This window comes from Enhydrobacter sp. (genome assembly GCA_025808875.1).
In the GTDB taxonomy this organism is placed as follows: Bacteria; Pseudomonadota; Alphaproteobacteria; order Reyranellales; family Reyranellaceae; genus Reyranella.
This window is the reverse complement of record CP075528.1, coordinates 729765-954202: the sequence shown is the minus strand read 5'-3', so window position 1 is coordinate 954202 and position 224438 is coordinate 729765. Positions and strand designations below refer to the sequence as shown.

Below are 224438 nucleotides of genomic sequence, written 5' to 3'. Positions count from 1 at the left end.
TGCTCGCGGAGCGCCGCGTGGCGCATTCCAGGAAAGTGCGCGAAGCGCGAACCGGGGACTTCCTGCAGATGGCGGGGCTGGTGCTGGTGCGCCAGCGGCCTGGCACGGCCTCGGGCGTGGTCTTCGTCACCTTGGAGGACGAGTTCGGCATCGCCAATCTCGTGGTCTGGCCCAAGGTGTTCGAAGCGCATCGCCGCATTGTCATGGGATCGCGCCTGCTCGGCGTCGCCGGCAGGGTCCAGCGCGACCGGCAGAAGGACGGGACGGACGGCCTGGTGATCCACGTTGTGGCCGAACGGTTGTGGGACTGGTCGGCCGACCTCGATCGCATCGCCGATCTCGACGGCCGCTTCGAGCTTAGGACGGGCCGCGGCGACCAGGCGCGCTCCTCCACACCCGATCCGCACGACGGCGACGACACGCGGCTCGCCCACGAGAAGCCGGGCTACGACCGCAACCGGATCGCTCTGGATCGGCCGCAGATGCGCATCCATAGTCGCGACTTCCACTGAGGCGTTGCGCGTGAGGCCCTTTCTCGCTGTCCTGCTGCTGTTCGGCTTTCCCGCGTTTGCCCAGCCGCTCGACGATTGCTCGCGCTACACGCCGACCGTGCTCGATGACTGGATGCGCTCGGCCGACCAGCGTGTCGCCGCCTACGGCCACACCTGTCGGGCGATGAACGTCGACGCCCTTCTGACGCGACAGGTACGCGAGGGAATCATCGCCACCGATTCATCGCGCTGGATCGAAGCGTGTCGCGGTCAGTTGGCGACGATCGACGCCGCCGTGGCCGTCAACCGGCGCTGGGGCGGACCCGATTCGGCCCGCAATCTCGACCGCCTCAACCGTCTGTACCTCAAGTACCGCAGGTTCATCGCCAGCGCCGAACCGGGAGGCGGTTGATCCAGATCAAAGCCCCCACAGGGTCGGGGATTAAAGTCCCTCTTATTGGAGGGTCTTATGACGAACAGCGAATTCTACTATCTGGTTCTGGTACTTGGCGCCTTCGCCACCTTCGGCATCGCGCTGGCCACCGCCCGCCTCCAATACACGATCTGGGTCCGAAAACAGGTCCGGCAGCCCGCTCAGAGCGTCGCGTACACCGCGCCCTCGAAGGCGTCGAAACGCGAAATGGCCCTCGCTTCGTAGAATGGCAGAAGCTGCGTCGCCCACACGCCGGTCACCCTCCGGACGGGATCGATCCAGTAGTAGCTGTTGGCAAGGCCGCCCCAGGAAAGGCTTCCGGCCGACCGTCGGCCGGGAAATGCCGCAGGATTGATCATGAAGGACAGTCCCCATTTCATGCCGGCGACGAAGTTCAAGTCGGTGCTGAGGTGGGGGAGCTGGCTCCTGAGCAGCCGACAGGAGACCTCGCCCATCGCGTTCTTCGACATCAGCGCCACCGTCTCGGGCCTGAGCACGCCCTGCCCGCCGGCCAGGATCATGCGCGTGAACTTCAGATAGTCGCCGACGGTCGAATAGAGCCCGCCGCCGCCCATGTGGAATTCCGGATCCTGCGGCAGTTCGTGATCGACCGCGACCAGGCCGCCGTCGGCTGAGCGCGTGTGCATGCGCGCCTTGCGTGGTCGCTGTGCCGCGCCGATCTTGAAGCCGGTGTCGCTCATGCCGAGCGGGTCGAAGATGTTATCCTTGAGATAGCCGTCGAGCCTCTGCCCGCTTGCCGCCTCGACCATCTTGCCCGCCCAGTCGATGGAGATCCCGTACTCCCAGCGTTCGCCCGGATCGGCCAGCAATGGTGTGGTGAGGGCCGCGTTCTGGCACGAGCCGACGGCGGGAATACCCGTCGCCTGCCGGTACTCCATGATGTCGGCGTTCCAGGTGTCGTAGCCCAGGCCTGACGTGTGCGTCAGCAGATGACGGAGCGTGACAGGTCGCTTCGGCGGGCGCGTGATCGCGTTGCCCGATGCATCGAAGCCCGTCAGTACGCCCTTTCTGCCGAGCTCCGGCACGATCTCCGCCGCCGGCCCGTCGAGCGCGAGCTTGCCGCGCTCGACGAGCTGCATGGCCGCCGCGCCGGTGATCGCCTTGCTCATCGAGGCAATCCAGATGACGCTGTCGAACGCGAGCGATCCCGCCGCACCTTCGAAGACGATGCCCTTGTCGGTGGCCGCGGCAGCAGCGACGCCCGGCACGTCGCCCGCGGCGACGGCCTTCTCCAAAGTCTCGGCTATATCCATGCAGAGAGACTACAGGCGCGTCGCCTCTTCGATCAATTCCTGCGCGGCGATGTCCAGGAGTTCGTCCTCGGCCGTGCCGTCAAGCACCCGTTCCTTGCCGATCTCGAGCAGCACCGGCACGGCAAGCGGTGAAATACGATCGAGCCGGCGATAATCGATGCGCCCTCTGGCGCGGCGCAGCAGGTCGCCCAGGCGGCGGAGGTCGGCGAGTTGCCAGGCGGCGTCCTGGCGCGTGGCGCGCAGCAGGATGTGGTCGGGTTCGTGCTTGCGCAGCGCGTCGTAGATCAGGTCGGAGCTGAAGGTGACCTGGCGCCGCGACTTCTCCTCGCCGGGGAAGCGCCGCTCGATCAGGCCGGCGATCACCGCGACGTTGCGGAACGAGCGGCGCAGCATCGTCGATTCGTCCATCCACGCCTCAAGGTCGTCGCCCAGCATGTCCTCGTCGAAGAGCCGGTCGAGCTGCGCCTTGGTCGGTGGCCGGAGCCCCCAGATGCCGAGCACGTAGTCGGTGGCGACGAAGCCCAGCGGCTTCAATCCCAGGCGCTCCATGCGCCGGGTCAGCAGCATGCCGAGCGTCTGGTGCGCGTTCCTTCCCGCGAAGCAGTAGGCGACGACGAACTGCTTGGAGCCGCGCGGGAAGCCCTCGACCAGCAGGCGGTCGCTCTGCGGCAGGGTGGAGCGGAAGCGCTGGATGCGCAGCCATTCGCGTACCTCGTGCGGCAGCCCGGGATGGCGCGACGGGTCCTGCAGGATGCCGCGCACGCGGGCGGCCAGGAAGGTCGAGAGCGGCAGGCGCCCGCCGCCATAGGCCGGCACCTTGGGATCGCCGCCAGTCGCCAGCGCGCATTGCGCCACCAGTTCACGCACGCCATCGAAGCGCAGCAGCCGGCCGGCGAAGACGAAGGTGTCGCCCGGCACCAGGCCCTGGACGAAGGACTCCTCGACCTCGCCCAGGACAGGGCCGCGCTTCAGCTTCACCTTGATCAGGGGCAGCTCGACGATGGTGCCGACATTCAAGCGGAACTGCCGGGCGATTACGGGCGAGGCCAGCATCCAGCGTCCATCCGGCAGCTTCTTCAGCCGATGCCAACGGTCGTAGGCCGCAAGCGCATAGCCACCGGTCGCCACGAAGTCGAACGCATCGTCGAAATCCTCGCGCGGCAAGTCCCGATAGGGTTGCGCCCGCCGCACTTCCGCAAAGAGCGCCTCGCGATCGATGGGCTGGGCGCAAGCCGTTCCGACGATGTGTTGCGCCAGCACGTCGAGGCAGGGCGGGCGTGGCGGGTCGCCATCGAGCTCCCTCGCCTCGATCGCCTCCAGCGCGGCCAGCGACTCCAGCACCTCGAAGCGGTTAGCGGGCGCGATCATCGCCTTGCTGGGTTCCTCCAGCCGGTGGTTGGCTCGGCCGATCCGCTGCATCAGCCGGCTGACGCCCTTGGGGGCGCCCATCTGGATCACGAGGTCGACGTCGCCCCAGTCGATGCCGAGATCGAGCGAACTGGTCGCCACCACGGCGCGCAATCGACCGGCCGCCATCGCCGCCTCGACCTTGCGCCGTTGCTCGACCGCCAGCGAACCATGATGGAGGCCGATCGGCAGGTTCTCCTCGTTGATCCGCCACAGATGGTCGAAGACCAGCTCGGCCTGGGCGCGCGTGTTGACGAACACGATCGAAGTCTTGTGGTGGCGAATGATGTTGTAGACCTCGGGCACGGCGTGATGGCCCATGTGGCCGCCCCACGGCAGGCGCTCATGCGCGTCGACGAGGGTCACCTTGGGCGGCGCGCCGGGCTCGCCCTCGACGACCTCGACGGATTCGCCGTCGCGCAGCTGCAGATAGTCGGCGAGCGCCGGCGGATCGGCGACCGTGGCGGAAAGGCCGATGAAGCGCGCCGCCGGCGCCAACGCCGCGACACGCGCGAGGCAGAGCGCCAGGTGATGGCCGCGCTTGGACGTGGCGAAGGAATGCAGCTCGTCGACGATGACGCAGCGCACGCTGGCGAAGAACTGCGCCGCGTCCGGGTAGCTGAGCAGAAGTGCCAGCGACTCGGGCGTCGTCAGCAGAAGGTCAGGCGGCCGCTCGCGCTGGCGGAGTCGCCGGCTCTGCGGCGTGTCGCCGGTGCGGCTCTCGGCCCGGACCGGCAGATGCATCTCCGCGATGGGCGTCTCGAGGTTGCGCCGGATGTCGGTAGCCAGCGCCTTGAGTGGCGAGATGTAGAGCGTATGCAACTCGCCCTTGCCTTTGGCATGAGCGAGGTCCCTGCCGGCCTGGCGCCGCTCGGTGAGCTCGATCAGCGACGGCAGGAAGCCGGCCAGGGTCTTGCCACCGCCGGTCGGCGCGATCAGCAGCGCACTGCTGCCGGCTCTTGCCAGATCGACCAAGGCAAGCTGATGGCGGCGGGGCGTCCAGCCGCGACTTTCGAACCAGCGTGCAAACAGGTCGGGCAGCCCCATATCTGACAGGTAGGATGCCTCGCGCTCGATGACGACCGACACTGTCCTGAACCCCACTCCTGTGAATCCCAGGGCCTGGCTCTATCCCACGCCGCGCGGCCTCTATTGTGAGCCCGGCGACTTCTATGTCGACCCCGCCGTGGCGGTGAACCGGGCCGTGATTACGCACGGCCACGGCGACCATGCACGGCCGGGGCATCGCGCGGCGCTCGCCACGCCCGAGACGCTCGCCATCATGCGCGCGCGCTTCGAGGATATGCCCGATACGGCGCAACAGCCGCTGAAATATGGCGAGAGCGTGCGGATCGGCGAGGTCGACCTCAGCCTGATGCCGGCCGGCCATATCCTGGGCTCGGCGCAGGCGGTGCTGGACTATCGCGGCCAGCGCATCGTCGTCTCGGGCGACTTCAAGCGCCGGCCCGACGCCACCTGCCCGCCCTTCGAGCCGATCCCCTGCGACGTCTTCATCACCGAGGCGACCTTCGCGCTGCCGGTATTCCACCATCCGTCGGACGCCGGCGAGATCGGCAAGCTGCTGCGTTCGGTCACCACCTTTCCCGAGCGCACGCATCTGGTGGGCGTCTATTCGCTCGGCAAGTGCCAACGCGTCATCAAGCTCCTGCGCGCCGCCGGCTGGGACAAGCGATTGTGGCTGCATGGCAGCCTGATGCCGCTCTGCAAGCTCTACCAGGAGCACGGCGTCGATCTCGGTGACATCGCCCTCGTCTCGGACGCCATCCTCGAGACCTTCAAAGGCGCCATCGTGCTCTGCCCGCCCTCGGCCCTGGCCGACCGCTGGGCGCGACGCTTCGCCGATCCACTGCCGGCGGTCTGCTCGGGCTGGATGCGCGTGCGCGCCCGCGCCCGCCAGAGCGGCGCCGAGCTGCCGCTGGTGATCTCGGACCATGCCGACTGGCCCGAGCTCTGCCAGACCCTAAAAGATGTCGCTCCCGGCAAGGTCTGGGTGACGCATGGCCGCGAGGAGGCGCTGGTCCACATGGCGCGCTCGATCGGATTGGACGCCGAGGCGCTGCACCTCGCCGGCCGCGAGGAAGAAGGCGCCTGAACCGTGCAGGCCTTCGCCGAGTTGCTCGATTCGCTGTCCTATCAGCCAGCGCGCAACGCCAAGCTCAGGCTGATCGAGACCTATCTGCGCGAGGTGCCCGATCCTGACCGTGGCTGGGCGCTGGCGGCGATGACAGGTGGCCTGGATTTCCCGACGGCCAAGCCGGCGCTGCTGCGCGGCTTCGGCGAGGACAAGATCGGCGGCGAGCTGTTTCACTGGTCCTACGACTACGTCGGCGATCTCGCCGAGACATTGGCGCTGGTCTGGGAGAGCGATCCGAGTTCAGGGCCGCCACCCGCGTTGGGCGAGGTCGTCGAGACGCTGCAGCGCGCGACCAAATTGCAGACACCGGGCATCCTCAAGCGCTGGCTCGACTCGCTCGACGCGACGGGACGGTGGGCACTCCTGAAGCTGTTGACCGGGGCCCTGCGGGTCGGCGTCTCGGCGCGGCTGGCCAAGCAGGCCGTCGCCAACATCGGTGACAAGCCGGTGAACGAGGTCGAGGAGATCTGGCACGGCCTCACGCCGCCCTACCGGCCGCTGTTCGACTGGCTGCTGCACGAGGCGCCCAGGCCCAGCACCAACGCCGGTGGCGCCTTCCTGCCGCCGATGCTGGCCAACCCGATCGAGCGGCCTGAGCTCGATTCGCTCGACCCGGCGCACTTCCGTGCCGAGTGGAAATGGGACGGCATTCGCGTGCAGGTCGCCTCGTCGGACGGCATCAAGCGGCTCTACAGCCGCGCCGGCGAGGACGTGTCGGGCGCCTTCCCCGACATCATCGAGGCGATCGACTTCGAGGGCGTGTTCGACGGCGAGCTGCTGGTGCGGCGCGAGGAAGCCGTCGCGCCGTTCAACGACCTGCAGCAACGACTGAACCGCAAGGCCGTCACGCCCAGGATGCTGAAGGAGCATCCCGCCCACGTGCGCCTGTACGACGTGCTGTGGCTGGAGGGTCAGGACCTGCGCGCCCTGCCCTTCGACCAGCGCCGCACGCACCTCGAAGCCTGGATGGCGCTCAAGCCGCATCCGCGTTTCGACGTCTCGCCCCTGGTGCCCTTCGATACCTGGGAGAACCTTGCCAAGTTGCGTGAGGAGATGCGCGCCGACGGCATCGAAGGCGTGATGCTGAAGCGCGGCGACAGCCCCTATCTCGCCGGCCGGCCCAAGGGCCCGTGGTTCAAATGGAAACGCGACCCGCACCTCGTCGATTGCGTGCTGATGTACGCCCAGCGCGGCCACGGCAAGCGGAGCTCCTTCTACTCCGACTACACGTTCGGCTGCTGGCGCGAGGCAGCCGATGGCGGGCGCGAGCTGGCGCCGGTCGGCAAGGCCTATTTCGGCTTCACCGACGAGGAGCTGCGCTGGCTCGACAAGTGGGTGCGCGATCACACGACCAACCGCTTCGGCCCGGTCCGTGAGGTCGCACCCGATCTGGTGCTCGAGATCGCCTTCGACGGCATCGCCCGCTCGCCCCGGCACAAGTCCGGGTTGGCATTGCGTTTTCCGCGTATCCATCGCATCCGCAGGGACAAGCCGGCCGCCGAAGCCGATACGATCAACAATCTCCTGCGCCTCTTGCCGGAGAAGGCCCCCGACACCATTATCAGCGCGTCATGATCGATCCTTTTGGCCGGCATATCAGCTACTTGCGCGTCTCGGTGACGGACCGCTGCGACTTCCGCTGCGTCTATTGCATGGCCGAGGACATGACCTTCCTGCCCAAGGCTGAGGTGCTGTCGCTCGAGGAGCTGGAGCGGCTGTGCAGCGCCTTCGTCCGGCGCGGCGTCAAGAAGCTCCGCCTGACCGGCGGTGAGCCGCTGGTGCGCAAGAACGTGATGTCACTGTTCCGCGGCCTCGGTCGTCATTTGGAGACTGGCGCGCTCGAGGAATTGACCCTCACCACCAACGGCAGCCAGCTCGGCCGGTATGCCCGTGAACTGGCCGAGATCGGCGTGCGGCGGGTGAACGTCTCGCTCGACACGCTCGATAGGGCGAAGTTCCGTGAACTCACCCGCTGGGGCGACCTCGACCAGGTGATGCGCGGCCTCGACGCCGCACAACAGGCCGGGCTTAGGATCAAGATCAACGCAGTGGCGCTGCGCGGCGTCAACGACATGGAATTCAGCGAGCTGATCCGCTGGAGCCACGGCCGCGGCATGGATCTGGTGCTGATCGAAGTCATGCCGATGGGCGACATCGGCGGCGAGAACCGGCTCGAGCAATACCTGCCGCTGTCTCTGGCGCGCGCCGGTATAGCCCGTGAGTTCACTCTCACCGAAACCGACTATCGCACCGGTGGACCGGCACGCTACTTCACAGTCGAGGAAACGGGTGGACGGCTGGGCTTCATCACCCCGCTTACCCACAATTTCTGCGAGAGCTGCAACCGCGTGCGGTTGACCTGCACGGGAACGCTCTACATGTGCCTCGGCCAGGACGATGCCGCCGACCTGCGCGCGCCGCTGCGCGCCTCGACCAACGACGAACTGCTCGACAAGGCGATCACCGAGGCGATCGCCCGCAAGCCCAAGGGCCACGACTTCATCATCGACCGACGCCACAGCGGACCGGCCGTCGGCCGCCACATGAGCGTCACCGGCGGCTGAGACGTCGTCAGGGAGCCGGCGGCGAACTGGCGCTCTTCAGCTGGGCGCGCCGCACGGCCTCGCGGTGCGAAATGTACAAGGCGCTGGCGAAGATCACGGCGGCACCGACGAAGGTCCAGACATCGGGCTGCTGGAAGAACAGGAAGTAGCCCAGCAGCGTGTTCCACAGCAGCGACAGGAAGCCAATCGGCTGCAAAAGCGTGATGTCGGCGAGTTGGTAGCCGCGCTGCTGGCAAATGTGACCGAGCGTGCCGCACAGTCCCGCGGCCAGGAACCACAGCACATCCGTCCAGCTCGGTGTCTGCCAGAACCACAAGGCGATGGGCGCCGAGCAGACGATGACGACGATGGTCTGCCAGATCACGATGGTGTTGGCGGAGTCCGAACGGGCGAGGCCCTTGGCCATCAGGTTCGAGGCCGAGAAGAGTGGCGTGCTGAGCAGGATGCAGAGCGCGCCGAAGCCGATCTCGCCAAAGCCCGGGCGGATGATGATCATGGCGCCGGCGAACCCGACCATAACGGCGATCCAGCGCCTGAGACGCACATTCTCGCCGAGGAACAGCGCGGCACCGATGGTGACGAAGATCGGGCCGGTGAATCCCAATGCCGTGATGTCGGCCAGCGTGGTAAGCGGCAGGCCGATGAACCACAGCATCATGCCGCCGGTGTGGATGACGCCGCGCGCGACGTGCAGGCCGGGTCGGTTGGTGTGCAGCGAACGATGCAGGCCGAGCCGCAGCACGATCGGCAGCAGAAACAGCGCGCCGAACACGTAGCGGAGGAACGCCATGACATAGGGATTGAGATGCTGCGCCGGAATCAGCGTGAAGACGTTGAGCAGGGCGAACAGCACACCCGATATGGCGATCCACAGGATGCCGCGCAGATTGGGCGGCAGGGCCAGCCAGCGATCGACGAACGAGGGCACGGCCGGACTATGTCACAAGCCGTGCACCGCCGGACAGGCCCGGGGGCGCCTTCCGAACGCGGCGGTTCAGGCGTCGCCGACGCCGATGCCGTTGGGTTGGACGGAGGCCTCGAGCCGGCTGCCGCGCAGCTTGCCGACGCGCTCCACCAGTTCCTCGAGGTAGGAATCGTGGATGCCGAGTGCCCGGGCGTGCGCGGCGGTGTTGGCGAGGTAGTCACGACAGGCGCCGCGGCGGCCCTCGGCGAAGGCGATGTGATGCGCCGCCTTCTCAATCGGCAGGTCGCCGCAATACTGGCAGTGGGTGGTGTCGACCACAAAGCTGATGACCGTCACGGTCCGGCCGTCGCGCAGGGTCGCCGGCAGCCAGCGCGCCTGATAGACGCCCGACAGCATCTCGCGGTTCCATAGGATGGCGAGCTCGCTGCGTACCTGATGGGGCGCCAGGCGGTAGGCCACCCCCTCGCAGCTACCGCCCGATTCGAGCGCCAGCATCAGCCCCGGCAGATCGGGAGTCCCGCGACCAAGCGGCACCCAGAAGCAGAAGGAACGCCGCCATCCCTCGAGCCGGCAAGCCGATGCCTCGGCGAATTCGATCGCCGGATTCCACATCAGCGAGCCGTAGGCAAAAATCCAGGCCTCCTCGCCCGGCGCGTAGCGCGCGAGGGCCTGCTTCAGGCTCGCTTCGCGCTCCTCCTGCGTGAGGAAAAAGTCGTAGCCCGCCTTGCGCGCATCGGCGACGATCTGCTCGATCCGTTCGGCACTCAACTCTTCGCGCTTCAGCAAGGCACGTCTCCTAGGCGCCATAAACGATGGACATGGTCTCGGCGACGCAGGCCGGACGCTCCTGTCCCTCGATCTCGATAGTCACCTGATTGGTGAGACGCACGGCACCGCCTTCCATGGGGTCGGCGGCCAGGAGCTTGGCGCGGGCGCGAACCTTCGACCCGGCCGGCACCGGGCTGGTGAAACGGACCTTGTTGCAGCCGTAGTTGATGCCGCGCTTCACGTTGTTGATGTGCGAGATCTGGTGATTGAGCATCGGGATCAGCGACAACGTCAGGAAGCCGTGGGCGATCGTCTTGCCGCCGGGCATCTCCTTCCTGGCCCGCTCGACGTCGACATGGATCCATTGATGGTCGCCGGTCGCATCGGCAAAGCGATCAATACGGTCCTGCGAAACCTCGACCCAGTCGCTCACTCCGATCTCCTGTCCCACGAACTTGTGCATCTCGTTGGGATGGGCGAATTCCCTTTTTGCCATTTCCTATCCTCAAGAGGTTCATTTTTCCTTTAGACTGCAAGGATAGCAGAAAATCTCCCTATAAGGTCAAATTTCCACCAGCCCTGTCAGCATTTTACCCTCTCATCTTAATGCCAAGCCGCAGCACGGACCGCGTCATTCGGGTGCCATTTGTAGCCTTTCGGTCCCATTTGTATCGTCGCTCAGGGCAATGCGCCGCACGAGTTGCAAAAACGCACAGGAGGAAACCCGTCGATGGCATACGAAACCGTTCTCTACGAGGTCAGCGAGCGCATCTGCACGATCACGCTCAACCGCCCGGACAAGCTCAACGCCTGGACACGGCAGATGTATTTCGACCTCAAGGACGCCATGCACACCGCCGGCGCCGACCCGGAGGTGCGCGCCATCATCCTGACTGGAGCGGGACGAGGCTTCTGTGCTGGCGCCGACATGGGCGGCCTGCAGGCGATCCAGGCCGGCGGCGGTTCATCCGACCGCTCGACCAAGGCCCAGCCCGACCTGCCCGGCGGCAGTTCCCTGGCCGAGTTCCGCATGAACTACTCTTACTTCCCGGCCATACCGAAGTTCATCATCGCGGCCATCAACGGGCCGGCGGCCGGGCTGGGGTTCGTGATTCCGCTTTATGCCGACCTGCGCTTCGCTGCGGAATCGGCCGTCTTCACTACCGCCTTCGCCCAGCGCGGCCTGATCGCGGAGCACGGCGTGAGCTGGCTGCTGCCGCGTCTGGTCGGCTTGCCGACTGCCCTCGACCTTCTCTGCTCGGCCCGCAAGTTCCACGCGCCCGAGGCCCTGTCCCTTGGCCTCGTGAGCCGCGTCATCGCCGACGACAAGCTGATGGGCGAGACCCGCGCCTATGCTCGCCTACTGGCCGACACCGTATCTCCGCGCTCTGTGACGGTGATGAAGCGCCAGCTGTGGGAATCCAGCTTCCAGACGCTCGCCGAGGCCACCGTGCAGGCCAACCACGAGATGGAGCTGTCGTTCCAGACCGCCGACTTCAAGGAGGGAGTCGCCCACTTCCTCGAGAAGCGCGCGGCCCGGTTCACTGGACGCTGACGGGCGGGTCAGATTTTCTCGGTCTCGCCGGCCCGCGGCTGCCACGTCATCAGACGGCGCTCGACGACGCCGACGCCGTTGTCGAGCAGGAGCGCGAAACCGGTGAGCACGAGGATTCCCGCGAACACGGTGTTGATGTCGAACGTCCCCTCGGCCTGCAGGATCAGGTAGCCGACACCGCGCGAGGAGCCAAGGTATTCGCCGACCACGGCGCCGACGAAGGCGAGACCGACCGCGTTGTGCAGGCTGGCGAACACCCAGCTCATCGCCGACGGCAGGTAGATCGAGCGCAGAAGCTGGCGCCTGGACGCCCCCAACATGCGTGCATTGGCGATCAGGTTCGGGCTGACTTCGCGCACGCCTTGGTAGACGTTGAAGAAGACGACGAAAAACACCAGCGTGACGCCGAGCGCCACCTTCGACCAGATGCCGAGGCCGAACCACACAGCGAAGATCGGCGCAAGGACGACGCGCGGCATCGAATTGAAGCCCTTGATGTAGGGATCCATGATCGCCGACGCCATGGGCGACAGTGCCAGCCACAGTCCGACCAGCAATCCGAACACCGCGCCGATCACGAACCCCAGCGCCGTCTCCAGCAGGGTGTAGCCGAGGTGGCCATAGATCTCGCCGCTCACGAACCAGTCGACGATGATCCAGAACACCTTCTGCGGCTCGCCGAAGAAGAAGGCGGCGCGATTCGGTTGCTCGAAATAGAACGGCGGGATCAGGCCGGGCGCCGTCATCGCGTACCAGAACAGGATGAGCGCGGCGAGCACGCCGAGCTGGAGCGCGCGCAGCTTCATGTCAGGCCGCCTTCTGGCGCTGGTAGGCCTTCAGCACCTCTTCCTTCATCGCTCCCCAGATCTCACGATGCAGGGTGAGGAACGCCGGCGTCATGCGGATCTCCTGCACGTCGCGCGGCCTCGGCAAGTCGACCTTGAAATCGCCGATGGGACGGGTGGCCGGGCCGGCCGAGAGCACGACGACGCGATCGGAAAGCGCGATCGCCTCCTCGAGATCGTGGGTGATGAACAGGACCGACTTCCTGTCCTCCGCCCAGAGCGCCAGAAGTTCGTTCTCCATGAGCTGGCGCGTCTGCACGTCGAGCGCCGAGAAGGGCTCGTCCATCAGCAGGATGTCCGGGCTGAGGATCAGGGTCTGTGCCAGTGCGAGCCGCTTGCGCATGCCGCCGGACATCTGATGCGGATAGCGGTCGCCGAAGCCGCCCAGCCCGACCCGTTGCAGCCACGCCTCGCCCTGCCGCACCGCCTCGGCGTGCGGCACGCCGCGGAATTCGAGCCCGGCGACGACATTATCGATGCCGTTGCGCCACGGCATCAGCGCATCGGCCTGGAACATGTAGCCTGCGCGGCGGTTCACCCCCTCTGCCGAGACCAGCGGCTTGCCGAACACCGACACGCGCCCCTGGGAGGGTTCGAGCAGGCCGGCAGCCACGTTGAGCAGGGTGGACTTGCCGCAGCCGGTTGGTCCGACGACCGACACGAACTCGCCTTCCGCGACAGCAAGAGAGGCATTCGCGACGGCGGTATAGGCTTCGCCGCCGTCACGGGCGGCGAAGCGGCAGGTGATGTCCTCCAGCGCGAGCGCCGGTCCGCCAACACTCATCAGCTGCGCTTGCCGGCCCGTTGGGCGAGCTCGTTGGTCCAGGTGGCGGCGAGGTCGATCTTGGCCGCCGCGATCTTGGGATCGCCCTCGGCCAGGAATTTGAGGCAGTTCGCCGGCCCCTCGGCCGGCATCATGCCGTCGGGCGAGATGGTGTCGCGCACGTTGGCGAAGGCCTTCTCGTAGACCGACTTGTCGCCCAGCAGATAGGCCTCGGGAACGACGCTCGACACGTCCGACGGCGTGGCCGTCTGCAACCACTGGTCGGCACGCACGATTGCGGTCGCCAGCGCCTGGGCCGTGCCCGGGGTTTTCTTCAGGAGATCGGGCTGGCCATAGAGGCAGGCCGCTGGCATCGCGCCGCCGAACAGCTCCTGGTTGCCCTTCATAGTGCGCGTGTCGACCATGATCTTGATGAGCTTCTTCTCCTGCAGGATGGTGAGTGCGGGATCGGCCTGTGAGATGCCGTCGACCTCGCCCTTCTCGATGGCCGCCACGACCGACGCGCCGGCACCAACACCGATCGCCACGATGTCGGTCGGCTTGAGACCGCCCTTGGCCGCCCAGTTGTTGACCAGCATGTGGGTCTGCGAGCCCGGCGCCGTGACGCCGAACTTCAGGCCCTTGATGTCGGCCGGTCCCTTGACCCGGGTGGCGACGTCGTTGCGCAAACCGATGGCAAGCTGCATGCCGCGGCCGATCAGGGCGAAGCCGACGATCGCCTGGCCGCGCTGCTGCATGCGGATCGTGTGCTCGTAGGCGCCGGCCACCACGTCCGCGCTACCGCCCATGAGCGCCTGCAGCGACTTGGCGCCACCCTGGAAGTCGTTGATCTCGACGTCGAGGCCGGCTTCCTTGAAGAAGCCCTTCTTCTCGGCGATCGTCAGCGAGAGATAGTAGAGTGCCGACTTGCCGCCGACGGCGAGCACGACCTTGCTCTTCTCCGGCTTGCCCTGCGCGCGCGCCACGTAGGGGGCGGCAATCAGAGCCGGCGTCGCGGCCAGAATTGCCCGACGCCGCATCTGCAGCTTGTTCATCGCTTCCTCCGAAGGATTCGTTGGCGGCGGAGATTGCCGTAACGGCTGCCGCCGGGCAACCGCGGCTACTTGAACGAACGTTCCTTCCACCAGGGGAAATAGGAGGGCATGCCGTCGCTCACTTTCATGGGGAAGCGTGCCGGGCGCTTCTCCAGGAAGGCGACCACGCCCTCCTTCACGTCGGCAGACTTGCCGCGCGCGTAGATGCCCTTGGAATCGACCTTGTGCGCTTCCATGGGATGATCGGCGCCGAGCATCTTCCAGATCATCTGCCGGTTCAGTGCGACCGAAACGGGCGCCGTGTTGTCGGCGATCTCGCGGGCCAGCGTATAGGCCGCCGTCAGGAGTTCGTCGGGCTTGTGCACTGAGCGGACCAGCCGGCCCCGGAGCGCCTCCTCGGCAGGGAACACCCGGCCGGTCATCACCCATTCCAGAGCCTGCTGCGGCCCGACCAGGCGCGGCAGGAACCAGCTCGAGCAGGCCTCCATGACGATGGCGCGCCGCGTGAACACGAAGCCGTAGCGCGCCGCCTCCGAGGCCAGTCGCACGTCCATCGCAAGCTGCATGGTGACGCCGACGCCGACCGCCGGACCATTGCAGGCGGCGATCGTCGGCTTCAGGCAGTCGTAGAGCCGGAGCGTGAGCAGACCGCCGCCGTCGCGGTGGCCGTCGAGCTCGGGATCGACCGGCCCCCTGTTCTCGGCATTGAAGGTGTTGGCACCGCCCGACAAATCGGCGCCGGCGCAGAAGCCGCGGCCTGCGCCGGTGAAGACGATGGCCCGCACGTCGTCGTCGCGATCGGCGCGATCGAGCGCGTCGAGAAGCTCCGACAGCATCTTGCCGGTGAAGGCGTTCAGCTTGTCGGGGCGGTTGAGCGTGATGGTGAGGATGCCGTCCCGAATCTCGTACTTGATCTGCTCGTAGGTCACACGCTTCCCCCGCCCGCCGTCACGTCTGGTTGATGAGCACGACACCGCCCATGATGAGGACGATGCCGCCGATCTGCTTGATGCCGAACGGTTCGCCGAAAAGGAAGTGCCCGAGCACCGCGACGATCGCATAAGAGAGCGACACGCTGGGAAAGGCCACGGAAACCGGGATCTTCCGCAGCGCGACGATGTAGAGAAATGCCGCCGAGCCGTAGAGCGCGAGGCCGGCCAGGGTCGACGGCCGCATCACCTGCGAGACGAAATCAGGCGCATCGGCGCCCGCCTTCAGCAGCATCTGGCCGGCGATGCCCGCCAGTATGCCGATGCCGAGCGCCACATAGTAGATCGTCATCGTTCAGGCTCCGCATTATCGGGCAAGCGATAGGGCCGCCCGCCGGCCCGGGTGTCGGCCAACGGCCGCTCGACGTCGAGTCCGGCCGCACCGCGGCGATAGACCTCGCGCACCAAGTACTGCGGCTTACGGTTGACCGCGAGGAACATGCGGCCGAGATACTCGCCGATCAGCCCGACCACGATCAGTTGCACGCCGGCCAGCACCAGCACCGCCACCATCAACGACGCCCAGCCCTGCGGCGGCTTGTTGGAGGAGATCGCCTCGACGATGACGATGATCGCCGCCAGTGCCCCCAGCGCGCCGAACGCGATGCCGAACAGAGTGGCGAAGCGCAATGGGATCACCGAGAAGTTCAAGAACATCGACAGCCAGAGCCGGAACAGGCGGGCCAGCGTGTAGTTCGATCGCCCCTCGGCGCGCGGCAGATGCGCCACCTGCAGACGGCCGACATTCTGCGTCACCTGGAAGATCAGGCCGTCGACATAGGGGTAGGGCCCTTCGTAACTCGCGACAATGTGCTCGCGCACGAAAGCGGAGACGCAGCGGAAGCTCGAGAGATAGAGTCCCTTCGGCTTGTCGATCAGGTGATCGGCGCACCAGTTCGTGAAGCGGCTGCCGAGATTTCGCCAAGCCGCATGCTTCTTCTCGTCGTAGTAGGTGTAGACGACGTCGTAACCGCCGTCGCGCGCATACTCGAAAAGCCGCTTCACCTCATCCGGCGGATTCTGCAAGTCGTCGTCCATGCTGATCGTGTAGTTGCCGCGCGCGCGCGCAAGGCCCGCCATCACCGCGTTGTGCTCGCCGTAGTTCCGGCTGAGACTGAGAACGATCACGGGTGCGCCAGGCTCGGCGGCGAGTCGCTTGCAAACATCGAGGCTGTTGTCTGGGCTGCCGTCGACGACAAGCACGATCTCGAGACCACCCTCGAGCTCCAGTGCGCGCAAGGCGCCGACCAGTTCGCCGACCGTGGCGGCGCCGTTGTAGACGGGAACGACGATCGACAGGGCGGGAACGTCAGCCATTGCGCGCAGCCACCACGATCAACGATCCGCCGAAGGGCAGGGAGAGGCCGGCCAGGATGACCGTGCGCTCGATCGCGAGCGCAGTGGAGAACAGCGCATCGAGCCAGCGCGGAAAGTCGCGCACGTCGCTTTCGGCCTCGGGTCGCTCTGTCAAGCGGTGCAACACCATCAGGGGAAACAACAGCGTATTCCAGTAGCTCGTTCGACGAACGGTAAAGCCATGTTCGGCCAGAAGGCGACGGGCCTGTCGGCGGGTGAAGCGCCGGACATTGTGCACGCGCCGGTCATGGGCGGACAACAGCCAGCCATAGGCCGGCAAGTTCAGGAGTGCAATGCCGCCGGGCTTCAGGCAACGGTGCGCCTCGGCAAGTGCCTGCGCCGGTTCGACACCCCCATGACAGAGCACGTCGAGCGAAACATAGGCGTCCAGCGCCTGGTCGGCGAACGGCAGGCGCAGCACGGTGCCCGCCACCACCGGGCGGCCCGACTTGTCGGCCGCCATGCCGGCCGCGACCGGATCGTACTCAAGACCGATGGCGACACCGTCGGACGGCAGGGCACCGAGCCGGGCCAGCATGCCGCCGGTTCCGCAGCCGGCGTCGAGAACCGACGGTGCCGCCGGCGAGGGGTCCCGCGGGCTGCGCGCCAGCAATCCCGCGACGAGAGCGCGCAGGCCGCGATACCACCACATGCGATCCTCGACCGCATGCATGCGCTCATACTCCGCCCTCTCCACGCCGCCTGATCTCCCGTGATTGCCGAATTCCCCGGCACTTATGATATCTTCGCCACGCCTTGCCGACTACGTCCCGACCGCCTTCCATCTCGTCGCGCATCGAACGCCTCCTGCTGGTGCCGCTGTTCGCTTTGCCCGTGCTGTGGCTGACGGGCCATCTCTTCCCCCCCATCAATCACGACGTCGGCGCCATTCTCGACGTTTCCAGGCGCTGGGTGGAAGGCGACACGCTCTATGTGGACATCATCGACGAGAACCTACCCCTCACGTTCATCGTCCACACTCTGCCCATCTTCACCGCCAAGCTCCTGCCGGGCGGCGTGCCGTTCTGGTTCACGGCCTGGGTGATCGCGGGGATCGCCGCCTCGTTCATCGCCTGCCGGCATCTGGTGCGGCTCGTGCCGTCGGCCGATCATGCGCTAACCGAGGCCCTGTTGCCGCCGGTCCTGTTGTTCCTGTTCACCGTGCTGCCCAACGAGCATTTCGGCCAGCGCGAACACATCATGTTCGTCGCCTCGGCTCCCTACCTGCTGGCCTCGATGGCGCGCGCCGAAGGCGTGGCCATGACGCGGCTGGCAGGCGTGACGATCGGGCTAGTCGCCGGGATCGGGCTGGCGATGAAGCCGCACTTCCTCGCCATCCCGGCCGCCGTCGAGCTCTACCTGCTGACCCGCCGCGGCTGGCGCACGACCTTCACGGACCCCATCCCGTGGGCAATCGGCCTGGTGGCGCTCGCCCATCTCGTGGCGATGTACACGATCTTCTCCGATTTCGGCCTGTTCGTGATGCCACTCGCCGTCGAAGCCTACGCGCCGATCGGCGACGCAGGCTGGCGCGGCGTGCTGACCAGCAACGTCATGGCGCCGACGTTGATCGCGCTGGTGATCTTCGGCCTGTTCGCCGTCTTCCTGACCGGCACGCTCGCCGCCCGTGCGCTGGTCGCCTTCGGAATCGGCGCCGCCGGCGCGGCGATAACACAGGCCAAGGGCTGGCCGTATCACGTCCTGCCGGCGCTCTCCGTCGCGATCCTGCTCGCAGTGTTCACCATCTCACAGACCGTCGACCGGTACCTTCCGCTCAGCCGCAGTCTCCATCGCCTGCCGGTGACGGTGATCTCCGCCACCCTGATGGTGCTGCTCTATTTCCAGGCCGCCCTCTACACGCCACCTTTCTACAAGCAGCGTGAGTACGAGGATTCAACCGGCGGCATCCTGCGCCACATCATCGAGCACAACGCACCCAACCGGACGATCATGGCGCTGTCGCCCGGCATCTACCCGTTCTGGCCGATGATCAACTACGTAGATGGGCGCATGACCATGCGCTTCCTGACCATGTGGGTGCTGCAGGGTATCTACGCCGGCTGCGAAGAGTTCCCCGCGCTCTACAACGCGCCCGACACGATGTCAGACACAGAGAAGTTCGTGTTCGACGCGGTCTCCGAGGATTTCGCCCGCGGCCTGCCAGATCTGCTGCTGGTCGATCAGATCCCGGGAATGCCGCGTTGCCAGGGCCAGTTCTTCGACTATCTCGAATACTTCCAGCAGAACCCGACCTTCGCCGACGCCTTCGAGAACTATGAGCACCTGATGGACTACGACAGATACAAGATCTATCGGCGAAAGAAGAACTAGGGCCGGCGCCAGCCGCTCAGTGCACGGGCACGCGCCGCTTCCGGAATCTTGTCGACGTCGGGCACCTTGAAAACGCCCGTCGAGACCAGGACGATCTCGCCGCCGCACACGAGGTCGCAGCTGGCGAAGCAGAAGTTCAGCGTCCGGCGGGCGATGCGCGCGCTGCCTTCCAGCCATTGCCCGAGACGCGCGCCGCGTACGAATTCGGAGGCGAGCGAAACCGTCGGATGCGGCCACAGGATGCCGGTGGCATAGCCCGAGCCCGCGCCCATCACCATGTCGGCCACCGTCACCAACAGGCCACCGTGCGCCCAGCCCATGGGGTTGCCATGGCGCGGCTCCAGCGGCAGTCCGACGCGCAGCCGATCGCCCTCCGGCTTGCACCAGAGTGGCCCAATCAACCCGACGAAGTCGTCGCGCACGTCGAGCTGGCGGAACCCTTTGGGAATTGGCGACGACGTGGTCATGGGGGCAATCCATTCCTGGAGGCGGCGATAGCGGCGAGCGCGGCGCGCACCGCCGGATCGAACGGCGTGCTGCGATGTGTCTCCTCGTTGAGGGAGACCATGACGACCTTCTGCACCGCCGTGCAATGCCCCTCCGCGTCGAACAGGCCCTGGCCGATCACGACCTTGCGCTCATGCACCTCGACGAGCCGCGCGCAAGCGGTGGCGGTGCCGGGATGGAACATCTGGCGCTTGAAGTCGACCTCGATGCGCCCGATCACCAACCGGAAGCGCGGCAACCCGGAGCGGACGATCTGGCGCAGATAGGAGACGCGCGCGTTCTCCAGCAGCTCGATGAAGGCGCCGTTGTTGATGTGCCCGTTGGCATCGACGTCCGCGAAGCGCAGGCTTTCCGACGTACAAAAGCCGTAGATGCTGCGATTGGCGAGGTCCACTCAGCGCTCCACGAACTCGAGAGTGAGATGTGCCGCCTCGGATGGCGGCACCAGGATGCGGCCGGCGTCGGGGGTGAGGCACGCCACGCCGTTTCGCTTCAGCAGGGCCGCGCAGGCGGTGAGGTTGGCGACGCGCAGGCTGAGCAGCGCGGGATGGTCGCCGGCCCGAACCGGCGTCACGCCGGGATAGCGGACGAGATAGTCGCGGCGGGTCAGGTAGCGCACCGGCTGGGTACCTGTGTCGACCACGAGGCCATCGCCCTCTGACCTCGTCGAGCCCGAACCGAAATATTTCTCCAGCTCGGCCGACCACTTGGCCGGTTGTTCGGCGATCACGGTCACGCCGGCGATGCCGCGCGCGCCGTTCGGGTGCGCCGCCCATTCGGAGCGATAGACGAACCGCGGCGTCAGGTGTTCGCAGACGAAGAAGCCGACCACCGGCATGTTGTTCTTCGGAATGCGGACCGTGCGAAACTGCGCCCGCTCGATCCGGCCGTCGATCTCCACGGCGCGGTCGAAGAACAGGGGCGCATCGGGATCGAGGCCGGCCCGCCTGAACGCCTCGAAGGCCAGGTCGGCGCCGTCGGTCGCCAGCGCCACGTTGGCCAGTCCGCCGCCCTGCTTCAGCCATTCACGGCGCTCGGCGTTGAACGAGGTCGGTTCGACGATGCCGAGGATCTCGAAATAGTCGTTCCCGAAGATCATCAGGTGGTTGGCGGTGCCGAGCTTCCGGTGAAAGCCGCGCGGCTGGACCTGGAAGCCGAGCCGACGATAGGCCGCTTCCGCCGCGTCGATGCCATCGACCATGACGACGACGTGGTCGAGCCCCCTGACCGGCCGCGTCACGCCGGTCTCCGGCGAACCATGTTGATTCCCTTCGTCGTCATCACCGTCTCGCCGTTCTGGTTCGTGACGATCCAGCGTTCGTGGATCACGCCGAGATCCGGCTTGCTGCGCGAGGGTATCTTGTCGGCGCATTCGACCCAGCCGGTCAGCGTGTCGCCCGGCCGCACCGGCTTCAGCCAGCGCAGCTCGTCTAGTCCGGGCGAGCCCAGCGCCGTACGATGATCGACATAGTTGTCGACGAAGAGCCGCATCATCTTGGCGGCGATGTGCCAACCCGAGGCGATGATGCCGCCGAACATCGACCGCCCGGCCGCCTCGCGGTCGATATGGAATTCCTGCGGATCATATCGTCTGGCGAAGTCGACGATCTCCTGCTCGGTGAAGCCGGTCGATCCCAACGGGAATCTCTGACCGATCTCGTAATCTTCCCAGTAACGCGGCGTGTCCTTCATCGCGGCGCACCATGCTTTGGTGGCGCCGCCCTGACAAGACCGCTCCACCGGCGCTGGTGTCGCGCCGCCATGCGGCTACACTCCGCGTCATGTCACGCGACGAGAGACTGCGGGATCGTTCGATCTATCCGCATTGGTGCAGCGATACGGTGCGTTTCTCCGACCAGGACGCCGCGGGCCACATCAACAACGTGGCGCTCTGCGCCTACCTCGAGACAGCTCGCCTCACCTTCATCCGCGACTTGGGCATGATGACCCGGCGCGAGGATGGCGTGCGCGGCATCTCCGCCGGCATGAACGTCAGCTTCCTCGCCGAATCGCATTGGCCCGGCAAGGTCGAACTCGGCACCGGCGTGATGAAGATCGGGACCAGCTCGATCACCGTCGGATCGGCCGCCTTCAAGGACGAACTGTGCATCGTCGCGGCCGAGATGACGGTGGTGCGGCTCAAGGGCAAAGTGCCCCATCCGATCGACGACGAACTGCGGGCGGTGCTCGGCAACTATCGGCTGAAGGGATTCTAGCGTGGCGCGCCTCGTCCTCAGCGCGTCCACCAGGCGAGGACGGCTTTGATGCCGATGGCATCGGCATCGGACGCGATTCGTCCTTGAGTCCACGCAGTCCCCTCCAGTCCTCCGTGTCCACTCATCCACAGTGCGTGCCGGAGCGCGCCTCTGGCCCCCCGAACCGATTGATCCAAAAGGCGAATTCGCAATGGCACCGGTGACGATCACGTCCCCCGCCAAGTCGCTTGACCGCGCTGTGGACGTCCCTTAGTTTGCGTTCTGCGAATAAGTCGCACCTGCATAGAGAAAACACCGCCATTCACCATGTACGTCTGCATCTGCCGAGCCATTCGCGAGCGCGACATCGAGGCCGCCGTCCGGGCAGGCGCCCGCCGCCCGGTCGATGTTTTCCGCGCCTGCGGCCAGAGCGCGCAATGCGGCGGCTGCGCGAGTGAAATGCACCAGCACATCGAGCGCACGATCCGTTCGGAACGTTCGTCGGCCGCGAACCTCGCCGCCGCCGATTGAAGGATCAGTTCGGGTCCTTGCCGTCGCCGATCTGGGTCTGCAGGTAGTTCTGCAGCCCTAGCTTCTGGATCAGCGAGATCTCGGTCTCCAGGAAATCGATGTGCTCCTCGGCATCCTCGAGGATATCGACGACGATCTCGCGGCTGACGAAGTCCTTGGCCGATTCGCAGTGCGCCACAGCTGCGACCAGGGCCGTGCGCGCCGCATTCTCCAGCTTCAGATCGGCATTCAGGCACTCGGGCACGGTTTCGCCGACCGCGAGCTTGCCGAGATCCTGCAGGTTGGGCAGCCCGTCGAGCATGAGGATGCGCTGCATCAGCTTGTCGGCGTGCTTCATCTCGCCGATCGACTCCTCGTAGATCTTCCTGGCCAGCCGCTCGAAGCCCCAGTGCTTCATCATGCGCGCATGAAGGAAGTACTGGTTGATGGCGGTCAGTTCGTTCTTCAGCAGCTTGTTCAGCTCGGCGATGATCTGGGAGTTGCCTTTCACCTCGGGCCTCCTCGTGAGAGTTGCGATGCCAAACTATCCCTCTTCCCGCCGCGATTCTGCTGATAACAGCTCGCATTGGCGATTTTTCCGACAGCAACTCACACTTCGGCAACGCCTTCCCGTGGCGCGCGTTTCACTCCGGGTACGCAACGCGCAACCCGGAGTCGCGCCATGCCGCTGGACAGAGCAAAGCCGCCCTTCATCCTGCCTAAGCTCCCCTATGAAGAAGACGCCCTCGAACCGGTGATTTCGTCCAAGACCATCTCGCTCCACTACGGCAAGCACCATGCCGCCTACGTGACCAAGCTCAACGAGCTGGTCGAGGGCACGCCGTACGAGAGCATGGCCCTGGAAGACGTCGTGATCCGTGCCGCCAAGGATTTGAAGTCCAAGGCGATCTTCAACAACGCGGGCCAGACCTGGAACCACAATTTCTACTGGCTGAGCATGACAGCTGGCCGCGGAGAGCCGACCGGCAGCCTCAAGGACGCGCTCCAGGACGGCTTCGGCGGCGTCAGAGAATTCAAGGAAGCCTTCGCCAAGGCGGCTGTCGCGCAGTTCGGCAGCGGCTGGGCCTGGCTGGTCAGGGGCAAGAACGGCAAGCTCAAGATCACGACGACGTCGAACGCCGACACGCCGATCGCCCACGGCGAAACGCCGCTGCTCACCTGCGACGTCTGGGAGCATGCCTACTATCTCGACTACCAGAACCGGCGGCCCGACCACGTCGAGGCATGGCTCGACAAGCTCGCGAACTGGTCGTTCGCCGAACAGAACCTTTGACGGCAACCCGGACCGGAGGCCCCCGCCATGCTCGGCACCATCCTGCTGATCGTCCTCATCCTGATCCTGATCGGCGCCTTGCCGAGATGGCCCTACAGCAGCGGGTGGGGCTACTACCCGAGCGGCGGCGTCGGGCTGCTGCTGGTCATCCTGATCGTCCTGCTCCTGATGGGCCGGATATGACCGCTGATCGGCATCAGTAGCGGAAGGTCACGTTCACCGAGCCGAACATGGTGTAGCGATCCCTCTCGAAGAATTCCGGCGTGCGCAGCACCTGCGTGTAGGTGACGCGCACGCCGCGAAACAGGACGGCAAGACCGGCCTGGGCCTCGCCGACGAAGGGGCGACGGGAGACGCGCAGGCTGTTGCCGTCCGTGTTGCCGTCGAGAAAGATGTTGCGCGCGACGGCCTCGGCGCCCACGCCGACGAAGAAATACCAGCCGAAGCCGTCGCCGACGAAGCCTTCCGATCCGGGCAGTGCTGGGCGCGCGCGCGCCGGGCCGAAGTCGTTGCGCAGTTCCTTGCCGATGCGCAGCGTTCCGCCGGCGCTGGCATAGGTCGCGACGTTGCCGAGCGCGGCGCCGATGCGCGGGACGAAATCGTATTCGAGCCTGGGCAATTCAAGCAGTACGGCGCGGCCGGTCCGCCAGCGCCGCTCGAAAGTGAGCCCGATCGTCGGTTCGTTGTGAAGCTGGTTGGCCCAGCCGAAGCTGCGTTCGACGCCGATCAGGGCGTGGAAGTTGTTCTGCACGAACTCGCCACCGGCCGCCGGCCCGATGACGCCGAGATCGAGCTGGAGCGTGTCGAGCCGCACCGGCTCCTCCTCGCCACTCGCGTTGGTCCGCTTGTAGGTGTTCTGTAGCGCGATGCTGGCATAGAGCCAGGCCGCATAGGGCCGATCGTCGGTGATCGGATAGGACACGGTCGTATCCTCGGGCGTGTAGAGATTCTGCCCGAACGAGATGCCGATGCGCCGGGTCACCGACGTCACCGGATCCTCGCCGAAGAACGTCGGCACGGTAGTCAGGCGAACGATGCCCTCCGGCAGGTCGGTCAGCGGCGGCGAAAGCCAGCCGAAGCGCACACCGCTGGTATAATCGCGGTCGGATCGCCCGAAGCGATTGAAGACGTCGTTCTCGATCTGCAGGGTGAAGATATTGCGCAACTCGTCGGGAGCGGGCGCCGCATCGTAGGGAAGCTGCTGCGCCCTCGAGCCAACGCCGGCAATGGCCATGGCGGCGAGGGCCAGGGCAAGGGTTCTTGACACGCCGACGGACATTCGTCAGGCAACGCGCGGCGCCCGTGAAAGTTGCGGCCGCCGCCTCAACGCGCGTTCGAAGCCGCCTCGCGATTCCACAAGTCGCGGCGCCAATGGACCGCTATCAGCAGCGTGAAGACCAGGCCGGCCACGCTGTAGAGCGACGCCGTCGGCGCAAAGCCCCAGCCCTCGATCAGCGGCCCCGACAGCAGCAGGCCGAGCGGCAATCCGTAGACGGCGAGCATGCGCACGCCCATCACCCGGCCGCGCAGCGCCGGATCGGAACGGCGCAGTAGCAGCACGGCCATCGGCACCATGCAGAAACTCTGGACGAATCCCGTCACGAACAACACCACCGCGCCGGCGATCGGCGTGCTCATCCAGGCGAAGACGAGGTTGAGCGCGAACCAGATCAGGGCTGCCGCCAGCATGGTGCGGGCCGGGCGGACCCATGCGCCATGGGTCGACAGCGCGATCGACCCCAGAAGGGCGCCGCCGGCGAAGCTCGCGAGAAGCCAGCCGAGCCCGGTCTGTTCGAGACCGTAGATATCCCGTGCCACATGCGCCAGCATCGACCCGACCAGCGGATAGGCCGCGAGGTTCATCAGGAACGCCAGGAGCATCGCCGCCCGCAGCTCGGGCCGCGCCCAGATGTAGGCGAATCCTTCCCCAAGCGATGCCAGCGTCGACACGGCTGCGGGCTCGATCGCCGTCGTCCGCACGCGTCTGGTGCCGACGTTGAAGGTCAGCAACAGGCTCACCGCGTAGACGGCACTCACCGCCACATAGGCGATGCCCGACCCGAGCGTGGCCATCAGGGTGGCGCCGCTCAGCGCACCCACGACACGCGCCGAGTCCGCCGTGGTGCGCGACACACCCATCGCCCGCATCAGGAGATCGCCCGGCATGGTCTCGCCGACCAGCAGGTTGCGCAGCGTGATGTCGGAAGGGCGAACCAGCCCGACGATGGTTGCGAGCACGAAGATGACGGCCGGGCTTGCCGCATCGGCGAGAAAGAGCGTCATCAGCAGCAGAGCCGCCGCCAGGTAGACGCCGCGCATGAGGCAGAGCACGGCGCGGTTGCCGATGCGGTCGCCGGCCATGCCGAAGAAGGGCGAGATCAGCGTCCCGAGGAACTGCAGCGAGCCGAAGACCGCGAGCGCCAGCACCGATTCCGTCGATACTAGGACGAACCAGCCCAGGATGACGGCTTCCATCTCGAAGGCCCATGAGGCCAACAGGTCGGACGGCCACTGGTAGCGGAAGCTGCGGATGCCAAAAGGCGCCAGCGCCGGCAGGCGCACATCGAAAGCCACGTCTTGTTGGTTTCCTCTTTTGTCCGAAACTGGCCGATAAGGTGTTGTCGGACAACGAACTCTTCTTCATACCACCTTATACGGAACGGGCGGCCGATGCCTTGAACCATACATTTAGTGTGGGTTTGTGAATAGGCCGCGCGGAGCGCTTGCCTCGACAAGCGTCACAGAGCAGGGTGGGGAATGGGGAAAAACCGTCAAGTGACCGGCCCGCAGCGGGGCTGCACGCGGATTTGCCTACGAGTTTCAGTCCGCGAAGGGCGGTAACGTTGAACAGCCAGACGATCTTTCAGCTCGTGCTGATCAAGCCGACGCACTACGACGACGACGGCTATCCGATCACGTGGCTGCAGTCCCACATTCCGTCCAACACGCTCGCGGCGCTCTACGGCCTCGGCGAGGATTGCCGTCGCCGGCAGGCCCTCGGCCCGGACGTCGACATCGTCATCAAGCCGTTCGACGAGACCAATACGCGCGTGCGCGTCGACCGCATCGTCGCCGACGTCCGTCGCGCGGGCGGCAAGGCCCTGATCTGCCTGGTGGGCGTGCAGAGCAACCAGTTCCCGCGCGCCGTCGACCTGGCGCGCCAGTTCATCAAGGCCGGCCTGCCGGTGGCGATGGGCGGCTTCCACGCCGCCGGCTCGCTGTCGATGCTGCCGGGCACGCCGCCCGAGATCCAGGCAGCGATGGACATGGGCGTGTCGATCTTCGCCGGCGAGGCCGAGGAAGGCCGGCTCGACATCGTCATGCGCGATGCCTGGAATGGCACGCTGAAGCCGCTCTATCGCTACACCGACGACCTGCCCGGTCTCGAGGGCGCGCCGACGCCCACCCTTCCCCCCTCGGCGCTGGCGCGCAACGAAGGCCGCAAGTCGAGCTTCGACCTCGGCCGCGGCTGCCCGTTCCAGTGCTCGTTCTGCACCATCATCAACGTGCAAGGCCGCAAGAGCCGCTTCCGCACGCCCGACGATCTCGAGGCGATCGTGCGCGAGAACTACGGGCAGGGCATCACGTCGTTTTTCATCACCGACGACAACATGGCCCGCAACAAGCACTGGGAGGCCTTCTTCGACCGCCTGATCGAACTCAAGGAGAACGAGGGCATCGAGGTGTCGCTGATCATTCAGGTCGACACCCAATGCCATCGCATCCCGAACTTCATCGCCAAGGCGCGCTGGGCGGGCGTCTACCGCGTGTTCATCGGCCTGGAGAACATCAATCCGGACAATCTGCTGGCGGCCAAGAAGCGCCAGAACAAGATCACCGAATACCGTAAGATGCTGCAGGCTTGGCACAATTCGGGGGCCTCGACCTGGGCGGGCTACATCCTGGGCTTCCCGGGCGACACGCGCGAGTCGATCCTGCGCGACATGGAGATCATCAAGAAGGAGCTGCCGCTCGACATTCTCGAGCTCTTCATGCTGACGCCGCTGCCGGGCTCCGAAGACCATCAGAAGCTCTGGAAGCAGGGGGTGTGGATGGATCCCGACCTCAACAAGTACGACCTGCATCATCGAGTGGTCCATCACCCGCGGATGAGCGACGAGGAATACGACCAGACCTATCGCGACGCCTGGCGCACCTACTATACGCCCGAGCACATCGAGACTGTGGCGCGGCGCCACGGCGCCATCCCCGGCCGCAACCCGGCCGAGCCGGCGCACTTCATGACCATGTTCAAGATCATGTTCGAGGCCGAGGGCATCCATCCCCTGGAAGGCGGCGTCCTGCGCCTGAAGTTTCGGCGCGACCGCCGGTACGGCATGCCGATCGAACCGTGGGGCGTGTTCCATCTCAAGCTGGCGGCCGAGAGCTGGCGGAAGATCACGATCTACGCGCGGCTCGCCTGGCAGGGCTGGCGCATCGGCCGCAAGGTCAGGAACGATCCCCGGCGGCAGGAGTACACGGATCTCGCCCTGTCGCCGGTCGTCGAAGACGATCTCGACAAGCTCGCGCTGTTCGCAGAGACCGCGGGCGGCGGCGCGGCTGTCGACAAGAAGCGCGGCGAGGATGTCGCCCGCGCCCGCGTCGCAGCGGCGCAAAACCAGCGGCTCGCCGCCGCCGAGTAGCGTCCGCCCTTGGCTCTGCCGGACCTGTTGATCGGCGCCCTGCTCGTCTCCATGGGCGCGGCGATCGGCACGCCGGCGCGGTTCTTCGTTACTGGCGTCGTCTCCCGCCGCGTCGGCGAGACCTTCCCGTGGGGCACGCTGGTCGTGAACGTGACCGGCTGTGCCGCGATGGGCGTAGCCGCCGCCTTCGCCCATCGCCATGGCGTGTCCGACCATTCGCGCCTTTGGCTTCTCGGGGCGGTCGGCTTCCTCGGCAGCTACACCACGGTGTCGTCCTTCGCCTTACAGACGTTGGCGCTGGTGCGCGACGGCGAGCGCGGCGCGACCTTGCGCTACATCGCGGGCTCTTGCGTCCTCTGCCTCGCCGCTGTCGCCGGCGGCTTCGTGGCGGGGGGAGGCGTGCGATGATGTATGTCTCGGTCGCGCTCGGAGGCGTGCTGGGCAGCCTGTTGCGCTGGCTGATCGCCCTTGCCCTGCCGGCCGACGACGGATTGCCGTGGGGCACGCTTCTCGCCAACGCCACCGGCTGCCTCGTCATCGGCTTCTACAGCACCCTGACCGGTCCCGACGGGCGGCTGTTCGTCGGGCCGCGCGTGCGGCAGTTCGTGTTGACCGGCTTTTGCGGCGGCTACACGACCTTCTCTGCGTTCAGCCTGGAGATCTTCACGCTGTGGACGGCGGGCGACGCCGGACGCGCCCTGATCTATCTTGCGTCCTCGCTGGCAAGCTGGCTGGCCGCGGTGTGGCTGGGCGACCTGCTGGCGCAGCGCCTCAACTCACTCTAGGGAGCGCTTTTAAGATGAAGAGTCCTAAGCCGGCGCGTCGGCTCCGCGTCCTGATCAGCGAGGCGGCGCGCCACGACGGCGCGCCGCTCTACGAGGCGATCGTGCTCAAGGCGCGCGAGATGGGGCTGGCCGGTGCGACCGTGACACGGGCCGCTCTCGGCTACGGCCATTCGGGCCATCTGCGCACCTCCAAGATCCTGCGACTCTCCGACGATCTTCCGCTGATCGTGGAGATCATCGACACCGAGGAAAAGGTCGATGCCTTCCTGCCGGTACTCGACGGCATGATGGGAACCGGTCTGGTGACGTTGGAAGCGATCGAGGCGATGGTCTATCGCGACGCACCCGCTTCGTGACGGCGTCAGTGAACCGTCGGCGGCGGGCGGACCTCGTCCAGGCCGTCGGCCTCGGTCGCCGAGATGGTGGTGCGCACCATGGTCCGCTCCTGAGCATAGTCCCATGGCCGCCCGCGATGCAGCATGGCGCGGTTGTCCCACATCACCGCGTCACCCTGGCGCCATTGGTGGCTGTATACGAACTCGCGCCGCGTTGCCTCGTCGAGCAGCTGGGCAAGCAGCTGACGCGCATCGCGGTCGTCCATGCCGTCGATGGCGTAGGCGTGGCTCGCCACGTACAGCGCCCGCCGGTCGTTCGCCGGATTGCGCCAGTTGAGCCGCCAGCGCACCGGCGGCAGCGCCTTGCGCTCGATCTGGGTCGCGAGGTCGGGATGGATCTGGTCGCGGCTGTTGGCATAGGAGTGGGTCGCCACGGCGTCGCGCAGCCGCGTCTGCAGGTCCGACGGCAGGCGGTCCCACGCCAGCCGCGTCGAGGTGAACTCGGTCTCGCCGCCGCCGCCCGGCAGTACGCGCGCCGTCAGCACCGAAGCGAGCGCCGGCGTCTTCTTGAACGAAGAATCAGTGTGCCAGAGCGCATTGGCCTTGGCGACCAGGACCTGGCGATGGTCCGGCGGCACGATCCTGCCGTCCTGGAGGTTGGTCAGGCGGGAATAGAAGGTGTTCTGACCGAGCGAGGACACCTTGGTCAGTTCGAGCGGACCGAAGGCCCGCGAGTAGGCGACCTGGACGTCGTCGGCGATCTTCTGGTCGCGGAACACCAGGAGCGAGTGCTCCTCGAACGCCGCGCGCACGGCTTCGTAGGCCTGCGCATCGGTGGCGACGTCGATCAGGTCGATGCCCTTGACCTCGACGCCGAAGCCCGGTCCCAGCGGAACCAGTTCCATCGCGTTCCTCCTCGCGGCTGTTCCTGGTCGGGGATTTTATCGCAAGGGGCGCACGGGGGGCTATAGTGCGATTCCTGCATCCGACGCATCGCTGACCTTCCGATGGCTTCCCCCTCGTCCTCCGCTCCGTGCCTGGCCTTCGTGGCGGCCGCGACTCCGACCGCCCGCGCGGCCCGGGTCGCGCTGGAACGACGCTACGGCGCCGTCACGCCGGCCGAAGCCGACATCGTCATCGCGCTGGGCGGCGACGGCCTGATGCTGCACACGCTGCACCGGAACATGCGTCGCAAGACCCCGATCTACGGAATGAATCTCGGCACGGTGGGTTTCCTGCTCAACACCTACAAGCCGGTGGGCTTGCTGCGCCGCCTCAAGAAGGCACGCGAGGTGTCCCTGACGCCGCTGCTGATGCGGGCGGTCGACACGCGGGGGCGCGTGCACGAGGCGATGGCCATCAACGAGGTCTCCCTGCTGCGCTCGAGCCGCCAGACCGCGCGCATCGCCGTCGCCGTCGACGGTCGCATGCGCCTGCCGGACCTGCATTGCGACGGCGCCATGGTCGCCACGCCCGCCGGCTCGACGGCCTACAACCTTTCCGCCCACGGCCCCATCCTGCCGCTGGGCGCCGGCCTGCTGGCGCTGACTCCGATCAACGCCTTCCGGCCGCGGCGCTGGCGCGGGGCGCTGCTGCCGCACAGTTCGAAGGTCGAGTTCACCGTTCTCGACTCGCGCAAGCGTCCGGTGGCCGCCGCCGCCGACTTCGTCGAGATCGCCAACGTCGCCAGGGTCACGGTCACCGAGGCCGTCGGTCGTGAGCTCACCCTGCTGTTCGATCCCGAGCACGACCTCGAGGAGCGCATTTTGAAGGAGCAGTTCGCTCCTTGACGGCCAGGGACATCCCCTTCAAGCCCGAGCGCAAGCACTTCATCGGCCACGACGGCTACAGTCCGGTCGCCCTCGCGCTCGTCGTCGGCACTGTCGGCGGCTTCGTGTTCGACTGGCTGCGCATGCCGCTCGCCTGGATGCTGGGCGCCTGCCTGTTCTGCACCGTCGCCGCCTTCTCCGGGTTGCGCATCGGCATGCGGGTGCGGATGCGCCAGGGCATGATCATCGTCCTGGGCGTGTTGCTGGGCTCGGGCTTCACGCCCGACCTCGTCGAGCGGCTCGGCCAGTGGGCGGTCAGCCTCTGCGTGCTGGCGGCGATGACCGTGACGGGCGCCACGCTGTGCTATTTCTGGTTGCGGCGGTTCACCAACTGGAACAAGCCGACCTGCTACTTCGCCGCCATGCCGGGCGGGTTGAACGACATGACCATCCTGGGCGGTGCCATGGGCGGCGAGGAGCGCGCCATCGCGCTCGCCCATGCACTGCGCATCCTGACCGTCGTGCTGACCATCCCGATCTGGTACCGGCTGGTCAACGGCGCGCAGACCAGCGTTCTGTCGATGGTCCACGGCCCGACCGGCAACGACTGGAAGGACTATGCCGTCCTGATCGGCTGCGGAGCCGTGGGTGCCGCGCTGGGCCACCTGTTGCGCCTGCCCGCCGCATTCATGATGGGGCCGATGATCGTCAGCGCCATCGCCCACCTCGCCGGCCTCACCTCGTCCAAACCGCCGGGCGAACTGGTCGCCGCCGCCCAGGTCGTGGTCGGTGCCGCCGTCGGCTGCCGCTTCGTCGGAGCGGCGATCAACAGACTGCACCGCGAGATGGCGGCCTCCATCGGCGCCGCGCTGATCCTGATCGGCTGCGCCGTCGTCTTCGCCCAGGTCACGCGCGCGCTGACCGGCCTCGACCTCGACGCCACGGTACTTTCCTACGCTCCCGGCGGCTTCGCCGAGATGAGCCTGATCGGCCTCGCACTCGGCGTCGAGATCGCCATGGTGGCGACGCATCACCTGTCGCGGCTGTTCCTGATCCTGATGACCAGCCCCGTCGTCTTCCGCCTGTGGCGAAGCCGAGGCACGATCTAGCGCGGAGGGCGATCTACGCCCGCACGGTGATGCCGCCGTCGACCACCAGCAAGTGGCCGTTGACGTAGGCCGCCTCGTCCGAGGCGAGGAACAGCGCGGCATTCGCGGTGTCCCAGCCGGTGCCCATCCTGCCGGTCGGCGAGGCGCGGTTACGGATGGCGATCATCTTGTCGTAGGCCTGTTTGTGGTCCTTCTCGCCTTTGGCGTACTCCTCGGCGAGGAAGTCGATCATCGGCGTGTGCATCAGGCCGGGCAGGATGGCGTTGCAGCGGATGCCCTTGTCCGCGTACTCCGACGCGATCGCCATGGTGAGCGAGTTCACGGCGCCCTTGCTCGCGTTGTAGGCGACGTAGCTGATGCCCTTCGGCACCCGGATCGAGGCGATCGAGCTCACGTTCACGATCGCGCCCTTCTTCTGCTTCTCCATGACCGGCAGCACGTGCTTGGCGGTGAGGAAGAAGCTCGTGACGTTGACGTCGAACACACGGTGCCATTCCTCCTCGCTGAGCGCGACCGGCCCGCCGGTCGAGCCGATGCCGACGTTGTTGTCGAGGATGTCGACACGACCCCATTTGGCCAGGCAGGCATCGACCATCGCCTTGACCTGGGCATTGTTGGAGGCGTCGCACTCGTGACCCACGGCCTCGCCGCCGTCCTTGGCGATCAGGCCGACCGTCTCCTCGGCGGCCGCACGCTTGCGGTCGACGCAGAAAACCCGCGCACCCTCACGGGCGAACGTAACCGCGGTGCACTTGCCGTTGCCCCAGCCCGGCCCGCTCGAGCCCGCGCCGACGACGATCGCCACCCTATCCTTCAGCCTGCCGGCCATGAGTTCCGCTCCCTTGCCACCACTTCCGTGACCGCCGACAGTAGCATGGCGCGTTCGGGCAGGAGCCGATCATGAGAATTGCAGTCATCGGTGCGGGCAACGTCGGCAAGGCGCTGGCGGACCGCTTCGCCAAGGCCGGGGAGGAGGTCGTCTACGGCGTGCGCGATCCGGCGGCCGCCAAGCACGCGCCGCTGACACATCCGCGCCTGGGCGTGCGGGACGCGGCGGCCGGCGCCGATTGCGTGGTGCTCGCGACACCCTGGTCCGCCGCCGAAGGCGCCTGCAAGGCCATGGCGCCCCTGCACGGCAAGATCGTGATCGATTGCACCAATCCGCTCGCCATGGGACCGGCCGGGCTTGGACTTGCCGTTGGCCACACCATTTCTGGCGGCGAGCTGGTGGCCGGCTGGTGCGTTGGTGCCTCGGTGTTCAAGGCCTTCAACAGCGTCGGGTTCGAGGTGATGAAAGCGCCGGAGCTCTTGGAGCTCCGACCTGTCATGTTCGTCGCCGGCGACGACGAAGCGAGAAAACCGCAGGTACTGGCACTTGTCGGCGCGACCGGGTTCGAGGCCATCGATGCCGGCCCGCTGCGCAACGCCCGTCTGCTCGAGCCGCTGGCCATGCTGTGGATCGACCAGGCGATCATCCGGCGCCGCGGCCGCGACTTCGCCTTCGCGCTCGCCCGCCCCAAACGATAGACGGCCGGACTGCCACTCGTCGACCTGACTGCCCGCCGGCTCAGCGCGTGAACCAGACGCGTGGCCATAGGCAGGACAGCAGCAGCACTGCCAGCAAGCCGCCTCCCGCCACGATGAAGGCGACGCGGTAGCCCGCCATGAATCCGTCGGCGCCACCCATGGCATGCAAAGCCGTCAGGACCGATGCGCCGCTCACGACTCCCAGGGTGCGCGTCAGCAGGGCGAGACTGCCGGCGACGCCACGGTCGCGTTCCGCGAGATTGGCCATCACCAGGTCGGTATAGGCGACGTTGAGCAGGCCTTGGCCCACCCCTTCCAGCGCCAGCAGGACCGCCACCACGACGACCGGCGTGGCGCGGTCGGTGAAGGCGAGCGGCAGCAGCCCGATCCCGACCACGACGACACCGAGGAAGGCGGTGAGAGGACGTCCCAGTCGCGGCACCAGGCGGGCCGACAGCGGCGCTCCCGCCAGGCTGCCGACGAAGGCGAGGGCCAGGACCGAACCCGCGATCGCCGTCGACAGGCCGAGCTCGTTCACGAGGTAGTAGGGCGTGAGCAGCAGGATGGAAAAGCCCGCCAGGTTGGCGAGCACGTTGACGAGGTTGGGAATGGCGAAGCGCGCGTCGGCGAACAGGCCGGGTCGAATAATCGGTTCGGCGACCCGGCCCGCACGCGCGATATAGGCCCACAGCACGGCGAGTGCCGCCGCCAGCAGGGTGAGCGTCCATACGCCGTCGACCTCCTCGCGCTGCGAAAGCACCAGGGACAGCAGCAGCGCGCTCATGCAGCTCGCCAGAAGCACCGCTCCGGTCGCGTCGAAAGGCCGGGCGTCCGGCCGCGGCGAGGCCAGCAATCCCGAGAGCGCGAAAGTGAGGAGCGCGAGCGGCACGCGCACCCAGTAGACGGCCTGCCAGCCCCACAGCTCGACGAGAATGCCGCCGACAACGGGTCCGATGGCGGCGGCGAGCGACATCGCCATCGAGAAGCCGGCCAGAGCGCGCAGCCGTTGGTCGCCTGGATAGCACGAGGTCGCGAGCGCCGGCGCACAGGCCAGCGCCAGCGCCGTGCCGACGCCCTGCAAGGCGCGCGCCCACAGGAACAGCGGCCAGTCCGGCGCGAGCGCGCAGGCGGTGCAGCCCATCGCCGAGACGACGAGACCGATGCGGAAGATCCGGCGATGGCCGAACAGATCACCCAGCTTGCCGCACACCAGCATCAGCGAGCCGTAGACCAGCACGTAACAGATGACGAGCCACTGCACGTCGCCCAGCACCAGCCGGAAATGCGCCGTGATCGCCGGCAGCGCGACGTTGACGGCGATGTCGAGCGGGCCGAGCGAGGCGCCGAGGCCGACGACGGCGAGTCGAAGCACGCTCGGTGTCGTCCCGAGCGCGGCGAGGGACCTTTCCTGTGGCCTCAAAGGTCCCTCGGCATTCTGCCTCGGGATGACACCTCCTTCAGAGGTGCTTGCCGAGGAAGGCGAGCATGCGCTCCCACGCCGCGTTGGCCGACTTCACGTCGTAGGCCTCGCTGCGCTCGTTGGCAAAGGCATGGGCGGCGTCGTAGCGATGGACGTCGGGCTTGTTGCCGGCGGCGGTCATCGCCTTCTGGAGATCGTTGACGGCGGCCGGCGTGCACCAATCGTCCTTGTTGGCGAAATGGCCCTGGATCGGGATCCTGATCTTGGCGGGATCGGCGAGCTGCCCCGGCGGGATGCCGTAGAACGGCACACCGCAGGCGATGCCGGGCACGCGTGCCGCCGCCGCGAGCGTCAGCGCGCCGCCCATGCAGAATCCCATGACGCCGACTTTCGACCCCATTCCGGCCAGGTGCTTGACGGCACCGGCGATGTCCTGGTCCGATGCACCGACGAAATCGAGGCCGCTCATCATGTGGTTGGCCTCGTCCGGCTTCTGGGTGACGCGTCCCTTGTAGAGGTCGGGCGCGAGCGCGTTATAGCCGGCCCGCGCGAATCGGTCGGCAATACCGCAGATCTGGTCGTTGAGGCCCCACCACTCCTGGATGACGACGATGCCGGGCCTGCCCCTGCCGGCCTCGGCCAGATAGCCCTTGCAGCCCGAACCGTCCGGCCGCTTGAACTCCATCATGCTGCCCATTCGTTTCCTCCCAATGTACCTGTCGCGAACGTAGCCGATCCCACATTCCACGCAATCGTGCGATAGTACGCTTCGAAATCATGCCCCATCCATGGATCGCGCTCGCGGTCGCGTTGCTGGTGACCGCCTGCTCCGCGACCGGCCGGAATTTCGAACGTCCCTCCAGCGCGCAACTCGCGCTCGGCAAGACGACGGTCGCCGAGGCGATCTCCGCATTCGGAGAACCCGCCGCGCGACGGGTCGATGCGGGCAACACCGACATCGTCACCTACTTCGACGAGATCAAGCCACGGCCAGCCGCCCTAAGGCGCGCCGTGGTGCGCGGCGACATCGTCCATCTGCGCTACACTCACAGCTACGCCACAATGGCGCCGGCCGGTCGCGCCTCCGCCCGCTTCAGGCTGCTTGAGCTCGCCTTCTGGAACGACCGGCTGATCTACTACCTCTATTCCAGCAGCTTCGCGGAGGACGCGACCGACTTCGACGAGTCGCGAGTCCCGGCGCTGGTGCGCGGGCGCACCACGCGCACCGACGTCCTCAATCAACTCGGGCCGCCGGGCGGACAGGCCGTCTACCCCCACATCGCCCGCCACGGCGGCCGCCTCTACCTCTACCAGTACGCCATTGTCGAGCCGCAGTCCGGGCGGCTTGCCGTAAAGCACCTGCAGCTGCTGTTCAACGCCGCCGACCGCCTGGAAGAGGTTTACCTGGCGACCGAAAGGACGCCGGACGAGCCGAAGCGCTGATCGGTCAGAGTTTGCTGCGCAGTTCGGTCTTGAGGATCTTGCCGTAGTTGTTCTTGGGCAGGGCGTCGATGAATCTGTAGTCCTTGGGCCGCTTGAAGCGGGCGATGTTGTCGAGGCACAAGCGATCGAGCTCGGCCGGCGTGAGCTGCATCCCCGTGCGCGGCACGATGAACGCCACCACTTCCTCGCCCCATTCCGGATGTGGCCGGCCGACCACCGAGCATTCGGCCACGCCGGGATGCAGGTTCAGCACGTCCTCGACCTCGCGCGGGTAGATGTTCGAGCCGCCCGAGATGATCATGTCCTTGGAGCGGTCCTTCAGGGTGAGGAAGCCGTCCTCGTCGAAAGCGCCGACGTCGCCGGTCCACAGCCAGCCCTCGCGCAACGACTTGGCCGTGGCCTCGGGATTGTCCCAGTAGCCCGACATCACCGTGTCGCCCTTGACGATGATCTCGCCGACCTCTCCCGTGGGCACCGACCGGCCGGCCTCGTCGACCACCCGCACTTCGACGCAGGTGTCGGCCACCCCGGCCGAGGCGAGGCGCTGCTCCCAGCGCGGATGGTCGCGCATCGCGTGCATCTCGCGACTGAGATGGGTGATGGTCATGGGACTCTCGCCCTGGCCGTAGAGCTGGCAGAGCACGTTGCCCACCGTGTCGAGCGCGCGCTTGAGGTCACTGACGTACATCGGCGCGCCACCGTAACTGATCAGCCGCAACGCGCCCGGCGCAAGGTTGCCGACGCGCGGATGCTCGATCAACCGCTTCACCATCGTCGGCGCGAGGAAGATGCTGCAGTCGGGCCAGCGATTCATCAGATCGACGGTCTCCGGCACATCGTAGTGCCCGCTCTCGGGGAAGACCTGGACGGCGCCGCGCGCCAGAAGCGGGATGCTCCACAAACCCGAGCCGTGGCTGATCGGCGCGGCGTGCAGGATCGAGCCGCCGGGTTGCGGCCGGTCGACATCGGCATAGTAGTTGAGCGCCATCACCAGCAGGTTGCGATGGGTCAGCGTCGCGCCCTTCGGCTGGCCGGTCGTGCCCGATGTGTAGAACAGCCAGGCCGGATCGGTCGGTTCGGCTTCGGTCATCGGACTCGGGTCGCCCACCTCCATGAAGGTGTAGGGCCGCGTGGTGACGTCGACGATCTCCCTGAGGTTCGGCGCCTCCTTCGCCGCCTCGGCGATGGTGTCGGCGAGGTCGGGCGTGACGAAGCACAGCCGGGCTCCCGAGTTCCGGAGGATGAAGGCGAACTCCCTGGCGTGCAGCTTGGCGTTCATCGGCACGGCGCAAAGGCCGGCATGCCAGATGGCGTACATGACCTCGATCGATTCGACGCAGTTGGTCATGGCGAAGGCGACGCGCTCGCCGCGCGCGAGGCCGAAGCGCACGCGCAGATGCGTGCTCATCACCGACACCTTGCGCCACAGCTCGCGATAGGTGAGGCCAGGCGAGGAGCCGCGCGCCAGGGCAGCAAGGTCGCGGAACTCCTGCGACGATCCGAGCAGCAGATGGGCGATGTTCATGGCGGGGCGACTATTGCAGGCCAGCCGGCGGCCGCGCAATGTGCCGCCCATGCAGGAGTTCGATTTCGCCGTCGTCGGCGCCGGTATCGCCGGTGCTTCCGTCGCCTACCATCTCGCATCCAGGGCCCGGGTGATCATCCTCGAACGCGAGCATGTCGCGGCCTACCACACCACCGGCCGGTCGGCGGCCCTGCATTCGGAGACCTACGGCAGCACCGAGATTCGCGCCATCACCGTCGCCAGCGGCCGCTTCTATCGAGAACCTCCGCACGGTTTCACCGATCATCCGCTTCTGACCGCGCGCGGCGCGCTGATCGCCGGACGCGCCGAACAGGAACAGGCCGTGCGCCGGGCCGCGGCGGAGTACGCAACGCTGGTTCCGTCGGTGCGCTGGGTGGAGCCAGCGGAGGCGCTGCGCCTGCAGCCGCTGCTCCGGCCGGAAGCGGCCGGCGGCGGCGCCGTCCACGAGCTAGCCGAGGACATGGACGTCGCCGCCATCCACGCCGGTTTCCTGCGTGGCGCCCGCGCGGCTGGCGCAATGCTGCGTCTCGATGCCGAGGTCGTGGCGCTGGATCGCAAGGACGGCCGCTGGACGATCCACCTCGGCGACGGCGAGCAGCTCGCCGCGACCGCCGTCGTCAACGCATCGGGTGCCTGGGCCGACATCGTCGCCGAACTGGCCGGCGCGCGGCCGGTCGGGCTGGTACCCAAGCGCCGAACCGCCTTCACTTTCGACGCGCCATCCGGTCTCGACCTCGCCGCCCTGCCGATGGTGATCGACTTCGACGAGAGCTGGTACGTCAAGCCCGAGGTCGGGCAATTCCTCGGCTCGCCGGCGGACGAGACGCCGTCGGCGCCGTGCGACGCCCAGCCCGAGGAAATGGATGTCGCCATCGCGGTCGACCGCATCCAGACCGCGACCCGCCTCGAGATCCGGCGCATCAAGAACAAATGGGCGGGCCTGCGCAGCTTCGTGCCCGACAAGAACCTGGTGGTCGGATATGACACCGTGCCCGGATTCTTCTGGTTGGCGGGCCAGGGCGGCTACGGCATCCAGACCGCCGCGGCGGCGGGCCGGCTGGCCGCCGATCTCGCCCTCGGTGGATGCCTGCCCGCCGACATCGCCGGCCTGGGCGTTTCGGAGGCAACGCTTTCCCCGGCGCGCTTCACGACGCGGTGAACGCCAGGTCACGGGCTGTCGCCAAGCTCTGACTTCCCACCGGCGCCGCGTGGGGGCAGGATTGTCGGTCGGATTTGCGAGAGGAGCGGGAGATGAACAAGCGTACCCTGTTGGCCGCCTCGGCGGCGGCGCTGTTCGCTGTCGGTCAGGCGACCACGGCGGCGGCCGGACAGGGCGTGAAGTGCAACGGGGTCAACTCCTGCAAGGGGACCAGCGCCTGCAAGACCGCGACGTCGTCGTGCAAAGGCAAGAACTCCTGCAAGGGCCAGGGCTGGAGCACAGTCGCCAGCGCCGAGGAATGCACCGCCAAGGGCGGCAAGGTGAAGTGAGACATCCGCGCACCCCGGTTCGCTCGCGTTTCGATCAACTATGTTTGAGTGTGGGCGCTGATCGGTGATTGGCGCGTGAGCGTAGACCAAGGGCAGGGTCGACCTGCCGCAGCGACCGAGGAGCCGCTGCGACGATCGCAAACCAGGGAGCTGAAGCCATGAATAAGCGCACCATCATCGTCACCGCCGCCTCGATCTTCGCCGCCGGCGCCTTCGCCACCTCGGCCAGTGCCGCGGGCGTGAAATGCTCGGGCGTCAATGCCTGCAAGGGCCAGAGCGCCTGCAAGACCGCGTCGTCGGCCTGCAAGGGCCACAACGCCTGCAAGGGCAAGGGCTGGACCGAGGCGAAGGACGCCGGCGAGTGCACGGCCAAGGGCGGCAAGGTCATGTAGGACAAGCCGGCTCCATCCGGGCCGGCAAGCGTGCGGGCGTCGCCAGGGATCGGCGGCGCCCGTCGTCTTTCGGGAGTAGAATGACCGACGTGAGCGCCAACCCTGCCGATTTCGGGCTGGGCCTGAGGCCCGAGCACTACGAGGAGATAGCGGCCAATCCCGGCCGCGTGGGCTGGTTCGAGGCGCTGTCGGAGAACTACATGGTGGCCGGCGGCAGCCCGCTCCACTGGCTCGATCGCATCAGGCGCGACTATCCGATGGCGCTGCACGGTGTGTCGCTCAGCATCGGCTCAATCGATCCGCTCGACGGACGCTACCTCGACGAACTGGAACGGTTGATCGGCCGGGTCGAACCGCTGTGGGTTTCCGACCATCTCTGCTTCACCGGCCTCGGCGGCCTCAACATGCACGACCTGCTGCCGCTGCCCTACACGGAAGAGGCGTTGGCCCATGTCGCCGAGCGGGTGAAACGGGTGCAGGACCGGATCGGACGCCGCCTCGTTCTGGAGAACGTGTCGAGCTACGTCACCTATGCCGTCTCCCAGCTCAGCGAATGGGAGTTCCTGGCCGAACTCGCCCGCCGGGCCGACTGCGAGATACTGCTCGACATCAACAATATCTTCGTCAGCGCCTTCAACCACGGTTTCGACGCGCACGTCTTCCTGCGCGGCATCCCGCGCGAGCGCGTGCGCCAGTTCCACCTCGCCGGCCACACTCACAAGGGCACGCACATCATCGACACCCACGATCATCCGATCGTGGCCGACGTCTGGCAGCTCTACGAGGAGGCGGTGCGGCTGTTCCCCGGCGTACCGACCATGATCGAGCGCGACGCCGACATACCGCCCTATGCCGAGCTGCTCGCCGAACTCGACGTGGCGCGTCGCATCGCGGCCGATGTCGTGCGCGAGGCGGCGGCATGAGCGCGCTGCCCGGCCTGCAGGAAGCCTTCCGCGACTATCTCCTCGCCCGCGGCGAGAGCCTGGCCGCGTTGGCGCGTCCGCAGCATGGCTTGGCGGTCTACCGCGACGGCTATGCGCTCCGGCTGATCGAGGCCCTGACCACCGATTATCCCGGCCTGCTGGCGATGGCGGGGCCGGACGATTTCGACCATATGGCACGCGCCTACATCGCCGCCCGTCCGTCGCGCCATTTCTCGGTCCGCTGGTTCGGGCGCGGTCTCTCCGATTTTCTGGCGGGCACGGAGCCGTACAGCGGCTCGGCCGATGCCGTCGAGATGGCGCGCTTCGAATGGGCGCTGGGCGAGGCCTTCGACGCACCGGATGCGGTGCCTCTGACCGCGGACGAGGTGATGGCGCTGCCGCCGGAGGCCTGGGAGACGCTGTCCTTCACGCCGCTGCCCTCGCTGCGCCTGCTGGCCCTCGACTTCGAGGTGCCGCAGGCCTGGCAGCGCCGCGAGGAGGTCGAGCCGGGCAACCTCGAGGTGGCGGCCGCCGGATCGTCCGTCCGCTGGGCGATCTGGCGCCCCGAGCTGGTCTCCAATTTCCGCTCGCTCGAGCCGGACGAAGCGGCGATGCTCGACGCCATGATCGAGAACCGCCCCTTTCCCGACCTCTGCGAAGCCATCGTGCCGCTGGTCGGCGGGGCCGCCGCCCCCGCGCGGGCCGCGCGACTCTTACGAAGCTGGGTCGAAGGCGGCATGATCGCCGGCGTCAATCGCTAGTCGCTTCGCCCGCTTGATGGAATTGGTAGACATATCGGACTTAAAATCCGAAGGCCGCGAGGCCGTGCCGGTTCGAGTCCGGCAGCGGGCACCATTCTCCGGGAGGAAACAGGCATGAAGGATCTCGCCGGCCGCATCGCGGTCATCACCGGCGGCGGCACGGGCATGGGGCGCGAACTCGCCCGCCAGCTCGTGGCGGAGGGCTGCAGCATCGCGATTTGCGACGTTTCGGCGGCCAACATGGCCGAAACGAAGCGGCTCTGCGAAGTCGAAAAGCTGCCGCAGGGCCTGCGCATCACGACGCACGTCGCCGACGTCGCCGACGAGGCCGCGGTCGGGCGCTTCGCCGACGAGGTGGCGCGCCAGCACGAAACCGACAGGATCCATCTCCTGTTCAACAACGCCGGCATCGGTGGCGGCGGCAGCATGATCGTGCACAGCCGTGAGGAGTGGGAGCGTACCTTCAACGTCTGCTGGTTTGGCGTCTACCACTGCACGCGTGCCTTCCTGCCGATGCTGCTGAAGGCCGACCGCGGCCACATCGTCAACACCTCGAGTGTCAACGGCTTCTGGGCCTCGGTCGGACCGAGCGTGCCGCACACCGCCTATTCCGCCGCCAAGTTCGCGGTGAAGGGGTTCAGCGAGGCGCTGCAGACCGACCTGCGCATGAACGCGCCGCACGTGAAGTGCTCGGTGGTGATGCCGGGCCACATCGGCACGCACATCGTCTCCAACTCACGCAAGGTGCAGACCGGCAACCAGTCCGACGTGATGAACGCCAAGGAGATCGCCCAAATGCGCGCGCGGCTCGCCTCCATGGGGATCGACGTCGCCACGTTCTCCGACGCCGACGTGGCCAAGGTCGCCGAGGAGCGCGCGCGCAAATTCCTGGCCGAGGCGCCGACCAGCGCCGCCGAGGCGGCCACGATCATCCTCGACGGCGTCAAGGACGAGCGCTGGCGCATCCTGGTCGGCCATGACGCCGAGATCATCGACCGGCGCGTGCGCGAGGCGCCAGAACGGGCCTACGACATCGACTTCTTCCAGGCGTTCGCCAGGGAGGCCGGCTGGAAGGTCGGCAGCTGACGCAACCCGGCCGGGGCGTCCGCCGTTTCAACGGACGATGACCATCCGTCTCGCCTCGCGACGCCGCCTGCTGGCCGGCGCCGCCCTGCTCGCTCCCGCGGCGCCTACGCTCGCGCAGACGCCGCTGCCACCTCCGGCCGCCGAACGCGGTGTCGAGCGACCGCGGTCGCCGCCCGAGGCGCTGTCGCGCGACCATGCCGCGATCGGCCGCGTCCTGCTGATCTACGAGGCGGCGGTCCGTCGGGTCGGCAACGGCGAGGACATCGAGGCCCTGATCTTCACGCAGACCGGCGAGGTCATGCGCGAATTCGCCCACGGTCACGTCGAGGCGATCGAAGAGGAGTTGATCTTCCCCGCCTTCAGGAAGGGCGGACGCATGGTGGCGCTGGTCGAGGAACTGCAGGCCCAACACGGGATCGGTCGGCAGCTCACCGAACGCATCGCCTCGGCCGCCGAGCCGGCGCGCAACAGCGCGGCCGAGCGCACGGCCATGCTCGAGGCCATGAGGGCCTCGGTCACGCTTTATCGCCCGCACCTCGCGCGCAAGGACACCGACATCCTGCCGACCTTGCGCCACCTCGTGACGCCGAAGGAATACGACGAGATCGCCCGCACGATCGAGGCGCGCGAGACCGAGCGCTTCGGCAGCGAAGGCTTCGTCAAGGTCGTCAAGAAGATCGAGGCGATCGAGAAGAAGATCGGCATCCACGACCTCGGCCAGTTCCGGCCGAAGACCTGACGAAGGCCCGCCGAGGGGTCAGCCCCTGTAGTGGCATGCCACCCAGTGGCCGGGGCGCGATTCGCGCAGCTCGGGATCGCGCTTGGAGCAGTCGGGCTTGGCGATCGGGCAACGCGTGTGGAAGTGGCAGCCCGACGGCGGGTTGATCGGGTTGGGCACGTCGCCCTGCAGCATGATGCGCTTGCGCTTGATCGTCGGGTCGGGGATCGGCACGGCCGACAGCAGCGCCTCGGTGTAGGGATGCAGCGGCGTGTCGTAGAGCTCGCGCGACGGCGCGATCTCAACCACCCGGCCGAGATACATCACGGCCACGCGCGTGGAGATGTGCTCGACGACGCTGAGATCGTGGGCAATGAAGAGATAGGTCAGCCCGAACTTCTCCTGCAGATCTTCCAGCAGGTTGATGACCTGCGCCTGGATCGACACGTCGAGCGCCGAGACGGGCTCATCACACACCACCAGCTTGGGCTCGACGGCGAGTGCGCGGGCGATGCCGATGCGCTGGCGCTGGCCGCCGGAGAACTCGTGCGGAAAGCGCCGCATGTGGTCGGGCTGCAGGCCGACCGTCTCGAGGAGCTGGACGACGCGGTCCTCCATCGCCTGCCGCGACTTGGCGAGATTGTGGATCTGCAGCGCCTCGCCGATGATCGCGCCCACCGTCAGGCGCGGATTGAGCGAGGCGTAGGGGTCCTGGAAGATGATCTGCATGTCGCGCCGCAGGGCGCGCAGCGAATCACCGCTCATGCGCGTGACGTCGGCGCCCTGGAACCAGACCCCGCCCGAGGTCGGTTCGATCAGCCGCAGGATGCAGCGGCCCGTCGTCGACTTGCCGCAGCCCGATTCACCCACCAGGCCGAGCGTCTCGCCCTTGTCGATGTCGAAGCTCACGCCGTCGACGGCATGCACGCGGTCGACGACGCGCGAGAACACGCCGCCCTTCACCGCGAAATGCTTGCGCAGGTCCTTGACGGATAGCAGCGGTTGAGCGGTCACAGCACGCACCTCACGCGATGGCCGGGCGCGACCTCCTTGAGGGGCGGCATGGCCGTGACGCACTTATCCATGGCGAACTTGCAGCGGGCGGCGAAGCGGCAGCCCGTCGGCGGATTGAGCAGGCTGGGCACCGTGCCGGGGATCGCCTCGAGGCGCTGCTTCTGCTCGGCGGCGCGGTCGACGCGCGGAATCGAGCGGATCAGCCCCTGCGTGTAGGGATGGCGAGGATCGCCGAACAGCGCCTCGACCGGCGCCTCCTCGACGACGTTGCCGGCATACATGACGACGACGCGCTGGCAGGTCTCGGCGACTACGCCCATGGCGTGGGTGATCAGCATGATCGACATGCCGAGCCGCTGCTTCATCTCCTGCATCAGTTCCAGGATCTGCGCCTGGATGGTGACGTCGAGCGCCGTGGTCGGCTCGTCGGCGATCAGCAGCTTCGGTCGGCAGCTCAGCGCCATGGCGATCATGACGCGCTGGCGCATGCCGCCGGAGAACTGATGCGGGTAGTCGTGCACACGCTTCTGCGGGTTCGGGATGTGCACCAGCTTCAGCATGTCGACCGCGCCCTCGACCGCCTCGTTCTTGGTCATGTCCTGGTGCTGGCGCAGAACCTCGGCGATCTGGTAGCCGACCGTGTAGACCGGATTGAGCGAGGTCATCGGCTCCTGGAAGACGATGGCGATCTCGCTCGCCCGGATCTTGTCCATCTCGTCGGCGTCGAGTGGAATCAGGTCGCGGCCCTGCCACAGGATCTGGCCCGCCTCGAAGCGGCCAGGCGGCATGTCGATCAGCTTCAGCACCGAACGCGCCGTCACTGTCTTGCCGCAGCCCGATTCGCCCACCACGCCGACGGTCTCGCCGCGGTCGATGCGCAGGTCGACGCCATCGACGGCGCGGACCATGCCGTCGTCGGTCTTGAACCAGGTCTTCAGTCCGCGGATATCGAGAAGGGTCTCGGCCACTACGCTTTCCCTAAAGGACGCGGCGCGGATCGAGCGCGTCGCGCAGGCCGTCGCCGATGAAGTTGATGGTCAGCACGGCGAGGAAGATGGCGGCGCCGGGAAACAGCGCCCAGTGCGGGGCGATGTCCATGTAGTCCTTGGCGTCGCGCAGCACGCTGCCCCAAGTCGGGACGTCCGACGGGAAGCCGAGGCCGAGGAACGACAGCGTCGATTCGGCGATGATGGCCGCGGCGACGTCGATCGTGCCGGCCACGATCACCGGACCCATGGCGTTGGGCAGGATGTGGCGCACCACCTGGCGGGGTGTCGAGGCGCCGAGCGCGCGCGCCGCCTCAACGAACTCCTTCTCGCGCAGCGACAGGATCTGGGCGCGCACCAGGCGCGCCACCGGCATCCAGCGCAGGCCGCCGATCACCGCCACGATCAATATGAAGGCGCCCCCCTCGATGCCGAACATGCCTTTCACGGTGTCGCGGAACAGGTAGATGATGAGCAGCAGCAGCGGCAGGGTCGGCAGCGACAGGAAGAGGTCGGTGAGCCACATTAGGGCGGCATCGACGCTGCCCCGCGACATGCCGGCGATGGCGCCGACCAGCACGCCGACGATCACCGCCACCAGCATCGCGGCGATGCCGACGGCGAGCGAGATGCGGCCGCCGTAGATCAGGCGCGCCAGCAGGTCCTGGCCGAGATCGTCGGTGCCGAGCGGATGCTTCCAGGACGGTCCCTGGAGCTTGGCGGTGAAGTCGATCTCGTTGATCGGCACCGGCCACAGGACCGGGCCCAGAACGATCGCCAGCACCATGATGAGCAGGATGAAGGCGCTCGCCACCGCGAGCTTGTGGCGCCGGAAGCGCCGCCACGCCTCGAGGCCGGGCGAGAAGCGCGGCGCGGGACGCGCGCCGGCACCGGCACCGACGTCAGCGGTAAGAGATGCGGGGGTCGAGCCAGCCATAGAGGATATCGGCGATGAGGTTGAAGATGACGACGAGGCACGAAAGCACGAAGGTCACGCCCATCACGACGGGCGTGTCGTTGGCCAGCATGGCGGAGATCAGCAGGGAGCCGATGCCGGGAACGCGGAAAATCTGCTCTGTGACGATGGCGCCGCCGAACACCGCCGGCAGCTGCAGGGCCACCAGCGTCACCACCGGGATCAGGGCGGTGCGCACGACGTGCCGGGTGATGACGCGGCGCTCGCCGATGCCCTTGGAACGCGCTGTAGTGACGTAGTCGAGGCGCACCACGTCGAGCACGGCGGAGCGCACGAACCGCACCAGGGTCGCGCCCTGGAACAGGCCGAGCACCGTGACCGGCATGATCGACTGCTTGATGTGTTCCCAAATGAACTGCCAGCCCGTCGCCTCGATGTCGGCGCGATAGACGAAGGGCAGCCAGTCGAGCTCGATCGAGAACACGAGGATCAGCAGCAGGCCGGTGAAGAAGGTCGGGAGCGAGAAGCCGATGAAGGCGAAGGTGTTGGCGACCTGGTCGAAGATCGAATAGGGCCGGATCGCCGCCAGCACGCCGACCGGCAGGGCGATGGCGATGGCGAGGACCTGCGAGGAGCCGATGACGATCAGGGTCACCGGCAGGCGCTGCAGGATCAGCGTATCGACATCCATGCGGCTAACGAAGGAAAAGCCCCAGTCGCCCTGCATCATGGCCGACACCCAGTGCAGGTAGCGGGTCCATACCGGATCGTCGAGGCCGAACTTGGCGCGCAGCGCCGCCCTCACTTCGGGCGGAATGGCCGGGTTGGTCGCCAGCTCCTCGAACGGATCGCCGGGCGCGAGCGCGAGCACCGTGAACAGGACAACGCTGATCCCGAACAGGCTCGGGATCATGATCAGAAGACGACGGATTACATACTGGCGGGACAAGGGATGCCTATGAGAACCGGACGTCGCCCCGGGGCCGCGAAGGACCCCGGGGCGCGCCGAGCGTTTACCCTGACGCTATGCCTTGTACCAGTCCGACAGATCCCAGGTATTGTTGTCCCAGCCGCTGATGGTGGCCTGCAGCTTGCCGCCGACGGCCGCCACGCCCGGCCGCATGACGACGGGGACGACGACCTGGTTGTTCACCACCAGCTCGTTCATCTTGATGTACATCGCGGCCCGCTTCACCGGATCGACTTCCGATTCGGAGGCCTTGTAGAGCTTGTCGTACTCGTCGTTCTTCCAGCGCGTGATGTTGCGGCCCTGCCACTTGTTGTCCTTGGTCGCGACTTCCCATGACGTGAACTGGTTCATGAAGAGCTGCGGGTCCGGCTGCGACATCGTCGTCGTGTACATCTGGATGTCACAGTAGAACTTCGTGTAGGTGTCCGGATTGGCGACATCGGACGAGAAGAACACCGACGCCGTCACCGACTTCAGCTCGATGTCGATGCCGGCCTTCTGCGCCGCCTGCTTGACAATCGCCTGCGTCTTCTGGCGCGGCTGGTTGATCGAGGTCTGGTAGACCAGCTTGAGCTTCTTGCCGCCCTTCTCGCGGATGCCGTCGCCGCCCTTCTTCCAGCCTGCCTTCTCCAGCAGGTCCGCCGCCTTGTCGACGTTGAACTCGTACTTGGTGGCCTTGGATCGGAAGCGCTCCGGATTGTTGAGGAAGTTGGCGGTTGCCGGGCCGGTGCGGCCATAGATGTGCTTCTCGACCGAATCCTTGTCGACCAGCAGCGACAGCGCCTGACGCACCGCAGGGTCGCTGAGGATCGGGTGCTTGGTCTTGACGCTCGAGCGCTCACCGTCGACTTCGGTCCACGGGTCGGTGTTGTTGAGCTGAATGTGCTCGATGTTGCCGCCCGGCGTGACGACGACGCGACCCTTGCCGCCCTTCTCGAGGCGGGAAAGGATCTCGTCCTCGACCTGCATGTTCCAGGCGAAGTCGAACTCGCCAGTCTGCAGCACGGCGCGAGCCGCGGAGACGGCGTCGCCGCCGCCCTTCATCTCGATGGCGTCGAAGTAGGGCTTGTTGTCCTGGTGGTAGTTCGGGTTGATGACACCCGACACTAGGTCGCCCGGCTTGAAGTCCTTGAACAGGTACGGGCCGCTGCCGACCGGCTTGAGGTTGGTCGGCGCCTCGCGCGACTTGGCGCCTTTGAACTCCTCGAACAGGTGCTTGGGAATCATCATGCCGCGCGTGCCGACGAAGGCGTCGGCCCAGAACGGCGTCGGCTTCTGGAAGGTCACCTTGATGGTGAACTGGTCCACCTTCTCGACCATGATGTCCTTGTAAGACGCGACAGTCACGGCGGCCGTCGCCGGATCCTTGGCGTACTCCCAGTTGAAGATGAGGTCGTCGGCCGTCACGGGCTTGCCGTCGTGCCACTTGGCGTTCTGCTTGAGCTTCCAGATCACCGACTTGCCGTCGGCCGCCAGGGTGCCGTCCTCGCGGCTCGGGATCGAAGCGGCGAGTTTCGGCTTGAGGTTGCCGTCGGGATCCCACGCCGCCAGCGGCTCGTAGAACAGGCGCGAGCCGTCCTGGTCCTTGGTGCCGACCGCGAAATGCGGATTGAGCAGGGTCGGACCCTGCCACCACAGCACCTTGAGGATGCCGCCGCCGCCGCGCTTGGTCGGCTTGTAGGTCGAGGCACTCTGCGCCATCGCCACGCCCGAGAAGGCGAGCAGCTGGGTCGCCATCGGCGCCGTCAGGCCGACCGCCATCATCCTGTTCACGAAGCCGCGTCGGGACAGTCGCCCGACCTTGACCTTGCCGATCAGGCCCCGAAGTTCGCGTTCATCCATGGCTAACGTCTCCCTCTAATCCGGAATTTCCCCTCACGTTCTCGCTATCGTGCAAGATGCGTGCAATCCTCAATCAGAACAGGACGCGCGCTCGCAGTCAACGACAGTGGGACTGAATTAAGGAGGGGGATCGATGGCCTGGATAAGTCTTTTCGTGGCCGGATTGTTCGAGATCGGCTGGCCGCTCGGGCTCAAGCTGGGCTGGACCGAGGACGGGGCCAGGCCGTGGTGGATCGTCTTCGCCATCGTCTGCATGGCCATCAGCGGCGCGCTGCTTTTATACGCACAACGCTTCATTCCCATGGGCACCGCCTATGCCATCTGGACCGGCGTCGGCGCGGTCGGCACGTTCGTGGTCGGCATCTTCATGTTCGGTGACCAGGCGACGGCGATGCGCATGGTCTCGATCGGCCTGGTCATCGCCGGCATCGCCGGCCTGAAGCTCGCCTGACCGCCCCAGGGAGGACAAGGGAAGCCCCAATGCGCATGCAAGATAAAATCGCCGTGATCAGCGGTGCCGCCAGCGGCATGGGTGCCGCCACCGCGCGGCTTTTCGCCCGCGAGGGCGCCAAGGCGGTGATCGTCGCCGACGTCCTGGAGAAGGAGGGCCGGGACGTCGTCGCCGAGATAACCAAGGCCGGCGGCCGGGCGGAGTTCGCCCCGCTCGACGTCACCCGCGAGGAGCAATGGAAGGCCGTCGTGGACGGCGCCGTCGCCCGCCATGGCGGCCTCCACGTGCTGGTGAACAACGCCGGCATCTCGGGCTCGGCCTTCGAGGATCTCTACGATACCGACGCCTGGAACAAGCTCATGGACATCAACGCCACCGGTGTTTTTCTGGGCATGAAGCATGCCGTGCCGGCCCTGAAGAAGTCGGGCGGCGGCTCGATCGTCAACCTGTCCTCGATCTCGGGCATCGTCGGCCAAGGCTACATCCATGTCGGCTACAATGCCTCGAAGGGCGCGGTCCGGCTGATCACCAAGGCGGGCGCCGCGCAGCACGGCAAGGACGGCATCCGGGTCAACTCGGTGCATCCCGGCCTGATGCCGCCGATGCGCACCTCCGGCCGCACGGCCGATCCCGCCATGCGCGCCAAGACCCTGAAGGGCGTCCCGATGGGCCGTGCCGGCGAGGTCGACGAGGTGGCCTACGCCATTCTCTTCCTGGCCTCCGACGAATCGTCCTACGTCACTGGCGCGGAACTGGTCGTCGACGGCGGTTGGACTGCCGTCTGATGGCGAACTACGACCCGGCGCCGTGGGAAGTGCTCGATTCGAAGGACTCCTTTCGCGATCGCTGGCTCGCGGTCAGGAGCGACACGGTGCGGCTCGCCAACGGCACCGTGCTCGCTCCCTATCACACGCTGGAATTTCCCGAGTGGATCTGCGCCGTCACGCTGACGGCGGCGCAGGAAATCGTGCTGATCGAGGAATATCGCCACGGCGTGCGGCGAAACTCCGTCGAGCTGCCGTGCGGCGTGCCGGAGCCCGGCGAGGACGTGATGGCGGCGATGAAGCGCGAACTGCGGGAGGAGACGGGCTACGCGGCCGACGAATGGATCGCGCTGGGCAGCGCCACGGCCAACACGGCGCGTCAGAACAATTCCGTCCACGCCTTCCTCGCCCTCGGCGCGCGGCGCGTCGCCGAGCCAACTCCGGATCCGGGCGAGATCATCCACACCCATGTGATGCCGTGGCGGGACTTCCTCGACCGGTTGGCGAACGGAACGATCGAGTTGCCCGGCCTTCACCTCGGCGCCTTGTGGCAACTGCGCACGCATGCGCGCAAGAGCCGCGACCGAAGGTTGCTGGCGCTCGGCCTGTAGAATTGTAGAGTATGCTTATGGATCGCAAGCCAGCCGTATCGGCCGGGAAGCAGGCGGCGCTCGCCGTCGCCCTGTTCGCGATCACGCTCAATTTCCTGCAGCCGCTGGTTCATGCCGCGTTGCTGCACGACGGTGCGACGGGCGCGCTGTGGTCGATGTTCTGCCGCGCCGCCGTCGCCGATCCCGACAACAAGGCGGGGCAGTCGCCCGTCGTCGCCGAAAAGCACGAGTGCTGCCTCGGGCTCGCCCATGCGCAAGTCGGCGGCGAACCTTCCACCGCCTTCATCGCCATCGAACCGCCGGCCGTCGTGGTCGCGCGGCTTCAGTCGACCGATCGGCCTCTGTCCGGCAAGATCCGAGACGGGCCGAACCAGCCGCGCGGGCCCCCCTCCCCGGTCGTCTGACCACTTCCGTGCGCGCGCGACGACTGTCGCGCGCGTGTCGTTGCGTCATTCGAAGGATATTCCATGTCTCCAGTTCCAATTCGCGCGGCCACCGCGGTCGCGAGGTTCTCACGTCGTCTCTTCGCCGCCGCCGCCCTGATCGCGATGGCATTCCCCGCCGTCGCCCAAACCTACAAGCTGGGCGATCTCGAGATCGCCCAGCCCTGGACGCGCGCCACCCCATCCACCGCCCGCACCGCGGGCGGCTTCCTCGCCATCACCAACAAGGGCGCGTCGGCCGACCGGTTGATGTCGGCCGCCAGTCCCGTGTCGCTGAAGGTCGAGGTGCACGAGATGAAGATGGAAGGCTCGGTCATGCGCATGCGCGAAATCGACAAGGGGCTCGAGATTCCGCCGGGTGCCACCGTCGTCCTCAAGCCCGGCGGCTATCACCTGATGTTCATGGAGCTCAAGGCGCCGATCGCCCAGGGCGCCAGGGTGCCGGTGGCGCTGGTCTTTGAAAAGGCGGGCCGGATCGACGTCGAGCTCGCAGCCGAGGCGATGGGGGCGGCCCAGCCCGGCCATCAACGGCACTGAGGGACTAACGCCGGCGCAGCAGGTAGACGTCCATGATCCAGCCCTTGCGGTGGCGGACCTGCTCGCGCGCTGCTTCGATACGCTGGCGCACGTCAACCAGCCGGCCGGCGATCAGAATCTCGTCCGGCGAGCCGAGGCAGGCGCCCCAGTAGATGTCGAAGGCCTCGCCGTCGAAGCGCCTGAACGTCAACTCGCCGTCCAGCACCACGACGACGTCGTCGACGCCCACCGGCAGGATGCCGTCGGCCAGCTTGCGCGCCGGCGCCAGCAGCACCGGCCCGCCGATGCGGTTGAGCGCGATGCCGTGACGTGCCGCCAGCAGCTGCACGCTGCTGAGACCCGGGATCACCTCGACCTCGAGCGCCGTGCCGCGCGCGGCGATCCGCTCGAGCAGGCGTAGCGTGCTGTCGTAGAGCGAGGGGTCGCCCCACACCAGCAGCGAGCCGCGTTCGCCCTCGCCGAGCTCGGCGAGGAACGCCCGCTCGTAGCGGCTCGCGATCTCGGCGTGCCAGTCGTCGACGGCGGCGAGATAGTCGGCGGGCTGGCGGCGCCGTTGCGGGATCTCGACGTCGACGATGCGATGGCCGCCCGGGATCGCGAACTGGCGGCAGATGTCGAGGCGCATCTCGCGCAGCTCGGCCTTCTCCTCGCCCTTGCCCGGCACGAAGAAGACGTCGGTGCGCCGCAGCGCCTCGACGGCCTGCAGGGTCAGGTGATCCGGATCGCCGACGCCGATGCCGATGACGGAGAGCTTGCGCATGGGAGGCGCGGCGGCCGATGCAATCCCGCCCGACGTCAGCTGCGCCGCAGGTAGTCGATGGCGAGGTAGGCGAGCGCACGCACGCCGTACTTCAGCGCGTCCTCGTCGACATGGAATAGCGGCGAGTGGTTGGCCGGCGCGTGATGCGGGTCCTCGCCGGGCGGCGTGATGCCGAGGAAGAAGAACATGCCCGGCACCTGCTGGGCGAGGATGGAGAAGTCCTCCGCACCCATCACCGGCGGGCATTCCCGGATGCGCGCCGCGCCGACGCCGTCGCCCAGGCTGCGAGTGCCCCACTGCGTCAGCGCCGGATCGTTGTAGGTCACCGGCACGCCCTCGCCGATGTCGAGCGCCGCCGTGCCGCCGCCCGCCTCGGCGATGGTCGCGGCGGTGCGGGCGATGCGCTGCTTGATCTCGGCGCGCACCCCCTCGTCGTGCACGCGCAGGGTGCCCTCCATCACCACGTCGTCGGGCAGGATGTTGCTGCGCACGCCGCCATGGATGGTCGAGATGGAGAGCACGGCGGGCGACGCCGTCGTGTCGATCTGCCGCGTCACCACCGTCTGCAGCGCGAGGATGATCTGCGCCGAGATGACCACCGGATCGACGCCACGCCACGGCATCGAGGCATGGGTCTGGCGGCCGTCGACGTTGATGCGCAGGCGGTCGGCGCTCGCCATCAACCCACCCGGCCGTAGCGCGATCTGGCCCGAGGCCTGGTGTGAGGTGACGTGCAGGCCGAACACCGCCGACGGGGCGGGATCAGCGAGCGCGCCGTCGTCGATCATCGCCTGAGCGCCGCTCGGCCGGCCCTCGTAGCCTTCCTCGTTGGGCTGGAACAGCAGCACCACGGTGCCGGTCAGCTCGGCGCGGTACTTGGCCAGGATCTCGGCCACGCCCATCAGGATGGCAACGTGGCAATCGTGGCCGCAGGCATGCATGACCGGCGTCATCTTGCCCTGCCACATCGCCTTGGCTTTCGACGCGAAGGGAAGGTCGACGCGCTCCTCCACCGGCAGCGCGTCCATGTCGGCGCGCAGCGCCACGACGCCGCCCGGCTTGCCGCCCTTCAGCACGCCGACCACGCCGGTGTCGCCGACGCCGGTGCGGACCTCGTAGCCGAGCTGGCGCAGGTGCCCGGCGGCAAGCGCCGCCGTGCGCGTCTCGTGATAGCCGAGCTCGGGGTTCTGATGGATGTCGCGGCGCCAGGCGATGACCTTCTGTTCGAGGTGAAGGGCGGCGGTCGAGATCCAGTCGGCGATCTCGCCGCTGGTTTGCGGCATCACGGTGTCCATCGGGTACTCCTGATTTATGCGACCGGCTATAGCGCGGCGTCGAACCAGGAGACAGTCTGGCTTGAATTAAGAAATGTTATATTATAACATTCCCATATATGAAGGAGGAACGCCGAGGCATGCCCCGACTGAGCCGACATGAAGCCACCGTCGTCATCCCGCTGCTGCGTCAGGCCGCCGGTCGAGGCAGCGGCGCAGCGCAGCGCCTGTTGCACCGGCTCGAACATGCGTTGGGCGCGAGCATCGACGCCATCCGCCGGGAGCGACAGGTCCGCCGCGTCGAGCCGGCGGCCGCGAGCGCCGGCGGCGAGGAGGCGAGGCATGTCTGACCCCGTCCCGGTGACCGTCCTGACCGGCTATCTCGGCGCCGGCAAGACCACCCTGCTCAACCGCATCCTGAGCGCGCAGCATGGCAAGAAGTACGCCGTCATCGTCAACGAGTTCGGCGAGCTCGGCGTCGACAACGACCTCGTGGTCAACGCCGACGAGGAAGTCTTCGAGATGAACAACGGCTGCATCTGCTGCACCGTGCGCGGCGACCTGATCCGCATCATCGAAGGGCTGATGAAGCGCAAGCAGAAGTTCGACGGCATCCTGATCGAGACCACGGGGCTGGCCGATCCTGCCCCGGTGGCGCAGACCTTCTTCGTCGACGACGACGTGCGCCGTCGCACCAGGCTCGACGCCATCGTCACCGTCGCCGATGCGCGCCATCTCCTGCTGCGCCTCGACGACAGCCACGAGGCCGCCGAGCAGATCGCCTTCGCCGACATCGTGCTCCTCAACAAGATCGACCTGGTGTCGCCGGAGGAACTGGACCGCGTCGAGGCCCGCATCCGGGCGATGAACCCGATGGCGAGTATCCGCCGCACCCGGCACTGCGGCGTCGAGATCGGGGAGCTGCTCGATCGGGGCAGCTTCGACCTCGATCGCATCCTCGCGATCGAGCCGGACTTCCTCACCGATGCGACCCACGAGCACGACGACGACATCCGCAGCGTGTCGCTGCACACCGACCGCCCGCTCGATGCCGGCAAGTTCATGGACTGGATCTCCGACCTCCTGCGCCGCCGCGGCGCCGACATCCTGCGCTGCAAGGGCATTCTCGATTTCGCCGGCAGCGAGGAGCGCTACGTCTTCCAGGGCGTCCACATGCTGATGGACGCCGGGCGGGGCCGGCCCTGGCGGCTCGACGAGCTGCGCGCCTCGAAGTTCGTGCTGATCGGCCGCGATCTCGACGACATGGAGTTGCGCTGGCGCTTCGCCGCATGCGAGGCGCCCTGACGCCGGCGGGCACCGCGCGAGTGGTCGAGGGATCCGCCGCCGAAATCCTCGCCGAGGTTCGCGATCCCGACGTCGCGCTCGCCATCTGGCGCCGGCGGCGTCCCGCCGGCTTCGCCGACTGGCTCGACGCGGTGCCGGCGGAACGGCTGCCGGAGGGCCGTTTCGTCTGCGCGCCCGACCAGGCCCCGTCCCACCTCGAGACACTCTGCCATCTCGTCGGCCTGCACGATCCGCGCCGACGGCTGCTGATCGACGACGTCGTCGCCCTGGTCGAGCGGTTCGCCGCGATCGCGCGCGCCGCCGCCATCGAGGTCCGGCTCGAGGCCGTCGACCACGATTCCTGCTGGCGCTTCCACCGCGATCACGTCGGACTGAGGCTGAACGCGACCTATCGCGGGCCCGGTACGCAATGGCCTCCGCTCGGCGAAGCACGCCGCGCCAGCCGCGCCCAGCGGCGCTACGCCGGTCCGCTCAACGAGGTCGCGCCTTACTCCGTCGCGCTCTTCAAGGGCGTGCCCCTCGCCGGCGACCGCGCCGTCCTGCATCGGTCGCCGCCGGTCGAAGGCAGCGGCGTGACACGACTCTTTCTCTGCATCGACTGCGAAAGCGCGGATTGACGGGCAGGCCGCAGGATGCGAATCGTTCGCAGTGTGGTAGCCTGTCGACTTGGAAAGGAGCCGCCATGCTCGCCAGTGACATCTCCACCGCCCTCGCCGGCCTGCCCGAGCTCGAGGTTACCGACGCCACGACCGGGGCCGAGGCGATGGCGGCGGTGCGCATCCTCGGCACGTTCAACCAGTGCATGGTCGGCGCCATCCGATTCTCCGGCCTGACGCCATGGGAGCGCCATCCCGACGACGAGCTGCTGCAGGTGCTCGACGGCGCGGTCGAGGTCACCGTGCTGCTCGACGACGGCCCCCACATGACGACGCTGTCGCCCGGCGCGGTCTTCGTCGTGCCGAAGGGCCGCTGGCATCGCCAGGAACCCAGGCCCGTCGTGTCGCTGCTGTTCATCACCTCGTCGAGCGGCAACGACACCTCGCGGAGCGAGGATCCCGGCCGCGACTGACGGAACGCCCGCGCTACAGCAGCTGCAGCGCGATCAGGATCATGCCGATCACCGACACGAACCACAGCACGGTGCGCAGCCAGGGCACGCCGATCAGGTAGACGATCGCATAGGCGAGCCGCGCCCAGAAGAAGATCGTGGCGCCCAGCGCCGTCGCGGCGTTGGCCTTGCCGGCGGCGGCGGCGATCAGCACCAGCGCGGCGAACAGCACCAGGTTCTCGACCATGTTCTGGTGCGCGCGCTTGGCGCGGCCGGCCGCACCGGCCAGTTCGCCCAGGCCCTCGCGGTTGCCAGCCAGCGTCGTGAGGCCGACCTGCTGGTTGGCGAGCGACGCCGCCGCCAGCATCTGGACGAAGCACAGAATCACCGAAAACAGCAGATATTCGAGATCGGGCGTCATGGCATTTCCCCCTATTTGGTGCCGAACAGGCGGTCGCCCGCGTCACCGAGGCCGGGCACAATATACCCGTGATCGTTGAGTTTCGCATCGACGGCGGCGGCGAACACCGGCACGTCGGGATGGACCTCGGCGAAGGCGCGTGCGCCCTGCTCGGAACCCAGGATGCAGATGAACTTGATCCGCTTCGCGCCGACCTCCTTCATGCGGTCGACCGCGGCGATCGCCGAATGCGCCGTCGCCAGCATGGGATCGCAGACGATGACGTCGCGGTCGGCGATGTCGGCCGGCATCTTGAAGTAGTACTCGACGGCCTGCAGCGTCTTGGGATCGCGGTACAGCCCGACATGACCGACCCTGGCGAGCGGCACCAGGTCGATGATGCCCTCGGCGAGGCCGAGGCCGGCGCGCAGGATCGGCACGACGACCAGCTTCTTGCCTTCGAGCAGCGGCGCCTCCATGCCCTCGATCGGCGTCTCGATGCGCGTCGTCACCAGCGGCAGGTCGCGCGTGGCGTCGTAGCCCAGCAGCAGGCCGATCTCGCGCAGCAGCCGGCGGAAATTGGCGCTCGACGTCTGCCTGTCGCGCAGCTTGGTGAGCTTGTGCTGCACCAGCGGGTGCGTCACGACGTGGATCGAATGCGGCAGTGACATCATTCTTCTCCCCCTCCGGATTTCCTCAGAACACCGTGCCGTCGCTCTCCACCCTGATCGGCGGACCGCCGTCCTCGCGGCGCTGGCTGGCGAGGATGCGGCCGGCGAACCAGGTGCCGGCCTCCAGCACCTTGACCAGCGGCAGGCGTTCGGCGTCGAGCCCGAGATGCAGCCGGACCTGCCGGGCGATGCGGTCGAGCAGGGCCACGGTGAGCGCGCGCCATTCGACGATCGGCTCGTCGCCCGGCGCGAAGATGTCGGTCAGCAGCGCCGACTGCTTGGGCCGGAGCGCGCCCGCATCGACCAGCAGCCCGCCGTTGCGATATTCCGGCAGGCCGGTCAGCGCATCGAGGGCGACGACCTCGAGCCCCGCGCCTTGCAGCGGCTCGACCAGCGAGTAGGACATCCATTGCGAGAGCTTGTGGAACGGCACGGCGCCGATCGCCGGGTGGTCCCACACGTCGCCGCGTGGGTTGGGCCAGATCGGGGAGAGATGGTCGAGGATCGCCGCCAGGATCGCCTCGGCCTTCACCGCGCCGCCGACGGCCAGGAGATTGAGCAGCGCGCCGGGCCGCGCGAGGCCGGTGTTGCCGAGCTTGCGCAGCAGCTCGGTGCGGCCCTCCAGCCCGAGCAGCGGATTGTGCGCCTTCACCTGGAAGCCCATGGCGATGTCGAGCGGTGTCAGCGCCGCCAACCGCCCGGCATCGACCCGCAAGGGATCGCTCTCGGGATCGGCGCTGAATGCGCCCGCCGCGAACATGTCCAGGCTCGCCACGCCCAGGCCTTCCGAGCGCGCGTAGGTGTCGCCCGTATCGGGCTCGCGATAGCTCCAGGCGGGACCGGCGCCGGCATCGAGCAGCACCGAGACCATGGCGAGATCGACGCGCCGGCGCGCCACCTCCTCGCGCGGCAGATGCGTGAGCCGCGCCGCCAGCGCCGCCCAGCGGTCGCGCCCGCCTGCCTCGAAATGTCGCCAGCGCGAATGAAACGGGATCCTGGCCGGGTTGGGAAAGCGCCGCCGCGTCACCTCGAGCGTCGCCTGAACCGCCGCTTCCAGCCCATTGGGATCGAGCGCGAACCAGGCCGAACGCCCGTCCTCGACGAACTTGAGGATCTCGCCCGCCTTGGCGCGCACGGCCGAAGCACTCATCAGCTCCTTCATCGTTGAACCGCCCGGCCGGCGCTGGGAAGATCGGTCGGCCCGAAGGAGACGTCGATGCTTCGCTGGATACTGCTCATCGTGCTGTTGTCGCTGCCCGCGATGGCCCAGTCGCAGCTCGTCGTCGCGCAGAAATAAGGCCTGCTCGGCACGTGGTCGTCCGACTGCGCCACGCCGCGCAGCCAGGGCAACTGGTACACGATCTGGTTCGCCGGCGCCGACGGCCAGTTGCGCCGCCGCTTCGATGGCGGCGCCGATGGCCTGTACGAGCATGCGCTGGAAGGCGCCGAGCCGTTGACGGCCGGCACGCTGCGCATCCGCACGCGCCACGACCGCACCAACTGGCGCGACCAGAACGGCCGGTGCACCGTTGAAACCCTGGAGTTCACCGCCCAGGGCATGCGCGTCGTGCAGTCCACGCTCGTCGACACCAACCAGGTCCTGATCCGCGACGGCGTGTTCACCAATGGCGGCAGTCCGGTGCCGTTCGCCCGCCGCTGCCCGTAGCTAGTCCTCGAGGCCACGGCCCTTGGCCTTGACGAGGTCGGCGACGAGCGGCTTGACCGGGCTGAAGTAGCCGGCGGCCTTCTTGGCATCCATCTCCACCAGCGCGTCCGCCGGGATCAGCTCGTCGGGGATTGGCACCTGCTCGACGATCTCGATGCCCTGCTCGCGCAAGGCGTCGCTCTTCATGTTGCTCATCGAGGCGAAGCGGTCGATGCGGGCGATGCCGAGCCAATGGAACACGTCGGGCATCAGCTCCTGGAAACGCATGTCCTGAACGCCCGCCACGCACTCCGTGCGATTGAAGTACTGTGCCGCCGAATCGCCTCCCGGCTGGCGCTTGCGCGCGTTGTAGACCAGGAACTTGGTGACCTCGCCCAGCGCGCGCCCTTCCTTGCGGTTGTAGACGACCACGCCGACCCCGCCCTGCTGCGCCATCTCGATGCAGATCTCGATGCCGTGCGCGAGGTAGGGCCGGCAGGTGCAGATGTCGGAGCCGAACACGTCGGAGCCGTTGCACTCGTCGTGGAGGCGACAGGCGATCCTCGTCTCCGCCTTGCCGAGCTTCGCCACGTCGCCGAAGAAATAGACCGTCGAGCCGCCGATCGGCGGCAGGAACAGTTCGAGGTCGGGCCGCGTTACCAGTTCGGTGTACATGCCGCCCGTCTGCTCGAACAGCACGCGCCGCAGCTCGCTCTCCTTGACGCCAAAACGCTCGGCGATGCCCGGCAGCCACCACACCGGCTCGACCGCCGCCTTGGTGACCCTGACGTCGCCCGACGAGGAGAGGATGTCGTTGTCGGGCCTGAGCCGCCCGGCCGCGATCGCGTCCCTGGTCTCGGGCAGGCCGACATGCGCCTTGGTGACGGCGATGGTCGGGCGGATGTCCCAACCGGCCGCCAGCTTGTCGGCAAAGACATCGGCGACCATGTGGCCCCACGGATCGAGCGACACGATCTTCTTCGCATCGAACCAGCTCTCGAACGGGCCAATCGGCTCGGCCGGCGCGGTATTGGTGAAATCCGGCCGATGGTCGCGCTTCAGCTCCTGGGCGGCGATGGCGAGCGCGCGATAGACGCCGTAGCTGCCCGAATGCACGCCGATGGCGTTGCGCCGGGCCGGATCGGCCACTGTGCCGACGACGGGACCCCTCTGCTGCGGATCGCGCGCACCCCAGATCACCGGGGGAGCCATGCGGCCGCCCTGCGAGGGGTGGGTATTCAAACGGATATGCGCCATGTGCTTTCCAGGTGCCAAAAGGCGGGAAAGCGAGGCATTCTAGGCCCCGTGTATTGAGAAGAAAAGCCAAGATCGCGCGTTGATTCTCGGTATCTCGTTGTCCCGAGCATGGCGGACGCGGTCGAAGGGCTTCTCTTGAAGGCCCGCGCACGCGAAGGGCCCTTGAGCTGCACCGACGGGGCGACGTCAGGAGGAGGAATATCATGCCGGACCGCGTTGTCGCCGCATGAGCCCCATGGGTCGACCGGCATTGGCCTTGATGTTCGTCCTGATCGCTGCGGATGCGCGCGCCGAGTCGATCGCGGTGGTGCTGAGGAGTTATGGCGTGCTGGGAACCTGGGCGATGAATTGCGCCGAGCGGCCCAGTGAACTCAACTGGCACGGCACCTACTATGTCCTGCCGGACGGCCGCGCGCGCCTCGGACTGGACCGGGGTGGAGACCAGCCCCCGCTCGAAGACGCCGTCGACAGCGCGGAACGACTGACGACCACGACGTTGCGGATACGACTTCGCAACGATCATCCAAACTACGGCACCTCTGCCGTCGCGCACATAGACATAGTCGCCGAAGTGTCGCGTGGCCGCTTCCGCACGCTGAGTTCCGTCACCAGCAGTGGCGTTCAGTACATCAAGGAAGGCAGACTGACGGAAAGTGGCACGCCGTCTCCGACGATGCGGCGCTGCGGCAACTGAATTGCAAGGAGGCCTCCCGATGCCCGACGACCTGTTCCCCACCACCAAGGAAGCCGCCGGCAAGCAGGCGGTCGAGAAAGCGAGCAAGGGCGAGCTGCCGATCGTCAACTATCTCGGCCCCGACTCCTTCAAGCCGGACGGGCTGCGGCCGTTCTTCGAATACCGCAAGCTCGGCATCGAGGCGCTGACCGACGGCAGGGTGGGCGCGCACGTCATTCGCGCCGTGCCCGGCAAGCACGCCGACGCGCCGCGCCACACCCACACGCTCGACTTCCAGTTCGTCTACGTGCTGAAGGGCTGGGCGATCTTCGACTACGAGGGCTATGGCGAGCACAAACTGGTCGCCGGCTCGACCGTCTACCAGCCGCCCGGAATCAAGCACAAGGAGATCGCCCATTCGGACGATTTCGAGGTGCTCGAGATCACCATGCCGGCGGATTTCGCGACCGACGCGGTGGAGTGAGGTGATGATGAATCCTCATCCTGAGGAGGGCGCGCAGCGCCCGTCTCGAAGGATGGGAACGAGTATCTTTTCTGCTGCCCATCCTTCGAGACGCGGCCTTCGGCCGCTCCGCAGGATGAGGAAGATGGGACGCTCGCTGCTGCTCCTGCTGGCGGCGCTCGCCGCGGCGGAGGCGATGGCGGCCCAGCCGGTGCCGACGCCCAGGCCGATCCACTTCGCGACCGGCTCGGCGCGCGGCTGGGTCGGCGGCCACGTCGAGCGCGGCAACCCCGATCTCTTCTCGCTCGAGGCCGAGGAGGGCCAATTCCTGACCGTGCGGCTGACGGCGCCCAACGGCAACGCCACGTTCCGCATCCACCCGCCCGACACCGCCCTCGGCCGCGGCGCCGACGGTGCCCTCACGTTCGGCGGCGAGGCGCTGTACGACGGCACCACGCCCGGCGTCGACGCCACGCGCTGGACCGGCAAGCTGCCGGCGTCCGGCATCTACCTGATCGTGATCGAAAGCACGCGCGGCCGGGCCCGCTACAGCATGGACGTGCGGCTGGAGTGAGCGGGGCCCACTTTTCTCGAACGCGATCTTGTTAGGGGCATATCCGGCCTCAGCCCCTACCGAAATGCCCACCGAATATGGATTCTTCCCGGCGACCTTGAGCGACGTCCTCTTGCGGCGCGGGAGGATCGGCCCGGCAGCCTCGGCATCGCGCGCTGAGCGGTGGCCGGCCGGTCACCGCCGCAAGTCGCCGATCCCCAGGTCGTCCCACATCCAGCCGATGTCGTAGCCGGCCATCGGCGAATCCGCCGCCTGCCGCGCATTTCCGTTCTCGAGGAGCTTGAGCCATTCGACCAGTTTCTCGCGGCCCTTCTTCGTCCTCGCGGCCCGGCGCAGGCTCACATTGCCGAGCATCGGCACCGGCTGGTCGAGCAGTCCGCGATAGTGGCGGTCGATAGCGGACTGGACGAGCGCGCGCTCTTCCGCCGGCGGCAGACCGGACGACGGGAGGGCGGCCGGCTTCTCGTCCGCCGGCCGGGACGCCATCATCTCCGTCACCGTTCTCGTCTCCACGGCCGGCTCGCCGACGAACGCCTCGACGATGGGTTCGAGCAGCGCCCGTCCCTTCTGAGCGCGCTGCGGCGAGTTGGCCTCCAACTCGAGCGTGTCGGCCATCAGCTCGACGTGGCCCATCGACACCGAACCGTCCGCAAAAGTCGAAGAGAAGGTCTGAACGCCCGCAGGCACCGCCGCGGCCGTTCCCTGCGCGGCAGGCACGTGCCAGTTCCAGACGCCGTCGTCCGCCCGGTCGAAGCCCGGAATGGCCGTCAAGGCGCGTTCGAGTGCCGCGCGGTCGCAGCCCTTCTTCAGAGGATAGCGCACCGTCGTGAACGCGATCCCGTCGCCGTCGCTGTTGCGCAGCTCGGGCAACCTCGGATGGAGCGTGCGTTCGAGGAAATCGTCGAGCCAGCCGGTGGACAGGACCGGCCCTGTCCCCCGCGCAGTCAGTTGCACGGGATCGTCGTCGAGGCGGTCCTGTCCGGCGAGGAGTGGGTCGTGCCGAACGCCACCGGCATGTTTCCCTCGGCGAGAACCGCATAGCCCGCAGGGCACATGGCCTGCGCGCGCCGCTGACACCCGGCCGGCTCGTTGCAGGCGATGGCAATCGCCTGTCGGCCATCGTGCCAGGAAACCATCGACGCCGTCGAACCGGTCTTCGGATCCGGACCGGGCGTCGTCAGGGGTTCGCTGCAGGCCAGACCGAGGAAGGCAACCGCTCCGGCTCCCGACGGGCGGCCTTGACCCAGGTCAAGACGGGCGGCGTCCTCGCGCGTTGTTCCCCGGCATCGCGCAATAGACATTCAAACCCTCGCCGCCGTCACCACCATGCGCTGGCCGTCACGCAGGATCGGATGGCCGGCGCGCGCCGCGTCGAGGCGGCGGCCGATCTCCGCGCGTGCGCGATCGCGCAGGTCGTCCGGCAGATGGCCGAGGAAGTTGCCGAACGAGCTCGCCTCGGAGAAGCGGATGGCGGCGGCGGCATCGTCGAAGTGCTGCTCCACAGGCTCGAGCGCGATTTCGATCGCGCCGAAACCCGCCTCCTCGAGCAGCGCGCGCGTCTCGTCGGGACCGATCCGGAACAGCGCGTCGCCGCGCCGGCCGGGATGCGCCGCGAACGGCGGCTCGGCCAGCACCTGGTTGCGGATGCGCTGCAGCAGGGTCGGCGGCGCGGGCGGCCGGGTCGAGAGGCCGAGGCGTCCGCCCGGCCGCAGCACGCGGGCGAACTCGGCGAGCGGCCGGCGCTTGTCGGGCAGCCAGTGGAACACCGCGTTGAGCAGCACGACGTCGAAGCTCGCCGGCGCCAGCGCGGCGAGATCGTTGGCGTCGCCGACCTCGAAGGCGAGGTTGGCCGGTGGGTCCTGGCCGAGGCGTTGCCGCGCCAGCTCGATGCGCGCGACGAGAGGATCGATGCCGAGCACGCGGCCGCGCGGGCCGACCAGCCCCGCGACGTGGCCGGCGAGCTGGCCGGTGCCGCAGCCGACATCGAGCACCTGTCCGCCGTCGGCGACGGCGAGCGCCATCACCAGCCGCTTGCCCGATTCGAACTGGCGCGCCGCGCTCACCTGCTCGTAGTCGCGGGCGAGCCGGTCGCTGTCGTGGGCGAAGGAGGGTCCGGCCATGGCGGCAGTGTAGGGCCTCGCGACGCGCTGGACATCGCCCATCCAAGGGTAGTTGCTTTTCCGCCACCCGCGTCAGTCGATCAGCGCGGCGATGCGCTCGCGAAGGGCCGCACCGGCCTCGCCGGTCAGCATGGTCGAATGGTCGCCAGGTACGGCCACGATCGTGAGCCGTCCAGTGCGTGCGCCCCAGCCGAGATCTTCGGGCGTGCCGGGCCGCGGCACCTGCGAGCGGAACAGCACGACCGGCAGGTCGGCGCGCGCGCGGCCGCCGGCATCGAACCATCGCGCGCGCAGGTCGCTGAACAGCCGCACGGTCGATTGCAGCCGCGCGACGAAGGCAAGCCCGCGCGGCAGCGGCAGCCGGCTGATGGCGGCGGCGCGGACCAGCCTTCGTCCGAGCGGACGGGCGAAGAAGCGCGCCGACAGCAGAACCTGCACAAGGCGCGGCCAGTCGCGCCGCCGCAGGCCGCGCAGCCAGCGCGCCACGGCATCGCCGGGACGGCGCGGCGCGACGGCGGCGACGGGCACGCCGTCGTAGTCGATGCCGGTCGTGTCGGTGTCGAGGGCGATCACGAAGCGCACGTCGCGGCCGCGCCCGGCAAGCTGCCGCGCCGCCTCCCAGGCGACGTGGCCACCGTCGGAATAGCCGATCAGCAGCAGCGGCCCGGTGGGCCGCAAGCGCTCGACCTGGCCCGCGGTATGGGCGGCGATCGTCTCGAAAGTAGTCGTCTCGTCCGCGAGCGTGGCGAGGTCCGGATAGGCGACCTGCCGGACCGCAAAGCGCTGCAGGCAGAGCGCACGGAACTCGGCGAGGAAGACGTCGCCGCCGCCGGCTGGCGGAAAGAGAAAGAGCACGGGCCGATCCGAGGCCGGCATCTCCTCGTCGGAGGCGCGGCAGAGATCGAGCTCCCGGGCGAGCTCGGCGCCCGTCTTGTCGAGCGCGAAACGTTCGATCGGCAAGGCACGGCCGGCGAGCCGTTCGAGCTCGAAGACGAAATGCAGCAACCGCAGCGAGTCTCCACCGGCCTCCTCGAAACGGCGTCCGGGCCGCGGCGGCCGACCGATGGCCCAGCGCCACGCCGCGTCGACCATCTCGACCGCGCGCCGGCTGGCACCCGGCGAAACCTCGGCGTCGGCGCCGGCGGCGGCAACGTCGCGCCCTCCTCCGGCGAGCGCCAGCAGCGCCTCCTCGTCGACCTTGCGCCCCGGCAGCAGCGGCAATTCCGGCAGCAGCCGGATCGCCGACGGCCGCATGTAGCCCGGAAGGGTGGCGGCAAGATGCGCACGCACCGCTTCGGCCAAGTCGTGCGATACGCCGGGCTCGGCGACGACGAACGCCAGCAGACGCGCCTCACCCTCGCCGCGGCGTGCGACCACCGCGGCCTCGGCGACGCCCGGCACGCGCCGGATCCCCGTTTCGATCTCGGCCAGTTCGACCCGGTTGCCGAGCACCTTCACCTGGCGGTCGCGCCGGCCGAGCGTCACGAACAGCCCGTCGGACCGCCAGCGCACGAGATCGCCGGTACGATAGACCGGCATGTCGCTGCCGGCCGGATCGGCCTCGAACGGGCCGGGGTGCAGCGCGCCCGTCCGCCAGATGCCGGCCGACATGAACCGGCTGCGCACGACCAGTTCGCCGGCCTCGCCACGCGACACGGGATGTCCGTCTTCGGCGAGTACGGCGAAATCGAAGCCGTCGAGCGCGTAGCCCGCGGGCACGCGCGCCGCGTCCACCGGCGCATCGTCCGGGACGAACCACTGAATCAGCGCCGGTGCCTCGGTGGCGCCGTAGACGGAGAGGATCCTGCAGCCCGCCGGCAACACCGCGCGCATGCGCTCGAGATCGATCGCCAGCAGCGCGTCGCCCGATGTCTGGACACAGCGCAGGCTGGCCAGAGCCCGGCGCGCCTCGGCCAGGCGGCTGACGCTGCGCCACACCGCGGGCGTGGAGAACATCATGGTCAGCCGCCGCTGCTCGATGGCGCGCATGACCGCGCCCAGCCCGAGCTGCTGCAGGTCGAGCTTCACCAGGCTGGCGCCCGACAACATGACCTCGAAGATCTGCTGCAGTCCGCCGATCGTGCTGGGCGAGGCGAGCGAGAGCACCCTGTCTTCGGGCGCGAGATGGACTGCGTTGACCAGTTCCAGCGCTCGATGCAGCACGGCGCGCTGCGACAGCGCGATGCCCTTGGGCCGGCCGGTGCTGCCGGAGGTGTAGACCACGAAGGCCGGGTCGCCGGCGCCGAGTCGACCCGCCGCCGGCCCACGATCGGCGACCAGCCCGTCGCCCGCCAGGGCCGGATCGATGGCGATCACACCCGTTCCGGCAGGCAGCAGGAGGCCACCATCGATGTCGCCCTGTCGTACGATCGCCGCGCCGAGGCCGGCGTCATGCACGATGGCGCCGACGCGCTCCGGCGGATGATGGCGATCGATCATGACGCAGGTGCGCCCCGCCGCGAGGCAGGCGAGAACGGCCACGGGATAGGCCGCCTCGTTGGGCAGAAGAACACCGACCGCCTGGCCCGGCGGTACCCGCGCCTCGATCTCGGCGGCGAGATGGCGGCAGGCGCGCCAGATCTCGCCGAAAGTCAGTCGGCCGGTGCCGTCCTCGCAGGCGACGCGGTCGGCGAAGGCCTCGGCAGCCGCGGCGAAGAGTTCGATCCCCGGCCGCTCCACCCACGTCGCGTCGAAGGGGCGGAACGGCGTGGCGGGCCCGTCGAGATCGAGCGGCATCGCCGGCGGACGGAGCCACGTCCACTCAGGCATCGATCCGCTCCGCGCGGAACAGCGGTTCGACGAAGCCCCGCCGCGCCACGATCCACGGCACGGAGCGGCCGCGGCGCGTCAGATGGATCACGCGGCCGCATTCGCGCCAGCCCAGCGTCGCCAGTCCGCCGTGACTGCCGGCGCGGTCGAGGTTGGCGAGCGTGAAGGCGCGCCGCACGCCGCGCGAGCGCGCGTGCTCGAGCATGGCGTGAAGCACGAAGGCATGGAGGCCGCGGCCGCGGAAGGCCGGCGGCGTCAGCGCATCGGTCGTATAGGCCTCGCCCTCGCGCAGCCGGATGGGATGGCCCGGCACGGCATCGCCCCAGCCGAAGCACACCCAATTGAGGTGCGCGATCTCGCCGCCATGCATGGCGATGAAGCAGCGCTCCCCGCGGCGCAGCCGGTCGAGATAGGCGGATCGCCCCGACTCGCGTCGGCCGCGCTCGTCGCGTCCCTCACCGAGGAACAGCCACGGATCCTCGGCGTAGTGCGCGCAGACGAGGTCGAGATCGGCCTCGCCCGCCTGGCGCAGCGTCACCTCGAGCGATGGTACCGGGGCCGGCAGCGGCTGCTCGAGCGGGCGTTCGAGCAGGATGTCGCATTCGAGCGTCCCGAGCGGCGCCGCGAGCCGTTTCGCCGCCGGCCACCAGCGCATGCGCTTCATGGCACGCTCTGTCCGCGCGGCACGCCGAAATAGGCCGACAGCGCGCGCCGGTCGGCGAGGACGGAGGACACCGGCCCCTCGGCGATCTTGGCCCCGCGATCGATCACGACGACACGGTCGGCGAGGCCGGCGATGGCGCGCACGATGTGCTCGATCAACAACACGGCGATCCCGCGCCGGCGCAGGGCGCGCACCAGTTCGATGCCGCGCTCGAGCTCGGCGGTGTTGAGTCCCGACAGGACCTCGTCGAGCAGGATGAGACGCGGCCGCGCCGCCAGCACGCGCGCGATCTCGAGCAGCCGACGCTGCGCCGCATTGAGTTGCTCGGCCGGCATCGCTGCCTGAGGCGTCAGCCCGACGAACGCCAGGGCTTCGTCGGCGCTGAGCGCCGCCTCGCGCAGCCGCGTGCGCCGCCCGTCCGCGCTGCCGAACGTCGCGCCGAGCACGGCGCATTCGCGCGTCGTCAGGCCGAGGAAGGGTTGCACCGTCTGGAAGGTGCGCGCCAGGCCGAGCGCCGCGATGCGATGCGGGCCGAGCCGGGTCACGTCGCGCCCGCCGAAGCGCACGCGGCCGGAATCGGCGCGCAACGCACCGGAGACGACCCCGACGAGCGTCGACTTGCCGGCGCCGTTGGGTCCGACGAGTCCGACGATCTCGCCCTCGTCGACCGCGAACGAAAGTGCGTCGAGCGCGCGGACGCCGCCGAAGGTCACGCAGACGTCAGTCACCTCGAGAAGCACGCGCTCCCCTCCATATGACGGCAGCCGCATCCGCGGTCTCACGGGTCGATCGGTAGCACGGGATGCCGGCGGTCTGCAGGGTCGACATGGCGGCAAGGTCGCAGTCCCGCGAGCCCCAATAGGCGATCAGCGGCAGGCGGCGCAGCTGCGGTGCCGACCGTGCCAGCGCCGCGGCCAGGTCCGGCACGGTGGTCGGCACGTCGGTGATCGACACGATCGCCATGTCGGCCTCGCCCGAGGCAGCGATGTCGGCCAGGATCGCCGGATAGAGGCGCGGATAGTCCCGCCACACCGGCGTCAGGTCGACCGGGTTGCCGGTCGCCGCATAGGGCGGCAGCCGTGCGGCGAGCGTCCGCGCGAGAGGCGCCGAGAAGGCCGGCACGACGAGGCCGCGCTCGCTGGCAAGATCGCTCAGTTCCGTCCCGATGCCGCCGGTTCCCGTCACCACGGCCAACCGGTTTCCCGTCACCGGCGGCGCCGACAGCAGCGCCTTGGCCGCGTGCAGCAGGTCGAGACCGGTATCGACTTCCAGCACCGACCGGGGAAGCGCCACCCGCAATGCGGCGGGTGCGGGCGCGATGCCGAGATGCGCCTGCGAGGCCCGCCGGCCGGCCGCACTCTTGCCGAGCAGGCAGAGCAGGGTCGGCTTGCGCTCGTTGGCGCGGGCAAGCGCTGCGGCGAACGCGGCCGGGTCTCGTGCCGATTCGATGTACGCGCCGATCACCGCCGTGTCCTCGTCCTGCGTCAGGTGATCGAGAAGTTCGGCCGCGCCGATGTCGGCGCTGTTGCCGACGTCGCAGAAGCGTGCGACCGGGAGCCCGTTGTCGGCGGCGTACATCGCCGCGGCCATGCCGAAGCCGCCGCTTTGGGTGACGAGTCCCAGACCACGCGAGCGGGCGGGCGTCAGCAGCGGAATGATCGAGGCGTTCAGCCGGGTCGTGCCGTTGAACAGGCCGACCGAATTGGGGCCGACCAATCGCGCGCCGATGGCGCGGGCGGCGGCGGCGAGCCGCGCCTGCAGGGCCGGCCCGTCACCTCCGACCTCGCCGAAGCCGCTGGGAATCGCCGCCACGAAGGCTAGTCTTCCGGCTGGGCAGCGCTCGAGTTCGTCGACGAGCGCCGCGCCCGGCGCCAACGCCACAGCCAGGTCGACCGGTTGCGGCAAGTCGGCCAGCGAGGGGATGGCCGCGCGGCCGGCAATCTGTCGGTGCGCCGGGTTCACGGGAAACAGCGCTCCGTCGAAGGTCGCCGCCAGCCGCGCCACGACCTGGCCGCCGAGCTTTGCCGTATCGGCCGACGCACCGACGACGGCAATCGAACGCGGCGAGAAGAGGCGCGAGAAGTCGGCGACGGCCACGATCAGTGCCCCAGGAACAGGCGGTCGAGATCGGGATTGTTGCGCAGCTCGCGCGCCGCCCCGGCGAGCGCCACTCGGCCATCGCGCAACACATAGGCGCGGTCGGCATGGGCGAGGGCAAGATCGACGTTCTGCTCGACTATCATCAAGGCCGTTCCCGCGCGCCGAACCTCGGACAGCGCCGCGAACAGCCGTTCGACCACCAGCGGCGCGAGGCCGAGCGAAACCTCGTCGATCAGCAATATCCGGGGTTCCGACATCATCGCGCGGCCGATCGCGCACATCTGCTGTTCTCCGCCGCTCAGCGTACCCGCTATCTGGCCGGCGCGCGCCGCCAGTTCGGGAAAAAGGTCGAAGATCCGTGCCATACTTCGCTGCCGCCGCGCCGGATCGCGCACGGTGTGAGCGCCGGCGAGCAGATTTTCCCGCACCGACATGCCGGCGAACAGTCGCCGCCCCTCGGGCACCAGCGCCAGCCCTCCATGCACCCGTCCTTCCGCCGGCATGCCGCGCACGTCCGCTCCGTCGAGCGCCACCTCCCCCTCCATGGTGGCGACGATGCCGGCAATCGCCCCAAGCAACGTCGTCTTGCCCGCGCCGACGGGTCCGAGAACCGCAACCCACTCCTGCCGGCCCACCGCGAGATCGACGTTCCGCAGGACGCGCAGCGAGCCGTAGCCGGCCGCCAGGGCGCGGACCTCGAGCATCAGGAGGCTTCCCGGCGCCACAGTCGCATGAGCCGCAGCCGATCGAGGACGAAGGCCTGCAGGCCGTTGGGCAGCACCAGCACGACGAACATGATCGCCGCCCCCAGCACCAGAAGATGGACCTTGAGAAGATGGCTCCACGCCAGCGTTGTGATCGTCTCGATCAGGGCCGCCCCCACGAACGGGCCGAAGACGGTGCCCGCACCGCCCAGGAGGAACATCACGAAGGCCTTCACCGAAATGCTCATGTCGAACACCAGGGTCGGCTCGATGAAGCCGACCCAGCGTGCATAGAGGCCGCCGGCCACCGCGGTCATCGCCGCGCTCATGATCCATGTCGCGGTCTTGACCCGCAGCGCGTCGACGCCGGCCGACGCGGCGGCTTCCTCGTTGGCGCGGATCGCCCGGCACGCCAGGCCGAAGCGACTGTCCCGCAGCGCCACGACGACGGCGAGGCTCGCGGCGAACAGAAGGACGAAGCGGAAATAGGACGCATGCGCGATCGCGGCCGCATCGCCCTGTGCCAGGGGCAGCGACATGCCGGTGCCGCCGCCGGTAAGCCCGGTCAGGTTGGCGACGACCGCCGAAGTCGCCTCGTTGAGGCCGAGTGTGGCGATCGCGAAATAGTGCCCGCGCAATCTGAGCAGTAGCGGGCCCATCAGCAGCGCGAGCACCGCGGCGGCCAGGGCGCCCGCGAGCAGGCCGACCGCGAGCGATTGGCCGTGGGAGGCCATGGAGATCGTCGTGCCGTAGGCGCCGATGCCGAAGAACACCACGTTGCCGAATGCCGGGTAGCCCAGCATGCCCGCCATCAGGTTGATGCCCTGCGCGACGACGGCGAGCATCAGGGCACCGGTCGCGATGCGCAGCCAGTAGAGCGACAGGAACTGCGGCAGGACGGCGAGAACCGCCACCAGCGCGGCGGCCAGGACGAGCGTTCTGACGGTCGGTGAAGCCCAGTTCACGGCGGCCCTCACATCTTGACCTCGGCGAAGAACCGTTTTCCGAGGAGGCCCTGCCGTCGCACGATGAGGACCAGCAGCAGCAGGCCGAAGCCGACGGCGTCGCGGTAGCCCGAATCCAGGAACAGGGAGGCGAGGTTCTCGACGATGCCGAGGAGCATGCCGCCGGCGATGGCGCCGGGAACGCTGCCCAGTCCGCCCAGGATCACCACGACGAACGACTTCATCGTGTAGATCTCGCCGGACACGGGGGAGAACGAATAGGTCGTGGCGATCAGCGCGCCCGTGATTCCCGCGATCGCACCGCCGATGGCGAAGGTGATCGCATAGGTCCGCTGGATGTCGATCCCGGAGAGCCGCGCGGCAAGGGGATCGAAGCTGGTGGCCTTGATGGCGTTGCCCACCCGCGAGTGATTGAGCAGCACGTGCAGCGCCAGGGTCATTCCCAGGGCCATCATGAAGACCACGCCACGTCCCACCGGCAGGGTGAGCCCGAAGAAGGAAAACGTCGCGCTGCCGAACGTCTGCGGCAGCGAGCGCACATCGGCGGAAAAGGCGAGAAGGTTGACATTGATCAGGACCATGTTGAGCCCGAAGGTGAAGATCAGCGTCATGAAGATCGAGATCCTGACCAGGCGGTTGATGAGCAGCCGCTGCAGGAAATAGGCGAAGACGAAGAGCGCCAACCCGGCGAAGGGCCACGAGACCAGGGGGGAGAGGCCGAGCTGGGTGGCGAGCAGCCAGGTCACATAGGCCCCCAGCATGATCATGCTGCCGTAGGCCAGGTTGATCAGGTTCATGACGCCCCAGACGATGGAAAATCCCATAGCCATGCAGGCATAGAGGCCGCCCAGCAGGATTCCGTTGAGGACGACCTGCGCGATCAACTCCATCGTCGCGACCCGCCGTCGCCGACTAGGGTGCGAGGCGGAGCTTCGCCTCGGCGGCGTCGAGCGGATAGACCACCACGGGCTTGCCGTTCTGGATCTGCACGACCGACATCGACTTGGCGACGTTCTGGCCGTTGGCGTTGAAGCGGATGGGCCCGTATGCCGTCATGATGTCCGTCGCGGCGACGGCATCGCGCACTTTCTGGGGATCGAGGCTGCCTGCCTTCTGGAAGGCGTGATAGTAGACTTCCAGGGCCGCCGTCGACTGCGGCGGATGATAGTCCGGCGCGTGGCCGTACTGCTTCTGGAACAGGTCGGCATATTCCCGCGCCGTCCAGCCGAACAGACTGTCCTTCCACGGCATGCCGGGCGTCCATTGGACCGGCTCGAGCATGTTCTCGGCGTCGGAGCCGAGGGCGCGGATGAACCCGGGCAGTGTCGGCCCCAACAGGAACCCGACCAGCCTGGGCTTCAGTCCGACCTGCTTAATCTGCCGCGCCAGCAGGATCATGTCGTCGGTGTATCCGCCGGCGATGACGAGATCCGGTCTCGTCGCCTTCATCTTCTCCAGTTCGGAGGAGAGGTCCTTGGTGCCCGACGCATACTTCTCCTTGAACACGACCTCCAGGCCGAACTCCTTGGCCTGTTGCGCGGCGCCGTCGATGCCGAGCTGGGGAAACAGCTGATTCTCGTTGATCAGGGCCACCCGCTTGAGGGGTGGAGTCTGCTCGGACGAGAGTTTGACGATGTTGCGCGTGTAGTGGTCGACCGAGTTGAGAACGCCGAACGTGTACTTGTAGCCGCGATTGTAGATCGTCGTGGCCGCCCCGTGCGCGACCACCATGGGAAGCTTGTGTTGCTCGACCACGGTGCTGACGGCGATGGTCGCGGAGCTGCCGTAGGGCCCGAGGAGGAACTTGACGCCATCCTCGGAGATCAGCTTCTCGTAGAGCTTGACCGAGGTGTTGGTGTTGCTCTCGTCGTCGTAGTAGACGATCGACACCTTGTAGGTCTTGCCGCCGACCGGGATCCCGCCTCGATCGTTGATGTGCTTGACGAAGAAGTCGTAGCCCTCGCGGACCAGCTTTCCTTCCGTGGCCAGGCGGCCGCTGAGCGACAGGGCGGCGCCAAACCGGATCGTCTCCTGTGCCGCTGCGGTTCCGCCCATCGACCACGCGATGCATGCCATCGCGATCGCGCCGATCGACCGGTGCGTCGCCGTTGTTCCCATCCTGAACATGTCGCCCCTTCCCTCGCGCATCACCCGGTGCGCTTGAATCGATTCTCTACCGCATTCGTTCCGTGAATCGCATCGAATCAAATTGCAGCAGCGCCTCCGGTGACCGCTTCTTGCAGTGTCGCCGCAGCCTGTGATGCTTGCCCGATTCGAGTTGGCGCGCCGCGCTCACATGCTCGTGGCCGTGGGCGAAGGAGGGTCCAGCCCATGGCGGCAGCGTAGAGCCTCGCAACGGGCTGGACAGCCTTGTCTGGAAATCGTATAATTAGTGTACGTATATTTATTCAATCGCGGACGGAGGAGGTGAACGCCAGAGGCAAGAAGGTCACCGGGGAATTTCCGCCAGTGTGCCAGACCCTCCAACGCCGGAAAATTTGGTCCAAAACGCACGGTTTGCGAAACTCTTGTACAGTTTCTGCAGTTCCTGCAGTTTCTGCAGCGGGGTGCCGCCCTTCACGTCACGGGCGCGCCGCCGCCCGCGTCAGTCGATCAGTGCGGCGATGCGCTCGGCGAGCTGGCTCTGCACGTAGGGCTTGGTGAGTCGCGGCAGATCGAGCGCGACACCGCCGGACGGCAGGTCGGCGTAGCCGGTGGCGAGCAGGATCGGCAGGCCGGGCCGCAGCCGGCGCGCCTCCTCGGCGAGCTGCGCGCCGGTCATGCCGGGCATGGCGTAGTCGGTGATCAGGAGGTCGACGGCGCGGTCGCTCCTCAGCACCTCGAGCGCGCGCGCGCCCGAGTTGGCCTGGATCACGGTGTGGCCGAGATCCTCGAGAAGCGCCACGGTGCTAAGGCTGATCAGGAAATCGTCGTCGACGAAGAGCAGGGTGGCGCGGCCGCCGCTCGCCGCCGTCGTCTGCGCGGCCGGCCCCGCCGCGACCGGCTGCCCGGCGGCGACCGGCAGCAGCAACTCGGCGCGCGTGCCCTCGCCCGGCCGGCTGGAGAGTCTCAGCGCGCCGTCGAGCTGCACGGCGAGGCCGTGGATCATCGACAGGCCGAGACCGGTGCCCTTGCCGATCTCCTTGGTCGAGAAGAACGGCTCGATGGCGCGGCGCAGGGTCTCGCCGTCCATGCCGGTGCCCGTGTCGACGACGGCGAGCCGCAGATAGGCGCCCGATGCGAGGTCGGGCGCCGTCGGCTCCTCGACGAGGTCGAGCGCGACGGTGAGCGTGCCGCCGTCGGGCATGGCGTCGCGCGCATTGACCGCGAGATTGAGCAGCGCCAGCTCGATCTGGTTGTCGTCGGCGTGCGCCGCCGGCAGGCCGTCGGGCAGGTCGAGGCGGATCTCGATGCGGGGCCCCACCGAGCGGCGCAGCAGCTCGTCCATGCCGCGCACCAGGGCGGTGAGGTCGACCGGCCTCGGCTCGAGCGCCTGGCGGCGGGCGAAGGCGAGCAGGCGCTGGGTGAGCGCGGCGCCGCGCTGGGCGCCCTGCACGGCGCCGTCGACCAGGCGGTCGGCGACGGGGTCGGACGGCAGGCGCTTGCGCAGCAGCTCGAGGTTGCCCAGCACGGCGGTGAGCAAATTGTTGAAGTCGTGCGCCACGCCGCCGGTGAGCTGGCCGATCGATTCGAGCTTCTGCATGTGGCGCAGTTGGTCCTCGGTGCGCTCGCGTTCGGCGATCTCGGCGAGCAGCTCGTCGTGGGCGTGCTGGAGCTGGCTGGTGCGCTCGGCGACGCGGCGCTCGAGCTGGTCGGCGAGCAGGCGCAGCCGCTCGAGCAGGTCGCGGGCCTGGTGCTGGCGGCGGCGGCCCTTGATCGCCGCGCGCGCCACCGACAGCAGGGTCGTGGGATGGAACGGCCGCTCGATGAACGAGACGTTGCCGAGCGCATCGAGCCAACGCGCGGCGATCGGGTTGCGCTCCGGCCCGCCACCATGGTCGGTGACCAGGATCACCGGCAGGTCCGACCAGGCGGGCTGCGCGGCAATCCAGTCGGCGAGCGGCCGCAGGTCGGCGGTGCGCACCGCCTCCTCGGTCACCATCACGCAGGCGACGTCGTCGCCCAGCGCCGGCACCAGCTCCTGCAGTGAGCGGCAGTCGCGGCTCGCCACGCCGGCGCGGGCCAGCAGGTCGCGCGCGATCGCGGCGTCGCGCCCGCGCGGTGCCAGGATCAGGGCGTGCAGGTCGGACGCGGACGGGGGCTCGTCCACTCAGCCGCCGTCGCGCGCCGGCGCCGCTCGGCCGGCGTCGCTCAGCACCGGCACGCCGCGCAGCACGCCCTGGAACTCGGCCAGCGGCTCGCCGATATGCAGGCCGCCGTCGATCCAGAACTCGCGGATCGTGTCTTCGTGCCGGCCGGTGCGCTTCTTGATGACCGAGATGGCGCGGCGCACCGAGCCATGCGCCTCGAAGTAGCGCAGCAGGATCACCGAATCGGCGAGGAAGGTGACCTCGACCGGCGTGCGCATGTCGCCGATCAGGCCGTGGCTGGCTACGGTGAGGAAGGTCGAGGCGCCCTGGCGGTTGAGGTACTGCAGCAGCTCGTGCATGTGCAGGATCAGCGATTGCTCGTGCGGCATCGACGCCTGGTAGCCGTTGAGGCTGTCGATCACGACGGTCTTGGCCTGCGAGGCGGCGACGGCATCGCGCACGCGGTGGGCGAACTCGCCGGGCGACAGCTCGGCGGCGTCGAGCTGGCTGAGGCGCAGCCGGCCGCTCGCCTGCATCGCCTCGAGGTCGTAGCCGAGCGGCTTGACCCGGTCGATCAGCAGGCCGAGCTCCTCGTCGAAGATGAACATGGCGGCGGTCTCGCCGCGGCGCACTGCCTCGGCGACGAACTGCAGGGTGAGCAGGCTCTTGCCCGCGCCGGCCGGGCCCAGCAGCAGCGTGCTCGAACCCGCCTCGATGCCGCCCCCCAGCAGCGCGTCGAAGCTCGACAGGCCCGAGCCGACCCGGTGTCGCGCGACCCGATGGCGATGCTCGGCGGCGACCAGGCGCGGGAAGACGTGAGCGCCGTCGCCGCGGATGGCGAAGTCGTGGTAGCCGCCGCGGAACGACTGCGAGCGGTACTTGACGACCCTCAGCCGGCGGCGCTCGGCACCGTAGTCGGGCGACATCTCCTCGAGCCGGACGACTCCCGACGCGACCGAATGCACGGTCTTGTCGTTGCTGTCGGCGGTGAGGTCGTCGAGCATCAGCACGGTGGCACCATGGCGCGCGAAATAGTGCTTGAGCGCCAGCACCTGGCGGCGGTAGCGCAGCGAGTTCTGCGCGAGCAGCCGGATCTCCGACAGCGAATCGATGACGACCCGCATGGCCTTCGACCTCTCGAACTGGCCGAAGATCAGCCGCGTGGTCTCGCCGAGCTCGAGGTCGGAGGAATAGAGCAGGCTCTGCTGCTGGTCGTCGTCGAGCAGGCTCTCGGGCGGGATGACCTCGAAGACGTCGATGCCCGCGAGATCCCAGCCGAACGCGGTGGCGCTGCGGCGCAGCTCCGGCTCGGTCTCCGACAGGGTGATGTAGAGGCCGCGTTCGCCCGCGCGGGCGCCTTCGACGAGGAATCGCATCGCCATGGTGGTCTTGCCCGTGCCGGGCGCCCCTTCCAGCAGGAAGAGGCGTCCGACCGCGAGACCGCCCAGCAGGATGTCGTCGAGCCCGGGAACCCCCGTCGCGGCTCTCTCGAATGTGGAAGTGTTCACGTCAGCCGTCCCGTGGGGGACAGAACGCCGGGACCAAATCAGGGTTCCGGCCCGGCGCCGTGCGCCTTACCCGGCCATTTTGTTGCCCAGATCCGGCCAGCGAGACCGGAGGGCGGCCACTATGTCGTCGACCCGGGCAGCCAGCAGGCGCTCGCCCTTGAAGGCGGTGGCGCGGGTCGGGTCGCCGGTCGCGCCCGACGCGGCGAACGCGCCGGCCGGCGCAAGCTTGTCCAGGCGCACGCCACGCGGATCGAGCGCCAGCATCACCGAGGTCTCGCGTTCGTCGGCGTGGCCGCCCTCCTTCGCCTCGATCAGGGCGTCGGCGCTCCGGCCGAGCAGGCGCATGTGCAGCGCCAGCACGTCCTCGAGCTCGTCGATCGGCTTCTCGGTCGAGACGCCGGTGTTGAGGATGGCGATGCGGCGCACGCCGTGCGTGCGCAGGTTCGCGATAAGCTCGCGCATCAGCGCGGCGAAGGTCGCGGCCGAAAGATGCTGGCTGCCGGCGAAGGCGGTGAAGGCGGGATAGAAGCCGAAGCCGACGACGGGGGCGGCGATCACCGGCAGGCGCTCGATCAGCTTCTGCGCGAGCGCGCGGGCCGTGAGCGCGTCGGTCTTGAGGGCCAAGTGCGCGCCGTGCGCCTTGGCGGCCGCGCCGACCGGCACGATCACGACCGGATCGGCGTCGAACCGCGCCTTCGCCTCCGGCCAGGTCAGATCCTCGAGCCAGGCGCCTTTCATGATCCGATCGACATCAGGTTTCCCACGGCAGCCTGATCCGCAGATTGGGCCGCGTGCCGAAGACGATCTGCCGGCGCAGCGCGGCGAGCGGCGCCGTCTCGTCGAACGCCACGCGCTCGCCGTGGAGCGCCACGCCGAGTTCGCGCCACAGCGCGTCGAGATCGACCGGCGTGCCGCGCGCGACGTGACGATCGAGCAGATGGCGCAGCCCGACCGTGCCGGTGGCGCCCTCGCAGGCCTCGGCATAGTCCTCGAGGCCCGTGCGACGGTCCGCGGTAAGGCCCGCGCGCAACGCACCGACCAGGCAATCCTCGAGGCCGAGCCGGCCGCCGGTCTCGCGCCTGAGCGCCAGATCGGCCATCAGCATGAAGATCGCGCCGCCCCAGTAGTTCTGCTGGCCCGAGGCATGTTGCAGGCCCGAAGCGAAGGCCGACACGCCGCGCGGCATGTGCTCCATCCACTCGCGCCACACCTCCTCCTCGGTCTTCCAGCCGGCGCGGGCGCGGACGATCGGCTCGATGTAGGTCGCCGCCCCTTCCATGAACCAGGTGGCGCGGCCGCGAATGAACGGCATGCCGGTGTGGACCAGCTCGTGCGTCAGCACCCAGTCGTCGAACAGGCGGCGCGGATCGACCTCGCGGCCGACCTCGACCATGATCGTCGCGCCGCCGCCGGGCACGGTGCGGCCGTAGCCGACGGCGCGCCGGGTCGCGCTCGGCACCAGGCCGATCAACATGCTGGGCGCCGTGAAGCCCCGCCACCAGTTGACCTGCGCCTCGGCGGTGCGGCGCACCCAGTCGACGAGAGCGGCGCGCGCTCGCTCGGGCATGCCGTCGAGGATGGCGAGATGCAGCACGCCACGGTCGGTCGGCAGCTCGCTGAGATCGAAGCGGCCGATCGCGGTGTAGCCGGCGAAGCGCATGCCCGTGCCGGCCAGCCGCGAGGCGTCGCCGACCCGGGGCAGCCCGGCGGCGAAGGCCATGCCGGTCGGAGTCTTCACCCTGATGTCGATGGTCGGCGGCGCGGCGTAGCCCTCGGGCGCGCGCAGCCAGCTGCCGAGCGTGGCAAGCACGCTGTGCCCACGCAGGATCAGTTCGCGCGACGGCGGCAGGTCGGGCAGGTCGACGCGATAGCGTTGCGGCTCGCCGATGCCGCAGCGCTGGCGGACGTCGAGCACCAGGGCAGGCGACACCTCGACATCGACGGTGCAGTCGGGCACGTCCTGGGCACCGGCCGGCGACGCCGCGGCCGCCAGCAGGAGCAGGAACGCGAGAAGGCGAAGAGGCATCGGTCAGGCCGCTCCCCGGTGCAGGTCACGCAGAAGGTCGAGCACGTCATACACCTTTGTCCCGAGCGCCGCCTCCAGCGCCGGCCGATACGGCGGCAGGTTGGTGCACTCCAGCACGATCGCCTCGATCCCGGGATGGCGCGCCAGCAAGGCCCGCCCCGCCTCGACCGTCTCGCGCTCGACGGCGGCGCGGTCGAGCGTCTCGCCATTGCGCAGGAAGGTGGCGGCAAACGCGCCGTCCGACGGCAGGCCGACGACCGGCGTATCGGCGGGGGCGTCGACGGCCGCGAAGTGGGCCGGCGTCAGGTTCGCGGCCGACGCGGTGATCACGCCGACGCGGCTCCCCTTCAGGCGGGCGATCCAGAGCAAGGCGGACGTCGCCACCGGAACGGGCGCGAGCGCCGCGAGCTCCTTCTGGTAGAGCGCGAGAAAGCCGCAGCTCGAGCCGATCCCGGCCGCGCCCGCCGCCGCCAGCGCCTCGGCGTTGGCCTGCAGCGCCGCCAGCACGCGCGGCCGGTCGGGATGCGCCGCCACCGCGTCGGCCGGGCCGATGCCCCGCATCGTGCGGTAGATCACCGGAACGTCGAATGAAAGGGGATTGCCGACATCGCCCTCGATGCGCGGGAAGCGCGTATCGAGCATCAGGATGCCGAGCGGCCTCGTCACTTCGGCGGATCCGGCCACTTCTTCTGCGGGGCCCGCGCGGTCTCGAACCAGCGCGAGAGGCGCATGACGCCGAGATCGTCGAAGCGGCGGCCGGCGATCTGCAGGCCGATCGGCTTGCCCTCCGTTGTGTAACCGCAATTGATCGAAGCCGCCGGCTGCTCGCTCATGTTGTAGGGCAGGGTGAAGCCGATATGGTCCATCGCGCGATCGACGTCGTTCGACGGCATCTCCCATTCGGCCGGGAAAGTCGGCACCGGAGACGTCGGCGACAGCACGAAGTCGAAGGGCTGCGTCGCCTTCGCCGACGCCGCGCGGATGGCCATGTAGTTGTTCACGGCGCGGATGACGACGCGGCCCGACTTGTCAGCGCCGCCGCGACACCAGTCGGCGATGAAGGGCAGCACCCTGGCCTGTTGCTCGTGGCTGAGCGCCGCGAAGTCGTTCCAGCTCCTCGCGCGCCAGAAGAGGTCCTGCAGCGCCAGCATCTCGCGCGTCATGAAGGGCGCGAGCGGCTCGACCCTGGCGCCGGCGTCGGCGAAGAGTTTCGCCGCGGCCTCGATCGCCGACCTGGTCTCCGGCTCGACCGGCATGCCACAGCCGGCATCGAGATGCAGGCCGATGCGCAGCCCCCTGGGCTCGAGCGGTCCCGCGCTCCAGTCGATATCCTGCGGCGGCAGGCCCATGTGGTCGCGCTGGTCGGGCTGGCTCACCACGCTCATCAGCAGGCAGGCATCGGCAACGGTGCGGGTGAGCGGCCCGATGGCGCGACCGAAGTACGGCGGGTCGACGGGCACCCGGCCGAGGCTCGGCTTGAGGCCGAAGACGCCGTTCCAGCAGGCCGGCAGTCGCACCGAGCCGCCGATGTCGGTGCCGAGATGCAGGGGGCCGTAGCCGGCCGCCGCGGCGGCCCCCGCCCCCGCGCTCGAGCCGCCGGGGTTCCAGGCGAGGTTCCAGGGATTGCGCGTCAGCGAATGAAAGGAGCTGCGCCCCGACGACAGCATGCCCCAGTCGGGCATGGTCGTCTTGGCGAGGATGATCGCTCCCGCCTCGCGGACCCGCGCCGAGGCGGGCGCGTCGTCGGCCGCCGGCGTCAGCACCGTCGCCGCCGTGCCGAGCGGCACCGGCACCCCCCGGGTCGCGATGTTCTCCTTGATGGTAATCGGCACGCCGTCGAGCGGGCCCATCGGCGCGCCGGCGCGCCAGCGCTTCGCCGATTCGGCGGCGGCCCTGCGCGCGCCTCCGAAGTCGGGCGCGTAGAGCGCCTTCAGCCTCGGCTCCCAGGAGTCGATATGCCCGACGACGGCGTCGATCGCCTCGACCGGTGAGAGCTTCTTGCCCTTGTAGGCGGCGAGCAGCTGGCCCGCGCTCATGTCGTGGATGTTCATCGGGCCAGCCTATAGCCGCGTTCGTTGCGCGACAAATCTCGTGAGGGCGGGTGCGAGAAAGAGGACGGCGATCAGCCGGACAGTCTGCATTGCCATTACGAAGGAAACGTCGACATCGGTCGAGGAGGCGATGATGGCGACAGCATCGACGCCGCCGGGGCTGGTGGCGAGGTAGGCGGTCAGGGGATCGACGTCGGCGACGACCACCAGCAGGGCGGCCACGCCGGCGCACAGCGCGATCATGACGGCGATACCGGCCAGGATGGCAGGCAGCGCGCGAATCGCATGGAGCAGCAACGGACGCGTGAAGCGCAGGCCGACGTTCCAGCCCACCACGGCGAAGCTGGCCGCCAGCAGCCACGGCGGCAGCTCGATCCGGAACGGACCGAAATGCCCGAGCAGCACCGCCCCCACCATGGGCACCAGCATGGCGCCCGCCGGGAGACGCAGCCGGCTCGCCACGAACGGCCCGACCGTGCAGAGGGCGAGCGTGCCGGCGAGGGCCGGCCAATCGACCGGCGGGAACCAGACGATGGCCTCGGTTGCCGGGACGGGCCCGGCGTCGAACAGCCGGGCCACGAGGGCCGCGACACCGGCCACCATCACGACCCGCAGGTACTGCATGAAGGCGACCAGCCGCATGTCGGCGCCGTAATCCTCCGACATGATAGTCATCACCGAGGCCGCGCCCGGGCTGGTGCCCCACAGCGCGGTCGTCCCGGGCAGGACGCGCAGCCGGGTCATGCCCCAGCCCAGCAGCGTGCTGACCGCGACGACCGACAGCACGCCGATCGTGAACAGGAACCAGTGGCCGAGGATGTCGCCGGCGATCGACAGCGGCACCGCCTTGGCGATCATGCAGCCGACCACCCCCTGCGCCACGACGAAGGGGCTGAGGGGCAGGCGGACCTTGGCGCCGCCCACGGTGACGACGATGGCGGCCAGCAACGGCCCGAGCAGCAGCGACGCCGGCGCCTGCAGCCACAGCAGCAGGGCACCCAGGCCGGCGGAAAGGACGAGGAGCGCTGCCCAGTCGCGGACCTGAAGCGCCATAGCCGATCCTACTGCACGAACTCCTCCGCCTCGCCGTTCATGTCGCGGATGGCGACGATCAGCTCCGCCGAGGCCTCCTTCAGCCGTGCATCGTTCGTGCCGCGCAGCACCAGCGAGACCGACGGCTTGCCGTTGCGAAAGGCGGGATAGGAGCCGATATCGATGTCCTTGTAGCGCTGCTGCAGCCCGCCCAGCGGCTCGGCGATGATGCCCTCGGGCAGGTTGGTGCGCACGGTGCGCGACAGGACCGGATCGCCGCCCGCGAGACGATGCTTCATCGACTGGAACATGCCCTGGGCGACCGTCGGGATGCCGGCAAAGGTGAAGACGTTCTCCATCTGGAAACCGGGCGCCACCGAGATCGGGTTGTCGACCAGCGTCCCTCCGTGAGGCACGCGCGCCATGCGCCGCCGTGCCGGGGTAAAGAGCGCGGGATCGCCATAGTGCCGGGTCATGCGCTCGACCGCCTCGGGATGCTCGGAGATGCCGACGCCGAAGGCCTTGGCGATGCAGTCGGCGGTGATGTCGTCGTGGGTCGGACCGATGCCGCCCGTGGTGAAGACGTAATCGAACTTGCGCCGCACCTCGTTGATGGTGGCGACGATCGTTGCCTCGACGTCCGGGATGACCCGGCATTCCATGACGCGGACGCCGAGCTTGCCCAGCTCTCCCGCGAGATACGCGATGTTGGCGTCCTTGGTCCGGCCGCTCAGGATCTCGTTGCCGATGACCACGATGCAGGCGGTCACGATCTTGGATGTCTGGGACATTTCAATAGCCTAGCACGGCCTTGTGAGGGCGGGCATCTGATGCCAAATAAGACGCCATGAGCAGCCCCCGCGACCTTCAGGACGACAGCGTCGACTATTGGCGCCGCGACGAGCGCACCATCAAGCTCCATGGCCAGGAAGGGTTCGAGGGCATGCGCCGGGCCGGTCGGCTGGCCGCCGAGACGCTCGATTTCATCATGCCCTACGTCCAGCCGGGCGTGACCACCGGCGAACTCGACAAGCTCTGTCACGACCACATTTTGGATCACAAGGCCGTCCCCGCCCCGCTCGGCTATCGCGGCTACCCGAAGTCGATCTGCACCTCGATCAACCACGTCGTGTGCCACGGCATTCCGGGCGATAAGCGCCTGCAGAACGGCGACATCGTCAATATCGACGTCACCGTCATCCTCGATGGCTGGTACGGCGACACCTCGCGCATGTTCTTCGTGGGTGACGTCGGCGTGAAGGCGCGGCGCCTGTGCGACGTGACCTACGAGGCGATGATGCGCGGCATTGCCGCGGCCCGGCCCGGCGGCCATGTCGGCGACATCGGTCACGCCATCCAGACCTACGTCGAAAGCCAACGCTTCTCGGTCGTGCGCGACTTCTCCGGCCACGGGCTCGGCCGAATTTTCCATGACGCGCCCAACATCCTGCACTACGGCAAGCCCGGCACGGGTCCGGTGCTGAAGCCCGGCATGTTCTTCACCGTGGAGCCGATGGTGAATGTCGGCACCTGGCAGGTGAAGATCCTGAGTGACGGCTGGACGGCGGTGACGCGCGACAAGCAGCTCTCCGCGCAGTTCGAGCACTCCGTCGGTATCACCGAGACCGGCGTCGAGTTCTTCACCGTCTCGCCAAAGAGCCTGCACAAGCCGCCCTACGATCTCGCCGCGCCGCCGCCCGAACCGGCACGCCAGGCCGCCACGGCCTGATCACTCAGCCCTTTTCCTCCGCCGCAAGAACCAGCTTCTGGATGCCGGGCTCGGCATCCGGCGACAGCGTGATCGTCCCGCGCAGCCGGCCGCGTTCGCACGCCAGGGTGAACCGGCCGGCCAGCGCATGGATGGGCTCGACCGCCTCCAACCGCCCCTCGCCCAGCCGCTTCTTCAGATCGGCAAGCTCGCGGTCGCGCAGCCGGGCGGGCATGTCGAGCAGGAAGTTCACGGCGAGTACCGGCCCGGCCTTCTCGATGCGACCGGATTCATAGGCCGCGGCGACGGCATCGATCGCGCGCGCCAGCCAGCGCGACGCCCCGGTCGGCGCCGGTCGCGGCCGGGCCGCATGGGCGATTTCGGCGAGCCGCAGGGTCAGGCGCGACATCGGCGCGTAGGTGCGGTTGCCGAAGGCGAAAATGCCGATGCCGACCTCGGGCATCATCAGCACGTGCGAGCCGTAGCCCGGCAGGCCACCGGAGTGATGGATCCGTCGTCCCAGTTCTATATCGGCCGTGCTCATCAATCCGTAACCGTACGCGCTCGGCGGCATGACCTTGCCGTCGACGGGCTCGTTCGGGAACGGCGGCGCGTGGAACAGCGCCATCTCGCGCACGCTCGAGCGGCGCACGGGACCGGACTCGGGATCGTCGCGCGCCGGCCATGCGCTCAGCAGGAAGGCAACCCAGCGCGCATAGTCAGGCGCCGTCGTCGCCAGCCCGCCCATCGCTCCGACCTCGCCGTCGGGTTCGACCCGCTCGCGCGACCAGACTCCGTCGTCCAGCCGATAGCCCCAGGCATAGTCGCCGCGTGCCGCCTCGATCGCATCAAAGGTCGTGCGCGGCATGCCGAGCGGCTCAAGGAAGGTGCGGCGGACGAAGGCCTGGTACGGCTCGCCGCTTACGTTGGTCAGCACGCGGCCGAGCAGCGCGTAACCGAGGTTGCTGTATTCAAAGGCAAGGCCCGGCGGCCGCGCGAACAGGGTTCCCCGCGCGATCAGCGCGTCGAGCTCGGCGGGCGGCATGCCAAGCACCCGGTCGCCCCACGGGTCGTCGGTGACGAAGCCGGCGACGTGGCACAGGAGATCACGGACGCTGACCGGCCGGCTGTCGCGCGTCGGCGGGCGCACGGCAGCGAACTGCGGAATGTAGTCGGCGACCGCCGCGTCGAGGGCGAGCTCGCCACGGTCGCGCAGCGCCAGGATGGCAAGCGCCGTCATGTTCTTGGTCATCGAGGCGATGCGGAAGGCGGTCTCCCGACCCACCGGCCGGCCGGCCTCGATGTCGGCCCTGCCTACCGTCGCCACATGTGCGAGCCGCCCCTGCTCGACGATCCCGGCGACGATGCCGGGAATCTCGAGTTGCCCTGCGAAGTCGGCGCACGCCGCGTCGATCTGGTCGAAGTCGATCATCGGCCGACCATATCAGCGCCCCCGCGCCCGCGGCGACAAAAGTCGCGGGCGGCGCCATACTGCGGAAGCATGAGCCGAACCCGACCCGCCAAGACCGCAAAGGAAGACGACGAGGCGCTGCTGACGCTCCTCGCCGCCGGACTACGCCTGCAGGCGGCCGACGATCTCTGGCGCGTGACCGGCAACACCCTTCCCCACCGCGCGCTGCTGCGCGAATCAGGCGGCAGCTGGAACAAGCTCGACCAATGCTGGGAATTCGCGGGCGAGGATCCGACGGCGCGTCTTGCCGCCGCACTGGCCGCGCAGCCGGCACCGAGCGGCCACAACAGCGGTGCACCGGCCGCCGAGAAGCCCCACTATCACGGCCATCGCGCCCGCGTGCGCGAGCGCGTGCTGAAGAGCGGCATCGAAACGCTCGCCGACTACGAATTGCTCGAGTTGCTGCTCTTCTATTCGATCGAGCGCGTCGACACCAAGCCGCTGGCGAAGAAGCTTCTGGAGCGGTTCGGCACATTGGGCGACGTCTTCGCCGCCGAAACAGCGCAGTTGAAGGAATTCGACATCGACCAGCGCACCGTGGTCCTGTTTCGCGCGCTACGCGAGAGCGGCCGGCGACTTGCCGAGCGCAAGGTCAAGGACATGCCGGTGCTGACCAACTGGCAGCAACTCCTGGACTATTGCCATGCCGCCTTGGCGCACGAGAAGACCGAGCAGTTCCGCATCCTCTTCCTCGACCGCAAGAACGTGCTGATCGCCGACGAGGTGCAGCAGCGCGGCACCATCGACCACACACCGGTCTATCCGCGCGAGGTGGTCAAACGCGCCCTCCAACTCGGTGCCGCGGCATTGATCCTCGTTCACAACCACCCCAGCGGTGACCCCAAGCCGTCGCGCGACGACATCGAGATGACCCGGGAGATCCGGGCCGCCGCCGAGGCGCTCGGCATCTCGATCCACGACCATTTGGTGATCGGCCGCAAGGGCCATGCCAGCTTCCGCAGCCTCGGCCTGCTCAACTGAGATGGCGGCGCTGTTACGCCACGGCCGGGAGCTGTTCCAGCAGCGGCCATTTCCGGTCGGCTTCGGAGATCGGGCCGACCGGCAGCGGCCAGGCGATGGCGAGCGCCGGGTCGTCATGGCGCAGGCCTCGCGCGGCGGCCGGCGCATAAGGCGCCGAAACGAGGTAATGCACCTCGGTGTCGTCCGCCAGGGTCTGGAAGCCGTGCGCACAAGTGGTCGGCACGTAGAGCATGGTCCGCGACGCCGGCGTCAGCTTGATGCCGAACCAGCGACGATGGCTCGGTGACGCCGGATCGATGTCGACGATCACGTCGTAGATCGCGCCGCGCACGCAGCGGACGAGCTTGGCTTCGCCGTGCGGCGCGAGCTGATAGTGCAGGCCGCGCAACGTGCCGCGCGCCGGATTCATCGAAGCGTTGCCCTGCACCATGTCGATCTCTATGCCCTGGCGCGCGAACGCCTCGCGGCACCAAACCCGGGCAAACTGGCCGCGGGCGTCGACATGCGGTTGCGTCTCGACGACGAAGGCTCCCTTCAGGGGCGTTTCACGAAAAAGCATTGGGCCGCCAATAGAAGTCGGCATCGATCTGACGCGTGTCGAGCAGATGCTGGAGCTGGCGCAGGCGCGTGAAGGGCGGCGCGTTGAAGTCGCGGTCGCTCATGGCGATGTGCTCGAACAGCCCCCGCATCTGGCGGGCCCCGCTGCGCGCGTCCCAGCGGCAACGGAACTCCGGCAGCAGCCGGTGGATCTTCTCGAAGGACACGCGGTAGCTGCGATTGTCACCCGCGTTCGAGCCGAACTCGATCCGGCAGTTGGGAAAGGCTTCGCCGATCGCCGCCGCAATCTCGCGCACCCGGTAGTTGTTGTGGTCGTCGCCGACATTGAAGACCTGGTTGGCGACCACCTCGCGCGGCGCCCTCAGGGTGGCGATCACCGCGCCGCAGATGTCGTCGACATGGACCAGCGGCCGCCACGGGCTGCCGTCGCTGGTCATGGTGATGCGCCCCGTCGTCCAGGCGAGCCCGGCGAGGTTGTTGAGCACGATGTCGAAGCGGATGCGTGGCGAGGCACCGAATGCGGTCGCGTTGCGCAGGAACGTCGGGCTGAACGAGTCGTCGGCTAGCGCTCTTACGTCGCGCTCGACCAGCCTCTTGCAGTCTGCGTAGGCGGTTTGCGGGTCGGGCGCCGATTCTTCGGTCTTGGTGCCGTCGCCGGCGGCGCCGTAGATGCTGCACGACGAAGCGTAGACGAAGCGCGCCACACCGGCCTCCCTGGCCGCCCAGGCCAACGCCACCGAACCGAGATGGTTGATCTCGTAGGTCTTCTTCGGATCGTGCTGGCACAGCGGATCGTTCGACAGCTCGGCGAGGTGCACCACGGCATCGAAGCCTTCGAGGTCAGCAGGCGCCAGGCGACGCACGTCACGGGTCAGCGTCGCCGGCCGATCCTTGCCGTCGTGGTACAGCTGTCCAGCGCGATAGTATCCAGTGTCGAGCCCGACCACGTCGAAGCCTTCGGCAAGTAGACGGGGCGTCATGACCGAGCCGATGAAGCCGTCCGCGCCGGTGACCAGCACCCGTGTGGGCACGGGCCTGGTGGCGACTGACACGGCGGCGCAAGCCGCCTGGTCCGCTACCAGAGTTTCCATTTGGCGGTTCCGCTCTCCCAGTGGCTTTCGAGAACACTGCGGTCGCGCAGGGTGTCCATGTTCTGCCAGAACCCGGGGTGGCGATAGGCGGCCAGCCGGCCCTCCATCGCGAGCCGCTCGAGCGGCTCGCGCTCCCACACCGTGTCGTCGCCGTCGATATAGTCGATGGCGGCGGGCGACACGACGAAGAAGCCGCCGTTGATGTAGCCGCCATCCTCGTTGGCCTTCTCGCGGAATCCCACGACCCGGTCGCCGCCGGGCTGCAGGTTCAGCGCGCCGAAGCGGCCCGGCTGACGCACCGCGGAGACGGTAACTAGGGCGCCGCAGCGGTCGTGGAAGTCGATCAGCTCGCGGACGTCGATGTCCGCCACGCCGTCGCCGTAGGTGAGGCAAAAGGGCTCGTCGCCGAGATAGGCGCGCACCCGCTTGATGCGGCCGCCCGTCATGGTCCGCTCGCCCGTGTCGACCAGCGTGACCTTCCACGGCTCGACCCCGTTGCGATGCGTCTTCACCGAGTGGGCGTGCAGGTCGAACGTGACGTCGGACCGCGCCAGCGCATAGTCGCGAAAGTACTGCTTGATGAGATGACCCTTGTAGCCGCAGCAGATCACGAAGTCGTTCAGCCCGTGGACCGAATAGATCTTCATGATGTGCCAGAGGATCGGCTGTGCACCGATCTCGACCAGCGGCTTGGGTCGCGTGGCGCTTTCCTCGCTGATGCGAGTGCCGTAGCCACCTGCCAGGATGACGACCTTCATGGCGCCATTGTCTCCGACGCTGCCCCTGCAACCGAGTGATCAAGTTGTGGCGCTTGCGAACGCACCTTGTCCGGACGTGGCGGCACACGACAAATAGCGTGATGCCTCTCGACGCCGCCTATCGGCGCCGCACCGTCGCGGCGAACTTCCTGGCCATCGCCCTCGGCAGCGGACTGACCGTCGTCATCGGCATCTTCACCGCCGCCTACAGCCGCCGCGTGCTCGGTCCCGAGGCGATCGGCCAGGTGAACTGGAACCTCTCGCTGCTGGCGCTCGTCGGCTTGCTCGCCTCGCCCGGCCTGCAGGTCATCGGCCAGCGCGACATCGCGGCCGACCGGACGAAGACGGCGGCGATCGCCTCGCTCGTCCTCAGCCTGCAGTTCGTCTTCGCGATCGCCGCCTACCTCGCTCTCGTCCTGATTGCCCTGCTGAAGCCGCGCGGCGCAGACGCCAGCGCGCTCCTGCTGCTGCAGGGCCTGAGCCTGGTCGTCGGCGCGGCCAGCGTCGCCTGGGTCCTGCAGGCGCACCAGCGCATGGTCGCGCCGTCGGTCGCCTCGCTCGCCCTCGGTCTGCTCCAGATCCCCGCGCTGGTCGCGCTCGTGCAGCGCCCGGAGGACGTGCACATCTTCGTGCTCTACACCTTGCCGTTCTCGCTGGCGCTGGTCGCCTACGGCTTCCGGCATCTGGCCCGCCACGACCTGCTGCGCCCGTCGGACATCAGGCCGACGCTGACGGGCGGCCGCGACCTGCTTGCCCAGGCCTGGCCGATCGCCCTGTCGCAGGCCGCCGTGCTGCTGATCTACAACAGCGGCGCACTGGTGCTCGGCTTCACGCACGGCGACGACGAGGTCGGCTACTACACCACGGCCTATCGCCTGATGTTCATGTCGACCGTGATCAGCGGCGCCATGCTGAGCGCCTATTTCCCCGTGCTGGCCCGGATTCGCGACGATCCACACCAGGCCCGCCGGGTCGCCGCCGAGTTCACCACATTGATGGCCTGGATGGGCCTGCCGATCGCCGCCCTCGGTTGGGCCTGCGGCCGTCACGTCAACGACCTGCTGTTCGGCACGCAGTTCGCCGCTAGCGGCCCCTACTTCGAATGGCTCTGCCTTGCCATCGGCATGGTGTTCGTCAACATCGGCCTTGGCACGCCCCTCCTTGCCTGGGGCCAGCAGAAGCTCCACTTCAAGATAACGGTGGCGGCGGCGATCCTGAATCTCGTCCTCGGCCTCGCCCTGATCCCCTCCCACGGCGGTTGGGGCGCGGTGGTGGGCATCCTGGCCGCGGAAGGGCTGGTACTGGTGCTGATCGTCGGCGCGCGCCGCCGGGCGACGACCGGTGGACCGTCGGTGGTGCAGCCGCTGATCGTGCCGTTACTATGCAGTGCGGCCGTCGCCTTGACGATCGCGGCCTTTGCGCATGGCGGCGCCCGCTACTGGTGGCTGCACCTTGCGCTCGGGGGGATCGCCCTGCTCGGCTCTCTGGTGCTGTTCGAGCGTCGCATCGTCACGACCGCCCTCGGATTGTTGCGCCGCCCGACTTGAGGCGTGCCCGGCCGGCGCGACTCATCGGCTCGCTAGCGGACGATGGTGCGCACGACGAAGTACACCGTCCTGGCCACCACCGCGGGGGCGAAGCTGCAGCGCAACGCCTCGGCGGCTTGGCGCCAGGCGGCCAGACGATGACCGATCTTCCAGAGCGCGCGCGCCCGGCGGGCGGCGCGCATGCCGGCAGCCTTCCTGGCGGCACGACGCAGTCGCTTGGCCTCGGCCGACGGGAAAGCCGAACATGTGACGTCGATCGAGCGCCTTTCGTCGACCACGTTGGCTCCGGTCCGATACAGCCGGCTGCTGTCGGCGCCGGAATGCATCCGGTAGCAAGCGAGTGGCTCTGGCTCGTAGTAGATCGGCGTGCACAGGGCGACGCGCTTCCACATATCCCAGTCGAGGCAATGGACGAACAGCGACAGGAATCCGCCGACCCGCTCGTAGACCGACCGGCGCACGACGATGCCGGCGAATTGCAGCCGCTGATCGATCAGCTGGCGCGTCGCGAACGCGCCATCGAGCACGCCGCGGGTGCGCGCCTCGAGCTCCGAGAGGCCCGTCCAGTGACCATCCTCGTCGATGTATATGATCCGGCATGCGGCGGCACCGACCTCGGGGTTGACCTCGATGCCGACGCGCAGTCCAGCATAGAAGCCGGGCCGCACGGCGTCGTCGCCATGGAGGATATGGACCCAGCGGCCGGTGGCTCGCCGAATGCAGCTGTTGAAGTTCTCGACCATGCCGAGATTCTCGGGCTGGCGATGGAAGCGCACGCGATCGCCACCGACCTCGCGCACTACCGCCTCGGGATCTCCCTCGGTGGAACAATTGTCGACGACTTCGATCTGCATCTGGCCGACATCGGGCGCCTGGCCGAGCACGCTCCGCAGCGTTTCCCGCAGGTAGGCCTCGGGTGCGTTGTAGACCGGGATCATGACCGACCAGAAAGGGCGCCCGTCCCCTTCGGGCAACGGCGCGATCGTCGGCGGCGCAGCGAGCGACGACGTCGACGGCCTCTCGGTCGCCATCGCAGATCCGTCGGCAAGCGCGTATCCGTTGCCGTCGATGTCTCCGACGCGGAGAATTGCACCCATAGCCGACCTCAGGAAATCCGGGCCGCCTCCCACATCGGCGACCAACGCGCCCAATTCTGGTTCGACTGGCGCCGCGCGAAGGTGATCAAACTGTGATCGCCCGTGCGGAAATGTGCGCCCGCCGGCCTACGCAGCGCTGGCGAAGGATGCGCCGAAGACGCCGTCCTGTTCGGTCCGCAGCCGGTCGATCAGCCGCCCGGCCGGCAGCTCGACATCGGTGTAGCGCAGCACTTCGTCCCGGGCGATGTTGCGGCGCAACCTGCAGCCCGGCGCGATCCCCATCGGCAACAGGCGCTCGCGACGCGCCACGGACGCGTTCTCACACTGGCCGTAAGTCATGTAGTGACCGAGATCGTCGAGCACCGCGCCTTGCGCGAGGTCGGCCTTTGCCGTCGCCACCACCTCGACGGTCGGCGCACCGAGCGGTGCGATCGTGGCGTCCCCGAACAGAACGGCGCGTGCGATCGTGTTCGGCACTTCGAAATGGCACAGGTGATAGGGCGTGTGGAAGCAGTAGAGCGGCCCGGCGCCCAGCTTGTAGAGATCGAGGTAGTGACGCTGTCGCGCGTGTCCTATCGTGCCCAGCACGAACACGCCCGGCCCAGGCGCGGCACCGACGACATAGTCGACGATGCCCGGCCCGTCGATGAAGCGCTCGGCCTGCAGGAGCCGCGCCGCCTCTTCAATCGGCGTGCCTGCCGGCGCCGTCGGACCGAGCATGCCCCGGCGGGCGACGCCCATGCCGGTGGCATTGGCGATGACGGCCTGCTCGAATGACACTTTCGTCCCGTCAGCGAAGGAAGTGACCATGTGCGCCTTCTGCCCCCAGCGCCGGGCGAACGCCTCCTGGGTGGTCGGATTGCGATAGGGGTCGTGCAACCCCTTGATGTTGCCGCACAGCACCGGCCGCACGCCGATGCCGCGCACGAAGCGCACGAGGTTCATCGTCACGCCGGGTTGGTCACCGTCGACGTTGGTGTAGACGACACCCATTGCCTCCGCGCGCTTGCGGAGCAACGGACCCACGGTGCCGTCTAGCTCGGCATTCATCAGTATCGCGTGTTTGCGGTTGGCGATCGCGACGCAGATCGCGTGCGCGGCATGCTCGATCGAGCCGGTCGCCTCGAGGATGACGTCGATGTCGGGCGATTCGCACAGCAGGCGCCAGTCCTCCGTGACCGCCGACCGGCCGGTGCGGATCGCCGCGGCCAACCCGTCGGCGGATCGCGCCTGCTCGACGGTCTCCTGCCCCGCCTCCCGATAGGCATGGGCCGCGGCTTCGACACGCCGATTGGCGATCGCGACCAGGACCATGCCGCACGCCGCGGTCGCCATCTGGAGGGCGATACCACGGCCCATGAACCCGGCGCCGACCATGCCGACCCGGATCGGTCGGCCAGCGCGCTCGCGCTCCTCGAGAGCCTTGTCGACGATGATCATGCTGTCATTCTGCGCCTGCCTTGCACAGGCTCTTGTGACAAATTGGAGCCCTTTCCGGAGCGCGTTCGATGGCAGGCAGGATCTTCGTGGGCGTGGGTGGCTGGACATTCGAGCCGTGGCGCGGCGTCTTCTACCCCGAGGGCCTCGCGCACAAGCGCGAGCTCGAGTATGCCAGCCGCAAGCTCACCTCGATCGAGATCAACGGCACCTACTATTCGAGCTTCAAGCCGGCGAGCTGGGCCAAATGGGCGGCCGAGACGCCCGATGGCTTCGTCTTCGCGCTCAAGGCGTCACGCTTCTGCACCAACCGCCGCAAGCTCGCCGACGCCGGCGAGTCGATCCAGCGCTTCGTGACCCAGGGCCTCGTCGAGCTCGGCCCCAAGCTCGGGCCGATCAACTGGCAGTTCATGGGCACCAAGAAGTTCGATCCGGAGGACATCGAGGCCTTCCTGAAGCTGCTGCCGCGCGAGGTCGGCAAGCTGCCGCTGCGCCACGCGCTCGAGGTGCGGCACGACAGCTTCAAGGACGAGCGCTTCTACGATCTCGCCCGCAGCCACAACGTCGCCATCGTCTGCGCCCACGACAGCGCCTTCCCCAAGATCGACCAGCCGACCGCCGACTTCTCCTATGCCCGCCTGATGGGCACGCAGGAGAAAACCAAGGCCGGTTACCGGCCGGCGGAGCTCGACAGGCACGCCAGGCAGGCCAAGGCCTGGGCGAAGAGGGGCGACGCGTTCGTCTACGTCATCTCGGGGGCCAAGATGCGTAATCCGGCGGCAGCCCTGGCGCTGATCGGACGCGTGGGATAGGCGGCCGGAAGCCCTTGACGGGGGCGACAACCCACCGTAACTGTTAACTCTATGGTTAACTATCAAGACCCGGCGCTCGACCGGACGTTCGCGGCCCTCTCCGACCCCACGCGCCGGGCCCTGCTCGCGCGCCTCGACGAAGAGGACGGACTCACCGTGAGCGAACTCGCACGGCCGTTCCCGGTGTCGCTGCCCGCCATCATGAAGCACCTCGACGTGCTGTCCGACGCCGGTCTGATCCTGCGCACCAAGACCGGGCGCAGCGTCGCCTGCCGGCTGAGTCCCGCGCCGATGGAGCAAGCGATGAACTGGCTCGCCCGATACGAACGATATTGGTCGGAGCAACTCGACCGTCTGGCCGCGTTTCTGGAGGAAGACGATTCATGGCGAACGAGCCCAGCCTCACCCTCAAGCGTCGCCTCAAAGCCCCGCCGTCCCAGGTCTTCGAAGCGTGGACGCGGCCGGAGAAAATGACGCGCTGGTGGGGCGTCACGTCCCACGTCAACAAGCCCGTCGCCGAGACCGACCTGCGTGTAGGCGGCCGCTTCCGCGTGCAGTTCTGGGGCGAGAGCGGCGAGCATCATAGCGTGAGCGGGCTCTATCGAGAGATCGAGCCCGACCGAAGGCTGGTCTTCTCCTGGGCTTGGCAGAGCACGCCGGAACGGCAATCCCAGGTAACCGTCGATCTCGAGGCGGACGGCAACGGCACGATCCTCACATTGACGCACGAACAGTTCTTCGACGAGACGGCGCGCGACGATCATCGCGGTGGCTGGACCGTCGCACTCGACAAGCTCGAAGTCTTGTTCGCATGAAGCCCGACTTCTATCGCCAGCCGGCCGCCCTCAGCGACCCGTCGAGCCAAGTCGCCCTGTTCGACGACTTGCCCGGCGACGCCGGCGCGCTGAGCCGCATCGTGCAGGGGCTGGTGATTCACCAACACATCGCGTCGAGCTACGGCATCGCCCTGTCGCAAGAGAAGCACGCCGAGGTCCATACGCGGTCGGTCGAGGACATGCTGAAGAACATCGCCGCGCGCGATTCCGCGCCACTGGCCGATGCCCGCGCGCCGGGAGACAGACAAGTCGGGGTCTGCCGCCATTTCACGCTGATGCATGTCGCGATGCTGCGAAGAAAAGGCGTCGCCGCCCGCGCCCGCTGCGGCTTCGCCGCCTATTTCGAGAAAGGCAGGTACCTCGACCATTGGGTCACCGAGTATTGGGACTTGGCGCGCGAGCGTTGGCTTCTGGTCGATGCGCAACTCGATCGGCATCAGCAGAAGCTGTTCGGCATTGCCTTCGATCCGCTCGACGTGCCACGCCAACTGTTCGTGGTCGCTGGCGAAGCCTGGCGGCGCTGCCGCGATGGCAAGGCGGATCCCCGACAGTTCGGGATCCTCGACATGTATGGCCTCTGGTTCGTCGCAGGCAACGTGATCCGCGACATCGCCGCGCTCAACAACCACGAAATGTTGCCGTGGGACGTCTGGGGGGCGATGCCGCGCGGCGATTCGGACGTCGACCTCGAGCTGTTCGATCGGCTGGCCGTCCTGAGTGGCGAGCCCGACCGACATTTCGAGGGGCTGGGCGAGGCCTATCGCGATTCCCGCGTCGCCGTGCCGCCGACGGTCTTCAATGCCGTTCTCGGCCGCCCCCAGGAGATCGCGGAGATTAGTGCTGCCATGGCGTGACCGTTCGGGTGTAGGCTCGGCGGCCTGCAGAGGAGAAGCTCCATGCCCGCACTCTCGCTCGACCATTGGAATGTCTACTGCAAGGACCTCGGAGCCACGGTGCGCTTCTATGAGCGCTATGTCGGCCTGAGGGACGGCGACCGGCCGCCGTTCAATTTCCCCGGTGCCTGGCTCTATGCCGGCGACAAGGCCATCCTGCATCTCGTTTCGGAGACGGGCCGCAAGGACCACGGCAGCGGCGCCATCGACCACGTCGCCATCAACTGCGCCGACATTCGCGGCACGATCGACCGCCTCAAGGCGGATGGCCAACCGTTCGAGGTCCGCAAGGTGCCGGCTCGACCGTTGCAGCAGGTCTTCATCCACGATCCCGACGGCGTGATGATCGAGCTCAATTTCTGGAACGAGGCCGACGTCCCCGAGATCGATCGCAGCGACGTCCGGCCGGGCGAACGTCGCCGGCAGGCCAAGGTCAAGGCGAAGGTCCCGGCCTAATCGCCATCGCCCGCCTCGTTCCGATCTTGGAAGCCCTGCTGATCTTCGGGGGGCCGCTGGCGACATTGTGTGCCGGCCTGCTTTACCTGGCCGGCCGGCCGGAACACCACGCCATTGCCGGTCGCTCGCCGCACCTGCGTCGCCTTCTGCTCGGGCTGTACGGACCGGAGGTGCTGTCGCGGCATCGACATGCGCTCGAGGGCGGGGCGGGCCGCCCCGACCTGACGAAGGCCGCGCGGCGCCTGCTGCTGCTCGATCTCGCCTTTCCGCCGATCTACGGCGGGGCCTTGGCGGCCGGATTGCTGGTGGCGTGGTGGAAGATCGGCATGCCGTTCGGCCTCTCCCTTCTACTGCTGCCGGTCATCCTGGCAATGGCTGCGGACTGGTTCGAAAACCTCGTCCAGCTCGCCTCCCGCCCATCGGCCGTCGTGGTCCGCCTCGCCGGTGTCGCGACGGTCCTGAAGCTCGTCGGTGTGACGGCGTCGTTCGTTCTGCTGCTCTGGCTCGTGGTGCGCGTCTACGCCTGACCGGTCCGGGTCATCGTAGACGAAGCGCCGCATCAGGCCAGCTTCCAGATCCGCACAGCCTCATCATAGCCGCGGATCGTCAGCGCCCCGAGGTCGGTCGCGCCCTCGACGGGCACCGCCTCGATCACCTGCTGCGAGACCAGCAGCCGTGCGCCAATCTCCTTGGTGAGCTGCTCGAGCCGGGCCGCCAGATTCACCGTATCGCCGATGACCGTGTATTCCTTGCGTTGCGGTGAGCCGACCGTGCCGGTGACGGCCTCGCCGACATGAACGCCGATACCCACGCGCAGCGCCTGCCGCGGTCGCACCCCGTTCCAGGCATCGACCGCATCGAGCATGGCGCGCGCAGCGGCGAGCGCATTGGCGGCGGCGCGGTCGTCAGGCAGCGGCGCGCCGAACAAGGCAAGAAAGCCGTCGCCGAGGAACTTGTTCACGATGCCATTGTGGCGATCGACGATCGCCACCATCTCGGCGAAGAAATCGTTGAGCAGCGCCACCGTCTCGTCCGGCGGCTTCGCCCGCGTCGTGGCGGTGAAGCCGCGAATGTCGAGAAATAGCACGCAGACCGTCCGCAACTCGCTCGGCGGATCGGTCTTGGCGGCAATCAGGCGCTCCACCACGGCCGGCGAGACGTGCTGGCCGAATAGGTTGGTGACCCGGTCGCGCGACGCCGCCGCGGCGACCGAATCGTCGAACTGCCGGCGCAGCGACACCGCCACCAGCCCGGCGACGGCCCCCGTGACCACGAGTACGATGCTGCGGCTGAGATGGAACACGATGGTCTGTTCGGGCTGGTCGGCCGCGACATGAACCGGCAGCAGCCACACCGCCAGCGACATCTGCTGGATCGCGGCGACCGCACCCGTCCACAGCGAGAGCCAGAAGTCGAGCCGCAGCGTCGACAGCACGATGAAGGCGAAATAGAGCAGCGGCGGCCAGAAGGCGAAGACGAGCTGTGGCTCGAGGTGCCGGCTCAGTTCGAGGATGACGACGCCTGGCATGCTGGTCTCGACCAGGGCGTTGGCAAATCGGGCCGGCCGGGGGAAATCGCGACCGGCCGCCGCTCGATGCCGCAGCAGGGCCAACGCGACGAGTTCATATGCGAAGAAGGGACCGATCGCCGCCAGTGGCATCCACCATTCGATGCCGTCGCGAAAGAGGCGGCCGGTCAGCGACGGAAAGAAATTTGCAAAGATCATCGTGGTGGCGAGCAGCACCCCCAGCATGATCGCCAACACCCGCATGCGCTGCTGCTCGCTGCGCAGGATCTCCCGACGCAGCGCATCGGCATATCCGTCCCGTGAAGCCTCGGCCATCGCGCCGCACGCTAGCCATCCACGGTGCAGGCGTCGAGCCGGCACAGCCCCCTGCCGACGTCGAAAGGGACGTGCTAGGAAGCGGCCATGCAGATGACGGAGATCGCCCGGGAATTGCAGGGAAAGGCCGCCAATCTGGCCCTGCGCATGCCGATCTCCTGGGTGAACCTGCTGACCGGGCCGCCCATCACCGTCGACGGCCGAGTGCTCGATGCCCGGACCCAGTGGCTGCTGCAGCTTCTCGCCCGCAGCGGGCAACAGCCGCTGCACGAACTCGGCGTGACCAAGGCGCGCGCCGAGTTCGAGACCTTCCAGCAGGTGCTGGGCGGCCGCCCCGCTCCGGTCGGCGAGATTCTCGACCGCACGATCATGGGCCCCGCGGGTCGGCTGCGCACGCGCATCTATCGGCCCGCCGGATCGGTCGCGCGGCTGCTGCCGACCATTCTCTACTTCCACGGAGGCGGCTGGGTGATCGGGTCGATCGAGGCCTACGACCTGCCCTACCGCTTCATCTGCGCCCGCTCGGATTGCGCGGTGGTCGCCGTCGACTATCGGCTGGCACCCGAGCACAGGTTTCCGGCAGCCGTCGACGACGCGGTGGCGAGCTTCCGCTGGCTTGCCGACGATGCGGTCTCCCTCGGCATCGACCCGGCGCGGATCGTCGTCGCCGGCGATTCGGCCGGCGGCACGCTTGCCGCCGTGGTCTGCCAGCAGGTCCGCGGCGACGCACGCACGCCCTGCCTGCAATGGCTGATCTATCCCGCCACGGATCTCGCCGCCGATACCCCGTCGCACGCCAGTTGCGGCACAGGTTTCCTTCTCTCTCGCGACGACATGCTGTGGTTCCGCGAGCACTATCTCGGCGGTTTCGCCGACTTGACGGACCCACGCGTCTCGCCGTTGCGCGCCGACGACCTTTCGGGCTTGCCACCGGCCTTGACCTACACCGCCGGATTCGACCCGTTACGCGACGAGGGCGAGGCCTACGCACGGCGCCTGCAATCGGCGGGGGTGAAGAGCGTCCATCGCGAATTCGACTCGCTGATCCACGGATTTGTCGGCATGCGCGGTGCTATACATGCCGCGGCGCGGGCGATGGACGACATGGTTGCCGGCCTGCGACACGAGTTGGCACAGCTGGGACGTTGACGACATGGCCGAGCAGGCGACTATTTCCGGCGAGCGGGCTGGCCGGCGCGAACAGAACAAGGCGGAGAACCGCGCCGCCCTGCTCAAGGCCGCGCGCGCGGTGTTCGCCGAGATCGGCTATGGCGCGGCCGGCGTGCGCGACATCGTGCGCCGTACGGACCTCGCTTCCGGCACGTTTTACAACTACTTCAAGGACAAGGCCGAGATCTTCGAGGCGGTGGTCGGCGAGATGACCGTCGAACTGCTCAGGCGCCAGCGCAGCGGCGGACGCGCGACGGCGCGCACCGCCGAGGAGTTCTTCCGCTGCCATTGCTCCGTCTATTTCGGGTTCGTCGCCGAGGATCCCGAAATCCTCGCCTTCGGCCGCAACAACGTGACCTCGATCCGCATGATGCTGGAAAAGCCGGGGCTTCAGGTCTTGGCCCGCGCGCTGCAGGACGACATCCGCAACGCCATGGAGCGCGGTGTGCTGCCCAATGTCGATATGGGCTATCTGATGGCGGCGCTGGCCGGCATCGTCTTCGAGGCGTCGGTCGCCATGGTGTCGCGCGATCCCGTCGACCCGGACGCGGCAACTGACTTCGTCACCCGCATGATGCTGGGCGGTCTCGACAGGGTCGCCGGCAGGACCGGCTAGCGGGTCTCGACGCCGAGCAGCAGCAGCACGGCGGAAAGCGTGACGACGCTCGCGGCCGTCGAAATCACCACCGCATTGGTCGAGAGACCGACCCCGGTGCGATAGAGCTGCGCGACCAGGTAGACGTTGGCTCCCGCCGGCATGGCGGCGTTGAGGATGGCGACGGTCAGCCACAGCGGGTCGAGTGCGAACAGATGGCGGCCGGCCAGCCACACCATCAACGGCAGGAGCGCGAGCTTGAAGACGCTTGCCGCCGCCGCCGCCCGCCAGTGGCCCTTGAGGCCGACATGGGCGAGCGAGGCGCCGGCCATGATCAGGCCGCAGGGCGGCGCGGCGGCCGCAAGCGCCTGCAGCACGCGGTCGACCGCGGCGGGTGTCGACAGGCCGGGCACGACGGCGGTCAGTTCCGACCAGGCGAGCCCGGCGAAGATCGAGGGAATCACCGGGTGCTTCAGCATGTTCAGCGCGGCGCCGCCGAGCTTGGCCATCAGCCGGCCGCCGCCAACGTCGAACTCGAGCAGGAACGAGGACAGCGTCAGCAGGATCAGGGAATTGAGGCTGATGATCATCAGCAGCGGCACCAGGCCGGCCTCGCCGAAGGCGTAGGTGACGAAGGGAATTCCGATGCCGACGCCGTTGCTGAAGGCGCTGGACAAGGCGAAGACCGTGCGCTGCCCGAAGCCCATCCCGACGGCCGCGCCCAGCGCCATCACCAAAAAATAGAGCAGGAGACAAGCGCCGAAGAACACGAGAAGGATGTCCGGCGACAGGGTCTCGATCCGCACCTTCGACATCGAACGGAAGAGCAGTGCCGGGAACAGCGCGTAGAAGGTGACGTTGGTCAGCCCGCGCAACCCCTCGCGCGTGAGCAGCGACGACCGGCCAAGCAGCCAGCCCACCGCCACCATGCCGAACACCGGCACGATGATGTCGACGACGGCGTTCAACCGGAGCGCCCCGCCTCGGGCAGCGCCGACGCTTCGCGGCGTGGCATTTAGCCCGCGGCGGCCTCCAGCGCGCAGCCGGCGACGGTGACGCGGTGCATCAGCCGGCGCTCGCCGTGATAGTCGTTGGCGGCATAGTGCCAGGTGGCGCGATTGTCCCAGAAGGCGATCGAGCCCTCGCGCCAGCGGAAGCGGCAGGTGAACTCCGGCCGCGAGGCGTGACGATAGAGATGCTCGAGCAGCGGCCGGCTATCCTCGGCCGACCAGCCGTCGAAGCGCAGGGTGAAGGCCGGGTTGACGTAGAGCGACTTGCGGCCGCTCAGCGGGTGCCTGATCACCACCGGGTGCACGACGTCGGCGCCGACCAGATGCTGGTTGTCGAAGCGGCTGGCGCCTTCCGGGTTCGCGGCATTGACCCCCTTGGCGCCGAAGATGTGCTCCGAGCCGTGCACGGCGTTCAACCCCTCGAGCGTGCGCTGCAGGCCGGGCGACAGCGTCTCGAAGGCACGATACATGTTGGCGAACAGCGTGTCGCCGCCCTCGTCCGGCAGTTCGCGCGCCAGCAGGATCGAGCCCATGGCGGGCTCGGGATCGTAGCTGTGGTCGGTGTGCCAGCCGCCGCCGATGTTGGTCTTCTGCTCCGGTTCCTTGCGCACCTCGGCGATTTCGGGATGGCCCGGCGCCGCCTTGAAGAACCGGTTGACGTCGATGGGCGCCCAGCGCCGCGCGAAGGCGAGGTGTTGCTCGGGCGTAAGGTCTTGGTCGCGGAAGAAGATGACGCCGAACTCGGCGAAGGCGCGCTGCACCTCGCCCCACTGGCTGTTGCTGAGCGACTTGACGTCGACGCCGAGCACTTCAGCGCCGCACCCGCCGGTCAGCTTGCGGACCTCGATCGTGTCGTACGCCATGCGACCGCCGCTATGCCGCCATGGCGAGGTTGCTGTAGCGCGTCAGGTGATGCTGCTGGTTGCCGAACATCAGGTCGATCATGGTCAGCCGCTTGAAGTAGTGACTGACCGACAGCTCGTCGGTGACGCCCATGCCACCATGCATCTGCACCGCGCTCTGGCCGCAGAACTTGCCCGACTTGCCGATCTGCACCTTGGCGCCCGAGGCCGCCTTGCGGCGCACGACGGAATCCTCGTCGTCGATCTTGAGCGTCGCCATCAGGGTCATCGAGCGTGCTTCCTGCGCGTTGGTGAAGCAGTCGACCATGCGGTGCTGCAGCACCTGGAACTTGCCGATCGGCACGCCGAACTGCTTGCGCGTCTTGATGTACTCGAGCGTGGCCGCGTTGATCGCGTCCATGCAGCCGGTCGCCTCGGCGCAGAGTGCGACGATGGCGCGATCGACCGCCTCTTCGACCACCGGGAAGGCACCGTCGACCTTGCCCAGCACCGCATCGGCGCCGACCGAGACCTTGTCGAAGGTGAGTTCCGAGGCACGCAGCGAATCCTGGGTGGGGTAGTCGCGGCGGCTCAGCCCCTTGGCCTTGCCGTCGACAAGGAACAGCGTGAGCCCCTTCTCCTCGCGTGCTGCGCCGGCCGTGCGGGCGAGCACGACGATATTGTCGGCCGAGGCAGCGTTGTAGACCACGCCCTTGTGGCCCGACAGCGTGTAGCCCGAACCGCTCTTCTCGGCCTTGAGCGAGACGTCGGCGAGATTGTAGCGCGACTGGCGCTCCAGCCAGGCGAAGGCGAACTGCTTCTTGCCCTCGATCATCGGCGCCAACAGCGCCTCCTTCTGGGCCTTGGAGCCGGCGCGGGCGATCATGCCGCCACCCAGCACGACGGTCGGCAGGAACGGCTCGAGCACGAGGCCCTTTCCGAACTGCTCCATCACGATCATGGTCTCGATCGAGCCGCCGCCGTAGCCACCGTCCTCCTCGGAGAAGGACATGCCGAGCCAGCCGAGCTCGGCCATTTGCGCCCAGTTCTCCGCCAGCCACCCCTTGTCGGTGGCGGCGATCTTGCGCCGGTTCTCGAAGGCGTATTTGTCGCGCACGAAGCGTTCTGCCGCGTCCTGCAGCTGCTTCTGTTCGTCGGACAGGGACAGATCCATCTCGTCTTCCTCCAGTCTTGTGCGTCTTATAGCCCGAGGATGGCCTTGGACACGATGTTCTTCTGAATCTCGGTGCTGCCGCCGTAGATGCTGGTCTTGCGCATGTTGAAGTAGCGCGGCGCGGCGGGCGGCGCATGGTCCGGCCCGACCGGCGTCTCGTTGGTTTCGCGGAACAGCAAATCGGGTTGGTACGGCGCGGCGTATTCGCCGACCGCCTCCATGGCCAGTTCTGCGATACGCTGCTGGATCTCCGAGCCGCGCACCTTGAGGGTCGAGACCTCGGGGCCGGGCGCCCCGCCCAGCGCCATGGTCGAGAGCGCGCGCAGCTCGCTCATCTCGAGCGCCTGCACCTGCAGGTCGACATCGGCGATCTTCTCCTTGAGCGCGGGATCGTCGTTCAGCTCCCACAGCGAGCGCACGCCGCGCTTGGACGCCGGCACCTCGGCGATGCCCAGCCGCTCGTTGGCGAGCAGGAACTTAGCGCAGGTCCAGCCCTCGTTCTCCTTGCCGATGCGGTTGGCAACCGGAACCTTCACGTTGTCGAAGAATACGTCGTTCACGGCATGGGCGCCGTCGAGCATGAGGATCGGCCGCACCGTGACGCCCGGCGTCTTCATGTCGATCAGCAGGAAGGAGATACCCTCCTGCGGCTTGGCCTTGGCATCGGTGCGCACCAGGCAGAAGATCCAGTCGCCCCAATGGGCGTAGGAGGTCCAGGTCTTCTGGCCGTTGACGACGTAGTGGTCGCCGTCGCGTTCGGCCCGGGTGCGCAGGTTGGCGAGGTCGGAGCCGGCTCCCGGCTCCGAGTAGCCCTGGCACCAGGCGACCTCGGAGCTGCGGATGCCGGGCAGGAAGCGTTCCTTCTGCTCGTCGCTGCCGAACGTGTAGATCACCGGCCCGACCATCTTGACGCCAAACGGAATGATGCGCGGTGCACCCTCCTCGGCCAGAACGTTCTCGAACAGGAAGCGCTGCGTGACGTCGAAGCCCGGCCCGCCGTACTTCCTCGGCCAAGTGTAGGCGAGCCAGCCCTTGCGGCCGAGCGCCTTCTGCCACACGACGTGGTCGTCCTTGTCGTAGTGCCTGCCCGACAGGGTCTTGGCCCTGGTGGCCGGCGACAGGTTCTCGCGGGCGAAGGCGCGCACCTCGTCGGCGAACGCCTGGTGCTCGGGTTTCAGCGACAGGTCCATCAGAGCCCCAACACCATCTTGCTGATGATGCCCTTCTGGATTTCGTTGCTGCCGCCGTAGATCGTGGTCTTGCGCGTGTTGAAGTAGCGCGGCGCCGCGAGATGGGCGTACTCCGGTCCGACCGGCTCCTCGTTGCTGCCCTGCCACAGCAGGCCCGGCAGGTAGGGCGCCGAATACTCACCGACCGCCTCCATCGTGAGCTCCGTGATGCGCTGCTGGATCTCCGAGCCGCGGATCTTGAGGCCCGACACTTCCGGCCCGGGCTGGCCGCCATGCGCCATCTGCGACAGCACGCGCAGTTCCGTGTACTCGAGTGCCGTCACCTGGATCTCGAGATCGGCGATCTTCTCGGCGAAGGCCTGGTTCTCGATCAGCGGCCTGCCGCCGTCCTGCTCGGCGCGGGCGATGCCCTTCAGCGCCTCGACGCCGCGCTTGGACTGCGGCACCGCGGCGATGCCGAGCCGCTCGTTGGCGAGCAGGAACTTGGCGCAGGTCCAACCCTCGTTCTCCTTGCCGACCAGGTTGGCGACCGGGACCTTCACGTTGTCGAAGAACACCTCGTTCACCTCGTGCCCGCCATCCATCATGATGATCGGCTTCACGGTGATGCCCGGCGTCTTCATGTCGATCAGCAGGAAGGAGATACCCTCCTGCGGCTTGGCTTTGGCATCGGTGCGCACCAGGCAGAAGATCCAGTCGGCCCAGTGGCCCATCGTGTTCCAGGTCTTGGAGCCGTTGACGACATAGTGATCGCCCTGCTTCTCGGCCTTGGTGCGAAGCGAGGCGAGGTCGGAGCCGGAGCCCGGCTCGGAATAGCCCTGGCACCACCAGACCGTGCTCTCGCGGATCGCCGGCAGGTACTTCGCCTTCTGCTCCTCGTTGCCGAAGGTGTAGATCACCGGCCCGACCATCTTGGTGCCGAACGGGATGATGCCCGGCGCGTACTCCTCGGCGCAGATGTTCTCGAAGATGTAGCGCTCGGCCGGCGAGAAGCCCGGACCGCCGTGCTTCTTCGGCCAAGTGTAGACCAGCCAGCCCTTCGTCCCGAGTGCCTGCTGCCAGCGCATGTAGTCGTCGCGGGTCAGGTGCTTGCCGTTCTTCACCTTGTCGCGCACGTCGGCCGGCAGGTTGGCCTTCACGAAGGCACGCACCTCGTCGGCGAACTTCTGCTCTTCGGGGGTGAAAGCGAGGTCCATCGATCCCTCCCAAGGATATTCAAACTTGGTCCTGGAATTCGGCCGGAGTTTAGCCGCGAGCCCGGTCGGGACAAGCACGGCCATACCGGAGGGCGGCTGAACGCGCCGCGACGCGGAACGACTTTACGCGTCTGGCACGCTACGTCACGGCGTAGTTCGCCGTATCCAGTGCATAGGTCGCTCCCTCCCAGTCGCCGCTGCCCACCAGCATCCTGCGGCGGTTCGCAAGAGCGACCGTCCGGTAGAGCCGGAGGGCCGTGACGTCATCGAGCGCGGCGGTCGCAACCCCGAGATGTGCGTCGAACAGGCGGCACCGGATCTCGCGGGCGACGGCGGCATCCCAGATGGAGGCGTTCAGCTCGCTGTGCCCCGACAGCGAGAACCAATGAAGGTTGCACGAACCGACGGTGGCCCAGCAATCGTCGACCGTCATCAGCTTGGCGTGAACGTACTTCGGCCGTGGCCCCCACTCGCCCCTCTCGGCGAGCCCGGCCAGCAGGAAGTTCGGATGCTGGCCCAGCCGGGCCAGGCTGTCGAAAGGTGCGCGTTGCGCCGGGTCGCGCCGGGCCGCGAGCACGTGCGCCTCGGCCTCCGCCGGCACCAGCAGCACGATCGCCACGCCGCGTTCCAGGGCCTTGCCGAGACGGGCCGCGACCTCGGGAATCGGGATGGCCTGATGTTCGAGATAGATGGTGCGGCGCGCGGCATCGATCGCCTCGAGATACTGGTCGAGGATCGAACGCTCGCCACCGCCCACGTCGAACGGCGGCGCACCGGGCGACGCCTGCCCGTTCGTGTAGCGGCGGGGATGCAGCATGCGCTGGATCTGAATCGTGCTCGTTCCGGTCGACTGCGACAAAGCCGTCGGGAACGGCAGCGAATCGGACGGATCGCACGCCCAGCTGCCGTCGGGCTCGGCGCGCTCGCTCGCCTCGTTCCAGCGCTGCACGAAATTGTGCCGCACGTCGGTCGCAGCCGGCCCCGCAATCTCGAGATAGGCGTCGTGCCTCCACAGGGTTTCGGCGCTGAGATTGGCGCCGCCGACGAAGACCGTCTCCGATGGTTGGCCGACATCGATCAGCCAGTTCTTCTGGTGCTGGCAGAAGGCGGCCGGCACGCGGTCCCAGCGGATGCGGCAACGCGACCCGCGCCGTCGCAGGAACTCGAAGTCGTCGGCCGAGCCGCGAAACGTGCGATCGTAGCCATAGCTCTCGGGATTGGGGCGCCACAGCAGCAGGCGCACGTCGAGGCCGCGATCGACCGCGCGGTCGAGCACGTCGAACAACCCGCCGCGCCCGCCGGGGAACTGAAAGGCGTGCGTGTAGAAGGCCACCGTCATCCAGACGCTGTGCCGAGCCCGCTCCACCGCCTCGCCGATGCGACGGAAGATCGGCGCGCCGTCGAGCAGCAGATGCAGGCGGTTGCCCGGCCGCACCGGATAGCTGCCGCGTGCGAACGGGATGTAGTACGGATCGGCCGCGTGCATTCAGGCCGGCACGATCAACGCCCTGTCGGCCTTGAGTTTCTCGATCGCCTCGTCGCTCAGCCCCGCCTCGCGCAGCACCTCGACACCGTCGCCGCCGATGCGCGGCGCGTGGCGTCGGAACTCGACCTTGGTCTTCTCGAAGTCGAGCGGGCTGGCGAAGGTCGTGATCGGACCCTCCGTCGGATGCTCGCGCTCGGTGAAGAAGCCGACCGCCTCTAGGTGCGGATCCTCCAGCAGGTCCTCCATCGTTCGCACCGGCATGGCCGGAATGTCGGCCTTGTCGAACATCTCGAGCCACTCGTCGGTGGTGCGGTGCTTCAGCAGGCCGGCGAGCACCTGGTAGAGTTCGCTGAAATGCCTGGCGCGCTCGTTGCGGTCGACGAACCTCTTCTCCTTGCAGAGGTCGGGGCGCCCGGCGAGCTCGAAGAAGGTGATCCAGTGCTGGTCCGTGTAGGGCAGCGCGCAGATGTAGCCGTCCTTGGTCGGAAACGGATGGCGGAACTTGTTGATGATGCGGTCGTAGCCCATCGTGCCGCGCGCGGGCTTCCAGGTGGCGCCGAACAGGTGCTCGGTGAGCCAGAACGACGCGAGCGTCTCGAGCATCGGTACCTCGATCATCTGGCCCTCGCCGGTGCTCTTGCGGTGGTAGAGCGCCCCCAGGACGGCGATGCAGAGATGCAGGCCAGTCGTCTTGTCGGCGATCAGGCTCGGCATGAAGCGCGGCGGCAGGCCGTCGACGCGGCTCTGCAGCGAGGCGGCGCCCGATACGCCCTGCACCAGATCGTCGAACGCCGGCTTGTGGCCGTACGGACCCTTGCGGCCGTAGCCCAGCGAGTACGCATAGATGATCGAGGGATTGATCTTCTTCAGGTCGTCGTAGCCCAGCCCCAGCCGCTCGATCGCCTGGGGCCGGCTGTTGTGGATGAAGAGGTCGGCGGTGGGGATCAGGTCCTTCAGCACGGCGACGGCCGCCGGCTTCTTCAGATCCAGGCAGATCGAGCGCTTGTTGCGATTCGCCGCCATGTAGATCGGGCCCATCGTCTTGTCGCGACCCATCGAGCCGCCCGATGCACGCAGCAGGTCGCCCTCCGGCGGCTCGACCTTGATGACGTCGGCACCCATGTCGGCGAGATGCTGCGTGGCGAACGGCCCCAGAAGCACGGCCGTCAGGTCGATCACACGCACGCCCGCAAGCGGTCCCGGCATTTCCTCTCCTCACGCTACCTTGTTCTTCGCGCACTATGGCATATGTTGCGCGCCTCGAAGGAGATTTGCGCGCATATGCCCGGTGCACTGGACGGCCTGCTGGTGGTGAGCGTCGAGCAGGCAGTGGCCGCCCCCTATTGCTCGGCCCGCCTGGCGGACGCCGGTGCGCGCGTCATCAAGATCGAGCGGCCCGAGGGCGATTTCGCCCGCGGCTACGACAAGTACGTGCATGGCCTGTCGAGCTATTTCGTCTGGCTCAATCGCGGCAAGCAGTCCGTGACGCTCGACTTCAAGGACAAGGCCGATCTCGCCCTGCTGCACCGCCTGATCGGCAGGGCCGACGTGCTGATCCAGAATCTCGCCCCCGGCGCCGCCGAACGCGCCGGCTTCGGCTCCGCCGCCATGCGAGCGAGGCACAAGGCGCTGATCACGGTCGACGTCTCGGGCTACGGCGATCACGGCCCCTACCGCAACAGGCGCGCCTACGACCTGCTGGTGCAGGCCGAGAGCGGCCTCGCCTCGATCACCGGCACCGAGCACGCGCCCGGCCGCGTCGGCATCTCGGCCACCGACATCGGCACCGGCATGTATGCGCACGCCGCCGTGCTCGAGGCGCTGCTGTCGCGCCAGAAGACCGCTGAGGGCCGCGCCATCTCGGTCTCCCTCTTCTCGTCGATGGCCGAGTGGATGACCGTGCCGCTTCTCGCCATGGACTACTCGGCCTACGAATGGCCGCGGCTTGGGCTCACGCATCCCTTCATCGCGCCCTATGGCGTCTATCCCTCGGCCGACAACGTGCCGGTGCTGATCTCGATCCAGAACGATCGGGAGTTCGAGCGGCTGTGCCATGGCGTGCTCGACCGGCCGGGGCTGGAAAAGGATCCCGACTATGCCACCGGGATCGCCCGCAACGAGCGTCGCGATCGCACCAATGCCCTGGTCGCCGAGAGCTTCGCGCGCCAGGACTTCGCCACGCTCGCGAGCCGGCTCGACGCCGCACAGATCGCCTGGGCGCGGGTGAGCGGCATCGGCGACCTGTCGAGGCATCCGCAGCTTCGCCGTACCGTGTTCGCGACCGACAAGGGCGAGGTCGAGATTCCCGCGCTCGCCGCGTCCTACGGCGGCGAACCCGAGCGCCTGGGCGACGTGCCGACGCTCGGCCAGCACACCGACGCGGTGCGGCGCGAATTCGCCGCCGCCTGACATGCCGCGCTTCCTGACCGCGCTCCGGCTGGCCGGCTACGGCGCGGCCTACTTCTTCGCGGCCGGCGCCTTCATGAGCTACTGGCCGGTGTGGCTGCGCGACCGCGGCGTCAGCGACGCCGAGATCGGCACACTCTTCATGTCGCGCCAGCTGGTGTCGATCGTGGCGACCCTGTCGATCGGCTGGATCGCACATCGCTTCGGCGGACCGCGCGCCGTGCTGCCGGCGATCGCCGCCGGCGCGGTCGTGCTGATGGGCGCCTACGAGTTCTCCTATGGCTTCCTCGCAATCTTCGTCGTCACCATGATCTGGGGCTTCGTCTGGTCGCCGCCGATGCCGCTCTACGACGGCGTACTGGTGACGGAGACGAAGCGACACGGCTTCGACTATGCACGCATCCGGCTGTGGAGCTCGGTCGCCTTCATCCTGGGCACCGTGGCCTGCGGCGTGGCGGTCGACCGCTACGGGCCGCCCTGGGTGATGTATGTCGGACTGGCGGGCATAGTGCTGCTGGCGCCGCTCGCGCTGCTGCTGCCGCACGGTGCCGCCGCAACGGCCACGACGGACGGCGAACGGCACTCGAGCCTGCGCGTCGGCAAGCTCCTGCGCTCGCCCTTTCCGCTGTTCCTGCTCGCCACGGGCTGCTGCAGCGCGAGCCACGCGGTGCTCTACAGCTTCGGCACGCTGACCTGGCGCGGCGCCGGCATCGACGACGTGACGATCAGCCTGCTGTGGGCGGAGAGCGTCGCCATCGAGATTGTGCTGATGCTGTTCGGCGGCTGGCTGCTCAAGCACCTCGGGCCGAGCGGCCTGATCGCGCTCGGCCTCGGCGGCGCCATGGTGCGCTGGACGGGCATGGCCTTCACCACCGATCTGGTGGCGCTGGTCTTCCTGCAGGCGCTCCATTCCTGCACCTTCGCCGCAACCCATCTCGGCGCCATGGCGTTCCTGCAGCGAGCCGTGCCGGCGCATGGCATCGCGCTGGGCCAGAGTCTCTACTACGCGCTCGGCACCGGCGCGACGCAGGCCGTGGTCTATCAGTTCGCGGGGCTCCTCTACGCGCAGTACGGCCAGCTCGCCTTCCTTGGTATGACGGCCGTGGCCGCTGTCGGCATGGCGGCGCTGATCGTTCTGGCCCGCCGTTGGGATGGAGGCCTGCTCGTGCGCTGAATGCCGCTCAGAAGTGATCGGGCCGCGCCACTTCGACGTCGCTCAGGTAGACGATGGCTGCGTAGTCGCGCAGCCGCTCCACGCTCTCAGCCAGGATCTGCCGGGCCACAGGCTCGGGAGCGATGGCGATGACCAGGGTGTTCTCGAATACGCCGCTCGGCTCGTCAGTGGCTCGCCGGCCCTGCCGACCGAAGCCCGAGACCTTGGGGATGGTGGTGTAACCCCGCACACCGTGCCCGACGAGCCAGTCGACCACCTCGGCCAACATGCCGCTTTCGACCACGATCTCGATCTTCTTGCGACGATGGACGTCCACGACTCACCTCGCCAGGCGTTCGGCGACCGCGAAGTAGAGCGGAATGCCAACCGCGATGTTGAAGGGGAAGGTCACGCCGAGTGATAGCGTGACGTAGATTGCCGGCCGAGCCTGTGGCAGGGCAAGCCGCATGGCCGCAGGCACGGCGATGTAGGAGGCCGAGGCACAGAGCGTGGCCAAAAGCGTGGTGCTGCCGACGCCGAACCCCAGGAGTTGCGCCGCGGCGACGCCGATCGCGCCATTCGCCAGCGGCAGGGTCAGCGCAAATGCGATCAGCCGCGGTGACAGCTCACGCGCCGAACGCAGCTGGCGCACGGCGACCAGCCCCATGTCGAGCAGGAACAGGCACAGCATGCCGTTGAAGATGTCGACCACGAACGGCTCGACCTTCTTCATGCCGACTGGTCCGGCAGCCCAGCCGATGACGAAGCCCCCGACCAGCACGACGATGCTGCCGTTGACCAGCACTTCGCGCAGCAGCTTGGCGCGACGCACCGGCACCTGCGGCATCGTCGCGCCGATGGCCCGTCGGGCGAGCAGCAGGCCGGTAACAATGGCGGGCGTTTCCATGGCGGCCAGCATGGCCACCAGCACGCCGTCATAGGCGGCGCCACGCGCGCCGATGAACTCCACGGCCGTGACGAAGGTCACGACGCTCACCGAGCCGTAGTGTGCGGCGACAGCCGCCGCATCGACGGGTCCCACGGCTCGCAGGGCGCGCAAGGCCCCGTAGGCCAGCAGCGGCAGGGAGAAGGACAGCGCAAGCGCCGCCATAAACGCCGCGAGGACATTGTCGGCGCCGGATTTGGCGAGCGCCAGCCCGCCCTTCATGCCGATCGCCAACATGAGGTAGATCGCGAGGCCCTTGGCGATCGCTTCGGGGATCTCGAGGTCGGAACGGATTGCCGCCGCGACGGCACCCAGCACGAAGCAGAGCACCATGGGCGACAGCAGGTTGGCGCCTGCCAGCGACAGGATCTCCACCATGCGGGGGTCAGCGCGAGCGCCCGCGGGCCGTAACGGGCCAGATCTCGACCAGGGTGTCGCCCTTCACCACGTAATAATCGTCGTAGAGGTTGACCGTCGGGTCGCAGTGCGGCGGCACCAGGATTACCTGCTCGCCGAGCGCCGGCGCGGCCTTGCCTTGCGGCGCGATCACCGCCAGGTGCTCGTCGCCCATGAAGCGCGTGGTCGATCCCTCGACAGCTCCCTTCAGGATCATCGGCGGTCCCTTCTCGGTCGCCATCGCCTTCAGCCCGGCATCGACCGTCACCATGCCCGGCGTGTTGGCGCTGACCACGCGCGCGTCGATCTGCAGCGCCTGCTCGAAGGTCGGCCGGCCGAGCCCGCGCAGGTCGCAGACGGCGTAGTCGTGATCCATGAAGACGTAGGAACCGACCTGCAGCTCGGTGAACACGCCGAGCTTGGCGTCGATGAAGTGCGTCCCGGTGCCCGAACCGGTGACGATACCGGGCTTCAACCCCGCCGCCTCCAGTTTGGTCAAAATGCCCTTGAGATACTCCGTGCGCTCCTCGATCTGTGCCTGGCGATCGGCGAAGTCGACGATGTGCTGGTGGCGGCCGCAATAGAACTGCGCGCCGGCGTAGGTCAGCGACTTCAGGCCGACGACCTTCTTCACCAGCTCGACCACGCCCTTGGGCGTCGCCACGCCGGTGCGATGCATGCCGGGGTCGATGTCGACGATGACGGTCAGCAGCTTGCCCGCCTTCGCCGCCGCGGCGGCCAGCGCCTCGGCGTTCGCCGGGTGGTCGACCACGACCATCAGGTCCTTCACCTTGCCGTTCAGCGCGATCAACCGCTCGATCGCCTGCGGCGTCACCACGGGCGAGGTGATGTGCAGGCTCTCGATGCCCGCCTCGCCCAGCGCCTCGGCCTCGCCGAGCTTGGCGCAGCACACGCCGAGCGCGCCGGCCTCGATCTGGCGGCGCGCGATGTCGGCCGACTTGTGCGTCTTGGAATGCGGCCGGAGCTTGACGCCGTGCGCCGTCGCGAACGCCGCCATCTCGGCGATGTTGCGGTCGAGCATGTCGAGGTCGAGTACCAGGGCCGGCGTGTTCAGCGAGCGGCGCGAGCCCTGCTGGCCGATGAGATGACGGTGGAGCGAAGCGTCGCTCATTTGCTGTCCTTCGGTTCGAGATGGCGAACGACCATGGCCTCGCCGGTCGTGCCGCGATTGACGCCGGCGGTCTTGAGGAAGGGATTGTCGCCGCCGGTACCCCACAGCGCCACGCCCTGGGCGAGCAGGCCGCCGTCGACCTTCACCGTCTCGCCGGTGATGAAGCGCGCGTCGTCCGACGCCAGGAAAGCCGCCACGTCGGCAATCGCCTCGGGCTCGCCGCGGTCGGGCCACGGCTGGCGTCGGAACTGCGCCTCGAAGCGCTCGGGCCGGCCGCGATGGACGAGCGGCGTCGAGATCACGCCGGGCGCGATGCCGACCACGCGGATGCGGTGCGGGCCGAGCTCGGCCGCCACGTTCTCGATCAGGCTGATGACGGCGGCCTTGGCCGCCGAATAGGCGTGGCTGCCGCCGCCTCCCACCATGCCGGCGATCGAGGCGGTGACCAGGATCACGCCGCCGGCCTTCGACTTCTTCATGGCAATGGACGCGTGCTTCATGCCGAGGAACACCGAGCGCACCAGCACGGCGAAGGTGTAGTCCCAATCCTCGACGCCGGTCTCGGCGATCGGCCCGAAGGCGCCGCCAACGCCGGCGTTGAGATACGCCACGTCGAGCCGGCCGAAGCGCCTGACCGTTTCCGCCACGATCGCCGCGACGTCGCCCTCCTTCGCCACGTCGCAGCGCATGAAGGCGACGCGCTCGCCATGGCCCTGCGCCCTGGCGACGGCCACCGTCTCGGCGCCGTTCGCGTCGTTGAGATCGGCGACCATCACGCGCGCGCCTTCGGCCAGGAACCTCATCACCGTGGCACGGCCCATGCCGCTCGCCCCGCCGGTGACGATCGCCGCCTTTCCGCCGAATCTGTCCATGCGATTTCGCCCTCCGATGGCATGGTGGTGTTGCGCGCGCTTCCCGGCAAGCCTAGCGTTTCGCAAACGTCACGAGACACAGGAGGGCGACGGGATGAAGTTCGGCCTGTTCTACGAGATTTCCGTGCCGCGTCCGTGGACGCGCGAGACCGAGCGCACCGTCTACGACAACTGCCTCGAGCAGGTGAAGCTGGCCGACGAGCTGGGCTTCGACCATGTCTGGGCCGTCGAGCACCACTTCCTCGAGGAATATTCGCACTGCTCGGCGCCCGAGCTGTTCCTGACCGCCTGCGCCGTGCTCACCAAGCGCATCCAGGTCGGACACGGCATCGTGGTCTGCGTGCCGGAGTTCAACCACCCGATCAAGATCGCCGAGCGCACCGCCACGCTCGACCTGCTGTCGGGCGGCCGCCTGCATGTCGGCACAGGCCGCTCGGCGACCTGGACCGAGCTCGGCGGCTTTCGCGTCAATCCCGACACCACCAAGAAGAGCTGGGACGAATTCGTGCGCTGCCTGCCGAAGATGTGGATGCAGGAAACCTTCTCCTACCAGGGCGAGTTCTGGTCGATGCCCGAGCGCACCATCCTGCCCAAACCCTACCAGAAGCCGCACCCGCCGATGTGGGTGGCGGTCACCAGCCCCGGCACCGAGATCGACGCCGCCGACCGCGGGCTCGGCTCGCTCGGCCTCTCCTTCGCCGGCTTCGAGGAGCAGGAGAAGAAGATCAGGGAGTACCGCCGGCGCATCAAGAACTGCGAGCCGGTCGGCGCCTTCGTCAACGAGCAGGTGGCGACCACCAACTTCCTGTTCTGCCACGAGGACGACAAGTACGGCGTCGAGATGGGCAAGAAGCTCGGCAACACCTTCAACTATCTCGCCACCCAGCTGATCTCCACGCGCGAGGTCTATTCCTCGCCATCCTATCAGTCGCTCGGCCTGCTGCCCGCGCTGCGCCGCGCCGCCACCGGTCCCGACGCCAACGAGCAGCAGACCGAGGGCATGTGCTACGGCGATCCGGCGCGAATCATCAACGCGGTGAAGAAGTGGGAGTCACTCGGCGTCGATTGCGTCAACTTCATCCTCAACGCCAACGAGGTGGTGCCGCAGGACCAGGTGATGGCGAGCCTGAAGCTGTTCGCCAGGGAAGTGATGCCGATGTTCGCCAGGAAGCCATCGAACGTGGCGGCGGAGTAGCAAGATGCCGCTCTACGGATCACTCGATCTCACTCAGGCCGCGGCCCGGCTGCCGACCCTGCCCAACCTCGACACCGAGGCCTGGACCCTGCCCAAGGCCGAGACCATGCAGCTCCTGGTCGAGGTGCCACTCCGCACGACCGAGGGCCTGCTGCCCCGCGCGATGCACCCGGCGCGGCCGTCCTACGTGATCCTGGCCTTCACGCGCTATCCGGAGAGCCCGGCCGGTCCGTTCAACCTCGCCGTCCTGCGGCTCGGCAGCCGCGCCGGCGCCCATCCGCGCGGCTTCCTGCTCGGTGCCGTGGCGAGCAGCGCGGCGGCGGCGACGGAACTGCGCCAGCGCTGGGGATTCCCGGTCGAAACGGGCGAGGTGAAGTTCCTGCGCCGGCACGATCGCGTCATGGGCACCGTCCGCAAAGGCGGCAAGACCATCCTCGACTGCGCACTGGTCGATCCGCAGCCCGTCGCCGGCAGCGACGTGCAGTACATCAACTGGGTGACCGCGGCCAACGCGCCGCTCGACGGCACGACGCAGCCGATGCTGATCCAGGTCGATCCGAAGTACACCTTCTACAAAGCCGATCGCGGCAAGCCCGAGGTGAAGGCGTTCGACGCCGCGGCATGGAACGCGCCCGGCCTGCAGCTCGCCGACCCCATCGTCGCGACGTGCTGCACCGTCGACACCGACCTGCCGCGCATCCGCTTCGTGATGGATCCGATCAAGCCCGTCTTCCAGGGCACGCGGCGCATCCGGGAGTCGCGGGTGGATGAATGAAGAACGCCCTTCCCATCGCGAAAGCGATGGGGAGGTGTCAGCGTCTTGCGCCGACGGAGGGGTCATGACCCCTCCGGCCCTCCGGGCCACCTCCCCAGCTTCACCGGGACGGAGATGATTTGAGGAGTGACATGGACTACGACTGCATCATCATCGGCGCCGGCATCTCGGGCATGTACCAGCTGCTGCGGCTGCGCCAGCTCGGCTTCAAGGTGCGGGTGTTCGAGGCGGGCACCAATGTCGGCGGCACCTGGTACTGGAACCGCTATCCCGGCGCGCGCTTCGATTCGGAGAGCTATTCCTACGGCTACTCGTTCTCGAAGGAACTGCTCGAGGAATGGAACTGGTCGGAGCACTTCTCCGGCCAGCCCGAGACCGAGCGCTATCTCAACCACGTCGCCGACAAGTTCGACCTGCGCCGCGACATCCAGGTCAGAAGCCGCGTCGCGGCGGCACACTTCAGGGACGAGACGTGCACCTGGGACGTCACGCTGGAGGACGGCAGCCGGCACAGCGCGCGATTCCTGATCACCGCCGTCGGGCCGCTCTCGACCCCCACCCTGCCGCGAGTCGAGGGAATCGACAGCTTCAAGGGCCGCTCCTGGCACACCGCGCGCTGGCCCAAGGAGCCGGTGGACTTCAGCGGCAAGCGCGTCGCCGTGATCGGCACCGGCGCCACCGGCATCCAGACCATCGCCGAGGTCGCCAAGACGGTCGGCCACCTCACCGTGTTCCAGCGCACGCCCAACTGGGCGGCGCCCTTGCACAACGCCAGGATCGGCGAAGAAGAAATGAGAAAGATCCGGGCGAGCTACCCCGAGATCTTCAAGCGCTGCGAAGAAACCTTCGCCTGCTTCCTGCACACGCCCGACCCGCGCGGCACCTTCGAGGTCACCGCCGAGGAGCGCGAGGCGTTCTGGGAGAAGCTTTACGGCGAGAAGGGCTTCGGCATCTGGCAGGGCAACTTCCGCGACATCCTCACCGACCGCAAGGCCAACGCGCTGCTCAGCGACTTCGTGGCGCGCAAGATTCGCCAGCGCGTGAAGGATCCGGCGACGGCCGAGAAGCTCGTTCCGAAGAACCACGGCTTCGGCACGCGCCGCGTGCCGCTCGAGACCTTCTATTACGAGGTCTACAACCAGCCCAACGTGAAGCTGGTCGACATCAAGGCAACGCCGATCGAGCGCATCACGGAGAAAGGCATCAAGACCAGTGACGCCGAGTACGAGTTCGACATCATCGTCTATGCCACCGGGTTCGACGCCATCACCGGCAGTTTCGACCGCATCGACATCAGGGGCGCCAACGGCCTCAAGCTGAAGGACAAGTGGCACGGCGGGCCGCAGACCTATCTCGGCGTGCTGGTCGAGGGCTTCCCCAACATGATGATGCTGATGGGCCCGCACACGGCGCTAGGCAACATCCCGCGCTCGATCGAATACAACGTCGATTGGGTGACGCGGCTCGTCGAGCATGCCCGCGACCGGCAGATCTCGCGCATCGAGGCGACGCCGCAGGGCGTCCAGTCCTGGACCGACCACGTGAAGTCTTGCGGCGAGGGCCTGCTGTCCAACGAAATCGATTCGTGGATGACCGGCATCAACCGCAACCTCGACGGCAAGGACACCCGCATCATCGCCCGCTACTCCGGCAGCGCCCCGGCCTACCGCGAGCGCTGCGAACAAGCCGCGGCGAAGGGGTATCCCGAGCTGTCGCTTTCCTAGACCTCGATCACGCCGTCGCCGCCGGCGTAGAGCTTCTCGACCAGCGCCTTGCGCCGCTCGAGCGTGGCGCGCTGGTTGATGTAGCCCTTGTCGGTCAGCTCGTGGCCGTCGACCGACGGCGGCTCGGTCATCAGCAGCACGCGGCGTACCTGCATCGAGGAGCCCTTCGCTTCGGCGTTCATGCGCGCGAGCCCGTCGCGCAGCGTGGCGACGATCCGCGGATGGCGCAGCAGCTCGTCGTTGCCCAGCCTGGCCCCCGATTCGCCCGCGAGCTGCCGGCAGGCGGCGAAGTTGGGGAAGCCCAGGAGTCCCACATGGTCGCGGCCCTCGCCGCACACCACGGCGTCCTGCAGCACCGGCGAGGCCGCCGCGATCGCCGTCGTGCGCAAGGTGCCGACGAGAACGAAGGTGCCGCTCATCAGCTTGAAGTCCTCGACGACGCGGCCGTCAAACACCAGGCCCCAGCTCGGGTGGTTCGGATCGACGAAGCGGCCGGCGTCGCCGATCTTGTAGAAGCCCTCCTCGTCGAACATTTGCGCCGTCAGCTCGGGCTGCTTGTGGTAGCCCGGCGTCACGATCACGCTCTTGAGTCTGAGCTCGTAGCGGCCGTCCTCGCCGGTCGGCACCATCTTGAGCTGCACGCCGGGAAACGGCAGGCCGATCAGGCCGACGCGCTCGGAGGCCCAGTGCACCGTGGTCGCCGTCGGCGCCGTCTCGGTCGAGCCCCAGCCGGTGACGAAGGGCAGACGGAAGCCGGTATGCTTCACCGCCAGCGCCTCCATGCGCTGGTAGAGATCGTCGGGCAGCGTCGCGCCGCCATAGGCGAGCGAGTTGAGGTTGGCGAAGAACTTCTTCGCCAGCGCCTCGTCCTTCTCGAGCACCGTCGCCAGCATGGCGTAGCCCGCCGGCACGTTGGCGAAGTAGGTCGGCGAGATCTCGCGCAGGTTCCGCAAGGTCTCGTCGAACAGGCCGGGCAATGGCTTGCCGTCGTCGATCCACGTCGTGCCGCCCTCGGCGAGGTTGCCCTGGAAGGTGGCGTTGCCGCCCATCGTGTGGTTCCACGGCAGCCAGTCGAGCTGCACCGGCACGGGATCGGTCGGCTTGCGGGTGCGCGCCATCTGGCCCATGGCGATGTTGGCGCACATCATTTCCTGGGTGTTGATGACGGCCTTGGGCATGCCGGTGCTGCCCGAGGTGAACAGGAACTTGCCGATGGTCTTCGGTTCGATCGCCGCGATCGAGCGCGCGACGGCGTCGGTCGGCCGCGTGGCGACCAGCTCGCTCCACGGCAGAGACTGGCGCTGCGGCGGCGCCTTGTCGACATGGACCAGCAGCACGCCCTCCAGGTCGAGCGCCGCCAGCGCGCGGGCATAGATTTCGCCGTTCTGCACGAACACCAGGCCGGGCCTGATCAGCTCGAAGACGTATTTCAGCTTGGCGTGGTCCTGGCTCATCACCGAGTAGGCCGGCGACACCGGCGCCACGGGCGCGCGCGCCTGCATGGCGGCCATGGTCAAGAGCGCAAACTCGATCGAGTTCGACGACAGGATCATCACCGGCCTGTCGGGCCCCAGCCCGCGGTCGAGCAGCGCCTGCGTCACCGCATCGACCTGCCGCTTGGCCTCGCCGTAGGTGAGCTTCAGCCACTCGCGCGCGGCCCCGCGCCGCTGTGCCAGCCACAGCCGGTCCGGCGCCTCGGCCGCCCACTTGGCGAGGAACGCCGGCACGTGCCGCTCGTACGGCTTCAGCCTGTGGTTCGACTGCAGCACGATCGAGCCGTCGGCGCGGCGGTCGACCTTGACGTCGCGGCTCAGGAACTCGATCGGCTTGAAAGGAACACGCATCACGCTATCCAAGACATCCCTCCCTCAGTCCCGTCGTCCCGAGCGGACCCGTGCATAGCACGGCGCAGTCGAGGGACCTTGTCTCGACGAATTGACGGCAAATTGTGGAGAGAAGGTCCCTCGACTGCGCCGCTCTCACAATGACGTCACGCCTTGAAACTCCTGATAGCCTTCTCGTCGAACGCCAGGCCGAGCCCGGGCTTGTCGGGCAGGACGAGCTCGCCCTTGTCGATGACCGGCGTCTCCTCATAGAGCGCCAGCATCCACGGCATGTATTCCACGGTCAGCCCGTTGGGACAGGCCGCGACCATGTGCACCAGAATCTCGGGCATGACGTGACTGACGATCGGCAGGTTGAAGGCCTCGGCCATGCCGGCCACCTTCATCCACTGGCTGACGCCGCCGACCCGCGCGAGGTCGACCATGACGATGTCGACCGAATGCGCCTCGATCATGTGGCGGAACGGCACGATGCCCCAGACATACTCGCCGCCGGCGATCGGCGTCTTGAGCGCGGCGGTCACACGCGCCAGCCCCGGATAGTCGTCGGCCGTCGTCACGTCCTCGAGCCAGAACAGGCCGACGCCCGCCTGTTCGACGCGATGGCCGATGTCGATCGCCTGCTCGGGCCGCCAGCGCTGGTTGATGTCGCACATCAGCTTGATGTCGGGGCCGATGGCGTCGCGCACCACGCGCACGCGGCGCACTTCGTCGGCCGGTGCGGGGTCGCCGGGCAGCGCCATCTGCGTCTTCATCTCGCGAAAGCCCTTGTCGAGCAGGATGCGCGCGGCACGCTGCGCCTGTTCGTCGGTCAGACCCCGGCGCAGCGAGCCCGAGGCGTAGGTCGGCACGCGTCGGCGATGGCCGCCGAGCAGCTTCCACAGCGGCTGGCCAAGCGCCTTGCCCTTGATGTCCCACAGCGCGGTGTCGACCGCCGACAGCGCCAGGGTGAAGATGCCGCCCGGCCCGCCGGCATCGCTCGCGCGAAGCCTGGCGACGATGGCCTCGATGCACATCGGATCCTCGCCGACCGTCGCCGCCGCGAGATCCTGCACCGCGGCATGCAGGCTGCGCGTCAGGCGGCCGCCATAGAGGGTGACGCCGATGCCCTCGATGCCGTCGTCGGTCCGCAGCCTCAGGATGACGATCGGCCGGGTGCGCCCGGTCTCTTCCGGCATGTTGGCCAGGGGATCGTCCTCCGGCACCAGCAGGATGCTCGCCTCGTACCCGGCGATCTTCATCGGCGCTTCCTCCCCCTCGCCCAGCCGCGGGCCGAAACCCGGGTGCGGCCTGAATGCTCGTTCACATTAGCGCTGATTTCGGCCAGAGTCCGCCCAGCACCAGAGAGAGCGCCCCGGGGAGGGGCAGGAGGACATATGGATTTCGAATACTCGGGCCGCACCAAGGAGCTGCAGGAAAAGCTCCAAAAGTTCATGGACGAGGTCATCTACCCCGCCGAACCGGTCTACGAGGAGCAGCTCAACGCCCAGAAGGACCGCTGGCAGCTGCCGCCGGTGATGGAGCAATGCAAGGCCGAGGCGAAGAAGCGCGGCCTGTGGAACATGTTCCTGCCGGCCGATCGCGACTCGGGCGACACGCACGGCACGATGGGCCTTTCCAACCTGGAATACGCGCCGATCTGCGAGATCCTCGGCCGTTCCTCGATCGCCTCGGAGGCGACCAACTGCTCGGCACCCGACACCGGCAACATGGAAGTGTTCGCCCGCTACGGCTCCAAGGAGCACAAGGAGAAGTGGCTGAAGCCGCTGCTCAACGGCGAGATCCGTTCCTGCTTCGCCATGACCGAGCCGGCGGTCGCCTCGTCCGACGCGCGCAACGTCGAATGCCGCATCGAGAGCGACGGCGACAGCTACGTCATCAACGGCCGCAAATGGTGGTCGTCGGGCATGGGCGATCCGCGCTGCAAGGTCATCATCCTGATGGGCAAGAGCGATCCGTCGGCGCCGGCCTACCGCCAGCAGTCGATGATCGTCGTGCCGCGCGATGCGGCCGGCATCAAGATCGTCAAGATGCTGCATGTCTTCGGCTACGACGACGCGCCGCACGGCCACGCCGAGGTGGTCTACGACAACGTGAGGGTGCCCAAGTCGGCCATCCTGCTGGGCGAGGGCCGCGGCTTCGAGATCGCCCAGGGCCGCCTCGGCCCGGGCCGCATCCATCACTGCATGCGCGCCATCGGCGTCGCCGAGCGCGCGCTCGAGATGGCGATCAAGCGCGCCAAGAGCCGCGTCGCCTTCGGCCAGCGCATCTCGGAGATGGGCGTCACCAAGGCCCATGTGGCCGACATGCGCATGGAGATCGACATGGCGCGCCTGCTGGTGCTCAAGGCCGCGTGGGCGATGGACAAGTACGGCAACAAGGAAGCGCGCCAGCAGATCGCCATGATCAAGGTGGCGGTGCCCAACATCACCTCCAAGGTGGTCGACCGCTGCCTGCAGCTGCATGGCGCGGGCGGTGTCAGCCAGGTCTTCAAGCTGGCCAGCATGTACGCCCACCAGCGCACGCTGCGCTTGGCCGACGGTCCGGACGAGGTCCATCGCGACCAGGTCGGCCGGCTGGAGATCGCCAAGTACAACTGATTTTTCTCCAATAAAGCCAATGCGAAGGCCGCCCTTGGGCGGCCTTTTGCGTTGAGAAAATATCGGGGTAGTGCGAGGTTGAATATATTATTACTGACCAGTAAGTTAGTTCCATGAAGAAGGCGAAAAAGCAACGTCGCGCCCCCGCCGAACGGCCCAAGGAGATTCTCGAGGCCGCGCTGGCGCTGTTCGTCGAGAGGGGCTTCGCCGGCACGCGGCTCGACGACGTCGCGGCGCGAGCGGGCCTCAGCAAGGCCGCGATCTATCTCTACTTCGAGGACAAGATCGCGCTCTTCCAGGGCGTCGTGCGCCAGGCCGTCGGCAGCAACCTCGGCACGGTCGAGGCGATGCTCGCGGCGCATGGCGGGCCGGTGGCGCCCCTCCTCCCGCGCATCCTGGACTTCATGGCAAGCCGCATCGAGGACACGCCGATGGCATCGGTCGCCAAGATCGTGCTCGCCGAATCGCGGGCCTTCCCCGAGATCGGCCGCTTCTACCTGGACGAGGTGATCGGCCGCGGCCTACCCCTGATGGAAGGCCTGATCGCCAAGGGCATCGCCCGGGGCGAGTTTCGCCAGGTCGATCCGGCGATGACCGCGCGCTCGCTGGTCGGCGCCATGCTGCTCGCAGGCCTGTGGCGCACGGTGTTCGAGCCGATCGGCGGAGCGAGGCTCGACGTGCGCGCGCTCGCCCGCCATCACGCCGACCTCATGCTGCATGCCCTCACCATGGATTCCGGGAGGGCGACGTGAGGCGCACGCGCTTCCTCGTCCCGGTCGTCCTGCTCGCCCTGCTGCTGACCGGCGGCCTCGCGTGGCGCGGCGAACTCATGGCGCTGTTCGGCATCGGCGACGATGGCAGCAGCTATCTCGGCTATGTCGAGGGTGAGACCAGCCTGATCGCGCCGCCGGTCGCCGGCCGGCTGGTCGAGCGGCCGGTCGAGCGCGGCGACAAGGTGACGAAGGGCGACCTCCTGTTCATCATCGACGCCACGGTGGCAAAGGCGGAAGTCGCACGCGCCGAAGCCGCCCTCGCCGAGGCTCGGGCGCGCTACGAGAACCTGCTGACCGGCAAGCGCGAGGAGGAGCAGGAGATCGTCCGCGCTCAGCGTCGCGAGGTCGAGGCGTCGCTGGCGCTGGCCGAGACCGAACTCAAGCGCCAGACCGATCTGCTGGCGCGCGGCTTCACGACGCGGCAGAGCCATGACCAGGCGATGTCGCAGGTCCATCAGCTACGCTCGCGGGCGGCATCGCTGGCCGCGCAGGAACGCGCCAACGACCTCGCGGCGCGGCCCGACGAGATTCAGGCCGCCCGCGCGCTGGTCGAGCAGGGCGAGGCCAATGTCGCGCAAGCCCGGCAGCGTCTGGCCGACCAGATGCCGGTAGCGCCGCAGGACGCGCTGGTCGAGAACACGTTCTTCCATGTCGGCGAGTGGGTGCCGGCCGGGACGCCGGTGGTGTCCCTGCTGCCGCCCCTGCGGGTGAAGCTGCGCTTCTTCGTACCCGAGGAAGAGGTGGCGAAGGCGCGCGTCGGCAGCCGGGTGAGCTTCAGCTGCGACGGCTGCCCGCCGGCCCTGGAGGCGACCGTCATCTACGTCTCGCCGCGCGCCGAATTCACGCCGCCGGTGATCTATTCGCAAAGCGCGCGGGCGAAGCTGGTGTTCCTGATCGAGGCCCGGCCGTCGCCGACGCAGGTCCCGCTGCCGCCCGGCCTGCCCGTCACGGTGGCGCCGCTGTGACGCCGGCCATCGACGTCCATGATCTGGTCAAGCGCTACGGATCGCGCACCGTGGTCGACCGGGTGAGCCTCGCCGTCGAGCCGGGCCGGATTTGCGGATTCCTCGGCCCCAACGGCTCGGGCAAGACGACGACCCTGCGCATGATTTGCGGCCTGCTGACGCCCGACGGCGGCGGCGGGACCTGCCTCGGCCACGATCTCGTTCGCGAGCGCGACGCCATCAAGCGGCAGACCGGCTACATGACGCAGCGCTTCGGCCTCTACGAGGATCTCACGATCCGCGAAAACCTCGAGTTCGTCGGCCGCGTGCACGAGCTCGACCGCCTGACGGAGCGCGTCGACCGGTCGCTCGAACGGCTGGGACTGGCGACGCGCCAGAGGCAGCTGGCGGGCGCGCTGTCGGGCGGCTGGAAGCAGCGCCTCGCGCTCGCCGCCTGCGTACTGCACGAACCCCGGCTGCTGCTGCTCGACGAGCCGACGGCGGGGGTCGATCCCAAGGCGCGGCGCGCCTTCTGGGACGAGATCCACGGCTACGCCGCGCAGGGCATCACGGTCCTTGTCTCGACTCACTACATGGACGAGGCGGAGCGGTGTCACGAGATCGCCTACATCGCCTACGGTGAGCTGATGGCGCGCGGCACCGCCGACGACATCGTCGCCCGGTCGGGGCTGTCGGCCTTCATCGCCTCCGGTCCCGGGGCGGATCGGCTGGCGCCCCGGCTGCGCGACGCGCCCGGCGTGACGGCGGCGGCCGCCTTCGGCGCAACGCTCCATGTGTGCGGGCCGGACCGCGACGCCCTGGCTCGCGCCATCGAGCCCCATCGCCGCGATCCGGCGCTCGTCTGGGAGGAAGCCGAGCCGACGCTCGAGGACATCTTCATCCATCTGATGGGACGGGCGCGCGACAACGCGCCCGACGCCTGACCGTGTGGCGCAGGCTGATCGCCATCGTGGTCAAGGAGATCCAGCAGCTCAGGCGCGACCGGCTGACCTTCGCCATGATGTTCGGCGTGCCGATCATGCAGCTCCTGCTGTTCGGCTACGCCATCGACACCGATCCGCGCCACCTGCCGACGGCGGTGATCGCCGCCGACCAGAGCCAGATCACGCGTACCGTGCTGTCGGCGCTCGCCAACACCGGCTACATGCGCTTCACACACCGGCCCTCGTCCGAAGCCGAGGCCGACGCACTCCTGCAGCAGGGGGAAGTGCAGTTCGTCGTCACCATTCCCTCCGACTTCACGCGGCGCCTGGTGCGCGGGGAGCGCGCCCAGATCGTGATCGACGCCGACGCCACCGATCCGATGGCCGCCGCCAATCCGCTGGCCGCCGCGCGGCCCGCCATCGAGCAGGCGCTGCGGCGCGATTTCGTCGGGCCGCTGGCCACGCTGCGCGGCAAGGCCGACGCGATCGACCTGGTGCTTCAGCGCCGCTACAACCCCGAGGGCAAGGCGCGGCTCAACATCGTGCCCGGCCTGCTGGCGGTGATCCTCACCATGACCATGGTGATGATGACGGCGCTCGCCGTCACACGCGAGCGCGAACGCGGCACGATGGAGAACCTGCTCGCCATGCCGGTGAAGCCGCTCGAGGTGATGATCGGCAAGATCGCGCCCTACGTCGCGATCGGCTCGGTGCAGATGGTCGTGATCCTGCTGGTCGCGCGCTTCCTGTTCGATGTCCGGACCGAGGGCAGCCTGCTGCTGCTGGGCCTCGGCACCGCTCTCTTCATCACCGTCAACCTCGCCATCGGCTTCACCATCTCGACGGTGACGCAGAACCAGCTCCAGGCCATGCAGGCCTCGGTGTTCGTGCTGCTGCCCTCGATCCTGCTGTCGGGCTTCATGTTCCCGTTCCGCGGCATGCCGGTATGGGCGCAGTGGCTGGGCGAGACGTTGCCGGCAACGCACTTCATGCGAGTCGTGCGCGGCCTGATGCTGAAGGGCGCCTCTCTCGCCGACGTGTCGACCGAGTTGCTGGCGATGGTGGCGATCCTGATCCTCGTTTCGGCGCTGGCGATCAGCCGCTATCGCGTGACGCTGGATTGATCGCGGGAGAACGCGGTCGGCAGTAGGCGCGCATGAGCGAGGAGATCACCGACGCCGAGATGATCGCGCAGGCCCGGCGCACCCTGTTCGACGCCATGACGCGGGGCAGCGAAGCCGCCGCCCGCTTCGTGCCGCAACACCTGCAGGGCAAGCCGCGCGGAGCCCACACCTTCGCTGCAGCCCCCGAGTCAGCAGCGCCGTCTTCCGCAGCCGCCCCGTCTCCGGCTCCACTCAGGATCTGGTGCGCCGACGGCGTGCGCTGGCGACCGCCGTGAGCCGCACGGATCGAGGTCAGCGCTTGGGAAGCGTGAAGCGATTGTCGCGCAGCGTCTTCTCCAGCACCGGAATGCCCTTGGCATAGTTGCCCTTGCTGCATTCGGCGATGGCTTCGATGGTGTCGAGGCTGGGCGACAGGCGCCCGTCGCCGCCCGCCGTGCCGGTGTAGCGCAGGGCGAGGTTGCCGAGCTCCCTGCAGTACGCGGCGTCGTCGCTTTGCGCGACGGCCACGGTCGACAATGCCATTGCCACCACGATCAGCCCGCCAATCCGCTTCATCTCACTCTCCTCAACCGCCTCGTCCGCGCGGCCTGCCCAATCTAGTGTGCACGTCGACAAAGAACTACACTACCCGACCGATGCTGTTCCTCCGCGAGACGAACCGACTGTGCAGCGCCGCCCTCCTCGCGGCGACCTTGACCGTCGTCGGGCCGGTCAATGCGCAATCCGTGCTCGATGGCGACACGATCAGCGTCGAGGGACGAATCTGGCGGCTATGGGGCATCGAGGCCCCCGGCACCACACAGCTGTGCGGCGACGGCTGGGCCGCCGGCGATCGAGCCATCGCTTTCCTCCAGTCGCTCGTGCACGACCGCGTGATCGGCTGCGAGTTCCGCGGGCGCGACGGCACGGATGTAGCCATCGGCCTGTGTCGCGCCGACGAAACCGATCTCGGTGCGGCGATGGTGATGGCGGGCATGGCCTGGGCCTTGACGCCCGACAGCGTCGACTACGTGCCGCAGGAAGCCGAGGCCAACGCCCGTGGATTGGGCGTGCACGCGCACGATTGTCTCCCGCCCTGGAGCGAGCGCACCGACAACGAACGCTAGACCGGAGGGTTTTACTTGAGCGAGCGGGAGGCGACCGCGGTGCCGGCGCCGATCGTGCTCTCGGGATCGACGTACTTCAGCGCCACCGTCAGACGGCCGCCCTGGACGGCGATGACATGGCGCGAACCCGCCGAGAAGGTCGGCCCACCACCGACGGCCGAGACATCGACGACCTGGTAATCGGTGCCCTTCCACGACACCGTGCGGCCGGGCGCGGGCGCGATGCCCCGCTCGAAGCCGAGTTCGCTCGATTCCACCCGGGCATCGACGCCGAGGATGACGGCCGGAGCCGCCTTCTTGGCGACGGCCGGCGCGGCGATCGGCGGAGTATTCGGGGGCGGGAAGCGCTCACCTTGGCGGGGCGAGGAATCGGCAAGCACCGTTCCGGCCGCCAGCAGCAAACAGCCACCCGCGGCCACTCCCCAAAAGCGGCTCCCCAAAGTCATGGGGAGAACCTTTATCAGCCGGCCTGCAGAAACACCAGCCCCAAATGTGGACAAATCCCGTGGTCCCGGACCAGCCGCGAGGCCGGTCCAGGCCGCCCAATCGGAGTCACGCCCAGTAGCTGGGCACGTTGTAGTAGCGATCGACGGTCCGGCCGTAGTCGGGGGTCCACAGGAAGTCGTCGTCGTAGCTCGGTGCGCCCTCGAGCATCTTCTTGTCGAGGTCGACGACGAAGCCCTCCTTCGAGCGATCGTAGGTCAGCGCCGACCAGGGCAGCGGCCAGTGCTTGTCGCCGATGCCGAGGAATCCGCCGAACGACATGACGGCATAGCAGGCGCGACCGCTCACCTTGTCCATCATGATGTCCTCGACGTGGCCGAGCTTGTCGCCGGCGCGATTGTAGACGTTGGTGCCGTTCACCTTCTCGGCAGCGATCAGCGATCCGTCGGTGATCTTGGTTTCGTCGACCATGGGCTCTCCCTTCGGTTTGAGATGCCGGATCAACGACACTGCCGGGCTCAACGTTGCCCGGCGTCGAGATCGATGAGCGCGATGCCGAGTTCAGGCCGCCCGATGCGCCGCAGATGGGCCGGCGTCTCGGTGATTGTCACCTCGAGCGTCGGCTGCACGATGCCTTCGAGAAAGTGCCCGCCACGGGTCGTGCCGTCGGCCAGGCCGAGAACGGCGTGTAGATGCACGCTCGGCTTACCGTCGTCGCCCGCGGCGATGTCGCCCAGCAGACTGAGGGCCTCGCACTGCTCGTCGACCCGGGTCGGTCGATAGCCCCGCGTCCGAAGATCGAACCAGCCGACGACGGCGCGCTCGAAGGCACCGAGTGCGACGATCGACGCTCCGGTGAGACCACAGTCGGCGGCAAAGCGCGTGAGAACGGCGAACGCCTCCTCGCCTGGGTCGAGCACCACGACATGGACGCGCTGGCCGGCAGCCGCCCAGGCAAGCTTGGATTTCATGGCCGGCAACCTCCGTTCGCGACCGCACCCCCGGCCGACAACGGCGCAAGGCGCGTCAGGCTGCCTCGGCGAGCGGCGATCAGCCGGCGAGATATGCACGAATGAGGAAAGATAGTGGCAGCGACCCCAACTCGATCGGCGTACACAAACTGTGAAATCGAAGGATTAGTACCGTGTTCAACCTCGCTTTCGACCGTCGCACCCGACTTATGCTGGTGCGGTTCGGTGGGGCCCTGAGCCTCGACGATCTTGCCCGACTCGACGAACGAGGTCCCCGTCTGGCCGCGCTGCTGGCGCCGGCCGGCGTGATCCACGACTTCACGGCGATCGAACGCCTCGACGTGACTGCGGCGCAGATGGCGACGCGTGCCCAGCAGCAGCAATTCTGTTCGCGACTGCCTCGCGCGGTCGTCGCGCCGCAGCCCGCGATCTTCGGCCTGATGCGCCTCTACGGCACCTACCAGTCGGCGGCCGGTCACACCGCGCCGGTGATGGCGCGCACGATGGACGAGGCGGCGGCGATACTCGGCCTGCCGCCACCCGCCTTCACGACGATCGCCAATTCCTGGACGCCGGTCGACGAGCGCCGTGTCGCGGTGGCATCGGCCGCCTAGCTAGCGGCCGCTGACCGGCATGATCGCGCCCCGATAGACGGGCGGCGTCGGCGGGGGCTCGTAGCTCGCGACAGGACGCGTCGTCTGCGAGATGCGCAGGACGTTGCCGACCGTATCGGTCAGCAGGAGCGCGGCGCCAAACCAGACGGCGATCGTCAGGATCGTGCGCAACCCGAGCGGAGGGCGGCGCGGAGCGTCGTCGCGACCGTCCGTGCCGGTATTGGCGGGGAAGAACTGCATGGCGCGGAGATAGGCTCGGCGATGCGCCATCGCACGTTGCAACACCTCCAGAGCGGAGCAGTCATGCCCCCAACAGGCGCGATCCACTCCAAAGCGGAGCGACCCGAGCCGGCGCCCGCTATGCCATCGCCGGCAGCACGATCTCGAAGCAGGCACCGCGGGCATCGCGGTTGCGGGCGGTGATCGTCCCGCCCATCTCCTCGACGATGCGCCGGCAGATGCGCAGGCCGAAACCGGTGCCCTTGCCGCGCTCCTTGGTCGTGACGAAGTCGACGAACAGGCGCGGCAGGACGTCGGCGGCAATGCCTCGGCCGTCGTCGTCGATGGCGATGGCGACGAAGCGGTGCGGGCCCTCGCCGGCGACCGCCGACACCGAGACGTCGATCGAGCGGGCGCCGGCGTCGCGTGCATTGTTGATCAGGTTGACCAGTACCTGCTCAAGCTTGCCGAAATGGCCCATGACAAGCGAGGGCGCGTCGGCCCGCGTCAGGCTTACCTGGGCGCCCTGGCGCAGCAGGGGAACCGCCATCAGTTCGATGGCGGCGCGCACCGCCTCGACGGCCTCGAACGGTCGCTCGGACTCCTCGCTGCCGGTGCCGCGCACGAAGGCCCGCAGTTCACCGACGATACGGCTGGCGCGATCGATCTGCTGGCCGATGCGCTCGAGTTTGGCGCGCAGGAACCCCGGCGTCGGAACCGTGCCGCGCAGCTCGGCAGCGTCGATCTCGTCCTTGGCCGACTCGCACGCGAGGTTGATGACCTGCAGCGGCTGGTTGATCTCGTGCGCCATGGTCGCCGCCATCTCGCCCACCGTGCTCAGCCGCTCGACGGCGAACAGCGCCTGCTCGGCCTCGCGGCGCTCGGTGTCGTCCACGCCCAGGAAGACGATGTTGCTGACCAGGCCGTGCGCATCGACCACCGGCGTGGCGGTGACCGAAACCAGGCGCAGCCGGCCCTGCGGATCCCGGATCTGGTTGCTGTAATGGGCAGGCGCGACCGGCCGGCCGTGACGCGGCGCGGCCAACCAGTCGTCGAGCACCTTCGGGTCGAGCCGGCAGTCGACCACCTTCTTCAGATGTCGGCCTATGGCGTCGGCCTCGCCGAGTCCGGTCATCGCCGTGAAGCCACTGTTGACCATGACCACGTTGAGTTCTCGATCGACCATCAGGATCTGCGCGCCGCTCGATTCGACGATCGACCTGAGGCGCGCCATCTCGTCCTCGAGCCGGCGCGCCATGCGGACGCGCTCCTCGACGTCGCGCACCACGCCGACGACCAGCGAGCGGCCATCCGGCCCGGGTGTCTTGCGAAAGCGCGTCTCGACGTGCTTGGTCTCGCCGGCCGGCGTACGGATGCGGTACTGCAGCTGTTCGACGCGCGGGGTATTGCCCTGCAGCGCCGCCTTGGTTGCGCTCATCACGTATTCGACGTCGTCGGCGTGGATCTGGTCGAAGGTCCGCGTGCCGACGATCTCTGCCGGCGGCATGCCCATGACCTCCGCCGTGGCGGCGCTGGCGAAGGTGATGACGGCGCTCTTTGCATCGGCCTTGAACACCGCGTCGCTCACGGAATCGACCAGCGACTGGTAGTCGTTGCGCGCCGCCTCGGCTTCCGCCATCTGGCGCTGCAGCCGTTCGGCCAGATCCACCCGCTCGGTGACGTCGTGGATGATGCCGACAAGGGCCACATCCGTGCCTTCGTCCCCGGCCGGCTTGCGCGAGCGGATCTCGACGTGGCGCTCGGCGCCGTTGGCACGGCGCAGCCGCAGATGGACCTGGCGCACGCCGACGTCCTGCGACTGGAACTGCGCACGCGCCTCGGCAAGGGCGCGCTCGACGTCGGCGGCGTCGACGAATTCGCGCAGCTTGCGGCCGACGATGCGGTCGGCCGGCATGCCGAGCAGTTCATGCACCGCCGCGCTGGCGAAGGTCAGAACGCCGTTGCGGTCGACGGTGTAGACCGTGTCCGACAGCGAATCGACGAGGCGCCGATAGCGCGTCCGCTCGCGGTCGACCATGTCGCGCGCCTGCTGGGCGCTCAACCACAGCCGGTGATGGTCGACCGAGGCGCGGCCGACCAGCAGGATGAGCACCAATCCCGCGCCGACGAAGCCGGTGGTGCTGAGCGTGAGGACGAACAGCGCCCTGCCATAGTCGTCGATCAGCTTTCCGACCATGCTGTCGGCGTCCTGCGCCACCCCGACGGCGAGGGCGTTGATGTCGTCGCGAATGGCCAGCAGCTCGCGCACCGTGGCGGGATCGAGCAGACGCCGCGGTGGGTCGAGGGCCTCGATATCGGGCGTCAGCCGGGCGAACAGGGCTTGCGGATCGGCGCAGGCCTTCTGCAGCCGCTCGCGTTGCGGCACCGGGCCGGCGGCCGTGCGGCAGACCGACATCATCGATTGCTGGAACTGCTGCCACACTTCGAGCACCGGCGCCGCCTCGCCGGCCGGCACCGGCACGCGGCCCGACGACATGCCGAAGATTGTGCGCATCAGCAGCCGATTGGTGTTGTCGAGGGCCAGGATCTCGGCGGCCTGCCGACGCTTGCGATCGAGGTCGGTGTGGTGCAACGACAGCGCGATGTCGGCGAAGGAGACGATGCACGACAACAGGCCGACCACGCCGGCCGCGGTCGCCAGCGCGACGCCGCGGACGCCGAGCGCCAGCCGGACCTGGCTCGGAAACGAGCGCACGAGGTCCGCGAGCTGGGCGAGTTTGGAGACCGCTGCAGGACCCGACACGCGCGACGGGACGGTCGACATTCAGGCTTTCCCCCGCTCGTTTACCGAGCGGGACGGATTGTGACCGACAACCGCACGGGCTTCACCTGCAAATGCACCCCGGTCGCGGCGGCGCAAGAGCGAGCTGCCCACGCCCGGCCTCCTCCTAGGCAGCCGGCAGCAGCACATCGAAGCGCGCACCGCCCTCGGCACGATTCGCGGCGGCAATGGTGCCGCCCATTTCCTCGACGATGCGCCGGCAGATGCGCAGGCCGAGGCCGGTACCCTTGCCCTTGGCCTTGGTGGTGACGAAGGACACGAACAGGCGCGACAGGATCTCGGGGTCGATGCCGTGACCGCTGTCCTCGACGGAGATACGCACGCACCGCCTGCCGTCGCGCTCGACGGTCGCCGCCGCGATGTCGATGGCGCGACCGCCGGCATCGCGCGCGTTGTTGATCAGGTTGACCAGGACCTGCTCGAGGCGGCTCGATTCGCCGGCCACCCGCGGCAGGTCGTCGGCGACCCGCACGCGCAGCTCGGCGCCCGCCTGCCGCACGCCGTAGCCGGTCAGCCCGACCGCCGTTTCGATCGAGCGCCGCGGATCGAACACGCCGACATTCTCGGGCGTGTTGGTGCCGCGCACGAAGGCCCTGAGGTCGCCGATGACCCGGCTGGCGTTCTCGACCTGGCGCGCGATACGATCGAGCCGCGCGCGCAAGAAGGCGATATCCGGCCCCTTCTGCTCGTCCGCCGGATGATCGAGCTCGTCGGTCGCCGAGGCACTGGCGATGTTGATCACCTGGAGCGGCTGGCTGAGCTCGTGCGCCATCGTGGCCGCCATTTCGCCGACCGTCGCAAACCGTTCGACGTCGTGCAGCGCGTTCTCCGCCTCGCGCCTGCCGGTGTCGTCGACACCGAGAAGGACGACGTGGCTCAACTCGCCGTCCGGGGTCGTGACCGGCCGTGTCGTCAGGGCGATCAGCCGCGAACCCATCTTGACGGCAAGCTGCAGCGGCCTGTCGAACGCGGCGTCGGCCGGACACGCCAGCACCTCGTACAGCGGCCGGCCGAGCGCGTCGGAGGCGGCGAGGCCGGTGATGGCGCTGAAGCCCGAATTGACCATCGTCACGTTGAGGTCGCGGTCGGCCAGCACGATCAGGGCGCCAGTCGATTCCACGATCGATCGCAGCCGCGCCGTTTCCCCGGCCAGGCGCCGTTCGAGCTCGACCCGATCGGTGACGTCGCGGACCACGCCGCTCACGATCGTGGTCTCCGTATTCTGGTGCGTCTTGCGCATGCGCACTTCGAGATGACGCACGCCGCCGTCGGCATGACGCACTCGCGTCATGAGGTGCTGCGGCTTGCCGTCGGCGGCGCGCAGCAGGGCTCGCGCGGTGTCGTTCATCGCCCCGAAATCCTCGGTCACGATGTAGTCCAACACCCGTCGACCGATCATCTGCGAGGCCGGAACGCCCAGCAGGTCGGCGGCGGCCGCGCTGGCGAAGGTGAAGACGCCCTTGTAGATGTCGACTTCGACGATCATGTCCGACAGTGAATCGACCAGCGTCTGATACTCGGCGCGTGCGCGCTCCAGCGCCGTCACCTGCTCGGCGATGCGCCGCTCCATGCGCACGGCCTCCTCGACGTCGCGCATCACGCCGGAAACGATCAGCTGCCCGGCCTCGTCGAGGCTGCGCCGATAGCGAATCTCGACATGGCGCCACTCGTCGCCCGCCGCCCGCACGCGGAAGCGCACCTCGATCAGCCTGCCGGTGTTCCTGAACTCGCGGGCGATGCCGTCGCGCAGCATCTGCTGGTGCTCGGGATCGACACGTTCGACGAAGTCGGAGCCGACGATGTGCTCGATCGGCATGCCGAAGAACTGCGCTGCGGCGGCGTTGACGAAGGTGATGCGGCTCGTCGCGGCGTCGATCTTGTAGACGATATCGCCGAGCGAATCGACGAGCGAACGGTACTCGGCCCGGGCGTGCTGGAGCTCCGCGAGCTGCTGCTCGATCTGCTGCTCCAGCCGGAAGCGGTCGCCGATGTCGCGGATCACGCCGCTGCTGATGATCGCACCGTTCTCGTCGACATGGCGGCGCGACCGCACCTCGACAGGCAGGACCTCGCCGCTTCCGGTCAGCATCGAGAACTGGCCGAGGGTGCCCTTGTCGTTCGGATCGTAGGCGCGCGTCGTCGACCGCTGCACACGCTCGCGCGATTCGGCGGCGACGAACTCGAGGAAGTGGCGCCCCACCATGCTCTCCGGTGCCACCCCGAACATCTCGCGGGCGGACGCGCTCACGAAGGTGAAGCGGCCCGTCTGGATGTCGATCTTGTAGGTCACGTCGGCCAGCGAATCGACCAGCCGCGCGTAGTCCGCGCGCGCTCGTTCGACCTCGGTGACGTCGACCCTGAGGCCGACCGTCAGGCCGCTCGGCGTCCTGCTTTCCGACCAGTCGAACCAGCGTCCGTCCACAGCCTGGCGCGTACGCTGGTGACGTTTGCTGTTGAAGCGCTCGATCCACTCATCGACGGGCTGGGGACCGTGTCCCGCCGCCTCGAGGCGGCGCGCGGTGTCGCGGGCCATCTCCTCGTAGCTGCGGCCGATCGCGCCGGGTTCGCTCAGGGCCGGTGTGATCGAGGCGGCGACGCTGTTGAACATCATGAGCCGATCGGTGGGGTCGTAGACGACGACGCCCGCCGGCAGGGCGTCCATCGTCTCGCGCAAGAGCTCGGCAGCCTGGCGCGCCTTGAGCGATTGCTCATGGTGCTGCACCGACGCCCTGCCGACAAGCAGGACGAGGATGACGGCGGCGCAGACGAATCCCGCCGTGCTCACGACCAGGATGACGAGCGCCTGGCGGTAGCCGTCCGCCATGTGATGGATGTGATCGTCGGCATCGCGCATGGAACGGGTAGCCAGCGCGTTGATCGCTTCGCGCACCGACACCAGCTCCGACAGCAGCGGATCGGAGATAACCGGCCGGCCCTCCCGGGCGAGGCGCTCGAGCGCGGGCACCACGTCCGCAGCCAGCCTGTCGTGCCGTGAGCAGATCTCGTCGAGGCTCCCCGCCGCGGCCGGCGCGGCCTCGGCGAGCGTACAAGCGCGATCGATCGACGCCCGGAAATCCGACCACAGGGCGGCCATCGACGGCGAGCCGACACTCTCGACGGGCGAAGCGACCAGAGCGCGCACGAACGCTCCGGTCGTGCGATCCACTTCGAGTATCTCCGTCGCGATCCGGTGTCTGCGATCGGCTCCGGCGTGGTCGATCGATGTGGCCACGGCGACGATCGACAGGATCGCCGAGGCGAGACCGACGCACAGCGCACCCGCCGCCCACGCCACGCCCCGCATCCCGAGCGCCAACCGAACCCGGTTCGAAATCGATCGGATCCTCGAGCGGATCGACCTGCGCCGCAAAACAGTCGACTGCGGCGCGGGCTTTGCGCCGTCCGAAATCGTCATGGTCAAACCGAAGCGGCCGTGGATTATTTGCATTGATAGTGCCAAACCCGGCGCACTTGGGCAGGGACAATCACGTCCAATCCGGAGAGAACGAGCTTCCAAATTTGCCCACAGGAGGCGGATCGGGAGTGCAACCTTTTTGCCACACCCGGCGTTGGTTCCGCAGGCGCTTGGTGACCAATCCGTGAGGTGCAACCGTGACCGTTTCCGCCAGCACGGCTCTGCTTGTCCGGCAGGAGACGGCGTTGTTGCGCCAATTGGGTGAGGTGCGGCGGACGATTTCGATTCGCCAGGCCGCAGAGAGGCTGGCCCGGTCGGGCCGGCGCCCGATGGCCGCCCAGCCTGTGTCTCCTCCAGCCACGCCCACCTGGCGCAACGGGACGCCCACCGGCCACGCGGACGCCGCCGATTGAGATCGCGCCGGCCTTGATCCATCTCAAGGCGCTCAACGAAATTCCATTCATTTTGAATGGATGTTGAAGGCCCGACGTCCGTTCGTTCACTGACAAGACGTATGCGCGTCTTCCTGTTCTGTTGTCCCACGACAGGTCTGATGGTGCAGGGCGCCACTCACCAGGAGATCGAACCGGGCGAGAATCACTATGTGGCGCAACATTGCCTTGCCTGCGCGCGTGTCCACATCGTCAATCCCATGACGGGCAAGTTGCTTTCCGAGAGCGGCCCGACGGCCGGGAGCGAGCGATAGTTGCCCTGCGCCGTACCGATTGAATGTGCCGACGGAGTGCCTAACATCGAGCGGGGAGACCCGACGATGAAGCGCCTGCATCCGACAATCGCGATCCTGGCCGCCTGCATGGGCGCCGCCTGCAGTGAACCCGAGAGCGACCTGCCCAAGCCGGGCGAGGTGCCGATGTCGCGGCCTCCCTCGGCTCCCAACCCGGGCACTTACACCGGGCTGACGACGCGCGACAACCGCCGCCCGCCGCCGAGCGGACTCAATGCCGATCCCGCGAATCCGAGCGGGGCGCCGGGCACCTACATCGGCCCCAACATCACGCGCTGAAACCGCCGCTGCCGCGCGGCGGCAACCCTTCCCGCCGTCGACGAGTTGACTCCGCATATCGGTGTCCCTCTCGCCGGAAGGAAGCAACGTGATCCCGATCGACCTCGCGCGGTCGCCGGGCCCGGCGACGAGCGCCGGCCTCGCCGCCGCAGTGCAGTGATAGCCCCGCTCACTGACCGCAACTCCCGTCGGGTTTCCCGCATGCGCCACGATCTCGACATCGACATCGATCCCTGGCAGCGGCGCGACGGCGAGGACTCGTGCCGTCCCCGCGTCATGCGCCTGGCTGCCTGCATGCTGGTTGGCCTGACCGCCGTCGCCATGTTCACCGCCCTCTGATCCCGACGCCCGATCCACGGAGACGCCACGATGACCGACATCGCCAACCTCGCCGAACGGCAGATGATTCGCGAACGCCGGCGGTCGTATCACTCGTTCGAGTACCTCGTGCTGTTCGCCACGCTGCACGTCACGCTCACCATCGCGAGCATCGCCCTCGCGTTTGTCGGCGACGCGCGAATCCTCGCGCTTCTATTGTGGGTCGGCGGCTCCGTCGCGATGATCGCCGCGTTCGTCTTCCGCTGGTCCAGATCGACACACGACGGGGAGTGAGCCGTCGGCGAAATGGAAATGTTTCTTCCGAGTCGCTGAACGAAGCTTTGCTTTCACCGCACACTGGGTTGCGCTAAGGATCGAAGCATCGGTTTTCGACGGTGACTGAAGAAGAAGATGCCAGCTCTCACGATGCAACGAACGTTTCACCTGCGGCTGGCGTGAAGAATGTTCACCCTGTGGTTCGAACGTCGGCAACGAGTGCTGCTGGTGCGGATCAGCGGAGTCATGAGCTCGCAGGACTTCGAGACGCACGATCGCAACGTGCTCACCTTCCTGGCGCGCGAAGGCGCGGTGCGTGGGCTCTACGACTTCTCCGCGGTCGATGCCGTCGCCGTGCCTATCAGCAAGGTCATGCAACGCGGCCAGGCGCCGTCGATCATCGCCGACCGCGTCATCGTGGCGCCGCGCGCCGCGGGGGAGGAATTCGCCCGCACCATTCGCGACCAGCAGCGGCTGGCGGGGCATCGCGAGCCGATCATCGTGCCGACGCTCGGCGAGGCCTATGCCCTGCTCGACCTCGACAATCCGCTGTTCGAGCCCATCGACATCCATTGATCGCATGACCCGATCGGCGTGTCTTTCCGTCGTGCTGGCGACGCTCGTCGGCCTGGCCGCCCCATCGGCGGGCGAGGCGCAAGCGCCCCTGCAGCCCGGCCCGATCGGCAACAGCACGGGCATCGGCAGCGGCATCGGTCCCGGTGCCGGCGCGGGCAGCACCGGTCCGATCTATCCCCACCAGACTCGCGATCCGCAGCTGCCGCCGGCCGTGCCGCCGGGTGGCCAGCCGGCCGACCCGCCGCCGCCCTATCCGTCCATTCGCGAAACCTCGCCCTATCTGCAGCCGCGCGCGCCTTACGATTCCTCGACGCCGCGCAAGTGATATAGTCGGCTCTCCGGGGAGGAACGACATGGCCCAGGCTTTCGACGTTCGACCGCTCGACGCCACCTTCGGCGCGATCGTCACCGGCTTTCGCATCGCCGACCTCGACGACGCCCTGTGGCGCGACCTCTATGCCGCCTGGCTCGACCGCGCGCTGCTCGTCTTTCCCGGCCAGCATCTGTCGCGCGACCAACAGATCGCCTTCGCCCGCCGTTTCGGGCCTCTCGAGTTCGAGATGGCCGCCCTCAGCAACGTCAAGTCCGACGGCACGCTGCGCCTGGAAAAGGACAACGACGACATGATGAAGGTGCTGAAGGGCAACATGGGCTGGCATGCCGACAGCACCTACATGCCGGTTCAGGCCAAGGGCGCGGTGTTCAGCGCCGAAGTCGTGCCGAGTGCCGGCGGACAGACCGGTTGGGCCGACATGCGGGCCGCCTACGACGCGCTCGACGACGACCTGAAGGACAAGCTGGGCGGTCTGTCGGCCCATCACTCGCTGCACTACAGCCAGTCGAAGCTCGGCCACGACGCCAGGGCCGGCGACGGCCAGTACAGCGGCTACGGCTTCCATGACGGGCCGGTCCCGTTGCGCCCGCTGGTGAAGACCCATCCCGAGACCGGCCGTAAATCGTTGCTGATCGGCCGTCACGCCCACAACGTTCCCGGCCTCAGTCGCGAGGCGTCCGACCGCCTGCTGGAGGAGCTCGTCGCCTTCGCCTGCCGGCCGCCGCGCATCTACCATCACACCTGGTCGCCGGGCGACGTCGTGGTGTGGGACAATCGCTGCCTGTTGCACCAGGCGACGCCCTGGGACATGACCCAGCCGCGCGTCATGTGGCACAGTCGCATCGCCGGCGACCCGGCGAGCGAGGCGGCCGTGTAACCCACGGCGCAACCCTAGGGCGCAGCGCGCAAACGATTAACACAATCCGACCGATTGCCGCGCCGCGGCGGCGGACGCATATTGGCGGGCGAGTTGATGCCATGCCGATCTACGTCACCGTCTACCATCTCGATCGTATGATCGTCGGCAAGACCGAGGGTGAGGTCAAGCTCGGCGATCTCGACGGCTATTTCGACGCCGTCATCAAGGCGCGCGCCATCGGCTATCGAAAGATCTTCGACGCGACCGGCGGCACCTCGGCGCTGACGGCGGCGGACGTCGACGCCTTCCGCAAGCGCATGCAGTCCTTCGTCGCGCGCGGCAACGGCCGGGTCGGACCATTCGCCGTGGTCGCCGGGCCGCAGCGCCACGAAAGGCTGGCCGACATCTGCCGCACCGTCGCCAGCGCCGATCGGCCGATGCGCATCTTCAGCGACATCTTCGCCGCCCGCCAATGGCTCGCGGCACAGGACGACGCGGCGGCCGCCGACAGCTCGACGGCCGCCTGAAGCGTCAGCCGGGGCGGCGCCCGGCGCGTCCGGCCACCGCGGCGAAAAAGGGATGGTCACAGAAGATGTAGTTCTCGACGACGAGGCCGTCGTCGCGCACGCGCACGCGATCGCATCCCAGCGCCTCGAAGCGGCCGTCGGGGCCGGTGCCGGCGGCCACCCAGCGCACGAAGCTGAGGTTGCCCGAGACGGCATGATCGGGCACCGACAGCGACAGATCGGGCACCGTGCGCAGCAAGGCCTCGATGATTCCGGTGTAGGCGGCGATGCCCTCGACCTTGCCGATCGGGCGCGGCCAGTAACCGACGATGTCGGGGGCGAGGATCGCATCGATTCCCTCGAGGTGGTCGAGCGACGGCCTGGCCCAGAAGCGCTTGAAGGTGTCGACGGTCCAGCCGCGGAGCGGAGCGCGCGGGGACGGGGCAGTGACTGACGACATGGCTTGCTCCTTCGATTGCCTGCAGGCAGAGCTAGCCCCATCGCGCCCGTCGATCGACTACCCGGCGGGTAATGAGGAGGGATGCGCCGGTCATGTCCTATTCGCTGTCGGGTGACGGGCTGTTTGCCGACGTTCTTCGCTACGAGGGTTTCGGCGTCCACCGCTTCGGTTCGCCCGGCGCGGACGCGGCATTGGGCTGGATCGCCGACGAACTCGGCAAAGCCGGGTTCGCCGTCGAGCGACAGGCGTTCAGCGTCGCCCGCCAGTACGAGTGCGTGTCCGCGGCGTTGCGCGTCAGCGGACGCGACCTCGCCGTCGTGCCGCAGTGGTGGCCGCCGCCCGCGCAGGCGAGCTTTCGCCTCACCGCGCCGATCGTGCCGGCCGGGCCCGCCACGGGATGCTTCGTGCGCCTCACCCTGCCCTACGATCGCGGCGCCTATCTCACGGCGGGCCATCGCCTGGCCCTCGAGGAAGCCTTCGCGCGCGATCCCGCCGCCCTGCTGCTCGACATCGACCATCCGAGCGGCGAGATATTCACCTACAACGTCGACCAGTCGATGCCGCCGTGGCCTTGCCCGGTCGTGCTGGCGGCTCCGCGCGACCGGACCACGCTCGATGCCTGCGCCGGCGACGTCACCCTGGCGATCGACGGCCGCTATCGCGAGAGCGTGCCGGGCCACAACGTCGTCGGCCGCCTCGACCGTGGCACGGGGCGATGGTTCGTCGTGTCGACGCCGGTGACGAGCTGGTTCACCAGCACCTGCGAACGCGGACCCGGCATCGCGGGGTTCCTCGCCACGGCGCGACTGGCGGCGGCGCGCTTCGCCGACGTCGACCTCCTGTTCGTCGCCACCGCCGGGCACGAGATCGGGCATGGCGGCATGCAGCATTTCCTGCGCGCCGCGGCACCGGCGCCGGACTCGACCGTGGTGTGGGCGCATTTCGGCGCCACGCTCGCCAGCCACGATATGCTGCTGCGGGTCGTCGCCCGCTCGGCCCCGCTCGAGGCATTGACCGATCGGACCTTTGCCGCAGTCGACGGAACGCGCCTCGGCGGCCGCGAGGCGGCGGTCGGCGAGATCCGCGACGTGCAGGGTGCGGGCTACCCCGCCTTCTTCGGCATGGCCGCCGTGCATCGCCTGTTCCACACGCCGGCCGACAGCGCGTCCGGCACGAGCGCCGAGCTGCTGCTGCCGGTCGTGCGGGCCTATGTCGAGACGCTGGAGGCGCTGCGGCCCGGCCGGGCTCTCAGCGGAACTTGACGTTGCCGTCGGTGTCGACCTGAACGGCGATCTCCTCGTCGCCCTTCATGCCGCGGCCCTCCCAGGTGCCGTCGGGATGGCGCGCGAGATTGTTGACCTTGCGCACGCCGGCGGCGCGCAGCTTCGCCTTGATGATGATCTCCTCGGCGCTCTGGTTGGTCGGCTCGGGGCTCGTACGCGGCACGTCGGACTTCGCGCCCGGCAACGGCTCTTCCGCCCATGCCGCCGGCCCGATCCCCAGCGCCGCCAGCAGGACGACGATAAGCAGTCGATGCATCGGCAACTCCTGACGCTGTCGTTTCCTGCCTTGCAGAACGCCGCGCATCGCGAGTTGTTGCCGGTTCCGTCCGCGGAATCTCCGCGTTGCCCCTGCAACTTGATCCGCGCTGGATCATGCAATCTTCACCATTCAATCCTTGCCACCGCGTTCCCGACGCGCTTCGATACCGGGTGTGGAGGGGAGCATGGAACGCGGACTGGTTGTGCCGCTCAGCATCAACGAGCAGACGGTCTTGCGTCGCGTCGGCAACGGCATCTCGAAGCCCAAGCACCTGCGGACGCCGTCGCTGCAGCGCCTGAAAATGCTTGCGCTCGTCGAGGAACGCGAGGGCCGCATCCGCCTCACCGCGCTGGGCCGGCGTCGTTTCGAGGACATGATACCGCCGCGCACGAGCTAGGCCGCCCGGCGGCGGCCGCCCGACGCCTTGCGGCGCGACGTCGAACGCCGCCCCCTTGACCGCGACGACTTCGCGGCGACGAAGCGCTCGGCCCGCTCGCGCTTGGCCCCGCTGCCCTTCAGGCTCTGGCGCAGGGCGGCCATCAGGTCGACCACCTTGTCCTCCGTTTCGTCAGGCATGGTCGGCCGCACCGGCTTGCCCTTCTTCTTGCGCTCGATGACCTCGCGCAGCGCATCCTCGTAGCGGTCGTTGAAGTGCGAGGGATCGAAGTCGCCCTTCTGCTGCTCGATGATCTTTTCGGCGATCTCGAGCATGCGCCGATCGGCCTTGGGCAGATCGGCGTGCGGGATCGCCTTCTCCCCGCGCACCTCGTCGTGCATGCGCAACGTGGTCAGCAGCAGCGCCTCGCCGCGCGGCTCGAGCGCGCACAATCGTTCGCGCGTGCTCATCACCAGGCGGCCGATCGCCACCATCTGCGAGCGCTCCATGGCGGCGCGGATCACGGCGAAGGCCTCGATGCCGGTCTTTCCAGCCGGCACCAGGAAATACGGCTCGTCCCAGTAGAGTCGGTCGATCGAGGCGACAGGCACGAACTCCTCGATATCGATCACCCGCGTCGATTCGAGCTTCACCGCCTCGAAATCGTCCTTGTCGAGCAGCACGTAGCGGTCCTTGGCGACGGCGAAACCCTTGACCAGTTCGCGCCGCTCGACGTCTTCGCCGGTGCCGGCATCGACCAGTCGCTGGCGCACGCGGTTGTTGGTCCTGGGGTTGATGAGATTGAAGTGCAGGTCGCCCTTCGGGTCGGTTGCCTTGTAGAGCGCCACGGGACAGGTCACGAGCGAAAGCCGGAGATGTCCCTCCCATGTCGGTCGCACGGCCATGTCGAACCTCCTCCTCGAACGTCCTGCCTGTCGGCGGAGTCAACTTCCGGCGCGCCCCGTCGTTGCAGCGTGTCTCAGGGCACGACCGGCAGTGGTCGACGTCACGCGTCGGCCCCAAGCTCTGGCGTGGCGGTCGCCTCCCCCGATCTGCTACGGTTCCGCCCATGCCGGTCCACTGGACGATCTCCCATCCCAACCGCCTGGTGGTGGCCGTCGCCAAGGACGACGTCACCGTGGCGGACATCGAGCAGTATTTCGCCGGGGTGACGGCCGACGGCGGCATGGCCTATCGCAAGATCTTCGAGATCACCCATACCCCGACGGCGCTCAACGAGCAGAACCTGCGGGCGCTGGGACAACGCGTCATGTTCTACGCCCAGCACGGCCAGGTCGGACCGGTCGCCATCGTCGCGGCATCGGACGAGAGCTACGCACAGGCGCAGCTCTTCGCCTCGGCATCGGCCGGCCTCAGGCGCCCTCTCATGATTTTCCGCGAGATGCACGTCGCGCGGCGCTGGCTCGACGAGCAGCCGCTGCCGACCTGACCGGCGGGCAACGAGAAAGGCGGACGCCGCGGCGCCCGCCTTCACGTCATCCCATGCCGTTCGGGGGCCGTCAGCCGCCGCCGGCGGGGCGATTGGTGATCGGTGCGGCCGGCGGAGGTGCCGGCTTGCGACGCTCGGTCTTGTTGTAGTCGGGCATGGCCTGCAGCTCTTCCTTGCCGAGCCTGGTGGTGACGACGAGGGAATCGTCGTCGCGATCGAACTTGAGATCCTCCCACTTCACCGCGACGCCTTTGGCGCCGACGCCGAGGAAGCCGCCTACCGACACGACCGCAGCCTTGATCGTGCCGTCCTTGTCGACATAGACGTCGTCGATCGTGCCGATCGTGTCGCGCGCGTCGTTGCGCACCCGGGCGCCGATGATTGCGTTGCCCGACATCTGGCCGCTGGCATTGAAGTCGCCGGTCGAGACGGTGCGTTCGGCCGGCGCGGTCTGCGTCGCCTGCTGCTGCTGCGGTTGAGCGTACGCGGTCGCGGCGCCGGCCGTCAGCAGAGCGGCGAGGACGAGATGCTTGTACATGGCCTCTCCTTCGCTGGTAGTAGCCCTGCATCAACGGGCGCGCGGGCAGTGGGGTGCCGTGATTTTCCTGTGGCCGCCGCAACGGTGCTCTCGCCGCTGCGTTGTGAGTGCGCAGCCGCAACTTCGACGCAACTTCGAAAGGATATGCAGATGACGGATGCCGGCGTCCGCCTGAGCCGTCAGGAAATCCTTTTGTTGCGCGCGTTGGCCGAAGGCCGCCAGGTAGCCCTCGCCTCGCCCCATCGCCTGCGCTTCGAACTGCTCGGCCTGGTCCATGACGGCACTCGCGGCCTCCGGTTGACGCCACTCGGGTTGCGCTGCTCCCGCCAGGTGACGGCGGAAGACGATCCCGGGCCCGCCCAGCCGCCGCTGCAGCGCGACCGCCTCGGCCGCCGCAAGGCGAATCGGCGCCTCTCGCCCTTCTGAAGTCCGCCCCCTCGAAGTCGGGCGCCTCGAGTCAGGCGTGCGGGCGCGGGCGGCTGCGCGCGCTCCACAGCAGGATGCAGCCCGCGAGGATCGTCGCGGTCAGGATGGTGCTCGACCCCAGGCCGGCCGGCGCGAATGCGACCGTGACGAGATAGCTTGCGGCGACGCCGCCGAACGCGCGCAGCAGCAGGACGATGAGCCAGTAGAGCAGCAACCGGTTGATCGCTGGCCATCGACTGAGCCAGAGCAGCGCCACGAAGCCGACCGCGAACGCCGCCAGCGACGGCACCATGCCGATGCGATGCTCGCCGACTTCCGCACCGAGCACCCCCAGGAAGCTGGCGAAGAACATGGTGATCCAGTAGGCGGTATCCGACATCGGCCGCGCCTCGCCGCGCCGCGACATTATCAGGGTTTCGACCAGCATCGACGCGCTCGAGCGCGCCGTCACGAACGTCGCCACGAGGAGCACGGCGACGCTGGCGATGAGTTCGAGGCGACGCAGGCCGAGACTGTCCGTCGAAAGATCCGCCAGGCGACTCGCGGCAGCCTGGAGGATGACGATGGCCGCCCAGTACCACAGATGCGTGTTCGACCGGTCGTACCGTTCGACCAGGAGCACCGCGAACAACAACCCGGCCAGCAGCACGATGCGCCCCGGCGACGCCAGAGCCAGGTGCATCGTGAGCATGTCGCTCAGATTGGCACCGAAAATCGTGGCAACGGCGAACGTCACCCAATAGCCGAGGCCTATGGAGGGGACGTGGTGGTCCTGCATCCTGCCCGACGATATCCCAGGTCGCGCCCGGTGCGCCATTTGCATGTTGCAACAGTTGCATCAGACCGCGCCCTTCGACGCTTGTCCGGAGGGCTTGTCCGACGGACCGACGTGCATCACCCTCGCCACGCGAATGTCCAGCGTCAGGGGCCCGTGCGTGTCGCCACCCGTTCAGAGAATCCCGAGCAACGAGACGCTTCCTGCCGAGAGCGACGTCGTGGTGATCGGTGCAGGCATGGCCGGCACCGCCGCCGCCTACTTTCTCGCCAGGAAAGGCGTGTCCGTCGCGCTGCTGGACAAGGGTCATGTCGGCGGCGAGCAGAGCAGCCGCAACTGGGGATGGTGCCGCCAGCAGCACCGCGATCTGCGCGAACTGCCGCTCGCCATGCACAGTCTCGAGATCTGGGGCAGACTCAGCACGGAAATCGGGCTGGAAACCGGCTTCCGACGCACCGGCCTCCTCTATGTCACGACGCGGCCGGCCGACTTCGCCATGTGGGAAGAGTGGACGCTGCGCGCGCGCGAATACCAGATGCACAGCCAGGTGCTCGGCGCCGCCGAAGCCAAGGCGATGACGCCCGGCAGCTCGACGCAATGGATCGGCGGCGTGCATTCGCCGGCCGATGGGCGCGCCGAACCCTCGTTGGCCGCGCCCGCCATCGCCGAGGGCGCGAGGCGTCTCGGCGTCACGATTCACCAGGAGTGCGCCGCGCGCGGTCTCGACATCGCAGCCGGCCGCGTGGCCGGAGTCGTCACCGAGCAGGGCCGCATCCGCACACGCTCTGTATTGCTGGCAGGGGGCGCGTGGGCGTCAATGTTCTGCCGCCATCACGGCATCCGCCTGCCGCAGGCCAGTGTGCGCTCGACCTCGTTCTCGACGAAAGCGGCACCGCAGGTGACCGAAGGCGGCCTGTCGATGCCCGACGTGACCATCCGCCGCCGACTCGACGGCGGCTACACGGTCGGGCTGGGCGGCCGCGGCCTGCTCGAACTGACGCCGCAGGGCCTGCTTTATTCTCGCGAATTCTGGCGCACCTTCCGAAAGCGGCACTGGGGACTCACCGTGTCGATCGGCCGCTCGTTCCTCGATGGCCCCGAATCCTTCGCCCGCTGGGCGCTTGACGGCATCTCGCCCTTCGAGCGCCATCGGGTGCTCGATCCGGCGGCCGACCCGGCACTGGTGCGACTCGGGCTCGCCCGGCTCGCCGAACACTACCCGGCACTCGCCGGCCTCGAGGTGGCGGCCAGTTGGGGCGGCCTGATCGATTCGACACCGGACGGCATCCCGGTCATCTCGGCGGTCGACAGCCTGCCCGGTCTCTTCCTGTCGACCGGCTTCACCGGCCATGGCTTCGGCATCGGCCCCGGCGCCGGCCGGCTGGCGGCCGACATCGTCGCCGGCGACCCACCGATCGTCGATCCCCGACCCTTCCGCTACAGCCGCATGATCGACGGCACCGACCTCGGCGAGCCGGGCATGTTTTGAGTCCCCTTCGGCTCGATCGCCGCCGTGGCCATCGTCATTATCATCGGCGACTCGGAGAGTCAGATTCGCGCTCGGCGCCGGAATCGGGGGGTCGAATCGCCCTCCGATGCAGACGCCATCGGCATCGGACCGAATCCATCGACCCGATTAGGTGCTCGCCGGTGCGTCGAGGTAAAATACGCGCATGAGCACCATGACCACACCCGGCCGCGAGGGCCGCGCGGGATTTCCCGTATCGACGTTCTGCTTCGCCAATCGTCCGCCGACCCGTCCTCCCGACCCGTGACCGGAGGTTTCCGCAGTTCCCGCAGTTTGCGCAACGCATTCCGGCAGAGAGCAGGCACACCACCCTGAGGGCATCTCGGGCGGGTGCCCGCGACGTCGATTGTCCGGCGACACCCCGCCGGAGGTTTGCGAGGTTTCCGAGGTTTCCGAGATCGATTTCCGCGATTTGCGCGATTTCCGCGACGGGGTGCCCCCCAAAAGTGAGACAGGGAAACTCCGGCAACTCCGGCCGGCGTTTTTGCTCGTGTGCATGCGGTCTTTCCGATCGGCCGGCAGGCCACGACGTCTGTCGCCCCGATCGCACACATCCACACGCACCGGCTCTGGGTGACGACCGGGCGCGAGGGCGGACCTGTCCCTACATCTGGAGCGAGGACGAATTAATTGCCGTTTTTTAATTCGGCCAGCTCAACATCTGGGCGCTGCGCGACGTTCGAGTGCCGGAAGACGGCGCTCCCTTGCACCCGGGTTCTCCGCGGGTCGGTACCGTTTCCATGAGCCGTTTCCCGTCGAGCGAGAGGACGCCGACGCACGCGTTCCCTGTCGTACCCCCATTCGCGATGTTCAATACATTCGGAACGAGGGCTCGCCACGCGGCATGGAGGCAAAGCGCCTTGCTGCCGGACAACCTTCCGGCCTACGCTCCAGCCAACGAGAGTTTCAGGCGACGGAAAAGGATTACGGTACGAACCATGACGGACACACAATATGTAGCGCCGCGGACGCTCGACGAAGCGGTCAAGGCCTTCGCCGCCGCCGCCGGAAGCGCCCGCATCCTGGCCGGAGGCACCGACCTGCTGGTCCAGATGAGGTCTGGCGTCGTCCGGCCCACGCTCTTCGTCGACATCAAGAAGATCGCCGAGATGACGGCCATCGAAGAGATCGCCGGCGGTGGCTTCCGGATCGGCGCCGCGGTGTCGGGCGCCGCCATGCGCGAGCATCCCAAGCTCAAGAAGGCCTGGCCGGGCGTTGTCGAGGCCACGAACCTGATCGGCTCGACTCAGATCCAGGGCCGCGCCACGCCGGGCGGTAACCTGTGCAACGCCTCCCCGGCCGGCGACAGCGTGCCGGCCATGGTCGCGGCCGGCGCCATCGTCACCATCCAGGGCCCCAAGGGGCGGCGTGAGCTGGCCGTCGAAAAGGTGCCGGCGGGCCCGGGCAAGCTCAACCTGACTCCGGGCGAGATCGTCGTCAGCTTCACCCTGCCGGCGCGGCCCAAGGGCTCGAGCGATGCCTACCTGCGCATGATCCCGCGCACCGAGATGGACATCGCCGTCGTCGGCTGCGGCGTCAGCCTCACCCTCGATAAGGGCACCGTCACCGCCGCCCGCGTCGGGCTGGGCGCCGTGGCGCCCACCGTACTTCTGGTCGAGGAGGCGGCGAAGGCGCTGATCGGCTCCAAGCTCGACGCCGCCGCGCTCGACAAGGCCGCCAAGGCGTGCAGCGCCGCCTGCCGTCCGATCGACGACAAGCGCGGCACCATCGCCTACCGCACCAAGGTCGCGGGCGTGCTGCTCAAGCGCACCGCCACCATCGCCGCCGAGCGCGCCGGGAGAAACTGAGACATGGCCAAACAGCACGTAACCACCACCATCAACGGCGAGCCGATGGAGTTCCTCTGCGACGCCGACCAAAGCATGCTCGACGTGCTGCGCGGGCCGCTCGGCCTGACCGGCAGCAAGGAAGGCTGCGGCTCGGGCGACTGCGGCGCCTGCACGATCACGGTGAACGGCCGCATCGTCTGCTCCTGCCTCATGCTGGCCGCCGAGGCCGAAGGCCAGGAGCTCGGCACCATCGAGGGCATGGCCCAAGGCGGCGAGTTCCATCCGCTGCAGCAGAAGTTCCTCGAGCTGGCGGCCCTGCAGTGCGGCATCTGCACGCCCGGCGTGCTGATGGCCGCCAAGTCCCTGCTCGAGCGCAATCCCGATCCGACCGAGCACGACGTGCGTTTCTGGCTCGCCGGCAACCTGTGCCGCTGCACGGGTTACGACAAGATCGTTCGTGCCGTCATGGAAACCGCCGCCGACATGAAGGAGGCCCGCCGATGAACAACCCGATCACCGCCCCCGACAACAAGTGGATCGGCAAGCGCACGATCCGTCCCGACGGCGCCGACAAGGTGACCGGCCGCGCCGCCTATGCCGCCGACACCAACATGCCCGGCATGATCTGGGGCAAGGTGCTGCGCAGCCCGCATCCGCACGCCCGCATCAAGTCGATCGACACCACCAAGGCCGAGGCGCTGGCCGGCGTGAAGGCGGTGGTGACGTCGAAGGACATCGTCGACTTCCCGATCGAGAAGGGCCCGCTGATGCTGGGCATCCAGGACATGCGCTGGATGTGCCGCAACGTCATGGCGCGCGAGAAGGCGCTGTTCCACGGCCATCCCGTCGCCGCCGTCGCCGCCATCTCCGAGAAGATCGCCGCCGAGGCGTGCAAGCTGATCGAGGTCGAGTACGAAGTGCTGCCCTGGGTCATCGAGATCGAGGACGCCATCAAGCCCGACGCGCCGATTCTGCACGAGTTCAACAAGGTCGACGGCAAGCCGTCGAACATCACCGGCAAGCTCGAGCACAAGCTGGGCGACATCGACGAGGGCTTCAAGCAGGCCGACGTAGTCGTCGAGCGCAGCTTCAAGACCCGGCCGGTCCATCAGGGCTACATCGAGCCGCATGCCTGCCTGGTCAGCGTCGTCGACGGCAAGGCCACGATCTGGAGCTCGAGCCAGGGCCAATTCATGGTCCGCGCCATGTGCACGTACCTGACGGGCATCCCCCAGAGCGACATCCGCGCCATTCCCGCCGAGATCGGCGGCGGCTTCGGCGGCAAGACCATCGTCTATCTCGAACCGGTGGCGCTGCTGCTGGCGAAGAAGTCCGGCCGTCCGGTCAAGATGGTGATGACGCGCGAGGAGGTGTTCCGCGCGTCCGGCCCGACCTCCGGATCGATGAGCACGGTCAAGATCGGCGCCACCAAGGACGGCAAGATCGTCGCGGCCAAGGGCGTCTTCTACCTGCAGGCCGGCGGATTGCCCGGCTCGCCGATCCGCGGCGCCGCGGGTTGCGCCTTTGCGCCCTACAACATCCCGAATGTCCTGTCGCAGGGCTTCGACGTGGTCTCCAACCGGTCCAAGGTCGCGGCCTATCGCGCGCCTGGCGCGCCGATCGGAGCCTACGCCGTGGAGTGCGTGCTCGACGAGGTCGCCGAGAAGCTCAAGATGGATCCGCTCGAGCTGCGCCTGAAGAATGCCGCCAAGCAGGGCACCAAGGCGGCGCACGGCCCGGTCTATCCCGTGATCGGCTATGAGGAGACGATCAAGCAGGCGATGGCGCATCCCCACTACAAGTCCAAGCTCGAGAAGTCGAAGAACGGCTTCCTGCGCGGCCGCGGCGTCGCCTCGGGCTTCTGGTTCAACGCGCCCGGCGAATCGAGCGCGCAGGTCAACATCGCCGAGGACGGGACCGTGGTGGTGGTCACCGGCCATCCCGACATCGGCGGCAGCCGCGCCTCGACGGCCAACATCGTCGCCGAGCTGCTCGGCATCGACTACAAGAAGGTCTCGGTGCTGATCGGCGACACCAGCGTCATCGGCTTCTCCAACCTGACCGGCGGCAGCCGGGTCACCTACGCCTCGGCGATCGTGGCGACGCAATCGACCGAGCAGGTGATCGTGCAGCTCAGGGAACGCGCCGCCAAGATCTGGAAGATCGATCCCGAGGCCGTGACCTGGGAGAACGGCGAGGCGCGACCGGCTGGCGACAACGCCGGAAAGTTCGAGCCGCTGACGCTCGCCCAGCTCGCTGCCCAGGCCAACGCCACTGGCGGCCCGATCGGCGCCGGCCGGCAGCTCAACACGACGGGCGCCGAGGGCGGCTTCGCCACCCACATCTGCGACGTCGAGGTCGACCCCGACCTCGGCATCGTGCGCGTGCTGCGTTACACCTCGTTCCAGGACGTCGGCCGCGCCATCCATCCGGCGTACGTCGAAGGGCAGATGCAGGGCGGCGCCGCCCAGGGCATCGGTTGGGCGCTCAGCGAGGAGTACATCTACGACAAGACCGGGAAACTCGACAACGCGAGCTTCCTCGACTACCGCATGCCGGTGACATCGGACCTGCCGATGCTCGACAACGTCATCATCGAGATCCCCAACCCGAAACATCCGCAAGGCGTGCGCGGCGTCGGCGAGGTCCCGCTGGTGCCGCCGCTCTCGGCGGTGTCGAACGCCGTCTACGACGCACTCGGCAAGCGTTTCTACGCCCTGCCGATGTCGCCGCCGAAGGTGCTCGAGGCGCTCGACGACGGCATGAAGAAAGCGGCCGACTGAGGCCGCCGCGTTCCTGTCGTGAAAAGGGGCCTCGCCCTTCTCACCTTGGCGGGTGTCGCGCTGGCGGCACCCGCGACCGCCCAGCCGTCGAACCGGATGGCCGAGTGCTCGGCCTTCCTCGACGAGCTGCCCGCGACCTGGCAGGGCAAGGGCTTCGCCGTCGATGGCGGCACGCTCGTCGGGCTGGGACTCAAGCCGCAGATCCGGTTGTGGGGCATCCAGGCGCCCGAGCTGACGAACCGTCAGACCGGCGAGGAGACCGTTCCCGGCATGCGCGCCCGCGCCGCGCTCGAGGACATCCTCGCCGCCGCCGATCGCGGGCTCACCTGCAGGTTCGCAGGATGGGACCGGTCATGCCGCGCGGTCGCGCAATGCACCGTCGTGGCGGAAATGCCGGCGGGCAGCCGGCCGCAACCGCACGACGTGGCCCTGCGCCTGCTCGAAGACGGCATGGTCTATGGCGCAGGTCTGGGCGCGGCGATGGCCGGCGATGCGACGGCCAGCGAGCGCTACGCGCACCACGAATCGCTTGCCCGCAAGGCCGGCAAGGGATTGTGGCCGCTCTGGCTGGGCGCCAAGACGCCCTGAGCGGCGTCGCTTGAGATCCGATCGGCGGCGATGGCGTTCTTCCTGGCGTTGCTGATCGACGGCGCGCTGGCCGGTGCGATCTACACGCTGATCGCGCTCGCCTTCGTGCTCGTCTACAAAGCCTCGAGGATGATCAACTTTGCCCTGGGCGAGTGGATCATGGTGGCCGCGGCGCTCGCCGGCACGGGCGTCCATGTGCTCGATCTCGGGCCGATCGGCGCCGTCGTCTTCGCGTCGGCCGTCATGGTCGCGCTGGCAGTTGGTTTCAGCCGGCTCGTCATGGGCCGCCTCGTCGGCCGCCCCGCCATCGCCGCGATCATGGTCACGCTGGGACTCGGCATGGCGATGCGCGGCGTCTACCCGCCGCTGTTCGGCGGCACGCCGGCGATGCTGCCCCCGACGCTCCTGAAGGAACCGCTGATGGTCGGCGACCTTGCGATCGCGACCGACAAGCTCGTCGCCGCGGCGCTCGCCATCCTGTGCACCGGTCTCGTCGGCTTGTTCTACCGCTACAGCCGCACCGGCGTCGCCCTCCAGGCGATGGCCGACGACCCGCAGGCGGCGGCTGCGGTCGGAATAGACGTCGACAGGCACCTCGCGATCGCCTGGGCGATGGCCGGCGTGGTGGCGGTGATCGCCGGCGTGCTGTGGGTGTTCGTGGCCGGCAGCGGCTTCGGCGTGGCGCTGGTCGGGCTGAAAGTGTTTCCCATCGTCATCATCGGCGGCCTCGACAGCATCGGCGGAACGATCGTCGCGGCGATCGCCATCGGCATCCTGGAGAGCCTCGGCGCCGGCTATCTGGACGAACGGCTGGGCAGCGGCTTCGGCAGCATCGTGCCCTATTTCGTGCTGCTGGCCATGTTGGCGTTGCGCCCGCACGGGCTGTTCGGTCGCGCCCGCATCGAGCGCGTGTAGGCGGCGCGCCGACGACCGGTCAATTCTGCACGATCGACCGGAGTGCCGCGACATCGAGCCGACCGCGCAGACCGATGGCGACCAGCCTTCCGGTGCGGGCGCCGGCGGGCGCGGGATCGATCCCGTAGCGTCCGCCGACGACGTGGAGCGCGGTCTTGCGGCCGTCCGCTCCCTCCACGATCGCCTTGGCGCGCAACAACCCAAGCCCGGGCGCGGTTAGCCGTCGCGCCAGCGCCTCCGCGTCGACTGCGACCGGCACCGCGACCTCCACCGATTCGTAGAGTGCCGCCGCATCGGGCGCGCCCGGCGTCCGCAGGATCGACGACGGCCGGTCAGCCGGCGCATCGCGCAGGCCGAGCACGAGATCGGGCGTGATGTCGGCGCGTACGGCCGTCACCGCCCGGGCGTGGGGGACCTCCTGCGACAGCCATATCGCCAGGGCTTCTCGCGTCGTCTCTTCGACCAGATCGCACCGATTGAGCACGACGAGGTCGGCGGCTTCGAGTTGGCGGCGGATCGTGTCGCCGAGATAAGCGTCGTCCGCCCGCTCGCGGACCGTGCCGGCATCGGCCAGAACGACGACGCCGTCGATGCGGTAGACCGGCAGCAGGGTGACGGCGCTGGCCACCATGCCGGGCAGCGCCACGCCGCTGGCTTCCAGCACGACGCCCTCGATGCCCGGCAACCGCGCCGGCAGGTTTGCCAGCGCCTCCATGAGGTCGGAGCCGTAGTTGCAGCAGACGCAGCCACCCGCGAGTTCCACCGTGTCGCCGTCGGACGCGACGATCAGGTCGCGGTCGATCGGCACGGCGCCGAAATCGTTGACCAGCACGGCAAGCCGCCGTCCGTCGGCGCCGCGCAGCAGATTGTTGACCAGTGTCGTCTTGCCGGCGCCGAGATAGCCGCCGATCACCGTGACCGGCAGTCGCGGAGCCGTCATGCCTCGCCGGCGGGGAAGACGCGGCCGTCCTGCACCGTGCCCCAGATGCCGATATCCTTGAGCTGCTCGGGCGCGACTTGCGTCGGATCGTCCTCGAGCACGGCGAAGTCGGCGCGCTTGCCGCATTCGATCGACCCCACCTCGGCATCTAGCCCGAGGGTCCAGGCGGCACCGAGGGTGATGGTGCGCAGCGCGTCGGCGACGGAAATGCGCTCCGTGGTGCCGAGCACGCGTCCGCTCGCGGTCAGCCGGTTGACCGCGCACCACGCCGTGAAGATCGGCCCGAGCGGCGTCACCGGCGCATCGGAGTGAATGGCGAGCGGCACGCCCGATGCGAGCGCCGTGGCGCAGGCGTTCATGCGCATGGCGCGCTCGGGCCCGACCGTCGTCTCGTAGTGCTGGTCGCCCCAATAGAAGTGATGATTGGGAAAGAGGTTCGCGCACATGCCGAGCCGCGCCATACGCCGGAACTGCGCGGCATCGGCGAGCTGGCAATGCTGCAGGGTGAAGCGGTGGTCGCGCGCGGGTTGGTCAAGAAGCGCCTCCTCGAGGCAGTCGAGCGCCATCTCCGTCGCCTGATCGCCGTTGGTATGGCTGTGCACCAGAACGCCGTTACGCAGCGCCAGCCGGTAGAGCTCGCGGATCGACTCGGGCGGCGTGTACCAAAGACCATTTGGTGCACCGTTGTAGTAGCCCGGCCAGCGCAGGCGGGCAGAGAAACCCTGGATCGAACCGTCGACGAAGAGCTTGACCGCCCCCAGCCGCAGGCGATCGGTCGACTGCTTGCGCAACGCCATTGCATGGTCGACCGCCTGCTGCGGTGTCAGGGCCTGGAAGCGGCGGAACGACGCGATGCGCACGGGAAAACGCGCCTCGCCGGTGACGCGCCGCATCATGGCGACGGCGTCGTCGGGCAGCAGGTTGGCCAGATCGGTCGCCGTCGTCACGCCACGCCGCACACACAGGCGCGCGAAGCGCCGCAAGCCGGGCTCGTCGTTGGCGAGACGTTCGCGATCGAAGCCGATATGGCCACCGACAAGCGCCATCGCTTCCGGTCCCTTCAACTCACCCGTCGGCAGGCCGTCGGCGCCGAGCGGCACGCCGGGATGATTGATGCCCGGTCGCAGCAGGCCGGCGATCTCGAGGGCCCGGCTGTTGACGTTGAAGATGTGGCCGCTGGCATGCATCACGCCGACCGGGCGCCCGGCGGACACACGATCGAAGTCGGCGCGCACGACGCGACGGTCGCCATAATAAATCGGATCGAGTCCCCAGCCCGACAGCGGCTCGGTGGACGTCGCCTGGGAATTCTCGGCTTGCCGCAGGCGCGACACCACCTCCTCGATCGACGCGGCGCCCGGCCAGACCTTGCCATCCGGATCCATGCGATCGAAACGGCCGACGTAGGTGTAGTTCCAGAAAGTGCCCTCGCTGGCGTGGCTGTGGCCCTCGACCAGCCCCGGCAGGAGCACCTTGTCGGCGAACCTGTCGTCGAGGGTGTGGGCACCCCACCCGACGAGTTCCTCGAGCGGCCCGACGCCCAGGATGCGGCCCTCGCGCACCGCGACATGGGTCGCCTCGGGACGGGCGGGGTTCATGGTGAGGATTCGGCGGGCGCGGAAGATGGTGACGGAACTCTGACTCATGCGCGCACCCGACTCCTTCGATTTCAACCAAGCCTGAGCAAACTACCATAGCCCTCGACCGCTTCGCGCACCCCGCTCAAGCGCAGGCAGCGCCACAGGCCGGCCTGGTTCGCCGAGACCGCCGGTCGTCCGAGGTCGCGCTCGAGCGCCTCCAGGATGCCGACGCAGCGAAAGCCCGTGCCGGCGATCAGAACGCCGTCGGCGCGCGGCGGGCATGCCGCGCGGATCTGCCGGTAGAGCGGCTCGATCTCCTGGGCGAACCCCAGCCCCTGCCCGTAGAGATCGCCGGGCGCGAGGTCGCGCCACTTGCGCCCGGGATCCATGCGCAGATGCGCCGCCGGTTCGATCCCCTGCTCCCGGTAGTAGCGCAGCGCGGCGGCGATCGTGTCGTCGGGGAACCACGGCGGCAACACCAGGAGGGGATGCGTGATGCCCGCGGCGCGCAGGGCCATCAGCGTGTCGAGCCCGTTGGTCGTGACGTTCACGCCGTTGCCGAGCTCGGCCGCGAGGCGGGCGATCACCGCCTCGTCCCATCCCTTGCCGCCCACGACGCTGCTCGAAGTGTGCGCGACCGTCACCGCCGACAGCTGCATTGCGGCGAACTGCCGGCAGCCGCGGTCCAGGTCGGCCGCGAGCTCGACGCCGGCCCGGTCGGCCGACCAGGATGCCCACGGCGCCTTCGCCGTCACTCGGGCGGCGTGAACGGAAACGCCGGCGGGCGCCATCGCCCACCATTCCGCTTCCGGCACCGCCTCGCTGGCGACGATGAACAGGCCGATACGGGCGCGCCAGCCCCAATTGTCCTTGCCGAGCGACATGCCGAAGGGCCGCCGGGACGGCGTCAGCCCATCTTCCGGATGATGCCCTTCAGGGCGTCGCCCCTCTCCTTCATCATCGTGCTCTGCATCTGGATAATGGTCCCGAAGTCTTGACCGATGGTGTCCAATGTCACGGGCATTCTGGTCTCCTGTTCGCTCGACCGGCCCCGGTCAGGCCCGATCAACCTAGCACCGTTCGCCGCTCCCGGGCATGCCGCCTCGGCGAGCCTGCCGGCATCCTCGACGAATCGCGGTCGCCCCGGCATTCGTGTAGCGTATCGTCCAATGGAGCTCCTTGCCGAAGCAGAATGGGTCGCCGGTTCCGGTTTCGTCGCCGCGCTGCGCCACCAGATGAAGATCGCAGCCCTGACCGCCATCGGCCGCTACCGCGCCCTCGCCCCGGACACCCTGCGCTTTCGCGGCGCCTTCGCCTCGCACGAGGAGGCCCTGAAGAACGTGCGGCCGGGCAAGCTGCGGGGCTACGACAACGACGACGTCACCGAGGTCTCGAAGGAGCTGATGCAGCAGGTCCCGCTGTGGGACTATCCGATCCTCTACTGGCTGAAGCGACTGTCCGCCGAGCCGATCCACGTGGTCGACGCCGGCGGCCACATCGGGGTGAAGTATCGCGCCTTCGAGCCCTATCTCGATCTCGCGCGGATCGAGTGGACCGTCTACGACCTGCCGGCGCTGGTCCGGGCCGGACGCAAGCAGGCGCGACCCACCGACCGGACCCTGTCCTTCGTCGAGCGCCTCGAGGACGCCGCCCCCGCCGACGTCCTGCTGGCGTCGGGGCTGATGCCCTATCTCGACCGGCCCCTGCCGGAACTGGTCCGGCGCCTGCGCCGGTTGCCGCGCCACATCCTTCTCAACAAGGTCGTGACGCGCGATGGCCCCACCGTGGTGACGCTGGAAAATTTCCGGGTCGCCGAAGTGCCCTATCACGTTCGCGACGAGCGCGAGGTGCCGCAGGCGCTCGACGGGCTCGGCTACGACATCGTCGACCGCTGGACGATCGATTCCCAGACGCACCGGATCGAGACCCATCCCGAATTGGGACCGGCCTTCTACCGCGGCTACGCCGCCCGGCGACGCCGGGACGACTGACCCTACCGGTTGCATTCGCGCCGACCCGAACCGCTACGACCCCCGTCGCGGAAATCGCGGAAATCGCGGAAATCGATCTCGGAAACCTCGGAAACCTCGCAAACCTCCGGCGGGGTGTCGCCGGACAATCAACGTCGCGAGCACCCGCCCGAGACGCCCTCAGGGTGGTGTGCCTGCTCTCTGCCGGAATGCGTTGCGCAAACTGCGGGAACTGCGGAAACCTCCGGTCACATGTCGGGAGGACGGGTCGGCGGGCGATTGGCAAAGGAGAACGTCGATACGGGAAATCCCGCGCGGCCCTCGCGGCCGGGTGTGGTCAGGGTGCTCATGGGCGCATTTTACCTCGACTCACTGACAAGGACCTAATTCGGTCGATGGATTCCGTCCGATGCCGATGGCGTCTGCATCGGAGGGCGATTCGACCCCCCGATTCCGGCGTCACGGGCGAATCTGACTCTCCCGGCGACGCGATGGGCCTTCGTCGCCTACCCGTCGAGATCGGCCGGACTCAGCCGATGCTCCTGCACGGCGAGCGGCTCATCGGCTCCGTGTCGAACGGCGAGCGACAGCACATGCGCGGTGCCGGCCGAAAGAGAATGAAACTGCCAGTCGCCCGCCCTGTCGCCGAAGCCCGGCTCGAAGGTGACGCGCGGCGGCGACAGCGAGAAGGCGAAGCGATCGAGCGGCAGCGACAGCCCGTCGCCGCGCGCCTTCAGGTACGCCTCCTTGAGCGTCCACAGCCGCAGGAACGTCGCGCGCCGGTCCGCCGGTGCCGTCGCGCGCAGCGTGGCGAGTTCGGCCGGCGCGAAGTAGGACCGGGCGATCTCCATCAGGTCGCCCGGACGCTCCAGCGCTTCGACGTCCACCCCGACCGGGTGATCGAGGGTCGTCGCGCAGGCGACCGCGCCCCGCGTGTGCGAGATGTTGAAGGAGAGGCTTGCCGCATCCTGGCCATGGTCGGGATGCAGCACGGGCTTGCCGTGGCGCCCTGCGGCCAGCCGCCACGCGGCGGCGGGCCGACCGCCGAACGCCTGCAACAGCACGCGCAACAGGGCGTGCGCGGCGACGAACGGACGGCGATCCCGATCGTGGACGAAGCGCACGGCGCGCGCGCGCTCGTCGTCGTCGAGCAGCGCGGCCCAGCGCCTCGACGAATCGTCCGACACGCCTTCCAGCGAAAGCCACCACAGGTCGACGCGACGGTTCGACGGTTTTCGCCACTGGTCCATTGCCACCGCGTACTTCCCGGACGATCTCTTGGCGGGTGCCCGATAGTACTACGCACATCCGCCCGCACCGAAGCGTCTGCGGCAAGATGGGAGACGGGAGTCGTCCGGTCTACGGCGACGGCCTGGGTGCGGCGAAGCCGGCCATCTGGGCATAGCCGCCGACGATGGCTTTCAGCTCCTCGGGCGTGGCGATCCCGGCGAGATCCGTGAAGCCCTGCGGCGCGCGCCGGGCGACGAAATCCACCACCCGCTCCGGCCCACCCTGGCGGTTGCTGGCGACGAGGGCCGCGGTCTTGGGCCGACGGTCCGCGTCATAGGCGGCGAGCGCCTCGCCCGGCGGATGCGCCGCCAGCAGGTCGGCGAGGCAGCGCGCATCGAGGATGGCCTGGGAGGCGCCGTTGCTGCCGACCGGATACATCGGGTGCGCCGCATCGCCGAGCAAGGTGACCCGCCCCTGCGTCCACCACGGCAAGGGATCGCGGTCGCACATCGGATATTCATAGAACTCGCCGGTGGCGCGGATCATGCCCTCGACATCGAGCTGGGGCAGCTTCAGCCGGTGCGAGAACCTCGACACCTCCTCCAGCTTGCCGACGCGCGACCATTTCTGCCGGCGCGGCGGCGGCTGTTCGGGGTCGCCGGCATGCGCGTAGATCACCCAGTTGGTCAGCCGCGTGTCCGGGCTCTTGCCGGGAGCGATGGGATAGAAGACCAGCTTGGCGACCTCGTCGCCGGCAATGAGCATGACATCGCCCGTCTCCAACACCGGATAGTCGAGTGCACCGCGCCACATCTGGATGCCGTTCCAGCGGATGCCGCCGTCCTCGGGATGCAGTTGGGCGCGCAGCACCGAATGGATACCGTCGGCGCCGACCAGAACATCGCCCCGTTCGGTGACGGTGCCCGTCGTCGTGGTGAATTCGGCGGTGACGCCTTCCGCGTCCTGGCTGAAGCCCGCCAGCCGATGCCCCGTGCGGACGCTGTCCTCGGGCAGCCTTCCAAGCGCCGCGCGCCACAGCATTCCGTGCAGGCGGCCGCGATGAACCGAGAATTGCGGCGTGGCGTGACCGGCCCAGGTCCCGCGCAGATCCGACCAGATGGTCTGGCCGAGGTGATTCAGGTAGCGCAGTTCGCGCGTGCGAATGGCGATGCGATCCATCTCCGCCAGCAACCCGAGCTGCTCGAGCTCGGCAATGCCGTGCGGCAAGGTGTTGATGCCGACGCCCAGCTCCTTGACCTCGACCGCCGCCTCGAACACGACGCAGTCGATGCCGCGCCGGTGCAGCATCATCGCCAACACCAGCCCGCCGACGCCACCCCCGGCGATCAGCACGCGGCTCATGCGACACCGCCGCAGCGCAGCGGAACATCCCGTTCACGTGTCATCGGCTTCCCCCACCCCATGCGGCCGTGCAGCGTCCGCAAGCGTCCGCAGTCTAGGAGATTCTCGGGTCGTCGACGAGGAATGGTGCCAGGGGCGTCGTCACATTGAGCCGATAACCCTTTGTCACAACAGATCTTTTTCAGCCCGGGAAATTCGCGTACCCGCAAAAATACCCGCAGTAAGGTTCAGAGCAGCGGTTCGGTGCCGCCTTTCACCGCTCTCGCCGCTTGATCATTGTTGGCCGCCCATTACCTGACCCCAAAATCCGCTGCTCGGTGTAGTTTTTGCCGACCAGCTGGATCACCTTGCCACGCAAGTTAGGCTCTGGTCGCGGATTTAGCCAGTATAGGACGTCATTACTTATGACGGCCCATGTTTGCGCGAATTCTTTTTCCGGCGCGGAGCCTTGCAGCTGCCACTTTCTCACCAGAATCTCTACAATTGACTGGCCCTCCTTTGTCTTTTGTCTCCAAACCTTGCAGCCCCCGTAGGTCACTTCGATCGAGACAAACCGATAGCCGAGATCGAGATCGCCAGAGTAGACCATGCCATCTTTGAAGTGTTCGCAGATTTCAGCGAGCCTACTTGGGCTCACCGCGGGCGCAGCACCCATGTCGATGGGTGGAGTGGCCGTGGACTGCGTGGTGACGCAGCCGCCGAGCACGAGTGCAAGCAGAACGATGGCAGACTTGATGGTGGCGCGCATGGCGACCAACTTTACATAACCTGCGTACTGCGGTCACCGCTCAACAAAACAAGCCCCGGTGCTAGATCGCACCGGGGTCATAGATCGGGTCGCGCAACTATCGCCGCGGACGAAAGACCGCACTCTCAGAACTACCGTCCGTAAAGTGCCATTGCTGTTCGAACGTGCCATCCGACTTCAGAGTGAGGACGGCCTTCTTCGTCTTTCCATCTCCTGGATTAATCCAGATGAGCTGACCTACCGCTACCTCGAAATAGAGTTCGAGACGCTCGCGGCCGCTGAAACTACCGGTGCGATTCCAGTCTACCGTGAGCTTCACCTGCGGGTTACTCCTAACGAAACCGGCAGACTCACACTTCCGGTACACGGCCTCGATGAACAACGTGCCGGTGCCCTTGTCGAGCCTGGCGTCGTACGTCTTGTTCTCGAAGTACTTCGCGCAGAGCGCGCCGATGGGATCGGTCGGCGCGACGGCAGAGGTCGCAACCGCCTGTGGGCCGGTCACGCTCGAACTCGGCGACGTGACACAGCCGCCGAGCACGAGCGCAGCGGACGCAACGATAGACAACGCGTAATTGCGGATGGTGCGCATGGCGACCTCCTTAGCTAGAGTGATCTTTACATAACCTGCGTACTGCGCGGTCACCGCTCAACCAGAACGCGTCGTCGCCGGTGACGGTTTGACTGATCGCCGGAAGAGCGACCTGTAGCGCAATCGCGGCGCTGACAATGACGATGATTCAGGTTGTCGCTGCATCGCGTGCTTGAACCGATAGATCAGTACCGCAATACCGGCACTTCACAGCCTCGGCCTTGATCATCTCGGCGCAGGCCGGGCACTTCTTTTCGGTGGGCAACTTCTCTTCGCGCGCTGCCCCGCAGTGCGGGCAGCTCGACCATTTGTCGGACTTAAAGGGGCGACGGCACGCGCCGCAAACGATGAAGCCGCTGTCGCTCGACCGCTCCCGCGCCGGCACGGCGATCAGCACCAGGAAACCGATGAGCGGGCTGAGCAGCAAGGCCAGCAGGAAGAACCCGCCGCCGCTGCGGCCCTTCTGTCCGGCCGCCCACCCGACGACGCCGGCGAGGACGAGCCACAGGATGATGATCGCGACGTCCATGCTTTACGTGACCGGCGCGCCGACCGGCCAGGCGAGCATATACCATGATGCCCCCTCCCCACGGTTGCATGGTATTGGCCGATGCCACGCCGGGCAAGGAGGAAAGACCATGGTCCCACTGGCTGAAAACCCGCTGACCGTTATCGGTGCAGCCAGACCGTCCGCCCTCCGCTCCGCCATCCGCATCCAATCGGATCGACCTTCTGGAGGGCGCCGAGCGCAGCGAAGAGGAACAGCGAGCCGCCGACGCCGCTCAGCGCCGAATCGGACCTCGCGACTTCCGTCATGGCTTCCAGGCGGCCTTCGTCCGGGACAACGAAGAGCACGCGGAACGTCTTCCAGCCGAAGCGCTTCTCGTGCTGCCGCTCCGCATAGGCCGCCAGATACGACCTGAGTTTTCTGTCGATGCTGGTCTGTCGAATGTCAGTTCGGCTGACCGGCATCGTGCCCCGATCGATTTCCACCATGAAGCAGCGGCGTGAGCCGTCGCGGAAGCGGAGGCCGAAGGCCAGATCGGGTATGACCGCGACGGCATGCAACAACCCGCTCTGGGGCAACCTTGCGTGCAGCGCGAACGGATTGCGTTTGGCGGACGGCGTGCTCGGAAACGAGGCGATCAGCTCCTCGGCGCTGATGAGCTCGAGGTCCGGCTGCCGTTGGACGCCGAGCTGCAAGGCCACCTGGAAATCCATCACCCCGAGCTGGTGCTCGATGAACGGCCGCCCAGCCTCGCGATTCCTGCGGCTCCATTCCGTGCCGCCCTTCGCCGGGTCGTCCTGCGCCAGGAGGCGCGCGCCCTTGTCCGCGAGCGCGTAGACCATCGGCGCCGAGCCCGTGCTCGGGTAGTAGTCGAGCTGCGCCCGCGGCCGGTCGAGGTAGCCGGCATGGAAGAGGAGCCGGAGACGGTCGTTCGTCCGGTCGAGCGAGCGTCCGACCAGCGACGCGATGTGCGTCGACTGCACGAAGCGATAGCGCGCCACCAGGCGCACGATCCGGACGTCGTCCTCCGTCAGCCGGAACGCCGGCGGCACGGCGGCCCGACGGAACCGCGGCAACCTCTGCGGCTTAGGCTGGGCTTCGACTTCCATGGAGCGACTATAGCGGCGCTCGTTCGCTGCCCGCCTTCCGCACCGAAAATGTGATCGTCGCGCGCCGCGCCTCGCCGGCGCACATGGCGCCACCTGCACTAAGACCGCCAGTCGTCCGCGTGCTCTTCGGTAGGAGGCGCATCCGGCACCGGTGGCGATGACGGCGTCTCGACCGGGACCGCCGCGGACGACGTCTCCATGGGCCACGTGCCGTACCGTCCGCGATTGCGCTCCACCAGCACCCGCTCCTCCTCGGCGCTCATGCGCGGCAGACCTTCGAGCGTCCCGAACGGCACGGCGAGCCGCAGCGCGCTCTCGGTGCTGTTGCGGACGTAGCAGGCGAACTCGGTCGACGCGCGGCGCTTCCTGATGGACGAGATGAACTCGCCCGTCGTGCGCATGCCGGGCGCGAGCGCCCGCGCATCGCGGTCGTTGACGCCGCCCGCCAGCTTGATCGCCGTGTTGGCGCTGATGGCGCTGCGCAGCGAGACGGAGAGCTGGTCGAGGTGTTGGTGCGCGAGCACCAGCCCGACGTTGAACTTCCGCGCCTGCTCGAGGAGGAGCTGGATGTTGTCGTCGAAATACTCCGACGCCTCGTCGACGACGAGGTAGGTGGGGTGGCGGTCCTTGGCCGCGACGCGCTCGTAGACGGCGCGGATCACGAGGGCGATCATGTAGCGGCCGAACAGCGCCGAGGCGTCGGCTTTCAGGAGCGCCTTGCTGGTATTGACCAGCACCACCTTGCCGGACTGCATGGCGTCGAACATGTCGAGGCGGTTCTCCTGGGCCGAGAACATGCGGTCGAACGCCGGGACCGACAGGACGCCGTAGAGCCGCCGGGCGATCTGCTGGCGCAGGTCGGCATAGCGCTTGGTGAAGAACTGGTTCTGGAAATACGCCTGCGCGGTCGGCTCCAGCGCCGGGACGTAGTCCTTGAAGCGGCTCTGCTCGATGGTGGAGGCGGGGTCTTCCATCAGTTCGCGCAGGGTGTGGATGGTGGCGCCGGGGATCGCCAGCATCAGCCGCGATACGAACGCGAACGCCGTGCTCTGCCGGCTCGTCATCTCGGCGGCGATCGAGGCGAAGATGTAGTTGTAGAGCTCGACGATGCCTGCCTGGAGCTGCTCGCGGTGCAGGGCCGAGTAGCGCGCAGCCCGCGCGTTCGCCGTGTCGAACATGTTGAGCGCCGGGGAATACTGCTCCGGGTCGACGATCACCAGCCGGTCGGGGTTGTCGGCGAAGACGGCGAGCCGCTGGATCTTGCGCAGCATCTCGCCCTGGCTGTCGATGACGATCAGCGACGGGGGAGCGGGTCGCTGGAGATCGTGGGCGATGAGATGCTGCAGGAGCTGCGTCTTGCCGTGGCCGGAGCCGGCCACGACGTGCATGTGCTCGACGCGGACCTCGTCGGGCAGGGCGAACGGCACGGGCATGAGGAAGAGGTCGAGAAACGGCGTTCCACGCAGATACGTCTCGACCAGCTCCTGCGGCGGCAGGTCCGAGTCGACGGCCATGATCAGCGGCTTGCGCGACTTGTCGTCGTCCGGGGCGACGCCCGAGGCGCGGCAAACGTTGTCGTAGAGTCGGGCCCGCAGCTCGACACAAAGGCCCAGCTCGGCAAGCTCCCGGTCGTGCGCCGTGCCGACGATCCTGTCCACGGCTTTGCCGACATCCTCCAGGACCGACAGCAGCGGCACGGTGAACAGGGCAGTCGCCCCCTCCTTCCCGGTTCGGGGCAGCGCCCGGATCAGCCCGCCGAACAGATCGGCCAGGCTGTCGACGAGTACCTCCACCACCCGTTCGTGGTTGGCCAGGAAGTGCTGCTTGGCACGCAGGAAGCGACTGAGGTCGACCTGCTCGCGCAGCGACAACACCTCCGTGCTCCAGTCGATCTCCGGGAAGGTGAAGAGCGTCGTCTCCAGGCCAAGTACCTCTTGCTGGCACCGGTCGAGCGCCTCGGCGAGCGGCACCGAGTCCGGCAGCTCGACGGCTTCGCCGACCCGCTCGGCGACGACCGCGCTCACGACCGAGACGATGTTCTCATGGCTGTAGTTGGACGCCTCGTGTGCCGCCCGCACCTCCCGGTACAGCGCGACGGTCTCGTCCAGGTCGCGGGCGCGCTCGTCGGTGAACCGCCGGAGGAACGGGGTGAAGACCGAGGCCGGCCGCGGCGGCGGTATCTTAGAACTCAACGACCTCTTCCCGGCCGTCGAACGTGACCGCCGTCTCGAGATACGCCTTCAGGTTCTCGCAGGCATCGACGATGGCCCGCTCGGCTGCCATGAGCTCGACCAGCTCCTTGCACTCGATGTGCTGGCCTTGCATCAAGCCGTCGATGGTGACGCGCAGCGTCAGCGCCGCCATCGCCATGCTCGCGATGCCCCGGGCGTTCTTCCACAGGCCCGAACCGACGGCCGCCGCGTCATATCCCCGCGTCGACGCCGCATCGCCGAAGTGGCCGAACGCGCTTTCACTGTGTTTCTTGCGCGCGTCGCTGTCGTAGACGACGAGTTTTCCGAGATCGTATTTCTTAACGAGCGCGCGTTCCTCGTCGGAGAGATCGGCGCGCGCGTCGAGCGCGAAGAACACCTTGCCGCCGAGCATGCCGCCCGTCCGCTGCGAACGCTTGAGCTTCAGTTGCATGACCGCCCCCCGACGGACGAGAGAAGTGCAGGCAGTATGCACGTATGGGATGTGGACATCCAGAGGAAATCCACCGCTCTCATCCAGAGATGGTCGAGGCCTCCGCCAGGAGGCCGCAGACCGACTCTCACGCGCGCGGTGCACGCGTGCGCGTGGAGTCGAAGGCAGCGTGAGCTGGGCATGCGGCGGTATCGATTTCGATTGAAGTCGCGCGGGCGGGCGGCCGCCTTCGAGGGGAGATGGCGGAACATCGCGGCGCGCACCGTCACCCTCACCCCGCCTTACCCTAGGGGCGGAGCGTAAGGAGGGGTGTAGGGAGGGTCCGGGCTTCCGATGTTGCCCCCTCGCGACCATCGCGTAGACATCTAAAGGCGAGACGGCCACAATCGGCCTGCCTGACGATGGGACGCGATCGGTGTTGGGCGGGGGAGATTCTTCATGGTGGTGAAACGGATTCTTTGCCTGGCAATGATCGTCGCCAGCGTCGCGAGCTGCGCTCAGGCGCCTGCCTCCAGCACTGCTAATCCGGGCATGGGCCCTGCCGCCGCGGGGGGGGGGGGTTGACCCGACCGCCAGCGGCGTCGGAGCCAGGGTTGAGCAAGGCGCCCCGCAGCGTCTTCGGTGATCCTGCAGCCAAGCGCTGATGGACAAGTCGAAAGGCAGGATGGCTTTTGTGGAGCGGCGACCGCGGTACGCCGGTTGTCCAAAGTCACGTGAGCATGGGCTCACGGGCTAACTTACAGGAGGGTCGCCATGCGGCTTCCCATCATTGTCAGCGTGCTCTGTATGCTCGTCGTCGGCGCCTCAAGCGCCCAGGGGATTGCGGCTGAGTCGCAGCGCCGATCGGTCGTCGCTGCAGATGCCTCGGCTGAGGTGCGCGCCAAAGCTGTGAACGCCGAGGCAAGTGCTGAGGCTGGCGCGACACTCAAGTTCAGCAAAATTCCCGCCGGCGTCTCCGGCGAGGCTGGAGTTCGGCAGTGAACCGGACTCGCATAGGGGTCAACGTCGCGACGTTGGCCTTCTTTCCTACCGGTGGTTTGTTTTCGTAGCGACGCGACAGGTAGGGTTCCATGAGGACCATCGTCTACGTCTCTACGATGCTGATTGCGTGTTTCGCCGGCGTCTCGACCGCTCACGCGCAGAGCCAGATCGCGCTCTCGTTCGACGAGCAGGTGGCAAAGGTCTGCGCCGAGAATTTCCCCAAGGGCGTCAGCTACACGGGGAAGATGCAGACCAAGCGCGGCGGAGTCGGTCCGCTCTTTCCGACAGATGTTCGTTGGGACATCGCGGAGTGCCGCCCAGGCAAGTTCAACTCCGGTGAGCGCGCCATCGTGATCAGCGGCGACTGGTGGGTCGACGGCATCGTCACACAGGCCGGCAAGTCCTTCTACTACGGCTTAAGCGGTTCGACGCTCACTGTCGTTGCCTCGACGAATAGCGTCAGCAAGGTCAAGAAGGCGGTTATCACACTTCAGGACGAAAAGAATTTCGTCGTTGAGATGTGGTACGCGACGTACCAGAATAAGACGCTGATGAGTCGCAAGTAGGCGACGACAATCGCCTCGCTCTCATTGGATCCGCCCAAACTCGAGCGCCCCAGTCCTGTCGGCGGCTTGTTTTCATAGCGGCTCTACCACTAGGCTTGGTGGGCGGTTCGTCGCCTGCACATAGGGCGTCCTTAGTCACACGCTCTGCATGGTCGTCATTACGACATCTGGTTGAAGAGGAGTGAGTCCTGCCGGGTTCACGACGCGGCGCTTGCCTGTGAAGCTTCCCGGCGCCGTGCGCGTGGTACACTGGCGCGACGAAGCGTATGTCCGAGCAGGAAGTAAGCGTCACACGACATCGCCGTGGCATGGCGCTTCCCTCGACGGTGACGCTCCGGGAGGCGACGGATTCGCTGGCGGGCCCGGCCTCGCGGTTCAGGAAGCCCTGGCGCTGGCGCGAGCGCGCCCGGCTCATGCTCTCGCAAGCCGGCGTGCGGTGGGGCGTGCTGGAGAACGTCGAGCTGCCCGTCGCGTCACCCGTGCCGCTGCATTGGCAGCCGATCTTCAGCTTCCTGTACCGCGAGGGCGTGATCGAGCGGCCCGGCTTCGACAGCCCGGCCTTCCGCAACGACATGCCGAAGACCCTGTCGGTCGCCGTCAGAGGCGTGGCCGGCGGCACGGGCGAGCGCGTCACCGGCCATGCCTCGGGCCGCGATGCCGACGAAACCATCTCGAAGGCCCTGGGCGAGTTCCTGGAGCGGTACTCGGCGGCCATCGTCGACCGGGGCGCCTGCACGCGCGCCTCGATCGCCGAGCTCGAACGGCGCGGGACCCGCTTCCTCGATCCGCGGACGCTGTGCCGGTTCTCGGCAGACCAGGTCGCGCGCTTCGAGGGATTTCGCTACAGCGCCGCCACTCCATTCCATTGGGTCACGGGCACGGAGCTGCTCTCGGGCCAGCCGCACTTCATCCCGGCTCAATTGGCGCAGTACCCCTTTCGGGCGGCCGCGCCGGACGAGCCCATCCTCAACCCGCACACCTCGAACGGCATGGCGGGGCACTTCTCCCGCGAGGAGGCGATTCTCGCGGGCCTCAAGGAGCTCGTCCAGCGCGACGCGTTCCTGATCTACTGGCTCAACGCCCTCACACCTCGTCGCATCGATGTCGCGGATGTTCCGGAAGCCGAGTTCCAGCGGCTCGTGGCGTATGCCAGGGCGCATCGGACCGAGCTGCACTTCCTCGACCTGCGCACCGACCTGCCCGTGCCGACGGCCGTCTGCATCGCGGTCGCGCGGCGGAAGGACGGCCCGATCGTCACCGTGGGGGCGGGCAACGGCGCGACGGCGCTCCAGGCGCTCGAGCGCGCCTACTTCGAAGCCATCCCCGCGCTCTCGCTCTCCGCGGTGCCGCAGCCCGTCGATCCGGCCGCCGAAACCTACATGCCCTTCGCCGATCCGAAGATCGGCAAGCTCGAGCGCATCACGCTGTGGCGGGGAGAGGAATGGCTCGCGCGCCTCGGCTTCTGGCTCGACGGCCCGCTGGAGCCGTTCGCAGCCTTCGCCGAGCAGTTCGCGCGCCACCGATCTCCCAGCGCGGAACTGCACGCGCTGACGGAGGCATTCCGCCGCCTCGGTCCGGGCTACGGCATCTACGTCCACACCATGGAGAACCCCATCATCGAGGCGCTGGGCTACCACGCGGTCCAGGTTCGCGTGCCCAAGCTCGTGCCGATGTACCTCAACGAACACCAGGCGCCGCTCGAGGCGGAGCGGCTCTCGTCGGTGCCCGCGGCGCTCGGCCTGACGCCGGGCGGGCGCACCGTCTTCCCGCATCCCTTTCCCTGACATGGACTACTCCCGGCTGTTCCATCATCGGTCGAAGGAGCACGGCGCCGGGCGGCGCGCCCATGCGTCCCCGGAGGCGGCAGCGCAGGCCGCGTCGACGATCCACTACAAGGTCTATCTGAGATGCGAGGTCGTCGAGCTGCCGCGTCCCGACATCGCCTGCAGCCTGTCCGACGCCATCCGCCAGCGCGCGAGCCGTCATGCCGACGGCGCGGCGCTCTCCCTCGACGACATCGGCGGCCTTCTCCTGTGGAGCGGCGGGATCGTGGGCGGGAAGGCGCCGCGCGAGGGCGAGGCACGGCCCTCCCGTCGCGCGCACCCGTCGGGTGGCGCCCGCTATCCCATCGAGCTGTACCTGCTCAACCTCGCCGGCGGCGAGCTTGCGCGCGGCGTCTATCACTATCGCGTGCGCGAGCACGTCCTCGAGGCCGTCTTCGGCGGCGAGGTGCTCGACGACGCGAAAGACCTGTTCCGGTACGACTGGATCGCGCGCAGCTCGGCGGTGGTCGTCATGACCGCAATCTTCGACCGCACGCAGGACAAGTACGGCGAGCGCGGCTACCGCTACGTGCTGGTCGAGGCGGGGCACATCGGGCAGAACCTGTCGCTCGTCGGCGCGGCGCGGGGGATCGGCGTCACCATGCTCGGCGGCACGAACGACCCCGCCATGGAAGCCCTGCTCGATCTCGACGGCACCACCGAATCCGTCATCTACAGCGCTGCGCTCAGCAAGGCCTCGACACGCTGACCGCATGGTATCGTCGAGCGTTTATGGGAGGGGTACGCCCAAGGGTCAGGTTCCCGCGCGTACATTGGCGCACAGGCAGTCGAGACGGCGTACGTGCAAGGATATCCAAGGACAACGGGTGCTCTACGCGTCGACCAGCGCAAGCTCACATTAGTCACGACTACGTACTGAACTCTATTGATTTGTCATTCCTCCATTGTTCGACGACGTGGCAAAAATGCTCGTAGGCGCGCTGCTCCTCTTCTTGGTTAAGCTTTATGAAAGCGTTCGCCCGTGAGTGGAAGTTGACCATTACGCCGCGGAGGGACTTCTTCAGCAGAGATTCGTCAAGGTCATTGGCGCGCAGAGCGACTGCGAGAAACTCGAAATAGTTGGCCAGGTACCGGAGCGCGTCATACGGATGAGGATCATCAAACGAATTCTGCCCGTTGTTCTCTGCTTCCTGCTTTAAATGGTAAAGATGATCCGGCGCGATTGAGGAGTTTCTCGGGAAGGCTTTCGCATATGCATACCGATGTTTGTTGAACTCCGCACTTTCTCGCATTTGCAACAAGACGTTGAGTGTGTGCTGCTTGCGGCTCAAGTCCCGGAGGATTCTATTCTGCTCAATCTGGTTTCGCACGCTGAGGAACGCGGAGGTTAGCCAGCCGATGGTCGCCATCATCGCCGCATAAATGGTGGCTTGTCCGATTGGACCGGCTTCTTTGGTGTAGTCAAGTAAGAGAATGCCAACGAGGATTGTGAATAAGACCGCGGTGACGTAATTCTCTACGTGGGTATTTGCAGCTTTGGTACTGTGTATGCGAAGAAACACCAACCCCACTAGCACCGCGCCAATTGCACCCACCCACACTCCAATGACCGCGACGTGCACCCAGTGCTTAGACAGTGCTGGGGCGAGAGCTGCGGAGTTGGAGAGTGTTACCCATTGTTCCAATGCCCAAACGAGCAGCACAACCAAGATAAAGCCCGTTAGTATTCTGAGCGAGTTCATAGGCTTGGCCGAATTAGAAGGGCCGCCAACAAAGGCGGCCCGTCGATTCTACTAATGATAGCATCCGAGATGCAAGTTACGCCTCCCCGGTGGCTTCAATCATTTTCGACCTCCTTCATGTGCGGGACAAAATATCCACGGCCTCTACTGAAACTAGTATCAGAATCCTGAATTATATCAATAGATTGCCGGGGATAAGGGTGAAACGAGCGGCCTAGACACCCCGCTCGCCTCCCTAACGGGAAATGTCGGTGGGCACCCCTCTGGCATCGATCCGCTGTTTGAGCCAGCCCAGCACCACCACCTCGACCGCGTCACCGAATCCGTCATCTGCAGCACCGCCCCTTGTCAGCTCTTCACGTCCGCAGCCTTTGTCGGAGGCTGCACGGCGAACTCGAAGATGACGTCGCGCAACGGCCGGTCGCCAGCCAACTTCTTCATGGTTTGGGGGCCCAGTACACCGTCAACGAGGATGCCTTGCTCTTTCTGAAACTTCTTGATCGCATCAACAAGCTCGGTCGAAGCCACATTGCGCTTCTGCAGCTCATCGCGAATCAGGGCCTTCTTGGGATCGATCCCCAGCGCCTTCGCCGCAGACTTCAGTGTCTCCTCGAACGTATCCTGGGACTGGTTTCGCTGGTAGGCCTCCGCAAGGAGCACGGTCGCCTCGTTAGGCTTCCCCTCCTTGTTCAGGCCGTTGGCCGCTAGAGTCAGCCAGTCCGTCGCATCATATCGAGCTACAAACAACTCGATCGGCCCGTCGTCCGAGAAACAGTTCCCGGCGCTCGACTGACGATAGTACCCGGGCGTCGAGATCCGGGCGTAGATTTCCGCTCCTTGGGGGCAGCTTACTTTTGAAGGCGACCGCTGCACCCTGTGCACTCCCGCCGCGTAGCACTTGCTGGGGTCGTACATGGGACAATTGCTGCGGGAGTAGATGGCTGCATTCACGAGCGTGTTCGAGGAGCGGTCCTTAACAACGACGCGAACTTCGACAACGTTCGTCGTCTGCGCCGATCCATCCGATGGCCATCCCACTAGACATGCGACGAAAGCGGCGCACGCGCCGGCCAGTTTGCGCGTCATCATAGTGCCTCCGAGTAACGAGCCATAACCTGCACCATCATGCGGTTCACTTCGCCGGCGCCGTCGGCCGCGACAGTTGATAGGCCTTCGCGAGAGCGAGCCCAAATACGACTGCGGCGCCAAGCACCAAGGCGACGATCAACGTCAGCCAGTTGAACAGCAAGAAACTCTCGATGCCCCCTCCGATGACACGTACTGGCGTGTTTTCTTTGAAGCCGATGCCGAACCTGACCTTGCACGAGCCGGCGTGCGTAACGTTCACAAAGAACACGCTCCCCGGCATGAGCGAGCCGACGGTTACGCCGGTGAGTTCGCTCGGGGCCTCAAGGGTCCATTCGGTGCCGCCGGGCCGAGCTTGGGTCACGCAGCCGGTCGGTGCGAGAAAGTTGATCGTCAATTCCCCAATTCGTTTCGAACGAGACAGGTTGCGCATCTCGAATTTCGTGCCCGGCGGAGCGGAGACGGCCTCCGTCGCCGTATAGACGACCGGCACCGCCGTCAGGTCGGCGACGAGCTGTCCGATCGCCCAACTGATGACGGCCACTGCGATTCCGCAGAGGTAGGTCAACCGCTCGATCATCGTTTGTCCCCAAAGGGACGTGCGATCGTGCGAGCGCTGCGTAGAAACCTCTTCGCGTTTTCCTGGATCACCATTCGGTCCTTCCGCGGGGGTCCATCACCGATGCTTGGCGATGGCGCAGCCCCATCAAACGGCCGCCAGCAAGACCTTGCCCGCAAGCGTGGTTGCCTTCTCGAGCTTCTTCAGTAGCTCGCTGATTTGCATGACTGCGGCAAGGGCTGCCTTCGCCTCTGTGTTTGCGGTTGCCAGCTTGCCGACGGCGTCGTCGAGTTCGGCGGACGTCTTCGTGAGACCGTTTGTCTGAGCGGCAACGAGATTCTGCTCGGCTGTCTCCCAGTTGACCCGCAGCCGATCCTTCTCGGCTGGAGCGGCGCCATCGGCCCGGTCCATGAACGCCTTCTGCGCGTTCCGCTTGTTCTCAAGCATCTCGTCCAACCGCTCTTGTGGCGTCATTGCCCGAGTCTCCCCCTTAGAATCTTCGTAGACTCACGAACCGCTCTTGGCGCTCGCCCCGTGGACACGCTGGTAGTAGCCCTCGAGTTCGCTGGCCAAGGCAATGATGCTCGCAAGAGAGATGCGTCGCCCGGCTTCGAGTTGCTTGTGCTGCTCGACCATTGAATCGAGGAGCTTCAGGAGCGCATCGTAGGTCGGCCCGATGGTGGCGCGCTCGGCGTCGTACCGATCGTTGAGAATGCGCTCCACCGCGGCCTTGGCCTGCGGGGAGCGCAGGACGGCCGGATCGAGATCCTTGACGGCGACGATGTCGAATTCTGAGAGGAGTTCCTTCGTCGGCTGCTCGTAGCTCCCGATCCCGCGCCGCCGCGCCATGGTGCGCAGCGCGTGGCGGTCGTCGGCAATGGATTGGCGGATGGAGACTGCATAGATGCGCTCAGCCTTCAAGACCTCGGCAAGCTTCTCGACGCCCGTCCGCAGCGCCACGCTGGCCTTGGCGAGCTTGGCCCGCTGCACCTCTCGGGCGATCACGCCGAAGGCGAGGGAGAGCCCCTCGGTGACCTGCGGATCAAGCGGGCTGATGCCCTTCGCCAAGGACCCCGCGTCTCCGGGGAGTTCCTGCGCGGTCTTGAGAAATTCGTTGGTCTGGGCGAAGAACGCCGCCGCCGCGGCCTGGGTGTTCCCGGCAGCGTCGTACACGGCCAGCTCCTGGAACGACTTGTAGGCCGAGGAGAGCGCCCCGATCGCGTCGGCTCGCTTCTTGAGCAACTTCGCCAACTGAGCGATGTCCGACCCGTCCGACTTCATGACGAGGTCGCGGTTGCCGTCGACGAGGACGGCGAAGAACACCCGCCCTTCCCGCCAGGACGCCATGCGTGTCGCTGTCTGCCTAGCTTCGATATGCATGCGGTCGGACGCGGCGACGCCGGCATTGGCAAGCTGCTTGGCCTGCTCGATGTCAACCCCGCCACACGCCTGCAGCGTCGCGGCAAGCATACCGGCCACAACAACGCACGCCGCGCGCCAGGTAAGACGGCTCATTAACCCCCCTCGGCTACCGCGGCCTCTGCCCCGACCGCTACGGTAGCAAGATGAGTTATCCTACATGCGCTTGTAAGTAGATTACAGCGGAATCCTGCAACCGCCGCGCAATGGACATTGAGTTGCGGGCCGCGACGGCGGAAGGGATTGACGACGCTCGATGGGGAAGCGGCGATACGACAGGGCATTCGAGCGTACGGGTACGTTGAAGTTGGCAAATGCCGAGATTTCCCATAGGTCGCCCGATGGGCTGGAGAACGCCCGAACCTCCATGCTTCGGCCGCCTCCCCCTGCAGGACGCCCGGTTATCGGCGCCTCTTCATGCTGGCCGAGGGTCTGCGGATGTTCCTCGTAGGCGCGTTTCCGGAGTGATTTCAGAGTAATGGGCACGCCCGGCAAAAAGGTAACCCGACACACCCTGCGTCGGCACAGGACCCCGCACCGCTGAAAGACTGCGTTCCACGCCTCCCGCCTACTTCTCAATGCGCCGTCGCGTGTGCCTTTTCGCGGCCTGCAACACCTCGGCATGGCTCGCCGCGCCAACCGCCTTGACCATCTCGAAGATGCGCTTGCGCACCCGCGACTCGCGGATCTTGTAGTAGGCGCGCACCAGCTCGAGAGTCTCTCGCTTGATCAGCGGATCCTTCTCCTGCTCGAACGGCGTGCCCGCCTCGCCGAAGTCGCCCTTGCGCCCCCGGCCCGACATCGGCCTGCCAGCCAGTGCATTCGACGGCATCTCGTCGAAGAAATAGGAGACCGGCACGTCGAGCACCTTGGCAAACTCGAACAGGCGGCTCGAGCCGATGCGGTTCGAACCGCGCTCGTACTTCTGGATCTGCTGGAAGGTAAGTCCGACGCTGTTGCCAAGCCCGGATTGAGACATGCCCAGGAGCGTGCGCCGCTGGCGTACACGCACGCCCACATGAACGTCTACCGGATGCGCCTTCGCCATGAGCAGAACACCCCCCAGTTGCGGTTGGCTTCGGGTCTAGTACGTGGGATGCCGCCTTGCAACTTGACTGCTGGTTAGACAGCGGTGCAGCTATTCAGATGCTCTGAAACTTTGTCGATCGAACCCGCGATCCCACGCCTAGTCGGGGACGCAATTATATTCGTACGATAGTGCGTCAATGAGTGCGCCACCTCGTGACGACACTTGCCAACGGGAAGTGTCAGTGGGCACGCCTCTGGCGTCGATCCGCTGTTTGAGCCAGCCAGAACTGCCGTCTCGACGACATCACCGGATCCGTTATCTACAGCACCGCGCTCTGCAAGGCCTCGACCCGCTGACCGCATGGTATCGTTGAGCATACATGGTGGGCGCACGCGCAAGAGCCTCGCTTATCGTATTCGCGATCGTCGCGATCGCCGCCTGCGCGGGCTTCGGCTACTGGGCCTGGGATGCTTGGCAGGATGCCAAGCTCAAGAGTGACGCCGACGCCGGATTGAACGCCCTGTATCGCGGAGACTACGCCGCGGCACAACGCGACTTCACGGCGGCCGTCGACGGGGCCCGTGCGCCCGAGGACCGGGCGGGGTACCAGCTGCTGCTGGCGGGAAGCCTCGAGGCGAACGATCCGCAGCAGGCCGCCGACCGCTACCTCGACCTCATCGGCCGGCCCGGCCTCTCGGAGCAGACGCGCGCCTCCGCCTCGGTCCACCTCCTCATGTTCCTGAGCGCCCGCGGCGACGCGTCATTCACCAGGCAGGTCTTCGCGCGCTCGCCATGGGCTGGGTCGTACCAGCAGCTTCAGCAAGACGAGAGCATCAACGCGGACATCGCGATCGCCAAGGCCCACGAGGCCATCGCCACCTCGCACCCGAACTTCCTTTCGTACCTGCTGGCGGGTGAGTTCTACGCCCGCAAGTACCCGTACATGACGGGTGCCCTTGCCCGCTTCCGTTCCGAGTATGGGCAGAAGGCGGCCGAGTACTTCGACAAGGGCGTCGCGATGCTGCGCGCGGCGCGGGACGGAAGCGAGTGGGACAGGACGCGGCTGGCGTTGGGATACATGTTCGCCGCGACCTATGCCGTCGAGCTGTTCGACAACGGACTGGGCTCCCTCGACGAGCGAGCGCTGCGCGCCTTCTATTTGGAGGCGGCCGGCTATGCCGACGCCGCGAGCGCGGGCGAAGCGATTCTGGAGCAGGTCCGCTTCTCGATACGGCTCGCCTATGCCCGGCACCTGGCCGCGCATGCCCAGCCGGAGGATGCGAGCATCACCGCGACGATCGCCGCCGAGCTGGCAGGCCTCGCCACGAAAGCCCCCAACCGGCCGGCGATCGCGCAGATCATGGGGGCCACGGACGCCACGAGCAGGAGCGGCCGCCTTCGGCCGGCGCTGTTCTTCATGGCATCCTCCTCTCCCGCGCTCGCGCGGGAGATCTCCGCCGCGGTGGTACAATACCGACAAATATGAAAAGGCGCGGTCGCGGTACCAAGATCCTGTTCTCGATCCTCGGCTCGATCGGGATCGCTGCGTTGCCTGTCGCCGCGGACCATCCCGCGCATCGCGAGCACGCCATGTTTTCAATCGCGCAGGCCGAAGTGCCTCCCGTGGGCGGATTTCCTATTGATCCTCCCCTCACGGGCTCCTGTTGCGGCCCCGGCCCTGGCGGCGCCGGCTGCGATGGCTGCTGTTGCAGCGCTAGCTGCGGAGGAGACAGCGACGGATGTGACTACTGAGCAAACAAAAAGGGCGCGGCTGCAGTATGCCGCGCCCTCCCTCATTCGCCCCGATACTTGTCAGGGCTTGGGGCAGAAGAGCTCCTTCGTCTCATTGGCGTCGTAGACCAGGAGTCCCTTCGTGGGTGTTCCGTAGGCCGCCTCGCCGAGGATGATCTCGCCCTCGTACCGGAGACACGTCCCTTCGGGCGTGAACGTGCGCCAGTTGCGGTTGTCCGTTGCCCAGACCCATTTGGCGCTCGCTCCGTCGAAGAGGAACTCGCGAATGATCGGCCTGTCGCGAGCATCGTTTTGCGCTCTGACTGTGACGACGCAACGTGCCCCGGCGTCGGTCTGCCTCAGCATGCCCTGCGTCGTCGTCGAGAAGGTTATCTCGCGTCCGTGCTTGTTGGAGGGACTGGCGTTGACGAGCTTGCCGACGTAGGTCTTGTCGGCGAACCAGCCCAGGCACGCTTCGCGGAGCTGCGCATCGCTCACCGGCGTTGCCGCCGTCTGCTGGGCGTGCGCCGCGGACGCGACGGCAAGCCCCAAGGCAGCGACGATCGCCGCCAGGATTCTGGCGAACATTCGATTTCTCCTGATTGTGGGATGAGAAGGAACGCCGTCACCGCGGGGTGACAAGCTTCCGCAGTTAATTATACCATACACCCGTATAAGTTGCAATCCATCGCGCGGTGCTCGTAGCACTGTTGGAGAGCCGTTCCTCTCGCTGTTCTTGGCGCTTCTTCGCATGGCGCACCTGTCCCATGCTTACCAACAGCCCCCCCCCCCCCCCCCGCAACGTGTCAAGCACAATCCACGCGGGAATCTGTGGATAGAGAAGAAATCAATCGCTAGTGGTGAGTGGCGTCAGGGATCCGGCGCCGCCGATCTCGACGCCGCGCCGCACAACGCTAGGCGCATGGGCAAGGCGACGCACAAGCTACGCCGTCGGACCCCACGTTAACGGTGAGAGCAAAACGCCGGCACGCAAGTGCCGGTGTCCTTCGCCATTGCCGATCGCGCCTACGTTGAGGAGCGGTTAGGTGTTTTGAGCTGGCCCAAGCGGTGAACCTAGCGCGGCGACCCTGGCTCACTCTGGCGCAGGCGGATCTCGATCCTCCTGCGTTCCTTGACGTCGCCGGAGTTTGAACCATCAGCTAGCTTGCCGTCGGTATCCACGACCTGGGCCGCTGACAGCGGCAAGATGATCATGCGTCTTTTCTTCAGCTCGTCGGATTGTCCGAGGATCTGGACAATAGCCGCCGCTCGAGCAAACCCGAGGCCGGCGTTGTCAGCGGCGGCCATGTTTGCTGCCGGTCCACCCTTCAGCAGTATGTCAAAAGCGGTTACGTCGAGATTTGAGCTCAAGCCCCTGATCTCCTGCTGGTCCGTGTGACCCACCACCTCGATGACATCGGTCTGAAACTGGGTCGCGTATTCGATGATCTGCCGCACGACAGATTCGCGAACCTTTCTCGTGAACTCTGGCGACGGCTGGGCACTGCCCGTGACGAAGTAGTACCCATCTGCCTCCTTAAGCCGAATTATCGGTGGCCAGTTGTGCTGACCGGCATTGCGCAACTGGACGTCGGCGTTAGCCACGGTGCATTTGTTGGGCGGAATGCCCAGCTTCTTGCAGACGGCGTCGACCGTCAGCCCGGGAACCGGCCTCGAGGTCGGCGGTCGCAGTTGCGATTCCTGCGCACCATTTGGCCCCGCCTCGCGCTCGCTACCAGCCCCATCCGGCACCAACTCTTTCCAGTCTTCCGGCAACGGCTCCTTCGCCGGCGTCGGTGGCGCCTGCTGTCTACGACTGGCCGGCGACTGAGCGGAGCCAGGGTTCTCGGGGCGTGCCTTCAGAGCACCGCCGACCGCTGCTGGCCCCTGCTTTGAGCCGTGTGCCAACAACATGGGCATGAACAGGAGCAAAAGACAGAACACGAGCAGCAGAATGATCTCCGCGACCGTGAACCCGAAGACCACACCTCTTCTATAAGCTTGGCCATCGTTTCGGATAGACATCAGTGCACCCGCGGCTCACTGCGCCGGGGCAGTTGTTTGAGTTGACGCCGCAGCTCCAAGCCTTGATTGAGCTGCAATCATGCTCTCGATCTGCTGACCGAGGTGCTTTGCTGCCTTCTCCGTCACTTCAAGCTGGGCTGCCAGCGTAGCCTCCGCTGCCTCAAGGCGCGAACTCGAGCTCGCAATACTGCGGGTAGCTGTTCGCAGCGCATCTGTAACGCCTCGGACCTCGTCAGCCATCGCCGTGTAGGCCCGGGCGCCGGATGAAGCCATCTGCAAAGCGCCATTAAGAAGTCGGGTTGCCTCCGAAAGTTGCCGAATGGCCACTTCGCCGGCCGCCATGCTTTCCGCAACCTTTGCCTGATGAGCCGCGACATCAAGGCCGGCGGTAGAGTTTTTGTCGTAACTCGCGGTCACCTTCGACGCCGCGCCCTCGATCTGGCCCAATGCTGAATTGGCCCGATTGAGCGTTTCGGTCAGCAAAGCGATGGCAGCCAGGGTGCCCGAAGTTGCGTCACGAAGCTTACCGGTGGGGATTTCGGTGGACGTCAAGTCTGCTGCCAGTGTCTTGACACTATCAGACAGCTTCTGTGTTGCGCCCTTCAGTTCTACCGCTCTGCTCTCATGCTCTTTCACAACCTGCGACATCTCGAACACGTAGTTCTTGAGACGGTCTTCTGTCTCTTGTCGCACTTCCGCCATCATGCTCACCGAAGCGCGCACCTGGCCGCTCAACGCACGCGAATACTCGATGAGCTCGCGGCGGGTCGCCTCCTCGATATCGTGAGGGTCCTCACGAAGCTGCGTTAGGGCGACACGACAGATGATCCCAACGATCGTAGTACTGAGCGCAAGCCCAAAGTCCTTGACCACTGCGATGCCATAGGCTTCGGCACCGACGTCCGGCTGTATCTGATAGAGCGCAACGCCTAACGAGACCAGCGTGAAGATGAAACCCATGTAGTAGCAGTTGTCGCCGGTCTGATCGTAACGAAGGCGGAATCGGGTACGCGACAAGGTGAGCGCTGCGTAGACAAGGATGATCGACACTGGAATGCCGATGCGTATCAGCAAGTGCAGAGACGACAGCTTCAGGGCAATGATGCATAGGCTGCCGACGACCAGAAAGATCGCTAGAATTCCTCGATCGAGAAAGAGCCGCCACCGCTCACGTAGCGCGACCCCTCGATCGAAAGTCGTTTCGCTCATCGCAGACCCTACAGCTTCTTGAGAGCCATAATCTTGGCCCCCGTCGCATCTAGAAAATCTGTCCAGAAACCAATCAAGCTATTGTTCTGAAGATCCGGACGGGAACCTGGGATCACGATTGCAGTGACCCCTACTTTGGCGAGATCGGGCAGGGTCTGCCTGCCGGCGATGGTGCTGCGCCACGACTTGAAATCTGGCTTGTAGCCCGGCCGAAAGAAATCGGCGGTCTGTGTGCCTTGCACCAGGTCAGAGATCAGAATGAGTCGTTTGCTGCTATCGCCCCACTCCGGCGCCGAGAACACCTTCGCCCCAATACCATACAACGCTTCGATGATTGGCGATCGCGGTGCTTCCTTGAATGTCAGGCTTTGGTCGATGATCTGCCTCAGTGATTGATAAAAGCGATCATGCTGCCGTCGCACTACATCGACGTTTCGGTACAGATGATCCCACTTCGCCGGGGCGCCCGGGTTACACATGCTGAGTGCTTGTGAAAGCGACAGCGGCACGTTGGCGACCCGATAGGTGTCCGGGCTAACCGCATTGCCCGCCGTAAAGGTCCAAACTTCAACTCTGGCATGACGGTTGCTCGGGGTGTCGCTGGCCTCTTCGAGCTCCGCTCGCAGGCGCGAAAGAACTTCATTTGCGACCGCAGTCCGGGCGAGCTGCTCGAGCGGGTCCGTTTGGTCGACGAGCACGACATACACCGCTGGCGGGCTCCTTCTTGAATCCTTCGGGCATAGATCGGCGACGTTTAGCTCAATTCTGTCGGCCTTCTCACTTGAAGACAGCCAGAAGAGGGCGGCAACAACCGCAATGGCGACGCCGATGAGCGCCACGCCAACAGGTGTCGTCCATCCTCCATAGAGGCTAAGCGGTGCCGCGGCGCGTCGCGCGGCGCCGCGGTTAGTTCGCCGCGCTGGCACTTGGTCTTGCCCCCGCACCAAAGTCTCTGAGCTTTTCGTATTCCTTCAAAGCACCATTGAAGGCTTCAAGCAGCTTGGTCTGCGACACGGCAATCGCCGACAACAGTTCCTCCACAGCTGTCCGACGCTCCTCCTTGCTCGTATCCCCAAGCACTACCTCGCGAGACCAGCCGGCCCTCCACGGCTGGCCAAAGGTTTGAGGTTGCGGCTCGGTCCGGGCCTTGCGATTGGCTCCGCGATACCCCGCAAGCAGGGCCTCCGCGCCTCTCTCCAAGCTGTCTTGGTAGGAATTGAAGCGATGCGTGAGCCGGCTCCGCTCTGAAATGACCACACCGTACTCTTCGTCACGCCGACGAATGTCGGCAATCGACTCGCGGAGCTCCGCTATTGCCTGGTCCTTCCGGTCCTGCAGATTTCGGACCAGCTCATCGATCAAGCGAAGGTATTCGTTGCGCCGGAAAAGATGCCTGCGATATACGGCCCCATATCCAGGGTACGGATCCAGCCACGCAAGCCCTTTGTATGAAGCGTAGGTCACAACCAGCAGGCCGACCAACACCATCAAGTAAGACTGAAAGCCAACGAGCGCGTACTTCGCCGAGATGAGCTTCGAAAGTGCCAGTCGCGATGCCTCAAGCATGAAGTTATCCGCTTCAGGGGGCACCAAGGCGAACGCGTCGCGATAATGAGCGGCGAAAACATTGAAGATGATCGCGAAGCCGACGAGAAAGACCGTCAGAATGCCCATTGGTAGCCGCCATAGAAACGACGGCAACCGAATGTAACGCAACGCGAAGATTCCCAAGATGAAGCCGATAGCGAGGTTGATGACTGAGATGGCAGCTGCTTCGAAAACGGCCCCCAACCAGCCCCCGGGGTGAGTTGCACTGAAGAATCCTGAGTTGGCGACCGTTTCCGCCAAGAAGATCACAAGCAAGATACCGAAGGCCAGGATTGGGTTCTTTTCGAGTTCGGGAAGGCGATCCAACCTGTGCCGGCCGCGAAACGAGTCGTATGCGGCCTGGGCCTCGGTAACCTCGTCCTTCTTCGCGAAGACGTAGTTCGTGTCTGTCGTAACTGCGGCACCGAAGTCGGCCTCGGCATCGTGCAGCATAGTTTTTATCTGAGGCACTATGGTTCTGAGGTCGAGCCGTGCTAGGCGCCCATCGTATGCCGACGTTTGCTTGTGATAGTTCTCAAATCCTTCATTTCGAAGCGATGAGACCGCGTTCACGATCTCAAGTTCTACCTCATCGAGGCCACTTGCGTTGCTGGGCGGCTCGTTCTGCGCTCCACGTTCGGCACCACGCCTAACGATCGCAAGATCGGTGCGAATCTTCTCGAGGTCGACGGTCGAGAAGTCCATAAGCGGCTTGATGTCTGCCGCATACGTGCGATCCACTTCAGGACGAAGAAGCGCGCGAACGCGATCGAACACGCTCACGGTTTCACACTACCCGACATCTAAACAAGCCCCCAGATCAGCGCATCCGCTGTCGCGCGCCCCCGCTCGTAATGTTGCCCAGAATGGCGCCAAACGCAACGCTTGCTCTAGCACGTTACGGTTGCAGTCCTCCCGCGCAGCAGTCAGTCTTCCTCAGCTACGGTGACTTCAACTGGCGAGGGCCAGTAGCGACAATCTCGGACTTGCCGCGATGGTCGCGGATGGTGCCGGCAGTACATACGCGCTTGCAAGGAAGCGTTTGCTCCGGTGTTCCGAATTTCTGGCGGTTGCTGCCCCAGATCATCACGGGAAAAATATGCCGTGGGTACGGGTGGTCGAAATGCAGAAAGGTCGACTATCCTTCACGGCACTTTGCCTCTCGGGAGATCGGCCGGTGGTTTTGCGGTCGTTACCTAGCAGTCACGCGGGTGGCACTCCTACTGGCGCTTCACACCGGCTCGCCAATCCCACGGCATGTCGAACGTAGACGACCAAATGCCGTTCCGAGCAGCACGCGCTCGATCTTCGTCGGGAGCATAGGCTAGAGAATACCGTCGGTAGGCTACTGCCCAGCCATTGGCCACCATCCAGCGATTAAGATCCTCCTTGTTCTTGTAGCAAACCGCGATCAGCCGACCATATCGGTCCCGCGAGTTACCTTCACAGCGGACGGTGGCCGTTCCAATCCTATCGGCCAGAGCCAGCGCAGCTTGCTGACCACAGCGCCACCGCGTCCCATCCTGACGAGTACACAATTGCCGGCTTTCGGGCGCATCGATGCCATGCAATCTGACCCTTTGCGATCGAATCTCCAGCGTGTCTCCGTCGACTACTGATGCAGTGCCCAGGAGTGGTGACTCGGCACCCGCCGGACCCGTGATCGCCAGGAGGGCAAGTGGTAACAGGCACCTGAAGATTCGCACCCGGCCCCCACTCTTGTCTGCTGCATCGACAGCAGAGATCGTCAATGTCCGCGATAGTGGAGCATCAGCGACAGGACGGCAAATTGCCGGCCTCAAGTCTCTTTGGGCTTCCGGGACGGCTCTCTCACGGCCGGTCCGTTCGAGTTTCGAATGCGCGGCAGCAACTCGCTATCTGCAACGTTGACCCTTCGAGGCGATCTCTACTCTGGCACGCTCGATCACAGATGAGTTCGTTCAGTTGCTCTACGCTCCGACGGGCAGGCGCCCGTCGAGCTTTTCTAGTGGATCGCGGTACTCGCGGGCGCCAGGAGGGCGCGATGTCTCTCAAGCCTGCTCTGTAACAAGTGCGAGAACTTATCTGCTGACGGCGCCGCACCGGTGAACTCGGCCGAAATCAAGAGATCAACGAAGACCTGGGCAGCGATGCCCGCTTCCGCGCCGCCCGTTGCCCGCGCGGCATCGACAATTTGCCGAAGGTCTTCGATCCTCAACTTCATGGCCCGAATGCTACTCCCAACGGGATGGGTGGCACAGCCCCCTATCCAGCGCCTTCGACCAGCCGGTGTTGAGCACTCCCAAGTACCCCCGGTCACAACGCATTGTGGCGCGCGGCCGTTCTACAACCCGTGTTGCCTTCAACGGCCTAAACGCGCAATGTTGGCGCAGTCTAGGGAAGACTGCATATGGGGATCGAAAAGCTGCCGAGCGGGCGCGAAGGCAAGGTTGAGCTTGAAATGTGTCCGCGCTGCCGAGGTACCGGAAAATCGGATGGCGGGACATGTGGTCGCTGCAAAGGTATGGGGCGAATCCCAAGCGCGCGGCGCTGGCAAGGGTTGCGCTGCACGCCTGTGTAGCTTTCACCAAGAAGACTCCCCGCCGCGTGGTCCGGCCCGGCTCGACGTCACGGCACTGAAGGGTTTGCACGGCTCTCCATTGACGAGCAACCGGACGAACATGTGGCGATTCTCCAAACTTTGGAGATCCCGCTCGTCGACGGCACCGAGCAACTCGCGGCCGACATAGGACGCATCCTCTGCCCCTACTCGGAATACGATGAGCGTAGCGGCGTTGCCCAGGACGGCATGCCGGATGTCGGGGTCGAGCTGATGCAGGTACTGGTGCGCGAGCGTGAGCCCCACCCGGTACTTGCGCAGCTCTGAGAGCATGTTGGCGACGGCCAGGGTGGTCCAGGTCTGAAACTCGTCGAGATAGACGAAGAAGTCGCGACGATCTGCGGGCTCGGAATCGGCACGGCTAAACGCAGCGAGGCCGATGGTGGTGACCAGTAGCCCACCCAGGAGCGCCGCGCTGTCTTCGCCGATCCGCCCCTTGCTTAAATTGACAAGCAGCACCTTGCCCTCGTCCATGATGCGACGCAGGGAAATGGGCTCTTTCGGCTCCGTCAGGATGCGGCGGATCAGCGGGTCGGCGAGGAACGCCCCGACCTTGTTCTGGATCGCGGCGGCGCCGTCCGCCCGATAGCCGAACGAATATCGGTCGAACTCGCTGGTCCAGAAACGACGCACCGCCTCGTTCGCGAGCGAGCTCGCGATCTGCTTTCGATAGGACCGGTCGTTGAGGAGCCGGCCGATATCGGACAGGGTGGCGTCCGGCTGCTCGAGCAGCGCGTAAAGGCAGTTGCGCAGGATGTGCTCCATGCGCACGCCCCAGGCGTCCGCCCACATCTTCTTGAGGACCTCCAGGAGGCCGGAAGCGGCCAGGGGGATGAACTCCGGCCGCACCTGCCGCAGCGGATTGTATCCGTAGGGTTGTTCGGGATCGGCCGCGTCCAGGTAGATGGCTTCGTGAAGGCCGAGCCTTCGCCCTTCCTGATGCAGCTCCTCCACGAGATCGCCGTGCGGGTCGATGAGGGCGAATCCCTCGCCGCCGGCGTAGTCCTGCAAGGCCATATGGCGAAGGAGCGTGCTCTTGCCGACCCCCGTCTTGCCGATGATGTGAATGTGCATGAGCCGGTCGTCCCGGCGGATGCCGAACCGGCGACGGTCACGGTGGTAGTTCACCTGGCCGATGTACGTGATGTCGTTCGCCATGCCGTGAGCGTACGTGCGCCGGCGCCCGCGGCGAGACGGGCGGATTTGCGATGGTGCCAAACGGCGTTCGCCATTTGCCGCCAGTGAAAATCGTGCCGCCTTGGGCGCCCGCGCCTCGCCGATACGCTGGATGGCGGTTCTCAGTTCTTTGAGGCCCCCGCAATGCGGGTTCTTCCACACAAGATGCATGCGATTCGCGACGCTTCTCGGAGCGCCGCGCCGTCGCCTGCGTCCTCTCTCAAGGAGATCGACGTGATCACCAGCGTACCGTTTTCGGCGCTCCTCGCGCCCAAGGACAATCCCCGCCGTGCCTTCGACAAGAAGGCGATCGAGGGCCTCGCCCAGAGCATCAAGAAGGACGGAGTCATCCACAACCTGACGGTCCAACCCGAGGGCAGGAACAAGTACCGCGTGGTGGCCGGCAAGCGTCGGTACCTCGCGCTCGCGTACCTCAACAAGAAGGGGGAGATCGCGGCCTCCTACAAGGTGCCGATCCGCTTCGACAAAAAAGCGTCGGCCGAAGACCTGTCGCGCATCGCCACGGTCGAGAACGTCCAGCGCGAACAGCTCGATCCGATCGACGAAGCGGAAGCGTTCGTCCGGCTCCTCGGCAAGGGCACCAAGATCGATGACGTGTCGGCCGAAACCGGCGTCTCCGTGCCGATGATCAAGCGTCGCGTGGCGCTCGCGGACCTCACGCCAGAGGTCAAGGAAGCGGTCAGGACCAAGCTGGTCTCGCTGTCGGTCGCCGAGGTGCTCACGCTCGCCACGCCGGACAAGCAGAAGCTCTGGCTCAAGGACCTCAAGCGCAATCCCGGCTTCGATGCCCGGTATCTGCGCTCGGTGCTCCTGGACGAGAAGCCGTCAGCCGCGATCGCGCTTTTCCCGCTCGAGAAGTACCAGGGCACCTACACCCGGGACCTCTTCGGCGAGAAGGAAGCCACCTACTTCGACGACTGCGAGCAGTTCATGACGCTGCAGCGCGAGGCTGTGGACGCCCTGGCCGAGCAGCACCGCAAGGATGCTGCCTGGGTGGAGGTCAGCACGGACCATGCGGTGTCGTGGTGGCAGTACCGGCAGGCCAAGAAGAAGGAGCCTTCCGGCGTCATCATCCACCTCGCCCCGTCGGGCCATGTCGAAGTCCGCAAAGGCTTGGTGCGACAGGAGGTGGACAAGAAGGCTGCCCAGGGCAAGGGCGAGGAGAAGAAGCCCCGCGAGCGTCCGGCAGTCTCCAAGGTCACTTGGCGCTACCTCAACGCCCATCGGACCTTGGCCCTCCAGATGGCGCTGATGGAGAACCCGCGGAAGGCCAAGGAGGCAACGGCGGCTCTTCTCCTCAACGGCTGTCCGTCGGCAGCGATCGGTCTCCGGGCGCACGAGGCACTGCGCGAGCTCGCCCAGCGTCCCGGATCGTCCAATGCCTACGAAATCGTCGATACCACCTGCCGCAAGCTCCTCGGCAAATTGGGGATCGGCGACAGGATGAACGGCGAGACGCCAGCGTGGGCGCATCTGCACCACGCCGGCGCCGACTGGACGCGAATAGTTTCCGGCATCCGGTCGCTGAGCGCAGCCGAGCTCGACGCCCTGATCGCCCTGTCGGTGATCCTGTGTTTCGGCGCCGAGCGCATGGAAGCCGCGGAGCCCGAGGAGACATTCTTCTCGAGCCTCGCTAAGGATCTCGCGCTCGACATGCGCAAGGTCTGGACGCCAGATGAGCTCTTCTTGAGCGGGCTGGTGCGGGAGGAGCTCGTCAAGGTGGCAAAGGAGAGCGGCGCGCTCGCGAAGCAACCGAAACTCGCCTTCGCTTCCAAGAAAGAGCTGGTTGCCGGTCTTGCCGGTTACTTCAAACGAACTGCTGATCCCAAAGCGCAGCTCGATGAGAGCGACGCGAAGGGCCACTCTTGGCTGCCATCGTGCATGGCCGTGTGCACGTCGTCCATGACTGCCAGCACCGCAAAGTGTCGGTGACTGACTGCCGCTCGTCGCATCTGCGGCGAGCGGTTTTTCTATGCCCTACTCAGCTTGAGCCAGGGGCTCCGATCCTTGGTCAGGTCGGTTCGCCCCGACCGATCAACGCAGTTTGCGTGCCAGGACCTTCACAGACACTTGCCGCCGGTTCGGTGGCGCTCGGCGCTTCGGTGTCCCATCTGGTATGATGAGCTAAAACTGCGTTGGCGGCCCCACTCTTTCAAGTGCTTCGCCGGAATACGGGCAGACCGCCCTATTGGGCGGTCCTTTGGTACCCAGCGTCTCGTGCAAATAGGACGTCAGCACGAAACCCGAGAGAACTTCTCGAACTTTCAACCGGCGTATTGCGCGCCACTCATGGTAGATTAGTTTGTGAAGTCTGCTGGATCACACCTATGATGCCAATATTCGATGCGAAGTCCAATCTCCTTGGCTGGTTCGACGGGAACAACGTTTTCGACCTCTCACTGAGCTGGGTGGCCTTTCACAACTCCGGTCACATGTTCTCGCCTGCAACACTGCACTGGTTTGGTCCACTAAGGGATGGGTCGTTCCAGGACCGCTCAGGCAAGCCTGTAGGATGGTTGCAAGGATCGAGTCCTTCTGGGGCACTCCGGCCACTCGCCCCATTGAGGCCACTAAAGCCCCTAAAGCCGCTTAAACCTTTAAAGCCGCTCAAGCCCCTCAAACCGCTTGTTCCACTGACGCCATTAGGTGGGTGGTCAAAGTTGGGATGGGCCGCCTGGCTAACGCAGTAACTCCAAGAACGCCATGAAACTCCTTTCTTTCCGCATCTACGATTACAAGTCGATTGTCGATTCGGGTGAATGTGAGCTTTCCCTCGAAGGCATCACCGTGCTGGCAGGCCAGAACGAAGCTGGGAAGACTAGCATTTTGGAGGCTCTGGGCGATTTCGACTACTCGATGGAAATCGATTCCGACGCAAGACCAGAAGGTCGAGATGACGCGGACCCTGCGATCGAGTGCACCTTCAGCCTCGATAGCGGCGACATCTCTGAACTGCTGGATAAGGACGATAACCAGTACGTGCCACCAGAGAGAGTGGTAGCAGCCCTACTTAAGGCAAAGAAAGTCACGCTCAGAAAGACCGGAAAGGACGACTACTCGATTTTGACCAAACCGGTCCTTGAAGCTCTTGAGATTGCTTCGAAAGAGAGTCAGCCGCCGAAACCTGCTGATGGAGAAGCAGCATCTGAATCGTCAGACCTGACCGCAGAGCTGACAAATGCGTTAGTGCGCCAAAGTCCATATCTGAGCTACTTCGACAGTTTCGATGGCCGACTTCCGAAGCGGAAGTATCTATCTGACATCGAAAACAAATCTGAACCTGGCTATCAAGCGGTACAGGACTTCATCAAGCTGGCGAATATTGACCTCAAGCGCCTGGGGAACGCCGAAGATCCTAAGAAGCTTAACAACTATCTCGACTCCAGGTCGGCAACGGTTACTGGAGATTTCCTAACATACTGGTCTCAAAAGTATGATGGAAAGAACCGCGTCGAAATCGTTGCGGAATTTATGCGTGACGACAAGGGCCCGTTTCTGAGTTTCTTCGTCAAGGATGGACGACTGCGGAAGTATCCCGAACAACGGAGCAAAGGCTTTCTCTGGTTTCTGTCATTCTACTTGCGCCTGAACGCCGAGAGCCAAGACAAAGAGGACATTGGGGCCGTGATACTTGTTGATGAGCCCGGCTCCTATCTTCACCCGCGCGCCCAGAAGGATATTCTCAAGGTCCTTAAAAACAAGATTGTTCAGGCGGGAAACCAGGTCATCTTCAGTACGCATTCCAGTGACTTGATCGACCCTGAGCGCATCAACCGCGTTCGCCTTGTGCTAAATACTCAACACCGAGGGACTACGGTCCATAAGCTCACGGACACTGCGGTCCGCGCCAACGGAGAGACCGAGTTCTCTGACGCTTTCTCACCGATAGTTGCAGCGATTGGCAAGGATCTGGGCAAAGACTTTTCGATTACCGGCCGAAAGAATGTCCTCGTGGAGGGTATTTCCGACTACTACTACCTCACCACCCTACGCGACAAAACGGCGTTCAGGATACCCAGTGATATCAAGATCATCCCCATGACCGGTGCACCGTCTATTAGCCACATGGTATCAATCATGATTGGCTGGGGATTGGACTTCGTGGTCGTAATGGACCGGGATGATCAGTCAGACGCGGAATATAAGAAGCTTGTCGAGGAACTTGATGTACCGAAGGACAAAATCCTTCGAATCGAGGGCGGCAAAGCGATCGAAGATCTCTTTAGTGATCGAGACTTTAAGAAGTTCGTTCTCGGAGATGAGGCTGCTTCGTTAACCGGCAGCAAGCACAAATCTGACTTGGTGAAGCATCAGAAGGTCATTCTCTCTCGCCAGTTCTGCGAAAAATACAAGGACAGGACGCTAACGCTGGAAGAGAAGACAAAAGAGAACTTTTGGAGAATCAGCGCCTTCATCAAGAGCTCATTCCAGCAGCCCTCGACGTAGATCGTCACATTCACAAATCCCCAATCTCGCGTATGCATCCCGGCATATGCCAAGAACAAGAAAGGGGCTGTACCCGACTATGCCGCCATCTTGGACTGGCGGCTCTTGATCCACTCCCACGCATCCTTGGGCAGCCAGCCTTCGTAGTCGCGGGTCACGCCGATCACCAGCACATGGTCGTTCTTGTCGACATGGGGCGACAGGCGGTCCCAAATGCCCTTGGCGTTGAGCGAGGTGTCGACCAGCCAGGTCGATCCCAAATAGTGCCACCAGCCCCCACAATTCTTGATGGCCTTGTAGAGTTCCTCGTAGTTCTGGCCGGGGCGCTTCAAGTCATAGTTGATGGAGTAGATCACTTTTGCTCTCCTTGGGCCCGTCGGCCTCGATAGCGAGGCGGGGAAGGCCTCCTTGTCTCCCTATGCGGAAAATCGGGGCCGTCGCGGACATGGCGATTACATGTCCGCGACCCTCCAAAACGTCCGCATAGGGTAGGTACAGGGGGTGACCTCGCGTGAATTCGGGCCCGATCGCCGCTCGTCGCAGTCGTGATGAAATCGCAGATGCGATCCGCGGACTCACGCCCGCGCAATGGGCTCGGCTGCGCAAAGTAGCGGCCAAGCTCGCTTACGGCCGGCCGGTCGAGCCAGAGGACCTCCTCCAGATGGCCTTCACGAGCGCCTTGGAAGAGGACGGACGCACCTGCCCTGCCGACGTCGATGTCGTGCGGTTCCTCGCCGAGGCCATGCGCAGCATCGTCGACGGCGAAATCGACAAGGCACGCCGTCGGATCGTGCTGGTGCCGCTGCCCAAGACCGGCGGCGAAGACGGTGAAGAGGAGGAGGTCGAGTTTGCCGACGATCGGCCGAACGTCGAGGAGCGCAGCATCACCGCCGAGAACGTCGCCAAGATGCGTGGCGCCATTCTCGCGCTGTTTGATGACGACCCGACGGCACGCGATCTGGCCGAGGGCGTTATGGCGGATATGACGACCGAAGAGCTGCGCGAGCTCACCCGCCTCGACGAGACGGCCTACAAGAGCAAGCGCAAACTCATTAGGCGTAGGATCGACGCAGCATTTCCGAAAGGGTTGAAGCCATGACGGGACGCAAGAATGCCGACCGTAAGGAGCTCGACCGGTTGGCAGCTTTTCTGGTCGAGGACATCCTTGAAGCGTCGGATGACGACATCCTGGCCGAGGCGCGTGAGGACGGCGTCGATCCGCAGGCCGATGCCGCGCGTTTGCGTGCCTTGTTTGAACGCACGGTGCTCGACGCGAACAAGCGCCGCCTCCTCGCTGCCAGAGCCGCAGTTCAAGCGGAGCGTAGTTCCGGGCAGCGTAAGGGCTCCGTCTTTGACATTCAGGAAGCGCGGCGGCGCCTTCAATCCATTCTCGAACAGAAGGGGACGATCCCAGCGCTCACCCTGGCTGCTCGTAACGAGAATGAGCTATCGGACGCCGACGTCCTCTCAATGGTCCAGGATCTAGAAGAGCTCGGCGTGCTGCCGCCGGATAAGAAGTAGACGGTAATATCATGCGGCTTACGCCGGCGGAGTGCTTGCTTCAGGAGCTCGGGGTTTCGGGACCGAACGATATCGATCTCGACGCGATTGCTCACTACTTGGGTGTGCGAGTCAGATACCGGCCACTCGATGGCTGCGACGCTCGTATCGTGGGTGTTGGCAACAAAGCGATCGTCACGGTCAACACTCGCAGTTCTCCGCAACGGAAGCGGTTCTCGATTGCGCACGAACTGGGCCATTGGAAGCACCACCGGGGAAAGTCGCTGGTGTGTCGAGTCGACGATTACCGACCCGATCACCGAATGTCGACCGAGCGTGTTGCCGACCGCTACGCGGCCGATCTGCTGATGCCACAGTATCTGTTCAAGCCTGCCACGCAGCAGATCAACAAGCTCACGTTCGCCGCCATCGCCAATCTCTCGAAGGACTTCGTGACTAGCTTGACATCGACTGCGATCCGCGTTGTGGAAGCAGATCATTCGCCTGCCATTCTGGTCTGTCATGGGCAGTTTGGCCGGAAGTGGTTCACGCGCTCGCCGAGCGTGCCCGAGCGATGGTTTCCAAAGGACGCGCTCGACGCGGAGAGTAGCGCGATGGATGTTCTGTATGGCCGCAAGCCCGACAATGCGCATCCGCGCAAAATTGGCGCCGACGCCTGGTTCGATCGGCGGGAGGCCGAGCGCTACGAGGTGCTCGAGCAATCGGTTCGGCCGGGTTCCGCCGAGGTGCTGACTCTGATCAGCATTACCGATGGGGCGATGTTGGAAGAGGAAGAGACCTGGGGCTACGGCCGTAAGTGATCAGCTCATTCGCCGCGCTTCGCTCAATGACGCTCCTACTGAAATGAACTTCCGCAGGGATTGGACATGAAATTCAGAAATCTCGACAGATTCAGAACCGGCGGCACGAACCGCCTGATGGAGCTCTCCATTCCAGTGCCCAAGACACCTGACGGGAGGGTCTATCGCTACTCGCCCAACGAACAAGCGCATCCGCGGCATTTCGTGTTGGGTGAGGTAGTCCAGAAGATCGACGCAACGTCGGATATGAAGGCTCGAATGCGGCTCGAACCCCGATCAAACCAGACTGTGTGCCCGTACAGTGGGATTATGGCTGACGACCAGGCGTTTACCCACCCGGACGATATAAAGGCAGCGCAAGAAATCGTCGGGCACGCCGCCGTTGCCGATGTTGAGGCTGAGCTGCAACGCATGTTTGGAGCTTTCAACAGTAACCAACCGCGCAACAGCTTGGTCAAGATCACTACGTCCGTGCAGAGCAGGCCCCGTATCGCGCCTCGCTTCTATCGGAAGGATCTGCTGCGAGAGCTAGTCTGCGATCACTGTGGCCGGGACTATGGAGTGTACGCCATCGGCTTGTTCTGCCCCGATTGTGGCGCCCCGAATGTGCGACTTCATTTCGCTCGCGAAGTAGAACTCGTTGAAACGCAGGTCGCGCTGGCCGAGGCGCAAGAGGAGGAAGCCAATGAGCTCGCCTATCGACTTCTCGGCAATGCGCATGAGGACGTCCTGACCAGCTTCGAAGCAACGTTGAAGGCTGTCTTTCTGTATGGATGCACGGCGGCGACACCGTCGATCGAGCCACCTGCGATTAGAAACGACTTTCAGAACGTCAATCGCGGCCGTCAGCAGTTTGCCAAATTGGGATTTGACCCGTTTGCGACACTGACCGTCGACGACCTGGCCACCCTCGAACTCAACATACAGAAGCGCCATGTCATTGGACACAACCTTGGCATTATAGACGCCAAGTTCGCTGAGCACTCCGAAGATGCCCGTACCGGTGAGACGGTACATCTGGTAGGCGAAGACATCCGAGAATTCGCCACACTGGCACGGAAGGTGGTGGACGGGCTCGATCTCTGGCTCGGCGATCCATCTTTTCGCCCCGCTAAGCCGGAAGCGATCGCTGGCGTGACTCAATCGCACGACGACTCGCGTTCCGCCGGAACCAGGCGAGAGCAGCTCGACGCTGAGCGTCTTGGATTGAGCCCTTTGGCCTTCCGCCTTGGTCGTTTCCTCTCTGCTAAGTCCGAGAAGGGCTTTATTGAGCCGATTGACGACGAAATCGTCTTGGCTGAATTTTCAGATCTTCCGCTGCCGGAACTCGAACGTGCGATCGCAGAGCTGGCAGTCGACAACTACATTTCAGCGCAAGCGCTGATTGGGACAAAGGTTCCCCGCATGGGATACAGGTTGGAACTCTTTGCAACCTTCGATCCAATAGCATTGAACCAAGACCCTGCGGCAGACGCGGCAGAACTCGCAAGAATCATTTTGGAGGTTCGCCCGCAAGTTAGCATTTCCGAATTGCATGCCAGGACAGGCTGGTCGTTGCGTCGGTTTAATCCAGCTCTGAACATCGTGGCCTCTGAAATCGACGAGGGGCGTGTCCTGCGAGGCTACGACAATAACTATGTGGTGAGGCACTTCGCCTTGCTTCCCGTCGACGAGGTCGCGCTCAACCGGTACGTCACCCGAATGGGAAAGGCCTCTTCTTGAACCCGGTTGTTGGAGCCGCCGCCCGATAGGCAGAGATGAACCTCCACTGATTTGAGAGTATGATCATAAGATTGCAATCTACCAGTGCATGAACCAGCTTCCCCTTGCCAGCGCGTCACCGATTGAGTTTGAATTGCCCCCTCTTGAATGGGGGGCGGTGCGGCATCCGCTAGGTCAAATGCGCTGTCAAATAAGGGCTGGACGATGTCGGCCCCCTGATTCCGATCGAAGCCGGCCATCGATTCCGATCGATGTCGGCCGGGTGGCGAGCGCCCGCTCCGCTTCCTCGCCCGCCGGCCAACCGCCATCGCATCGATGTTGCGCTTCGGGCGCGTCGATCCCGTGTAGCCGGATCCGCTCGCCGGCAAGCTTCAAGGTATTGCCATCGGTGGCAATCGCCCGGGCCGAGACGCCACCCGCCACTGCGGAAGAGTGTGCCGCAACTAGACTTTGATCGCCGCGTCGTACGCCGGGGTCCGACGTCAACAGCATGGCAGCCATGGCCAAGCTTGCGATCACCAGGGTTGGCAAGGCAAGCCAACGGCGTAGCCACGGTTGCCACCGCCGCTTCAGCAGCATTCGCTGCACTCCACGTTTGAGAGCTCGAAGTTCGGCGTCGAACTTGAGCTGCTCTGCTTGCCGCCATTGTGCAAACGATAGCGCTCGGGCCATCGGATGCCGCCGTTTGGGGAGCATTCGATAGTCCAAAAAGGCGCTCTTACGGACGAGCACGCAAATGGCGAAGTGTATCAAATGGAATCTTACGGCGTTTGCTTGTACGCCGACGGTAATCGGCGTCTGTGGCGTGCTGCGTACTAGCTTGGCTAGGGTTTCTGCGATGCTCTCGTAGTAGAGCAGGTCGATCTGGGGTTCCTGGTCTCTGAGGAATGTCATGGCGGTTGAGCTCTGATATGGCAATTCTATCGCGAAAGCTGCTCAATTTCATTCGAGAACCGCTACGACTGGGCCCTGCCGTTCTATGACCGCCGCCTACCAGCAATGTCATCCGCGAAAGCACCCGCGTCATCGAGACCAACCATGAAGCATCCACAAAAGAAGAAGGGTCCTCCTACGATGTTGAGGCTACCGCTGCGGAGGAGGGACGCCCGCGACTATCGACTTAAGGCATATACGAATGAAGTCGTGCGACGCATGTTCGTTGCCACAGCCGATGGCAATTACATCCTCGCCCGGTCAGCCTACTTCCTCCGGTTGCCGTTCGACTTCTACTGGCTGGCCCTGCATTCCCTCGAGAAGTACTACAAGGCAGTCCTATTAATGAACGGCTTGCCCGCCAAGGACTACCGGCACGACGTTGTGCGACTCCACGAGGCGGTTAGGCAGGTTGCGGGCAGCCTACTTAAGACCAGATTTGCGCGGCCGCCGACCAAGGGGCTGCGCTGGTTTAGCGAGTCGATTGATGAGTTCGTCGCCCGACTAAATCGCTTTGGCTCGGCGCATAATCGATACGCGACGTACGGCTACTGGCTTCTGGACGATGAACTATTCAAGCTAGATCAACTGGTCTGGCAAGTCCGTCGCTGCTGCCGACCGTTCTACCTAGAGATGCCCGTCGCTGGCGGCGAGCCCATCAGAACCAACAACAAGAAGCTGCTGGACCTGAACAAACGTGAATGGAAGGTCAATGCTTGGCCATTGGAGGAACTCATAGAAGGACCGAAAGATGATCCGCGTCGCAGCACGGTCCTCCTTTTCAACGTTCCGTTCGCCCCGGAGAAAGAGCACGACCTGCCCTTGACGTTTTCCGCGTCCCATGCGCCCCCTCTCGTGGATTGGTTTCGTCTCCTACGGGCGAGCACTCAGGACCCAAAGGTCGAGAACAGCGCAGCAAGAGTGCTGACGTGGATAGGTGAGAACATCGATTTTGGCCGGAAAGACAGGGAGCTGCTTGAGAAGGCACTTCACGATAATCGGACCGCACGCACGCTGGTTGGGAAACCGCACACGCCCTAAGCATCCAATCGGGCGCCCGCGAATGAAGCCAAGTGCGTTGGGATGCGGATGTTCATTTCGTCGGGGGATGCATCAGGAGTGAGGCGGCGGTACACTGAAAGAATGAATGCTGCCAAGAGCAAAGAACTCTACGAGCGCTACCGAGCTGTGGTTGCTCGCACCACCATCGTTGCACGCTACCAGAAGCCGGGTCAGGAGCTCACGCCCCAGTACATCTCGCCGGATGACCTCAAGTTGAGGGCAGAACTTCGCGAGGAGCTCCGGAAACACCATATGGCATGGCTGTCGAAGAATCTGGATCCGGGAGCGCTGTTCGAACTCGAGCAGGATGGCTAGGCCTCAGGTGTCATTCGACCGCCCGCCCTCTCTTTCCGCAGGTCCTGATAGGCTCTGAACAACGGGTGCATACTTAGCTGTTCCCGACCTCTCTCGGAGAGGGGCAAGCCTGCTATTGCACGGGCGGCACAGAATGCCTCCATCGCAAGGAGGTTGCCCCAAAGTTCGCGCACTTTCGGGTCAGACAGGTCTCCCAGTGTCCCGTGGGCCGACTTGTTGCGGGCGTCATAAGCCCCCATGAGCATCTTGATGCCTGTGTCGTCGAAGAGGCTGTATCCGATCCATTGCTTCAGATCATGCGCGAGGCGGTGGAAACGTCCTTTGCGAGATTCACCCCTGATGTTGCCAAGGGCCCCCTTAATCCGGCCCACATAGGCATGCAGCTTGCGCTCCCTTGCCATTGCAGTGGCGGCCGTGATGACATCCTCCATTCCTGATGGGCTCGATCCACCAACCTCCATGCGCTCGATGGCCTCGTGCCAGCGGCAAGCGTCCACCGCTCGCTCGGCCGAGACGTGATAGAACCGCTGCAGGGAACGCCACATCAGGCCAGTCGCCTCCTCCCACTGATCTTGTCGGTCAAGCCAAACCCGCAATACGGCTTGAAGCGCTGTCCGCCCGGCCTCATCCTCGGCAGAGACAGCGATTGGTCGAATGGCCTTTGCTCCATCCGTGCCCATCATCTTCAGTTGGGGAGTGAGCACACGGTGCGAGTAGCTCTTCTGAACGGCGCCTATGCGCCTCATCGATACTCCCTCGCTGCGTATGGCGCGCCAGGCTAGAAGCGCGAACAGGCTCCGCAGGTACCAAATGCGGTCGAGGCAGTTGAGCGGCTGCATACCGTCGTCGAAGCGGACGGTGAACGACGGCTGTTCGGGCGTCCATTTGTTCCGAATGGGATCGCCACGCAGAGTAAAGTCCAGACTGATACTGCCGCCGACGACAGGTAGGACGAAGATATTGCGGTCCGGTATCGCATCGACCGAGGTCTCGGCGACTTCAGCGGCCCTGTCTCGTGGCCACAGGAAGTCGCAGTCGGGTGCCAAGCGGAATGAAGCTGACTGGACGCGGTCGGTCGCAAGCCAAGGCGTTTCGCCGGCAAGAGCTAGATTGGATTCGATGCGTTGCCGATAGATGCTGCCGACTTCTCCTCGACGCCAGGAAGAGATCGCTGAACTGAAATCGATATTGCCAAACAGTGATACGACCCAACCCTTGGCAGTGTGAAGGTAGATCGGCGCATCGGCATTGATTGGTGGGCGCTTACCGAAGCCGACGAACTCCACCCATATTCGGTCGGCCCCCACATGGAGCACACAGACTTCGCCAGTATCCTGTTCCCGACAGGTGACAGCATCGCCGATCTCGATTTCGTCTTGCGCCATAAGATGTGGGTACCTCTGTCACGAGAGCAAGGTAGATAGACTGGACCAGCGACCCATTCTACCTCGGAGAAGGGCCAGCTACTTCTGGGACCGCTAGAACAGCCGGTCTCAACTGCCGTCGCCTGAGGCGCTTGCTAGGACGATAGAGATGACGGCCTGCCTTAGCCCCCTAGACAGGGGCAATGGTGTGCTGCCGAATGCTGTGTAGCTACTTGCGGACGACGCCCTTCCCAGGCTCGTGTAGACGGGAGCGGAGAAGAGCCAAGAAGGCACTCGCCCACAATCTCAAGGCCGGGATAGGGCGCCAAAAGGTTAGCCGTATTGACGACGGATGAATCCCCATGACACCTCGTCTGCCTTTTCGGGCCCTTGCTAGGCCTTCTGTTCAACGTCGAAGCGCCGTCTCAATGGACGGCGCTTGACGGTTCACCATTGGCGCAGGCCGGCAGATGGCTCCTCGAGACGATGCGGTCCAGCACAGTCAAACCGAGCAACCTACCGACCGATTCCAATTCTCGCCGATCACCAAGCAAGGCGAAGGGGGTAAGATTTGCTCAGTTTGAAAATCCGCCTCCCTCCCACCCGCGAAGGTGCGCGCATAGAATTCTGAAACGCTCGGCCGCGAGCGAATGATCATGGCGATCGACACCTACTCTCATTGGTGATTCGGTTGCGCCGACGGTTCGAAGCTCGTTCCGATGTGGTGCACCAAATAGCAATTCGGCGTCACGGATGATCTCCTTGAACGGAGATCTTGGCTCAATGCTTAGCTCTTCTCCGATCAGCGAGCGGTTCGAAGTCATGATTTGCACCGTTTCCCGAAATTCTTCCTCCGATCCCGATTCGGGGCCGAGTTGAGCCGTTCTCAGGAGTTCGAAGAATTTTCTGATGCGATCGCTGATCGGATTGCAGCCGGCCTCCGCGTCCTTCAGCTCATCCCGCGCCTGCGCGAGTTCAGATAGCAAGGTGGCACGTCGCTCGTGATATGCGTTCTGGTCGATGTTGGCGTCGAGATAGGCGTCGGTGAGGCGTCGCTCCCGGTCCTGGATTGCAGCGATGCGGAGCCGCAGCGAGGCCACCGCTGCAGCCTGTTGCTCTTTCGACAGCTGTTCGTCTCGCTCGATGTAGGGATCCATCTCCTGGAGGTCGCTTTGTGAGAACGGGATGCCAGAAACGATTCCTCTGAGTATGGCGTCGACCGCCTCTTCGCGAATGCCGGTGGTCCGGCAACCGCGCGTGTGGCAGCGGTAGTAGACGTGACCCTTCTGGCGCTCTCCGGTCAGCGCGTACTTGCATAGGCCGCAAGTGAGCAAGCGTCGGAAGGCGAAGACATGGTGAGCCGAGCGAACGTTCTCTCGGCCGTCGATGATGTCCTGCACACGCTGGAACACGCGCGCCTCAACGAGAGGCTCGTGAATGCCTTGGAAGACCTCACCGGTGCGCTCTAGTCGAATGATGCCGACATAGAAGGGGTTGCGCAGAATGCGTGTCATCGTATGGAGGGCAAGCGGCTTGCCGCTGTTGGCTCGCAGGCCCTTTCGTTGCAGTTCCAGCGCGAGCGTGTGATATGAGAAGCGCTTCGTCGCATAGAGTTCGAACGCCGCGCGCACCAACGGCCCTTTCACTGGATCAATCGTCTTGGGTCTGGCCTTGCCTTGGTCGAGGTAGCCTGTCGGCGCCTTCCACGGGTAGAGGCCTTGCTTGAGTCTGCCACGCATACCCTTGCGGACCTCATCACGCAGGTTGCGGACGTAGTCGGCCGCAACGACGGCTTGGATGTCTGCAGCGAGCCGGCCGCCGCGCGATTTCAGATCAAGATTGTCATGCGCGAAATGAACCTCGACGCCAGCGTCGATGAGGTCCTGCAGTCGTGCCCAGTCCCAGAGATTGCGCGCTCCGCGGTCGATTTTGTGAAGGATAACGCCCTGAGCGTTGCCCTTCTCAAGCATGGCCATCATCCTGAGGAACTGCGTGCGGCCCTTCTTGGCAGCGGTTTCCCGGTCCTCAAACCACTCGACGACACCCAGGTCATGGCGCTTGGAGAAAGCGAGAATGGCGTCCCGCTGTTCCTGCAGAGATGAGCCAAGCTGGCCTTGCTTGACGGTCGAAACCCTGACGTATCCGACGTACTTCTTCATAGCGAGGATGGCGGAGTGCCATCCGCTCCGAATCTAGCATCCGGCTCGCGAGTCTCCGAATCCCCATGCCGCTTCTCCACCTCCTGGTGCAGGAAGATACCGTAGAGCAGCTTGAGGTACGCCCGCAGGTTTTCGGATGCCGCCAGGATGTCCTCCTCAGAGGCATCCGGCATGCGCCGCCGGATGAAGGGCGCGACGTACGGCTGCTCTTGACTCATGCCGGACATGCTGACGTCTGCGCGGGCCACGTCGTAGACGGCAAAATCGGTTGCGAGTGAAAATCGTGCCGCCTTGGTGTCGACTTCGCACTCCGTAGCATCGTGGCATGGAGCGGACCAATCAGCCCAAGCCGATCAAGATCGTGTCCGCCATCACGAGGGACGGCATGTTGGTTGAGACAATCCAGAACGGTCCGGAGGAGAAGACGGTCTTCGCGGTCTCTCACGACGGCAGTGTCTCTGTGCAGCCTGACTGGAGCGACGACGGCATTCGGTATGTCCCCATTGCGGCCACGCACAACCTCATCAGGCACAAGGCGATCAAGCTGCCGCCGGCGCCTCAGGAATACGAAAGTGCGGAGGCCTTGATCGCGGAGATTGCCGCTTATGGCAGTCGATACGTGGCACTGTCGCCGGAGTTCGCGACAGTAGCCGCTACTTACGTTCTGCTGAGCTGGGTCTACGACGCTTTCAACGAGCTGCCGTACCTGCGCTTCCGCGGCAACTACGGCTCCGGCAAGACCCGCGCCCTCATCGTCTTCGGAAGCCTGGCCTACAAGGGCTTCTTCGCGAGCGGGGCCTCGACCGTCTCGCCGATCTTTCACACCCTCGACCGCTTCCAGGGGACACTGATTTTCGACGAGGCAGACTTCCGCTTCACCGACGAGAAGGCCGAGCTCGTGAAGATCCTGAACAATGGCAATATCAAAGGCTTCTCGGTGCTGCGTACGCAGGTGGGGCCATCCAAGGAGTTCGAGCCGCGTGCGTATTCGGTGTTCGGACCGAAGATCGTCGCGATGCGCGGCGCGTACCAAGATAAGGCGCTCGAGAGCCGATTCCTGACAGAAGAGATGTCCGGCCGGACGCTGCCGCCCGGCCTCCCGATCAGCCTGCCGGCCGAGCAGGAAGCGGAGGCACGAGCACTCCGCGCCAAGCTCCTCATGTACCGCTTCCGCGAGCGCTTTCGAGTAGCGGTAGAGCCGGACCTTGCCGACTCGGCCCTCGAGCCGCGCCTCAACCAGATACTTTTGCCGCTCCTCTCCATCGCCCCGACCGTCGACGTCGTCGAAACGATCTGGAGCTACGCCGAGCGCATGCAGGTGGGTGCGCTTGCCGACCGGTCAGGCTCGATGGAAGGCCAGGTGCTTGTAGTGATCGCGGCCAGCATGCTCGCCGAGAAGGGCTCGACCCTGCCGATCCAGGGAATCGTGCGTGACTTCGAGGAACGGTTCGGCAACGAATACGACCGACCCGTCACCAGCCGCCAGGTGAGCAACATCGTCCGCACGCGCCTGTCGCTGCCCGTCTACAAGACCAATGGCGTGATGGCGGTCTCGCTCAAGGACCGCGACCGTCTCGCGGCAATCTTCAAGTACTACGGCATCGCGGACGACGAGTGGAAGCGGACCGTCTAGATGTGGACAGGGAGTTAGGGAGATAGGGAGATAGGGAGAACGCAGCGGGTGTCCCGGAAGGGACACCCGTCGCGTTTGCGAGACCGGCCGTTGCGCAGCGATGCGAAGCACAGCTACCCCGTATGCTCCTCCCTATCTCCCTAACTCCCTGACGGACGATTTCCACACAGGAGAAATTGTGCCGCCTTAGCGATGCGCGCGCAGGCCTCATGATAGGAGCGGCAACGAGGGCCTCTAACCTCCTCTCGTTCGCTCAAATGATCATGAGTAGAGTGAAGTGTTTGCTGCGCACGCAGCGAAAGAAATCAGGGTTGTATCAGAAGGAGCTCGCGGCACTGTTGCCGCACGCCGCTATCAGCCGAATCTCGTGCGTCGAGCGCGGCTTGCGCCGGCCCAACGCAGACGAAATCCTAGCCTATGACCTCGTCTTCGGCACCTTGCCGCGGGACCTGTTTCCTGGCCTGGTGCAGGAAGTCGAAGAGGCGGTCTTGAAGCGGGCACGGCGCCTCCGGCGCCAGTTGGCCAAGGACCGCACCGAACGGGGCAAGCAGGCCAAGACCTTTATCCGCGCCATCGTCGCCCGGGCGGCCCACCGCCCGCGCCGCAAGCGGGTATGAAGTATGCCGCCCAGGACGAGCTGGTCCTCGCGCTCTTCCCAGCCAGCAAGGACCTCGCTTTCGTTTATTTCGAGGCACCGCTCTCGCCGATCGACTGGGGTTTGAAGCACCTGCGGAGCAAAGACAAGAACGCACAGGCCCTGGCGATCGTCGAGCGCCTCTGCAATGCCATGCGTCCAGACGTCGTCGTCATCGAGGAGTGCGTACTCTCCAAGAGTCGCCGCGACCCGCGCATCAAGCGGCTGTATTCGCTCATCGCCATCTATGCGCACACCGAGAACATCCCCCTCGCGTGCTATTCACGAAAGACGGTGATGAAGACGCTCAGCGAAAGCGGTGCCGTCACGAAACGGCAGATCGCGCAGATGATCGCCTCCAATATCCCAGCCTTCGCACGCCATCTGCCCGGCCCGCGGAAGCCATGGAACGCCGAAGACCGTCGCCTCGCGCTCTTCGACGCCGCCGCGCTCGCCCTCACCTACTTCGCCTTCGTGCCCAGCTCCGAGGAGCCGCCCTAGAGAGAGTGACGGCCCGTCTTCCAGCGACATGACATCCGACTGGAGGACGCTATGAACGACGTTTCTGCCGAACGGACCCGCCTCGACCTGCACCAGCGCGTCACGGACGAGATCGTGCAAGCTATCGAGGCGGGGGCCGGCAAGTTCTTTATGCCCTGGCACGGCATCCCCGAGGGCATTCCCCGCAATGTCCTGACCGGCACGCCGTACCACGGAGTGAATACGCTCATCCTGTGGGCGGCGGCCAAGAACCGAAAGTACCGCACGCCGTACTGGGCGACGTACCGGCAGTGGCTGGAGGTCGGCGCCCAGGTGCGCAAGGGCGAGAAGGCGACGGTCGTTGTCTTCTACAAGCAGATCCCGCTCGAGGCCGAGGATGTCGAGACCGGCGACATCGTCTCCGACTACCGCCTGGTCGCTCGCGCGTTCTTCGTCTTCAACGGCGCGCAGGTGGAGGGGTGGAAGGTGCCGGGCCTCGAGTCGGTCGACTGGATACAGAACCACGACCGAATCGAAGAGTTTGTGCTTTGCACCGGCGCCGACATTCGTTCGGCCGGCGACAAGGCCTGCTACGATCGCCTTGGCGACTACATCCTGGTCCCGGACCGGGTCATGTTCCAGGGATCGCCGACGCGCAGCGCGACGGAAGGCTACTACAGCACCGTCTTCCATGAGCTCGTTCACTGGACGGGCCATCATCGCCGCCTGGCCCGCAACCTCTCGGGCCGCTTCGGTGACGAAGCCTACGCGATGGAGGAGCTTGTGGCCGAGCTTGGTGCGGCCTTCCTATGCGCCGAGTTCCTAGTGCCCAACAAGCCCCGGCAAGACCATGCAGCGTATATTGCCGATTGGCTCAAGGTTTTGAAGTGTGACAAGCGCGCCATCTTCTCCGCGTCAGTGGCGGCCCACCAAGCTGTGGACTTTCTTTGCTCTTACTGAGTCCGACCCCGCGAAAGCGGGGTCGCTATCATGTGTGAACAGTAATGCGCATTCAACGTATAGTGTACATGGACGCAAAATGGTACTATGCCTTGAGTAGATAACCAAAATAAGGATTAATCCCTCGATATATGCGTATGACCTATCACTCACCCTGCCCCTTCTGCAGCAAGATCGAGAACCGTGAGCGCGCGGTGCTTCAAAACGATCATGCGTGGGCGTTCCTCACCCACACACCGATTGTCCCTGGCCACGTTTTGATTTGCCCAATCAGATGCGTCGCGACAGTTGATGAACTTGATAGGGATGAATTGTCGGCTCTCTTTGAATTGCGCAGTCGCCTCAAGATTGCACTGATCGACGCTTTCGGAGCCGAAGGCTTCAACTTTGCATGGAATGAGGAGTTTGTGGCGGGCCAAACAGTGTCCCACGTCCATCTCCACATGCTGCCGCGCAAGACGGGTGATGCTGGCATCCTGGGCTATGAACCTCGCAAATTTCTGTATCGCCCCGGGAGCAGGGAGCCCAGTCCTAGTGCGGAGCTTGTGGCAGTCGCCCGCTCCGTTCGTGAAGCGGTAATCAGACTTCAATCGCTCCCAACCCGATCCTCTGGAAAGGCAACGACACGCGTTCCGCTCCAGTAGGTCGTCAATTCGTCAGGGCGTGGACTTCGATGGAACCTTTGGTGCGGCCGACGGAGCTGGCGTCTCCACGGCATGTACGCCGATAGCTGGCTTGGCGAGTTCCCACGTGATCATACTAGCAGTTCCGACCAAGCCTCCCAAAGTCGCAGCAATTACCGCGATGACAATCTCGCGACGTCGTAGCACTGCTTTTTGAAACGTCTTCAACTCACTGACTTCGAGCTGCTTACTTAGCGCTCCCACATGCTCGTACAGCCGCCGAATAGGCTGCCCGTACATATTAGACAGCTCCGTATCCACATCGCGATGTTCCGGTTTGTCGACAACTAACGCAATGTCCGTGCTGCCTTCGCGATACGATGGATTCTGGGAGACTCCGTAAATCCTCGTCGGTCGCGACCAAAGCGGGACGCAGATTAGTTTGGCGATTGGTTGGCCATGTCTGATTCGAATTCTCACATTGCCCAAGTTCATAAATGACAATGCAAGTGGACCTTGAAAGCCGGGATCTATCGTTGTGATCGGGTGGAATAGCCCAGTTGCGACAATAGAATGCTTGTTGGCGATGTAGCCGAACAGGAGAACGGATCGAAAATCGATTTCTTCAAGACTGTTAATCGTGATGCATTCGCCACTCTCAACTATGTAGTCGGCCTTCAGTAGATCGAAGGAGGTTTGACGGTTGCGGGATTTCAACGCTGAGCCGACGCGTAGATCGTAGCTGCAGCCCGACAAGAGCTTGGCGTCAAAGTGACTTATCAAATTGTGGGCGCCAACCAACTCTTCAATCTGGACGTCCGTTAGAGGACTCCCGACTGTACCTTGTTCGAAAATTCGTCCGCTAGCAGCCACTCAGCACCTATTTCGTCTTGAAACGGAGATTCGGTGGCATCGCTTTGCCTTGTCCCCGGTACTGGGATTGACTGCTCTGTCCTATCGGCGCGGATAGTTCGCTGAAGAGGACCTCTGCGATCGGCATGCCGCTCCGAAGTAGCAAGTCAAATTTTCCGAGATTCACCAGCTCCAATGTTGTTGCTCGTGGCTCGTCGTGATTCCCGTCCAGTAGCCCTGATGAGCAATGAATCATCAGACCGAGCCGGGCGATTGTGCTTCGCCCCTCCAAGTGACACACAATATTTCGGTCAACCTTCACTCTCTCTACAGTGGAGCCCAGGACAAACATACCGCTCTTCATAAGAAAGCCGGCTGCCGGGATTGTCGTACTTTGAAAGAGGTCGTCGGCGGTAGACGTACAATCGACGGTCTTGCCCTCATACGGAATCAAGATCTCATCGGCCAGATGCAACCGAATGCCAGTCGGCCGTATGTCTCGTGGGTCGACTTCCGGGGTGACCTGAATCTTTCCTGAGTCCAGGCAGCTCGCAATCGTTTGATCCGAGAGAATCATCGAGCCTCCCGAGCGAAGTCCTCGTGTATTAGAGACTCATATGGGCCGCGGGAACCTTGGTATTTTCCATCGTACAACTTGATGTTCCCTTGGACAGTCCAGAACGTCACTTGGCCAATCTGCATTCCCGGATAGACACGCACAGGCTGAACAGCGTGCAATTGTAAAGTCCATTGATTGTGAGAACCAATGTCGATGATGTCGGCCGTAACATGCACGAAGAGACCAAGCCGAGCAGTGGACGATCTGCCCCGGATAATCGGGACGTAAAAGTCGCTTCCCATCACTTCTTGCGTGTGTCCTAGGTATATTCTGTTCGGCCTGAGCGTGAGACCGTCATCGGGTATTTCACGCTGTGCAACGAGTGGCTTTACCTTGGGATCAAGGATTCGATCCCGATACCACTTTATCGTCGAACCGAGCCGAAAGTTATAACTGTTGGGATTGACCTGGTCTTCGCGAAACGGGTCAATTTGGATCCGCCGCGCCCGATGTTGCGCGATGATCTCAAGGCCGGTGAGTATCATCGCCCGTTCACCCGCCGAAGGTTGCGCAGATTGTTGGTCGGAAGTGAGTTGTTGGTATAGGGTCCATCGTATCGGGCGATGTCTCCCGATGGTGTCCAAAAGCTGATTTGGCCGATGATCATCCGCGCATAGACAATTATGGGCTGAACGCAGGTGAGCTCTAACGTCCAGTTGTGCGCCGGCCCTAAATTGCCAAGATCGGCTGATATCTGAACGAATAGGCCAAGTCGACCAATCGAAGATCGCCCAATCAGCGAAGGTACGTATCGGTCACTACCCAGCGTTTCGAACGTATGACCTAGGTAGACTTGGCCGGGCCGCAGGAGCAAACCCGCTTTGGAAATTCTTTTGGTCGCTCGCTTGGCTTTCAGGTTACCAAGCGATGCGTCCGGATGGACTGTCGTGACGTAGTCGCCGAGACGATAGTTGTAGCTATTCGGGTTTACTTGTTTGTCCGAGAACGGGTCGATGACAATGTGGCGAAGACGTACCTGCTTGATAATTTCAGGGCCACTGAGGATCATCGTGTCGCTCGCGCTAGGCCTTCGTATTTGATCCTGGCGCACAGGAGGATTGCCTAGGCACTCCGGCAGAGAAATAGTTCCACCCGCGAACGACGAATTCGCGTCTGCTGCCGCGCTCGAAGACATGCACACCTGAGCCGTCAACTACCCGTCCAATCACCTTCAAGCTTAGATCAGGATGCTTGATGGCCGGTTCCAATTCGATCGGAAGAGTACCGAGCAACTGAAAATCAGCTCCCGGTCCAAGGGCTATGTCGAGGACGCCCATTCCAAGATAGGCGGCAACCTTCTCAGTTAGATGGTGGATTGGCAGCGCCTCGGCGTTCAATTCAAAGCCTACCTGGTTGATTTCCGCCAACTCAAGGAGCGTTTGCCCAATGCCGTCCGTGTTATCCATGCAAGTCACGCCGCGGAACAGCGAAAGAGGTGGTCCAACATCAAACCGCGCGCGAGGACTTCTAAATTGATCTGCAAGAACGTCTTCGTCCGACGACGACAGCCGCAATCCTCGGTTTTTCGCATCCAAGAAATAGTGAAAGGCGGTAGAGGTTAGTCCCAGAGCGTCTGTGCAGAAGATGCGATCGCCAACTTTCGAGCCGCTTCTTCGAAGGACATTTTCATACTTTGTAAGGCCTATCGATGTGGCCGATATGCTCAGCTCCGAAGCATTGCTCAAATCGCCGCCAATGACTCTACAGTCATAGCGCTCGCACGCCCGCGACGCGCCTAGCATGAGATCTTGAAAATGCTCTACCGAGAGCGTTGCTGGGAGACCAAGGTTCAGGAGCAAGCCAATGGGCATTGCTCCCATAGCGGCAACGTCACTGAGATTCAAAACGGCGAGATAGTTTCCCAATTGCCTGTAGTCGATCAAACCTAGACGAAAGCTGATGAGGTCGGCTGGTACGCGATCGGTGGAGATGCATAGCGCCTGACCGTCTGTCAATTTGATGACAGCACAGTCGTCACCTACAAGATCTGGAGTGCCCTGCGGATTGAGGAGGGGCTTGATGATGGTGCGGATGATCTCCTTTTCACCAAGATCAAGAATGAGCTTTCCGTCGTTCAATCTGGACCTGCCCGCCCTGCTCATATCGAAATGCTGCTACTATAGCGCGCTCAAGTTGACAGCGGTACACGGCGAAGCGCGCCAGATTAACTAAAATGGAGCATGAGCGCCGCCGGCTCGCCACCTCAAAATCGCAACTAAGCATCAAATGCACGCCCAGCAAGGGGCAGCCTGGCCTTCGATACTGAACTGCCCATTGCGTGGAACGAGCGGGGCTTGGACACCCCGCTCGCCTCCCTAACGGGAAGTGTCGGTGGGCACGTCTCTGGCGTCGATCCGCTGTCTGAGCCAGTCCAGCACCTCCGCTTCAAGCCAGCCGACCCGAGCGCGCGGGCCGTTCCCTAGGCGCACGCGCTTCGGGAACTTGCCGGCGTTCTCCAGCCGCTGAACATGCTGCGGAGAATACAGAACCAACTCTTTAAGCTGACGCTTCGATAGTAACCGCATCGCTGTGGCTCCTCGCTAGAGGAGCACCGCGATGCCCCAGGGTTGACGCCCATAGGCGCCAAAATCGTACGGCGGCGGCATGTGCTTCGCAACGGCCTATCAACCATTGCGAGCGCTGCAACGGGTTGAGACAAAAAGATGCGCCCCGACGAGGGGCGCAAAGATCACGCGGCTTTCCGAACGGGCTGCCGAAACTCGTCCAGCAGGTCCGCCCATGTTTGCAGGAGAGCGACCCTTTCGGGCCAGTACTTTGCCCGATTGTACGCGCGCCGGACTTCATCCTCGTCCTGGTGGCCGAGCGCGGCCTCAATCACGTCCGGGTTAAAGCCTCGCTCGTTCAAGATAGTGCTAGCAGACGCCCGGAAGCCGTGCGCCGTCACCTCATCCTTGGTATAGCCCATCCGGCGCAGCGCCGAGTTCATGGCATTCTCCGATAGGGGCTTCCGGTTTGAGCGGATGGAGGGGAACACCAGATCGCTCCCCGACACCTCCGAGATATCCTTCAAGACAGCCACCGCCTGCTTGGAGAGCGGCACATCGTGAGGGCGGCGCATCTTCGTGCGCTCCGGCGGTATGCGCCAGACGGCCTTCTTCAGCTCGAGCTCTGGCTTCCTCATGAGCCGCACCTCACCGGGCCGTGCCATGGTCAGGAGGAGCACCTGGAGGGCCGCCTTCAGAGTCGGCCAGCCGTCGTACTCGTCGATGGACTGCGCGAGGGCACCAAGCTCTCGCTCGTCGGTCACGGCCGCGCGATGCTTCACGTTCGGCCTCGAAAGAGCCCCGCGAAGCGCATAGGTCGGATCGTTCTCCGCTCGGAGGGTGGCAATGGCGAGGCGGAACACCGAGCCGACCGTCCCACGCAACCGTCGTGCCGTATCCTTGCGACCCGACTTCTCGATACGCTGGAGGATCTGCAGGATCTCGGCGGACTTGATCTGCGCGATAGGGCGATCGGTCAGGGGAGAAGCAAGGTCCTCGAGCTGCCACTTGATCTTCACCAGCGTCGATTCGGATCGTCCCTCCTCCTTGAGTTTGACTTGGTATTCCTTGGCAATGACACCGAAGGTGTTGGCGGCAGAAATCGACGCGGCGACCTTGTCCTCCTTGCGCTTCTGCGACGGATCGACCCCCTGGGCGAGGAGCCGTTGCGCCTCATCCCGCTTCTGGCGGGCGCCAGAGAGCGACACCCGGGGGAATATGCCGACTGCGAGCATGTTTTCTTTGCCTGCAAAACGATACCGAAAGCGCCAAAGCTTTGAGCCGTTCGGCTGGATCAGCAGATGCAAGCCGCCGCCGTCCGAAAGCTTGTAGGGCCTGTCAAGCGGTTTCGCGCTCTGAATGGCGAACTGCGTGAGAGCCATGCGGGTACGCCTCCCATGTGAAAGAGCTCGGTACCCGCAATTGTACCCGCAAAGTTCTGCGAAGTAGTGTTCTGGACGCTCCCGTTGTGGGTATCGGAATGGCGCTAAGTGCCCGAAATATCGGGCACTTTGTTCACCAGTGAGAAACTATGAGAAGAAGAGATGGTGCCCAGGGGCGGAATCGAACCACCGACACTGCGATTTTCAGTCGCATGCTCTACCAACTGAGCTACCTGGGCGCGCCTGGGTTGGCGGCGGCTGTATAGGATGGGTCAGCCGCCCTGTCCAGTTGGTCGGCCGGGAACCGACGGTTCGCCCTCCTCCGGCATCTCGTCGGTCGGCATGCGATAGCCTTCCTTCAGCCAGCGGCCGAGATCGATGTCGGCGCAACGCTTGGAGCAGAACGGCTGGTACTTTTGCGGATCGGCCGGCTTGCCGCACACCGGGCAACGGGCCTCGGTGCGCACGGCGCGCAGCGGCGGCGCGGTTCGATCGGGCGGTGGCATCCTTCCTCTTCGGCGCCTCATGGGGCGCGCGAAGAGTTGCGCGATGTCGCGGATCGCGTCAACCCGCCGCCCGCGCGGTTCGGGCGGTGGGAGCGGCGTCGATGCGCCCGCCGTCAGGCGTCGACCAGTTCGCGCGTCTCCACCGATGGCTCGCGGCGATCGAGGTCGACGATGTCCGGCGCGAGCGACAGCACGAACGCCGCCACGCCGGTGTTCAGGCTCTGCAGGCAGACGTCGCGGCCGTTGGCGAAGCGCACGGCGTCCTTGTGCGGGCCGTGCTCGAGCCGGGTCATCGCAACCTCCTCCACCGGGCCGACACCCAGGGTGCGCTGCACGGTCTCGGAGAGACCGACCAGGCGCAGGCGCGCGTCGGCCGGCACGCACACGGCGGTCTCGCAGTTGCGATTGGCGACGAAACCCATGGAGCCGCTCGAGAAGCGCTCGAGGCTAAGCTGTTCGTCCTGTTCGGCCGGCCGGGAACGATAGAGCTCGAGTGAATAGTCGCACATGGCGCCCTCCAGGGAGTGGGATCGACACTCGATCGGCCAACGCAGCATCGCGGCGTTGGGTTGCGCCCCTCCCGCAAGGTCACGCTGCCGTGACGGCGCGCGACCGTGTGTCGGCCGTCGGCCGCCCGTGTCGGCCGTGGGCCGCCCGTGTCGGCCGTGGGCCGCCCGCGTCAGCCGTCGGTGGAGGCTTCGTCGGTGCCGGCACGCTCCAGGGCATCGAGCTCGGCGGCCAGGACCGGACCGCGCCGCGCCCGGGTCAGCTCGAACAGGCCGAGCCGGGTGAAGCCGTAGAGCTGGGTCGGCACGGGATCGTCCTTGACCGCCTCGGCGAGGCTCGCCTGCACCTTGTCGCGGTCGTAAGCGCTGCGCATGTTGACGAAGTCGATCACGACGGCGCCGGCGATGTTGCGCAGCCGGAGCTGGTGGGCGATGGCCGGCGCCGCCTCGAGGTTGACCTCGACCGGGCGGCGCGGCGCGCGGCCCTGGCGGCCGCCGGCTCCGGCGCTGTCGACGTCGATCGCCGTCAGCGTCTCGCCCGGCTCGAACAGAACCTCGACGCCGCTCTCGAGCGCGATGCGGCGCGCCAGCGCCGTCTCGACCTGGCCGCTCACGTCGTCGATGTCGAACACCGGCATCGGGCCGTTGTGCCAGCGCACGCGGATGCGCTCCTGCCGGCGATCCATCTCGTCCTGCAGCGAACGCGCCATCGCCCGATCGTCGACGATCACCTCCTCGAGCGCCGCGCCGTGGTCGCGCAACGCCCGCGCGACCGGATCGCGCTCACCCGGCATGCGGGCGGTGATGTCGGCCGGCGGCGGCACGTCGAGCGCGTGGCGGCGCACCCGCTCCCAGCGCTCCATGATCTGCCGGGCGTCGGCCTGCAGCAGCGCCGCCGGCGCGCCGGCAGCGGCGGTGCGCAGCACGACGCCGCCTTCGAGCAGTCCCTGCGCGTGGCCCGCCAGGCGCTCGCGCTCGGCCTCGCCCTCGATACGGCGCGAGAAGCCGACGCCGGAGCCCAGCGGATGGTAGACGAGGTAGCGGCCGGTGACGGCCAGGTTCATCGACAGCCGCGGGCCCTTGTCGCTGCCCTCGTTGTCGTGGCGCACCTGCACGAGGACGGGCGCGCCGGGCGGCGGCCAACCGTCGAGTCCGGCCCGGTCGTCGGCGCGCAGGAAGCCCGAGCGGCCGATGCCGATATCGACGAAGGCGCCGTCCAGTTCCGGCATCACCCGCTCGAGCCGGCCGAGGAAGATGCCGTCGGCGCGCGAGGGCCGGTCGCGCCGCGCCACCTGCAGTTCGACCAGGCGGCCGTCCGCCACCAGCGCAAGCACGAAGGCGCGCGGCATGACGTGGCAGATCAGGCGGTCGATACGGGTCACGATCCGCCCAACGCGCGCAAGAGCTGCGCGGTCTCGAACAGCGGCAGGCCGACCACGTTGCTGTAGGAACCCGACACGAACGACGCGAAGGCGGCGGCGCGGCCCTGGATGGCGTAGCCGCCCGCCTTGCCGCGCCATTCGCCGGCGGCGACGTAGGCCTCCGTTTCGGCCGGCTCGAGCCGCTTGAAGCGCACAACCGTCTCGACCAGCCGGGTGCGGCGACGGCCGTCGGCGCCGGCCACCGCCACGCCACCCAGCACGCGATGGCGACGGCCGGAGAGCAGCGCCAGGCAGGCCCTCGCCTGCGCCTCGTCGTCGGCCTTGGGCAGGATGCGCCGGCCGACGGCGACGACGCTGTCCGCCGCAAGGACCAGCTTGCCGGGATGGCGCGGCGCCACCGCGGCGAGCTTGGCTTCGGCCATGCGCAGCGCATAGGCGCGCGGAAGCTCGCCCGGACGGGGCGTCTCGTCGATTTCGGCGGGATCGATGGCGGCGGGCTCGACGCCGATCTGGCGCAGCAGATCGAGCCGGCGCGGCGAAGCTGACGCGAGGATCAGAGGCTCGCGCAACCTATTTGAAGCGGAAAGTGATGCGGCCCTTGGTCAGGTCGTAGGGCGTCATCTCGACGGTGACGCGATCGCCTGCCAGCACGCGGATGCGGTTCTTGCGCATCTTGCCCGAGGTATGGGCGAGGATCAGGTGGTCGTTGTCGAGCTTCACGCGAAACATGGCGTTGGGCAGCAGTTCGGCCACCACGCCGTTGAATTCGATCAGGTCTTCCTTGGCCATCCGGCCTCCGTTCCGAGGGTCGATGAAAATATCGAAGCGGCCGGAAAATGAGCCCCGGACAGCGGTTAGTCAACGTCCCCGCCGCAACCTTTCCACGTCCCCTCGTGGCCGTACTCAGAGCGAGGGCCCGGATGGCGCGCCGAAGCGCGACTTGAGCCGCGACAGGATCTGGTCCCGTACGCCGCGGTAGGCGGCGAGCCGGGCCTCGCGCGAACCCTCGACCGCGGTTGGGTCCGCGACCGGCCAATACTCGACCGTGGCCGCCGTTCCGCGCGTCGTCTCCAGCGCGCGGTGGTGCGCCTCGGGCGACAGCGTGACGATGAGATCGAAGGACGATGCATCGACGTCCTCGAAGGTCTTGGCGTGATGGCGGTGGACGTCGATGCCGAGTTCGTCGAGGGCGGCGACCGCGAAGCCGTCGACCTCGTCGGCGCGCACGCCGACGGAGTCGATGAAGACCGCCTGGCCATAGAGCCGCTTGGCCAGCGCCTCGGCCATCGGCGAGCGCACCGAGTTGTGGCTGCAGGCGAACAGCACGCTCGACGGAAGCTCCCTCATAGCTTGATGTGCAGCGCGCAGATCAGCGTGAACAGGCGCCGGGCCGTGTCGTGGTCGACCTCGATCTTGCCCTTGAGCCGCTCGCGCAGCAGCTCCGAACCCTCGTTGTGCAGGCCGCGCCGCCCCATGTCGAGCGCCTCGATCTGCGACGGCCCAAGCCTCTTGATCGCCGCGTAGTAGCTCTCGCAGACCAGGAAATAGTCCTTCACCACCTTGCGCAGGGGCGTCAGCGACAGGACGATGTCGCGCAGCTTTCGCCCGTCGGCGGTGTGCACGCCGAACACCAGGCGGTTCTCGAAGACGCCGACATGCAGCTTGTAGGGGCCATGCTCGCCGCCGACCAGCGCGAACTCGTTCTCCTCCAGCAGGTCGAACAGCGCCACCGCCCGCTCGTGCTCGACCTCCGCGCTGCGCCGCGCGACCGATTCCTCGTCGAGCGTGATGTCGATGATGCGGCGCCGCTGCGGCATGTCGGCCTCAGGAGCGGCGGTTGAGCCGGATCGAGACCGAGCGGCCATGTGCGCCGAGCCCCTCGGCCTCGGCCAGCGCCATCGCCGCGGGGGCGAGGGCGGCCAGCGACTCCGGCGTGCAGGCCACGATCGAGGTGCGCTTCAGGAAGTCGGCGACGCCGAGCCCGCCCGAGAAGCGCGCCGCGCGCGAGGTCGGCAGCACGTGGTTGGTGCCGGCGACGTAGTCGCCGATCGCCTCGGGCGTGTGGCGTCCGATGAAGATCGCACCGGCATGGCGGATCCTGTCGGCGAGCGCCGCCGCGACAGCGGGCTCCATCGCCAGCTCGACATGCTCGGCGGCGATGCGGTCGACGAGGGCTGGCGCGTCGGCGAGGTCGCGCACCAGGAGGATGGCGCCGTTGCCGCGCCAGCTCGCACCGGCGATCGCCGCGCGCGGCAGGACCTTCAGCGCCGCATCGACCGCCCGCGCCACCTCGTCGGCGAACGTCGCGTCGTCGGCGATCAGGACCGACTGCGAGGACGGGTCGTGCTCGGCCTGCGACAGCAGGTCGGCGGCGATCCACGCCGGATCGTTGTGGCGGTCGGCGACGACCAGGATCTCCGACGGGCCGGCGATCAGGTCGATGCCGACCTGGCCGAACACGCGGCGCTTGGCGGCGGCGACGTAGGCGTTGCCGGGCCCGGTGATCTTGTCGACCGGCGGGATCGACTGCGTGCCGTAGGCGAGCGCGGCCACCGCCTGCGCGCCGCCGATGCGCCACACCTCGTCGGCGCCGGCGATGTTTGCCGCCAGCATGACCAGCGGATTGAGCACGCCGTCGGGCGTCGGCACGACCATGACGACGCGCGGCACGCCCGCCACCTTGGCCGGCACGATGTTCATCAGCACCGACGAGGGATAGGCCGCCGTTCCGCCCGGCACGTAGACGCCGACCGCATCGATCGGCCGGTAACGCGCGCCAAGGCGCGTGCCCGTCGCGTCGGTGAAGTCGACGTCCCGGGGCAGCAGCGCGCGATGGAACGCCTCGATGCGCTGGGCAGCAAACACCAGCGCCTCGCGCTCCGTCGCCGGCACCCGGGCCGCGGCTTTCTCGCGTTCGGCGTGAGAGATGCGCAGGCCTTTGACGTCGGTGTCGAGACGGTCGAACTTCTTCGTGTACTCGAGCACCGCCGCGTCGCCGCGCGCCCGCACGTCGGCGATGATGTCCGCCACGACACGGTCGACGTTCTCGTCGGTGTCGCGATTGCGCGCCAGGAAGGCCGCGAAGTCTCTTTCGAAACCCGGCGCCGAGGCGTCGAGCCTCAACGGACCTTCAGGCGGCACGGCTGACCTCTCGGAAGCAATCGACCCAGTGGCCGATGCGCTCGGGCCGGGTCTTGAGCGCGGCGCGATTGACGATGAAGCGCGAGGTGACGTCGGCGATGTGCTCGATCTCGACCAGCCCGTTGTCGCGGAGCGTGCGGCCTGAATCGACGAGATCGACGATGCGGTGGCTGAGCCCGAGCGACGGCGCGAGCTCCATGGCGCCCGACAGCTTGACGCACTCGGCTTGCACGCCGCGCGCGGCGAAGTGGCGGCGTGTCACCTCGGGATACTTGGTGGCTATGCGCACGTGGCTCCATCTCCGGGGATCGTCGCTGCCCGCCATCTCCGCCGGTTCGGCGACGGCAAGCCGGCAGCGGCCGATGCCGAGGTCGATCGGCGCGTAGATCTCGGGATAGTCGAACTCCATCAGCACGTCGGCGCCGGCGATGCCGAGGTGGGCGGCGCCGAAGGCGACGAAGGTGGCGACGTCGAAGGAACGCACGCGGATGATGTCGAGGTCGGCGTGGTTGGTCGTGAAACGCAGCTGGCGCGAGTGGGGATCGGCGAAGGCCTGCTCCGGCTCGATGTTGGCGGCCGCCAGCAGGGGCGCCGCCTCACCGAAGATGCGGCCCTTGGGCAGGGCGAGAACGAGCTTCTCATTGGCTTCCGGCACGACCGTCTCCAATACGAACGCCCGCCTTTCGCGGGCTATTCGACCGGATGGGCGGGCTTCCATGGGGTGGGCCAAGCCTCCCCGACATCCCCCAAATGGCATGCGAGCCGGCCGATTTCCAGCCGAATGGCCCGGCCGGCGGCGAAGCGCAGCAGCGCCGAGCGCTCGCTTTCGAGAGCGACGGCCAGCAGCTCCAGCATCCGGTCGGGCTCGTCGAGCGGGATCCTGTGATGGTGGACGGCGTCGACCTCGTTGAACACCAGGGCCGAATGAGTCCGCCAGTAGCGGGTCTCGATGCCGGGATGGGCCTCCCAGCAGAACCGGTTCAAAAGCAGAACGAACCGCCGCTCGCCGGCGAAATAGGCGCAGTCGCGCACCGCCACCAGGGAGTCCTGTACCGCCGCCGAGATCACCGCGAGATCGTCGGCGTCGAGCGCCGAGAGCTTCAGCTTCTCCATGGCAGCGGTCAGCCCTTCACCCGCTCGATGTCGGCGCCGCACGCGGCGAGCTTCTCCTCCAGCCGCTCGTAGCCGCGGTCGAGGTGATAGACGCGGTGCAGGGTGGTCTCGCCCTCGGCGACGAGGCCGGCGATGGCGAGCGACACCGAGGCGCGCAGGTCGGTAGCCATCACCTCGGCGCCGCGCAGCTTGGGGACACCGCGCACCAGCGCCGATTCGTGGTGGATGGTGACGTTGGCGCCCATGCGCATCAGCTCGGGCACGTGCATGAAGCGGCTTTCGAAGATCGTCTCGGTGATCATCGAAGCACCCTCGGCCCGCGTCATCAGCGCCATCATCTGCGCCTGCAGGTCGGTGGGAAAGCCGGGATAGGGCTCGGTCATCACGTCGACGCCGTGCAGGCCGTTGGCCCGCGACACGCGGAAGCCGCGGTTGGTCTTGTCGAGCACGACGCCCGCCGCCCGAAGGCTCTGCGCCGCCGCTTCCATAAGGTCGAGCCGGCCGCCGACCAGCTCGACGTCGCCCGCCGTCATGGCGATCGCCATGGCATAGGTGCCGGTCTCGATGCGGTCGGGAATGACGGCGTGGGTCGCCGCGCGGAGCTGCTCGACGCCCTCGATGGTCAAAGTCTCGGTGCCGACGCCCTGGATCGGCACGCCCATCTTCGCCAGGCACTCGGCAAGGTCGACGATCTCGGGCTCGCGCGCGGCGTTGGCGAGCACCGTCGTTCCCCTGGCGAGCGCCGCCGCCATCATCAGGTTCTCCGTGGCGCCGACCGACACTTTCGGGAAGGTGTAGCGCGCGCCTTTCAGACCGTCCGGCGCCCGGGCGACGAGATAACCGCCGTCGATGTCGATCTGCGCGCCCATCGCCTTCAGCCCGGCGATGTGCAGATCGACCGGCCGCGCGCCAATGGCGCAGCCGCCCGGCAGCGAGACCCGCGCCTCGCCCTCGCGCGCGACGAGCGGGCCCAGCACCAGCACCGAGGCGCGCATCTTGCGCACGATGTCGTAGGGCGCCGTCGTCGAGGCGATCTTGCCGGCGCGTAGCGTCAGCGTCGTGCCGTGGCTGTGACCGTTCTCGCCGGGCGCGGCCTGCACCTCCACGCCGTGCTGCTGCAGCAAATGGATCATGGTCGTGATGTCGGCGAGCCGCGGCACGTTCTTCAGGGTGAGCGGCTTGTCGGTCAGCATCGCCGCCACCATCAGCGGCAGGCAGGCGTTCTTGGAGCCGGAAACCTGGATTTCGCCCTTGAGCTGGCGGCCGCCCCTGATCCTGATGCGATCCATGTCCGCCTCCGTCAGATCTTCGGCAGGGTGACGCCGCGCTGGCCCTGGTACTTGCCAGACTTGTCGGCGTAGGAAACCTCGCAGGGCTCGTTGCCCTGCAGGAACAGGAACTGGCAGGCGCCTTCGTTGGCGTAGATCCTGGCCGGCAAAGGCGTGGTGTTGGAGAACTCCAGCGTCACATGGCCCTCCCACTCCGGCTCGAGCGGCGTGACGTTGACGATGATGCCGCAGCGCGCGTAGGTCGACTTGCCGACGCAGATCACCAGCACATCGCGCGGGATGCGGAAGTACTCGACCGTGCGGGCCAGCGCGAAGGAGTTGGGTGGGATGATGCAGACGTCGGTCTTGCGATCGACGAAGCTGTTCTCGGCGAAGTTCTTGGGATCGACCACCGCCGAATCGACGTTGGTGAAGATCTTGAACTCCGGCCCCACCCGCGCGTCATAGCCGTAGGAGCTGAGCCCATAGGAGATCGTGCCCTCGCGCTTCTGCGAGTCCACGAAGGGCTCGATCATGCGCTCTTCCTGGGCCATGCGGCGGATCCAGCGGTCGGAAAGGATGGTCATCGCGGGCGCTTCTAGCCGTCTTTGGTGCCTTTGTCCGCCCTCTCCTTGACCGCCGTCCGTGCACGGGCCCGCGCCTTGCGCCGCTTGAGGTTTTCCCTCAGGGCGGCGGCCAGCCGCGCGTGTCGATCGCCTCTTGCCGGGGTGGTTCTGGAGGGGGGCTTCATTGCATTCGAGCATACACCATCGAGCGTCGGCTTGCGCGTCCCAACGAGCGACCCCTTGGCGTACCACAGGCCGCACGCTATGCGAACAGCACCGACCATGGCCGCCAAGACCACGCTCAACAGCCACGGGCAGTACGACGACTTGGCACTCGACAATGCCACGCCGGATCGCCGCGGCCACCCCCAGTGGGACTGGGAGGACATGCGCATCGACGTGCTCGACGCCCTCGAACGCAGCGACGAGGCGCAGATGGCCCGGTGGTCGTGCTTCGAGCGCGCGCTCAGCGTCCGCCATCTGCGCGACTACCTCAAACGGCTGCCCGACTTCGACGATGTGCGCACCGAAGAACAGGCACTGACATATGCCGAGAGCCACGGCAGCCTGTTGGCGGCCCCGTCCTTCCTCGTCGCCTGGCCGGACCTCGAAAGGGCGGCGCGGACGGTCGGTCGCCGGGCCCGTGAACTCGACGGCGACCATTACGAGATATTGACCCCGGCGGCGAACGCCCTCGCCGGCAAATTCCCGCTCGCGGCCACGCTCGTCTTACGGTCGATGATCGACTTCGCGGTAGATAGGGCGCGCAGCGGCCGCTATCGCCACGCCGCCCGACACCTCCTTGACTGCTCGGGGCTCGCCGCATCGGTCGAGGACTGGGAGTCCTTCGAGACGCACGAGGCCTATATCGCGCGTCTGAGAAACAAGCACGCCCGCAAGACCTCCTTCTGGGCAGAGGTCGAGTAGCCAGCCGCGACGTCCGACGCTGCTCGGGCCAACGTCCGACCACGCATCGCTGCTTCGCTCAGCCGACCTCCTTCGCGACCTCGGCCGACACCCCCACCGGCATGTCGAGCAGCATCTGGGCGAAGGCCTTGGCCAGCGGATCGGCCTTGAGCGAGGCCATGCCGCCGCCGCCCAGCGCCTGGCGCAGCAGGAAATTGAATCCATGGATGCCCGGCAGCCGCCAGCGCGTGACCGGCCCGTTGATCCGATGGGCGAAGTACTTCGCCACCGCCTCCGCCGTCACCTCGGCGTCGAGGATCGGTTCGTACTCGGGCTTTCTGGCGAAGATGCCGATGTTGGCGTTGTCGCCCTTGTCGCCCGAACGGCCGTAGGCGAGCGCGATCAGCGGCACGGTCGTCGTAGCGCCGGCGAGCGGCCTGGCTGGCGGCGCCTCGGCCGGCAGCTCGCCAGCATCGAAGCCGCCACTCCTCGCGCCTTCCTGCATCGGGATCTGGCGGCCGTCGATGTCGATCGTCACCGGCACCTGGCTCTTGGGCACCAGACAGGAGAACATGCGGATCACGGGCGAGGGCGAGACGCGGCCGGCGCCGAAGCTGCCGGCCAGGCCGACGACGCCGCCGGTCGACATCGGCGCGATCTCGCGGCCGAGCAGCGCCAGCGCCTCCTTCTGGTCGTGCCGGGCGGCGATCTTGACCACCACCTCGCGGCTGTCGGCGGTACGCGCGTGCGGGCCGTAGGTCGCCTCGCCGCCGATCACCTCGATGCTGACGTCGCGATAGTCCGCCATGCCCCTCTCGGCGAACATCCGGCGCGTCTTCTTGACGATCATCTCGGCGCTGTGCTTGCCCTTCGCCACGGCTTCGCGGCCGCCCAGCATGAAGATGGTGCTGAGCTTATGGCCGTCCGGCCAGGTCGTCGAGATCTTGTAGGTGTCGGTCGGTCTGCGGCCCCTGGCGCCCGAGACGTGCACGCGGTCCTTGCCGACCTGCTCGTACCTGGCCTGGGTAAAGTCGCAGACCACGTCGGGCACGATGTAGGCGCGCGGATCGCCGATCTCGTAGAGCATCTGCTCGGCGACGGTGGCCGGCGTGATCAGCCCGCCGGTATCGTCGGGCTTGGAGAGCACGAAGCTGCCGTCCTCCGACACCTCGGCGATCGGAAAGCCCATGTTGTCGTAGTCGGGCACGAGGCGCCAATCGGTGAAATTACCGCCGTTGCATTGCGCACCGCATTCGATGATGTGGCCGCACAGCGTGCCGGCCGCCAGCCGGTCGATGTCTTCCGGTGTCCAGGAGAAGGCATGGATCAGGCAACCCAGCGTCACCGCCGAATCGACGCAACGCCCGGTAATCACCACGTCGGCGCCTTCGGACAGCGCGCGGGCGATCGGGAAGCCGCCGAGATAGGCGTTCATGCTGGCAACCTTCGCGGGCAGCTCCGCGCCGGTGTCCATCTCCCTGACGCCGAGCTTGCGCAGCTCCTCGACGCGGCCCGTGAGGTCGTCGCCCAGCACCAGCGCGACCTTGAGCGCGACACCGGCGGCCTCGCACGCCTTGAGCACCGCGTCGCGGCAGGCCTGCGGGTTGACGCCGCCGGCGTTGGTCACGACCTTGATCTTCTTCTCGGCGATCTCGCGGGCGAGCGGCGCCATGACCGCGGTCACGAAGTCGGTGGCGTAGCCGGCCTGCGGGTTGCGCTGCTTCTGGGCCGCCATGATCGACATGGTGACCTCGGCCAGATAGTCGCTCACAAGGTAGTCGACGGCGCCGTGGCGGACGAGTTGCGGCGCTGCGGTCTCGGTATCGCCCCAGAAGCCGGAGTGGCAGCCGATGCGAACCGTCCTCTTGGCGGTCTTGCCCATGGCCGTCACCTCTTCTTGCGATCGACGAATGCGGTCATCGGCCCGATGTGCTCGCCGTCGCCGACCGACTGGGCGAAGGCGTCGATGCCGGCCTGCACCGCCTCGTCGAGCGGCAACCTCTCCCATCGCCGCATCAACTTCTTCTGCGCCCGTACCGCGAGCGGCGTGGCCTCGGCGATCGAAGCGACGCAACGCTCGATGGCCGCGTCGAGGCCGGCGGCGGGCACGACTTCCTCGACCATGCCCCAGGCCTCGGCCTTGGCGGCATCGATATTCTCGGCAGTGAGCAGCATCCACGAGGTGCGGCCCCAGCCGATCAAGCGCGGCAACAGCGCCGCCTCGACCACCGACGGCACGCCGACCTTCACTTCAGGCATGCCGAAATGCGCATTGTCGGCGGCGATGCGGATGTCGCAGGCGGCGGCCACTTCGAGGCCCGCGCCCAGCGTGTAGCCCTCCATGCGGCAGATCACCGGCACGGGACAGTCGCGGATCGACTGGCAGAGCCTGTGGATCAGGGTGATGAAGGCGCGGCCCTCGGCTTCCTTGCGCATCGCCGCCATATGATTGATGTCGGCGCCGCCGATGAAGGCACGCCCGCCGGCGCCGGCCAGGACGACCGCGCGCAGGTCCTCTTCCTGCGCCAGCCCGTGGAAGGTGGCGATCAGATCCTCGAGCGCCGGCGGATTGAGCACGTTCAGCCGGCGGGCATGGTCATAGACCACGTAGGCCACCCGGCCGCCGCCGCGCGGCTCGCGCTTCACTTCTATACTGTGCGCACCGGCCATGTCGTTTCGCTCCTTGGGCTTCCCGGGGGTCTTTCTGGCCCCGTCCAATTCTTCTATTACATCGGCCGATGCCCGATTCCATCGACCTCGCCCAGTATCGCACTTTCGACACGCCCGACCCGTTCGAGGATCATGTCGGCCCCTTCTACTTCCGCCTCGCGGGCGACACCCGCAAGGCCGGCGGGACCCACTGCGTGCTGCCGACCCATCAGCGGCACGGCAACTATGCCGGCGGCGTGCATGGCGGCGCCATCCTGACCTTTTCGGACTATGCGCTTTGCCTGATCGCGGGCCGCGCCGCCGACGGCGGCACCAACAGCGCCTTCGCCATGACGGTGAGCATCGCTGTCGAATTCCTCGACGGCGCCCGGATCGGCCCGCCGCTCGAGGCGAGTGGCGAGCCGCTGCAGGTCACCGGCCGGCTCGCCTTCGCGCGCGGCACGATCACCCAGCAAGGCAAGACCATCGCCCTGTGGTCCGGCGTCTGCCGCCATATCGCCCGCAACAAGGCGATGGCGCGCAAGGACGAGACGGCGACGGTCCTGCGATCGGCGACGCCGCAGGCCGTGCCCGGGGGCTACGAGCCGCTTGCCAACGCCAGCCTCTACTCGCGCCACATCGGGCCCTCCTATGCGCGCCAGGAGAGCGATGGCGCCTCGCTGGTCCAGCCGACCCTGCCGCACATGTGCAATTCCGGCGGGGTCCTGCATGGCGGCTACATGATGAGTTTCGCCGATTCGGCGCTGACGCGGGCGACCGGCCTCGTCACCGGCCGGGCGCCGTCGACGGTGAGCTTCGCCGCGGAGTTCCTGTCCTCCGGCGGAACGGAGTCGCCGCTTACGACACGGGTCGAAGTGCCGCGCCACGGCAAGTCGCTCGCCTTCGTGCGCGGCGTGCTGGAGCAGGACGGGCGGAAACTCCTGTCCTACTCCTCGACGATCAAGCTGCGGGACAGGACGTAAGGGCTACCGGGCGGCGACCTGGTCGGCGACGCGCTTCACCTCGACGCTGAACATCTCGTGCAGGCGGCGCACGCTCGGCAGGTCCTGGGCCTTGGCGGCGCGCTCGACGGCCTCGGCGATCTGGCGCAGCGCGGCCGCGCCGATCATGCCCGATGCACCCTTGAGCCGGTGGGCGGCGCGGGCGATCAGGGCGCAATCGGTCGAGCCGACGATCTCGCGATGGGCACCCTGTGCGGTCGCCAGAAAATCGCGCTCGACCTCGGCCAGGGTCGCCGGGTCCTCGCCGAACAGTTCGACGAGCTTGGCGCGGTCGTAGGCATCGTTCATGTCGTCGGCTCCACTCGGGCGTGCTTCAGCCATATGTCGAGCGTCGCCCTCAGCTGCTCGATGCCGATCGGCTTGGTGATCAGGCCATCCATGCCGCTGGCGCGGCTGCGCTGCTCCTGGTCCTCGAGCGCGCTCGCGGTGACGGCGAGGATGGGAATGCGGCCACGCACCTCGTCGCGCTCGCTCTCGCGGATGCGCCGGGCCAACTCGTAGCCGTCCATGGTGGGCATCTGCAGGTCGGCCAGCACGAGGTCGTAGCGGCCGCGGCGCCACTTCTCGAGCGCTTCCTCGCCACCCGAGGCCGAATCGGTCGAGGCGCCGGCAAGCTCGAGCTGGCGCGCCAGGATCTTGCGATTGACGGAGTTGTCGTCGACCACCAGCACGCGGCCGCCGGTCCGCTCGGGCGCGCGTGGCAGCATCTCGACGCGCTCCATCGATTCGCCGCGTCCGGCGGCGCGGGCGACCGCGCGAACCACCATGTCGCGCCGCCACGGACGCGCCAGCCCCTCGCCGGGCGACGGCCCGTCGTGCAGCACCACCTTGCGGCGCAGCGGGGCGTCGGGCTCGCCCACGACCACGCCGGTAAAGGCGGCACCGGGTGTGGCCAGCGCGACGGTGGCGCCGGCATCGCCGAGATAGCGGGCGATGGCCCGAGCCTCGTCGAGATCGGGCAGAGACACGGTGAGCGCAAGGCTCTGCAGGGCGGGCGAGGCGAGCGGCAGGCGGGTGCGGGCGTGTTCGAGGCGGACGGTGACGGAAAAGGTGGAGCCGGCGCCGGGCGCGCTCTCGACCGTGACGCCGCCGTGCATGGCCTCGGCGAGGCGCCGCACGATGGACAGGCCGAGGCCGGTGCCGCCGAATCGCCGCGTCGTCGAGCTGTCGGCTTGCACGAAGGGCTGGAACAGTCGCTCGCGCTGCTCGGCGGTCAGGCCAATGCCGGAATCGGCGACCCGGATGCAATACATCGACGGACCGGCGGCCTCCATGGTGAGGCGAATAGTTCCCTTCTCGGTGAACTTGATGGCGTTGCCGAGCAGGTTGAACAGCACTTGCTGAAGGCGCAACGGATCGCCGACCACCCGCTCGGGTACGGCCGCATCGACATAGGCGACGAGCCTCAGGCCCTTGGCCGCGGCCTGCGGCGCCAGGGTCTCGGCCGCGCCCTCGATCAGTTCGACGGTGCTGAGCTCGATGCGCTCGAGGTCGAGTCGACCGGCCTCGATCTTGGAGAAGTCGAGGATGTCGTCGATGATGCGCAACAACGCCGACGCCGAATAGCGCACGGTGCCCAGCGCCTCGCGCTGTTCGCCGGACAAAGGCGTCCTCTCCAGCACATCGATCATGCCGAGCACGCCGTTCATCGGCGTGCGGATCTCGTGGCTCATGGTGGCGAGAAAGGTGGACTTGGCCTGGTTGGCGTTCTCGGCGTCGCGCTGGGCCTCGAGCGCGGCGGCGCGCGCGAGCCGCTCTTCGTCGTAGGCGACCTGCAGTCGCTTGGCCAGCTCCTCCTTCTGGTAGGCGAGCGCGATGTTGTCGTACTGCCAGCTATGGACGTCGCGCACATAGGCCATGAGGTGGCCGACATAGGCGCCGCCCGCGACGCCGACGAGCTGATAGAACGGATCGACGCTGGTCATCAGCACCAGCAGCAGCGGCGCGGTCGTGGCGAGCGCGAAGGCGTAGAAGGTCGGTGGATGGGCGGAGCGGATGGGCACCGCCGTGGTGATGGTGGCCAGCAGGACGAGGCCCAGCAGCATGCGCTGCAGTTCGTACTCCAGCGAGGCGAGCATGAAGCCCGCGACGCCCCAGCACGCTCCGGCGAGGAAGGAGAGCGCGGCGAACCAGCGGCCCCAGCGTATCACGTCCTCGTCGGTCGGCCGGGCGCGAGTGAAGTTGCGGCGCAAGATGTCGAAGCCGATCGTGACGGCGACATGGACCAGGAATGGCGGCAGCAGATCGGTGAGCTCGATCTGGCGCCAGTAGATGGCGGCGATCACCGGCCACAGGACAAAGGAGAAGTAACGCGACTGGCGCGAACCGTCGAACAGGCGACGGATCAGTTCGGCGCGGACGAAGGCTTCCTGCCGCGGCGAGGCGGCAAGAGCCAGGACCGGCTGCGAGGCCGGCTGGACGGTATCGGTCATCGCGCGAACCGCGTGCGCAAGAAGGAGCGAAGCAACATATGGTGTGGCATGCTCGGCGAGGCCCTAATACTGTATCAAAAACATTAAGAAAGGACTATAAATCGTTACAATTACTTGGTATTTTATCAGACATTATTACTAAAGCAATTTGGACACAAGTCATGCAGCAACCTTCGATTCTGCTGGTCGAGGACGACGCGTTTCAGCGCAGGGCGGCCGAGACCTACCTCACGAACCATGATCTCAAGGTGACCGCGGTCGAGAACGGCGCGCAGATGCGCCGCCAGGTCTCGCGCTCAATGCCGGATCTCGTCCTGCTCGACGTGCAGTTGCCCGGCCAGGAGGACGGCTTCGCGCTGGCGCGCTGGCTGCGCGAAAGCAGCACGCGGGTCGGCATCATCATGCTCACCGCGGCGGGCGATTCGGTCGACAAGGTGCTGGGCCTCGAGAGCGGCGCCGACGACTACGTGGCCAAGCCTTACGAGCCGCGCGAATTGCTGGCGCGCTGCAAGAGCGTGCTGCGCCGTTCGTCCCACAAGACCACGCCCTCGCGGCTGGAACGGGTGCGCATGGGCCGCCATACACTCGACCTGACGCGCCGCGAGTTGCAGGACGACGACGGCAACGAGGTGGCGGTGACCGCCGGCGAGTTCGACATCCTCAAGATCTTCGCCGAGAATCCCAACCGTCCACTCAGTCGCGACTGGCTGCTGGAGACCACCAGCCACCGCGCCCGCGATCCGTTCGACCGGGCGATCGATCTCCGGATCACCCGGATCAGGCGCAAGATCGAGCCGGCACCCGAGAAGCCGACGGTCATTCGCACCGTGCGCGGCATCGGCTATATGTTCGTGCCGCCGGCCGAATGAGTGTAGAACACGGGCCGAGCTTACCTCCGGTACCAGGGGGCCCGTAGTTCAGTGGTTAGAACGAGCCGCTCATAACGGTTATGTCGCAGGTTCGAATCCTGC

At 66.5% G+C, this 224438-nt stretch carries 242 protein-coding genes and 3 tRNA genes (2 of these 245 cut by a window edge); 106 read left to right on the top strand and 139 right to left on the bottom strand.

Going from position 1 to position 224438, the window contains the following annotated elements:
- Together KIT25_04790 and KIT25_04785 are read left to right on the top strand one after the other, a co-directional pair.
- Positions 1-512, top strand: partial view of an error-prone DNA polymerase gene (locus KIT25_04790; protein UYN96267.1) — the 3' portion only. 2785 nt of this gene lie to the left of the window's left edge; 512 of the gene's 3297 nt are visible here — the last part of the coding sequence; the start codon falls outside the window, past its left edge; its stop codon occupies positions 510-512.
- 10 nt (positions 513-522) lie between these two features.
- On the top strand, positions 523-903 hold the full coding sequence (locus KIT25_04785) for a hypothetical protein (GenBank protein UYN96266.1): 381 nt from the start codon (positions 523-525) through the stop codon (positions 901-903).
- Between the two features lie 182 nt (positions 904-1085).
- Here the strand turns inward: KIT25_04785 and KIT25_04780 are convergent, their stop codons facing one another.
- Both KIT25_04780 and KIT25_04775 read right to left on the bottom strand, forming a co-directional pair.
- Positions 1086-2198 (bottom strand): beta-lactamase family protein, encoded by a 1113-nt coding sequence (locus KIT25_04780; GenBank protein ID UYN96265.1) that lies wholly within the window; start codon positions 2196-2198, stop codon positions 1086-1088.
- Positions 2199-2207: 9 nt separating this feature from the next.
- Entirely contained in the window at positions 2208-4652 is a 2445-nt protein-coding gene (locus KIT25_04775) for a ligase-associated DNA damage response DEXH box helicase (GenBank protein UYN97820.1), read from the bottom strand.
- Positions 4653-4680: 28 nt separating this feature from the next.
- On the opposite strand from KIT25_04775, the gene KIT25_04770 reads away from it, so the two are divergent.
- The 3 genes from KIT25_04770 to moaA are packed head-to-tail and all read left to right on the top strand — an operon-like array spanning position 4681 to position 8324.
- On the top strand, positions 4681-5718 hold the full coding sequence (locus KIT25_04770; protein ID UYN96264.1) for a ligase-associated DNA damage response exonuclease: 1038 nt from the start codon (positions 4681-4683) through the stop codon (positions 5716-5718).
- A gap of 3 nt (positions 5719-5721) precedes the next feature.
- A complete protein-coding gene (locus KIT25_04765) occupies positions 5722-7335 on the top strand; it encodes a cisplatin damage response ATP-dependent DNA ligase (protein UYN96263.1) in 1614 nt (537 codons plus the stop codon).
- Positions 7332-8324 (top strand): GTP 3',8-cyclase MoaA, encoded by a 993-nt coding sequence (gene moaA / locus KIT25_04760; GenBank protein UYN96262.1) that lies wholly within the window; start codon positions 7332-7334, stop codon positions 8322-8324. Before KIT25_04765 ends, moaA begins: the two co-directional genes overlap by 4 nt.
- A gap of 7 nt (positions 8325-8331) precedes the next feature.
- Here the strand turns inward: moaA and KIT25_04755 are convergent, their stop codons facing one another.
- The 3 genes from KIT25_04755 to KIT25_04745 form a co-directional block, all read right to left on the bottom strand.
- On the bottom strand, positions 8332-9252 hold the full coding sequence (locus KIT25_04755) for a DMT family transporter (protein UYN96261.1): 921 nt from the start codon (positions 9250-9252) through the stop codon (positions 8332-8334).
- A gap of 66 nt (positions 9253-9318) precedes the next feature.
- A complete protein-coding gene (locus KIT25_04750; protein ID UYN96260.1) occupies positions 9319-10035 on the bottom strand; it encodes a gamma-glutamylcyclotransferase in 717 nt (238 codons plus the stop codon).
- Between the two features lie 10 nt (positions 10036-10045).
- Positions 10046-10513 (bottom strand): MaoC family dehydratase, encoded by a 468-nt coding sequence (locus KIT25_04745; protein ID UYN96259.1) that lies wholly within the window; start codon positions 10511-10513, stop codon positions 10046-10048.
- 234 nt (positions 10514-10747) lie between these two features.
- Here KIT25_04745 and KIT25_04740 point away from each other — a divergent pair, with 234 nt between their 5' ends.
- Positions 10748-11572 carry an enoyl-CoA hydratase gene (locus KIT25_04740; protein UYN96258.1) on the top strand — a complete coding sequence of 275 codons (825 nt, stop codon included), beginning with the start codon at positions 10748-10750 and terminating at the stop codon, positions 11570-11572.
- A gap of 8 nt (positions 11573-11580) precedes the next feature.
- On the opposite strand, the gene KIT25_04735 is transcribed toward KIT25_04740, so the two are convergent.
- The 7 genes from KIT25_04735 to KIT25_04705 form a co-directional block, all read right to left on the bottom strand.
- A complete protein-coding gene (locus KIT25_04735; protein ID UYN96257.1) occupies positions 11581-12378 on the bottom strand; it encodes an ABC transporter permease in 798 nt (265 codons plus the stop codon).
- A gap of 1 nt (position 12379) precedes the next feature.
- Positions 12380-13201, bottom strand: coding sequence for an ABC transporter ATP-binding protein (locus tag KIT25_04730; GenBank protein ID UYN96256.1), 822 nt, complete (start codon positions 13199-13201; stop codon positions 12380-12382).
- Entirely contained in the window at positions 13201-14235 is a 1035-nt protein-coding gene (locus KIT25_04725; GenBank protein UYN96255.1) for an ABC transporter substrate-binding protein, read from the bottom strand. The genes KIT25_04730 and KIT25_04725 overlap by 1 nt, the downstream gene beginning before the upstream one ends.
- Before the next feature lie 65 nt (positions 14236-14300).
- On the bottom strand, positions 14301-15296 hold the full coding sequence (locus KIT25_04720) for a crotonase/enoyl-CoA hydratase family protein (GenBank protein ID UYN96254.1): 996 nt from the start codon (positions 15294-15296) through the stop codon (positions 14301-14303).
- Complete coding sequence (locus KIT25_04715; GenBank protein UYN96253.1) at positions 15184-15516, bottom strand: EamA family transporter; 333 nt, start codon at positions 15514-15516, stop codon at positions 15184-15186. The genes KIT25_04720 and KIT25_04715 overlap by 113 nt, the downstream gene beginning before the upstream one ends.
- Positions 15513-16541, bottom strand: coding sequence for a glycosyltransferase family 2 protein (locus KIT25_04710; GenBank protein UYN96252.1), 1029 nt, complete (start codon positions 16539-16541; stop codon positions 15513-15515). The genes KIT25_04715 and KIT25_04710 overlap by 4 nt, the downstream gene beginning before the upstream one ends.
- A complete protein-coding gene (locus tag KIT25_04705; protein UYN97819.1) occupies positions 16534-17253 on the bottom strand; it encodes a methyltransferase domain-containing protein in 720 nt (239 codons plus the stop codon). Before KIT25_04705 ends, KIT25_04710 begins: the two co-directional genes overlap by 8 nt.
- Positions 17254-17336: 83 nt before the next feature.
- Between KIT25_04705 and KIT25_04700 the strand changes: the two genes are divergently transcribed.
- Positions 17337-18911 carry a hypothetical protein gene (locus KIT25_04700; protein ID UYN96251.1) on the top strand — a complete coding sequence of 525 codons (1575 nt, stop codon included), beginning with the start codon at positions 17337-17339 and terminating at the stop codon, positions 18909-18911.
- On the opposite strand, the gene KIT25_04695 is transcribed toward KIT25_04700, so the two are convergent.
- The 4 genes from KIT25_04695 to KIT25_04680 are packed head-to-tail and all read right to left on the bottom strand — an operon-like array spanning position 18908 to position 21110.
- On the bottom strand, positions 18908-19378 hold the full coding sequence (locus tag KIT25_04695; GenBank protein UYN96250.1) for a PaaI family thioesterase: 471 nt from the start codon (positions 19376-19378) through the stop codon (positions 18908-18910). The genes KIT25_04700 and KIT25_04695 overlap by 4 nt on opposite strands.
- Positions 19375-19812: an acyl-CoA thioesterase gene (locus tag KIT25_04690; protein UYN96249.1), complete on the bottom strand. Its 438-nt coding sequence runs from the start codon at positions 19810-19812 to the stop codon at positions 19375-19377. The genes KIT25_04695 and KIT25_04690 overlap by 4 nt, the downstream gene beginning before the upstream one ends.
- Positions 19813-20658, bottom strand: coding sequence for a VOC family protein (locus tag KIT25_04685; GenBank protein UYN96248.1), 846 nt, complete (start codon positions 20656-20658; stop codon positions 19813-19815). It abuts the gene before it with no gap.
- A complete protein-coding gene (locus tag KIT25_04680) occupies positions 20655-21110 on the bottom strand; it encodes a MaoC family dehydratase (protein ID UYN96247.1) in 456 nt (151 codons plus the stop codon). Before KIT25_04680 ends, KIT25_04685 begins: the two co-directional genes overlap by 4 nt.
- An 89-nt stretch (positions 21111-21199) precedes the next feature.
- Here KIT25_04680 and KIT25_04675 point away from each other — a divergent pair, with 89 nt between their 5' ends.
- Together KIT25_04675 and KIT25_04670 are read left to right on the top strand one after the other, a co-directional pair.
- Positions 21200-21634 (top strand): thioesterase family protein, encoded by a 435-nt coding sequence (locus KIT25_04675; protein UYN96246.1) that lies wholly within the window; start codon positions 21200-21202, stop codon positions 21632-21634.
- A gap of 306 nt (positions 21635-21940) precedes the next feature.
- Complete coding sequence (locus tag KIT25_04670; GenBank protein UYN96245.1) at positions 21941-22144, top strand: (2Fe-2S)-binding protein; 204 nt, start codon at positions 21941-21943, stop codon at positions 22142-22144.
- Between the two features lie 4 nt (positions 22145-22148).
- Here the strand turns inward: KIT25_04670 and bfr are convergent, their stop codons facing one another.
- Positions 22149-22634: a bacterioferritin gene (bfr, locus tag KIT25_04665; protein UYN96244.1), complete on the bottom strand. Its 486-nt coding sequence runs from the start codon at positions 22632-22634 to the stop codon at positions 22149-22151.
- A gap of 171 nt (positions 22635-22805) precedes the next feature.
- On the opposite strand from bfr, the gene KIT25_04660 reads away from it, so the two are divergent.
- Positions 22806-23417 (top strand): superoxide dismutase, encoded by a 612-nt coding sequence (locus tag KIT25_04660; protein ID UYN96243.1) that lies wholly within the window; start codon positions 22806-22808, stop codon positions 23415-23417.
- A 27-nt stretch (positions 23418-23444) separates the two neighbouring features.
- Positions 23445-23600, top strand: coding sequence for a DUF3309 domain-containing protein (locus KIT25_04655; GenBank protein UYN96242.1), 156 nt, complete (start codon positions 23445-23447; stop codon positions 23598-23600).
- Positions 23601-23613: 13 nt separating this feature from the next.
- Here the strand turns inward: KIT25_04655 and KIT25_04650 are convergent, their stop codons facing one another.
- Positions 23614-24684: a lipid A deacylase LpxR family protein gene (locus KIT25_04650; GenBank protein ID UYN96241.1), complete on the bottom strand. Its 1071-nt coding sequence runs from the start codon at positions 24682-24684 to the stop codon at positions 23614-23616.
- Positions 24685-24740: 56 nt separating this feature from the next.
- Positions 24741-25991: an MFS transporter gene (locus tag KIT25_04645; GenBank protein UYN96240.1), complete on the bottom strand. Its 1251-nt coding sequence runs from the start codon at positions 25989-25991 to the stop codon at positions 24741-24743.
- 269 nt (positions 25992-26260) lie between these two features.
- Here KIT25_04645 and KIT25_04640 point away from each other — a divergent pair, with 269 nt between their 5' ends.
- From KIT25_04640 to KIT25_04625, 4 genes are read left to right on the top strand one after another with little or no spacing between them, the layout of a single operon-like run.
- Positions 26261-28060, top strand: a complete 1800-nt coding sequence (locus KIT25_04640; protein ID UYN96239.1) for a radical SAM protein — start codon at positions 26261-26263, stop codon at positions 28058-28060.
- A gap of 15 nt (positions 28061-28075) precedes the next feature.
- The gene (gene crcB / locus KIT25_04635; protein ID UYN97818.1) at positions 28076-28468 is read left to right on the top strand and encodes a fluoride efflux transporter CrcB; all 393 of its coding nucleotides are present in this window, start codon (positions 28076-28078) and stop codon (positions 28466-28468) included.
- A complete protein-coding gene (crcB, locus tag KIT25_04630; GenBank protein ID UYN96238.1) occupies positions 28465-28845 on the top strand; it encodes a fluoride efflux transporter CrcB in 381 nt (126 codons plus the stop codon). The genes crcB (KIT25_04635) and crcB (KIT25_04630) overlap by 4 nt, the downstream gene beginning before the upstream one ends.
- 14 nt (positions 28846-28859) lie before the next feature.
- Complete coding sequence (locus tag KIT25_04625; GenBank protein UYN96237.1) at positions 28860-29201, top strand: DUF190 domain-containing protein; 342 nt, start codon at positions 28860-28862, stop codon at positions 29199-29201.
- A gap of 5 nt (positions 29202-29206) precedes the next feature.
- Here the strand turns inward: KIT25_04625 and KIT25_04620 are convergent, their stop codons facing one another.
- Positions 29207-30085 (bottom strand): TauD/TfdA family dioxygenase, encoded by an 879-nt coding sequence (locus KIT25_04620; GenBank protein UYN96236.1) that lies wholly within the window; start codon positions 30083-30085, stop codon positions 29207-29209.
- A 102-nt stretch (positions 30086-30187) separates the two neighbouring features.
- Here KIT25_04620 and KIT25_04615 point away from each other — a divergent pair, with 102 nt between their 5' ends.
- Positions 30188-30970: an NAD kinase gene (locus KIT25_04615; GenBank protein UYN96235.1), complete on the top strand. Its 783-nt coding sequence runs from the start codon at positions 30188-30190 to the stop codon at positions 30968-30970.
- A complete protein-coding gene (locus KIT25_04610) occupies positions 30967-32058 on the top strand; it encodes an AbrB family transcriptional regulator (protein ID UYN96234.1) in 1092 nt (363 codons plus the stop codon). The genes KIT25_04615 and KIT25_04610 overlap by 4 nt, the downstream gene beginning before the upstream one ends.
- A gap of 13 nt (positions 32059-32071) precedes the next feature.
- Here the strand turns inward: KIT25_04610 and KIT25_04605 are convergent, their stop codons facing one another.
- Complete coding sequence (locus KIT25_04605) at positions 32072-32887, bottom strand: SDR family oxidoreductase (GenBank protein ID UYN96233.1); 816 nt, start codon at positions 32885-32887, stop codon at positions 32072-32074.
- 71 nt (positions 32888-32958) lie between these two features.
- Here KIT25_04605 and KIT25_04600 point away from each other — a divergent pair, with 71 nt between their 5' ends.
- Positions 32959-33585, top strand: coding sequence for an NAD(P)-binding domain-containing protein (locus KIT25_04600; GenBank protein UYN96232.1), 627 nt, complete (start codon positions 32959-32961; stop codon positions 33583-33585).
- Between the two features lie 40 nt (positions 33586-33625).
- Here the strand turns inward: KIT25_04600 and KIT25_04595 are convergent, their stop codons facing one another.
- Together KIT25_04595 and KIT25_04590 are read right to left on the bottom strand one after the other, a co-directional pair.
- The gene (locus KIT25_04595; protein UYN96231.1) at positions 33626-34957 is read right to left on the bottom strand and encodes an MFS transporter; all 1332 of its coding nucleotides are present in this window, start codon (positions 34955-34957) and stop codon (positions 33626-33628) included.
- Between the two features lie 85 nt (positions 34958-35042).
- Entirely contained in the window at positions 35043-35702 is a 660-nt protein-coding gene (locus KIT25_04590) for a dienelactone hydrolase family protein (protein UYN96230.1), read from the bottom strand.
- Between the two features lie 80 nt (positions 35703-35782).
- On the opposite strand from KIT25_04590, the gene KIT25_04585 reads away from it, so the two are divergent.
- The gene (locus KIT25_04585; protein ID UYN96229.1) at positions 35783-36448 is read left to right on the top strand and encodes a hypothetical protein; all 666 of its coding nucleotides are present in this window, start codon (positions 35783-35785) and stop codon (positions 36446-36448) included.
- 4 nt (positions 36449-36452) lie between these two features.
- Here KIT25_04585 and KIT25_04580 read toward each other — a convergent pair whose 3' ends face one another.
- Positions 36453-37973, bottom strand: coding sequence for an AMP-binding protein (locus KIT25_04580; GenBank protein ID UYN96228.1), 1521 nt, complete (start codon positions 37971-37973; stop codon positions 36453-36455).
- 49 nt (positions 37974-38022) lie between these two features.
- Between KIT25_04580 and KIT25_04575 the strand changes: the two genes are divergently transcribed.
- The 8 genes from KIT25_04575 (at position 38023) to KIT25_04540 (ending at position 43383) form a co-directional block, all read left to right on the top strand.
- Positions 38023-39153: an FAD-binding oxidoreductase gene (locus tag KIT25_04575; protein UYN97817.1), complete on the top strand. Its 1131-nt coding sequence runs from the start codon at positions 38023-38025 to the stop codon at positions 39151-39153.
- Between the two features lie 92 nt (positions 39154-39245).
- On the top strand, positions 39246-39482 hold the full coding sequence (locus KIT25_04570; protein ID UYN96227.1) for a hypothetical protein: 237 nt from the start codon (positions 39246-39248) through the stop codon (positions 39480-39482).
- 158 nt (positions 39483-39640) lie between these two features.
- Positions 39641-39874, top strand: a complete 234-nt coding sequence (locus KIT25_04565; GenBank protein ID UYN96226.1) for a hypothetical protein — start codon at positions 39641-39643, stop codon at positions 39872-39874.
- Between the two features lie 89 nt (positions 39875-39963).
- Positions 39964-40797 (top strand): DUF692 domain-containing protein, encoded by an 834-nt coding sequence (locus tag KIT25_04560; GenBank protein ID UYN96225.1) that lies wholly within the window; start codon positions 39964-39966, stop codon positions 40795-40797.
- Positions 40794-41558, top strand: a complete 765-nt coding sequence (locus tag KIT25_04555) for a putative DNA-binding domain-containing protein (GenBank protein ID UYN96224.1) — start codon at positions 40794-40796, stop codon at positions 41556-41558. Before KIT25_04560 ends, KIT25_04555 begins: the two co-directional genes overlap by 4 nt.
- Positions 41559-41565: 7 nt before the next feature.
- Positions 41566-41652, top strand: a tRNA-Leu gene (locus KIT25_04550).
- A gap of 20 nt (positions 41653-41672) precedes the next feature.
- A complete protein-coding gene (locus KIT25_04545) occupies positions 41673-42644 on the top strand; it encodes an SDR family NAD(P)-dependent oxidoreductase (GenBank protein ID UYN96223.1) in 972 nt (323 codons plus the stop codon).
- 37 nt (positions 42645-42681) lie between these two features.
- Positions 42682-43383 carry a hemerythrin domain-containing protein gene (locus KIT25_04540; protein UYN96222.1) on the top strand — a complete coding sequence of 234 codons (702 nt, stop codon included), beginning with the start codon at positions 42682-42684 and terminating at the stop codon, positions 43381-43383.
- Positions 43384-43401: 18 nt separating this feature from the next.
- Here KIT25_04540 and KIT25_04535 read toward each other — a convergent pair whose 3' ends face one another.
- The 5 genes from KIT25_04535 to KIT25_04515 form a co-directional block, all read right to left on the bottom strand.
- The gene (locus KIT25_04535) at positions 43402-44376 is read right to left on the bottom strand and encodes a dipeptide ABC transporter ATP-binding protein (GenBank protein UYN96221.1); all 975 of its coding nucleotides are present in this window, start codon (positions 44374-44376) and stop codon (positions 43402-43404) included.
- Positions 44373-45284, bottom strand: a complete 912-nt coding sequence (locus KIT25_04530; GenBank protein ID UYN97816.1) for an ABC transporter ATP-binding protein — start codon at positions 45282-45284, stop codon at positions 44373-44375. The genes KIT25_04535 and KIT25_04530 overlap by 4 nt, the downstream gene beginning before the upstream one ends.
- A gap of 70 nt (positions 45285-45354) precedes the next feature.
- Positions 45355-46299, bottom strand: a complete 945-nt coding sequence (locus KIT25_04525; protein UYN96220.1) for an ABC transporter permease — start codon at positions 46297-46299, stop codon at positions 45355-45357.
- Entirely contained in the window at positions 46265-47191 is a 927-nt protein-coding gene (locus tag KIT25_04520) for an ABC transporter permease (GenBank protein ID UYN96219.1), read from the bottom strand. The genes KIT25_04525 and KIT25_04520 overlap by 35 nt, the downstream gene beginning before the upstream one ends.
- Before the next feature lie 111 nt (positions 47192-47302).
- A complete protein-coding gene (locus tag KIT25_04515) occupies positions 47303-49090 on the bottom strand; it encodes a peptide ABC transporter substrate-binding protein (GenBank protein ID UYN96218.1) in 1788 nt (595 codons plus the stop codon).
- A gap of 133 nt (positions 49091-49223) precedes the next feature.
- Between KIT25_04515 and KIT25_04510 the strand changes: the two genes are divergently transcribed.
- The 5 genes from KIT25_04510 (at position 49224) to KIT25_04490 (ending at position 51896) form a co-directional block, all read left to right on the top strand.
- Positions 49224-49541, top strand: a complete 318-nt coding sequence (locus KIT25_04510) for a multidrug efflux SMR transporter (GenBank protein ID UYN96217.1) — start codon at positions 49224-49226, stop codon at positions 49539-49541.
- A gap of 29 nt (positions 49542-49570) precedes the next feature.
- Positions 49571-50326: a glucose 1-dehydrogenase gene (locus KIT25_04505; protein ID UYN96216.1), complete on the top strand. Its 756-nt coding sequence runs from the start codon at positions 49571-49573 to the stop codon at positions 50324-50326.
- The gene (locus KIT25_04500) at positions 50326-50916 is read left to right on the top strand and encodes an NUDIX hydrolase (GenBank protein ID UYN96215.1); all 591 of its coding nucleotides are present in this window, start codon (positions 50326-50328) and stop codon (positions 50914-50916) included. The genes KIT25_04505 and KIT25_04500 overlap by 1 nt, the downstream gene beginning before the upstream one ends.
- A 17-nt stretch (positions 50917-50933) precedes the next feature.
- Positions 50934-51320: a hypothetical protein gene (locus KIT25_04495; protein ID UYN96214.1), complete on the top strand. Its 387-nt coding sequence runs from the start codon at positions 50934-50936 to the stop codon at positions 51318-51320.
- A gap of 63 nt (positions 51321-51383) precedes the next feature.
- Complete coding sequence (locus KIT25_04490) at positions 51384-51896, top strand: copper chaperone PCu(A)C (GenBank protein UYN96213.1); 513 nt, start codon at positions 51384-51386, stop codon at positions 51894-51896.
- A 4-nt stretch (positions 51897-51900) separates the two neighbouring features.
- Here KIT25_04490 and cobF read toward each other — a convergent pair whose 3' ends face one another.
- On the bottom strand, positions 51901-52656 hold the full coding sequence (cobF, locus tag KIT25_04485) for a precorrin-6A synthase (deacetylating) (protein UYN96212.1): 756 nt from the start codon (positions 52654-52656) through the stop codon (positions 51901-51903).
- Positions 52657-52691: 35 nt separating this feature from the next.
- Positions 52692-53951: an amidohydrolase gene (locus KIT25_04480; GenBank protein ID UYN96211.1), complete on the bottom strand. Its 1260-nt coding sequence runs from the start codon at positions 53949-53951 to the stop codon at positions 52692-52694.
- 119 nt (positions 53952-54070) lie between these two features.
- On the opposite strand from KIT25_04480, the gene KIT25_04475 reads away from it, so the two are divergent.
- The 4 genes from KIT25_04475 (at position 54071) to KIT25_04460 (ending at position 56304) form a co-directional block, all read left to right on the top strand.
- Entirely contained in the window at positions 54071-54280 is a 210-nt protein-coding gene (locus tag KIT25_04475) for a hypothetical protein (GenBank protein ID UYN96210.1), read from the top strand.
- Positions 54273-55235: a GTP-binding protein gene (locus KIT25_04470; GenBank protein UYN96209.1), complete on the top strand. Its 963-nt coding sequence runs from the start codon at positions 54273-54275 to the stop codon at positions 55233-55235. The genes KIT25_04475 and KIT25_04470 overlap by 8 nt, the downstream gene beginning before the upstream one ends.
- On the top strand, positions 55220-55852 hold the full coding sequence (locus KIT25_04465) for a DUF1826 domain-containing protein (protein ID UYN96208.1): 633 nt from the start codon (positions 55220-55222) through the stop codon (positions 55850-55852). The genes KIT25_04470 and KIT25_04465 overlap by 16 nt, the downstream gene beginning before the upstream one ends.
- A gap of 65 nt (positions 55853-55917) precedes the next feature.
- On the top strand, positions 55918-56304 hold the full coding sequence (locus KIT25_04460; protein UYN96207.1) for a cupin domain-containing protein: 387 nt from the start codon (positions 55918-55920) through the stop codon (positions 56302-56304).
- Between the two features lie 13 nt (positions 56305-56317).
- Here KIT25_04460 and KIT25_04455 read toward each other — a convergent pair whose 3' ends face one another.
- The 4 genes from KIT25_04455 to KIT25_04440 are packed head-to-tail and all read right to left on the bottom strand — an operon-like array spanning position 56318 to position 58713.
- Positions 56318-56704 carry an MAPEG family protein gene (locus KIT25_04455; protein UYN96206.1) on the bottom strand — a complete coding sequence of 129 codons (387 nt, stop codon included), beginning with the start codon at positions 56702-56704 and terminating at the stop codon, positions 56318-56320.
- 11 nt (positions 56705-56715) lie between these two features.
- Positions 56716-57357 (bottom strand): uracil phosphoribosyltransferase, encoded by a 642-nt coding sequence (upp, locus tag KIT25_04450; protein ID UYN96205.1) that lies wholly within the window; start codon positions 57355-57357, stop codon positions 56716-56718.
- Positions 57358-57379: 22 nt separating this feature from the next.
- A complete protein-coding gene (locus KIT25_04445) occupies positions 57380-58516 on the bottom strand; it encodes a URC4/urg3 family protein (protein UYN96204.1) in 1137 nt (378 codons plus the stop codon).
- Positions 58513-58713 (bottom strand): hypothetical protein, encoded by a 201-nt coding sequence (locus tag KIT25_04440; GenBank protein ID UYN96203.1) that lies wholly within the window; start codon positions 58711-58713, stop codon positions 58513-58515. The genes KIT25_04445 and KIT25_04440 overlap by 4 nt, the downstream gene beginning before the upstream one ends.
- 28 nt (positions 58714-58741) lie before the next feature.
- Between KIT25_04440 and KIT25_04435 the strand changes: the two genes are divergently transcribed.
- Complete coding sequence (locus KIT25_04435) at positions 58742-59020, top strand: hypothetical protein (GenBank protein ID UYN96202.1); 279 nt, start codon at positions 58742-58744, stop codon at positions 59018-59020.
- Here KIT25_04435 and KIT25_04430 read toward each other — a convergent pair whose 3' ends face one another.
- Positions 59021-60256 carry a GTP cyclohydrolase II gene (locus tag KIT25_04430; protein ID UYN96201.1) on the bottom strand — a complete coding sequence of 412 codons (1236 nt, stop codon included), beginning with the start codon at positions 60254-60256 and terminating at the stop codon, positions 59021-59023.
- A 259-nt stretch (positions 60257-60515) separates the two neighbouring features.
- Here KIT25_04430 and KIT25_04425 point away from each other — a divergent pair, with 259 nt between their 5' ends.
- The 3 genes from KIT25_04425 to KIT25_04415 all read left to right on the top strand — a co-directional run bounded on the left by KIT25_04425 (position 60516) and on the right by KIT25_04415 (position 61966).
- Positions 60516-60950, top strand: a complete 435-nt coding sequence (locus KIT25_04425) for a hypothetical protein (protein ID UYN96200.1) — start codon at positions 60516-60518, stop codon at positions 60948-60950.
- A gap of 19 nt (positions 60951-60969) precedes the next feature.
- Entirely contained in the window at positions 60970-61413 is a 444-nt protein-coding gene (locus tag KIT25_04420) for a cupin domain-containing protein (protein UYN96199.1), read from the top strand.
- A 124-nt stretch (positions 61414-61537) separates the two neighbouring features.
- Positions 61538-61966, top strand: coding sequence for a hypothetical protein (locus KIT25_04415; protein UYN96198.1), 429 nt, complete (start codon positions 61538-61540; stop codon positions 61964-61966).
- Between the two features lie 174 nt (positions 61967-62140).
- On the opposite strand, the gene KIT25_04410 is transcribed toward KIT25_04415, so the two are convergent.
- Positions 62141-62836, bottom strand: a complete 696-nt coding sequence (locus KIT25_04410) for a hypothetical protein (protein ID UYN96197.1) — start codon at positions 62834-62836, stop codon at positions 62141-62143.
- 6 nt (positions 62837-62842) lie between these two features.
- Between KIT25_04410 and KIT25_04405 the strand changes: the two genes are divergently transcribed.
- On the top strand, positions 62843-63007 hold the full coding sequence (locus KIT25_04405; GenBank protein UYN96196.1) for a hypothetical protein: 165 nt from the start codon (positions 62843-62845) through the stop codon (positions 63005-63007).
- 260 nt (positions 63008-63267) lie between these two features.
- Here the strand turns inward: KIT25_04405 and KIT25_04400 are convergent, their stop codons facing one another.
- The 17 genes from KIT25_04400 to KIT25_04320 form a co-directional block, all read right to left on the bottom strand.
- Positions 63268-64086, bottom strand: coding sequence for a class I SAM-dependent methyltransferase (locus KIT25_04400; protein ID UYN96195.1), 819 nt, complete (start codon positions 64084-64086; stop codon positions 63268-63270).
- A 72-nt stretch (positions 64087-64158) separates the two neighbouring features.
- Positions 64159-66855, bottom strand: a complete 2697-nt coding sequence (locus KIT25_04395; GenBank protein UYN96194.1) for an AMP-binding protein — start codon at positions 66853-66855, stop codon at positions 64159-64161.
- A complete protein-coding gene (locus tag KIT25_04390) occupies positions 66848-67519 on the bottom strand; it encodes a hypothetical protein (GenBank protein ID UYN96193.1) in 672 nt (223 codons plus the stop codon). Before KIT25_04390 ends, KIT25_04395 begins: the two co-directional genes overlap by 8 nt.
- Positions 67516-68259 (bottom strand): ABC transporter ATP-binding protein, encoded by a 744-nt coding sequence (locus tag KIT25_04385; protein UYN96192.1) that lies wholly within the window; start codon positions 68257-68259, stop codon positions 67516-67518. Before KIT25_04385 ends, KIT25_04390 begins: the two co-directional genes overlap by 4 nt.
- Entirely contained in the window at positions 68240-69616 is a 1377-nt protein-coding gene (locus KIT25_04380) for a CoA-binding protein (protein UYN96191.1), read from the bottom strand. Before KIT25_04380 ends, KIT25_04385 begins: the two co-directional genes overlap by 20 nt.
- Before the next feature lie 2 nt (positions 69617-69618).
- Complete coding sequence (locus tag KIT25_04375; GenBank protein UYN96190.1) at positions 69619-70323, bottom strand: ABC transporter ATP-binding protein; 705 nt, start codon at positions 70321-70323, stop codon at positions 69619-69621.
- Positions 70323-71288: a branched-chain amino acid ABC transporter permease gene (locus KIT25_04370; GenBank protein ID UYN96189.1), complete on the bottom strand. Its 966-nt coding sequence runs from the start codon at positions 71286-71288 to the stop codon at positions 70323-70325. Before KIT25_04370 ends, KIT25_04375 begins: the two co-directional genes overlap by 1 nt.
- 8 nt (positions 71289-71296) lie before the next feature.
- Positions 71297-72178, bottom strand: a complete 882-nt coding sequence (locus KIT25_04365) for a branched-chain amino acid ABC transporter permease (GenBank protein ID UYN96188.1) — start codon at positions 72176-72178, stop codon at positions 71297-71299.
- A gap of 22 nt (positions 72179-72200) precedes the next feature.
- A complete protein-coding gene (locus tag KIT25_04360; protein UYN96187.1) occupies positions 72201-73415 on the bottom strand; it encodes an amino acid ABC transporter substrate-binding protein in 1215 nt (404 codons plus the stop codon).
- A 478-nt stretch (positions 73416-73893) separates the two neighbouring features.
- Entirely contained in the window at positions 73894-75531 is a 1638-nt protein-coding gene (locus KIT25_04355) for a response regulator (protein ID UYN97815.1), read from the bottom strand.
- Between the two features lie 27 nt (positions 75532-75558).
- On the bottom strand, positions 75559-77046 hold the full coding sequence (locus KIT25_04350; protein ID UYN96186.1) for a circadian clock protein KaiC: 1488 nt from the start codon (positions 77044-77046) through the stop codon (positions 75559-75561).
- Positions 77047-77112: 66 nt separating this feature from the next.
- A complete protein-coding gene (locus KIT25_04345) occupies positions 77113-77784 on the bottom strand; it encodes a creatininase family protein (protein ID UYN96185.1) in 672 nt (223 codons plus the stop codon).
- Between the two features lie 13 nt (positions 77785-77797).
- Positions 77798-79072, bottom strand: a complete 1275-nt coding sequence (locus KIT25_04340) for a hypothetical protein (GenBank protein ID UYN96184.1) — start codon at positions 79070-79072, stop codon at positions 77798-77800.
- A 3-nt stretch (positions 79073-79075) separates the two neighbouring features.
- A complete protein-coding gene (locus tag KIT25_04335) occupies positions 79076-79738 on the bottom strand; it encodes an aspartate/glutamate racemase family protein (protein ID UYN96183.1) in 663 nt (220 codons plus the stop codon).
- Positions 79735-81117, bottom strand: coding sequence for an amidase (locus KIT25_04330; protein ID UYN97814.1), 1383 nt, complete (start codon positions 81115-81117; stop codon positions 79735-79737). Before KIT25_04330 ends, KIT25_04335 begins: the two co-directional genes overlap by 4 nt.
- Before the next feature lie 15 nt (positions 81118-81132).
- Positions 81133-82176: an AbrB family transcriptional regulator gene (locus KIT25_04325; GenBank protein ID UYN96182.1), complete on the bottom strand. Its 1044-nt coding sequence runs from the start codon at positions 82174-82176 to the stop codon at positions 81133-81135.
- An 8-nt stretch (positions 82177-82184) separates the two neighbouring features.
- On the bottom strand, positions 82185-82946 hold the full coding sequence (locus KIT25_04320; GenBank protein ID UYN96181.1) for a competence/damage-inducible protein A: 762 nt from the start codon (positions 82944-82946) through the stop codon (positions 82185-82187).
- Positions 82947-83002: 56 nt separating this feature from the next.
- On the opposite strand from KIT25_04320, the gene map reads away from it, so the two are divergent.
- Entirely contained in the window at positions 83003-83884 is an 882-nt protein-coding gene (gene map / locus KIT25_04315) for a type I methionyl aminopeptidase (GenBank protein ID UYN96180.1), read from the top strand.
- 4 nt (positions 83885-83888) lie between these two features.
- Here the strand turns inward: map and KIT25_04310 are convergent, their stop codons facing one another.
- Positions 83889-85295, bottom strand: coding sequence for a beta-lactamase family protein (locus tag KIT25_04310; GenBank protein ID UYN96179.1), 1407 nt, complete (start codon positions 85293-85295; stop codon positions 83889-83891).
- A gap of 69 nt (positions 85296-85364) precedes the next feature.
- Between KIT25_04310 and radC the strand changes: the two genes are divergently transcribed.
- Positions 85365-86315, top strand: coding sequence for a DNA repair protein RadC (gene radC, locus KIT25_04305; GenBank protein UYN96178.1), 951 nt, complete (start codon positions 85365-85367; stop codon positions 86313-86315).
- Positions 86316-86328: 13 nt separating this feature from the next.
- Here the strand turns inward: radC and KIT25_04300 are convergent, their stop codons facing one another.
- Genes KIT25_04300 through rfbF form a run of 3 tightly spaced genes read right to left on the bottom strand, consistent with a single transcriptional unit; the run spans position 86329 to position 88722 of the window.
- Positions 86329-86874: a dTDP-4-dehydrorhamnose 3,5-epimerase family protein gene (locus KIT25_04300; protein UYN96177.1), complete on the bottom strand. Its 546-nt coding sequence runs from the start codon at positions 86872-86874 to the stop codon at positions 86329-86331.
- Positions 86861-87964, bottom strand: a complete 1104-nt coding sequence (locus KIT25_04295) for an SDR family oxidoreductase (GenBank protein ID UYN96176.1) — start codon at positions 87962-87964, stop codon at positions 86861-86863. Before KIT25_04295 ends, KIT25_04300 begins: the two co-directional genes overlap by 14 nt.
- The gene (gene rfbF / locus KIT25_04290; GenBank protein ID UYN96175.1) at positions 87949-88722 is read right to left on the bottom strand and encodes a glucose-1-phosphate cytidylyltransferase; all 774 of its coding nucleotides are present in this window, start codon (positions 88720-88722) and stop codon (positions 87949-87951) included. Before rfbF ends, KIT25_04295 begins: the two co-directional genes overlap by 16 nt.
- Before the next feature lie 101 nt (positions 88723-88823).
- Here rfbF and KIT25_04285 point away from each other — a divergent pair, with 101 nt between their 5' ends.
- The gene (locus tag KIT25_04285; GenBank protein UYN96174.1) at positions 88824-90269 is read left to right on the top strand and encodes a flippase; all 1446 of its coding nucleotides are present in this window, start codon (positions 88824-88826) and stop codon (positions 90267-90269) included.
- A 32-nt stretch (positions 90270-90301) separates the two neighbouring features.
- On the opposite strand, the gene KIT25_04280 is transcribed toward KIT25_04285, so the two are convergent.
- A complete protein-coding gene (locus KIT25_04280; GenBank protein UYN96173.1) occupies positions 90302-91300 on the bottom strand; it encodes a glycosyltransferase in 999 nt (332 codons plus the stop codon).
- A gap of 192 nt (positions 91301-91492) precedes the next feature.
- Entirely contained in the window at positions 91493-92806 is a 1314-nt protein-coding gene (locus tag KIT25_04275) for an NAD(P)-dependent oxidoreductase (protein UYN96172.1), read from the bottom strand.
- 68 nt (positions 92807-92874) lie between these two features.
- Here KIT25_04275 and KIT25_04270 point away from each other — a divergent pair, with 68 nt between their 5' ends.
- From KIT25_04270 to KIT25_04245, 6 genes are read left to right on the top strand one after another with little or no spacing between them, the layout of a single operon-like run.
- Complete coding sequence (locus tag KIT25_04270; protein ID UYN96171.1) at positions 92875-93615, top strand: DUF72 domain-containing protein; 741 nt, start codon at positions 92875-92877, stop codon at positions 93613-93615.
- Between the two features lie 51 nt (positions 93616-93666).
- Entirely contained in the window at positions 93667-94089 is a 423-nt protein-coding gene (locus tag KIT25_04265) for a helix-turn-helix transcriptional regulator (GenBank protein UYN96170.1), read from the top strand.
- Complete coding sequence (locus tag KIT25_04260; GenBank protein ID UYN96169.1) at positions 93999-94430, top strand: SRPBCC domain-containing protein; 432 nt, start codon at positions 93999-94001, stop codon at positions 94428-94430. The genes KIT25_04265 and KIT25_04260 overlap by 91 nt, the downstream gene beginning before the upstream one ends.
- Positions 94427-95305 carry a transglutaminase domain-containing protein gene (locus KIT25_04255; GenBank protein ID UYN96168.1) on the top strand — a complete coding sequence of 293 codons (879 nt, stop codon included), beginning with the start codon at positions 94427-94429 and terminating at the stop codon, positions 95303-95305. Before KIT25_04260 ends, KIT25_04255 begins: the two co-directional genes overlap by 4 nt.
- Before the next feature lie 42 nt (positions 95306-95347).
- The gene (locus KIT25_04250) at positions 95348-95800 is read left to right on the top strand and encodes a VOC family protein (protein UYN96167.1); all 453 of its coding nucleotides are present in this window, start codon (positions 95348-95350) and stop codon (positions 95798-95800) included.
- A gap of 26 nt (positions 95801-95826) precedes the next feature.
- Entirely contained in the window at positions 95827-96327 is a 501-nt protein-coding gene (locus KIT25_04245) for a hypothetical protein (protein ID UYN96166.1), read from the top strand.
- A 32-nt stretch (positions 96328-96359) separates the two neighbouring features.
- On the opposite strand, the gene KIT25_04240 is transcribed toward KIT25_04245, so the two are convergent.
- Complete coding sequence (locus KIT25_04240) at positions 96360-97643, bottom strand: adenylate/guanylate cyclase domain-containing protein (protein UYN96165.1); 1284 nt, start codon at positions 97641-97643, stop codon at positions 96360-96362.
- Positions 97644-97730: 87 nt separating this feature from the next.
- Here KIT25_04240 and KIT25_04235 point away from each other — a divergent pair, with 87 nt between their 5' ends.
- Positions 97731-98792 carry an alpha/beta hydrolase fold domain-containing protein gene (locus KIT25_04235; GenBank protein ID UYN96164.1) on the top strand — a complete coding sequence of 354 codons (1062 nt, stop codon included), beginning with the start codon at positions 97731-97733 and terminating at the stop codon, positions 98790-98792.
- Positions 98793-98796: 4 nt separating this feature from the next.
- On the top strand, positions 98797-99429 hold the full coding sequence (locus tag KIT25_04230) for a TetR/AcrR family transcriptional regulator (GenBank protein ID UYN96163.1): 633 nt from the start codon (positions 98797-98799) through the stop codon (positions 99427-99429).
- Here the strand turns inward: KIT25_04230 and KIT25_04225 are convergent.
- From KIT25_04225 to KIT25_04195, 7 genes are all read right to left on the bottom strand, one after another.
- Complete coding sequence (locus KIT25_04225) at positions 99426-100376, bottom strand: AEC family transporter (GenBank protein ID UYN96162.1); 951 nt, start codon at positions 100374-100376, stop codon at positions 99426-99428. The two genes, KIT25_04230 and KIT25_04225, sit on opposite strands and share 4 nt — an antisense overlap.
- A gap of 47 nt (positions 100377-100423) precedes the next feature.
- The gene (locus KIT25_04220) at positions 100424-101281 is read right to left on the bottom strand and encodes a TauD/TfdA family dioxygenase (protein ID UYN96161.1); all 858 of its coding nucleotides are present in this window, start codon (positions 101279-101281) and stop codon (positions 100424-100426) included.
- A gap of 10 nt (positions 101282-101291) precedes the next feature.
- Entirely contained in the window at positions 101292-102434 is a 1143-nt protein-coding gene (locus KIT25_04215) for an acyl-CoA dehydrogenase family protein (GenBank protein UYN96160.1), read from the bottom strand.
- 26 nt (positions 102435-102460) lie between these two features.
- A complete protein-coding gene (locus KIT25_04210; GenBank protein ID UYN96159.1) occupies positions 102461-103624 on the bottom strand; it encodes an acyl-CoA dehydrogenase family protein in 1164 nt (387 codons plus the stop codon).
- Complete coding sequence (locus KIT25_04205) at positions 103624-104820, bottom strand: acyl-CoA dehydrogenase family protein (GenBank protein UYN96158.1); 1197 nt, start codon at positions 104818-104820, stop codon at positions 103624-103626. Before KIT25_04205 ends, KIT25_04210 begins: the two co-directional genes overlap by 1 nt.
- Positions 104821-104959: 139 nt before the next feature.
- Complete coding sequence (locus tag KIT25_04200; GenBank protein UYN96157.1) at positions 104960-106306, bottom strand: phosphatidylserine/phosphatidylglycerophosphate/cardiolipin synthase family protein; 1347 nt, start codon at positions 106304-106306, stop codon at positions 104960-104962.
- Positions 106307-107512 carry a CoA transferase gene (locus KIT25_04195; protein ID UYN96156.1) on the bottom strand — a complete coding sequence of 402 codons (1206 nt, stop codon included), beginning with the start codon at positions 107510-107512 and terminating at the stop codon, positions 106307-106309.
- Positions 107513-107587: 75 nt separating this feature from the next.
- Here KIT25_04195 and KIT25_04190 point away from each other — a divergent pair, with 75 nt between their 5' ends.
- Positions 107588-108715 carry a CoA transferase gene (locus KIT25_04190; GenBank protein ID UYN96155.1) on the top strand — a complete coding sequence of 376 codons (1128 nt, stop codon included), beginning with the start codon at positions 107588-107590 and terminating at the stop codon, positions 108713-108715.
- Between the two features lies 1 nt (position 108716).
- The gene (locus KIT25_04185) at positions 108717-109886 is read left to right on the top strand and encodes an MFS transporter (protein UYN96154.1); all 1170 of its coding nucleotides are present in this window, start codon (positions 108717-108719) and stop codon (positions 109884-109886) included.
- A gap of 7 nt (positions 109887-109893) precedes the next feature.
- Here the strand turns inward: KIT25_04185 and KIT25_04180 are convergent, their stop codons facing one another.
- Genes KIT25_04180 through KIT25_04165 form a run of 4 tightly spaced genes read right to left on the bottom strand, consistent with a single transcriptional unit; the run spans position 109894 to position 113211 of the window.
- Positions 109894-110202, bottom strand: a complete 309-nt coding sequence (locus KIT25_04180) for a hypothetical protein (GenBank protein UYN96153.1) — start codon at positions 110200-110202, stop codon at positions 109894-109896.
- Between the two features lie 3 nt (positions 110203-110205).
- Positions 110206-111189 (bottom strand): sodium-dependent bicarbonate transport family permease, encoded by a 984-nt coding sequence (locus tag KIT25_04175; GenBank protein ID UYN96152.1) that lies wholly within the window; start codon positions 111187-111189, stop codon positions 110206-110208.
- A 7-nt stretch (positions 111190-111196) separates the two neighbouring features.
- Positions 111197-112339: a DSD1 family PLP-dependent enzyme gene (locus KIT25_04170; GenBank protein ID UYN96151.1), complete on the bottom strand. Its 1143-nt coding sequence runs from the start codon at positions 112337-112339 to the stop codon at positions 111197-111199.
- Positions 112336-113211 (bottom strand): SDR family oxidoreductase, encoded by an 876-nt coding sequence (locus tag KIT25_04165; protein ID UYN96150.1) that lies wholly within the window; start codon positions 113209-113211, stop codon positions 112336-112338. The genes KIT25_04170 and KIT25_04165 overlap by 4 nt, the downstream gene beginning before the upstream one ends.
- Before the next feature lie 94 nt (positions 113212-113305).
- On the opposite strand from KIT25_04165, the gene KIT25_04160 reads away from it, so the two are divergent.
- The 3 genes from KIT25_04160 to KIT25_04150 all read left to right on the top strand — a co-directional run bounded on the left by KIT25_04160 (position 113306) and on the right by KIT25_04150 (position 116905).
- Entirely contained in the window at positions 113306-114406 is a 1101-nt protein-coding gene (locus KIT25_04160) for an LLM class flavin-dependent oxidoreductase (protein ID UYN96149.1), read from the top strand.
- Between the two features lie 4 nt (positions 114407-114410).
- Entirely contained in the window at positions 114411-115181 is a 771-nt protein-coding gene (locus KIT25_04155) for an acetoacetate decarboxylase family protein (protein ID UYN96148.1), read from the top strand.
- 131 nt (positions 115182-115312) lie between these two features.
- The gene (locus tag KIT25_04150) at positions 115313-116905 is read left to right on the top strand and encodes an NAD(P)/FAD-dependent oxidoreductase (GenBank protein UYN96147.1); all 1593 of its coding nucleotides are present in this window, start codon (positions 115313-115315) and stop codon (positions 116903-116905) included.
- Here KIT25_04150 and KIT25_04145 read toward each other — a convergent pair.
- On the bottom strand, positions 116902-118749 hold the full coding sequence (locus KIT25_04145; GenBank protein UYN96146.1) for an AMP-binding protein: 1848 nt from the start codon (positions 118747-118749) through the stop codon (positions 116902-116904). The genes KIT25_04150 and KIT25_04145 overlap by 4 nt on opposite strands.
- Positions 118750-118895: 146 nt before the next feature.
- Positions 118896-119990: a mandelate racemase/muconate lactonizing enzyme family protein gene (locus tag KIT25_04140; GenBank protein ID UYN96145.1), complete on the bottom strand. Its 1095-nt coding sequence runs from the start codon at positions 119988-119990 to the stop codon at positions 118896-118898.
- A gap of 135 nt (positions 119991-120125) precedes the next feature.
- Here KIT25_04140 and KIT25_04135 point away from each other — a divergent pair, with 135 nt between their 5' ends.
- From KIT25_04135 to KIT25_04110, 6 genes are all read left to right on the top strand, one after another.
- Entirely contained in the window at positions 120126-121349 is a 1224-nt protein-coding gene (locus KIT25_04135; GenBank protein UYN96144.1) for an acyl-CoA dehydrogenase family protein, read from the top strand.
- A 113-nt stretch (positions 121350-121462) separates the two neighbouring features.
- A complete protein-coding gene (locus KIT25_04130; GenBank protein ID UYN96143.1) occupies positions 121463-122101 on the top strand; it encodes a TetR family transcriptional regulator in 639 nt (212 codons plus the stop codon).
- Positions 122098-123087: an HlyD family efflux transporter periplasmic adaptor subunit gene (locus KIT25_04125; GenBank protein ID UYN96142.1), complete on the top strand. Its 990-nt coding sequence runs from the start codon at positions 122098-122100 to the stop codon at positions 123085-123087. The genes KIT25_04130 and KIT25_04125 overlap by 4 nt, the downstream gene beginning before the upstream one ends.
- A complete protein-coding gene (locus KIT25_04120; protein ID UYN96141.1) occupies positions 123084-124010 on the top strand; it encodes an ABC transporter ATP-binding protein in 927 nt (308 codons plus the stop codon). The genes KIT25_04125 and KIT25_04120 overlap by 4 nt, the downstream gene beginning before the upstream one ends.
- Positions 124007-125134, top strand: a complete 1128-nt coding sequence (locus tag KIT25_04115; protein UYN97813.1) for an ABC transporter permease — start codon at positions 124007-124009, stop codon at positions 125132-125134. The genes KIT25_04120 and KIT25_04115 overlap by 4 nt, the downstream gene beginning before the upstream one ends.
- A 32-nt stretch (positions 125135-125166) precedes the next feature.
- On the top strand, positions 125167-125409 hold the full coding sequence (locus KIT25_04110) for a hypothetical protein (protein ID UYN96140.1): 243 nt from the start codon (positions 125167-125169) through the stop codon (positions 125407-125409).
- Positions 125410-125425: 16 nt separating this feature from the next.
- Here the strand turns inward: KIT25_04110 and KIT25_04105 are convergent, their stop codons facing one another.
- Positions 125426-125689, bottom strand: coding sequence for a hypothetical protein (locus KIT25_04105; protein UYN96139.1), 264 nt, complete (start codon positions 125687-125689; stop codon positions 125426-125428).
- Positions 125690-125769: 80 nt separating this feature from the next.
- Here KIT25_04105 and KIT25_04100 point away from each other — a divergent pair, with 80 nt between their 5' ends.
- Positions 125770-126240, top strand: coding sequence for a thermonuclease family protein (locus tag KIT25_04100; protein ID UYN96138.1), 471 nt, complete (start codon positions 125770-125772; stop codon positions 126238-126240).
- 11 nt (positions 126241-126251) lie between these two features.
- Here the strand turns inward: KIT25_04100 and KIT25_04095 are convergent, their stop codons facing one another.
- From KIT25_04095 to KIT25_04085, 3 genes are all read right to left on the bottom strand, one after another.
- Positions 126252-126686, bottom strand: coding sequence for a hypothetical protein (locus KIT25_04095; GenBank protein ID UYN96137.1), 435 nt, complete (start codon positions 126684-126686; stop codon positions 126252-126254).
- 106 nt (positions 126687-126792) lie between these two features.
- A complete protein-coding gene (locus KIT25_04090) occupies positions 126793-127155 on the bottom strand; it encodes a PRC-barrel domain-containing protein (GenBank protein UYN96136.1) in 363 nt (120 codons plus the stop codon).
- Positions 127156-127202: 47 nt separating this feature from the next.
- Positions 127203-127655 (bottom strand): DNA-binding protein, encoded by a 453-nt coding sequence (locus KIT25_04085; GenBank protein ID UYN96135.1) that lies wholly within the window; start codon positions 127653-127655, stop codon positions 127203-127205.
- A 173-nt stretch (positions 127656-127828) separates the two neighbouring features.
- On the opposite strand from KIT25_04085, the gene KIT25_04080 reads away from it, so the two are divergent.
- Positions 127829-128269 (top strand): hypothetical protein, encoded by a 441-nt coding sequence (locus KIT25_04080; GenBank protein UYN96134.1) that lies wholly within the window; start codon positions 127829-127831, stop codon positions 128267-128269.
- Here KIT25_04080 and KIT25_04075 read toward each other — a convergent pair whose 3' ends face one another.
- The 3 genes from KIT25_04075 to KIT25_04065 form a co-directional block, all read right to left on the bottom strand.
- Positions 128270-128509 carry a hypothetical protein gene (locus tag KIT25_04075; GenBank protein UYN96133.1) on the bottom strand — a complete coding sequence of 80 codons (240 nt, stop codon included), beginning with the start codon at positions 128507-128509 and terminating at the stop codon, positions 128270-128272.
- Between the two features lie 118 nt (positions 128510-128627).
- Positions 128628-131273, bottom strand: coding sequence for a PAS domain S-box protein (locus tag KIT25_04070; protein ID UYN96132.1), 2646 nt, complete (start codon positions 131271-131273; stop codon positions 128628-128630).
- Positions 131274-131397: 124 nt separating this feature from the next.
- On the bottom strand, positions 131398-134586 hold the full coding sequence (locus KIT25_04065; GenBank protein ID UYN96131.1) for a PAS domain S-box protein: 3189 nt from the start codon (positions 134584-134586) through the stop codon (positions 131398-131400).
- 892 nt (positions 134587-135478) lie between these two features.
- Between KIT25_04065 and KIT25_04060 the strand changes: the two genes are divergently transcribed.
- The 7 genes from KIT25_04060 to KIT25_04030 all read left to right on the top strand — a co-directional run bounded on the left by KIT25_04060 (position 135479) and on the right by KIT25_04030 (position 138620).
- Positions 135479-135730 (top strand): hypothetical protein, encoded by a 252-nt coding sequence (locus tag KIT25_04060; protein ID UYN96130.1) that lies wholly within the window; start codon positions 135479-135481, stop codon positions 135728-135730.
- A gap of 201 nt (positions 135731-135931) precedes the next feature.
- Positions 135932-136069 (top strand): hypothetical protein, encoded by a 138-nt coding sequence (locus KIT25_04055; GenBank protein ID UYN96129.1) that lies wholly within the window; start codon positions 135932-135934, stop codon positions 136067-136069.
- A gap of 30 nt (positions 136070-136099) precedes the next feature.
- Complete coding sequence (locus KIT25_04050) at positions 136100-136342, top strand: hypothetical protein (GenBank protein ID UYN96128.1); 243 nt, start codon at positions 136100-136102, stop codon at positions 136340-136342.
- A gap of 168 nt (positions 136343-136510) precedes the next feature.
- The gene (locus tag KIT25_04045; protein ID UYN96127.1) at positions 136511-136900 is read left to right on the top strand and encodes a hypothetical protein; all 390 of its coding nucleotides are present in this window, start codon (positions 136511-136513) and stop codon (positions 136898-136900) included.
- Positions 136901-136904: 4 nt separating this feature from the next.
- Positions 136905-137225: a hypothetical protein gene (locus tag KIT25_04040; protein ID UYN96126.1), complete on the top strand. Its 321-nt coding sequence runs from the start codon at positions 136905-136907 to the stop codon at positions 137223-137225.
- Between the two features lie 28 nt (positions 137226-137253).
- Complete coding sequence (locus KIT25_04035; GenBank protein UYN96125.1) at positions 137254-138111, top strand: TauD/TfdA family dioxygenase; 858 nt, start codon at positions 137254-137256, stop codon at positions 138109-138111.
- Positions 138112-138212: 101 nt separating this feature from the next.
- Complete coding sequence (locus KIT25_04030; GenBank protein ID UYN96124.1) at positions 138213-138620, top strand: hypothetical protein; 408 nt, start codon at positions 138213-138215, stop codon at positions 138618-138620.
- Positions 138621-138624: 4 nt separating this feature from the next.
- On the opposite strand, the gene KIT25_04025 is transcribed toward KIT25_04030, so the two are convergent.
- Positions 138625-139059 carry a nuclear transport factor 2 family protein gene (locus tag KIT25_04025; GenBank protein ID UYN96123.1) on the bottom strand — a complete coding sequence of 145 codons (435 nt, stop codon included), beginning with the start codon at positions 139057-139059 and terminating at the stop codon, positions 138625-138627.
- Positions 139060-139151: 92 nt separating this feature from the next.
- On the opposite strand from KIT25_04025, the gene KIT25_04020 reads away from it, so the two are divergent.
- Positions 139152-140321 carry a hypothetical protein gene (locus tag KIT25_04020; protein ID UYN96122.1) on the top strand — a complete coding sequence of 390 codons (1170 nt, stop codon included), beginning with the start codon at positions 139152-139154 and terminating at the stop codon, positions 140319-140321.
- Here KIT25_04020 and KIT25_04015 read toward each other — a convergent pair.
- Positions 140308-140598: a hypothetical protein gene (locus KIT25_04015; GenBank protein ID UYN96121.1), complete on the bottom strand. Its 291-nt coding sequence runs from the start codon at positions 140596-140598 to the stop codon at positions 140308-140310. The two genes, KIT25_04020 and KIT25_04015, sit on opposite strands and share 14 nt — an antisense overlap.
- Positions 140599-140785: 187 nt before the next feature.
- On the opposite strand from KIT25_04015, the gene KIT25_04010 reads away from it, so the two are divergent.
- Positions 140786-140998, top strand: a complete 213-nt coding sequence (locus KIT25_04010) for a hypothetical protein (protein ID UYN96120.1) — start codon at positions 140786-140788, stop codon at positions 140996-140998.
- On the opposite strand, the gene KIT25_04005 is transcribed toward KIT25_04010, so the two are convergent.
- Positions 140995-141882: a Ku protein gene (locus KIT25_04005; GenBank protein ID UYN96119.1), complete on the bottom strand. Its 888-nt coding sequence runs from the start codon at positions 141880-141882 to the stop codon at positions 140995-140997. The genes KIT25_04010 and KIT25_04005 overlap by 4 nt on opposite strands.
- A 164-nt stretch (positions 141883-142046) precedes the next feature.
- Here KIT25_04005 and KIT25_04000 point away from each other — a divergent pair, with 164 nt between their 5' ends.
- Entirely contained in the window at positions 142047-142427 is a 381-nt protein-coding gene (locus KIT25_04000) for a hypothetical protein (GenBank protein UYN96118.1), read from the top strand.
- 70 nt (positions 142428-142497) lie between these two features.
- On the opposite strand, the gene KIT25_03995 is transcribed toward KIT25_04000, so the two are convergent.
- A complete protein-coding gene (locus KIT25_03995) occupies positions 142498-142965 on the bottom strand; it encodes a PRC-barrel domain-containing protein (GenBank protein ID UYN96117.1) in 468 nt (155 codons plus the stop codon).
- Between the two features lie 150 nt (positions 142966-143115).
- Here KIT25_03995 and KIT25_03990 point away from each other — a divergent pair, with 150 nt between their 5' ends.
- Entirely contained in the window at positions 143116-143391 is a 276-nt protein-coding gene (locus tag KIT25_03990) for a hypothetical protein (protein UYN96116.1), read from the top strand.
- A 31-nt stretch (positions 143392-143422) separates the two neighbouring features.
- On the opposite strand, the gene KIT25_03985 is transcribed toward KIT25_03990, so the two are convergent.
- Complete coding sequence (locus tag KIT25_03985; GenBank protein ID UYN96115.1) at positions 143423-144169, bottom strand: hypothetical protein; 747 nt, start codon at positions 144167-144169, stop codon at positions 143423-143425.
- 157 nt (positions 144170-144326) lie between these two features.
- Here KIT25_03985 and KIT25_03980 point away from each other — a divergent pair, with 157 nt between their 5' ends.
- The 6 genes from KIT25_03980 (at position 144327) to KIT25_03955 (ending at position 151770) form a co-directional block, all read left to right on the top strand.
- The gene (locus KIT25_03980; GenBank protein UYN96114.1) at positions 144327-145655 is read left to right on the top strand and encodes an FAD-binding oxidoreductase; all 1329 of its coding nucleotides are present in this window, start codon (positions 144327-144329) and stop codon (positions 145653-145655) included.
- Between the two features lie 977 nt (positions 145656-146632).
- Entirely contained in the window at positions 146633-147502 is an 870-nt protein-coding gene (locus KIT25_03975) for a xanthine dehydrogenase family protein subunit M (GenBank protein UYN96113.1), read from the top strand.
- A gap of 3 nt (positions 147503-147505) precedes the next feature.
- Entirely contained in the window at positions 147506-147988 is a 483-nt protein-coding gene (locus tag KIT25_03970) for a (2Fe-2S)-binding protein (protein UYN96112.1), read from the top strand.
- Positions 147985-150267 carry a xanthine dehydrogenase family protein molybdopterin-binding subunit gene (locus tag KIT25_03965; protein ID UYN96111.1) on the top strand — a complete coding sequence of 761 codons (2283 nt, stop codon included), beginning with the start codon at positions 147985-147987 and terminating at the stop codon, positions 150265-150267. The genes KIT25_03970 and KIT25_03965 overlap by 4 nt, the downstream gene beginning before the upstream one ends.
- A gap of 18 nt (positions 150268-150285) precedes the next feature.
- The gene (locus KIT25_03960; protein ID UYN96110.1) at positions 150286-150855 is read left to right on the top strand and encodes a thermonuclease family protein; all 570 of its coding nucleotides are present in this window, start codon (positions 150286-150288) and stop codon (positions 150853-150855) included.
- A gap of 30 nt (positions 150856-150885) precedes the next feature.
- A complete protein-coding gene (locus tag KIT25_03955; protein UYN96109.1) occupies positions 150886-151770 on the top strand; it encodes a branched-chain amino acid ABC transporter permease in 885 nt (294 codons plus the stop codon).
- Positions 151771-151789: 19 nt separating this feature from the next.
- On the opposite strand, the gene KIT25_03950 is transcribed toward KIT25_03955, so the two are convergent.
- From KIT25_03950 to KIT25_03940, 3 genes are read right to left on the bottom strand one after another with little or no spacing between them, the layout of a single operon-like run.
- Positions 151790-152710, bottom strand: coding sequence for a GTP-binding protein (locus KIT25_03950; GenBank protein ID UYN96108.1), 921 nt, complete (start codon positions 152708-152710; stop codon positions 151790-151792).
- Positions 152707-154356: an amidohydrolase gene (locus KIT25_03945; protein ID UYN96107.1), complete on the bottom strand. Its 1650-nt coding sequence runs from the start codon at positions 154354-154356 to the stop codon at positions 152707-152709. The genes KIT25_03950 and KIT25_03945 overlap by 4 nt, the downstream gene beginning before the upstream one ends.
- Positions 154357-154379: 23 nt before the next feature.
- On the bottom strand, positions 154380-155174 hold the full coding sequence (locus KIT25_03940) for a hypothetical protein (GenBank protein ID UYN96106.1): 795 nt from the start codon (positions 155172-155174) through the stop codon (positions 154380-154382).
- Between the two features lie 285 nt (positions 155175-155459).
- Between KIT25_03940 and KIT25_03935 the strand changes: the two genes are divergently transcribed.
- Positions 155460-156281: a methyltransferase, TIGR04325 family gene (locus KIT25_03935; protein UYN96105.1), complete on the top strand. Its 822-nt coding sequence runs from the start codon at positions 155460-155462 to the stop codon at positions 156279-156281.
- 485 nt (positions 156282-156766) lie between these two features.
- Here the strand turns inward: KIT25_03935 and KIT25_03930 are convergent, their stop codons facing one another.
- The 8 genes from KIT25_03930 to KIT25_03895 form a co-directional block, all read right to left on the bottom strand.
- Positions 156767-157510 carry a 4'-phosphopantetheinyl transferase superfamily protein gene (locus tag KIT25_03930; GenBank protein UYN96104.1) on the bottom strand — a complete coding sequence of 248 codons (744 nt, stop codon included), beginning with the start codon at positions 157508-157510 and terminating at the stop codon, positions 156767-156769.
- A gap of 109 nt (positions 157511-157619) precedes the next feature.
- Positions 157620-158852 (bottom strand): flavin-dependent oxidoreductase, encoded by a 1233-nt coding sequence (locus KIT25_03925; protein UYN96103.1) that lies wholly within the window; start codon positions 158850-158852, stop codon positions 157620-157622.
- Positions 158853-159105: 253 nt separating this feature from the next.
- The gene (locus tag KIT25_03920; protein UYN96102.1) at positions 159106-159600 is read right to left on the bottom strand and encodes a hypothetical protein; all 495 of its coding nucleotides are present in this window, start codon (positions 159598-159600) and stop codon (positions 159106-159108) included.
- Positions 159601-159697: 97 nt separating this feature from the next.
- The gene (locus KIT25_03915; GenBank protein ID UYN96101.1) at positions 159698-160192 is read right to left on the bottom strand and encodes a hypothetical protein; all 495 of its coding nucleotides are present in this window, start codon (positions 160190-160192) and stop codon (positions 159698-159700) included.
- 148 nt (positions 160193-160340) lie between these two features.
- Positions 160341-160721 (bottom strand): hypothetical protein, encoded by a 381-nt coding sequence (locus tag KIT25_03910; protein ID UYN96100.1) that lies wholly within the window; start codon positions 160719-160721, stop codon positions 160341-160343.
- Positions 160722-160861: 140 nt separating this feature from the next.
- On the bottom strand, positions 160862-161809 hold the full coding sequence (locus KIT25_03905) for a replication-relaxation family protein (protein UYN96099.1): 948 nt from the start codon (positions 161807-161809) through the stop codon (positions 160862-160864).
- 98 nt (positions 161810-161907) lie between these two features.
- Positions 161908-164001: a type IV secretion system DNA-binding domain-containing protein gene (locus KIT25_03900; protein UYN96098.1), complete on the bottom strand. Its 2094-nt coding sequence runs from the start codon at positions 163999-164001 to the stop codon at positions 161908-161910.
- Entirely contained in the window at positions 163991-164413 is a 423-nt protein-coding gene (locus KIT25_03895) for a hypothetical protein (GenBank protein ID UYN96097.1), read from the bottom strand. The genes KIT25_03900 and KIT25_03895 overlap by 11 nt, the downstream gene beginning before the upstream one ends.
- A 792-nt stretch (positions 164414-165205) precedes the next feature.
- On the opposite strand from KIT25_03895, the gene KIT25_03890 reads away from it, so the two are divergent.
- The 4 genes from KIT25_03890 (at position 165206) to KIT25_03875 (ending at position 168531) form a co-directional block, all read left to right on the top strand.
- Positions 165206-165433 (top strand): hypothetical protein, encoded by a 228-nt coding sequence (locus KIT25_03890; protein ID UYN96096.1) that lies wholly within the window; start codon positions 165206-165208, stop codon positions 165431-165433.
- Positions 165434-165522: 89 nt separating this feature from the next.
- The gene (locus KIT25_03885) at positions 165523-165999 is read left to right on the top strand and encodes a hypothetical protein (protein UYN96095.1); all 477 of its coding nucleotides are present in this window, start codon (positions 165523-165525) and stop codon (positions 165997-165999) included.
- 308 nt (positions 166000-166307) lie between these two features.
- A complete protein-coding gene (locus KIT25_03880; protein UYN96094.1) occupies positions 166308-167783 on the top strand; it encodes a YcaO-like family protein in 1476 nt (491 codons plus the stop codon).
- 1 nt (position 167784) lies between these two features.
- Complete coding sequence (locus KIT25_03875) at positions 167785-168531, top strand: SagB/ThcOx family dehydrogenase (protein ID UYN96093.1); 747 nt, start codon at positions 167785-167787, stop codon at positions 168529-168531.
- Between the two features lie 160 nt (positions 168532-168691).
- On the opposite strand, the gene KIT25_03870 is transcribed toward KIT25_03875, so the two are convergent.
- The 6 genes from KIT25_03870 to KIT25_03845 all read right to left on the bottom strand — a co-directional run bounded on the left by KIT25_03870 (position 168692) and on the right by KIT25_03845 (position 173637).
- Positions 168692-169525 carry a DUF4760 domain-containing protein gene (locus KIT25_03870; protein UYN96092.1) on the bottom strand — a complete coding sequence of 278 codons (834 nt, stop codon included), beginning with the start codon at positions 169523-169525 and terminating at the stop codon, positions 168692-168694.
- A gap of 348 nt (positions 169526-169873) precedes the next feature.
- Positions 169874-170611, bottom strand: coding sequence for a peptidoglycan-binding protein (locus KIT25_03865; protein ID UYN96091.1), 738 nt, complete (start codon positions 170609-170611; stop codon positions 169874-169876).
- A gap of 46 nt (positions 170612-170657) precedes the next feature.
- A complete protein-coding gene (locus KIT25_03860) occupies positions 170658-171191 on the bottom strand; it encodes a hypothetical protein (protein ID UYN96090.1) in 534 nt (177 codons plus the stop codon).
- A 126-nt stretch (positions 171192-171317) separates the two neighbouring features.
- Positions 171318-171644 (bottom strand): hypothetical protein, encoded by a 327-nt coding sequence (locus tag KIT25_03855; protein UYN96089.1) that lies wholly within the window; start codon positions 171642-171644, stop codon positions 171318-171320.
- A 33-nt stretch (positions 171645-171677) separates the two neighbouring features.
- Positions 171678-172685 (bottom strand): hypothetical protein, encoded by a 1008-nt coding sequence (locus KIT25_03850; protein UYN96088.1) that lies wholly within the window; start codon positions 172683-172685, stop codon positions 171678-171680.
- 472 nt (positions 172686-173157) lie between these two features.
- Complete coding sequence (locus tag KIT25_03845) at positions 173158-173637, bottom strand: helix-turn-helix transcriptional regulator (protein ID UYN96087.1); 480 nt, start codon at positions 173635-173637, stop codon at positions 173158-173160.
- A gap of 361 nt (positions 173638-173998) precedes the next feature.
- On the opposite strand from KIT25_03845, the gene KIT25_03840 reads away from it, so the two are divergent.
- A complete protein-coding gene (locus KIT25_03840) occupies positions 173999-175105 on the top strand; it encodes a hypothetical protein (GenBank protein UYN96086.1) in 1107 nt (368 codons plus the stop codon).
- Between the two features lie 326 nt (positions 175106-175431).
- Here KIT25_03840 and KIT25_03835 read toward each other — a convergent pair whose 3' ends face one another.
- The 8 genes from KIT25_03835 to KIT25_03800 form a co-directional block, all read right to left on the bottom strand.
- The gene (locus tag KIT25_03835; GenBank protein ID UYN96085.1) at positions 175432-175938 is read right to left on the bottom strand and encodes a hypothetical protein; all 507 of its coding nucleotides are present in this window, start codon (positions 175936-175938) and stop codon (positions 175432-175434) included.
- Positions 175939-176424: 486 nt separating this feature from the next.
- Positions 176425-177336: a hypothetical protein gene (locus tag KIT25_03830; GenBank protein ID UYN96084.1), complete on the bottom strand. Its 912-nt coding sequence runs from the start codon at positions 177334-177336 to the stop codon at positions 176425-176427.
- A gap of 54 nt (positions 177337-177390) precedes the next feature.
- A complete protein-coding gene (locus KIT25_03825) occupies positions 177391-178584 on the bottom strand; it encodes a hypothetical protein (protein ID UYN96083.1) in 1194 nt (397 codons plus the stop codon).
- An 8-nt stretch (positions 178585-178592) separates the two neighbouring features.
- Positions 178593-179423, bottom strand: a complete 831-nt coding sequence (locus KIT25_03820; protein ID UYN96082.1) for a hypothetical protein — start codon at positions 179421-179423, stop codon at positions 178593-178595.
- A gap of 67 nt (positions 179424-179490) precedes the next feature.
- Positions 179491-180954: a phage holin family protein gene (locus tag KIT25_03815; protein UYN96081.1), complete on the bottom strand. Its 1464-nt coding sequence runs from the start codon at positions 180952-180954 to the stop codon at positions 179491-179493.
- 437 nt (positions 180955-181391) lie between these two features.
- Entirely contained in the window at positions 181392-181835 is a 444-nt protein-coding gene (locus KIT25_03810) for a thermonuclease family protein (GenBank protein UYN97812.1), read from the bottom strand.
- 320 nt (positions 181836-182155) lie between these two features.
- Entirely contained in the window at positions 182156-182374 is a 219-nt protein-coding gene (locus tag KIT25_03805; GenBank protein ID UYN96080.1) for a hypothetical protein, read from the bottom strand.
- 360 nt (positions 182375-182734) lie between these two features.
- Positions 182735-183928 carry a type IV secretion system DNA-binding domain-containing protein gene (locus tag KIT25_03800; protein ID UYN96079.1) on the bottom strand — a complete coding sequence of 398 codons (1194 nt, stop codon included), beginning with the start codon at positions 183926-183928 and terminating at the stop codon, positions 182735-182737.
- A gap of 252 nt (positions 183929-184180) precedes the next feature.
- On the opposite strand from KIT25_03800, the gene KIT25_03795 reads away from it, so the two are divergent.
- The 3 genes from KIT25_03795 to KIT25_03785 all read left to right on the top strand — a co-directional run bounded on the left by KIT25_03795 (position 184181) and on the right by KIT25_03785 (position 188413).
- Complete coding sequence (locus tag KIT25_03795) at positions 184181-185899, top strand: ParB/RepB/Spo0J family partition protein (GenBank protein ID UYN96078.1); 1719 nt, start codon at positions 184181-184183, stop codon at positions 185897-185899.
- Positions 185900-186294: 395 nt separating this feature from the next.
- A complete protein-coding gene (locus KIT25_03790) occupies positions 186295-186657 on the top strand; it encodes a hypothetical protein (protein UYN96077.1) in 363 nt (120 codons plus the stop codon).
- A gap of 13 nt (positions 186658-186670) precedes the next feature.
- Complete coding sequence (locus KIT25_03785; GenBank protein UYN96076.1) at positions 186671-188413, top strand: AAA family ATPase; 1743 nt, start codon at positions 186671-186673, stop codon at positions 188411-188413.
- Positions 188414-188490: 77 nt separating this feature from the next.
- On the opposite strand, the gene KIT25_03780 is transcribed toward KIT25_03785, so the two are convergent.
- Entirely contained in the window at positions 188491-188769 is a 279-nt protein-coding gene (locus KIT25_03780; GenBank protein UYN96075.1) for a hypothetical protein, read from the bottom strand.
- Positions 188770-188924: 155 nt separating this feature from the next.
- Here KIT25_03780 and KIT25_03775 point away from each other — a divergent pair, with 155 nt between their 5' ends.
- The 4 genes from KIT25_03775 to KIT25_03760 all read left to right on the top strand — a co-directional run bounded on the left by KIT25_03775 (position 188925) and on the right by KIT25_03760 (position 192456).
- Positions 188925-189512: a hypothetical protein gene (locus tag KIT25_03775; protein ID UYN96074.1), complete on the top strand. Its 588-nt coding sequence runs from the start codon at positions 188925-188927 to the stop codon at positions 189510-189512.
- Complete coding sequence (locus KIT25_03770; protein UYN96073.1) at positions 189509-189934, top strand: hypothetical protein; 426 nt, start codon at positions 189509-189511, stop codon at positions 189932-189934. The genes KIT25_03775 and KIT25_03770 overlap by 4 nt, the downstream gene beginning before the upstream one ends.
- An 11-nt stretch (positions 189935-189945) precedes the next feature.
- Positions 189946-190734: an ImmA/IrrE family metallo-endopeptidase gene (locus KIT25_03765; protein UYN96072.1), complete on the top strand. Its 789-nt coding sequence runs from the start codon at positions 189946-189948 to the stop codon at positions 190732-190734.
- A 66-nt stretch (positions 190735-190800) separates the two neighbouring features.
- The gene (locus KIT25_03760) at positions 190801-192456 is read left to right on the top strand and encodes a hypothetical protein (GenBank protein ID UYN96071.1); all 1656 of its coding nucleotides are present in this window, start codon (positions 190801-190803) and stop codon (positions 192454-192456) included.
- A 186-nt stretch (positions 192457-192642) separates the two neighbouring features.
- Here the strand turns inward: KIT25_03760 and KIT25_03755 are convergent, their stop codons facing one another.
- The gene (locus KIT25_03755) at positions 192643-193350 is read right to left on the bottom strand and encodes a hypothetical protein (GenBank protein ID UYN96070.1); all 708 of its coding nucleotides are present in this window, start codon (positions 193348-193350) and stop codon (positions 192643-192645) included.
- Positions 193351-193608: 258 nt separating this feature from the next.
- On the opposite strand from KIT25_03755, the gene KIT25_03750 reads away from it, so the two are divergent.
- The gene (locus KIT25_03750; GenBank protein UYN96069.1) at positions 193609-194430 is read left to right on the top strand and encodes a hypothetical protein; all 822 of its coding nucleotides are present in this window, start codon (positions 193609-193611) and stop codon (positions 194428-194430) included.
- Positions 194431-194532: 102 nt separating this feature from the next.
- Positions 194533-194766, top strand: a complete 234-nt coding sequence (locus tag KIT25_03745; GenBank protein UYN96068.1) for a hypothetical protein — start codon at positions 194533-194535, stop codon at positions 194764-194766.
- Here the strand turns inward: KIT25_03745 and KIT25_03740 are convergent.
- The 3 genes from KIT25_03740 to KIT25_03730 all read right to left on the bottom strand — a co-directional run bounded on the left by KIT25_03740 (position 194763) and on the right by KIT25_03730 (position 198507).
- Positions 194763-196151 (bottom strand): hypothetical protein, encoded by a 1389-nt coding sequence (locus KIT25_03740; GenBank protein UYN96067.1) that lies wholly within the window; start codon positions 196149-196151, stop codon positions 194763-194765. The genes KIT25_03745 and KIT25_03740 overlap by 4 nt on opposite strands.
- A 554-nt stretch (positions 196152-196705) precedes the next feature.
- Positions 196706-198289, bottom strand: coding sequence for a recombinase family protein (locus KIT25_03735; GenBank protein ID UYN96066.1), 1584 nt, complete (start codon positions 198287-198289; stop codon positions 196706-196708).
- A complete protein-coding gene (locus KIT25_03730) occupies positions 198286-198507 on the bottom strand; it encodes a hypothetical protein (protein UYN96065.1) in 222 nt (73 codons plus the stop codon). The genes KIT25_03735 and KIT25_03730 overlap by 4 nt, the downstream gene beginning before the upstream one ends.
- A 107-nt stretch (positions 198508-198614) precedes the next feature.
- Here KIT25_03730 and KIT25_03725 point away from each other — a divergent pair, with 107 nt between their 5' ends.
- From KIT25_03725 to KIT25_03705, 5 genes are all read left to right on the top strand, one after another.
- Complete coding sequence (locus KIT25_03725; GenBank protein UYN96064.1) at positions 198615-199922, top strand: hypothetical protein; 1308 nt, start codon at positions 198615-198617, stop codon at positions 199920-199922.
- A 281-nt stretch (positions 199923-200203) separates the two neighbouring features.
- Entirely contained in the window at positions 200204-200539 is a 336-nt protein-coding gene (locus KIT25_03720) for a helix-turn-helix transcriptional regulator (GenBank protein ID UYN96063.1), read from the top strand.
- Entirely contained in the window at positions 200536-201057 is a 522-nt protein-coding gene (locus KIT25_03715; protein UYN96062.1) for a hypothetical protein, read from the top strand. The genes KIT25_03720 and KIT25_03715 overlap by 4 nt, the downstream gene beginning before the upstream one ends.
- A 51-nt stretch (positions 201058-201108) precedes the next feature.
- Entirely contained in the window at positions 201109-201996 is an 888-nt protein-coding gene (locus tag KIT25_03710; GenBank protein ID UYN96061.1) for a DUF1738 domain-containing protein, read from the top strand.
- Between the two features lie 137 nt (positions 201997-202133).
- Positions 202134-202640 (top strand): HIT domain-containing protein, encoded by a 507-nt coding sequence (locus KIT25_03705; GenBank protein ID UYN96060.1) that lies wholly within the window; start codon positions 202134-202136, stop codon positions 202638-202640.
- Between the two features lie 12 nt (positions 202641-202652).
- Here KIT25_03705 and KIT25_03700 read toward each other — a convergent pair whose 3' ends face one another.
- From KIT25_03700 to KIT25_03610, 19 genes are all read right to left on the bottom strand, one after another.
- Positions 202653-203492, bottom strand: a complete 840-nt coding sequence (locus tag KIT25_03700; protein ID UYN96059.1) for a hypothetical protein — start codon at positions 203490-203492, stop codon at positions 202653-202655.
- A 7-nt stretch (positions 203493-203499) separates the two neighbouring features.
- Positions 203500-204048 (bottom strand): dCTP deaminase, encoded by a 549-nt coding sequence (gene dcd / locus KIT25_03695; protein ID UYN96058.1) that lies wholly within the window; start codon positions 204046-204048, stop codon positions 203500-203502.
- A 523-nt stretch (positions 204049-204571) separates the two neighbouring features.
- Positions 204572-205099, bottom strand: coding sequence for a hypothetical protein (locus KIT25_03690; protein UYN96057.1), 528 nt, complete (start codon positions 205097-205099; stop codon positions 204572-204574).
- A gap of 13 nt (positions 205100-205112) precedes the next feature.
- Positions 205113-206168 (bottom strand): thiamine-phosphate kinase, encoded by a 1056-nt coding sequence (gene thiL, locus KIT25_03685; protein ID UYN96056.1) that lies wholly within the window; start codon positions 206166-206168, stop codon positions 205113-205115.
- Positions 206169-206405: 237 nt separating this feature from the next.
- On the bottom strand, positions 206406-206615 hold the full coding sequence (locus KIT25_03680; GenBank protein ID UYN96055.1) for an AlpA family phage regulatory protein: 210 nt from the start codon (positions 206613-206615) through the stop codon (positions 206406-206408).
- Between the two features lie 164 nt (positions 206616-206779).
- Positions 206780-207976, bottom strand: coding sequence for a tyrosine-type recombinase/integrase (locus tag KIT25_03675; protein ID UYN96054.1), 1197 nt, complete (start codon positions 207974-207976; stop codon positions 206780-206782).
- Between the two features lie 163 nt (positions 207977-208139).
- Positions 208140-208215 (bottom strand) — tRNA-Phe (locus KIT25_03670).
- A 33-nt stretch (positions 208216-208248) separates the two neighbouring features.
- Positions 208249-208482, bottom strand: a complete 234-nt coding sequence (gene yacG, locus KIT25_03665) for a DNA gyrase inhibitor YacG (protein ID UYN96053.1) — start codon at positions 208480-208482, stop codon at positions 208249-208251.
- 113 nt (positions 208483-208595) lie between these two features.
- A complete protein-coding gene (locus KIT25_03660) occupies positions 208596-208991 on the bottom strand; it encodes a hypothetical protein (protein ID UYN96052.1) in 396 nt (131 codons plus the stop codon).
- A 170-nt stretch (positions 208992-209161) separates the two neighbouring features.
- On the bottom strand, positions 209162-210370 hold the full coding sequence (locus tag KIT25_03655; protein ID UYN96051.1) for a ribonuclease E/G: 1209 nt from the start codon (positions 210368-210370) through the stop codon (positions 209162-209164).
- The gene (gene maf, locus KIT25_03650; GenBank protein ID UYN96050.1) at positions 210367-210939 is read right to left on the bottom strand and encodes a septum formation protein Maf; all 573 of its coding nucleotides are present in this window, start codon (positions 210937-210939) and stop codon (positions 210367-210369) included. The genes KIT25_03655 and maf overlap by 4 nt, the downstream gene beginning before the upstream one ends.
- A 1-nt stretch (position 210940) precedes the next feature.
- The gene (infA, locus tag KIT25_03645; protein UYN96049.1) at positions 210941-211159 is read right to left on the bottom strand and encodes a translation initiation factor IF-1; all 219 of its coding nucleotides are present in this window, start codon (positions 211157-211159) and stop codon (positions 210941-210943) included.
- A gap of 114 nt (positions 211160-211273) precedes the next feature.
- The gene (locus KIT25_03640; protein UYN96048.1) at positions 211274-211717 is read right to left on the bottom strand and encodes an arsenate reductase ArsC; all 444 of its coding nucleotides are present in this window, start codon (positions 211715-211717) and stop codon (positions 211274-211276) included.
- Positions 211714-212187: a UPF0262 family protein gene (locus KIT25_03635; GenBank protein UYN96047.1), complete on the bottom strand. Its 474-nt coding sequence runs from the start codon at positions 212185-212187 to the stop codon at positions 211714-211716. The genes KIT25_03640 and KIT25_03635 overlap by 4 nt, the downstream gene beginning before the upstream one ends.
- A gap of 7 nt (positions 212188-212194) precedes the next feature.
- Positions 212195-213511, bottom strand: a complete 1317-nt coding sequence (hisD, locus tag KIT25_03630; protein ID UYN96046.1) for a histidinol dehydrogenase — start codon at positions 213509-213511, stop codon at positions 212195-212197.
- The gene (locus tag KIT25_03625; protein UYN96045.1) at positions 213501-214229 is read right to left on the bottom strand and encodes an ATP phosphoribosyltransferase; all 729 of its coding nucleotides are present in this window, start codon (positions 214227-214229) and stop codon (positions 213501-213503) included. Before KIT25_03625 ends, hisD begins: the two co-directional genes overlap by 11 nt.
- The gene (locus KIT25_03620) at positions 214202-214624 is read right to left on the bottom strand and encodes a DUF2948 family protein (protein UYN96044.1); all 423 of its coding nucleotides are present in this window, start codon (positions 214622-214624) and stop codon (positions 214202-214204) included. The genes KIT25_03625 and KIT25_03620 overlap by 28 nt, the downstream gene beginning before the upstream one ends.
- Before the next feature lie 8 nt (positions 214625-214632).
- Complete coding sequence (gene murA / locus KIT25_03615) at positions 214633-215913, bottom strand: UDP-N-acetylglucosamine 1-carboxyvinyltransferase (protein UYN96043.1); 1281 nt, start codon at positions 215911-215913, stop codon at positions 214633-214635.
- A gap of 11 nt (positions 215914-215924) precedes the next feature.
- On the bottom strand, positions 215925-216479 hold the full coding sequence (locus tag KIT25_03610) for a dCTP deaminase (GenBank protein ID UYN96042.1): 555 nt from the start codon (positions 216477-216479) through the stop codon (positions 215925-215927).
- Between the two features lie 261 nt (positions 216480-216740).
- On the opposite strand from KIT25_03610, the gene KIT25_03605 reads away from it, so the two are divergent.
- Positions 216741-217385 (top strand): hypothetical protein, encoded by a 645-nt coding sequence (locus tag KIT25_03605; protein UYN96041.1) that lies wholly within the window; start codon positions 216741-216743, stop codon positions 217383-217385.
- A gap of 58 nt (positions 217386-217443) precedes the next feature.
- Here KIT25_03605 and KIT25_03600 read toward each other — a convergent pair whose 3' ends face one another.
- Both KIT25_03600 and KIT25_03595 read right to left on the bottom strand, forming a co-directional pair.
- Positions 217444-219246, bottom strand: a complete 1803-nt coding sequence (locus tag KIT25_03600; GenBank protein ID UYN96040.1) for a DUF1446 domain-containing protein — start codon at positions 219244-219246, stop codon at positions 217444-217446.
- A gap of 5 nt (positions 219247-219251) precedes the next feature.
- A complete protein-coding gene (locus tag KIT25_03595) occupies positions 219252-220034 on the bottom strand; it encodes an enoyl-CoA hydratase/isomerase family protein (protein UYN96039.1) in 783 nt (260 codons plus the stop codon).
- Between the two features lie 68 nt (positions 220035-220102).
- Between KIT25_03595 and KIT25_03590 the strand changes: the two genes are divergently transcribed.
- Positions 220103-220996, top strand: coding sequence for a PaaI family thioesterase (locus tag KIT25_03590; protein ID UYN96038.1), 894 nt, complete (start codon positions 220103-220105; stop codon positions 220994-220996).
- A gap of 3 nt (positions 220997-220999) precedes the next feature.
- Here the strand turns inward: KIT25_03590 and KIT25_03585 are convergent, their stop codons facing one another.
- The gene (locus KIT25_03585; protein ID UYN96037.1) at positions 221000-221323 is read right to left on the bottom strand and encodes an Hpt domain-containing protein; all 324 of its coding nucleotides are present in this window, start codon (positions 221321-221323) and stop codon (positions 221000-221002) included.
- Positions 221320-223467 carry a response regulator gene (locus tag KIT25_03580; GenBank protein ID UYN96036.1) on the bottom strand — a complete coding sequence of 716 codons (2148 nt, stop codon included), beginning with the start codon at positions 223465-223467 and terminating at the stop codon, positions 221320-221322. Before KIT25_03580 ends, KIT25_03585 begins: the two co-directional genes overlap by 4 nt.
- Before the next feature lie 161 nt (positions 223468-223628).
- Between KIT25_03580 and KIT25_03575 the strand changes: the two genes are divergently transcribed.
- On the top strand, positions 223629-224336 hold the full coding sequence (locus tag KIT25_03575) for a response regulator (GenBank protein ID UYN96035.1): 708 nt from the start codon (positions 223629-223631) through the stop codon (positions 224334-224336).
- Between the two features lie 37 nt (positions 224337-224373).
- A tRNA-Ile gene (locus tag KIT25_03570) sits at positions 224374-224438 on the top strand; it runs 11 nt beyond the window's last position.

Coding starts and splice junctions, on each gene's coding strand:
- KIT25_04085 (UYN96135.1), bottom strand. CDS start 127,655: ATGAAATCCAAGCTTGCCTGGGCGGCTGCCGGCCAGCGCGTCCATGTC.
- KIT25_04190 (UYN96155.1), top strand. CDS start 107,588: ATGCCCGGTGCACTGGACGGCCTGCTGGTGGTGAGCGTCGAGCAGGCA.
- KIT25_04670 (UYN96245.1), top strand. CDS start 21,941: ATGTACGTCTGCATCTGCCGAGCCATTCGCGAGCGCGACATCGAGGCC.
- KIT25_04060 (UYN96130.1), top strand. CDS start 135,479: ATGAAGCGCCTGCATCCGACAATCGCGATCCTGGCCGCCTGCATGGGC.
- KIT25_03840 (UYN96086.1), top strand. CDS start 173,999: ATGGTGGGCGCACGCGCAAGAGCCTCGCTTATCGTATTCGCGATCGTC.
- KIT25_04475 (UYN96210.1), top strand. CDS start 54,071: ATGCCCCGACTGAGCCGACATGAAGCCACCGTCGTCATCCCGCTGCTG.
- radC (UYN96178.1), top strand. CDS start 85,365: ATGAGCCGAACCCGACCCGCCAAGACCGCAAAGGAAGACGACGAGGCG.
- KIT25_03970 (UYN96112.1), top strand. CDS start 147,506: ATGGCCAAACAGCACGTAACCACCACCATCAACGGCGAGCCGATGGAG.
- KIT25_04320 (UYN96181.1), bottom strand. CDS start 82,946: ATGTCCCAGACATCCAAGATCGTGACCGCCTGCATCGTGGTCATCGGC.
- KIT25_04000 (UYN96118.1), top strand. CDS start 142,047: ATGCCGGTCCACTGGACGATCTCCCATCCCAACCGCCTGGTGGTGGCC.
- KIT25_04195 (UYN96156.1), bottom strand. CDS start 107,512: ATGCCGGGACCGCTTGCGGGCGTGCGTGTGATCGACCTGACGGCCGTG.
- KIT25_03915 (UYN96101.1), bottom strand. CDS start 160,192: ATGCGCACCATCCGCAATTACGCGTTGTCTATCGTTGCGTCCGCTGCG.
- KIT25_04040 (UYN96126.1), top strand. CDS start 136,905: ATGACCCGATCGGCGTGTCTTTCCGTCGTGCTGGCGACGCTCGTCGGC.
- KIT25_04090 (UYN96136.1), bottom strand. CDS start 127,155: ATGGTCGACGAAACCAAGATCACCGACGGATCGCTGATCGCTGCCGAG.
- KIT25_04510 (UYN96217.1), top strand. CDS start 49,224: ATGGCCTGGATAAGTCTTTTCGTGGCCGGATTGTTCGAGATCGGCTGG.
- KIT25_03620 (UYN96044.1), bottom strand. CDS start 214,624: ATGGAGAAGCTGAAGCTCTCGGCGCTCGACGCCGACGATCTCGCGGTG.
- KIT25_04400 (UYN96195.1), bottom strand. CDS start 64,086: ATGGCCGGACCCTCCTTCGCCCACGACAGCGACCGGCTCGCCCGCGAC.
- KIT25_04145 (UYN96146.1), bottom strand. CDS start 118,749: ATGCGTGTTCCTTTCAAGCCGATCGAGTTCCTGAGCCGCGACGTCAAG.
- KIT25_04680 (UYN96247.1), bottom strand. CDS start 21,110: ATGAAGGACACGCCGCGTTACTGGGAAGATTACGAGATCGGTCAGAGA.
- KIT25_03735 (UYN96066.1), bottom strand. CDS start 198,289: ATGAAGAAGTACGTCGGATACGTCAGGGTTTCGACCGTCAAGCAAGGC.
- KIT25_04255 (UYN96168.1), top strand. CDS start 94,427: ATGAAGCCCGACTTCTATCGCCAGCCGGCCGCCCTCAGCGACCCGTCG.
- KIT25_04210 (UYN96159.1), bottom strand. CDS start 103,624: ATGGACCTGTCGCTGAAACCCGAGCACCAGGCGTTCGCCGACGAGGTG.
- KIT25_04470 (UYN96209.1), top strand. CDS start 54,273: ATGTCTGACCCCGTCCCGGTGACCGTCCTGACCGGCTATCTCGGCGCC.
- KIT25_04620 (UYN96236.1), bottom strand. CDS start 30,085: ATGGAACTGGTTCCGCTGGGACCGGGCTTCGGCGTCGAGGTCAAGGGC.
- KIT25_04730 (UYN96256.1), bottom strand. CDS start 13,201: ATGAGTGTTGGCGGACCGGCGCTCGCGCTGGAGGACATCACCTGCCGC.
- KIT25_03945 (UYN96107.1), bottom strand. CDS start 154,356: ATGAGTCAGAGTTCCGTCACCATCTTCCGCGCCCGCCGAATCCTCACC.
- KIT25_03950 (UYN96108.1), bottom strand. CDS start 152,710: ATGACGGCTCCGCGACTGCCGGTCACGGTGATCGGCGGCTATCTCGGC.
- map (UYN96180.1), top strand. CDS start 83,003: ATGAGCAGCCCCCGCGACCTTCAGGACGACAGCGTCGACTATTGGCGC.
- KIT25_04395 (UYN96194.1), bottom strand. CDS start 66,855: ATGCCTGAGTGGACGTGGCTCCGTCCGCCGGCGATGCCGCTCGATCTC.
- dcd (UYN96058.1), bottom strand. CDS start 204,048: ATGATTCTCTCGGATCAAACGATTGCGAGCTGCCTGGACTCAGGAAAG.
- KIT25_04490 (UYN96213.1), top strand. CDS start 51,384: ATGTCTCCAGTTCCAATTCGCGCGGCCACCGCGGTCGCGAGGTTCTCA.
- crcB (UYN96238.1), top strand. CDS start 28,465: ATGATGTATGTCTCGGTCGCGCTCGGAGGCGTGCTGGGCAGCCTGTTG.
- KIT25_04555 (UYN96224.1), top strand. CDS start 40,794: ATGAGCGCGCTGCCCGGCCTGCAGGAAGCCTTCCGCGACTATCTCCTC.
- KIT25_04660 (UYN96243.1), top strand. CDS start 22,806: ATGCCGCTGGACAGAGCAAAGCCGCCCTTCATCCTGCCTAAGCTCCCC.
- KIT25_04015 (UYN96121.1), bottom strand. CDS start 140,598: ATGCATCGACTGCTTATCGTCGTCCTGCTGGCGGCGCTGGGGATCGGG.
- KIT25_03600 (UYN96040.1), bottom strand. CDS start 219,246: ATGGGCAAGACCGCCAAGAGGACGGTTCGCATCGGCTGCCACTCCGGC.
- KIT25_04585 (UYN96229.1), top strand. CDS start 35,783: ATGCCCCATCCATGGATCGCGCTCGCGGTCGCGTTGCTGGTGACCGCC.
- KIT25_04530 (UYN97816.1), bottom strand. CDS start 45,284: ATGGTCCGCGCCGTCGATGGCGTCGACCTGCGCATCGACCGCGGCGAG.
- KIT25_04710 (UYN96252.1), bottom strand. CDS start 16,541: ATGGCTGACGTTCCCGCCCTGTCGATCGTCGTTCCCGTCTACAACGGC.
- KIT25_04460 (UYN96207.1), top strand. CDS start 55,918: ATGCTCGCCAGTGACATCTCCACCGCCCTCGCCGGCCTGCCCGAGCTC.
- KIT25_03990 (UYN96116.1), top strand. CDS start 143,116: ATGACGGATGCCGGCGTCCGCCTGAGCCGTCAGGAAATCCTTTTGTTG.
- KIT25_04520 (UYN96219.1), bottom strand. CDS start 47,191: ATGATCCCGAGCCTGTTCGGGATCAGCGTTGTCCTGTTCACGGTGCTC.
- KIT25_03920 (UYN96102.1), bottom strand. CDS start 159,600: ATGCGCGCCACCATCAAGTCTGCCATCGTTCTGCTTGCACTCGTGCTC.
- KIT25_03965 (UYN96111.1), top strand. CDS start 147,985: ATGAACAACCCGATCACCGCCCCCGACAACAAGTGGATCGGCAAGCGC.
- KIT25_04230 (UYN96163.1), top strand. CDS start 98,797: ATGGCCGAGCAGGCGACTATTTCCGGCGAGCGGGCTGGCCGGCGCGAA.
- KIT25_04020 (UYN96122.1), top strand. CDS start 139,152: ATGTCCTATTCGCTGTCGGGTGACGGGCTGTTTGCCGACGTTCTTCGC.
- KIT25_04590 (UYN96230.1), bottom strand. CDS start 35,702: ATGGGCAGCATGATGGAGTTCAAGCGGCCGGACGGTTCGGGCTGCAAG.
- KIT25_04415 (UYN96198.1), top strand. CDS start 61,538: ATGGGACGCTCGCTGCTGCTCCTGCTGGCGGCGCTCGCCGCGGCGGAG.
- KIT25_03785 (UYN96076.1), top strand. CDS start 186,671: ATGAAACTCCTTTCTTTCCGCATCTACGATTACAAGTCGATTGTCGAT.
- KIT25_03725 (UYN96064.1), top strand. CDS start 198,615: ATGGAGCGGACCAATCAGCCCAAGCCGATCAAGATCGTGTCCGCCATC.
- yacG (UYN96053.1), bottom strand. CDS start 208,482: ATGCCACCGCCCGATCGAACCGCGCCGCCGCTGCGCGCCGTGCGCACC.
- KIT25_04035 (UYN96125.1), top strand. CDS start 137,254: ATGGCCCAGGCTTTCGACGTTCGACCGCTCGACGCCACCTTCGGCGCG.
- KIT25_03610 (UYN96042.1), bottom strand. CDS start 216,479: ATGACCATCCTTTCCGACCGCTGGATCCGCCGCATGGCCCAGGAAGAG.
- KIT25_04580 (UYN96228.1), bottom strand. CDS start 37,973: ATGAACATCGCCCATCTGCTGCTCGGATCGTCGCAGGAGTTCCGCGAC.
- KIT25_04430 (UYN96201.1), bottom strand. CDS start 60,256: ATGGCGCATATCCGTTTGAATACCCACCCCTCGCAGGGCGGCCGCATG.
- KIT25_04725 (UYN96255.1), bottom strand. CDS start 14,235: ATGAACAAGCTGCAGATGCGGCGTCGGGCAATTCTGGCCGCGACGCCG.
- KIT25_04375 (UYN96190.1), bottom strand. CDS start 70,323: ATGCTCGAGGTCCGCGCCCTGGCGGCCGGCTACGGCTCGCTGCGCGTC.
- KIT25_04095 (UYN96137.1), bottom strand. CDS start 126,686: ATGACTTTGGGGAGCCGCTTTTGGGGAGTGGCCGCGGGTGGCTGTTTG.
- KIT25_03890 (UYN96096.1), top strand. CDS start 165,206: ATGCGGCTTCCCATCATTGTCAGCGTGCTCTGTATGCTCGTCGTCGGC.
- KIT25_04570 (UYN96227.1), top strand. CDS start 39,246: ATGAACAAGCGTACCCTGTTGGCCGCCTCGGCGGCGGCGCTGTTCGCT.
- KIT25_04260 (UYN96169.1), top strand. CDS start 93,999: ATGGCGAACGAGCCCAGCCTCACCCTCAAGCGTCGCCTCAAAGCCCCG.
- KIT25_04025 (UYN96123.1), bottom strand. CDS start 139,059: ATGTCGTCAGTCACTGCCCCGTCCCCGCGCGCTCCGCTCCGCGGCTGG.
- KIT25_04075 (UYN96133.1), bottom strand. CDS start 128,509: ATGCAGTTCTTCCCCGCCAATACCGGCACGGACGGTCGCGACGACGCT.
- KIT25_04110 (UYN96140.1), top strand. CDS start 125,167: ATGAGCGAGGAGATCACCGACGCCGAGATGATCGCGCAGGCCCGGCGC.
- KIT25_04405 (UYN96196.1), top strand. CDS start 62,843: ATGGAGCGTGCGTTCGAGGAAATCGTCGAGCCAGCCGGTGGACAGGAC.
- KIT25_03575 (UYN96035.1), top strand. CDS start 223,629: ATGCAGCAACCTTCGATTCTGCTGGTCGAGGACGACGCGTTTCAGCGC.
- KIT25_03910 (UYN96100.1), bottom strand. CDS start 160,721: ATGGACGTCGCGATCATCATCCTGTGGCTCGTCCTCGCCGGCGTCGTC.
- KIT25_04160 (UYN96149.1), top strand. CDS start 113,306: ATGAAGTTCGGCCTGTTCTACGAGATTTCCGTGCCGCGTCCGTGGACG.
- KIT25_04735 (UYN96257.1), bottom strand. CDS start 12,378: ATGAAGCTGCGCGCGCTCCAGCTCGGCGTGCTCGCCGCGCTCATCCTG.
- upp (UYN96205.1), bottom strand. CDS start 57,357: ATGATGTCACTGCCGCATTCGATCCACGTCGTGACGCACCCGCTGGTG.
- KIT25_03845 (UYN96087.1), bottom strand. CDS start 173,637: ATGGCGAAGGCGCATCCGGTAGACGTTCATGTGGGCGTGCGTGTACGC.
- KIT25_04480 (UYN96211.1), bottom strand. CDS start 53,951: ATGGACACCGTGATGCCGCAAACCAGCGGCGAGATCGCCGACTGGATC.
- KIT25_03675 (UYN96054.1), bottom strand. CDS start 207,976: ATGGCTCTCACGCAGTTCGCCATTCAGAGCGCGAAACCGCTTGACAGG.
- KIT25_04565 (UYN96226.1), top strand. CDS start 39,641: ATGAATAAGCGCACCATCATCGTCACCGCCGCCTCGATCTTCGCCGCC.
- KIT25_03930 (UYN96104.1), bottom strand. CDS start 157,510: ATGGACCAGTGGCGAAAACCGTCGAACCGTCGCGTCGACCTGTGGTGG.
- KIT25_04285 (UYN96174.1), top strand. CDS start 88,824: ATGCCTCTCGACGCCGCCTATCGGCGCCGCACCGTCGCGGCGAACTTC.
- KIT25_04675 (UYN96246.1), top strand. CDS start 21,200: ATGTCACGCGACGAGAGACTGCGGGATCGTTCGATCTATCCGCATTGG.
- KIT25_04135 (UYN96144.1), top strand. CDS start 120,126: ATGGATTTCGAATACTCGGGCCGCACCAAGGAGCTGCAGGAAAAGCTC.
- KIT25_04070 (UYN96132.1), bottom strand. CDS start 131,273: ATGTCGACCGTCCCGTCGCGCGTGTCGGGTCCTGCAGCGGTCTCCAAA.
- KIT25_03745 (UYN96068.1), top strand. CDS start 194,533: ATGAATGCTGCCAAGAGCAAAGAACTCTACGAGCGCTACCGAGCTGTG.
- KIT25_04170 (UYN96151.1), bottom strand. CDS start 112,339: ATGAGCGACGCTTCGCTCCACCGTCATCTCATCGGCCAGCAGGGCTCG.
- KIT25_04505 (UYN96216.1), top strand. CDS start 49,571: ATGCGCATGCAAGATAAAATCGCCGTGATCAGCGGTGCCGCCAGCGGC.
- KIT25_04055 (UYN96129.1), top strand. CDS start 135,932: ATGCGCCACGATCTCGACATCGACATCGATCCCTGGCAGCGGCGCGAC.
- KIT25_03790 (UYN96077.1), top strand. CDS start 186,295: ATGATGCCAATATTCGATGCGAAGTCCAATCTCCTTGGCTGGTTCGAC.
- KIT25_04655 (UYN96242.1), top strand. CDS start 23,445: ATGCTCGGCACCATCCTGCTGATCGTCCTCATCCTGATCCTGATCGGC.
- KIT25_04165 (UYN96150.1), bottom strand. CDS start 113,211: ATGGACAGATTCGGCGGAAAGGCGGCGATCGTCACCGGCGGGGCGAGC.
- infA (UYN96049.1), bottom strand. CDS start 211,159: ATGGCCAAGGAAGACCTGATCGAATTCAACGGCGTGGTGGCCGAACTG.
- KIT25_03740 (UYN96067.1), bottom strand. CDS start 196,151: ATGGCGCAAGACGAAATCGAGATCGGCGATGCTGTCACCTGTCGGGAA.
- KIT25_04615 (UYN96235.1), top strand. CDS start 30,188: ATGGCTTCCCCCTCGTCCTCCGCTCCGTGCCTGGCCTTCGTGGCGGCC.
- KIT25_04005 (UYN96119.1), bottom strand. CDS start 141,882: ATGGCCGTGCGACCGACATGGGAGGGACATCTCCGGCTTTCGCTCGTG.
- KIT25_04175 (UYN96152.1), bottom strand. CDS start 111,189: ATGGTGGAGATCCTGTCGCTGGCAGGCGCCAACCTGCTGTCGCCCATG.
- KIT25_04205 (UYN96158.1), bottom strand. CDS start 104,820: ATGGACCTCGCTTTCACCCCCGAAGAGCAGAAGTTCGCCGACGAGGTG.
- KIT25_04105 (UYN96139.1), bottom strand. CDS start 125,689: ATGAAGCGGATTGGCGGGCTGATCGTGGTGGCAATGGCATTGTCGACC.
- KIT25_04455 (UYN96206.1), bottom strand. CDS start 56,704: ATGACGCCCGATCTCGAATATCTGCTGTTTTCGGTGATTCTGTGCTTC.
- KIT25_03585 (UYN96037.1), bottom strand. CDS start 221,323: ATGAACGATGCCTACGACCGCGCCAAGCTCGTCGAACTGTTCGGCGAG.
- KIT25_04715 (UYN96253.1), bottom strand. CDS start 15,516: ATGACGATCTACTATGTGGCGCTCGGCATCGGCATACTGGCGGGCATC.
- KIT25_04465 (UYN96208.1), top strand. CDS start 55,220: ATGCGAGGCGCCCTGACGCCGGCGGGCACCGCGCGAGTGGTCGAGGGA.
- KIT25_04130 (UYN96143.1), top strand. CDS start 121,463: ATGAAGAAGGCGAAAAAGCAACGTCGCGCCCCCGCCGAACGGCCCAAG.
- KIT25_04300 (UYN96177.1), bottom strand. CDS start 86,874: ATGCTTTTTCGTGAAACGCCCCTGAAGGGAGCCTTCGTCGTCGAGACG.
- KIT25_04575 (UYN97817.1), top strand. CDS start 38,023: ATGCAGGAGTTCGATTTCGCCGTCGTCGGCGCCGGTATCGCCGGTGCT.
- KIT25_04495 (UYN96214.1), top strand. CDS start 50,934: ATGGATCGCAAGCCAGCCGTATCGGCCGGGAAGCAGGCGGCGCTCGCC.
- KIT25_04360 (UYN96187.1), bottom strand. CDS start 73,415: ATGTTCAGGATGGGAACAACGGCGACGCACCGGTCGATCGGCGCGATC.
- KIT25_04345 (UYN96185.1), bottom strand. CDS start 77,784: ATGAAAGGCGCCTGGCTCGAGGATCTGACCTGGCCGGAGGCGAAGGCG.
- KIT25_03935 (UYN96105.1), top strand. CDS start 155,460: ATGGAGCTCCTTGCCGAAGCAGAATGGGTCGCCGGTTCCGGTTTCGTC.
- KIT25_03750 (UYN96069.1), top strand. CDS start 193,609: ATGTTCGTTGCCACAGCCGATGGCAATTACATCCTCGCCCGGTCAGCC.
- KIT25_04280 (UYN96173.1), bottom strand. CDS start 91,300: ATGGCGACCGAGAGGCCGTCGACGTCGTCGCTCGCTGCGCCGCCGACG.
- KIT25_04705 (UYN97819.1), bottom strand. CDS start 17,253: ATGCATGCGGTCGAGGATCGCATGTGGTGGTATCGCGGCCTGCGCGCT.
- KIT25_03765 (UYN96072.1), top strand. CDS start 189,946: ATGCGGCTTACGCCGGCGGAGTGCTTGCTTCAGGAGCTCGGGGTTTCG.
- KIT25_04695 (UYN96250.1), bottom strand. CDS start 19,378: ATGACCACGTCGTCGCCAATTCCCAAAGGGTTCCGCCAGCTCGACGTG.
- KIT25_04100 (UYN96138.1), top strand. CDS start 125,770: ATGCTGTTCCTCCGCGAGACGAACCGACTGTGCAGCGCCGCCCTCCTC.
- KIT25_04740 (UYN96258.1), top strand. CDS start 10,748: ATGGCATACGAAACCGTTCTCTACGAGGTCAGCGAGCGCATCTGCACG.
- KIT25_03805 (UYN96080.1), bottom strand. CDS start 182,374: ATGAAGTTGAGGATCGAAGACCTTCGGCAAATTGTCGATGCCGCGCGG.
- KIT25_03730 (UYN96065.1), bottom strand. CDS start 198,507: ATGAGTCAAGAGCAGCCGTACGTCGCGCCCTTCATCCGGCGGCGCATG.
- KIT25_03755 (UYN96070.1), bottom strand. CDS start 193,350: ATGACATTCCTCAGAGACCAGGAACCCCAGATCGACCTGCTCTACTAC.
- KIT25_03825 (UYN96083.1), bottom strand. CDS start 178,584: ATGAGCGAAACGACTTTCGATCGAGGGGTCGCGCTACGTGAGCGGTGG.
- KIT25_04390 (UYN96193.1), bottom strand. CDS start 67,519: ATGAAGCGCATGCGCTGGTGGCCGGCGGCGAAACGGCTCGCGGCGCCG.
- KIT25_03590 (UYN96038.1), top strand. CDS start 220,103: ATGCCCGATTCCATCGACCTCGCCCAGTATCGCACTTTCGACACGCCC.
- KIT25_04625 (UYN96237.1), top strand. CDS start 28,860: ATGAAGAGTCCTAAGCCGGCGCGTCGGCTCCGCGTCCTGATCAGCGAG.
- KIT25_04545 (UYN96223.1), top strand. CDS start 41,673: ATGAAGGATCTCGCCGGCCGCATCGCGGTCATCACCGGCGGCGGCACG.
- KIT25_04515 (UYN96218.1), bottom strand. CDS start 49,090: ATGGATGAACGCGAACTTCGGGGCCTGATCGGCAAGGTCAAGGTCGGG.
- KIT25_03635 (UYN96047.1), bottom strand. CDS start 212,187: ATGCCGCAGCGGCGCCGCATCATCGACATCACGCTCGACGAGGAATCG.
- rfbF (UYN96175.1), bottom strand. CDS start 88,722: ATGAAGGTCGTCATCCTGGCAGGTGGCTACGGCACTCGCATCAGCGAG.
- moaA (UYN96262.1), top strand. CDS start 7,332: ATGATCGATCCTTTTGGCCGGCATATCAGCTACTTGCGCGTCTCGGTG.
- KIT25_03710 (UYN96061.1), top strand. CDS start 201,109: ATGAACGACGTTTCTGCCGAACGGACCCGCCTCGACCTGCACCAGCGC.
- KIT25_04600 (UYN96232.1), top strand. CDS start 32,959: ATGAGAATTGCAGTCATCGGTGCGGGCAACGTCGGCAAGGCGCTGGCG.
- KIT25_04235 (UYN96164.1), top strand. CDS start 97,731: ATGCAGATGACGGAGATCGCCCGGGAATTGCAGGGAAAGGCCGCCAAT.
- KIT25_04250 (UYN96167.1), top strand. CDS start 95,348: ATGCCCGCACTCTCGCTCGACCATTGGAATGTCTACTGCAAGGACCTC.
- KIT25_03985 (UYN96115.1), bottom strand. CDS start 144,169: ATGCAGGACCACCACGTCCCCTCCATAGGCCTCGGCTATTGGGTGACG.
- KIT25_04540 (UYN96222.1), top strand. CDS start 42,682: ATGACCATCCGTCTCGCCTCGCGACGCCGCCTGCTGGCCGGCGCCGCC.
- KIT25_03955 (UYN96109.1), top strand. CDS start 150,886: ATGGCGTTCTTCCTGGCGTTGCTGATCGACGGCGCGCTGGCCGGTGCG.
- KIT25_04445 (UYN96204.1), bottom strand. CDS start 58,516: ATGAAGGAGCTGATGAGTGCTTCGGCCGTGCGCGCCAAGGCGGGCGAG.
- KIT25_03975 (UYN96113.1), top strand. CDS start 146,633: ATGACGGACACACAATATGTAGCGCCGCGGACGCTCGACGAAGCGGTC.
- KIT25_04275 (UYN96172.1), bottom strand. CDS start 92,806: ATGATCATCGTCGACAAGGCTCTCGAGGAGCGCGAGCGCGCTGGCCGA.
- KIT25_04240 (UYN96165.1), bottom strand. CDS start 97,643: ATGGCCGAGGCTTCACGGGACGGATATGCCGATGCGCTGCGTCGGGAG.
- KIT25_03800 (UYN96079.1), bottom strand. CDS start 183,928: ATGGCGAACGACATCACGTACATCGGCCAGGTGAACTACCACCGTGAC.
- KIT25_03690 (UYN96057.1), bottom strand. CDS start 205,099: ATGATCCTCAGTGGCCCTGAAATTATCAAGCAGGTACGTCTTCGCCAC.
- KIT25_04295 (UYN96176.1), bottom strand. CDS start 87,964: ATGGAAACTCTGGTAGCGGACCAGGCGGCTTGCGCCGCCGTGTCAGTC.
- KIT25_03940 (UYN96106.1), bottom strand. CDS start 155,174: ATGTCGCTCGGCAAGGACAATTGGGGCTGGCGCGCCCGTATCGGCCTG.
- KIT25_03895 (UYN96097.1), bottom strand. CDS start 164,413: ATGCTCGGCGGCAAGGTGTTCTTCGCGCTCGACGCGCGCGCCGATCTC.
- KIT25_04605 (UYN96233.1), bottom strand. CDS start 32,887: ATGGCCGGCAGGCTGAAGGATAGGGTGGCGATCGTCGTCGGCGCGGGC.
- KIT25_04365 (UYN96188.1), bottom strand. CDS start 72,178: ATGGAGTTGATCGCGCAGGTCGTCCTCAACGGAATCCTGCTGGGCGGC.
- KIT25_03860 (UYN96090.1), bottom strand. CDS start 171,191: ATGATCGAGCGGTTGACCTACCTCTGCGGAATCGCAGTGGCCGTCATC.
- KIT25_04150 (UYN96147.1), top strand. CDS start 115,313: ATGGACTACGACTGCATCATCATCGGCGCCGGCATCTCGGGCATGTAC.
- KIT25_04220 (UYN96161.1), bottom strand. CDS start 101,281: ATGGCGTACGACACGATCGAGGTCCGCAAGCTGACCGGCGGGTGCGGC.
- KIT25_03870 (UYN96092.1), bottom strand. CDS start 169,525: ATGAACTCGCTCAGAATACTAACGGGCTTTATCTTGGTTGTGCTGCTC.
- KIT25_04770 (UYN96264.1), top strand. CDS start 4,681: ATGACGACCGACACTGTCCTGAACCCCACTCCTGTGAATCCCAGGGCC.
- murA (UYN96043.1), bottom strand. CDS start 215,913: ATGGATCGCATCAGGATCAGGGGCGGCCGCCAGCTCAAGGGCGAAATC.
- KIT25_03855 (UYN96089.1), bottom strand. CDS start 171,644: ATGACGCCACAAGAGCGGTTGGACGAGATGCTTGAGAACAAGCGGAAC.
- KIT25_03760 (UYN96071.1), top strand. CDS start 190,801: ATGAAATTCAGAAATCTCGACAGATTCAGAACCGGCGGCACGAACCGC.
- KIT25_04420 (UYN96199.1), top strand. CDS start 60,970: ATGCCCGACGACCTGTTCCCCACCACCAAGGAAGCCGCCGGCAAGCAG.
- KIT25_04500 (UYN96215.1), top strand. CDS start 50,326: ATGGCGAACTACGACCCGGCGCCGTGGGAAGTGCTCGATTCGAAGGAC.
- KIT25_03995 (UYN96117.1), bottom strand. CDS start 142,965: ATGTACAAGCATCTCGTCCTCGCCGCTCTGCTGACGGCCGGCGCCGCG.
- KIT25_04270 (UYN96171.1), top strand. CDS start 92,875: ATGGCAGGCAGGATCTTCGTGGGCGTGGGTGGCTGGACATTCGAGCCG.
- KIT25_03885 (UYN96095.1), top strand. CDS start 165,523: ATGAGGACCATCGTCTACGTCTCTACGATGCTGATTGCGTGTTTCGCC.
- KIT25_04030 (UYN96124.1), top strand. CDS start 138,213: ATGCCGATCTACGTCACCGTCTACCATCTCGATCGTATGATCGTCGGC.
- KIT25_03705 (UYN96060.1), top strand. CDS start 202,134: ATGACCTATCACTCACCCTGCCCCTTCTGCAGCAAGATCGAGAACCGT.
- KIT25_04780 (UYN96265.1), bottom strand. CDS start 2,198: ATGGATATAGCCGAGACTTTGGAGAAGGCCGTCGCCGCGGGCGACGTG.
- KIT25_03640 (UYN96048.1), bottom strand. CDS start 211,717: ATGAGGGAGCTTCCGTCGAGCGTGCTGTTCGCCTGCAGCCACAACTCG.
- KIT25_03605 (UYN96041.1), top strand. CDS start 216,741: ATGGCCGCCAAGACCACGCTCAACAGCCACGGGCAGTACGACGACTTG.
- KIT25_03925 (UYN96103.1), bottom strand. CDS start 158,852: ATGAGCCGCGTGCTGATCGCCGGGGGTGGCGTCGGCGGGCTGGTGTTG.
- KIT25_04325 (UYN96182.1), bottom strand. CDS start 82,176: ATGGCGCTTCAGGTCCGCGACTGGGCAGCGCTCCTCGTCCTTTCCGCC.
- KIT25_03595 (UYN96039.1), bottom strand. CDS start 220,034: ATGGCCGGTGCGCACAGTATAGAAGTGAAGCGCGAGCCGCGCGGCGGC.
- KIT25_03625 (UYN96045.1), bottom strand. CDS start 214,229: ATGGAAGCCCGCCCATCCGGTCGAATAGCCCGCGAAAGGCGGGCGTTC.
- KIT25_04310 (UYN96179.1), bottom strand. CDS start 85,295: ATGATCGACTTCGACCAGATCGACGCGGCGTGCGCCGACTTCGCAGGG.
- KIT25_04525 (UYN96220.1), bottom strand. CDS start 46,299: ATGGCTGGCTCGACCCCCGCATCTCTTACCGCTGACGTCGGTGCCGGT.
- KIT25_03850 (UYN96088.1), bottom strand. CDS start 172,685: ATGAGCCGTCTTACCTGGCGCGCGGCGTGCGTTGTTGTGGCCGGTATG.
- KIT25_03680 (UYN96055.1), bottom strand. CDS start 206,615: ATGCGGTTACTATCGAAGCGTCAGCTTAAAGAGTTGGTTCTGTATTCT.
- KIT25_04425 (UYN96200.1), top strand. CDS start 60,516: ATGTTCGTCCTGATCGCTGCGGATGCGCGCGCCGAGTCGATCGCGGTG.
- KIT25_04720 (UYN96254.1), bottom strand. CDS start 15,296: ATGCGATCGTCGCGGTGCTCGGGCACTTCCTTTTCGGCGAACCGTTCG.
- KIT25_03905 (UYN96099.1), bottom strand. CDS start 161,809: ATGGAAGTCGAAGCCCAGCCTAAGCCGCAGAGGTTGCCGCGGTTCCGT.
- KIT25_04185 (UYN96154.1), top strand. CDS start 108,717: ATGCCGCGCTTCCTGACCGCGCTCCGGCTGGCCGGCTACGGCGCGGCC.
- KIT25_04155 (UYN96148.1), top strand. CDS start 114,411: ATGCCGCTCTACGGATCACTCGATCTCACTCAGGCCGCGGCCCGGCTG.
- KIT25_04775 (UYN97820.1), bottom strand. CDS start 4,652: ATGGGGCTGCCCGACCTGTTTGCACGCTGGTTCGAAAGTCGCGGCTGG.
- KIT25_04745 (UYN96259.1), bottom strand. CDS start 10,513: ATGGCAAAAAGGGAATTCGCCCATCCCAACGAGATGCACAAGTTCGTG.
- KIT25_03880 (UYN96094.1), top strand. CDS start 166,308: ATGGCGCTTCCCTCGACGGTGACGCTCCGGGAGGCGACGGATTCGCTG.
- KIT25_04200 (UYN96157.1), bottom strand. CDS start 106,306: ATGCACGCGGCCGATCCGTACTACATCCCGTTCGCACGCGGCAGCTAT.
- KIT25_03660 (UYN96052.1), bottom strand. CDS start 208,991: ATGTGCGACTATTCACTCGAGCTCTATCGTTCCCGGCCGGCCGAACAG.
- KIT25_04340 (UYN96184.1), bottom strand. CDS start 79,072: ATGCCTCTTCGCCTTCTCGCGTTCCTGCTCCTGCTGGCGGCCGCGGCG.
- KIT25_03835 (UYN96085.1), bottom strand. CDS start 175,938: ATGTTCGCCAGAATCCTGGCGGCGATCGTCGCTGCCTTGGGGCTTGCC.
- cobF (UYN96212.1), bottom strand. CDS start 52,656: ATGCGCAAGCTCTCCGTCATCGGCATCGGCGTCGGCGATCCGGATCAC.
- KIT25_03865 (UYN96091.1), bottom strand. CDS start 170,611: ATGACGCGCAAACTGGCCGGCGCGTGCGCCGCTTTCGTCGCATGTCTA.
- KIT25_04050 (UYN96128.1), top strand. CDS start 136,100: ATGACCGACATCGCCAACCTCGCCGAACGGCAGATGATTCGCGAACGC.
- KIT25_04140 (UYN96145.1), bottom strand. CDS start 119,990: ATGAAGATCGCCGGGTACGAGGCGAGCATCCTGCTGGTGCCGGAGGAC.
- KIT25_03770 (UYN96073.1), top strand. CDS start 189,509: ATGACGGGACGCAAGAATGCCGACCGTAAGGAGCTCGACCGGTTGGCA.
- KIT25_04215 (UYN96160.1), bottom strand. CDS start 102,434: ATGGATCTGTCCCTGTCCGACGAACAGAAGCAGCTGCAGGACGCGGCA.
- KIT25_04045 (UYN96127.1), top strand. CDS start 136,511: ATGTTCACCCTGTGGTTCGAACGTCGGCAACGAGTGCTGCTGGTGCGG.
- KIT25_04010 (UYN96120.1), top strand. CDS start 140,786: ATGGAACGCGGACTGGTTGTGCCGCTCAGCATCAACGAGCAGACGGTC.
- KIT25_03875 (UYN96093.1), top strand. CDS start 167,785: ATGGACTACTCCCGGCTGTTCCATCATCGGTCGAAGGAGCACGGCGCC.
- KIT25_03715 (UYN96062.1), top strand. CDS start 200,536: ATGAAGTATGCCGCCCAGGACGAGCTGGTCCTCGCGCTCTTCCCAGCC.
- KIT25_03580 (UYN96036.1), bottom strand. CDS start 223,467: ATGACCGATACCGTCCAGCCGGCCTCGCAGCCGGTCCTGGCTCTTGCC.
- KIT25_04265 (UYN96170.1), top strand. CDS start 93,667: ATGGTTAACTATCAAGACCCGGCGCTCGACCGGACGTTCGCGGCCCTC.